Here is a 211962-nt window from a genome sequence, read left to right on the forward strand (position 1 = left end):
GCCATCGCCAGCGTCGGTGATGCTGGTTCGCACCGTCGTCGTCTGTGCCTCGGCCGCCGCGCCGCCATCACCCGCAGCACCAGCGCTCGCCCGGGTCGAGAAATAGTTGATCGTCGTGCGGCGCCCGTTCGGGTCCTGCCCGTAATGGCGCAGGCAGAACATCAGCAGCGCGTCGTTGCGCTTGCGCCGAAAACCCATCAGCTTGCCCGCGACGAACACCGGCACCAACTGCCCGTCGATCGCCCGCTCGAACGCGATGTCTTTCAGCCGCAGCACGCCATAGTCGAGCGCCGCATCCCACGCCGCGCGAAAGCTCTCCGCCCCCGGCGCGCGGCGCAGCGTATAGCAATTGGCCTGCGCCATATTCACCATGCCCGCGGCCCGCGTGACCGATCCGGTATCCGCCAGCGCCTCGATAAATGCCCGCTGCCGCTCCGGCGTCCACCCGTCATGCCGGTTGTGCCTGCGCGGTACCGGCGTGAATGCGGGCAGGGGAGGGCGCTCCTCCCGCTTCACAGGAACCCGGTTCTGCATCTTCCCCCTCCTTATGAGTCGCCCAACCGATCAGGGTGTAGGCAGAATGGGGGCGTGTAGGAAAGGGTTTTGTTTATGGTTTGTTCTTTGATGATTGACTGAAGATGGTTGATAGAGGATCGTCTGTTTCGAAGTGCATAGGTCAGACGCCTCACAAAATACGTTGATCGGAGTTCAGCCTTGGTCGATTTTAAATCCCTCAAGAAGAGTGGTGGCTCCAGCAAAGAGACTGATCCGCGCAAGATCTTCAATCACCTCATCAAGCCGGAGGGAGTGAACGAACTCTACGCCAGCCAGAGTGAGCTGCTTGAAGTCTGGAATAGAGACCGTGATCAGCGAGATTCGGTCCTCAAGCTCCCAACCGGTGGCGGTAAGTCCTTGGTGGGTTTGTTAATGGCTCAAGCTACGCTGAACGAGCTGGGCTTGCCTGTACTCTATGTTACTCCAACCAACCAGTTGAATGAGCAGGTTCGCGCCGAAGCGGATCGATTCGGTATCCCGATCGTGGCCTATCGCAATGCCAAGGAGGGCCTGCCAGCCGATTTCGTTGATGGCAGGGCTATCGGCGTCGCGAACTATGACGCGGTGTTCAATGGGATCAGTAAGTTCGGCACTCGGGATAGGCAGTCAGAGGTCAACCAGCTCGGCCTTATCATTCTGGACGACGCCCATGCCGCTTTTGAAACGGTGTGGAAGTCCTTCACCTTCGAGGTGAGTTCATCCGAGCATCTCGAGCTTTACCAAGATCTGACTGCCCGTTTTCGTGGTGCATTCCGGCAACTGAATCGGGGTCACACTTTTGACGATGTGGTCGCAGGCAAGGAATATTTTGTCCTCGACGTGCCCTACTGGGCTTGGGTGGAGAAGGTCGACGAGGTGGCCACGGCTCTCCAGCAATATGGACCCGAGAAGGTCGATCGGTGGGCATGGGCTCACGTGCGCGACGAACTACATGTCTGTCAGGTTCTGATCAGTAAAGACTCGATCTCCATTCTGCCGATCGTTCCATTGGTTGATCGGGCAGCGGCCTATCTCAACGCCAAGCGCCGAATCTACATGTCGGCGACGATCGCTGACGACAGTGAAGTAGTTCGTACTTTTGGAGTCCGCGCTGCTCGCGTAGCTTCGCCACTGACCGCAGCCTCCCTTGCCGGAGTGGGCGAGCGTATGATCTTGGCGCCCGCCCTGATAGAGTTACCAGCTTATCAGAATCCGGTGGGACTGGTGAGGCAGCTGGTATCCAGCGCGACGCAGCAGCAGAAAAATGTCGCCATTCTTACACCCTCTTTTGCTGGCGGTGACCATTGGAAGGATGTCGCGAAAGTCCCTACCAAGGGCACTGAAACGGTTCAGTTGATCGAGGATCTCCGTGCCAAGAAGGGAATCGCAGCGGTTCTGCCGCGTCGGTATGATGGCGTCGATCTACCGGGTGACGCGTGCCGAGTCTTGATCATGGATGGACTGCCTTACGGCAGCTCCAATTATGACGCTTGGCGTATCGCCGCCCTTTCTTATGGCTCTCCCAGTTCAACCCTCGCTCAGCGGATCGAGCAGGCGATCGGGCGGGGGTCTCGCGGGACCAGTGACTATTGTGTGGTCGTGCTTACCGGCGGTGATTTGGTGACTTGGATCGGCAAGCTGTCCAACCAGCGCTATCTTTCTGGAACAAGTCGGCGGCAGCTGGAGATCGGCTTGGAAGTCAGCCGTGCTGTGGAATCCGCGCAGGACTTCATAGATACAGCTTGGAAGTGCCTCAACCGTGACCCCGACTGGCGCGCTTATCATGCCGACGAACTAGGAGGTGCGGCACTTTTGGCGCCGACTGAGGCCGATCGTCTTCAAGTATGGGAAGCCGAGCGGGATGGAATTGAAGAGCTGCGTACCAGGCAGTTCACAAAGGCAATCGGTCACTTCAATCGTGCGATTGATCATGCCAAGGACGCAACGATTAAGGGCTGGTTCCACCAGCTCAAGGCTCGGGCCGCGTTTATGGCGGGAGAGGAACTGCAATCTGAGGAATGGCAGGCCAAAGCTTATGGCTTGAACTTTGCCCTGACGGCACCGATCGGACAGGTCGCGGTCCAACAGATGCCCCCTGCATCACAGCAGGCCCACGCTGTTTCTGCTCGCATCGGCGAGTTCCTTCATTCCGGAGTTGCTCTGGCCCGCTTCGAAAAAGATACCGAATTTCTTACCCCTCACAGCACCTCAAGTCAGTTTGAGGGAGCACTCGCTGACCTGTTTAGTTGGCTGGGTTTCGCTTCTAGCCGACCGGACCAAAGTTATAAGGAAGGTCCAGATGTGCTCGCTCGAGCGGATACCGGTCCCTATTTGGTGGTAGAGGCGAAGTCGCGCAAAAAAGGTAAGAATAAGTTCACCAAGACCTTGCACGGCCAGGTTCTCAGCCACGAGAACTGGCTCAGAACGCACTACGGTGATGTCGAAAGTAAGCGAGTCGTGGTTTATCCAAATAATGAGGCTGAGGAAAACGCGGGAACTCACGACACTGCAGTACTAACCTTTGCCACGCTGAACCAGCTGATCTCGTCAACTCGCACCCTATTGAAGGCAGTCGGTGCGACTGTCGAAGCTCAGCGCGCAAACGTGGCGGCTCAGCAGCTGGAGCAGCTTGGCTTAACCCCTGCGGCGATGATTGGCGTTATGGGTTCATTCACGGACGTAAAATCTCTTTGAACAACCAAATCCCTCAAAATGCACGGCCATCCCGTTGGAGCGCAGCTTCCGGAGTCGATCATTTCATGTGAGCCATCCGATTCCGTTGAAGCACGGAAAGTTTCACAATTTGTGGTGCTCCCTGCTGCAAGTGGGCGAAGCGCCTGCGCCATAAAAAGAAAAGCGCCGGAGTTTCCTCCGGCGCCTTCCAAATCTCAAACCTGATCCGGGGGCTTACGCCGCCTTCGCACGGCTCGCGCGCTTGCGCTCGTGCGGATCGAGGAAGCGCTTGCGCAGGCGGATGGTCTTCGGGGTCACCTCGACCATCTCGTCATCGTCGATGTACGCGATGGCCTGTTCCAGCGTCATCTTCTTCGGCGGGGTCAGGCGGATCGCGTCGTCCTTGCCCGACGAGCGGACGTTGGAGAGCTGCTTCGCCTTCATCGGGTTGACCTCAAGGTCGTCCGGCTTGGCGTTCTCGCCGATGACCATGCCCTCGTACAGCGCTTCGCCATGGCCGACGAACAGGATGCCGCGCTCTTCCAGCGTGTTGAGCGAATAGGCGTTGGCCTCGCCCGCGCCGTTGGAGATCAGCACGCCGTTCTTGCGGCCTTCGATGCTGCCCTTGTGCGGGCCGTACTTCTCGAACAGCCGGTTCATGATGCCGGTGCCGCGCGTGTCCGACAGGAACTCGCCATGATAGCCGATCATGCCGCGCGACGGGGCGCTGAACGTGATGCGGGTCTTGCCGCCGCCCGAGGGACGCATGTCGGTCATCTCGGCCTTGCGGATGTTCATCTTGTCGACGACCGTGCCCGAATGCTCCTCGTCGACGTCGATGATGACCGTCTCATACGGCTCCATCTTCTGGCCGTCTTCGTCACGGAACAGCACGCGCGGACGGCTGATGCCGAGCTCGAAACCCTCGCGGCGCATCGTCTCGATCAGCACGCCGAGCTGAAGCTCTCCACGGCCGGCGACTTCGAACGAGTCGCGGTCATCGGCTTCGGTCACCTTGATCGCGACGTTCGATTCGGCTTCGCGGAACAGGCGGTCGCGGATCATGCGCGACGTCACCTTGGTGCCTTCGCGGCCCGCCATCGGGCTGTCGTTGACGGCGAAGCGCATCGACAGCGTCGGCGGATCGATCGGCTGCGCCTGGATCGCGGCGCTGACGCTGGTGTCGGCGATGGTGTTGGAAACGGTCGCGACGGTCAGGCCGGCAAGGCTGATGATGTCACCCGCCTGCGCTTCGTCGACCGGAACGCGATCGAGGCCGCGGAACGACATGATCTTCGATGCGCGGCCGGTCTCGATGACGTTGCCGTCCATGTCGAGCGCGTGGATCGGCTGGTTGACCTTGAGCTTGCCGCTGGTGACGCGGCCGGTGAGGACGCGGCCGAGGAAGTTGTCGCGATCGAGTAGCGTAACGAGAAACGTGAAGGGCGCGTCGACGTCGAGCGCGGGCGGCGGCACGTGATCGACGATCTTCTGGAACAACGGCGTCAGCGTGCCCTCACGCAGCGTCGGATCCTCGTTCGCATAACCGTTGCGGCCCGACGCGTAGAGGACCGGGAAGTCGAGCTGCTCATCGGTCGCGTCAAGCGACACGAACAGGTCGAACACTTCGTCCAGCACTTCCTGGATGCGCTCGTCGGGACGGTCGACCTTGTTGACCACGACGATCGGACGCAGGCCCAGCGCGAGCGCCTTGCCGGTCACGAACTTGGTCTGCGGCATCGCGCCTTCCGACGAATCGACCAGCAGGACGACGCCGTCGACCATGGAGAGGATGCGCTCCACCTCGCCGCCGAAATCGGCGTGGCCGGGGGTGTCGACGATGTTGATCCGCGTGCCTTCCCACTCGACCGAGGTCGGCTTGGCGAGAATCGTGATCCCGCGCTCCTTCTCGAGGTCGTTGGAGTCCATCGCGCGCTCTTCGACGCGCTGGTTGTCGCGGAAGGTGCCGGACTGGCGGAAGAGCTGGTCGACGAGCGTGGTCTTGCCATGATCGACGTGGGCGATGATCGCCACGTTGCGAAGGTTCATGCGAATATCCTGGATGCCGCGGAATCGCGGGTTGCGCGCGCCCTTAGCCGAATTTGTGCGTCGCGGGAAGTGCTGGCGATTCGTCCGCTGGCTCAGCCTTCAGCCGATAGGCCTTGCCGAGATCGACGGCCGCAGGTGAGGCCTGGGCCGCGGTGGAGACCGGCACCCACACCGCGATCGAACCGGCAATCATCATCTTCAGCCTGCGTTCCATGCCATTCATCCTAGCGGTCATATGTTAACATGCCGCGTCATTGGAACTTCCCACAACATCGGTCGGTTGCACGATAGTTCAAGTGTATTATATTGGCGACACACTTGAAGCGCGCGCGGTTCCCGTTCATCTTGTCGGGAACCGCCAGAAATCTGGTGCTGGAGAGATGGGCAAATGGCGACCGAGACTGCGACTGCCGAGAAGACCGACGACCTGGTGCTGACCGCACCCGAGCCGCTCAAGGAGCGTGCGCCTGAGAAAATGGCGGGGCTCGTCCCCGTGGACGAAGGCAAGAAGGGCGAACTGGTTACCCGGGTTGAGGGCTTTATCGACGATCTTGTCGCACAGGACGTGAACTCGCCCGAGTTCGGCAAGCGTGTTGATGCGATCACGGCGATGGGATCAAAGGAAATCCGCGATGCCGCGGGCCAGTCGAACCGCTTCCTCGATCGCCCGGTGCGGGCGATGGACAAGGATGTCGGCGTCGGCAAGGATCTGGCCGAGCTGCGCCGGGTGGTTGAGGATCTCGATCCCGGCAAGAAGGGGGACCTGACGCAGCGCAAGAAGTTGTTCGGCATCATCCCGATGGGCAACAAGCTGCGCAACTATTTCGACAGCTACAAGTCGAGCCAGACGCACATCGCCGCGATCCTGAAGAGCCTGCAGTCGGGCAAGGACGAACTGCTGATGGACAATGCTGCGATCGACGTCGAGCGGCAGAATCTGTGGGCGGCGATGGGGCGGCTCGAGCAGATGATCTATATCTCCAAGGAGATGGATCAGCGGCTTGAGGACAAGTCGCTTGAGCTGGATCACACCGATCCGGCCAAGGCCAAGGCGATCCGCGAGACCGCGCTGTTCTACACCCGCCAGCGCACGCAGGACCTGCTGACGCAGATGGCCGTGACCGTGCAGGGCTATCTCGCGCTCGATCTGGTCAAGAAGAACAATGTCGAGTTGGTGAAGGGCGTTGACCGCGCTTCGACCACCACGGTTGGCGCGCTGCGCACCGCGGTGACGGTGGCGCAGGCGCTGACCGCACAGCGGCTGGTGCTCGACCAGATCACCGCGCTCAACACGACCACCGCGAACATCATCGATTCGACGGGCAATCTGCTCAAGTCGAATACCGCGATGGTTCATGAGCAGGCGGCGGCGAGCACGATCCCGATCGAGACGCTGCAGCGTGCATTCCAGAACATCTATGACACGATGGACGCGATCGACACGTTCAAGCTCAAGGCGCTCGACAACATGAAAACCACGGTCAACGTGCTGTCGAACGAGATGGAGAAGTCCAAGGGCTATATCGCACGGGCCGAGGGCGCGGCGCAGAACCAGCTTTCGGGCAACACCGAAACGTTCAAGCTGGAGGCACTGTAAGCAGCGTCATGCCCAGCGAGATCGACCGTGAAATTGCCCGCGCCGACGCGGTGCTCAATCGCTCGCGCGAGCGCTACACCACGCTCAATGCGCGTGCGAAGAAACGCCGCGATACCGAAATCCTGACCCGGGTTGGCCGGATCGCCGGTGCGGCCGGGGTCATCCTCATCGGTGCGATGATCCTGGGCTGGTTCCTTCCGCTCGGCATGGGCGGGGCGTTGGCCGTGATGGCGCTGCTGATCGTCACGACGCTGTTCTTCGGCCTGTCATCGACGAGCAAGGAAGTCGCGCCGGAGAAGTTCGGCGAGGCACCGCTGGCATCGCTGCCGCTGCGCACCGAGGAGTGGCTGGACCGCCAGCGGTCGACGCTGCCCGGGGCAGCGATGCCGTTGCTCGATTCGATCGGCATGAAGCTCGATGTGCTGGCTGGGCAGCTCAAGACGCTCAACGAAGGCGAACCTGCGGCGGCTGAAGTGCGCAAGCTGGTCGGCGAACAACTGCCCGAGCTGATCAAGGGCTATCAGCGTGTGCCGCAGAACTTGCGCGGGCAGGACCGGTTCGGTCAGTCGCCCGACAAGCAACTGGTCGATGGGCTGAGCCTGATCGACCAGGAAATTTCGGACATGTCCTCGCAGCTGGCGCAGGGCGATCTCGATGCGCTGGCGACGCGCGGCCGGTATCTGCAGGTCAAGTATCGCGGCGACGATGAGGTCAACGGCGCCTGATGCCGCTCCTGTTCACAGCGATCATGGCGCCGGCACTGCTCGCTATTGCCCCGCTTCTCGTTACCCAGAATACCATCTACACCCCGCGCGTCGGCAGCGTGGAACGCGCCGGGATTATCAGCACGCTGAAGAGTGGCAGTGATCCCCGGCTGCGATACACGTTCAGGAAATTGCGCGTCGTACACGATGGCCGTCGGGCCATTGCCTATGCCGAAGGTGAAGGCGGTGTCGGTGATTTTCAGATGATCCTGACACGGGAGGGTAACTCGCCCTGGCGTACCGTCTGGGGCGAGGGCGCCGGTGGCAGCGACAGCTGTGCCGCCGGTGCACGCCACTATGAATGGGCGTTGAGCCTGATCAGATCCTATAAGGTCGCGCCCGATGCGCTGTTTCCCGGCATCACCGCGCGGACGCGGGAGCTGAAGCGGATGGCGGTGACCGAACCCGAAACGCAATGTGTCGGCGACCTTGAGGGCGGCCCGCGATAAGCGCCAGCACCCGGCCAACCATCATGTCTTGGTGATCGAAGCGCCCCCGTCGACCGCAATCGCGCCGCCGGTGACGAAGCTTGCAGCGTCGGACGCCAGGAACAGCGCCATTTCGGCGATCTCCGCCGGTTCCGCGAGGCGCTTGAGCGCATGGAGCTGTTCCATCCACGCCTGTACACCCGGATCGGCATCCGGCTGGCGCGCCGCACTTGCAGGGCTGTCCGTGCCGCCGATGACGAGCGCGTTCGCACGGATGCGCTGCGGCCCAAGTTCCACGGCGAGGGTACGGACGAGACCAAGTAGCCCGGCCTTGGCCGCGGCATAAGCACCCATGCCGGGAATGCCATTAGCTGCGCCGACAAAGCTTGAGCTGAACAGGATCGACCCGCCACCGCGTGCTGTCATCGCCGGCGCTTGATGCTTGGCGCCATAAAAGGCGGCGGTCAGGTTGGTGGCGATCGTCCAGTCCCAGTTCTCTGCCGCCAGGTCGGTCAGCGGACCCGCTGTGCCCACCGCGCCCGCGTTATTGAACGCGATGTCGAGGCCGCCGAAGCGATCCACCGCGAGTGCGACCAGTGCTTTCGCATAGGCTTCGTCACGGACATCGCCGGTCAGAATGGCGACATCTCCGCCCAGTTCATTGGCCACGCGCTCGAGCTCGGCCGGACGCCGTGCGGCAAGCACCAGTTTCGCGCCTTCCGCCGCGAAGCGACGTGCGGTTGCGGCGCCGATCCCTGAGCTGGCGCCTGTGATAATCGCAACCTTGCCGTCGAGTCTTGCCATGTTTCCGTCTCCTTGCTTCGGAGAGGGACATGCGGGCTGTGGATGCGGGATGCTTCCCGGCGCTTGCCTTCAAAGGCGCGGGCGGCCCAGTGCCGCTACCGCGCGTTCCCGCAAATGTTCGGTCGTGGCCTGATGGATGCCGGGAGCTGTGGCGAGGACGCCGAATGCTTCGCCTGCAGGGGTATTGAAACGTAGCTTGCGCCCGAGTGCATCGGTGACCTTCGCGCCTGCCTCCCGCGCGATCAGCGTGGCTGCGGCGATGTCCCACTCATTGCCCCAGCGGAAGGTGGCGAGCAGGTCAGCGTCGCCCGATGCGACCATCGCGATGCGCAAAGCGATCGAATTCGGTTTGTGGACCATTGTCAGAAGCCGGTCGACCTTGGGCAGGTCGTCGGCGGGGACGCGGGCGCCCGCGAGTTCGGTGCGATCCGATGCGGTGAGGATCCTGCCGTTGAGCGTCGCCCCCTTGTCCTTCACGGCCTGCCAATGCTCGCCGCGAACGGGAGCGTCGAGGACGCCGATTACCGGCTGGCCATTTTCGACCAGCGCGACCGAGATCGCCCAGCCGGGCCGATGCCGCAGGAAATCGCGAGTGCCATCGATCGGGTCGACCACCCAGACGCGATTGCAGGACAGGCGAGCGAGATCGTCGGCGGTCTCTTCCGACAGCCAGCCGGCATCGGGGAGGAGGGCGGAGAGGCGGGCGCGGAGCAGCTCGTCCACCGCCAGATCGACTTCGCACACAAAATTGTCGGGCGACTTTTCCCATTTGCGCACGTCCTGCCCGTAACGGGCATGCGCCAGCCGCCCCGCCTCGGCGGCGATATCGCTGACGGCCGAGGCGAGCGTGTCAGCCACTCGCGATGGTCATCCCGTCGATGCGCAAGGTGGGGACGTTGATCCCGTAGCGGAATTCGAGATCGTTCGCTGGGATCAGTTCAGCGAACATCGACTGGAGCGTGCCGGCAATGGTGAATTCGGACACGGGCCGGGTAATCTCGCCATTCTCGATCAGGAATCCGGCTGCGCCACGGCTATAGTCGCCGGTGATGATATTGACGCCTTGGCCAATTAGTTCAGTGACATAGATACCATAGCTGATGTCAGCGATGAGCGTTTCGACGGGTAGCTTACCCGCTTCCATGAACAGATTGCTCGGTCCGACGCCGGGTGCGCCGCCGATGCCGCGGCTGGCGTGGCCGGTCGGCTCCAGCCCGAGCTGGCGCGCGGCGGCGCTGTCGAGCAACCAGGTTTCGAGGTTTCCGTTTTCGATCAATGCGACCGGTGAGACGGGCAGGCCTTCGCCATCGAACGGGCGTGAGCGCAGGGCGCGGGGACGGTGCGGATCGTCCTGAATGCGGATGCCCGGCGCGAAGATGCGCGTGCCCATCGCGTCCAGCAGGAAGCTGGTCTTGCGCGTGATCGCACTGCCCGAGATCGCGCCGCTAAGATGTCCGAGCAGGCTGGAGCCGGCACGCGGATCGAGCACCACAGGCATCGCGCCGCTCTTCACTCGTCCAGGATTGAGGCGCGCCACTGCGCGTTCGCCCGCGCGGCGGCCGATGGCGTCGGGGGATTCAACATGACGCGCATGGCGCGCGCTGTGATGGGCGTAATCGCGCTCCATCGCACCGGTTTCACCAGCCAGAACGCTGGCGGACAGGCCGTGGCTGGTCACGGCATAGGCGCCCGCAAAGCCGTGGCTGGTGGCGAGCGCCCAGATGCTGCGGCTGGCCGAGGCGCCGCCGCCTTCGCTGTTGGTGACTCCGGGAACGGCGCGTGCCGCATCTTCAGCAGCGAGCGCCAGCGCCTTGAGTGCCGCAGGTTCCCCGAGCTCGCGGTCGTCGAGGTCGAGGTCGGGGACATCGCCCTTAAGCAGCCGTTCCGCAGGCGCGAGACCTGCCCATTCGTCCTCGGGCGCCTCACGCGCCATCGCCACCGCGCGTTCGGCGAGGGTGTCGAGGGCGGCGGGGGTGAGGTCGGTCGAAGAGATACTGGCCGAACGGGTGCCGACGAACACACGCAGGCCCAGTTCTTCCGCCTCGGCGCGGCCGACATCCTCCAGCGCGCCGAGACGGACGGAGACCGACACCGACTCGCCGCCGGAGAACATGGCATCGGCGGCATCCGCGCCTGCCTTGCGCGCACGGGCAATGGCGTCCTGGACTCGATCTCGGGCTTGTTCGGGGGTCAACATCGCCGCGATCTAGGTATTGGCTGGCCGAACGTCAAAAGGCAGTCGTCCCGACGACGAAGCAGGCGGCAAAGACGAGCAGGCCGGCGAAACGGTTTGAACGGAATCGATGGAGGGCGTTGGGACCATCCGCGGGAACGAGCGTGCCGACCTGCCACAGCAGATGGATCGCGGCCGGGGCGAGCGCGAGCAGCACGAGCTTGTCGGGGCGGACCTGCCACAATGCCGCGCCCCAGAGGGTGAGCGCGATCGCGTAGAAGGCCGCGACGCCGAGCCGGACATTGTCGCCGAGGCGGCGGGCGGAGGAGCGGACGCCGACCAGCGCATCGTCCTCGACATCCTGCAGCGCATAGATGGTGTCGTAGCCGATCACCCAGAAGATGCAGCCGGCATAGAGGAGCAGGGCCGGGGCGGGCAGTTCGCGCGCGACCGCCGCCCAGCCGACCAGCGCCGCCCATGAGAAGACGAGACCAAGCCACGCCTGTGGCCACCAGGTGATCCGCTTCATGAAGGGATAGGCAGCGACCAGCGCGAGGCTGGCGAGCGCGATGACCGCGGCGAAGGGGTTGAGCTGGATCAGGACAAGCAGTCCGATCAGACAGAGCGCGATCAACCAGATCCACGCGGCCTTTAACGTCACCGCACCGCTGGCGAGCGGACGGCTGCGGGTGCGTGCGACCTGCCGGTCGAGATCGCGATCGACGATGTCGTTATAGACGCAGCCTGCGCCGCGCATCGCGATGCTGCCGAGCAGGAACCACAGGATCAGGTCCCAGCGCTCGACGGCGCCGCCGGAGAGCGCGATGGCCCAGGCGCCGGGCCAGAACAGCAGCCACCAGCCGATCGGCCGGTCGAAGCGCGCGAGCAACGCATAGGGGCGCGCGGCGGCGGGGAGCAGGCGCATCAGGCCGCGATGTTCGGTATCGGGGACGGTCTGGGTGGAGTCGATCACAAGCGGAACCGGATGGCAAAGTTGCGGGAGATACGGCCCATTTTTAAACTTTGCCCGCGCTCGCGAAGGATCGGCGGGAGCAGGCATGAAAGAGTGAGCCGTGGCATGGATTCCTGCTGCCACAGGCGAAGGCATGTAGGAAAATGATTTCTCCTTGATCGATGTCGATAGACTTCATCCGGCATTCCGGCCCTGTGACGGGATCGCCGTGCTGCGAACGAGGTATTCAGGCTTGAAGCCGGCGAACCCCGCGCTGTGGACCCCGGCACAAGGCCGGGGTGACGAAGGCGGGAAGTGCGGTTAGGTCGGGAACATGATCGCTACCCCAGCCTGGCCGCCGCAATCGACCCCGCGTTTGTTCGTGGAGCCGGCTTTGTCAGCGGGCGAGCTGCGGCGCATCGACGGGCCGCAGGGGCATTATCTGGCGAGCGTGATGCGGCTCAAGGCCGGAGACCCGGTCAAACTGTTCGATGACGCGACCGGCGAATGGCTCGCGGTCGCGACCGAGGTGCGCAAGCGCGACGTCACGCTCGAGCTGCGCGAGAAGTTGCGCGAGCGCGAGGCGGTGCCCGATTTGTGGCTGTGTGCCGCGCCGATCAAGAAGGGGCGGATCGACTGGGTCGCCGAAAAGGCGTGCGAGCTGGGCGTCGCACGGCTGGCGCCGGTGCTCACCCGGCGCGCGGTGGTCGACAAGCTCAACCTCGATCGGCTGCGCAGCCACATGATCGAGGCGGCTGAGCAATGCGGGCGTACCGCGCTGCCCGAACTAACCGAGTCGGTGAAGCTCGCCGCGATGCTGCGCGACTGGCCCAGGGGACGCGCGCTGTTCTTCGCCGACGAGACAGGCGGAGCGCCGGCACTGGAGGCGATGCGGGCGCATCGCGGCCCGGCGGCGATCCTGATCGGACCCGAGGGCGGATTCGACGCCGATGAGCGCGAGGCGATCCGCGCGGTGCCGGGCGCGGTCGGCATTTCGCTTGGCCCGCGGATCCTGCGCGCGGAGACCGCGGCGGCAGCGGCGGTGAGCCTGTGGATGGGTGCGGCAGGGGACTGGTGATTTCCTACTGAAAATAGGGTGTTTCGTCCCCTCTTTCGCGGATCGTTACGCACGCCTACATGCCGCGCATGAGCACCAAGACGGCTGTAAGCAGCAACGCGCCTGTCATCGAGAGCCGTCAGCAGCTCCTCGATTATTTTGCCGGTGGCGAGAAGGCCGCCGAGCGGTGGCGAATCGGCACCGAGCACGAGAAGTTCGTCTATTCGACCAAAGACTGTCACGCGCCGTCCTATGACGAGCCGGGCGGCATCCGCGACTTGCTCGCGGAGCTGACCCAGTTCGGCTGGTCGCCCGTGATGGAGGGCGACAACGTCATCGCGCTGTCGGGCCCTGACGGGACGGTCAGCCTTGAACCCGCGGGGCAGCTCGAACTGTCGGGCGCACCGCTGGAGAATCTGCACCAGACCTGCGCTGAGACCGGCCGCCATCTGCAGCAGGTCAAGGCGGTGGGCGAGAAGCTCGGTCTTGGCTTCCTCGGTCTTGGCATGTGGCCCGACAAGACCCGCGCCGAACTGCCGATAATGCCCAAGGGCCGCTACGGCATCATGCTCAACCATATGCCGAGGGTCGGCAGCCTCGGCCTCGACATGATGCTGCGCACCTGCACGATTCAGGTGAACCTCGACTATTCGAGCGAGGCGGACATGGCGCAGAAGTTCCGCGTCGGCCTTGCGCTTCAGCCGCTGGCGACGGCGCTGTTCGCCAACTCGCCCTTCACCGAGCGCAAGCCCAACGGTTTCCTGAGTTACCGCAGCCATATCTGGTCGGACACCGATCCGCACCGCACAGGCATGCTGCCCTTCGTATTCGAGGACGGGTTCGGGTATGAGCGCTACGCCGACTATGCGCTCGATGTGCCGATGTACTTCGTCTACCGCGACGGGAAATACATCGACGCCGCGGGCCTCAGTTTCCGCGATTTCCTGAAGGGTGAGCTTTCGGTCCTCCCGGGCGAGAAGCCGACGATCGACGACTGGGCCGATCATCTTTCCACCGCCTTCCCCGAAGTGCGGCTCAAGACCTTCCTCGAGATGCGCGGCGCCGATGGCGGGCCGTGGAACCGCATCTGCGCGCTGCCGGCATTCTGGGTCGGACTTCTCTATGATCAGGGCGCGCTCGATGCGGCGTGGGATCTGGTCAAAGACTGGGACATGGCCGGGCGGCAGGAATTGCGCGACAGCGTGCCGAAGCTCGGCCTCGACGCGCCGCTGCCGGGCGGCGGCAAGCTGCGCGACATTGCGGGGCAGGTGATCGATATCGCGGGCGCGGGCCTGACGGCGCGCGGGCGGCTCAATTCGGCGGGCGACAATGAGAGCGGTTTCCTCGATCCGCTGCGCGAGATTGTGCGGACGGGCAAGGTGCCCGCGGAAGTACTGCTCGAACATTATCGCGGTTCGTGGGACGGCGATCCCTGCCGCATCTACGGCGAGACCAAATTCTAGATGGGGCCGGCGCGGTGGCTGGCCGTCGCGATCCCGGTGCTCCTTGCGCTGGTCAACCTCGTCACCCTGCTGAGCTTCAGGCACGACAAGCTGCAGGCTATGCGGGGCGGGCGACGCGTTCGTGAAGCGGACCTGCTGCTTCTGGCGCTGATCGGGGGATCTCCGGGGGCTCTGCTCGCGCGGCGCCTGTTTCGGCACAAGACGCGCAAGCAGCCGTTCTCGACGCTGTTGTTGCTGATCGTCGGGGTGCAGGCCGGGGCGCTGATCGGCCTGCTGTCGATCCAGGCGCCCCGACTCTAGTTCAGACGAGCAGGCCCATCGCGTCCTGCACCTTGCGCAGCAGCGGGGCGGCGAGGGCGGCGGCGCGGTTGGAGCCGTCGCGCAGCACCGCATCGACTGCAGCACGATCGGCGGTCAGGCGGACCATCTCGTCACGGATCGGGCCGAGCCTGGCGACTGCGAGGTCGGCGAGTGCGGGTTTGAAGCTGCCGAAGCCCTGACCAGCATATTCAGCGACGACATCGTCGGGGGTACGGTCCGACAGTGCGGCGAAGATGGTGACGAGGTTCTTTGCCTCCGGCCGGTCCTTCAGTTCCTCGAACGTCTCGCCCAGCGGTTCGGGATCGGTCTTCGCCTTGCGGAATTTCTGCGCGATGGCGTCGTCGTCATCGATCAGGTTGATCCGCGCACCCTCGGACGGGTTGGACTTGGACATTTTCTGCGTTGCGTCGCGCAGCGACATGATACGCGGCGCTTCCTTGCTCACCAGCGGCTCGGGCTGGACGAGCAGCTCCACGCGATAGTCGAGGTTGAACTTGGCGGCGATATCGCGCGCCAGCTCCAGATGCTGCTTCTGGTCCTCGCCCACGGGGACGTGGGTGGTGGAGTAGAGCAGCACGTCCGCGGCCATCAGTACGGGATAGTCGTAGAGACCGACGCTCGCGCCCTCACGGTTCTTGCCCGCCTTGTCCTTGAACTGCGTCATGCGGTTGAGCCAGCCGACGCGCGCGACATTGTTGAGCAACCACGCCATCTCACTGTGCGCGGGGACGCGGGCCTGATTGAACAGGATCGAGCGCTTGGGGTCGATGCCCGACGCGATCATCGCCGCGGCGATCTCGAACGTGTTGGCGTGCAGCGCCGCCGGCTCGATCCACTCGGTCAGACCGTGCAGGTCGGCGATGAAATACATGCTCTCGCCGCCAGCGGCGTCGACCTCGGCCTGCATCCCCACCCACTGCTTGATGGCACCCAGATAGTTGCCGAGGTGGAGATTGCCCGTGGGCTTGATGCCGGAAACGACGCGCATTGTACTTCTCTGTGGTTGGATGGTTCCTAGGCGGCGCGGCGGCGGAACAGCGCCTTGAGGTCGCCGATCCGCACCGCTCCGGTGCCGAAGCACGCGACCGCGTACACCACGCAACCCGCGCCGACCAGCACCAGCATCGCCGCGGTGCGGATCGTCCATGTGCCGTGAATGTAGGGGGTGAACAGATCGTTGAGGAAGAACATGACCGCGCCCATCGCGATCGACGCGCCGACCAGCCGCCAGACGCGGCGCCTGAGCTGATCGTCGGCGACGAAATGGCCGCGCTTCGCCAGCGCACGATAGAGCAGGGCGACATTGACCCAGGCCGCGACCGCGGTGGCGAGCGGCGGGCCCATATGCTGGAGCGGCACGATCAGTGCGAGGTTAAGCGCGAGGTTCACCGCGATCGACACCATGGCGTAGCGCACCGGGGATTTGGTGTCCGACCGGGCATAGAATCCGGGGGTCAGCACCTTGACCAGAATATAGGCGGGCAGACCAACCGAGAAGGCGGCGAGCGCCTGCGCGGTCTTGACGGTGTTCTCGGCGGTGAAGGCACCATGCTGGAACAGTGCGGCGACGATCGGGCCGCCGCAGATCACCAGCGCGGCGGTGGCGGGCAGGGTGAGGAACAGCGCCAGCTCAGCGCCGCGATTCTGCGTGTGCATCGCCGCGCTCTCATTCCCCGCACCCAGCTGTCGGGCGATGGTGGGGAGCAGGACGGTGCCGAGGCCGATTCCGATCAGCCCGAGCGGGAGCTGGTTCAGCCGGTCGGCGTAATAAATGTACGAGACCGAACCCTCGGCCAGCAGGCTGGCGGCGAGCGCGGTCGAGATGATGAGGTTGATCTGAGTGGCGCCCGCGCCCGCGGCGGCGGGACCGATCAGCGCGAGCAGCTTCTTTACATCGGGGGTCAGGCGCGGCGCGCGGATGCGCAGCTTTACCCCGTTGGCGCGGCAGGCGAGGAACAGCCAGAGGAGCTGAAGCACACCCGAGACGGTAACCGCGATCGCCTGATTTCGGGCGGTGAGAAGCGTATCGCTATTGTGGAAGAACAGCAGCGCCGCGATCAGTGTGAGGTTAAGCAGGATCGGCGCTGCGGCGTTGACCCAGAATTTGTGGAGTGAGTTGAGAATGCCGCCGAGTAGCGAGACGAGGCTGATCAGCAGCAGATAAGGGAAGGTGATGCGCGACAGCTCGACCGCATAGGCGAATTGCCCGGGCGTCACGTCGTTGAATCCGCCCGACATCGCCCAGACGACCGGATAGGCCGCGATCTCCATCATCGCGGTCATCAGGATCAGGACGGGAAGGAGGACCGAGAGCGCCTCCTCTGCGAAGGACAGCGCCGGCTTGGTGTCGCCGCCCGCTTCGCCGACCTTCTTGCTGAACATAGGCACGAAGGCTGCGCTGAACGCCCCTTCCGCGAACAGCGCGCGGAACAGGTTGGGCAAGCGGAACGCGATCAGGAAGGCGTCTGAGGCAAAGCTCGCCCCGACATAGCGCGCGAACAGCGAGTCGCGAACCAGTCCGAGCACGCGGCTGGCGAGCGTTAGCCCACCGATCGACCCGAGTGCCCGGACAAGGTTCATCTGTTGCCCCCGAAGACCGGGATCAGGCCTGGCCGATTTCCCCGGCCTGCTCGCCCGCAGCTGCACGCTCTTCGAGCTGCTGGTAGTAGAGGCCGTTGAAGTCGATCGGCTCGAGCATCAGCGGCGGGAAGCCGCCGTCGCGGACGGCATCGGCCAGCACGCGGCGCGCGAAGGGGAAGAGCAGGCGCGGTGCTTCGCCCAGCAGGAACGGCTGGAGATGTTCGGCCGGGATATTGCGGGCCGCGAACAGACCAGCATAGGAAAGGTCGACGACGAACGCGACCTGGCCTTCGTTCTCGGCGCGCACGTCGATCTTGAGAACGACTTCGTAGACGTCCTGCCCGACTTCGCCCGAACCGATGTTGAACTGGACGTCGAACTGGGGCTGGCCCTGCATCTGATAGATGGCGGGCGCGTTCGGATTCTCGAACGAGAAGTCCTTCACATATTGCGAGATAACGCCCACCGAGGGAGCGGTATCGGCGCCGTTCGCGAGCGGCTCACCCTGCGGCGCTGCGTTTTCCGGCTCGTCCATCGTTCGAAAGTCCTTCTTGTCTGGGATATTTATCGCGGTGATCCGCGTTGGAATGACGGTCGCGCCTAGCAGGGGCGATGCGGTGTTTCAACGGGCGTGCGTTGTTCTCGGTTCACAGGTCTGTTCATGCTATATTTGAATCGGGCGCGTATCCTGCCTATGTGAGGGCTGAAACGAGGTGTCCCAAGTGTATCTAGTCGTCCTGTTTGCAGCGATCGCGGCCTTTCTGGCGCTCCGGCTCTATTCCGTACTCGGAAAGCGCACCGGCCATGAGCAGCAGCCGCTGCCGCGCGCCGCGGATGAGCGTGTCGGCGCGCCGCCAATGCCGCGTACGATCGACATGCCCGCCGAGGTTCGCGACGCCGGTCCGCGTGCGGTGGAACCGGGCGCCGAGGGTGGTCTGCGCGCGCTGGTCGCCGCCGACCCGTCGTTCGACGTCGCCCAGTTCGTTGAAGGCGGCAAGTCGGCCTATAAGATGATCCTCGAAGCGTTCTGGAAGGGCGACCGCGAGACGCTGACCTGGCTGGTCGAGGATGAGGTCCGCGACAGTTTCATCGCTGCGATCGATGCGCGTGAGGTTGCGGGCGAGACGCTCGACAACCGGCTGGTCTCGATCGAGCGTGCGGCGATCTCTGAAATCACGGTCGAAGGCCGGATGGCGCGCGTCACGATGCGCTTCGACGCGGATATTGCCGCGGTAACGCGTGACAAGGACGGCAGCGTCATCGCCGGTTCGCTCACCGATGCGGTCGATACGCATGACGTGTGGACGTTCAGCCGCGACCTGCGCAGCGACGATCCGAACTGGAAGCTGAGCGACACCGACGAAGCGTAAAGGATAGTGATGCGCGCCTGGGGGGTAGCGGCGCTGGCCGTCGCAGTTAGCGCCTGTTCGTCAGGCGTAGTGCCTTCGCGGCCGGGAACGGTGCGCCCTGCACCGTCCGGCCCTTCGGTTCCCGTCCGTCAGCCGACCGCAGCGACGCCGCTGGCGCCCAGACCTGCCCCCGCTGCAACGGCCTCCACGGCGACTGCGGCAAGTGCGGGGCTGGTCGCAGGTCCGGAAATCGCCGATCTTCCCATTACCGCGATTGGCGCGACGCGTGCGCTCGAAGCATTCCGGATCAGCTGCCCCAGTCTGGTCAAGCGTACGGACGCCAGCGGGCTCACGCGGGCCGAGGACTGGCGCGCGGCGTGCGATGCGGCACGGACCGCGCAGCCGCGCGACGCCACCGCCTTCTTCGCACGCTATTTCGAGGCGGTGCAGGTTGCCGACGGCAAGGCGTTTGCGACGGGCTATTACGAACCGGAGATTTCCGGATCGCGCACGCGGCGGAGCGGCTATGAGGTGCCGATCTATGGTCGCCCTGCGGATCTGATAGACGTCGATCTCGGCACATTTTCCGACAATCTCAAGGGCCGCTCGATCCGCGGGCGCGTCGATGGCACCAAGTTCGTGCCCTTCTATGACCGCACGGCGATCGAGGGCGGTAGCCTGGCGGGCCGCGGACTCGAGATCGCCTGGGCGGCCGATCCGGTCGAGTTGTTCTTCCTGCAGATTCAGGGTTCGGGGCGGCTGCGCCTGCCCGATGGCGGGATCATGCGGATCGGCTATGCCAGCCAGAATGGGCGCGATTATACCGGGATCGGCAAGCTGATGATCGACCGCGGAGTCCTGCCCAAAGGGCAGGGGTCGATGCAGGGGATCATGGCCTATCTGCGCAAAAACCCCGAAGAAGGTCGCGCGATCATGCGCGAGAACAAGAGCTACGTCTTTTTCCGCGAGTTGACCGGGGCAGGGCCGCTGGGCGCGATGGGCTACCCCGTGACGGGACGCGGCAGCGTTGCCGCCGACCCCAAGTTCGTGCCGATGGGCGCCCCCGTCTTCCTGTCGATGGACCGGCAGGACGCAACCGGCATCTGGGTCAATCAGGACACCGGCGGCGCGATCAAGGGCAGCAACCGCTTCGACACCTTCTGGGGCGCGGGTGACGATGCGCGTGCGATCGCGGGCGGCATGTCCGCGCGCGGCACCGCATGGCTGCTGCTGCCAAAGGGAACGCTGGCACGCCACGGCGTGGATTGAAGCCATGAGACCGCCGCGAACGATGACGCCCGACGAACGGGCGCTATGGGCGCGTGTGATCGCCACTGTAACCCCGATTGCGCGGGAGCCCGTCCCCGCGAAGGCGCCGCCACCGAAGCCACCGACGCCGGTCGTTCCCGAGCCTGGCCCGGTTGCGCGTGTGAAGGGGCGGATCCCGCCTGCGCCTCTGCCCAAACCCAAGCCCGTACCGCCCTCCGCCGATACGCTCGATGCCTCATGGGATCGCCGGCTTTCACGCGGTCTGGTGGCGCCAGAGAGCTCGATCGACCTGCACGGCCATACGCTGTCGAGTGCGCACGCCCGGCTCGATCGGGGTCTGGAGGCAGCGGTCGCGCGGGGCGACCGGGTGCTGCTGCTGATTACCGGCAAACCGCCGCGGCCGGAATCGGAGCGGCCGCATGCGCGTGGAGCGATCCGTGCGGCGGTGGGAGACTGGCTCGCGGCGTCGCGCCACGGTGACCGGATCGCGGCGGTACGAAACGCGCATCCACGGCACGGGGGCCTTGGCGCTCTCTACATCGTTCTGAAAAGACAACGATAGGCTCCGACGCAGAAATCTTAACCCTTTCGGAGTTAGTGTCCGCCCGTCGCCCGCAACCGATTGGGCATAGGGGGGACCGCGCAGTCGCGATGAACGGATTTTCGCTCAAGAGTCGTGCGATCGTGTTTGCGATCTGCGCCGGGGCGTTCGTGTTCATCCTCGCGCTTGCAGCTACCTCGCGCGGCCATTTCGACACCGAAAATGCCGGTCGCGCACTGATCGCAGCGATCATCTGTGCCGCGATGTGCTGGGCCTATGCCGAGCGGACCATCGCCTCCACCGCTGCGGCGATCGACGCCGCCATCAGCCGCCTGTCGAGCGCTGCCAATGGCGATCTTCAGAGCGAAATCCCCGCCGAGGTCGCCGAATGCGTGCCGCCGCTGGCCGAGGCGATGGACGGGCTGTTTCGCCAGCTCCATTCGAATCTCGAAAGTGTGCAGCGGCTTGCTTTGTTCGATCCCGTGACGGCGCTTCCCAACCGAATCCATTTCCGTCGCAGTTGCGAGCGGGCGCTGACCGAGCTTCCGGCGGAAGCGATGGCTGCACTGTTCTTCATCGATCTCGACCGATTCAAGGCGGTCAACGACACGCTCGGCCACGCGATGGGCGATCAGCTGCTGGGCATGGTTGCGAATCGCCTGCGCGCCGTTGCGGACCGCTTCATCGTCGAGGGCGACCTGCGCCAGCCGCTGATCGGGCGGCTGTCGGGCGACGAGTTCACCATATTCTTTCCCGTGATGGCCAATGCCCGCGATGCGGACCGGATCGGTCGCGGCATCTTGTTCGCGCTCTCCGAACCCTTCGATCTCGCGGATCAGGAAGTGAGCATCGGCGCCTCGGTGGGTATCGCGATGCGGCCCGGACACGGCACGACGTTGACCGACCTGATGCGGGCGGCCGACGCCGCCATGTATCATGCCAAGGGCAATGGCCGTGGCCGTGCTGAGCATTTCTCCGAACAGCTCGCGACCGAAATCGCCGAGCGCGCGCAGCTCGAGAGCGACTTACGAGGCGCGGTCGAGCTCGATCAGTTTGCGCTGGTCTATCAACCGCAGATCAGCGCCAATGACGGCCGGATCGTCGCTGCCGAGGCACTTTTGCGCTGGCAACATCCTGTGCGCGGGCTGTGCCTGCCCGGGACCTTCATTGCCCGCGCCGAGGAAACCGGCCTGATCGTCGAGATCGGCGAATGGGTGGTCGAGAATGTCGCCAACACCATCGCTCGTTGGGGCAAGCTGGGTGTCGAGCAGCGGATGGCGGTCAATATCAGCCCGCGCCAGCTCGACCATGCTGCCTTTTTCCGTCGGCTGCGCGACGCGATGCAGGCAGCAGGCGCTCCCGCGCGGCTGCTCGAACTCGAAATCACCGAAACACTGGCGATGCACTGCTCGCATGAAGTGATCGATGCCATCGCCGCGCTACGCACCGACGGGGCGAGCATCGCGATCGACGATTTCGGGACAGGCTATTCCAACCTGGCCCGGCTGCGCGACCTGCCGCTTGACCGGGTGAAACTCGACCGCAGTCTGGTCGAGCATGTCGCGACCGATGTCGAGGCGCGGACGATAGCCCAAGCGGTGATCGGGCTGATCCACGGCATCGGCTGCGAAGTCGTCGCCGAAGGGATCGAAACGCAGGGTCAACTCGATGTGCTGCGCGTGATCGGTTGCGATGTGCTGCAAGGCTTTGTCATCGCTCAGCCGATGAGCGAGAATGATTTCATCGCCTGGGCCGGGCAGATCCCGCAGGTCGAAGCGCGGATCGCCTAGGCGTACACGCGCCGCAGCAGGGTCTCGTAGATCGCCGTAAGCTTGTGCAGGTCGTCGATCGCGACAGCCTCATCCAGCTTATGCATGGTCGCGTTGAGCAAACCGAATTCCACCACCGGACAGATCCGCGACAGGAAGCGCGCATCGGAGGTGCCGCCGCTGGTGGACAGTTCAGGACGGATGCCAATCTCTTCCTCAATCGCGTCGCCGACGAGCGCCGAGAGCGTGCCGGGCTCGGTCAGGAACGCCTCGCCATAGACGCGGCCGCGGACGATCCCCGCGGGGGCGTGGGCATGGACGATCCGCTCGATCCGCTCGATCAATACCTGCCCGCGATGCAGATCGTTGAAACGGATCGAGATGCGCGCCACGGCCTTACCGGGAATGACGTTGGTGGCAGGATTACCCACTGTCAGGTCGATCACCTCGATGTTCGAGGGCTGGAACCAATCGGTTCCTTCGTCGAGGACGATCGCGTCGATCTCGGCCAGCGCGCGGATCAGGCGCGGTATTGGGTTATCGGCAAGGTGCGGGTAGGCGACATGGCCCTGCCGCCCCGGCACGTCGATGTCGATGACGGTGGAACCGCGGCGGCCGATCTTGATCGTGTCGCCGAGGCGATGGGCGCTGGTGGGCTCGCCGACGAGGCAGAAGTCCGGTGTCAGGCCTGCGGCTGACATGCGATCCATCAGTGCGAGTGTGCCGTAGGTCGCGGGGCCTTCCTCGTCGCCGGTGATGATCAGGCTGAGGGTGCCCGAAGCGGGGAGCGCGGCGACCGCGGTGGCAAAAGCAGCGATCGATCCCTTCATATCCACCGCGCCGCGCCCGTAGAGAAGGTCGCCGCGGATTTGCGGCTCGAACGCGCCCGAGGTCCAGCCCTCGCCGGGGGGGACGACGTCGAGATGTCCGGCAAAGGCGAAATGCGGGCCGGGGCCGGCCTTGCGGACCGCGAGCAAGTTCTCGACCGGTCCGTCGGGTGCCTCGCCTGCGACGAAGCGATCAACGCTGAACCCGAGCGGCAGGAGCGCGGCTTCGAGCACGTCGAAGACGTTCCCGCGCGCCGGGGTGATGCTGGGGGCGGCGATCAGCGCCTTGGTGAGTTCGATGACGTCCATATTGCCCCTGACCCGATTGGAGCTTTCTCTCTTGCCGCCGCCAGCCCTAAAAGAAAGGGGTTTTGCGGGAAGAGGGAACATGCTGCTGACGGGCTTCATGCTGGCGGCCATGCCGTTGCTAGTGGAACAGGCGCGTATCCCACCGGTGCGCTGCCGCATCGTCGAGATGCGGCTCGCCCAGCTCACGGGGTTGGGTCGCGGTGTGGTCAGGCGGCGGATCAAGCTGGGCAAGCCCGAGGACAAGCCAAACATCGCAAAGCTCACCCGGACGCTCGACGAGAATGAAGCGCTGATCGCCGCGGCGGAGAAGCGTTTCGGAAAGATCGCGCCAACCAAGGCCGATTTCGACGCGTATGAAGGGCTGGATATGCCAGCGCTGCGGGCCGAACTGCAGCGCTGCATCGATCAGAGCAAGGAGTGAACCGATGCCCAAGCTCGACCTCGATACGATCCCGCAGACCAACGCTACCGGCTATCCGCCCGAATATGCCGGGGTGGTGCAGCAGCGCCGGTATCGGCGGCTGGCGCCCGCCGCGGGCCTGACCGACTTCGGCGCGAGCCATGTCGTGCTCAAGCCCGGCGCCTGGTCGGCGCAACGCCACTGGCACGAGGGCGAGGACGAGATGGTGGTGATGATCGCAGGCGAGGCGGTGCTGGTCGACGATCGTGGCGAGACGGTGCTGTGCGCAGGCGATGTCGCGGCCTTCGCCAAGAACGACGGCAACGGCCATGTGCTGCAGAACCGCAGCGACGCCGATTGCGTCTATGTCGCGATCGGCAAGCCGTCGGTCACTGCCTGCCACTATCCCGATATCGACCTTCACCTGTTTCCCGGTGAGGGGTTCCGGCGGAAGGACGGCAGCGCGTTCTAGGCTGGCCTCAGGCGGGCGTCTGTTCGAACTGCTCGATCACCCATTCCTCTTCCTGCGCGCCGGCAATCCAGTCCTGCATGAAGGGGTGCAGAAGCACCGCCTGCATATAAGCGGGCGCGAAGCGCGCGACGGGGAGGGAGTAGGTGACGAGGCGGGTGACGACGGGCGCGAACATCAGATCCGCCGCCCCAAAATCGCCGAACAGGAATTCACCGTCGCCGCCGAAGCGCGCACGTGCCTGTGCCCACAGCTCCATAATGCGATGGATATCCTGCATCACGTCGTCGTCGGGCTTCCTGGGCTCATAGACCTGGCGAATGTTCATGCTGTGCTTGCGGCGCAGCGCGGCGAAGCCCGAATGCATCTCCGCCGCCATCGACCGCGCCATCGCGCGTGCGGTGGGGTCGGCGGGCCAGAATTTGTCGCCGCCCGACTTTTCATTGAGATACTCGACGATCGCCAGACTGTCCCACACCACCGCGTCGCCGTCCCACAGGATCGGTACCTTGCCCGACGAGGGGGCGAACTCATCGCCTTCGCGGCGCTGGTCCCAGTCCTGATCGTAAAGCGGGACCACGACTTCCTCGAACGGGAGACCCGAGAGCTTGCAGGCAAGCCAGCCGCGCATGGACCAGGAGGAATAGGCCTTGTTACCGATGAAGAGCTTGAGCATGGCCGGGGGATAGCGGCGGGGCGGGGCGGGGGCAACGCCGTTGGCGACGCCTCGCCTCGCTTTCGACCAACCGCAACTGGGTTCGATCGATCGCGTTGCGCGATCCGGTCGCATGCGAAACAATCTGATCATGGACAGGATCGATCATGTTTCGCGCCGCTCACTGCTCTCCCTGGCGGTTGTGGCACCGGCGGTGGCCAATGCCACCAGCTTCGCGTTCGCCGAGCCGCATCGTCTGAATGTCGGCGACCGGCTGGCGCGGTTCGACCTGCTCAAGCCCGGAAAGCGAACTTATCTGCGCTCGCAGAGCAAGGGCGGCAGGCATGTCGCCACCGACATCTGGCAGCGCGAGGTGCGGTTCGAACGCATCGATGGGGTGGAACGGTTGCGGGTCGTTCAGCGCTGGGACGGGACGGGCAAGGAGCCATCGCTGGTCGAGCGCGATTCGCTGTTCGAGATCGGAACCTTCCGTCCGATGACCCATGTCCGTACCACGCGCGTGGGCGGGAAGACGGTGGTGGAGGGGTTCGAGTTCGGGGCGAAGGCGCTGACCGGGATTCGCGATCTCGCGGACAATAGCCAGGCCGCGACCAACGTGCCCTTCCCGGAGCCGATGTACAATTTCGAGACCGATATGGAGATGCTGCAGACGCTTCCGCTCGTGAGGGGCTATGCCGTGTCGATCCCCTTCTTCCATCCGGTGGGTGGCACGCCTGCGCGTTATCTCTGGCGCGTCGCGGCGGAAGAAGCGTTGCCCGGTCCAGACGGGCGCGGGATCGACTGTTGGGTGGTCGAGACCGACTATAACCGTCCGCAATCGCCGTCTGCGCGCTTCTGGCTCGCCAAACGGACGCAGCAGCTGATCCGCCAGGAATCACGTGCGCCCGATGGGGTCATCCATTTGAAGACGTTGCTGCTCTGATCTTTCCGGACGCTTGCAGGCGTTCCCATTTAGCGGCACCTATGCCGCAGACTTTGGGGGCAAATGGGGGAGCGATGTCGCACGCGTTCTGGTTAGGGGTGTCCGCACTTGCGTTGATGGGTAGCGGCGGTTCGCATGCCGCGTCGCAGGCCACGATACCCGCTGCGCCCGCGGCCCGCGCGCCACTTCCGGTCGAAGCCTTTGCCGATATTCCCGAGGTCGAGGCCCCCGAAATATCGCCCAACGGCAAGCAGATCGTTGCGAAGGTCGCGATTCAGGGCAGGCAGCTCCTTGCGGTGCTGACCCCTGGTACACCGGGGCTGCCCAAGCTGCTCAACCCGGGCAAGGCAGACCTTAACTGGTGGCGCTGGGTCAATGACGAGTGGGTGATTGTCGGCATCGGTCAGGAGGCGCCGATCGGGGCCGATAACTGGTACATCACGCGCGCGCTCGCCTTTCATGTGCCCACCGGCAAGGTGACCCGGATCGCCTCGCAGGACGCGGCGCAGAATGGCGATAACGTGATCTGGGCTGCGCGCGATGGCGCGGCGCGCGTCATGCTGTCGTACCAGACCTCGATCTTTTGGGGGGCTCCCGGTTTCTGGCCACAGGTCGACGAGGTTGACCTCGATACCGGGAAGCGGCGCGTCGTCGTCCCGAGCAGGACAGGGGTGTGGAATTGGTACGCTGACGGCGCCGGGGTAGTCCGCATGGGCTTCGGCATGAGCGAGGATGGCCGGTCGCGCCGCATCCTCTATCGCGACAAGCCCAACATGCTGTTCCGGGTTATCGACAAATCAAGGACCCGCGAGGATCGCCTGACAGTGCCCGCTTTGTTCCTGAACGATAGCAGCAAGGCACTGGTGTTCGACGACGACGAGGGCGGTTATCGGGCGGTGTATGAGTTCGATCTGACCACGCTTGAGCGCGGGAAGAAGCTTTTCGGTAGCAAGGGCTATGATATTGGCGGGTTGATCCCCGATTCCACCGGTTTCGGCTATATGGGAGTCGGCCTCCAAGAGGCGCAGGGGCGGGTTAACTGGACCGATCCCGACATGGCGGCGATGCAAACGACGGTGTCCGGGCTGGTCAAAGGAGCACGGGTCGGCATCTCGTCGCTCAACCGCGATCGCTCGCGCGTGTTGCTGGCGTTTGGCGGAGCAGATACCCCGGGCGGCTATTTCATCTACAATCGCCCCGACAAGACGATGCAGTTGTTGGGCTATCACAACCGCGCGATCAAGATGCGCCGCATGCATCCGGTCAGCACGATCCGCTACAAGGCGCGCGACGGGCTCGAGATCGAGGCGGTGCTGACGGTGCCCGCGGGCCGCAAGGGCAAGCTGCCGCTGATCGTGATGCCGCATGGCGGTCCGTTCGCGCGCGACAGCGAAACCTGGGACTGGTGGACGCAGTTCATGGCCGACCGCGGCTATGTCGTGGTCCAGCCCAATTATCGCGGCTCATCGGGCTATGGCCGGCAGTTCGCGAAGAAGGGCGAGGGGGAGTGGGGCCTTGCCATGCAGGATGACCTGAACGACGCGGTGAAGGCGCTGGCCGATCAGGGCATCGCCGATCCGGCAAGGGTGTGCATGGTTGGCGCATCCTATGGCGGCTATGCGGCGATGCGCGCGGCGCAGCGTGATGGAAAGCAATATCGCTGCGCGGTATCCTATGCCGGGGTTTCCGACCTTAACCGGATGATCAGGCATCAGCGCAACTTCCTAGGCAGCGGCGCGCAGCAGGACTGGCTGCGCGATCAGGCGCCCGACCTCAAGAATGTGTCGCCGCTCAATTTCCCCGAGCAATTCTCGATCCCGATATTGCTCGTGCATGGCGATGAAGACCGCGTGGTGCCGCCGGTCCATTCGAAGGTGATGGCGCAGAAGCTGAAGGCGGCGGGGAAGGACGTGACCTACATCGTCCAGCCCGAGGCGGATCATCATTTCAGCCGGACTGAAGACCGGCTGGAGTTCCTGAAGGCGCTCGAAGCGTTTCTGGCCAAGCACAACCCGGCCTGAGCCGGGGCGGGCAGGTCAGACGCTGACGGCTTCCAGCACTGCGGCGCGCAGTTCAGCGATGCCGTCGGCCTTCTCGCTCGACGTGGAGAGGATGTCGGGATGTGCGGCGGGACGCTTGCGCGCTTCGGCGATCGTCCGTTCCATCACCTCTGCCAGTTCGGCCGGCTTGATCTTGTCCGCCTTGGTCAGGACGATGCGATAGCTGACTGCCGCAGCATCGAGCATGTCGAGGATGTCGCGATCGACCTCCTTGATGCCGTGGCGGCTGTCGATCAGCACCAGCACGCGCTTCAGCACATCGCGCCCGCGCAGGAAATCGTTCACTAGAAAGCGCCACTTCTTGACGACATCCTTGGGCGCCTTGGCAAAGCCATAGCCGGGCATGTCGACCAGCCGGAACTTCAGCGGGTCGCCGACATCGAAGAAGTTCAGCTCCTGCGTCCGCCCCGGCGTGTTCGAGGTGCGGGCAAGGCCGTTGCGGCCGGTCAGCGCGTTGAGCAGCGACGATTTGCCGACATTCGACCGGCCCGCGAACGCCACTTCCGGCACCGCGGGATCGGGCAGGAACTGCAGCGCAGGTGCCGACTTCAGGAAGGCGACGGGGCCGGCGAAGGTCTTTCGCGCGGCCTCGATCGCTTCGGGTTCGAAACTGCTCACTTCTTCCCCGTTTTCGCCGATGCCGCAGCTACCGGCTCCTTGAGCGCCGGGTGGCGCAGATAGAGCAGCTTCTGCTGCCCGATGGTGAGCAGGTTCGAGGTGATCCAGTAGATCTGGAGACCTGCCGCGAACGGCGCCATCACGAACATCAGCACCCATGGCATGATCGCGAACACCTGCTTCTGGACATCGTCCATCGGCGTCGGGTTGAGCTTGAACTGCGCCCACATCGACAGGCCGAGCAGGATCGGCAGCAGGCCGATTGCCAGGAATGCAGGCGGGTTGAAGTCGAGCAGACCGAACAGGTTGAGCACGTGCAGCGGATCGGGCGCCGACAGATCCTTGATCCACAGGATGAAGGGCTGGTGACGCATCTCGATCGAGAGCATCAGCACCTTGTACAGCGCGTAGAGGATCGGGATCTGAAGCAGGGTGGGTAGGCAGCCCGCAAGCGGGTTCACCTTCTCATCCTTGTACAGCTTCATGATCTCCTGCTGCTGGCGCGGCTTGTCGTCCTTGTAGCGCTCCTGCAGCGCCTTCATCTTCGGCTGGAGCGCGCGCATCGATGCCATCGACGCAAACTGCTTTTGCGCGATCGGGAACAGCAGCAGGCGAACGGTCAGCGTCAGCGCAATGATCGCGAAACCGAAGTTGCTGATCATCCGGAACAGCCAGTGGAGATAGTGGAAGATCGGCTTTTCGAAGACTTCGAACCAGCCCCAGTCGATCGCCTTGCCGAACTGGCGGATGCCGCCCTGCTCTTCATACTGGTCGAGCAGGTTGATGTCCTTGGCGCCCGCGAAGAAGCGCGACGTCTGCGTCACCATCTGGCCCGGGCCGACCTGGCGGGCGGTGGCAGGCTCGAACTGCGCCTGGGTCGCGGTACCGCCGGCGGGGCGGAACTTGAGCGCTACGTCCATCCCCTGATCGGGGACCAGGGCGGTCAGCCAGTAGATATCGGTATAGCCAACCCAGCCGCCCTTGGAATCGAAGCTCTTGGCGCCTTCATCCTTAACCGTGCTGTAGTTGACGCCATAGTCGACTGCGCCGTTGTAGGAGGCGACCGGACCGGCATGGATCGTCCAGGTGTCGTGATCCTTGCCCGGGCCATAGCGGTAGAGGAAACCATGGCCCGCGACGCTGATCGGCTTGTCGCCGAGGTTGGCGACGCGCTGACGGATGGTGAACATATACCCGTCGTCGACCGACAGTTCGATGATGAAGCGCTGCGTGCCGTTGCTCGTGGTGAGCTTGACGGGGGTCGTCGGAGTCAGCTTGTTGCCGCTGGCGGTCCAGACCGCATCGGCGGCAGGGGCGGTGAGGCCGGTGCCCGACCAGCCAAAGCCTGCGAAATAGGCGTCCTGCGTGCCCGAGGGCGAAAGAAGGCGGATCGGCGCGCTGTCCTTAGCGATCGTCTCCTTGTGCTTTACCAGCACCAGATCATCGATGCGCCCGCCCTTGAGGTTGATCGAGCCGCGCACGGTGGGAGTCTCGATTGCGATACGCGGGGTTTCGGCGAGGACGAGCTTGCGGTCGCGGGTCGCGGCGGGGGTGTCCGCAGCGGGACCGGCGCCGGGATTGGCAATGACCTCGGTCTTGCCGCCCTTGATCTCAGTCACCGGCGGATTGGCCGTCGGAAACAGCCAGCCGGTGACCATCGGCCACCCGAACAGCAGCAGCGCGGCGAGCACGGCGAAGAGCAGGAAATTCTTCTGGTCGTCTTTCACGTCAGTCCCCGGTTCAGGAAATCAGGGCACGGGATCATAGCCGTGCCCACCCCACGGATGGCAGCGAAGGATGCGCCGGAGCGCGAGCCATCCGCCCTTGAGCGCGCCATAGCGGGAGAGTGCCTCGATTGCATAGGCCGAACAGCTGGGCGCATAGCGGCAGCTGGGCGGAAGGATGCGCGAAGGGCCGATCTGCCAGCCGCGCGCGATCAGGATCAGGGCACGGGCGATCATTTGCGGATCTTGCCCAATGCCTTGATCAGGTCGGCCTGGAGCGCCGCGAAATCGCGTTCGATGCCCGAATTGCGGCCGATCAGTACGTGATCGGCGCCGGGGATACCTTCGGCGGGCAGAATCGCGCGCGCGAGCTCGCGAAATCGGCGCTTCATGCGATTGCGCACGACTGCGTTGCCGACCTTTTTGGAAACGGTGATGCCGATTCGCATCGTTGCGTCATCATCGCTGCGCGCGCGTACCAGCAGCACGAACCCGGGCATGGGCGCGCGCTTGCCGGCATTTGCGGCGAGATAGTCCTTGCGCAGCGTCAGCCGCGCAGGGGCGCCTGTGTTCAGGCGCTCAGCTTGTTGCGGCCGCGGGCGCGGCGGGCGCGAATCACATTGCGACCGCCGGGGGTCGCCATGCGCGCGCGGAAGCCGTGCCGGCGCGCTCGCACCAGGTTGCTCGGCTGAAAGGTCCGCTTCATCGCTCATTCCCTGAATTCTAGAAACTAAAAGGGCCGCCACAGGGGCGACCGCGTGAGCAGGGCCGTTAGCCAAAGGTGCAGGTAAAGTCAATTCGCTGCGATCGATTTGGCGCGTTCGCGGCGGCGCTTTGCGCTGCCCCGGATCAGGATGCGGTCGATAAAGGCGCCGACACGCGGCCATCGGGCCTTCAGCAGGACGAAGCGGCGGCGCGCCCAGCGCGAATTGCGCAGAATCAGGATGATCCCCAGTGCCGCGACGACGGTTCCTGCAGGACCGGGAAACGGCGACACGAGCGGCGCCACCACCAGGAACAGCAGAACGCCGGTCACGAGCAGGGTGATTCGCAGGATCGGATGCGGTTTGGGGCGCATGACTATGACGTGGGGAGTGTGTGTTGGCGGTGCAAGACGGCGGCGCGATCAACCGTTCCCTGCCGCGCAAAAGCCGTTACAACGGGTGAACAAATGGGGGGCATATGGTCGCGAGCGTCTCTACGGTTGCGTATCTCGGGCTGGAGGCGCGCGCCGTCGAGGTGCAGTGCAACCTCGTCCCCGGCCTCCCCAATTTCGTCGTGGTGGGCCTGCCTGATAAGGCGGTTGCAGAGAGTCGCGAGCGCGTGCGCGCGGCGATGGCCGCGATTGGCCTCGCGCTCCCGCCCAAGCGGGTGATCCTCAATTTGTCACCCGCCGACCTGCCCAAGGAGGGATCGCATTTCGATCTGCCGATTGCGCTCGCGCTGCTCGGTGCGATGGGCGTGGTCGATGCCGAGGCGCTGAGTGAGCATGTCTTTGTCGGCGAACTGGGGCTGGACGGCCGAATCGCACCGTCTCCCGGAGTACTGTTGGCGGCGTTGCATGCGGCGGAAATGGGGAAGGGATTAGTCTGCCCGGTTGCGCAGGGCCCCGAGGCGGCGTGGGCGGGGACGACGGGCGTGATTGCGGCGCCCGACCTGATCGGCCTGATCAACCACTTCAAGGGACAGCAACTGCTCGCCGCGCCGCAGGCCGGGGAAGCTGAAGAGAAGCTGCATGGGCCTGACCTCAAGCAGGTGAAGGGGCAGGAAACCGCCAAGCGCGCGCTCGAGATCGCGGCTGCAGGCGGGCATAATCTATTGATGGTCGGACCGCCGGGTGCGGGCAAGTCGCTGATGGCGAGCTGCCTGCCGGGCATCCTGCCGCCGCTCGATGCGACCGAGGCGCTGGAAGTGTCGATGGTCGCGAGCGTTGCGGGGATGCTGCAGGGCGGCAAGCTCACGCGGACGCGACCCTTTCGCAGTCCGCATCACTCTGCGTCGATGGCAGCGCTCACCGGCGGCGGGCTCAAGGTCAAGCCGGGTGAGGTGAGCATGGCGCACCTCGGCGTGCTGTTCCTCGATGAGTTGCCTGAATTCCAGCGTGCCGTCCTCGACTCGCTGCGTCAGCCGCTTGAGAGTGGGACGGTCAGCGTGGCGCGTGCCAATGCGCATGTCACCTTCCCGGCGCGTGTCCAGCTGGTTGCGGCGATGAACCCGTGTCGTTGCGGGCATCTTGGCGATCCGGCATTGGCTTGCGCGCGCGCGCCCAGATGCGCCGCCGACTATCAGGCCAAGGTCTCGGGGCCCTTGCTCGACAGAATCGATCTGCATGTGGAGGTCCAGCCGGTCACTGCCGCGGATCTGGTGCTGCCGCCGCCCGCCGAGGGGACGGCTGAGGTTGCGGCGCGGGTCGCGGCGGCGCGGCGGGTGCAGGCAGCGCGCTACAATGGATCGGGTACGCGCACCAATGCCGAGGCGGACGGGCCGGTACTTGATGCCGCTGCGACACCCGATGAGGCAGGCCGCAAGCTGCTGGCACAGGCGGCGGAAGCGATGCGTATGTCGGCGCGCGGCTACACCCGTGTGTTGCGTGTCGCGCGGACGATCGCAGATCTGGCACAGAGTGAGACGGTGACGCGAATTCACGTCGCCGAGGCGTTGAGCTACCGTCGTCAGCCGCCACGTTCATAGGCGAGTCGTTCGCGTTTAGAATCAGAGGTTAGAGGCAACAGTTAGGGGAACGAACATGGAATGGATGATCCTGCCGTTTAAGCGCTATTTCGATTTCAAGGGCCGTTCGCGGCGCAAGGAATACTGGATGTACACGCTGTTCATCATCCTCGCGTCGATCGTACTCAGCATCGTCGATTCGATCCTCGGGCTGGGCGGGAGCGCGACCGGCGATGCCGATCTTTCGGGAACCTCGGCAGGGGCTTCGGGCGCGCTGTCGGGTGGTCTGCTCGCCAATATCTTTTCGCTTGCCACCATCATTCCGAGCATCGCCGTGGGCGTGCGGCGGCTGCACGATGTCGACCGTAGCGGCTGGTGGATCCTGCTTCCGCTGGGTCCGATCTTTCTCGGCGCCATATTGATGGGTGCCAGCCTGGTTTCGGCCATGGGCGGCGGTGGCGCGGGCTTCTCGGGTGCGGCAATGTTCGGGGGAGTTCTGATGCTGGGCGGTTTGGCTTGCGCGATCCTGTTGCTCGTCTGGTACTGCACGCCGGGCACGGCAGGACCTAACCGTTTCGGCGAGGATCCAAAGGGCCAGGGCACCAACGCCGACGAAGTGTTCGGCTGATCAATAGCGGCCGGGCCGAGATGCGGTCCGGCCGTTCCACTAAGCGGCTGCGGGGCGCACCGTGCGTGCCGGCCTGGGCTTGGGTCGCTTGAACCAGAAGGTCCACACCGCCAGCGTTCCCAGCATCGCAAGGACAAGGCCGGTTGCTGCGATCACCAGTTTCCAAAGGAATCCGCCGACCTTGGCGGCGTGGAGCGGGTAAAGCGCGTTATAGGCACGCACGCCGTTAGGCATCGTCTGGATGTTGCGTGTGTCGACCAGCTGGCCAGTCTCCGGCCGGAACCAGAGCAATGTGCGGCCATTGGGCAACCATTCGGGCTGCTGGCGCAGGCGCATCAGGATGAGGCCGCCGGGCTTGCGGGGCAGCGAGACGAGGCGAACCTCCGCCTCGGGATAGTGCGCACGTGCCGTCGCGAACATCGCGGCCCAGTCGAGCTTAGAGGCGAGCGGGCCACCTTCGACTTTTGGGGCCTCGAATGGTGTGCTCAGACCCGTAGCGGGCGCGAACAGCGCCTCGCTGATCGGGCGGAACACCATCAGCGAGCCCGTCGTCAGCGCAAGGAACAGTAACGGCGCAAACACCACACCGATATCGCGATGATGGGTGACGATTGCGGGGCGGCTCATGCGCTTGGGGATCAGGCGAAACTTGAACGTCTTGCGCAGTCGCCACCACAGGATCGTGCCGGTGATGACAAACAGCAGGCCGATCAGTGCCGCGATTCCCGCCACCGTCTCGCCTGTATCGCCGAAGAAGAGATGGTGGTGGAAGTCGAACAGCCATAGCTCGACCCGGTCCCATTTGCTGCCCCATTCGGTGACGATGCGGCCCGATTGATCGGCATAGGCGCCGGCGCCCTCGCCACGCGACAGCCGTGTGAGACCGAAGTCCTGCGCGGCGAACAGGATCGATTGCGGCGGCCCGCCGGGCGCGGCCAGCGCCGCGTCGACCTGCGCCGCGAGTGCTGCGACATCCTGACGCTGCGCATCACCAGCGCCCGGCAGATAGGCCAGCCACCAGCTCTTGAAGACGAGGATCGCGCCGGTGAGACCGAGCAATCCCAGCACCAGCCCGATGATTCCGCCCGTCCAGCGGTGGAGAAGGTCGATCCACTTCATCACCGCGGCCCTTAGAAACGATAGTCCCAGCCGAGCGTGAACGTCCGCCCGCGTCCCGCGAAGAAGGCTAGGTTGTCGGTGGGCAGCCGGGTGTCGCTCGAATAGTCGATATATTGCGTGTTGAGTAGATTCTGAACGCTCAGGCTCAGTGCGCCGATGCCGGTCTCGTAGCGGACGTTCGCGTCCGTGACGTTGTAGCCGCCGAAATTATTGCGCTGGTCGGGCTGGGCCTTGCCTGCGTCGGCGTGGAAGCTGCGCGCCAGATAGAATTGCGACTGGACACGTGCCGAGAATGGTCCCTTCGCATAGCTGGCGGAGAGGTTGAGGCGATCGGGCGAGATGTTCACGCCATCAAGGTCGGTATCGACCACCCCGTCGGGGGTCGTGTCGGCGTCGTAGCGGCCGAGCAGATGGGCATAGCCGATGCCGAGCTTCAGCCCGTCGATCGGCATCTTGATGCCCAGATTGACCTCCAGCCCCTGAATCTCGACGCGTAGCCGCTGGACGTCGAAGATCCGGTCGGGGCGGGCGATCAGCAGCTGGCCTTTGTCGCTCGACGACCAGAAATAGGTGGCCGACGCGTCGAGCGGTCCGCGCTTCACCTCGACGCCGATTTCGCGGTTGTTGGTCACGATCGGCGAGATGTCGACATAGGTGTCGATATCGATCCCGGTGCGGTTCACCGAACGCGTGATGCGGCCGATATCGGGGACGGTGAAGCCTTCGGCATAGCTGGCATAAGCGCGGATGCCCGCGACCGGCTCGAAAATCACACCACCGTTGAACAGCACGTCCTGGAATTTGGGGCTGCCGCCGCTGACCGCGACGCCGCCATAGCTTGCCAGGCCACAGGGCGTGACGGGCGCCGCGGGCGGGGTGGTGCAGGCGACGAAGGTGGTCGACGCAAGCGTGCGATAGTCGTCGACCGTGATCTTGACGTTCTCCCAACGTGCGCCGCCCGCAAGGCGCAGCACACCATCGAACAGCTTGAGGTTGGCCTGACCGAACGGAGCGAGGCTTTGGAAGTCGCTGGGTGGCACCCAGACGCGCCCGGTGGCGATCAGCCGTTGCTCGGTACGGTCCCACAGCGCGTCGAAGCCCAGCGTTACGGTCAAGTCCTCGAATCCGGGCAGGCCGCGCTCGTAGCTGATCTTGCCGCCGATCTTGCGGCTTCGGTTCTCCGACTGGTCGAACAGGTCGCCGACGGGTGCGAGGGCCGGGTCCTGGAAGGTCGCAGTGTAGCGGCCCGATGCGTCCCGCACCTCGCCGCCGAACGTGTCGTGACTGCGGTTGAAGAAGATCTGGCTGACGAAATTGCCACCCCACAGGTCGCGGTCGGTGAGCGACAGAGCGACGCTTTCGACGCGATTGGCGGCAGGGACACCCGGGGGCGTCCCCCTGATCGAGGTCGTCGGAATGCCGAGCGTGCGGTTGCCCGGCGTCGCGACATAGTCGCCGTCGCCGTCCAGTTCGAAGCGGCTCGCGATCAGGTCGAGCCGTGCGCTCGACGACAGCTCATAGCCGAAGCGTGCGAACAGCGAGGTCGCGCGCGAATCCTGCGTTTCGCCCTGAGTCAGGTTGAGGCCGATGCGGCGGCCGTCGGCGTCATAGAAGGCGCCGCGCTTCTCATAGGCGGCGCCCACCGTCGCATCGAAGCGCCCGGCCTTGTACTGGATCAGGCCCGCGGCCTTGTAGCCGATGCCGTCGCTCTTGAAGTCGCCATCGGCAGTGCCCTGAAGCAGCACGCGGCCCGACAGGCCTTCGGTCTTCGGCGCGCCGACGGTGACCTGGTTGACGATGCCTCCGGTGCCGCCGATCCCCTGCAGCGCGTTGGAGCCGTAGATCAGCTCGACCCGGTCGACGAAGAAACCGTCAATGGTGAACCCGTCGCGACTGCTGTCGCGCATCGGGGTCGACTGTGGAATGCCGTTGATTGCGTAGAGCGGTGAGCGGCCGCGCAGCGTCTCGCCCGCGCCCGACAGTTTCTGGCGCGTAGGAGAGAAGGAAGGTGTGAGCGTCGCTACCGCATCGGTGACCGAGCCCGAAATCGCGAGCTGCTGGTCGAGCGCCGCCTTGTCGATCACGTCAATGGTGAGCGGCAGGGCGTTGGGCGGCAGCACGGTGCGTGCCGCGGTGATGACCACCTGGCCCTCGTCTTCAACCTTCCCGGCGTCGTTCGGCGTTTCAGATTCGACCGAGGTGACCGTTTCCCCGGCATGCGCAGCGACCGGCGCGAGCCAGATGAGCGCAATGAAGGGCAGCGGGGCACGCGGACGACGGAACATGGGAATCTCCTTTGCTGCGCCCGCTAACAGCGAAAGGGTGGTAATGCAAACTAGTCGCATTAACGGCTCAATCCGGAGCTGCTTGCTGATGCACAAGGCAGGCGTTGAGCAGGCACGAAAGAGCCGCCGCCCGGACTCCCGGACGGCGGCTCTTCCCCCGCGATAATCCGGATCAGCTGGCGGTCGGCGGCACCAGCGTCACGGTGATGTAGTTCCACGGATATTCGGGCCACGCCGCGGTGACGGAGAGCGTGGAGGTCTGGTTGAGATAGACCGGGCCGCTCGGCCAGTCCTGCTGCTGCGTCGATTCCGGCGCATAGGGGTCCTGAAAATGCATCCGAGCCGCGATGAACGGGGCGCCGTTGCCATCGCAATCGAAGGTGTAGAGCAGCGTGAGAATCTGGTTGCCGTCGGGCGTCCCTTCGGCACGATAGTGATTGAACTGCCCATAGTTCACCTCGCCGGTATAACCCGGCTGCCCGGGGGAGACCGGCTTATGCAGCACGGTGAAGGTGCGGCTTGCATTCTGAAATGCCCAATCGAGCGAGTAGCTGATCTGGATCTGCCCATAGCCGCGGCCGATATAGTCTGTTTGCGGCTGGAGGGTCGGGGAGATGATATAGTCAGCCGTTCCGGTCGCTCCGAACGCGCGGACGTCGGCGAGCGACAGGCGGGAAATTCTCTGGCGAGCGCCGTCGGCCTGCTGTCCGGCGCGCTGGAGCGTCGGATTATAGGCCGGGATGATCGACCCGGATCCCTGCAGCTGCGACGCCGTGCCGCTGATATAGGTGAGCTTGCTGTATTCACTCGACAGCCGCGCCAGCGCCTGCTGCTCGCCCATCAGCGAAAGATCTCCGGTCGAAGCCGTCATCGCCGCGGCGATCTGCGAGAACTGCTCCCAGCTCACGCAAAGCAGTGCCACCGGGACGCCCGTGATGCCCGGCAGCGGGCTGTTGGCGCTGGGCGTGAATGCCTCGGCAGCAGACTTCATCCCGTCGAGGTCGAGGCTGCTGAAGTGGATCGGCTCGGCACCGACCACCTTGGTGTCCTGTGACGAAGAGTAACCGACATGCGTGCTGGCAAGGTCGTTCTCGAAACTGGCCGAAACCGATCCGCTGATCCCGAACCCGGACACCGATCCGTGGATCGCGGTCTTCAGCGATTCCTTATCGGAGATCGACTGGGTCTGGATCTGCGCATAGCCGGAAAAGGAGCCGCCATAGGCGATGCCGATGATGCAGTGGGTGCCATATTTGGCGATGAAGGCATCGGCCCCCTGCGCGAGCGTATTGAGCGCGTCCTGCGAGACCGTCGCCTTGCTCCAGTCGATCATCCGGTCCTGCGTGCGCACGACGCGGGTCCAGGTGAAGGTGATCGCGGTATCGTCGCTTGCCTGCTCGCGCAGGAACGATACCGATGCCGACGCCGACCAGCTGACCCCAGAGGCGCTGACGGTGGCGACGGTGTTCATCAGGTCCGAATAGCTGTCGCTGTCCTGCACGATCAGCGTGTGCATCTGGTCGCCGCTGCCGGACGGAAGCCGGATGGCAGGATCGGGCTGGGTGGTCAGCGCCGAAGTCGCGATGCGCTCGCCGGTTAGCTGGTTGATGCCATAGCCGAACAATGCACCGTCCGGCGCATCGATCGGTGCAACCATGATCATTGTCATGACAGGTCCCCTCCACAAATTTCTCGAAAATGCAGGGAATGCTACCGCAAGGGGGAGGGGGCGTCTGTCGCTACAAATAGTGACAGAGCCGAAACATTCCCACGAGAGCTGAGTTCCTGTGCGTTCGGCAAGTCGCACGACGATGATTGTCGGAAGGGCTCCTGACCGTCCTGGCGTTGCAGCCGCACAAAACAAAACCGCCGCCCGGAAGGTCCGGACGGCGGCTTGTTGGTTTCAGCGACAGACGCTGACGGGACCGATCACTCGGTCTCGTTCAGGTAATCGCCCGCAGCTTCGTCGCTGCCGTCGCCCGAGACTTCGACCTTCTCCAGCGCGTCGCTGGTGGCCATCGCCTCGATCGGGTCCTGTGCCAGCTCGGCTGCACGCTCCTCAGCGGCCGAGTTCGGCGCGATGAGGACTTCCTGCAGGCGGCGCTGCTGGACGCGGAGTGCTGCGTCGCGGCTGGTGGCGGCGACCCGCATCCGGTTCATGCCCGCGCCGGTACCGGCGGGGATGAGACGGCCAACGATCACGTTCTCCTTGAGACCGATCAGCGTGTCCTGCTTGCCCTCGACTGCGGCCTGGGTGAGGACGCGCGTGGTCTCCTGGAACGATGCCGCCGAGATGAAGCTGCGGGTCTGCAGCGACGCCTTGGTGATGCCGAGCAGGATCGGCTTGCCCTGTGCAGGGGCCTGGCCGGGCTCGAGCTTCTCGTTGGTCTCGTCCATCTCGTCGCGATCCACCTGCTCGCCGGGGAGCAGGGTGGTGTCGCCGGCGTCGGTGATCTCGACCTTCTGCAGCATCTGGCGAACGATCACCTCGATGTGCTTGTCGTTGATCTTCACGCCCTGGAGTCGATAGACTTCCTGGATTTCCGCGACGAGATATTCCGCGAGCGGCTCGATGCCGAGCACCTCGAGAATGTCGTGCGGATCGGGGCTGCCGCCGATCAGGTTGTCGCCACGCTTGACGTAGTCGCCTTCCTGAACGTCGATCACCTTCGACTTGGGCACCAAATACTCGACGACCTCACCGCCATCCTCGGGCTGGATGCCGATCTTGCGCTTCGCCTTATAGTCCTTGCCGAACACGACGCGGCCCGAGACCTTCGCGATGATCGCGTTTTCCTTCGGCTTGCGCGCCTCGAACAGCTCAGCAACGCGCGGCAGACCGCCGGTGATGTCGCGGGTCTTGGCCGATTCGCGGCTGACACGCGCCAGCACGTCGCCGCCATGGACCACCGCACCATCTTCGACCGAGATCACGGCGCCCATCGCCAGCATGTAGCGCGCCGCTTCGCCTTCGCTGTCCCCGGTGAGGGTCAGGCGCGGACGAAGATCCTCCTTCTTGGCTGCAGCGCCGCGGTTCTCGATGACGACGCGCTGGGCGATGCCCGTCGCTTCGTCGACCTGCTCGGCGAGCGTCTTGCCCTCGATCAGGTCCTGATACTTCACGGTACCGCCGGTTTCCGTGATCACCGGCATGGTGAACGGATCCCACTCGGCCATGCGGTCGCCCTTGCTCACGACATGACCGTCGTCGAACAGGATATAGGCGCCGTACGGAATACGGTGCACGGCCAGTTCGCGGCCATCCATATCGAGGATCGCCAGCTCTGCCGAACGCGAGGTGACCACGCGGCGGCCACGCTGATCGACGATCATGCGGACGTCGCGGAACTCGACCTTGCCGTCCACAGGGGCTTCGAGGTTCGACTGCTCGTTGAGCTGAGCCGCACCGCCGATGTGGAAGGTACGCATCGTCAGCTGCGTGCCCGGCTCGCCGATCGACTGCGCCGCGATCACGCCGACCGCTTCGCCGATGTTCACCGGCGTACCGCGAGCGAGGTCACGCCCGTAGCACTTGGCGCACACGCCGATCTTGGCTTCGCAGACCAGCGGCGAGCGGATCTTCATGCCCTGGATACCCAATCCCTCGATCTGCACGATCATCGGCTCGTCGAGCAGCGTGCCGACCGGGATCGCCACTTCGCCCGACTTGGGGTCGACGATGTCTTCTGCGGTCGTACGACCGAGAATACGCTCGCCCAGCGAGGCGATAGTCGAACCGCCCTGTACGATCGCCTTCATCTCGAGTGCGCGCTCGGTACCGCAATCCACCTCCATGACGACGCAGTCCTGCGACACGTCGACAAGGCGGCGGGTGAGGTAACCCGAGTTCGCGGTCTTCAACGCGGTATCCGCAAGGCCCTTGCGGGCGCCGTGGGTCGAGTTGAAGTATTCAAGGACGGTCAGACCTTCCTTGAAGTTCGAGATGATCGGCGTCTCGATGATCTCGCCCGACGGCTTGGCCATCAGGCCGCGCATGCCGGCGAGCTGCTTGATCTGCGCCGCCGAGCCGCGAGCACCGGAATGAGCCATCATGTAGATCGCGTTGGCGGGCTTCTCACGGCCGGTCTCGGGGTCCTTCTTGACCGCCTTGATCTCGTCCATCATCGCGGCCGCCACCTGGTCGCCACAACGGCTCCAGGCGTCGATCACCTTGTTGTACTTTTCCTGCTGGGTGATCAGGCCGTCCTGATACTGCTGCTCATAGTCCTTCACGAGAGCGCGGGTCTCGTCGACCAGTGCATCCTTCGAGTCCGGGATGATCATGTCGTCCTTGCCGAACGAGATGCCCGCCTTGAACGCGTGACGGAAGCCGAGCGCCATGATCGCGTCGGCGAACAGCACGGTCTCCTTCTGGCCGGTGTGGCGATAGACCTCGTCGATCACGTCGCCCACGTCCTTCTTGGTGAGCAGGCGGTTGACGACGTCGAACGGCACCTTGTGCGAATGCGGAAGGCACTCGCCCAGCAGCATGCGGCCCGGGGTGGTCTCGAAGCGCTTCATATAGGAATTGCCGGCTTCGTCCGTCTGCGGGACGCGGCTGACGATCTTCGAATGCAGCGTCACGGCGCCAGCGAACAGCGCCTGATGCACTTCGGCCATGTCGCCCAGGATCATCCCCTGGCCCGGCTCGTTCTCCTTCTCCATCGAGATGTAATAGAGACCGAGGACCATGTCCTGCGACGGCACGATGATCGGCTTGCCGTTCGCGGGCGACAGGATGTTGTTGGTCGACATCATGAGGACGCGCGCTTCCAGCTGGGCCTCAAGGCTCAGCGGGACGTGCACGGCCATCTGGTCACCGTCGAAGTCGGCGTTGAACGCTGAGCAGACCAGCGGATGAAGCTGGATCGCCTTGCCCTCGATCAGGACCGGTTCGAACGCCTGGATGCCGAGGCGGTGAAGCGTAGGCGCGCGGTTCAGCAGGACCGGGTGCTCGCGAATGACTTCGTCGAGGATGTCCCAGACTTCCTTACGCTCCTTCTCGACCCACTTCTTCGCCTGCTTCAGGGTCATCGACAGACCCTTGGCGTCGAGGCGCGCGTAGATGAACGGCTTGAACAGCTCGAGCGCCATCTTCTTGGGCAGGCCGCACTGGTGCAGCTTGAGCTCCGGACCGGTCACGATGACCGAGCGGCCCGAATAGTCGACGCGCTTGCCGAGCAGGTTCTGACGGAAGCGGCCCTGCTTGCCCTTGAGCATGTCGGACAGCGACTTGAGTGGACGCTTGTTCGCACCGGTGATGGTACGGCCGCGGCGGCCATTGTCGAACAGCGCATCGACGGCTTCCTGCAGCATGCGCTTTTCGTTGCGGACGATGATGTCCGGCGCGCGCAGCTCCATCAGGCGCTTCAGGCGGTTGTTGCGGTTGATCACGCGGCGATACAGATCGTTGAGATCCGAGGTCGCGAAGCGGCCGCCGTCCAGCGGTACCAGCGGGCGCAGTTCGGGCGGGATGACCGGAACGACGTCGAGGATCATCCACTCCGGACGGTTGCCGGAATCGATGAATGACTCGACGACCTTCAGACGCTTGATGATCTTCTTGGGCTTCAGCTCCGACTTGGTCGTCGCCAGTTCTTCCAGCAGATCCTTGCGCTCACCCTCGAGATCGAGGTCCATGAGCATGATCTTGACCGCTTCGGCGCCGATGCCGGCCGAAAAGGCGTCTTCGCCATACTCGTCCTGCGCGTCGAGCAGTTCGTCCTCGGTGAGGAGCTGGAACTTCTCGAGCGGGGTCAGGCCCGGCTCGGTGACGATGTAGGACTCGAAGTACAGCACGCGCTCGAGCTGCTTGAGCTGCATGTCGAGCAGCAGGCCGATGCGCGACGGCAGCGACTTCAGGAACCAGATGTGCGCGACCGGCGCGGCCAGTTCGATATGGCCCATGCGCTCGCGGCGCACCTTCGAGACGGTAACCTCGACGCCGCACTTCTCGCAGACAATGCCCTTGTACTTCATGCGCTTGTACTTGCCGCACAGGCACTCATAGTCCTTGATCGGACCGAAGATGCGCGCGCAGAACAGGCCGTCACGCTCGGGCTTGAACGTACGGTAGTTGATCGTCTCGGGCTTCTTGATCTCGCCGAACGACCACGAGCGGATGCGGTCAGGCGACGCAATGCCGATCTGGATCTGGTCGAAGGTCTCCGGCTTGGCCACCGGGTTCGCGAAGTTGGTCAGTTCGTTCATTTCTTTTTCCCTCTGGAGGGTAAAATTCGTCGGGCGGCAGGGAGGGCGTCACCCGAAGGCGACGCCCGATTCCGTTATTCCGCCGCCTCGGCCAGGCTGTCGCCGTCCTCGTTTTCGTCGAGTGTCTTGAGCTCGACGTTGAGGCCCAGCGAGCGCATTTCCTTGACGAGAACGTTGAAGCTCTCGGGGATGCCGGCCTCGAACGTGTCGTCACCCTTGACGATCGCCTCATAGACCTTGGTGCGGCCGACCACGTCGTCCGACTTCACCGTCAGCATCTCCTGGAGCGTGTACGCCGCGCCATAAGCCTGCAGCGCCCACACTTCCATCTCACCGAAGCGCTGGCCGCCGAACTGCGCCTTACCGCCCAGCGGCTGCTGGGTAACGAGGCTGTACGGCCCGATCGAACGCGCGTGGATCTTGTCGTCGACCAGGTGGTGCAGCTTCAGCATGTAGATGATGCCCACGGTGACCTTGCGGTCGAACATGTCGCCGGTGCGTCCGTCGAACAGGTCCGACTGGCCCGACGTGTCGAGACCCGCCAGTTCCAGCATCGCCGACACGTCGCTTTCGCGTGCGCCGTCGAACACAGGCGTGCCCATCGGCACGCCGGTGCGGATGTTCTGGACCAGCTCGGCCACCTGCTCGGGGCTGCGCGCGTCGATCTCGCTGGCGTAATGGTCACCATAGATCGTCTTGAGGCGATCCTTGACCGCGCCGGGCATTTCGCCCGCCTTGGCGTCCGGATTGTTCTCACGCCACTCTTCGAGCTGCGCGGCGACCTGCATGCCGAGGTTGCGTGCGGCCCAGCCGAGGTGCGTCTCGAAAATCTGACCGACGTTCATGCGCGAAGGCACGCCCAGCGGGTTGAGCACGAGATCGACCGGGGTACCGTCCTCGAGGAACGGCATGTCTTCCTGCGGCAGGATGCGCGAGATGACGCCCTTGTTGCCGTGACGGCCGGCCATCTTGTCGCCCGGCTGCAGCTTACGCTTCACCGCGACGAAGACCTTGACCATCTTGAGCACGCCCGGCGGCAGTTCGTCGCCCCGCTCCAGCTTCTCGCGGCGATCCTCGAACTTGTCCTTGATGCGCTTCACGGCCTCGTCGTACTGGCCCTTCACCGCTTCGAGGTTCGACTGCATCGCGTCGTCCTGAACCGCGAACTTCCACCATTCGTGACGATCGACGCTGTCGAGCAGATCCTCGTCGATCACCGAGCCCTTCTTGAGGCCCTTCGGGGTGCCGGTCGCGGTCTGGCCGAGCAGCATCTCACGCAGACGCGACCAGGTCGCGCGATTGAGGATGTTGCGCTCGTCGTCCGAGTCCTTCTTCAGGCGCTCGATCTCTTCGCGCTCGATCGCCATCGCGCGCTCGTCCTTGTCGATGCCGTGACGATTGAAGACGCGAACGTCGACGATCGTGCCCGACACGCCCGGGGGCAGACGGAGCGAGGTGTCGCGAACGTCCGAAGCCTTCTCACCGAAGATGGCGCGGAGGAGTTTTTCTTCCGGCGTCATCGGGCTTTCGCCCTTCGGCGTGATCTTGCCGACCAGGATGTCGCCCGGCTCGACCTCGGCGCCGATGTACACGATGCCCGCCTCGTCGAGGTTGCGCAGCGCTTCTTCACCGACGTTCGGGATGTCGCGGGTGATGTCTTCCGGCCCGAGCTTGGTGTCGCGGGCCATCACTTCGAACTCGTCGATATGGATCGACGTGAACACGTCGTCCTTCACGATCCGCTCGCTGATGAGGATCGAGTCCTCATAGTTATACCCATTCCAGGGCATGAACGCGACGAGCGCGTTGCGGCCCAGTGCCAGCTCGCCGAACTCGGTCGACGGACCGTCGGCGATCACGTCGCCCACGTTGACGACGTCGCCTACCTTCACCAGCGGACGCTGGTTGATGCAGGTCGACTGGTTCGAACGCTCGAACTTCATCAGCGTGTAGATGTCGACGCCGCTCTCTTCCGCCGACACGTCGCCGGTGGCGCGGATGACGATACGCGAGGCATCGACCTGATCGACGATGCCGCCACGGCGCGCGCCGATTGCGGCGCCCGAGTCACGCGCAACGGTTTCTTCCATGCCGGTACCGACGAAGGGCGCTTCCGCCTTCACCAGCGGCACGGCCTGACGCTGCATGTTCGATCCCATGAGCGCGCGGTTGGCGTCATCGTTTTCCAGGAACGGAATGAGCGATGCGGCAACTGAGACGAGCTGCTTGGGGCTGACGTCCATCAGCGTGATCGTCTCAGGCAGCGCCATCAGGAACTCGCCTGCCTGACGTGCCGAGGTCAGATCCTCGGTGAAGCGATTGTCGCTGTCCAGCTCGGCCGAGGCCTGCGCGATGGTGTGCTTAGCCTCCTCCATCGCGGACAGATAGACGACTTCGTTGGTCACCTTGCCGTCGATCACCTTGCGGTACGGGGTCTCGATGAAGCCGTACTTGTTGACGCGCGAGAAGCTCGCCAGCGAGTTGATCAGACCGATGTTCGGGCCTTCCGGCGTCTCGATCGGGCAGATACGGCCATAGTGGGTCGGGTGAACGTCGCGGACTTCGAAGCCCGCGCGCTCACGCGTGAGACCGCCCGGCCCGAGCGCCGAAACGCGACGCTTGTGCGTCACTTCGGAAAGCGGGTTGGTCTGGTCCATGAACTGCGAGAGCTGCGACGAGCCGAAGAATTCGCGGACGGCCGCAACGGCCGGCTTGGCGTTGATCAGGTCGTTCGGCATCACGGTCGATACGTCGACCGAGCTCATGCGCTCCTTCACGGCGCGCTCCATGCGGAGCAGGCCGACGCGATACTGGTTCTCGAGCAGCTCGCCCACCGAACGCACGCGACGGTTGCCGAGGTTGTCGATGTCGTCGACTTCGCCCTTGCCGTCCTTGAGGTCGACCAGCGTCTTCACCACGGCGAGGATGTCCTCGGTGCGCAGCGTCGTCACCGTGTCCTCGGCGTCGAGGTCGAGGCGCATGTTGAGCTTGACGCGGCCCACGGCCGACAGGTCGTAGCGCTCCGGATCGAAGAACAGGCCGCCGAACAGCGACTCTGCGGTCTCGAGCGTCGGCGGCTCGCCGGGGCGCATGACGCGGTAGATGTCCGACAGCGCCTGCTCGCGCTCCTCGGCCTTGTCGGCCTTGAGCGTGTTACGGATCCACGGACCGGTCGAGACGTGGTCGATGTCGAGCAGCTCGATGCGCTCGATGCCGGCCTTGTCCAGCTTTTCGAGGTTCTCGGCCGACACTTCGTCGCCCGCCTCGATGTAGATCTCACCGGTCGACTCGTTGATCAGGTCGAACGCCGAGTAGCGGTTGAAGATCTCTTCGGTCGGGATCAGCAGCGTCTCGAGGCCATCCTTGCCAGCCTTGTTGGCGGCGCGGGGGCTGATCTTCTGGCCTGCCGGGAACACGATCTCGCCGGTCTTGGCGTCGATGATGTCGAACATCGGCTTCGCGCCGCGCCAGTTCTCGGGCTGGAAGGGGATCTGCCAGCCACCCGAACCGCGCACGAAGGTGACGGTGTTATAGAAGTGGTTGAGGATCTCTTCGCTGTTCAGGCCCAGGGCATAGAGCAGCGAAGTCACCGGCAGCTTGCGCTTGCGGTCGATGCGGACGTTGACGATGTCCTTGGCGTCGAACTCGAAGTCGAGCCACGAGCCGCGATACGGGATCACGCGCGCGGCGAACAGATACTTGCCCGAAGCGTGGGTCTTGCCGCGGTCATGGTCGAACAGCACGCCCGGCGAACGGTGCATCTGGCTGACGATGACACGCTCGGTGCCGTTGATGAAGAAGGTGCCGTTGCCCGTCATCAGGGGCATGTCGCCCATGTAGACGTCCTGCTCCTTGATATCGAGAACCGACCGGGCTTCCGTATCGGGGTCGACCTCGAACACGATCAGGCGAAGGGTAACGCGCATCGGAGCGGCGTAGGTGATGCCGCGCTGACGGCATTCCTCGACGTCGAACTTGGGCTGCTCAAGCTCATAGGTGACGAAGTCGAGCTCGGCGGTGCCGGCGAAGTCGCGGATCGGAAACACCGAGCGCAGGGTCTTTTCGAGACCCGACACATAGCCGATCGAAGGATCGCTGCGGAGGAACTGTTCGTAGGATTCGCGCTGAACCTCGATCAGGTTCGGCATCTGCACCACTTCGTGGATGTCGCCGAACACCTTGCGGATGCGGCGCTTTGCGGTGCCGCCTTCGATCGCTTTGGTTGCCATGGGTGTGTTTTGCCTCGTCAGCCTGAATGTCATCCCGGTATCCGCCGGGGCAGGCACGCAAACAGACGCCAAAAGGGCCGAGCAACTTCCTCTCCCGAAGAAAAGAAAAGCTCAGCCTCTCAAGCGTCTATGATCCCCGGCGGCCAATTCGTTCGATGCGCTGCGCGACGGCACATCATTTCCCGACCGGTCGGAGAGCTGGCGATATAGGAACGAGGGCAGGCGCTGTCAAACGCCCGCCTCTATTTCCGTGCGCGATCTTCAGCAGGGGCCCGGCCGGGACAGTACGGCATTGGCCGTCTCTGGCGGGCAGGTGCCGCCAAGGATGGCCGCGCGCAGACGCGCCACTTCGGCATCCCATGCCTGCCGAACGCGGATCTTCGCGAGCAGATCGTCGTCGGCGGCGGTCAGCGATGCGGTCAGGCCGATGACGACGAGCAGGGCCGCCGCGGCGGCGACGGTCAATCCGATCGCGATGCCGGTGAGCACGATTCCGGCCGGGATGCCGAAGATCGTGGCGGTGGCTGCCGCAGCCGCGGCGTAGGTGACGACGGCGGCGATAGTGAGTGCAATTTGCACCGCTGTGGCGGCGATCACCTGCGCGCGCAGGTCACTGGCGATGAGATGCGCTGCGTCCTGATCCCGCTTGGCATTACACGCCATCTGCCGGGCTTGGTCCCAGAGCCTGCTTGCGTCCTCGCAGCCGTCTGGCTTGGAGCCGTCGGGGCCATCTTGAGTAGGCGGAAGCCGTGTCCGTCCGAACTCTCGGCCAAGTATCGCTGCGCCAACGATTGCCACAAGGCCAGCTAGAATAAAGATCACGATCATAGGGTCTCCTGTTGTTCGCCCCGTCCGGCGCGGTCAGACGCGCTTGCATAGCCGGCGCTGCGCTGGCATTTCTTCCCCCGGTAGGGGGAAGGATTGACCGTAAGCGTCGCGGCGCCCTCACATTTCGATCGACTTCGGTGCCGAACTGGCGAGGAGGCTTCGGTGCGTAATCAGGCCGCGTTTGCCCATCTGTCGCAACTGGCCCGACTTGGCCTGCCCAGCCGCACCGTCATTCCTGAGATGCTGAAGACCCTGGCCGAACTGGTCCCGAGCCATTTTTGCATGTTCGTGTGGGTCGACAGGCAGGGCAGGCCGGTCGATTTCCACTTGCCGTGGATCATCCCCGCCGCACTCGAAGTGAACGCCGCGCTCCTCGCCTGTGAGGACATGGAGGTGCCAAGCTTCACTAGCCTCGTGCGCCGTGGTGGTCCTGCGGGCCTTGCGGCCGAGACCACGCGGATGCCCGCGTTTCGCAACTCGCTCTTCTACAATGAATGTTGCCGACCCTATGGGATCGGGCATGGGTTCGACGTCTTTGTGCGAGAAGGGGAGGAGGTGCGCGGGGTCGTGCTCGCGACGCGTGAGCCCGGCGGGTGCGACTATTCGCGCAGGGAGGTTGCAGCGCTGATCGCAGCGGTGCCGGCCTTTGCCCATGCGCTTGCCGCCGACAATCTCGAATCGCCCACCGACTATGCGGACAGCAGCGATCGCGCGGTCCTCACCCTGGATGGCGATGGCCGTCTGATCGAGGCGAGCAAGGGTTACGAGACGATGTTACGCGCGCTGCTGGGCGTGCGGTTCGACCAGAAATTCCGGCGGGCGATGCTAGAGGGATCGACGTCGGATTTCTTCGCGCCAATGCTCCGGCGTGTTGCACGCGAGCCCGCGGTTGCGCGAACAACGCCGTATGGCCGCTTGGTCGTGCGGCTCTATCCGGCCGAACTGCCTGTCGGACCGGTCAACGATGCGCGGCAGGTCGAGTCTCAGACTTACTATGCCCTGATCGAGCGACAGGTCCCACTCGCGTTGAAGGTGCTGATGCGGCTGGGTGCGCTCGACCTCTCTCCGCGTGAGCGCGAGGTCGCGCGGCATCTGGTGATGGCGCGCGGGCCGGGCGAGATTATGCGCGATCTGGGGATCGGCGCACACACGCTCCACGACTATCGCCGCCGCATCTATCGCCGGGTCGGCGTGGCTTCGCGCGAGGAGCTTGAACGGCGAGTCCTCGGCAGAGCCCAGGTTCGCCGTTCAGGCGACGAAGGCGAGTAGGTCGTCGAGCCAGTTGCGGCACGGGGGCCCGCGGGCAAGAACCACCTGCATTGCCCGGGTTCGATTCCAGGTGCGACGCGTCAGGCGTGTCGCGCCTCGCCCTCACTTCTTTCCGGCGATCCAGGCCTCCACATTCTTGCGCAGCAGTGCCAGCGGCACGATGCCATCGCTCAGCACCACGGCATTGAATTCTTTGATGTCGAAGCGCTTGCCCAGCGCTTTCTGTGCCTGGTCGCGCAGCGCCAATATTTCCAGACCGCCGGAATCATAGGCCGTCAACTGCCCCGGCAGGATTGCGATGCGATCGATCATGCCGCGCGCCACGTCCGGCGGAAACCGCCCGGTCTCGGTTAGATAGGCGACGAGCCGGTTGCGATCCCATTTGCCGATATGCAGGCCCGGATCGGCGACCATTCCGCGGGCTGGCCATGCCCGGCGGGAAATCTTCATCTGCGGGGTGTCGAGGAGGCCGATCTCCTCAGACATGCGCTCGGCATAGCGTGCCCAGCCTTCCGCATAGGCTGAATTCATGCCAATTTTCGAAAGCGCGCTGTTAGGCTGTGCTGCTGCATAGGCAAATTGCAAGTGGTGGCCTGGATAGCCTTCATGCACCGCGGTAATCGCCATATCGGCCCGGCGTGCATCCTCGATCTTACCGACCTGCAGCATATAGAGCGCAGGCTTGGCAGGATCCGCCGCGGGCATGTAGAAGGAGCTGGCGCCCGATGCCTCCATGGCGTCGGTCATTGGCCGTACTTCCAGCGGCTGTTGCGGTACCTTGTCGATCAGCGCCGACACCGCCGTGCGGGCCCGAGCCACGACGTCGCGATTATAGGCGACAACCTCTTCCTTTGACGCGAAACGTTCCGCAGGATCTGCTTTCACCCGCGCGACAATCGTCGAGAAATCGTCGGTGCCATAGAGTTTCTTGCCGATGGTGCGGACGTCGGCGACATTGGCGGCGACGGTTCGCTCGCCGAGCGCTGCGACATCCTCGCCGGACCGGTCGAGCGTCGTGTAGGAGCGCAGCATCGCATTGTAGCAGGCCCGGCCGTCCGGCAAATCGAGCACCGACAGGCCTTCGCGAGCGGCGGGGATATAGGTGTCGCGCAAGAAGTCACGATAGGAACGAACGGCCGGTGTGATTCGGTCGCGCACCAGCGCCGCGAATGCCGTTTTGAACGCCGCATCCTCGACGGTCCGGGCGGGTGCGTAGAACGGCGATGCCTCGGGGGTTCCGGCAATCAGTCCCTCGACCTGCGCGAGTACGCGCACCGCGACCGAGCGCGGCACGACATAGCCCTCCGCGATACCCCGTTTCAGATTGGCGATATCGGCGGCGATATAATCTGGCACGCTACCCCAGCGGGCAAGCGCATCGGCACGATCCTTGGCGGTTGCGACAGGCTGGCGTTCAATCAGTGTGGGGTAACTGCTCGGCCATCCCTCCATGTGCGAAACCGTCCAGAGCTCGCTCCGGCAGATACGCAAGCCTCGCTCGGCCTCCAGCATCTCGCGCGCGATCGCATGATCCCGGACCGCCCCCCGGTCGGTCAGCGTCTTCGGGTCGAGCGCGTCGAGCCGGGCGAGCAGGGCATCGACCTCTGCATTGTGGCGGGTAATCGCCGCCGGGCTGATGTCGTTCAGGATGTCGTTCCGCCCGCCATCGATATCGACATAGAGTGGAAGGAAGGGATTGGCGGCCAGCCGGTTCGCGACGATATCGCCTGCGATCCTGGCCATGCTATCGGCTGGTGCTTGCGCGATCACCGGAACCGATATCGCCACACTTGTCAGTACGCTTGCCCGCACGATCGTTGGCCAGCAACGCATACTGCACCCTCCCTCGATTATTATCCTCTAGCAATCGCCGGATAACAGAGGCGAAGGCAGCTGGCGAGACTGAACCAGCCCATTCGGATAATGCGGTCCTGATTAGGACATGCGGCATTTCATGAAAGAAATGCCAGTGCGGATCGATACCTGGCCGTGTGAAAGGATTCCCGCGCACCCGATTGAAAAGAACCGCGCTGTGGTGGCTGGCAATATCGTTTTCAGCGACCTATAGCGGCCCGCGCGATTGGCCGGAGGCGATCTGTCCAATATGCGGGTGTGGCGGAATGGTAGACGCAGCGGACTCAAAATCCGCCGATGGCAACATCATGTCGGTTCGAGTCCGACCACCCGTACCATTTGAGGCGCAGGCGCCTTCTTGCTCGCGGACTGACTGTCTCGCCGTGCTCTTTGGTTTACTCCATCCTGGGTTGCGCCGGGTGGGCGTCCAACGAGTCAGTTCGACGACCGGATGGACCCTGCGGCGTCCAAGCTGACATCTGATCTTTAGCGGGATACCCGAATTGCCGATGTTGGCACCGGATTCCGTGCATATCTAAATGGTCGAGGCCGGCTGCTATGATGGTATGCTTCCACGCGCCCACAAGAGATCATTAGCTTCTTCGCCGGGCGGCTTCGACATTCTGCCGTTCTCGCTGGTGGCCAAATCACGCGTCTCTCGGAGAACATCTGCAAGCACGGGATTCTTGATGAACCGAGTGCGTTACCCTGCGGGATATTCGACTGAGCAACTCGGGAGCACTCGAGCCACGGCAGGTTAGTCAAACTCAAAATCGACCGCCGAGGACGTGCTGGTTCGAGTCCGGCCGTGGCGGCACGCAAAGAAAAAGGGCCGGCGGTCACCCGCCGGCCTTTTTGCGTTTCAGCCCGCGACGGGGCCGTCATAGGGGCGTCGGGCATAGTAGCCGAACCCCGCGATGACCGCGTAACACAGCGCGGGCAGGATCAGCGCGAAGCCGAGGCTGCCGGTCGCATCGGCCAGAGCGCCGGTCGCCAGCGGCACTACAGCGCCGCCGAAGATCGCGATGTTGATGATCCCCGACCCGTCCGCCGCGCGACCGCCCAGCTTTTCGCTCGCGAGGCTGAAGATCGTCGGGAACATGATCGAGTTCATCAGGCCAATCGCCAGCAGGCTGTAGCCCGCAACATTGCCTGTGGTGTTGGTTGAAATCAGGATCAGCGCGACCGCACCGATCGCGACGAATGCGAGCAGCTTGCCCGGGCTGATCACGCGCATCAAGCCCGATCCGATGAAACGGCCGACCATCGCGCCGCCCCAGTAGAAGCCGATCAGCTTGCCTGCCGCCTGCTCCTGAAGCCCCATCACGCCGGGCTGCATCAGGTAGTTGACGATCAGTGATCCGATCGAGACCTCGGCGCCGACATAGAGGAAGATGCACAGCGCACCGAAACCGAAGCGCTTACGGCCGAGCAGGTCGAGCCCCGCGAGGCCCTCGCTCGCCTGATGGCGTTCGCCCTTCAAGCGATTGCGGAACAGCCAGACAACACCGGCAACCACCGCCAGCGCGGCGGCAATGCCGAGATAGCCGTGCATGATCGCTTCGCTTTCGGCCACTCGATAGGCTTCGAGTGCAGGTCCGGAAAGCTCGGCAGCAGTGACCGTGGCGAGACTTCCGAGGATCAGGATCGATCCCACAATCGGGAAGATTGTGGTGCCCAGCGAGTTGAACGCCTGAGCAAAGGTCAGGCGGCTATGCGCGGTTTCGGGCTTGCCGAGCAGCGAGATCAACGGGTTGGCGACGACCTGGACGATGACGACGCCGCTAGCCAGCACGAACAGTGCGAACAGGAACAGGCCATAGGTCGCGTTCTGCGACGCTGGGATGAACAGCAGGCAGCCGACCATCATCGTCAGAAGACCGGCGACCGCGCCGCGCATATAGCCGAGCTTCTTGACCAGCTTTGCGCCGGGGATGCCGATCACCAGATAGGCAGTGAAGAAACAGAACTGCACCAGCATCGCCTGGGTGTAGTTCAGCGTGAACAACTCTTTCAGCTTCGGGATGATCACGTCATTGAGCGAGGTGATGCCGCCGAAGATGAAGAACAAGGCGAAGACGAAGACCTGAAGGTCCGGGGCGTTGATGCCCTGTGCCGTCCCGTCGCCGGATGCCGGGTCGGTCGAATTTAGCTGTGTGACGGGTGCGGCCAACGCCCCTCTCCCTGATAACGTTGTCAGTTAATCGACACATACCGCGTGTGAGGGGAAAGGCGAGATCAAAATGCCGAAGGGGGGATGATAGCGGTAAAATGGAGCCGGATATTCCGGTGTGGACAGCCTATTCGAGAAGCGTGGCGGGAGCATCGGTGCCCGATTCCGGGATACGCTTGCGCTGCGCGGTGCATTCGTCCGCCAAGAAATCGAGTAGTGCACGGATCGAGGGAAGGAGGCCGCGTCGCGAGGGAAAGACCGCGTGGACGATCTCGTTTGCCGGGCGCCATTCGGGCAGGACCGTCACAAGTCGGCCTTGCTGAAGGTCGTCCCAGATCGCCAGTGTCGGAAGGCGTACGGCTCCGGCGCCAGCAATCGCGGCGGCTCGCAGCGCGGCCATGTCGTCGGTCACAAGTCGTGGCCGATGGCGCACTTCAGCGACGCTGCCGTCCGCATGGGTCAGGCGCCAGCGATGCTCGCCCCCGGGCGGGCCGAAGTCGAGGCTCGGCAACTCGGCGAGATCGGCCGGTCGGGCAATGCTGCGGGTTCGCAGCAGCTCCGGTGCGGCGACGATCCGGATCGTCCGCTCGTCGAAGCGGCGCATCACCAGCTCGCTTTCGGTGAGCGGCGGCGGACGGACACGGATGGCGAGGTCGAACCCTTCGCCGATCACGTCCACGCGGCGGTTGGTGCTTTCGACATGCAACTCGATTTCGGGGTGGAGCGCCATGAAGCGGCCGAACAGCTCGCCGAACTGGAAGGCGATCAGGCCCGTCGGGCAGCTCAGCCGAATGATGCCACGCGGTCCGGCGCGTGACTGGTCGATGACCATCTGCGCGGCCTCCGCCTCGACCAGCATGGCGACGCAGTGGCGGTAATATTCACGGCCGACCTCGGTGACGGAGAAGCGGCGGGTCGAGCGCTGGATCAGCCGTACCCCCAGCCGCTCTTCGAGCAGGCCGATGCGGCGGCTGAGCTTCGATTTCTGGATGCCCAGCGCACGTGCCGCGGCGGCGAAGCCGCCGTGATCGACCGCCTGGACGAAGAAATAGAGGTCGTTCAGGTCCTGCATTGTCCTATTTGTAGAACGCTGAGTCCATTTTCGCAATCTTCCGGCCGAATTGGTGCGTGATTATTGTGTTCTCCAACAGCTGCCTTCCCTGACGGAAGGCGTGGGAGAAGTATCATGAAGACGATCCTCGGCACCTACAGCAACCCGAACCAGCATTGGGTCGGCGACGGCTTTCCGGTCCGTTCGCTGTTTTCGTATAACAGCCTTGGCGGGCAGGTAAGCCCGTTCCTGCTGCTCGATTATGCCGGACCGTACAACTTCGCGCCGACCACCGACCGGCGCGGTGTCGGCCAGCATCCGCATCGCGGGTTCGAGACGGTCACGATCGTCTATGACGGCGAGGTCGAGCACAAGGATTCGGGCGGCAATGGCGGCATCATCGGTCCCGGCGACGTCCAGTGGATGACCGCCGCGGGCGGGATCCTGCATGAGGAATATCACTCCCCGGCGTTCGGCAAGACCGGTGGTCCGTTCCGCATGGTTCAGCTTTGGGTAAATCTGCCCGCGAAGGACAAGATGGTGCCCGGCGGCTACCAGGGTATCACCGCGGCGGACATCCCGACAGTTGAGCTTCCCGACGGCGCCGGCCTCGCCCGGGTGATCGCGGGCGAATTGCTCGGCGCGAAAGGCCCTGCACGGACCTTCACCCCGATCAACGTCTGGGACCTGCGGCTCAATCGCGATGCCGATCTGACGCTCGACCTGCCCGAAGGACACACGGCGATGCTGGTGGTGCTCGGCGGCCATGTCACCGTCAACGGCAGCGAGGGCGTGCGCGAGGCGGAGATGCTGTTGCTGAGCCGTGACGGCGATGCGGTTCGTATTCACGCCGATGGCGATGCGACGATCCTCGTCCTGACCGGCGAGCCGATCGACGAGCCGATCGCGGGCTACGGCCCGTTCGTGATGAACACCGAAACGGAGATCCGTCAGGCGATCGACGACTTCAACAGCGGCAGGTTTGCAAACGCCGCGGCCTGACCGCGGCCCGGCTCCCTTTCCCCCGGGGAGCCGGGCCTTCTTCCCAGACGGCATAGCGTCCGGCCGTCACTGGGCTCGAAATCGGGACGTAACTTGAAAGGAAATGCCATGGCCAGCGAAGCAATCCGCGATCCGCTGAAAGATCATCTGCTCACCCCGCAGAATTCGGCCTTCATCATCATCGACTATCAACCCGTTCAGGTGAATTCGATCGCCTCGATGGACCGGCAGCTGCTGGTGAACAACATCGTCGGCACCGCCAGGGCGGCGGTGGGGTTTGGGTTACCGATCGTGCACTCCACTGTGAACGTAGAGACCGGGCTCAACCATCCGCCAATCCCCCAGATTCGCAAGGTTCTGGCCGGTTATCCGACCTATGACCGCACCACGATCAACAGCTGGGAAGACGTCGAATTCCGCAAGGCGGTCGAGGCGACCGGCCGCAAGAAACTGATCATGACCGCGCTGTGGACCGAGGCGTGCCTGACCTTCCCCGCACTCGATGCGCTGGCGGCAGGGTATGAGGTCTATGTCCCGGTCGACGCCGTCGGCGGCACCTCGCTCGCCGCGCATGACGCCGCACTGCGCCGCATCGAACAGGCCGGCGGCAAGATGATCTCGGTCCCGCAGCTCTTCTGCGAGCTGCAGCGTGACTGGAACCGCAGCGAGACCGTTCCTGCCTTCATGAACCTGTTCATCGAGACGGGCGGCACCGCCGGCATCCAGTTCTCGTACGACAAGGCCGACTGACCTCCACCTCCAAAGCCCCCCAAAAGGAAGAACTCCCATGTCCACCCCCGCCAACTTCGACGGCGCCCGACCCGTGATCGACCCCGATGACGCCGTGCTGCTGCTGATCGATCACCAGAGCGGTCTGTTCCAGACCGTTGCCGACATGCCGATGCCCGTGCTGCGCAACCATGCGACTGCGCTCGCCCGCATGGCGACGCTCACCAACATCCCGGTCATCACCACCGCGTCGGTACCGCAGGGTCCCAACGGCCCGCTGATCCCCGAAATCCACGAGAATGCGCCGCACGCAAATTATGTCGCGCGAAAGGGCGAGATCAACGCCTGGGACAATCCCGACTTTGTCGCTGCCGTGAAGGCGACCGGGCGCAAGACGCTGATCATCGCGGGTACGATCACCAGCGTCTGCATGGCTTTCCCTGCAATCAGCGCGGTGCAGGACGGCTACAAGGTGTTCGCGGTTGTCGATGCGTCGGGCACCTATTCGAAGATGGCGCAGGAGATCACGCTGGCGCGCGTCGTTCAGGCGGGCGTGGTGCCGATCGACACCGCAGCGGTGGCTTCGGAGCTGCAGCGCACCTGGCATCGCGACGACGCCGCAGAATGGGCACAGGTCTATACGAAGATCTTCCCGCCCTATCAGCTGCTGATCGAGAGCTATGGCAAGGCGCAGCAAGTCGCGACCGAGCATGAAATGCTCGACTCCGAGCGCAGCTAAGCCAGCGGGAGAATCGTTGCGGAATGGCCCCTGTGCGAGGTGGCCATTCCGCATACGGATGCGTCTTGCTGCAACCCGGATTGCCATGCGCATCGAAACGCCGCAGCCTCGCGCGTGAGGCGAGACGGATGACTGACGCAAAACCAAAACCATTTCCCGACCGGGGCGAAGTCTCGCTCCAGACGCTCGATGCGCGCTTCCGCGCATCGCTCAGCCGTTACTTCTCGCGCCGCATCCGGGACCGCGGCGAGATCGAGGATCTGATCCAGGAAGTGTTCCTGCGGCTCGCCAAGCGCGGTACCCTCGATGATATCGACAAGGTCGGTGGTTACGTCTTCGAAACCGCCAGCAGCGTGCTGACCGACCGGCTCCGGCGGCGGCGCAGCCGGTTCGAGGCAGATCACGAAAGCTTCGACGGACAGCAGCACGGTGATGTGGATTTTTCGCCCGAGCGCGTCCTATTGGGCAAGGAGGCGCTTGTACGCGCCACCGCGGTGCTCCTCGAACTGCCCGAACGGACGCGAATGGTCTTCGTGATGCGACGCCTCGAAGGGATGCGGTATCTCGACATCGCCGCGCGGCTGGGCATTTCGGTCAGCGCGGTCGAAAAGCACATGACGCGCGCGATGGCGCACCTTGTCAGCCGGATGGGCGACCAATGATCTCGCTGGCGCGCACCAACCCGACGCTGGGGATGACCCCGGACGAAGCCGCGATCTATTGGGTGCTGCAGCGCGACAGCCGCGATCTGACCGCGGCCGAGCAGGCGAACTTCGATGCGTGGCTGGCGGCGAGCGAGGCGCATGCCCGCGCCTTCCAGAAGGCCAACGGCGTCTGGGACGTCTTCGACGATGCCGATGCCGACCCGCATCTGACCGCGCTGCGCCAGGCGGCGCTCGCCACCAAGCCGGCACGGCGCTGGATCCCCGCGGTCGGGGCCGGCCTTGCTGCCAGCCTTGCGGCGGCTGCGCTGCTGCTTCCGGGGCAGCTCGGACTGACCGGTGATCCGGCGCGCGCACCCGCCAGCGAAGTCGCGTCGACAGCGGGCGCTCAGCCCGCAGGGATGCGCTTCTCGACCGCGAAGGGCGAACGGCGCGTCGTTCGACTGCCCGACGGAACGCGCGTGACGCTCAACACCGATACTGCCGTCGCACTGGCCTATACCCCGGGCAGCCGGCTCGTGCGGCTGACGCGCGGTCAGGCACTGTTCGAGGTCGCCAAGGATGCCAGCAGGCCGTTCACGGTCGAGGCGGCGGGGCGGCGCGTGACCGCGCTGGGCACCGTGTTCGAGGTTCGCCTCGATCCCGGCCGCATGAAGGTCGTGCTGGTCGAAGGGCGCGTGGTGGTCGATCGTGCCTCGGCGGCTTCGGAGCCGCTCGATCCCGCGCCGACATTGCTCAAGCCGGGACAGGCGCTGGTGGCGGAACTCGGCGTGCCGCAACGCGTCGCGTCGGTGGATGTCGGCAGCGAACTGATGTGGCGCGAAGGCTATGTGTCGCTCGAAGATGCGCCGCTCGCCACCGCGGCGGCAGAGATGAGCCGCTATACCGCAACTTCGATTCGCGTGCTCGATGACGAAACCGGGCGTCTGCGGATCAGCGGCGTGTTCCGTACCGGCGATGCGGACCGCTTCACGGGGCTGGTGCGCGAGCTGCTGCCGGTGCGGGTCGAACGGCTTGCGGATGGCAGCATGGTGATCGCGCGGGCATCGCCGACAACGCCGGACAAAAAAACTTCCGAAACCGATGTGGAAAACTGAATAGCGCACGTCCTCCCCATTTGAAGACTGGTGGAAACCAGCTGGAAAATGGGAGGGGAACTACATGCGCCGTCGTCAATCCGCACTTCACCTGCTGGCCTTTGTCAGCCTTGCACCGCTCGCCGTGGCGATCGCGCCGGCAACAGCACAGGCCGCCGCGCGCGCGCCGGTCCAGCTTGAAGCGCAAAGCCTGTCGTCGGCGCTGACCCAGCTGGGTCGCCAGACCCGGACCGAGATCATCTTCAATCCCGCGCTGGTGCGCGGCAAGCACGCGGCTGCGCTCAGGGGCAATTATTCGGTGGCGGAGGCGATTGACCGCCTGATCGCAGGTCATGGTCTGCGCGCACGCGCTGCTTCGGGCGGCGCGTTCGTGGTGGAAGCGGCGGCGGCAGCGCGGCCGCAGCAAATCTCGGCCGTCGCGCCCGAGGTAGAACAGGAAGGGCCGGCCGAGGCGCTTGAGGGCAGCGAAGTCGTCGTCACCGGCACGCTGCTGCGCGGCGTTGCGCCGACCGGCACCAATGTGGTGAGCGTGAAGCGTGAAGAGATCGTCGCCAGCGGCGCGGCCTCGGCGAACGATCTGCTCGCTTCGATCCCACAGGTCGGCAACTTCAACTATGTGCCGAGCGGCAGCGGCGACATGTCGATCCCGATCGTGCGGCCCAATATCCGCAATCTCGGCGCTTCGGGCGGCACCACCACGCTGGTGCTGATGAACGGCAAGCGCATGGTCGGTGCGGGCGTGCTGCAGACGTCGGTCGATCCGTCGATCGTTCCGCCCGATCTGATCGATCGGGTCGAGGTCGTGCCAGACGGCGGTTCGGCGATCTATGGCTCGGACGCGATCGGCGGCGTGATCAACTTCATCACCCGCAAGCGTTTCGACGGGATCGGCGCCAATGTGCGCTATGGCTTCGCCGACGATTATCAGACGATCGACGGCAACCTGACCGTGGGCAAGGACTGGGGCAGTGGTTCGATCTTCGCCTCGTACAGCTATGCCTGGCACGACAATATCCTGGGCATCGACCGCGATTATGTGCGCGCCGATCACACCGCGCGCGGCGGGCAGGATTTTCGCGCGACGACCTGTTCGCCGGGAAACTTCACGGTGGGCGGTATCAGCTTTGCCGCGCCCGGCCTTGCACCCAATACGGTCAACAAGTGCGATACGACCGACTATGCCGATATCTATCCGCGTGAGCAGCGACACTCGGTCTTTGCCGGCCTGACCCAGGCGCTGAGCGACAGTGTCGATTTTCAGGCGACCGCCTATTGGTCGCGTCGCGATACCACGCGGCTCAACGCGACGCCGGGCTTCACCGGCACCATGGTCTTCACCAACCCCTATTTCCGCCCGATCGGTTTGTCGCCCGTGCAGAGCGTCGCGATCTCTTTCGCCGACGTGTTCGGCAAGAGCATGGAGAGCCGGGCGCGCTTCGACAGCTGGGGCGTTTCGCCCAGCCTTTCGATCGATCTGAGCGATCGGTGGCAACTGCGCGCCGAAGCGAATTATGGCAGCAGCTATTCGCTGATCCGCGAGCCGACGATCAACGCGGCCGCCGCGACGGCCGCGCTGGCCGGCACCACGCTCGCCACCGCGCTCAACCCCTATAATCCTGGCGCCAGCAGTCCTGCGGTGCTCGCCGCGATCCGCGATTTCGAGAATTACGGTCAGGCCGATCAGGAGATGTTCCAGACGCGCGCGATCCTTGACGGAAAGGTCGCGACGATCGGCGGCGGCGATATCCGGCTCGCGGTCGGCGCGGAATATTTCTTCGAGAAGCTCGATTCGATCGCTTCGTTCGATCGCCGCAACGTCTTCACCAACGCGATGGCGTCGGTGACCAGCCGCAATGTGAAGTCGGTGTTCGCCGAAGCGCTGATCCCGCTGGTGGGGCCGGGAAACGGCATGCCGGGCCTTCGCGCCCTTCAGATCTCGGGTTCGATCCGGCATGACGGGTATGATGATGTCGGCGGCACGACCAATCCGAAGGTCGGCGTCAACTACAAGCCGTTCGACGATCTGCTGATCCGCGGCAATTACGGCACTTCGTTCCACGCGCCGAGCCTGGCGGACACGACCAGCCTCGCCGATGCGCGCGCACAGATCCTGCTGTTCAGCCCGTTTCGTGCGCCGGGCAGTTCGCCGTTCGATATTCTGCGGCCGACGATCATCCTTGCGGGCGGGAATGCCAATCTGAAGCCTGAGAAGGCAACAACCTGGTCGGTTGGCTTCGACTGGACGCCCAAGGCGGTTCAGGGCCTCGTGGTGAGCGCGACCTATTACAACGTCCGCTTCACCGATGCGATCTCGGTGCCGCCGTTCCTGTCGCCGGTCTTGTTCACCGATCCGGGCTATAAGAGCTTCTACACCACCAATCCGACGCTGGCGCAGGTGAAGGCGCTGGTCGGCAGCAGGCCGCTCAACGGCGCGCCGACCCTCGACAGCCTCTATTTCGGCACGTCGCCCTATGTGATCATAGACGCGCGCCGCACCAATCTGGGCGCCATCCATACCGACGGGATCGACTTCAACCTAGCTTATCTGCGCCAGACCGGGTTCGGATCGGTCAACGCGAGCATCGCCGGCACCTATACGCTCAACCGCAAGACTCAGGCGGTTCAGGGCGCAGGATTCGACGACAACCTCAAGAACGGCACCGGGCGTCTCGCGTTCACGGCGGCGCTGGGTGCGAAGGTCGGCGACTTTGCAGCGCGTGCCTCGCTCAACCATCGCGGTGGCTATCCGATGCTGGGCGTCGCGCCGCAGACGCGGGTGAGCAGCTTCAACACCGTCGATCTGTTCTTCGCCTATGATCTGGGCGGTGCGCTCAAGAACTCGATGCTGACCATCAACGTCGACAATGTGTTCGATCAGGACCCGCCGTACCTCAACAGCTCGACCGGCTACACCAACGGTTTCTCGCTGGGCCGGCTGGTCTCGTTCGGCGTCCGAACGAAATTCTAGAGGCCACTCGGCGTGTTGCGTACACTCCCCCTTCCCGGAAGCGGCCTCCGCATCGGCCGCTTCCGGGTTTTTACCGGGGCGCTTCTGCTGGCCGCATTGGCGCCGGCACAAGCGGCGGGTCCGGTGGGCGAGCCGGATGCGCTACGCGTCGAATATGCGTCGGGGCCGATCGGTCTCGACGAACCGGCACCGCGGCTCGCCTGGCGTTCACCGGTTGAGCGCCAGACAGCATATCGCATCCAGGTCGCGCAGTCGCCTGAAGCGCTGGAAAGGGGCGAGCTGGTCTGGGACAGCGGCAAGGTTACGTCTGCGGACAGTGTCCAGATCGCCTATGCCGGGCCGCCGCTCGCGTCGCGCGGGCGCTATTGGTGGCGCGTGCAGGCATGGGATTCCGAGGGGCGCGCGAGCGGATGGAGCGCGCCGGGCTCGTGGGAGATGGGCCTGCTCGTGCCCGCCGACTGGCAGGCGAAATGGATCGCGGGGCGCACGCCCGATGCGCATGACTGGCGCGATCTGACGCTCGATGTCGATCTCACGCTAACCGGCAAAGCGGTTGATATCCTGTTCCGCGCATTGCCGAGCGGGAAGACCTATGGCGATGCCTATGTCTGGACGCTGAGCGACGGCACCGGGGGCGCCGCGCTGACCGCGAGCGTGCGCCGTTATCCCGGCGGATCGAGTTCGACGGTGAAAACCGACGTGCTCAAGCGCATCCCGCTCGCCGCGCCGCTCAGGGACAGGCGCAGCCGCCTGACGATCCGCGCCGAAGGGGCGCGCATCGTTACCCAGCTCGACGGCAAGACGGTCGACACGCTGGAGGATATGACCCACGCGCACGGCACGATCGGCTTTGCCGCGGCCGAGCCACAGGCTGCGATGATCCATTCAGTCGCGGTGACGGGCACGGGCAGCCCCGCGTTTCGCACCGATTTCGCGCGCAACGACAACCCGTTCACCGGCGGCTCGGTCGAGAAGGGCGGGTTGGCCATTCCTGCGGGTGTGCCCCGGGTCGCCTTCGTCCTGCCGATCGAAGCGCCCGCGCCGCTGGTGCGCCGCAGCTTCGCCGTTGCGCGCAAGCCGGTCGTGCGCGCGCGCCTCTATTTTGCCGGGGCCGGGATGCCGCGGGTGCTGCTCAATGGCGCGCAGGTCGGATCGCCGCTTGGCACGGGCTTCACTGCCTATGACAAGCGCCTGCTGAGCTACACCTATGACGTGACCGCGCAGCTTCGTGCGGGTGAGAATGTGCTGGGCGCCGAACTCGGCCGTGGCTGGTACGCGCTCACCGACCCCGACGAATGGTATTTCCACGCGGCGCCCTGGCGTGCCGCGCCCGCGATCAGGGCGCAGCTCGAGATCGACTATGCCGACGGCACCCGCCAGACGATCGCGACGGGGGAGGGCTGGCAGACCGCCGACGGTCCGACGCGCAGCGACTCCGTCCATCGTGGCGAACGCTATGACGCCCGGCTGCTGCCTTCGGGCTGGGACCGTCCCGGTTTCCGCGCGAAATGGCAGGCCGCGACGGTCGTCGCCGGACCCGCGGGCAAGCTCGCCGCCGCCAATGCCGAGCCGATCGAGGCGGTCGAGACGATCGACGCGGTATCGGTCAAGGAAGCCGCCCCCGGTGTCTGGGTGCATGACTTCGGACGGATCGTCGCGGGCCGCCCTGTGCTCGAGGTTAGCGGATCGCGCGGCGCGACCGTCTCGATGATGGCGGGCGAGAAGCTGGCAGCGGATGGCCGTGTCGCCCCGGTCTCGGGTCTGATCCACGCCCAGCTCCAGACCGATCGCTACACGTTGGCGGGGAAGGGCGTCGAACGCTGGGAGCCAAGCTTCGGCTATCGCGGCTTCCGTTATGTCGAGGTGCGCGGCGTGCCCGGCGCGACGCTCAAGGCGCGCATCGTCCATTCCGCCGTCGCCCGTACCGGCAGCTTCGCCAGCGCCAACCCGCTGCTCGGCAAGATCGACGCGGCGGCGACGGGCACGATCCTCAACAACCTCCACGGTTTCGTCACCGACACCCCGGCGTTCGAGAAGAATGGCTGGACCGGCGACGCGCAGGCCTCGGCGGGCGCGGCGGCGCGCAGCCTCGATGTCGCGCGGGTGTGGACCAAATGGCTCGCCGACTTCCGCGATGCGCAGGCACCGAACGGGGAAATTCCCGAGATCGTCCCGGCGACGCCTTACTATGGCTACGAGAATACGCCGGGCTGGAGCATCATCTGGGGCCCGACCACGCCCTGGGATGCCGCCGCGCTGATCCTGCCGTGGGAGCTTTACACCACCTATGGCGACACGCGCATCCTGGCGCAGAACCATGACATGCAGCGACGGCTGGTCGACTATACCGCCACCTTCATCAAGGCGCCTGACTATCGCCGCGCCGCGGGTCTCAGCGAATGGATGCCGCCGGGCCCGCTCGATTTCCTCAACGCGCGCGGCGGCGGGGTCGATGCGGTGACGACGGCCTATTTCTTCCACGAGGCCGACCTGCTCGCGCGATCGTCGGCGGTGATTGGCAAGGCCGAGGATGCGGCGCGCTACCGCCAGCTCGCCGAGGCGATCCGCACCGCGTACAACGCGCGCTACTGGGACGATACCAAGGGCTGGTATCGCACCGTCGATGCCAAGGGTGTCGCCGGGCCGGCGGCGCAGATCCAGAACGTGCTCCCGCTCGCTTTCGGGATGACTCCGACAGGCCGTGAGCAGGGCGTCGCCGACGCCATCGCGCGCGATGTCGACAAGCAGGGCTTGCGCACGGGCGTCTATGGTACCCGCCACCTGCTCGAGATGCTGAGCGATTACGGCCATGCCGATCTCGCCTATCGCGTCGCGACCCGCACCGACGAGCCGAGCTGGGGTTGGTGGATCGCCAACGGCCATTCGACGATGTTCGAGAGCTGGAGCCTCGAAAGCCGCTCGCGCGACCATCATTATTTCGCATCGATCGCCGACTGGATGCGCCAGCGGCTCGCAGGGCTTCGCCCCGGTGCGCCGGGCTACAAGACGGTGCTGGTCAAGCCCGCGATCCCATCGGGTCTCGCCTCCGCCGAGGCGGTGATGGAGACGGTCCATGGCCGCGCCGCATCGCGCTGGAAGGTGGAGGGCGGTCGCCTGACGCTCACCGCCGAAGTCCCCGCCAATAGCAGCGGCGAAGTCTGGGTGCCTGAGCGCTTCGGCGCCATCGCCGTGCCACAGGGCGCCGACCTGCTGCGCCGGGAGGGTGGCTTCACGGTCTACCGCACCGGCCCCGGCATTTTCGAATTCCGCACGGGAGGCGGCGCATGACCCGGTTATTCATCTTCGCTCTACTCGCCGCGACGCCCGCCGCCGCTCAACAGGTGACCATCGACAGCGGCGCGCTGACCGGCGCGACCGCGGACGGGGTCGCGTCGTTCAAGGGCATTCCCTATGCCGCGCCGCCGGTGGGCGAGGGGCGCTGGGCGGCCCCCACACCGGTAGCGCGCTGGGCTGCCCCGCGCGACGCCACCCGCTTCGGCGCCGACTGCGTGCAGAACGCGGTGCCGGGCGATGTCAGCCTCGGTGCGCCGATGGCCGAGGATTGCCTGTTCCTCAACGTCTGGACACCCAAGCCCGCCACGGGCGTCAAGCTTCCGGTGATGATGTGGATCCATGGCGGCGGCTTCGTCGCCGGATCGGGCGCGCTTGCGCCGACCGACGGCGCCCAGCTTGCCAAGCACGATGTGGTCGTCGTCACCTTCAACTACCGGCTCGGTCGTTTCGGCTTCTTCGCGCATCCGGCGCTGGGGCAGGGCGCGAACTGGGGCCTGATGGACCAGATCGCCGCGCTCGCCTGGGTCAAGCGCAACATCGCGGCATTCGGCGGCGATCCGAGCAACGTCACGCTCTTCGGTGAAAGTGCGGGCGGCGAGTCCGTCGCGCGGCTGATGGCCTCGCCCGCCGCGACCGGCGTGTTCGCCAAGGCCATCGCCGCGTCGGGCGGCGGGCGCGATCGCTGGCCGACGCTCGCCGAGGCGCAGATCAAGGGCGGTGCCTTCGCCGCCAAGAACACCGCCGCTGACCTTGCCGCGCTCCGCGCGCTCCCGGCCGACACGGTGCGCGGCGGCATCACCATCCTCAACAAGGAGGAGGGTTTCTATTCCGGGCCGGTCACCGACGGGACGATCGTCCCCGGCCATGCCGATGCGGTTTTCGCTGCCGGCAAGCAGGCGCGCATCCCGTTCATCGCGGGCAGCAATGACGACGAGCTCGGCTTCGTGCCCGCGCCGTTCCTGCCGATGGTCAACGGCCCGCTGCTCAAGCAGCTCGGTTCGGGGGCGGATGCGGTGAAGGCCGCGTACGGCTCGGAAGAAAAAGCGGCTCGCCATCTCGCCAGCGACGCGATCTTCGTCGAGCCGGCGCTCGCGCTCGCCAGCCGTCATGCGAAGGCCGGATCGCCGACCTGGCTCTACCGCTTCGGCTATGTCACGGAAGCCAAGCGCGAGGCCGGCAAGGGCGCCGCGCACGCCAGCGACGTGCCGTTCCAGTTCGGCAACCTTCCTGCAGATGCCACCGCAGCCGATCGCGCAGCGGCGGCGCAGCTCATGACCTATTGGACGAGTTTTGCTCGCACCGGCGATCCCAACGGCAAGGGTGCTCCGGCGTGGTCGCGGTTCGATCCCGTCAAACCCGCGCTACTTGCAATCGGCATTGACCAGACCGCGATGGCACCCGCCGCGACCCCGCCGATCGCCGCCATCGCCAAGGTAAGAGACTCGCAATGAAGAAGATCACGCTGCGCATTCTGGCTGGATTTGCCGCGCTCGCCGTGCTCGTCACCGTCGCGCTGATGCCGGTCGCGGCACCCGCTTCCGCGCAGGAAGTGGTGCGGCTGTGGCCGAACCAGACCGCCGCATCGCCCGGTGACCGGGAAAAGCGCGCGCCGTTCGGCATCGTCGTCACCAACGTCCAGGATGCGACGCTGACCGTCTATCGGCCGGACCCGAAGAAAGCGAACGGCACCGCGGTGATCGTCGCACCCGGCGGCGCCTTCCATTTGCTGTCGATCGAGAATGAGGGCGAGGCGGTCGCGCAATGGCTCAACGAGCGCGGCGTTACCGCCTTCGTGCTGCGCTATCGCCTGCTCAAGACGGGCGGCGACCTGCCGTTCGCGATGCTGCGCTACATGACCAACCTGCCCGAACTGTCCAAGGCGGTCGAACCGCTGCGCCCGCTGGCGACGGCGGACGGCGAGCAGGCGGTGCGTTACGTCCGCGCCAACGCCGCGCGCTATGGCGTCAAACCGAACCGGGTCGGTCTGATGGGCTTCTCGGCGGGCGGCGCGGTCACGGTGTGGACGATGCTGGCCAACAAGCCGGATGCGCGCCCGGACTTCGCCGCCGCCATCTATCCCGGCCTGCTGCCCGATCCGATCGTCGCACCCAAAAAGGCACCGCCGCTGTTTGTCGCGGTGGCCGATGATGACAAGATCTCGCGCGGCGACAGTGCGCGACTCGACGCGGCGTGGCGTGCCGCCGGTGCCCGGTCGCAGTTCGAAAGTTTCGCCAGCGGCGGCCACGGCTTCGGCATGAAGCGTCAGGACAAGCCGAGCGACGTGTGGACCGATCGCATGCAGGCATGGATGAATTCCCTGGGAGTGCTCAAGAAATGAAGGCGATCCGCTTCGCAACCTTGAGCGCGCTCGCGCTCGTCATGGGATCGGCAACCGCGCAGACGCCAACGCGCGCGCAGACGCCGACGCTGGTCCCGCCGCCGGGGCCTGCTGTTGCCAGCTGCGCCGCGCTGACCGGCCGCGTACTGGCCAATGGCAAGATCGAGGCCGCGACCCCGCTGACGATCGGGGGCCCGGTCGATACCGGCCCGGGCATGCCGGGCTTGCCCGCCGCCGCAGCCTTCTGCCGCGTGCAGGCGGTGATGACCCCGGTTCCAGGCTCCTCGATCAAGGTCGAGGTGTGGCTGCCCGAGCGAATGGCGTGGAACGGCAAGCTGATGGGCGCGGGCAATGGTGGCTTCGGCGCCAATCTCGGCATCCCGGCGCTGTTGATGCGCGGCGCGGTGGCGCGGGGCTATGCCTCGGTCGGCAGCGACATGGGGCATTTCGGCAAGAGCGACGTCGATGGCAGCTGGGCGCTGAACGCGCCCGAGAAGATCAAGGACTATGGCTGGCGTGCCAACCATGTCGCCGCGCAGACTGCGAAACAGGTGATCGCAGCCTATTATCTGGAGCCGCTGTCCGCGAGCTATTTCCATGGCTGTTCGGACGGCGGGCGTCAGGCACTGATGGAGGCGCAGCGCTTCCCCGACGATTATGACGCGATCATCGCGGGCGCGCCCGCTATCCCGTGGACGCGCATGGCCAGCGCCTTCGCCAGCAATGCGCAGGTGCTGCGCCAGCCCGGCGCCACGCTTGGTCTGGCCCAGCTCAAGCTGCTGCAGACCGCGTCGCTCGCCAAGTGCGACAAGCTCGACGGCGTCGCCGATGGCGTGATCGAAAATCCGCGCGTGTGCCGCTTCGACCCGGCAGAACTTCAGTGCAAGCCCGGCGCGACCGGCGAATGCCTGACCCCGGCGCAAGTCGCGGCCGCACGCCACCTCTATCAGGGGTCGAAAGGGCCTGACGGCAAACCCTTCTACCCGGGCTTCGCGCCGGGGGCAGAGGGCGAGCCGGGCACTTGGGGGATGTGGCTGACCGCTGCGGACTCGCAGCACGCCAAATTCTCGGGCGAGTTCTTCCGCTACTTCGTCCACAGCAACCCGGACTGGACGGCCTCGCGCTTCAACCTTGCCAGCGATTATGCGCTGGCCAGGGCGAAGCTCGGCAAGGAACTCGACATCGAGAGCGCCGATCTCAAGGCGTTCTTCCGTCGCGGCGGCAAGCTGCTGATGTATCATGGCTGGCAGGACGCGGCGATCCCGCCGGAGAACACGATCGGCTTTGTCGGTCGCGTACTCGCCGCCGATCCGCAGGCCCGTGACCGCATCCGTTTGTTCATGGCGCCGGGCATGTCGCACTGCCTCGCCGGTCCCGGTCCGAACGTGTTCGACGCGCTCGGCACGCTCGACAGCTGGCATAAGGGCGGCCCTGCGCCCGAGCGGATCGTCGCGACCAAGTTCGACAACGACATGTTCGGCTATCTCGGCTTCCCCGCCAAGGCGCAGCGCACGCGCCCGCTCTGCGCCTGGCCCAAGGTCGCACGCTGGGACGGCAAGGGTTCGACCGACGATGCCGCGAGCTTCACCTGCGAGGTCCCGGGCAAATGAGCTTCGTCACGCCCGGCCTCAGCCATGTGCGCGGCACCGATACGCCGCCGCTGATCGAGCATACGATCGGCGAGGCGCTGGTGCGCGCGACGGCGATATGGGGCGAGCGCGACGCGCTCGTCTCGGTCGCGCAGGGCATCCGCTGGAGCTTCGCCGAACTGCTCGCGCGGACCGATGCGCTCGCGTCCGGGTTGCTGGCGCTGGGTCTGAAGCCCGGCGAGCGGATCGGCATCTGGTCGCCCAATTGCGCCGAATGGACGTTGACCCAGTTTGCGGCAGCGCGCGCGGGGCTGATCCTGGTGACGATCAACCCGGCCTATCGCCTGTCCGAGGTCGAATATACGGTCAACAAGGTGGGGCTGAGCGCGCTGGTCGCGGCTGAGAGCTTCAAGACCAGTGCCTATGCCGAGATGATCGAGGCGCTGGGACCGGAACGGCTGCCGACGCTGCGTGACCGCATCCTGATCGGCGAGAGCGAACGGACGGGCTGGCTGTCCTTCGCCGATGTCGCGGCGCATCCGGCCAGCGCTCTGCCGGACGATCTCGATCCTCGCGATCCGATCAATATCCAGTTCACCAGCGGCACCACCGGTCTGCCCAAGGGCGCGACGCTCAGCCACCGCAACATCCTCAACAACGGCTATTTCGTTGGTCGCGGCATGGGACTCAGCGCGGAGGACCGCATCTGCATCCCGGTGCCGCTCTATCATTGCTTCGGCATGGTGATGGGCAATCTTGCCAGCCTGAGCCACGGCGCGGCGATGGTCTATCCGTCGCCCGGCTTCGATCCCGAGGCGGCGTTGCGCGCGGTCGCGGCGGAGCGCTGCACCGCGCTCTACGGCGTGCCGACGATGTTCATCGCGATGCTCGCGCATCCGGTGTTCGACAGCCTTGACCTGACTTCGCTGCGCACCGGCTGCATGGCCGGCGCGATCTGTCCCGAGCCGCTGATGCGTGAGGTGATCGACCGGCTGCATATGCGCGACGTCACCATCGGCTACGGCATGACCGAAACCAGTCCGGTGAGCTTCCAGACCGCGCTCGACGATCCGATCCATCGGCGCACCGGATCGATCGGCCGGGTGCAGCCGCATCTCGAAAGCAAGCTGGTCGATCCCGAGGGCAATATCGTCCCCGTGGGCCAGCCGGGCGAGCTGTGCACGCGCGGCTATTCGGTGATGCACGGCTATTGGGACGAGCAGGAGCGCACCGCGGAATCGATCGATGCTGACGGCTGGATGCACAGCGGTGACCTCGCGGTGGTCGATGATGAAGGCTATGCCAACATCGTCGGACGCCTGAAGGACATGGTCATCCGCGGCGGCGAGAACATCTATCCGCGCGAGATTGAGGGCTTCCTCTACAGCCATCCCGCGATCGAGGACGTCGCCGTGGTCGGCGTGCCCGACGAGCGCATGGGCGAGGAACTGTGCGCTTGGGTGCGGCTGCGCGCGGGGGCGGAGGCCGACGCCGAAAGCATCCGCGACTTCTGCCGCGGCCAGATCGCGCACTTCAAGGTGCCCCGCTACATCCGTGTGGTCGCTGAATTCCCGACCACCGTGACCGGCAAGGTCCAGAAATTCCTGATCCGGGAGGCGATGATCGCCGAGCTCGGCAGCCAATCCGGCGTGCAAATCGCCGAAACCAAGGAGAACCAGTGATGAAATTGCACCTCATGCTAGGGGCGGCTTTGCTCGTCCCCGCCGTCGCCGTGGCTCAAACCGCACCGGCTGCGCCCGCTGCTGATGCCGCCAAGCCGGCGGCCAAGTTCAACCTCGACACGCCGATCGGTGAGCTGCTCGCGAACGACGCGGCCAAGGCCGTGCTCGACAAGGAACTGCCGGGCCTGACCCAGCTGCCCCAGCTCGAGATGATCAAGGGCCTCGGCCTCAAGCAGCTCCAGCCCTATTCGGACGGCAAGCTCACCGACGAGCTGCTCGCCAAGACCGAAGCCAGCCTGGCTGCGATCAAATGAGATTGGGTGCGGCAATTGCACTGACCCTCGCCACGACGGCGCCGGCCGGATCGCAGGAGGCCGCACCGGTCTATCGCGATGCGAAGGCATCGCTGGAGGCGCGGGTCGCGGACCTGATGGCACGGCTGACGCTTGACGAGAAGATTCTGCTGCTCGCGGGTGAATCTTCGATGGCGCTCAACCCGATCCCGCGCCTTGGCATCCCGGCGGTGAAGATGACCGACGGGCCGACCGGCGTGCGCTCGCCCGACGGCAAGCCGGCGACGGTCTTTCCCGTCGGCGTCGCACTGGCGGCGAGCTGGAATCCCGATCTCGCCGCCGTGGTCGGCGCGGCGGTGGCGCGCGAGACCAAGGCGCATGGCGCCGACGTCCTGCTCGCGCCCACCGTCAACATCGTCCGCACCCCACGCTGGGGCCGCAATTTCGAGACCTATTCGGAGGACCCCTGGCTCAGCGGGCGCATGGGCCTTGGCTATGTGCGCGGCGTGCAGGGCGAAGGGGTTGGCGTCTCGCTCAAGCATTTCGCGGTGAACAATCAGGAGAGTTACCGCTTCGTCGTCGATTCGATCGTCGATCAGCGCACGCTGCGCGAAATCTATCTCCCCGCGTTCGAGATGGTGGTGCGTGAGGCCGATCCCTGGTCGGTGATGGCATCGTACAACAAGATCAACGGGACTTTCGCCGCCGAGAATCGCTGGCTGCTGACCGACCTGCTCAAGAAAGAATGGGGCTATCAGGGCTTCGTCGTGTCCGACTGGGGCGCGACGCACGCGACCGCCGACGCGGTCAATGCCGGCATGGACCTCGAGATGCCGGGGCCACCCAAGCATTTCGGCGACAAGCTCAAGGCCGCGGTTGCCGAGGGCAAGGTCAGCACCGCGCAGATCGACGACAATGCCCGGCGCATGGTCCGGCTGATCGTACGCAGCGGCGTGATCGAGCGCGGCGCATCGCGTGAGGCGTCGGCGACTCCGCTGCGTCAGGCCGCAATCGCGCGCAAGGCGGCCGAAGAGGCGATGGTCCTGCTCAAGAATAATGGCGTGCTGCCGTTCGACCGCTCGATCAAATCGCTCGCGGTGATCGGCCCCAATGCCGATGTCGTACGGATGCAGGGCGGCGGCAGCTCGAACGTCGTACCGTTCGAGACCCAGACCCCGCTCGATGCGCTGCGGGCGGCGCTGCCGGGGGTGCGGATTACCTATGAAAAGGGCGTCGATAATGAGGAGACGCCGCCCGCCGCCGACGCCAGGCTGTTCAGCCCGGACGGCAAGCGCGGCGAGACCGGGCTGACGGGCAGCTATTTCATGACCGGGGATGCGAGCGGCACGCCGGTCAAGACCGAGCGTGTCACGCGCTTCGTGCGCTGGATCAGCGGCAATGTCGCGGGCCCCAAGGCGACCGGCTATGCCGCGATTCGTTGGGACGGGATGTTCTGGCCGCGCGCGAGCGGGGTGCACGAGTTCAGCGTGCGCGGCACCGGTACGCCGCGGGTGACGCTCGACGGCAAGGTCATTCTGGAGAAGGCGAGCAAGGTCATTCCCGACAATCGCGACGTACTCGGCTTCCCGGTGCCGCGCCGGACGGTGCAGGTGACGCTGGAAGCGGGGCGCGGCTATCCGATCCGGATCGACTACGCGAATGGCGGGACGCCCTACGAGAATCTGAGCTTCGGGGTGCGCGAGCCGCAGCCCTCGTTCGATGCGGCGGTTGCCGCAGCGAAGGGCGCGGATGCGGCGATCGTGATGATCGGCTCGTCCTCGACGACCGAGGGCGAGGGCTATGACCGCGCCAATATCGACCTGCCCGGCGAGCAGAACCGGCTGGTCGAGGCGATCGCCGCGGCCAATCCGAAGACCGCGGTGGTGGTCAATTCGGGTGCGGCGATGACGATGCCCTGGCACGAAAAGGCGCCCGCGATCGTCAGCATGTGGCTTCCCGGAGAGGGCGGTGCGGCGGCGCTGGCCGATGTGCTGACCGGCAAGGTCAATCCGTCGGGCAAGCTGCCGGTAACCTTCCCGGCGCGGAGCGAGGACGACACCGCCGACCTCAAGACGTCGAAGAGCGCTTATTCGGAGGGGCTGCTGGTCGGCTATCGCGGCTATCGGGCGCGGGGTGTGACGCCGCTGTTCCCGTTCGGCCATGGGCTGTCCTACACCAGCTTCGCCTATTCGCCGCTCACGGTTCCGGCCAGCGTATCGGACGCGAAGCCGGTGAGGGTGAAGCTCACGCTGCGCAACACCGGCAAACGCGCGGGGCAGGAGGTCGTGCAGCTCTATATCGAACCCGTCGAACCGGTGGCGGGTGAGCCGACGCGCGCGTTGCGGGCGTTCCAGAAGGTCGCGATCCCAGCGGGCGGCAAGCGCGAGGTGACGCTGACGCTCGATCCGCGCGCTTTCTCTTTCTACGACGTCAAGGCGAGCGGCTGGCGCGTCCGGCCGGGCGCCTATCGTGTGCTGGCGGGGGCGTCGTCGGAGGATATCCGGCAAGTCGGCACGGTTCGCGTGGACGCGACAGGCTCCTAGAATCAGGCCGGCCAGTTCGGGGGGAACTGGCCGGCCTCAAACACCCTGCTCAGCAAATGGGCGGGATGCTTGTCAGGGGCGAGGTTCGCAGGAAGCGTTCATAGCCGAGCTGACCGGCGACTGGGTCCGGATAGGGCGCTTCGCCGGGCAGCGTTTCGACCACCAGACAGCTAAGCGGCGCGTCGGGGCCGAGCGTCAGCAAGGCGAGGCCTGCGGTGATCTCTGCGCTTGACCAGTCGGTCTTGCCGTCGGCGCCCGCTCTGGCCGCATCGATGCCACCCCTGCCGCGTGGCTGTTTTCGCCGCCGCGGCGGATCGAGCCGCCGTGTTCCCAGCAGGATGTTGCGCCGGTCGGCATCGTCGGCCTGATGGACCCGAGCGTAGAGCAGCGCCCACAGATCGGTGACCGGCGGCGTCGGGCGAACTGGGCGTCCGTCGCGCACCGGCTCGGCAAAGGCGGCGCTGACGGTAAGGCGGCTCTTGGTGCGTGTGACCGCGCAGGCGAGCGGGGGCGGCGCGTGCTGGAGCCCGGAGACGCGCTGCGCCCGGCCGGGGAATCCCTGTGCAGTGGTCCAGATGCCGAAATGGCCGACCCGGAATTCATAGGTGAAGAAGCCGAACAGCTCGGGGGCATCTGGCGTAAGGCCGGGCGGGAGCGGCAAGAGGAAATGGATCGGACTGGAGGTGGGCAGCAGCAACTGCATGCTGCCCTGTCCCGCGCGATCGTCGCCCTGACCGGGGACGACGCGGCGCATCGGTTCGGGATCGATCGGAAGCGGCAGATCCCAGACGTCGGCGACATCCTGAATCTGGTCGGTCAGCACGGGATCGGGCGCACTCGCCAGCACGCGCGCGTAGAAGCGATCCTCGGGATCGTCGGGCGGGCGGTCGAATTCGAGCCACACCGCCTTTTGCCGTTCTTCGGACGCGGCATAGGCAGGATCGCGGCGATAGGGGGACAGGGCCAGCCCGGCGGACACCAGTTTGGGCACCTGCGCCGGCGGGGTGGTCACCGGGAGCAGGATGTCTGCCTCGATCGGTGCATCCTCCTGACTGGGCGTGGTGCGGAAGACGGGGGTGACCCGGTATTCGGGATCGAGCGGGCGCGGAAACGCGCCGCCTGCAGGCTTGGGATCGATGGCATCGAGGAAGACGATCGTCGAGCTGTCGCGCTCGGCATCGCCTTCGGCTTCGTGCCCGGCGCTGGTGCTGCCACCCACGCGGCCGACCTCGCGTCCGTCGCGCTCGATGCGCAGATAGTCGAGCCCATCCCAGCTCCAGTCGCGATCGAGCTTGAGGACGATGGCAACTAGCCAGAGGCGCGTCATCTCGTTCGCGGTGGCGAAGCTGAGGCTCGCGCCGTCTGGGCCGACGACATGGCGCAGCATGGAGCTGGCGCCGATGATCAGCCGCTGGCCCGGCCGCGCGCGCAGCGTGGCGCCACTACGATCGAGATCGAGCGCGGTGGCGAGACGGCCGAGCGGATCGTCGCCGAGCAGCGCGCCATGGCCCGCACTCTTCTGTGCTGCCGCGAGCGCCGGAGAGGCGGGTTCGGCGGGTTGCAGGAAGAACCCTTCGATCAGCGAACTGCCGCCTTGCGAGAGCAGATCGCGTTCGTCCCGCGCCGGTGCGCGCATCACCGTCATGCGCGTCTGGCCACGACGGACATCCTCACCCGCATAATAATCGGTTTTCGCCGCAGCGAGCGGGGTCAGCTGGAGGCGGACGTTGCGCGAGGTCGGCAAGGCGATCGGACCGGCCGCGGCGACGGGCAGGTCGCGGGCATCGGCAATGTCGGTCCACTCGAAATCGAGCGTGAGCGGACCGCTGGCCGGATAGGCGCGGGTGACGGTGTAGAGCGGCAGGTAGCGGTTGGCCGCGCCCGGTTCGGGCGTCGCAACCTCGACGACAATTTCGAGCTGGTCGACATCCGGGTCGGGAAGACCGGGCGCGCGGTCGGCGAGTTTGGCAAGGGCAATGTCGGCGAGCAGATCGGCCTCCGCGCCTCCCGCCATCAGGCAGGCGGGGAAGCCGAGCAGCGGGCGTGAGACTTCGAGGCTTGCGGGGGGATCGGATTCGTCAGCCTCGAGCGGAAGCATTGGGTTGATCGAAGTGCCGGTTGGGCGGACATGGCGGCGGAAATCGATGGTCGCGACCGGCTGGGCGCCGCCATTGCGGCGATCATCCCCTGCCGAGGGGCCTCCGCCGGTGAGGTCGTTGAAGCGCACGCGAAACTCATAGCTGCGCCCGTAGCGAAGCGATGTCAGCGGCGGCAGGCCCTCTACCGCACCGACCGACGGGGTCACGCCGCGCAACTGCGCGGCGAGCGTGTCGATCCCGATCAGCGAGCGACCCGTCCATGCGGTGAAATAGCTGGGGAGCCAGCTGCGTCCGGCGAGGTCGCCCATCAACCGGTTGGGCGCGACTTCGATCCGCCAGTCGAGTTCGGCGTCGCCCAGATCGTTGCCGCCAAGCTGGACGGCGGTGTTGACGCGGACGAGTGAGTCCCAGTCGGTTCCGCCGGCCTCGCGGGCATCGATGCGATAGCCCATCACCCCCATCGGCGCGTCGGCGGCGCTTGCCGAACTGTCGACCTGACGATTGAACCAGGTGACGATCTGCTCGTCGTCCCAGCCGATCTGGATGCCGCGGTCCTCGGCGGGGCGGTCGCCCTCCTCGTCGGCGATCGGATCGGCCTGAGGCGGCTGCCGCACATAGACGGCCTTGGCGAAGCCGTCGTCATATTCGATCGATTCACGGAACAGATCGTCCCACGCCACACCGGCCGGGACGGTGGCGGCCACGGGGAAGAGGACAGGCGTGAACAGCGGACGGGGCGCGTCGAGCGGTGGAATGCGCGCGGCATAGCAGCGCATCGCGCCGGGCATGCCTGCAAGCCCGCTCCACGGGCTGCCCGGTTTCGGCACGACGTAGAGCCAGCCGCCATCGGTGACGATGTCGGCTGGCGGCGTGACGCTGAAGGGGCGGACGAGACCGATGGTTTCGGCCAGCAGCGGCTGGCGCAGCGCCTGCGCGAGCACCTTGCCCCACGACATGACCGGCGGCTCGACCTTGACCGAGGTACCCGGCGGGATCGGCGCGTTGATCGCGCACCGATAGCTGTCGTCGGTCAGCAGATAGGGGTTGTCGCCGCCATAGCCGGTCGCGAGGCGATAAGCGGGCGGGGCATATTTGAGGATGCGCGGCGCGCCGATGCGGCCATCCACCGGTCCGGCGCTGGCGTCGATCGAGAATTGCGCGTTGAGCGCCGCGCAGATCGCAGCGGCGTTGGCAGGCGCCGGCGAGGATTGGTCGACGCTTGTCGCCGCAGCACCAAAGGTCGGAAGCTGCGACAGATCGGCGATGAAGCGCAGCTCGAACTCGAAATCGGTCGCGACATAAGGCGTCATTCCCGGCGAGGGTGGCGCAGTCGGGTCGGTCTGCGGTGCGACCAGCAGGCGCAGCGACAGATCGGTACCATCATAGCCCTGCAGAAACGGCAGGAGGATCAGGCGGATCGGCAGCGGCATCGTCAGCTCCTGCTCCGGGGGCGGTCAGAGGACATCGGGGGCATCGCTTTCGAGCAGCGGTCCGCGGACCACCTCGACCTTCTTGGTCTCAACCTCGAGCGAGATGCTGAACACGAGGAAGATCGAGACTTCGATCGCGAAAACGAGCTTGGCGATCTGGAAGACCGTTTCGTCGGGCAAATCCTTTTGCGCGATCAGGCGCGCGAGCTTGCCCTCGAGCGAAATCTCGATCGCGACGATCGGCGGGAGTTCGGCCGAGATCTTGACGAGGAAGCCGACGCCGTAGCCGAGCACGGTATCGCCGAACACCGCGAAGAAGGTGATCGCGAACAGGCCCTTGAGCTCGAACGGTCCCGCTTCGAGGCTGTAGGCGATGCCGACGCCGATCAGGAAGCCATAGGTCGTCCCGGTCTCGGTCGAGAGCTGCAGCTTGAACTTGATGATCGCGACGACATAGAGGCCGGGGATCGACTTGATCGCGAACATGGGCGAACCGCCCAGTTCCATGACGGCCTCGTCGGCCTCGGGCGCGACCGCGAGTTCGATCTTGATGCCGGTATCGGCGAACTTGATCGTCGGGAACGGCTCGCCCGGGATAACCTTGAAATCCTCACCCGTGGCATCGACGAACGGGATGGTGAGCCCGACGCTCAGCCCCCATTTGTTGGTCATGCGCACGTCCGGCCGCGCCGGGATGCCGAGATCCTCGAGGATCGTCATCAGATCCTGAACGATGTCGAACGGCCCGCCGATCTTGAGCTTGGGATCGGCAAAGCTCGTCGCGCGGCCGGCCTGTGCATCGACATCGGCGGCGAGCGACATGAGGTCGCCCATCGCGGTATGCGCCATGATCTTGACCGCATTCTGCAGCCGAAAGCGCCAGGGCGCGGGGCTGGCAGTGTCGAGCGTGTAGGTGACCGTGGCGCCCGAATAATCGATGTCGCTGCGCACCGTCCCAGCGGTGCGGATCGTGCGGCGCGGTACCCCGGCGGGGAAGGTCGCGGGCGCATCGAGCCGCCAGGTGCCGTCCGGGCGTGCCTCGAGTGCGAAGGCTGCCGACGGGAAGGGGATGGCGTCGCTCTGCAGCGGGAAGGGGCCGGTGGCAGTCGCGAGGATCAGCGGATCGGCGAGGACCGGACGCTGGCTCGACACGATGCGGTGCGGCGACGCGGCTTCGATGCGCGGACGGCGGAAGAAGGCGCGCTGCGTCCCCATCGAGTGGAGGATGCCATAGTCGCGTTGCGGCGACGCCTCATCGAACAGATCTTCGGGGTCGGCGAAGCGATAGGCGGCGGCGGTCGGCATGCCCGCTGCGCCCTGCCGGATGATCGGGAGGCCGCGATCGGCGGCGACATTCGCCGGAGCCTCGGCCGCATCATCGGCTTCGAGGATCGACCAGTCGCCGCCGCCGGGAAAGGCAAGGCTGCCCCATGCCGCCATCGCGAATTCGGGACCCGCGACGCCGACCCCGACGCGGTGCAACCGCATCCGCTGTCGCCCGCCGCCGATCGCGATGCTGGCGTCGATCGCTCCGCCCATCGGCCCGACCGCTTCGATCAGCGCGGCGTAGAGCGCGGGGGTGAGGTCAGGGATGCCGGGGGTGAGCCGGATATAGCCGATCTGGCGGCGTGCAGGCACCGGCGCGGCGGCGCCGTCGAGGATCAGGTCGGCGTCGAAATAGGCCGCGACAAACTGGATCCCCGCGACGGGGAAGGCGGTTCCGGTTTCGCGGATGTTGGTGACGCGGGTCGCGCGCTGGACGACGCCCGGATGCGTGACGACCCCGCTGGCCGGAGAGGCGCGGTAGAGGCCGTCGCGGACCGCGATCCAGCCGCTGTCCTCGCGGGTGAAGACGGCGTTGCCGCGCCGTTCGAGCGTGATCGTTCGGACGACCGGGATGAAGTAAGGCAGAAGGAAGCTGCGGACCTGGACGACCTCATGCGCGGCGCGGCCGTTGAGCACCTGAAACTCGGCCTTGGAGACATCGACCCCGTGCTCGTCGGGATTAGCCCAGGCGCTGAACAGGCTTTCGCCATGGCCGGACAGGTCGATCCGCGTCACCGGGACCAGCGGATTGACGCCGCCGAACCCCAGATAACCGTTGAAGATGATCGTGGGCGAGTTGCCGAGGATGCTGACGGGCGGATCGCCATTAACTGGCAGCGCAACCGGCAATTGCGCGGTGAATCCCGGAAGCGCGGGGGTCTCGCCCGGCGGGAGTGTCGGATCGTCGGCTTCGAGGCGAAGCTGGTGAGCGCCCTCCAGATCGGCGCTTGCGGGACGCACCTCGCCGACCTGAGCGCCGCGCCCGGCGGGAGAAGCCGGGGCCAGCCGCGCCTGCGCCAGCATTCCGAAGGGGAGCGTGAAGCGCGCGCGCGAGGGCCGCGGATCATTCTGCGCGAAATTGTCGACGATGCTCCGGTAGGCGGCGAGCGGATTGATCGGGACCAGATCGACGCTCGGCACGTCGACCGTCGTCGGCACGCCGCTGTTGGCGAACCGCACTTCGTCGGGGAAGGGCTCCGGGCCGGGCAATGCCTTCACCGGCTCCCACTGCACCGCGGGTAGCGTCAGCAGCGTGAGGAAACGTCCGTCGATCGACAGGTCCAGCCCCTGCACTTGCGGCGGGCGCAGCGGGAATTGGGAGGTGCTCTTGCGATCGGCAGCGCGCGGGGGGCGGACCGCGATGCCGAAACGGCTGGCATTGGTCGAGACGTCAAGCAGCACGATCTTGGGCTGTTTTTCGAAGTCGAACATGTCGCCATAAGCAGGCGGCGCGGCGGCGCTGGCCGATTTGAGCTCGATCGACGCGGCGGCGTGTTGTCCGGTCGCGAAACCGGGACCGGCGACGGGCGGATCGACCGCAACCCCGGCCGGCAGCCGGAAGCCGAGCGTCTCGTCGGTCGCGTTGAAGTGGAAATGGCTGAGCAGATATCCCTGCCGGGCTGCGCCGAAGCGCTGCCCCAGCCCCGAATTGGCGGCATAGGGATCGGGCAGCGACGGCAGCAGCCCGCGCAGTTCATAGGCAGTGAGCGCGAGCGCCTCGACGATCCTATCGCTCTCGATCCGGCCGAGCAGAAAAAAGCCGCGCGGACGCGATGCGCGGATCACGGCGTTGGTGAGGGCGAAGGCGATCGCGCGTTCGTGCGGCTGCGGCGGCGCGAGACCGATCAGCATCAGCGTGCGCACCCCGACCGGGCTGTCCGCGATCACGACCAGTGCCGCGGGCAGGCGAACGCCGACGCGGTTCCCGGCGACGTCCACCGGCTTGGGCAGGCGCACATCGACTTCCGCCGCAAAGGCGACGGATTCGCTGCCATCGGCGCCGGTCAGATAATGGACTGCAGTTTCGTTGAGCTGGGTGTAAGCCAGTGTCGCCGGTGCGGACATTCGCGTCAGTTCGGGCCGCGCCGTACTTCCCGTCGCGCGCACGGAATGGCCAGAGAAGGCGAGACGCGATTCATCGAGCAGCAGCAATGACGGGCCGAGATGGACGGCGTGCGGCTGGCTTTGCCATTTGGCGGAAAGACCCCGCTTGAGTTCGAGCATCAGCGCGCCGACGCCGCTGGCATCGCCGAGGTCAGATGGCGCGATCACCGCAGCGGGCAGCGCGAGGCCCGTAGCCGCGATCCGGGCCTTCCCCGACGGGACGAACAGCGGCGACGCGACCGTATCGATCGCGAAATCGGCGCGATCGGGCTTCATCGGCAGCACCAACCGATGGAGGTCGGGGCGATATTGTGCGGCGCCGTTGATCGGGGCGAGCGCGACCTCCTCTCCCCATGCACCGAGCTTGGCTGGGCCGCGCACGGCGATCGAGCTGCCTGCAGGCCGGATTGCAATGTCCAGGCCCTGGGGTGGGTCGAAGTGCGTCGCGGCGAATTCACTGCCCGCCACCGGAGCCGGGGCTGCCGGCGCGGCGAGCTTGAGCGCCATTTCGATCGATACCGACGCCGGCACGACCACTTCGTCGTCATTGAGCGCAAGGTCGGCGGAGAAGCGCAGGGTGCCGCGCGCGATGCGGACGCCCGAATAGACATTCGCGGGCGCCGAGGAGAAGAGGCCGGTCGCGAACCAGACACTGCCCGCGGCGATGTTGAGCGACTGGCCCGCGCGCAGCGTCGAGGCGCGCGCCGCCCATTTCGCCTGCACGATGGGCAAAGTGAGAAAAGGAGGGCCGCCGGGGCTGCGAACGAAGCGCAGCTGGCGCACCCGGCGATAGATGTCGATCCAGATGCTGCGGCCGAGACGGTCGGTGATCGGCCCGATGCGCCGTTCGGCAGCCAGCCCGGTACTCCATGCGGGGGCAGCGCCTTCGAGACGGGTGGTCAGAAAGGGGAGTCGGCGCAGTCCCACCAGCGCATCACCCATCCGGATTGGCCGCGCGAGCGAGTCTGCCGGCGCGCCGCTCTCTCTCAGGGTGGTTGCAAGCTCTGCAAGCATTGCCCGCGACTCGGCATCGTCGACCGAATCGAGGTCGCCGACCAAATCGCCGGATATGAAATCAAACAGGGATTCAGCTGAACTTGTCTCGAAATTCTGCGGCGAATCTTCGGAATCAAGATGGCTGGATTCAGCCGATCTGAAGCCGAGATGGTCAATTTCGTCAGGCGCATCTTCTGAAGTCATTTCGGATGCCTTTCCGAACAACGATCAAATACGCGAACAAGACTCAGGAGTTCTATACTGTGATGCCAATCAATCTATCTGGCAACTGGAATGATGGCAATGCGTCTTTTAACGATAGCCGATAACCAGTCTATTCTGTCCGACATATAGCAATTCAGGTCGTACAATATGATAATTGTTCATTCGCAGAAGTGTCTGATTCCAGAGTTTAATCATCAAGATCATTGAGGTTATTGTGGAAACTGTCGAGCGATCATCGGGCGCGCAATCGGAATAGCATCGAGAACGGTTTAAACGGATCGGCTCCCTGATCGCGCAAACCCCGCCGCACCGTGATGCGGCGGGGCTGCATCTTCACGCCCCCCAGTCGGCGATCAGCCAGCAGAGCAGCAAGAAGGGCAGGGTGATCGCCAGCCCGATCAGGATCGAACGGCCGATGCCGAGCCGGAAGGACTGGTGGTTGGCGGCCTTCACGGCCTCGATCTTTGCGCGATAATTGGGGTCGCCGCGCAGCATGCCGATGTCGATCATCGACCCGGTCTTGAGGAAGGTCAGGATCTCGGCGGTCTCTTCCGGGCGGAGGTTAGGGTGATGATCCAGCAGCCCGGCGATGCGGGTGCGATGCGCGAGATCGGCGCCATTGTGTTCGTCCATTGGAATATCCTTCGTCGGGCGCGCGCACGCGCCTGCGGCCGCACGCGGCGGCCGGTTTCAATTGTCGGTGGATTGGTGCGGCTGGCCGCTCAGGCGAGCGGCGGCGCGCGGGCGCGATGGGCGCCGGAAGCTATCGCGCTCCGCGGCGCGGCGCCGAGGCGCGTGTAGAGCGGGTCAGCCGCAAGGATCGGCGCCTCAACGGCAGCGCCGAGTGCGAGGAGTGGCGGTGCAGCGCCGTCATGGCCGTCACCCGGCCTGGCGGCATTGAGACGTTGCCCCGCTGCTTTGAGCGCGTGGCCGGTGTCGCGGAACTGCGCGGCGAGCGGGGCGGGGAGGGTAAGCCTGGCTGCAACTGCGCCGGATTCGATCAGGGTCGCAGGGCGGATCGCGCCGGCCGATACCTGCACCGCCAGCAGCATCGCGAGCAGCGTCGTCCACCATGCCCATGGGGCGCGGCGGCTGGTCTGCTGAGAGGCGGCGGGGACGGTCATCGTAGGGGCATATAGGGACGCCGACCTGAAGGTCAGCTTAAGCGCCACCCATTCCGGAGTCGCGGATCGTCTCCATCGCGACGAAGGTGGAGGTGCTGGCGACGTGCGGCAGGCTCGAGATGCGTTCGCCCAGAACCTCGCGATAACGGCGGATATCGGCGGTGCGCACCTTGAGCAGATAGTCAAAGCTGCTCGCGATCATGTGGCATTCCTCGACCTCGGGAATCTTGAGCACGGCGCGGCGGAAGGCGGCGAGCGCTTCCTCGCGCGTGTCGGAGAGCTTCACTTCGGCGAAGGCGATATGATCGAGGCCGAGCCGGACCGGGTCGACGATCGCGCGGAAGCCGCGGATCGTGCCGTTGGCGATCAGCCGCTTCACGCGGACCTGGCATGGTGTCTTCGAGAGACCCACGCGCGCGGCGAGGTCGGTAATGGCGATGCGACCGTCGGCGCGCAGCACGTCGATGATCTTGCGGTCGAAGATGTCCAGATCGGCGGATTTATCGGTCATGTTTGCCTTCAGATGGCGTCGAATGAAGGCAAAAAGATACGCTGAATGACCTGCAAAAGTCCAATCGCGGTGCGCAAAGCTGATATGGTGATGCGACCATCCGTTCACGAGGCCCTTCGATGACCGCGCCCTTCGCCGATTTCGCCCCGCCGATCCGCCCACGGACCCCGCTGCGCGCTGCGATCACCAGTGCCTATCGCCGGCCCGAGCCCGAGTGCCTGCCGCCGCTGGTCGAGCAGGCGAGCCTGCCGGAGGGGACGCGCGAGGCGGCGCGGATCACCGCGACGATGCTGATCACGGCACTGCGCGCCAAGCACAAGGGCACCGGCGTCGAAGGGCTGGTTCAGGAATATGCGCTGTCGAGCCAGGAGGGCGTGGCGCTGATGTGTCTCGCCGAGGCGCTGCTGCGAATTCCCGACGATGCGACGCGCGACGCGCTGATCCGCGACAAGATTTCGGATGGTGACTGGAAATCGCATATCGGCGACGGGCGCTCGCTGTTCGTCAACGCGGCGACCTGGGGGCTGGTCGTCACGGGCAAGCTGACGGGTAGCGTCAACGACGCCGGGCTCGGGGCGGCGCTGACGCGGTTGATCGCGCGCGCGGGCGAGCCGGTGATCCGCCGTGGCGTCGACATGGCGATGCGGATGATGGGCGAGCAGTTCGTCACCGGCGAGACGATCGCCGAGGCGCTGAAGCGGGCGCGGGCGCTCGAGGCGCGTGGCTTCCAGTACAGCTACGACATGCTGGGCGAGGCCGCGACGACGATGGCGGACGCCGATCGCTATTATCGCGATTACGAGAATGCGGTGCGTGCGATCGGGACCGCTTCGGCGGGGCGCGGCGTGGTCGGCGGGCCGGGCATCTCGATCAAGCTGTCGGCGCTGCATCCGCGCTACGCGCGCGCGCAGGCCGCGCGGGTGATGAGCGAGCTGCTGCCGCGGGTGAAGGCGCTGGCGGTACTCGCCAAGGGGTATGACATCGGCTTCAACGTCGATGCCGAGGAGGCCGACCGGCTCGAACTGTCGCTCGACCTGCTTGAGAGCCTCGCGCTGGACCCTGACCTGAAAGGCTGGGACGGGCTTGGCTTCGTGGTCCAGGCCTATGGCAAGCGCTGCCCGTTCGTGATCGACTGGATCGTCGATCTGGCGAAGCGCGCCGACCGGCGGATCATGGTGCGGCTGGTCAAGGGCGCCTATTGGGACGCCGAGATCAAGCGCGCCCAGGTCGACGGCCTGCCCGACTTCCCGGTCTATACGCGGAAAATCTACACCGACGTCGCCTATATCGCCTGCGCGCGGAAGCTGCTGGCGAACCGCGACCGCATCTTCCCGCAATTCGCGACGCATAATGCGCAGACGCTGGCGACGATCTATCAGATGGCGGGGCCGGACTTCACCATCGGCGATTATGAGTTTCAGTGCCTGCACGGCATGGGCGAGCCGCTCTATGACGAGGTGGTCGGTGCGACCAAGCTGAACCGCCCGTGCCGCATCTATGCGCCGGTGGGGACGCACGAGACGCTGCTTGCCTATCTGGTGCGGCGCCTGCTCGAGAACGGGGCCAACTCGTCTTTCGTCAACCGCATCGCCGATCCTGAGGTGTCGATCGCCGAGCTGGTCGCCGATCCGGTCGATCAGGTGCGGTCGATGGATGTGGTCGGCGCCAAGCATCCGCTGATCGCGCTGCCGACGGACCTGTATGGTGCGCGGCGCAATTCGGACGGGCTGGACCTGTCGAGCGAGACGGTGCTGGCTGAGCTGGGGGAGGCGCTCAAGGCGAGTGCGGCGGCGGGCTGGGCGGCGGAACCGGCGGACCGGATCGGCACTTCGCGGCCGGTGTATAATCCGGCGGACGGCAAGGATGTCGTGGGCACGGTGGTCGAGGTTAGTCCGGAAGCCGCACAGGCTGCGGTTGTGGCGGCACAGGCGGCTGCGGCGGATTGGGCGGCGGTGGCGCCTGCCGAGCGCGCCGCGTGCCTCGATCGTGCAGCCGACATTATGCAGGATCGGATGCAGATCCTGATGGGCCTGATCATGCGCGAAGCCGGCAAGTCGGCGCCCAACGCGATCGCGGAGGTGCGCGAAGCGATCGACTTCCTGCGCTATTATGCCGCGCAGGCCCGCGCGACGCTGGGCGCGGCGCACAAGCCGCTGGGCGCGGTGACGTGCATCAGCCCGTGGAACTTCCCGCTGGCGATCTTCACCGGGCAGGTCGCGGCGGCGCTGGTGACGGGCAACACCGTGCTCGCCAAGCCGGCCGAGGAAACCCCGCTGATCGCCGCGCAGGGTGTGGCGATCCTGCACGAGGCGGGGATCCCGGCTGCGGCGCTGCAACTGGTGCCGGGTGACGGGCGGATCGGTGCGGCCTTGGTGTCGGCGCCGGGGACGCAGGCGGTGATGTTCACCGGATCGACCGAGGTGGCGCGGATCATCCAGAAGGAACTGGCGAAACGGTTGACCGTCGACGGCGCGCCGGTGCCCTTCGTCGCCGAGACCGGTGGGCAGAACGCGATGATCGTCGACAGCTCGGCGCTGGCCGAGCAGGTGGTCGGCGACGTCATCGCCTCGGCCTTCGACAGCGCGGGGCAGCGTTGTTCGGCGCTACGCGTGCTGTGCCTGCAGGAGGATGTGGCCGATCGCATCCTGGCGATGCTCAAAGGCGCGCTGCACGAGCTGTCGATCGGGCGCACCGACAGCCTGTCGACCGATATCGGCCCGGTGATCACCGCCGAAGCCAAGGCCAGTATCGAAGGCCATATCGCGCGGATGATTGGAATGGGCCGTGCGGTCGAGCAGATCGAGCTGGCGGGGGAGACTGGGCAGGGCACGTTCGTGCCGCCGACGATCATCGAGCTGCAGAGCATCGCCGATCTCGAGCGCGAGGTGTTCGGGCCGGTGCTGCACGTGGTTCGCTACAAGCGCCGCGACCTCGACCGGGTGATCGATGCGATCAACGCCACCGGCTATGGCCTGACTTTCGGCCTGCACACCCGGCTCGACGAGACGATCGCGCATGTCAGCCAGCGGGTCGAGGCAGGTAACCTCTACATCAACCGCAACATCATCGGCGCGGTGGTGGGGGTTCAGCCGTTCGGCGGGCGTGGGCTTTCGGGCACGGGGCCGAAGGCGGGCGGGCCGTTGTACCTTGGCCGGCTGGTACAGGCTGGTACCGTGCCGCCGGGTGTCGCATCGGCCAGCAGCGATCCCGCATTGCGCGACTTTGCGCTATGGCTGGGCGAAGGCGGTGAGGCCGCGCGCGCAGCCGGCGAGGCGTCGCTGGTGGGTGCCGAAGTCGAGCTTCCGGGGCCCGTGGGCGAGGTCAATCTCTATACGCTCCATCCGCGCGGCGCGATCCTGTTGCTGCCGCAGACCCGCGAAGGACTGATCGCGCAGGTTTCCGCGGTGCTGGCGACCGGCAACCATGCGGTGATCGGTAATGCCGCATTGCGCGGCGAACTGGCCGGGTTGCCCGAGCGTGTGGCGGCGCGGCTGAGCTGGTCGGACGACTGGCGCAAGGCGGGGCCATATAGCGGCGCGCTGATCGAGGGCGATGCGACGGCGCGGACGGCGGCGCTGGCTGAGATCGCAGCGTTGTCCGGACCGATCGTGCTGGCACAGGCGGGCACGCCGCGGCTCGACTGGCTGGTCGAGGAGGTGTCGACATCGGTCAACACCACCGCGGCCGGGGGTAATGCGAGCCTGATGGCGGTGGCCTGACCTTAGCCGTTGGGCAGGATCAGGTACTTCTCTCCGGTCGCGCGCCGGTTGTACGCGGCGATGATGTCGGGCTGCACCGCCTGATCGAGGGTGATGCGGCTGGTATAGGTGCTGGCGAAGGTCGTGCGGATCTCCGCCGCGACCTTTGCGCGCATCCGGCCGATTTCCTCAGCGCCGGCGGCCATCAGATAGGGCGTGAGCAGCCAGCCGCCGACACCCCATCGCATCCCGAAGCCGCGGCTGATCTCGGTCGGTGCCATGTTGAGGCCGCCATAGATATAGACCTGCTTCATCGTACTGGAGCCATAGGGGCCGTTCGCGGGGTTGGTGCGGACGGCGGCTGCCTCCATCGCGTTGAGGATCTGTCCGGCGAGCTTGCCGCCGCCGATCGCATCGAAGGCGAGGAAGGCCTGAGTTTCGGCGATCGCCTCGATCAGCTGCGGCATGAAGTCGGGGGCGCTGCTGTCGACAACATGCGTGGCGCCGAGATCGCGGAGCAGATCGGCCTGCGCCTGACTGCGGACGATGTTGACGAGGGGGACGCCCTCGCTCTTCGTGAGCTTGACCAGCATCTGGCCGAGATTGGAGGCGGCGGCGGTGTGGACGAGGCCGGTGAAGCCCTCCCGCCGCATCGTCCCGACCATGGCGAGCGCGGTCATCGGATTGACGAAGGACGATGCGCCTTCCTCGGCGCTGACGCCGTCGGGAAGGGGCGCACACTCGCGGGCGCGGAGCAGGCGGTATTGCGCGTAGAAGGCGCCGCCTGCCGCCGCGACGGTCTTGCCGATCAGGGCCTGTGCTGCGGGATCGTCACCCGCAGCAACAACGGTTCCGGCGCCTTCATTGCCGATCGGGAGTGGCTTGCCGATGCGCGGGGCGAGCGCCCGAAGAATCGTTTCGGGAAGGGGGGCAGTTGCGCCGTGCGGGGTAGCGGTGAAACTGTTGCCGTCGGCCGCGCTCAGCAGCACGGCAAGGTCGGAGGGGTTGATCGGCGTGGCATCGACCCGGACCAGGACTTCGTCGCCCGTCGGCGTTCGGACGGGAACATCGCGGAGCGAGAGTTCGAGCCGTCCGTCTTCGGTGACGGTCGAGAAGAGCTGGCGCGCCTGTTCGGGAAGGTCGGTCATGTTGGCAATCCTCCTGATCGCGAAGAGCATACCGTCAGTTCTAAAATTTCTTCAAGTGTGGTGTCGGAATCGAATCTTCTCGCGCGCTCCAGTAGTTTACGTTAAGGTGAAGTCATGACCCGCGCTGCGACCCCGTTCGATGTTCCGATCCCCGTCGATCCGGCGGATATCGACTTCATGGGGCATGTGAACAATGCCAGCTATTTGAAGTGGGTACAGGAAGCCGTACTGAGTCACTGGCAGAAACTGGCGCCTAGCGAAGAGGTGGCGAAGCACCTGTGGGTCGCGCTCAAGCATGAGATTACTTACCGCAAACCCGCCTTTCTGAACGATGAGGTGGTCGCGACGGTGCTGCTCGAGAAGGTGCAGGGCGTGCGCGCCTTTTACGAGACGGTGATCCGCCGTGGCGACGAGGTGTTGGCCGAGGTCAAGTCGAGCTGGTGCTGCATCGATGCCGAGACGCTGCGCCCGGCGCGGATCGCCGAACATATCGTCGAGCATTTCTTCGGACGGCGGGAAGGGTAGCGCCGGCTGCTGTCAGGTTGCCGGAAGTGAGCTTCCGATCCCGTTGATCCAGAAGGATTTTATTAACCGCGAAACGACTTGCATGCTGCCATCGCACCAGCATGATCGCTCCGATCACCGAAGGGGCGACGCGCATGACAATCACGGTTGCGGGCAGGCGAATTCACTCCGGTACTCTGTCGCAGTACGAACGACTGGTCATCGGGCTCATCGACGGGGGTACCGAGTGGTTCGACTGGGCCAGCGGCTGTACAACCCACCGCTTTGATTTTCGGGACACTGCCGAGATGGTGGCGGCAGTGCAAACGGGTCTGCACGGAACGCCAGTCTCCTTCCTGCGCGACGCGGGGCTAATGGTAAGTCCCCTGAAACTCATGGGCATGGGACCCGAAGAGCTTCGGGTGCTGGCGAGATGCGCGAGTGGCCCAACGCCCGAGTTGGTGAGGATCCTGGCGCGACATCAGCTGGTCTCGCAGACGGACTTTGAACTGGTCCCGGCGTTCCTGAATGCTCTGGGTGTTGAGGGTAAGCCAATCTTTCAGGCGCGAAGCCTGAGCGACCTTTTGCTGCTGCTGAACCTGCGGCGTGAAGTGGGTGTAGTGGGCCCGCTCACAGCCGAGGCAGTTGCCTTTGCGCTTCATAACGCGGACAACATCCCCGAGTTCGCCGACTATCTGCGCTTCTACCGCGACTACACGAAGACGCCCGATCTCAGTGCCGAGACGCCCGGCAGGCGTGCGGCTGCAGCAGAGGCTGCCATCCAGGCGCTGCTGCCGGCTGCGTTCTCTGCCCTGGATGGTCTGGAGGTAAAGGGCTTCCTGCCCTCTCCGCAGCAGGTCCTTACGGCGATACGTGAATGGTTTTCGTTGGGCAGGCAGCCTGGCTTTACCCGTGCTTCGCTCGCTATTCAGCAGTTCGTGGCGGATGGGGGCTATACCGGGCAGGGCGGGCGCGAAGCGGCGGCATTGTTTAACGGGTTTTTCGGGCGCGCGCAGCGCGTGGTCGGCGCGGCGAAGGCCGGAGAAGCCCGGATGGCTCAGGATGGACTGACGTACAGCTTCGTGCTGACCGCGGATGGTGACTCGGCTGAAGTCGAGGTGACCATGGCGGGGCGGATTACCATCGCGCACTTCGGTCGGACCGCCCGGAATCCGCCGAAGAGCGATTGAGCTGGCGCCGCTCCGACACAGCGCGCCCGGCACGGGGTTTCGGCGAAGGTTTCCGGGAGATAGCCTCTAGGCGGGCTGCTGCTGCGTGGCGCAGTGGATGCCGCCGCCCGACGCACCCAGCGGGTCGATATTGAGCTGGACGATCTTCCGGCCCGGGTAGAGCTCCGCCAGCGTCTCGCGCGCCTCTTCATCGGCAGGCCTGTCGCCGAATTGCGGGGCGATGACCGCGCCGTTGCAGACATAATAGTTGATGTAGCTCGATACGAAGTCGGGGTCGTCGGAGCGGATGTCGACAGGGTCTGGCAAGCGTACGATCTCCAGCTTGCTGCCGCGTGCGTCGGTAGCCCCTTCGAGCACGGTGAGCGTCTGGTGCGCGGCGACGGACCAGGGATCGTCGCGATCAATCTGCTCATCGACCTGGATCAGGACCCGGCCGGGGCCGACGAAGCGGGCGAGCGAGTCGATATGATAGTCGGTGATGTCGGCGCCCTTTACGCCGGGCGCCCAGATCATCTTCTTTGCGCCCAGCGCAGTGCCAAGCCGCGCCGCGATCTGATCCGCGGACAGGCCGGGATTGCGGTTGTCGTTCACCCAGCAGCTGGCATGGGCGAGCATCGTGCCCGCGCCGTCATGCTCGACGCCGCCCTGTTCGCCCACGACGCCGCTATCGATCAGCGGAAGGCCCAGACGCTTCGCGACGGCGGCTGCGATCCTACCGTCATTGGCGTGGCGCTGCTTGTTCCCCCAGCCGTTGAAGCGGATATGCGCAACAGCGTTCCTGCCGTCACCGGCGCGGACGAAGGTTGGACCGCTGTCGCGGCACCAGAGGTCGTCGGTGGGAATATCCCAGACTTCGACTCCGCTGCTAAGACGGGCGCGATCGAGTCCGCGAGCGCCCGGCGCGGCGAGCAGCGCGACCGGCTCAAACTCGGCGATGGCGTTGGCGATGCTGGCGATCACCGACTGCACCGCAGCGAGATCGCGCGCGCCATAGACCCCGACCGCGAAGGGCCATTGCATCAGCGTGCGTTTGTGCGGCGCGCTTTCGAGCGGCATTTCGTAGCGCGGCGCCGCCGACGGCGAGTCGGTGGATGGCGTTGCCGAGGTGCATGCGGCTGCACCACCGCCGCCGGCGAGCAGCGCTGCCGCCTGGATCATTTCACGTCGGGTCATTGGCGCAGTATCCGCCTCACGCGGAGGCGGGTCAAATCCGGTAGTGCGTCTACCGACCTGCGCTGCTCCCTAGAGCCAGCGCGGGACGCTGTTGGTGTAGTCGATATAGGCCGCGCCGAACTTGTCGGCCATGTAGCGTTCCTCACGAACGACCACGCCGTAATGGATGGTCATAGAGAGCGGGATGAATACCCAGAACACTACTGGCGCGTCGGCGGCGACGGCCGCGGCGCAGTAGATCAGCGTCATGCCGAGATACATCGGGTTACGCGTGAAGCGGTAGATGCCTTGCGCGACGAAGGCGGTGGCCGGCCGCGAGGGTGGGGCAGGGGTTCCGGCGCGACGGAAGCGCAGGACGGCGGCAGCGATGGCTGCGATCCCCAGGAGCGCAAGGACTGCGACGACGCTCCAGCGGAGCGATGCGGGCATGTCGAGGCCCTGCGTGCGCACGACGAAGAATTCGAGCGCCAGGCCGATCGCGAGAAATCCGAGATAGATCAGCGGCGGCGGCGCGATGACGCCGGCGGTATCGCGTTTCGGTTCGGGTGCGGTGGCGGGCGTGCTGTCGGTCATGCCGGTCCTTTAACCGGCGGAATCGAACTTGTCGCGCTTGCGCTGGCCGAACAGTAGTCGGCGCTCGAGATGAAGGCGCGCGGCGGCGTAATAGGCTTCGAGGAAGGCGTGGTCGTGGCTCCAGTTGCCGCCTTCGTCGCGACGTCCGATCTTGCGGCGGATGACAGCTGCGACGGTGGTAAGTGTGTCGGGATCGTTGCGGTGGAGCACGTCTTCGAGGCGCTGGATCTCGAACTGGCCGTAGATCTCCAGCTCTTCCGGCGTGAAGCCATAGGCGTCCGTCGCTTCGCGATCGTTGGCCGCGAGCAGATCGGGGGCGATCTTCGGACGCTCATTCTCGACCACCCAGGTCCCCGCGAGCAAGTCGCCTGCGCGCAGTCGGTCGCGGTTGAACAGCGGCATGAAGAGGAAGATGGCGGTCCAGCCAAAGCCAATCAGCCCGAGCCAGCGGTTGCTGAACCCCTGTGCCTGCGCGGTGAGCAGGAAGATGAGAGGAAGGAACACTTCCACCTCGCGCATCAGGTTGCGCGCGAGGATCGCGCCGCCGGTGAGCCGCCCGCCATCGCGCGCGACGACGCGCAGCTTGAGCGCGCGCTTGCCCGGGGTTGCTGCGCGCGTGCCGCTTTCGAACAGGGTAAAGTAGAAATTGCGCAGCAGGAAGAAACCGAGCAGCCAGATCATGATCGGTGCGCTGGCGTGGCCGGTGCCGCCGAGCAGCATGACCGCGCCGATGGTGAGCGCGATCAGCATCACCAGCATGATCACGGCGTCGATCGTGAAGGCACCCGCGCGCGATCCGGCGCTGGCGAGGCGAAGGTGCAGCGTCACCCCCTCCGGAGTCACCAGCGCGCGCGTGCGGCGCTGAACGTCGCTGCGCTTCGGGCCCTTGTCCTTACGAGGCTTAACCATGTTTGCGGCGCCCCCCCATCGCAAAATAGGAGACCCAGATTGCGAACATTGTCGCGGCGATGGCGTAGCGGGCGGTATCGTCGGTAATGAGCTGGCGCGCGAAGCCTTCGAGCAGGCCGGCGACGAGCAGCATGATGACGACCCCGATCATCACCAGCGCGCCGCGACGCCCCGCTTCGCCCGCGGCGGCCATGCGCGAACGCTGCCCGGGAAAGGCGACGGCGCGGCCAATATGGAGCCCGGCGGCGCCGGCAAGGATGATCGCGCTGAGCTCGGTCGAGCCGTGGATCAGCAGCCAGCCGGTGAAGCCATAGCCCAGCCCCTTGGACATGAAGACGGCGTACATGCTGCCGAGCATGACGCCGTTGCTGGCGATCAGGAAGAAGGTCGGGATGGCAAAGGCGAAGCCGAGCGCGAACGCCATGATCGAAATCTGGGAATTATGGGTGAAGAGGAAGGTAGCGAACACCTCCAGCCCGTCTTTCTCCGGGGCACCATAGATGGTGTTGCGCAGATACGCCGCGGTGGCGTTCATGTCCCGGCCGCCCGACATTTCGGGTGGGATCAGGGCATTGAACCAGGCGGGGTCACTGACGACGAGGAAATATCCCGCGAGCGCGCTGGCAAAGAACAGGGCCGTGATCAGCAGCGTTTCGCCAAAGATGCCGCGGACGGCGGCGGGCCAGCCATGTGCAAAGAAGCTGCCTATCTGGCGCCACAGCGGATCGCGGCAGCCGTAGAGGATGAAATAGGCGCGCGTGGACAGGCTCTCGAGATAGGCGATCATCGACGCATCGAGTGACGTCTCGCGCGCAATTGACAGCGCCGAGAGGGTGGCGCGGTAGAGACGTGGCAGATCGACCAGATCGTCGTTGGTGAGGCGTTTGGGCGACTTTTTCTCGACGAGATCGAGCAACGCTTCGAGTCGCTGCCAGTCGGCCTCGCGCTCGGCGCGGAAGTGGCGGACGCCAAAGGTGGCAGCGGTGCTCATGGGCGTTCGCGGTCCCGGACATAGCGCTCAGCGAGCGCAAGGGCGAGGTCGTCGGGCGCAGCCTCGAGCACGTCGATGCCGAGGCGGCGCAAGCGTTCGATGACGATGCGGCGCTCGCGGATCAGCGTCTGTGCGATGTTGGCGCGGATCACGTCGTCTGCCTCTTCGGGCCGGGCATCGAGGATCGAGTCGAGCTCGGTATCGTGGAACAGCACGAACAGAATCCGGTGGCGTTTGAGCATCCGCGCCGCAGCGGCGATCATCAGCTCGGCCGCGGTGGGGTCGGTGAATTCAGTAAAGAGGATGACCAGGCTGCGCCGCTGGAGCCGCTGATCCAGCGTGACGAGCGAGAGCGTGTAGTTGCTCTCCTGCGTGCCATAGTCGATGCCTGCGGCGGTGCGATGGAGTGTGGCGAAACCGCCGGTGCCGCTGACGCTGCCCGAATCCGCGCTGGGACGGCCGGCAAATCCGAACAGCCGGACCTGATCGCCAGACTTCAAGGCAACGAAGGAAGCGAGCAGCGCGGCGGAGACGGCGCGGTCGATGCGTGGCTGGCCGGCGACCGGCTCGCTCATCGCGCGCCCGCAATCGATCGCGAAGACGACGCTGTTGTCACGCTCGGTCCGGAATTCGCGCGCGAGCAGCGAGAAATGGCGGGCTGAAGCCTTCCAGTCGATCGCGCGACGCTCCATCCCAGCCTGAAAATCGGTGAGCGACTGGAATTCGGTGCCGTCGCCGCTGTCGGGGCGGATGCGCGTACCGAACTGGCGGCTCCGCAGGAACTGGCGCATCCCCTGTTCGCGCACCGGGCGCAGGCTGGGAAGGACGCGTACCTCGCCGTCGATCGGATGGCTGCGCTGGCGCCATGCGAGGCCGAGCGGCCCGGCGACGCGGCCCCAGATGCGCGCAACGCTGGCGGTCCCGCGGCGCGCGGCGGAAAAGGCGAGCGGGGAGTCGGTGGGATCGAGCGGTGCACCGACATCGGCGGCATAGCGCAGCGCGCCGCCACCAGCGGGTGAAAGCTCGACACGGTCACCCACCTCGACCGAGCCGGGGAAGGTCGTGGCGAGATCGGCATCGCGCAACTGCGGGGCGAGCGCGGCATCGAGGGCGGTGAGAACGAGGATCGCGAACACCCAGAGCAGCGCCAGCAGCCAGCCGTCCGGGCGCAAGACGCCGAGCACCAGCGCCAGCGGAGCCCCCGCCAGCACCAGCGCAACGGCGCGCTGGGTAGGAATGATCAACGCGGCGCCTCGACCCGGTCGATGAGCTGGGCGACGATATCGTCGGCGCGGCGGCCATCGATCTCTGCGGCCGGCGACAGGACGACGCGGTGGCGCAGCAGCGGCTGGGCGAGCAGCTTGACGTCGTCCGGGATGACATAGTCGCGCCCTTCGAGCGCAGCGGCTGCGCGGGCGGCGGCGGCGAGCGCTGCGGCCGCGCGCGGCGAAGCGCCGTTGGCGAGATCGGGATGACCACGCGTCGAACGGATCAGCGACACGACATAGGCGATCACCTCGTCTGCGAGCCGCACGCCGGCCGCCGCTTCGCTGGCAGCGGCGACCGCGGCGTGATCGGCGACCTGTGCGACGCCGCTATCCTCGGGCCGGGGCGAGCCGGTGCGGGTGCCGTATTGCGCGACGATCGCGCGCTCGGACTCCTCATCGGGATAGTCGATCGCGAGCTTGAACAGGAACCGGTCGAGCTGGGCTTCGGGCAGCGGATAGACACCCTGCTGCTCGATCGGGTTCTGCGTTGCGACCACGGTGAAGTGATCCGACAGTTTTTCCGTATCGCCATCGATGGTTACGGTGCGTTCCTGCATCGCCTGCAGAAGTGCGGCCTGAGTCTTGGGCGGGGTGCGGTTGATCTCGTCTGCGAGCAGAAGCTCGGTGAACACCGGGCCGCGTTTCAGCTCGAAGGTCGAGGTCTGGAAATTGAACAGGCTGGTGCCGAGAATGTCGCCGGGCATCAGATCGGGGGTGAACTGGATACGCCCGAATTCGAGCCCCAGCGTACGCGCGAAGCTTTGCGCGAGCAAAGTCTTGGCGGTCCCCGGCGCGCCTTCGAGCAGGACGTGGCCGCCCGAGAGCAATGCGATGGTGAGCAGGCGCGTCGTGGTGGACTGGCCGACCACTGCCTTTGCCACCTCTGCCTCGATCGCCGCGCCAAGTGCGCGGACGTCTTCCAGCTTCATGCCTTCACTTCCTTTCGCCAATCGTCGAGTTTCTGCGCCGCGTGGAGCAGTTCCGCCTCGGTCTTCGCGTTGCGTACGCGATCGATCGTGGCGGCATAGGGGGTGTCGGTCCGGAGCGTGTCGAGATGCGCGTCGAGCGCTTCGCCCTGCAGCGTGCGCGGCAAGGCGAGACGGCGCGCGGCCCAGTCGCGGACCGAATCGGCATAGGCATCGCCACCATCGCGCACGCGCTGCGCGCGGCGGGCGAGACCGACAATGTTCTCGATCAGTGCGCGCTTGCCGAACGCAAGCGTGCGTGGCTCGCGCCGGGGCGGGCCGAACCGCGCCCAGGTCGCGATCCCCGCGAGCAGTGCGGCGACGAACAGCGCGATCGTGACGCCGAGGAATGGCGGCTCGAACATCAGCTGGACGAGGTTGCGGTCGCCTGCGCCAAAGGGAAGCATCGTGTCGAACACGATTGTGCCGGGATTGTCGGGGTCGAGTGCAGCAATCAGCGCGATCGCGGCGAAGGCGTTCCGGCGATCGGCGAGGCCGAGATTGTTGAGCAGATCGGGGTCGGTGAGGATATAGATGTGCCTGCCGGGTATCTCGGCGAGCACGGCGCTGCCGTCCGCTGCGGTGATCAGCGGATAGATTTTGTCGCCGTTGATCGACTGGACCAGTTCGGGCGAGCCGAACGGACGCAGGTCGAGGCTGGTGGGGTAGTGTAATTTCGCGTTCTTGGTGCGGCGCACCTCGACCTTGGCGATCGGGGCCAGCATCTCGGCGATCGGATTCTCCGGAATGGGCGCGAAGCGTTCCTCGCGGGTCGGGCGCAGCTTTTGCGGGCGGGTTCCCCATTTGGGGAGGATGATCAGCGCAGGCGCACTCTCATCCGCGGCTTCGCTGAGCGCGGATTCGAGTTCGGTGCCCTTGGTGCGCAGGTTGGGCGTGAAGATCATCAGGCCGCGTCCGGGTTCGGCCATGGCGTAGTCGGTGAGCGTGACGGTGCCGCCCGACTTCTCGATCAGGTCGCTGAGACCGCGAAAACCCGTGGCGAAGCGCGAGGTGGGGCTGGGGGTGTTGCTGCGCTGGCGATCGATCCGGTCGCCATAGCCGCTGACCAGCAGGAAGCCGAGCATCAGGACGAGGCCTGCCGCGATGAGCAGCAGCACGGTGCGCGTGCGGAAGGGGCTGGCCGATTGCGGGGTCATCGTCTGCCGAGCGCGAAGCCCGCATAGTCGGCACGCGCGCGCGTCCAGTCGGGCTCGGCCAGCGCCTTGCCGCCGAACAGGCTGCGCTCGACATCGGCGACGATGCGGCGGAACACATTGCGTGCGGTGTCGGACAGGCTCTCGAACGCTGGCCCATCGAATCGGGCAATGTCGCGGCTGGTGAGCGAGGGGCGGAGCGAATCGCCGCGCCACTTCTCGATATCCTCGATGCTGCGGTGGAGGATCAGGCGCACCGCTTCGGCATAGCGGCCCGCTGCGGCGAGCCGGTCCGCCTCGTCGAGCAAGGCGCGGGCGGCGGCGGCTTCGGGTACCCAGCGCGCGGGCTCCGCTGCGGCCTCTCCCCGGCGGAGCAGGCGTGCGGCGAACCATTCGCGCACGGTAGGGAACAGTGCGAGGACGAGCGCGATCACCACGGCCGCGATTGCGGCCCACATCAGCACCTGCCACCCCCCGCCGACCCAGTCGATGAACCGGCCGAGCGACTGCATAAGCTCCATCAGCCAGCGCGGCGGCGGAGCGGGTACTTCCGCCTGATACCAGGGGAGATCGAACTGGATCGATGAATCGCCGCGGACAGCACGTTGCGCGGCATCGACGCTTGCGGGATCGCCAAATGTCGCCGTGGCAGGAGCTACGCCCTCATTCTGTACGGCCGTTGCGGCCGGTGCCGTCGTCACACGATTCCCCCTGTCGCAACGGTTGGAGCAAATAGCCAAATTGCGCGCAACGCTTTTCGCTCCTAACGGTAGGGAAACCGGTGGCTTTTGAGGCCGGAGATAACAAGCAGGGAGGCAGTACGAGTTGATCCGCACCATTATCGGCATCACCGCCGCCGCGAGTCTGGCCGCTTGTGCGGCCAGCGCGGAGGACAAACCCAAAAGCGCCGCGTCGGACGCGCCGGCAGCGAAGGGACCGGGCAAGGGCAAGGGGTTCGATCACAATCCCTATCCTTCGACCTATAGGGCCTATCCGGGGGTGCCGACGTTGCTGACCAACGTCACCATCCTCGATGGCGAAGGCGGACGGATCGACAACGGGGCAGTGCTGTTCCGCGACGGCAAGATCGTCGAAGTCGGCCAGACGATCGCGGCGCCCGAGGGTGCGAGCGTGATCGACGGCCGCGGGAAATATGTGACCCCGGGCGTGATCGATGTGCACAGCCATCTGGGCGATTATCCCAGCCCCGGCGTGCAGGCGCATTCGGACGGCAACGAGATGAGCGGGCCGGTGACCGCCGAGGTCTGGGCCGAGCATAGTGTGTGGCCGCAGGACCCCGGGTTCAGCCGCGCGCTGACCAATGGCGGCGTCACCACGCTTCAGATCCTGCCCGGATCGGCGAATTTGTTCGGCGGGCGCAGCGTGACGCTGAAGAATGTCTATGCGCGTACGATGCAGGGAATGAAGTTCCCCGGCGCGCCCTATGGCCTCAAGATGGCGTGCGGCGAGAACCCCAAGCGCGTCTATGGCGGGAAAGGGCGGATGCCTTCGACGCGGATGGGCAACATTGCGCTCGACCGCGCAACCTGGGCGAAGGCGCAGGAGTACAAGAAGCGCTGGGACAAGTATGAGGAAAAGGGCGGCGAAGCGCCGACCCGGGATCTGGCGATGGATACGCTGCGTGGCGTTCTGGACGGCGAGATCATCATCCACAACCACTGCTACCGCGCCGACGAAATGGCCATCGTCCTCGATATGGCCAAGGAGTTCGGGTACAAGGTGGGGACGTTCCATCACGCGGTGGAAGCCTACAAGATCGCCGATCTGCTCAAGGCCAACGGGACCTGTGCCGCGGTGTGGGCGGACTGGTGGGGCTTCAAGATGGAATCCTATGACGCGATCGGCGAGAATCTGGCGATCCTGGAGCGCGCAGGGGCGTGCGGGATGATCCATTCGGACGACGCCAACGGCATCCAGCGGCTCAACCAGGAGATTGCCAAGGTGCGCGCGTCGGCGAAGCGCGCTGGCTTCGAGGTGTCCGAGGAGGCCGCGTGGAAATGGGCGGCGATCACGCCAGCAAAGGCGCTGGGGATCGACAAGGTCACGGGCAGCCTGAAGGCAGGGAAGATGGCGGACGTGGTGCTGTGGAACGGCAATCCGTTCAGCGTCTACACAAGGCCGGAAAAGGTGTGGATCGACGGGGCTTTGCTCTACGATGCGCTCGATCCCAAACGGAGGCCGGTATCGGACTTCGAACTGGGCCAGCCGGGCGAAGGAGACGTGAAATGAAGGCGCTCCTTCTGACAGCAGCAGCGGCGATGAGTGTCGTGGTTCCGGCGGCGGCGCAGACCGTCGCGGTGACCAATGCCAGACTCGTCATCGGCGACGGCTCGGCACCGGTCGAGGGCGGCACGGTGGTGGTGCGCGACGGGCGCGTGGTTGCGGCCGGGCGCGGCGTTGCGGTGCCGGCGGGCGTGCCGGTGGTCGACGCGGGCGGACGCTGGGTGACCCCCGGCCTCTTCGCGGGCTTCACGCGCATGGGTATCGTCGAGGTCGACGGGGTCAGCGAGACCAACGACGCGGGGGCGGGCAACTCGCCTTTCAACGCCGCGATCGACGTGGTCCCCGCGGTGAATCCGAAGACGAGCGCGATCACGCTCAACCGCGCGGAAGGGATCACCCGCGCCGTGGTCGCTCCGCAGGCACGCGGATCGATCTTTGGCGGGCAGGGTGCGATCATCGACCTCGGCGCCGACATGGACGCGGTGACCAAGCCGCGCGCCTTCCAGTTCATGGAATATGGCGAGACCGGCGCAGCGCGTGGCGGGGGCAGCCGTCCCGCAGCCTATGCGATGCTCAAGAACATCCTGTTCGAGGTGCGCGACTATGCCCGCAACCCGGCCAGCTTCGCGGATCGGGGCAAGGAAGCGCTGCTGACGCGTGCCGACGCACAGGCACTGGTGCCGGTGGTCAACGGTGCGGTTCCGCTGCTGGTGCATGTCGAGCGGGCGTCGGACATCCTCGTCATCCTCGACCTCAAACGCGAGGTTCCCGGCCTTAAGCTGGTGCTGGTCGGCGCGACCGAGGGCTGGACCGTTGCGCGGCAGATCGCTGCGGCGAAGGTGCCGGTGCTCGCTTCGGCGCTGGCGGACCTGCCGGCCTCGTTCGAGCAGTTGGCCGCAACTCAGTCGAACATTGGACGGCTGCAGGCGGCGGGCGTGACCGTCGGCATCGGCATGATCAACGACGACGAGACCCGGCAGGCACGGCTGGTGAAGCAATATGCCGGGAACCTCGTTGCGCTGGGCAAGTTGCCGGGCGCGGCGGGCCTCGACTGGGGACAGGCGTTTGCGTCGATCAGTTCCAGGCCTGCCGAGGCCATGGGGATGGGCGGCGAGTTTGGATCGCTGCGTGCCGGCCGCCGCGGTGACGTGGTGGTGTGGGACGGCGATCCGCTGGAGATCGGCACCGCGGCGGTCCGCGTGTGGATCGACGGGGTCGAGCAGCCGCTCGATACGCGTCAGAAGAAGCTCAAGGAGCGCTATTTCAATCCGCAGGAAGGCGCCCTGCCCAAGGCGTACGAGCGCTGAGGGTGGCAGAGGATGCCGGCAGCCTCGCGGTGGAACCGCGGCGCGCCGGCCGCCCGCGTGACCCCGCCAAATATGGTGCGATCATCGAAGCCGCGCGCGCTGCGTTCTTTGCGCGCGGCTTCCACGCTGCAACGATCGAGGACATCGCTCAGGCGGCGGGCGTCTCCAAGGTCACGGTCTATAGTCGTTTCGGCGACAAGGAGACTTTGTTCGAAGAGGTGATCCGCAGCGAGAGCGGGCGGATGGCGGCGGTGTTCGACGACGGCGTGGCCGCTGGCCGTTGCCTCGAAGAGCGGCTTAACGCCTATGGCACCGTGCTGATGGAGTTCATCTACAGCGAGGAGCATATCGCGGTCGATCGCGTGCTGATGAACGAGATCGCTCAGTCGCGACGGTTGGCCGAGCGCTTCTATCAGGCGGGGCCCGCGCTTTGCCTGGGGCGGCTTGCCACTGCGCTGGGCGATGCTGCGGAGTCGGGGGAGATCGAGATCGATGATCCCTGGCTCGCGGCCGAGGATCTGTGCGGCCTATGGCAGGGCATTTCGGACATGGGGATCAAGCTCGGCCTGGAGCCGGCGCCGCCACCCGACGCGATCCGCGCGCGGGTGGAGCGCGCGACGCGGCTGTTTCTCAAGATGGTCGGATCGAAGCCGTGACGATCGGCGTTATCGCTGGAAAGGAGATGCGAGACATGCAGAAAATGGGTGTGGCGATGACCGTGGCGCTGCTGCTGAGCGCATGTGGCGGCGAGAAGGCTGCCAACGAGACTGCCGCCAATACGGCGATGGCGAATGTGGCGGACACGACCAATTATCAGGCCGAGGTGATCGCCTTACCCCCCACGGCACGGGATGGCGTGTTCCTACGTGCAGTGCGTGACGCGGGCATGAATTGTCAGGAGGTGACGCAGACCGAGCGTCGCGATCCGATCGATGGCAACCCGACCTGGCGTATCTATTGCGGCAAGACCCCGCACCTGATCACGCTGACCCGCGATGGCACTGCAAAGATCACCAGCCGGACCGACGCGAACTAATTCCGAAAAATCAGGGGAGGCGGGCCATAGCCTGCCTCCCCTGTAGTTCGGGGGCAATCTTTAGAGGCCGACGACGCCGCCGTCGTTCTTGGTGATGACGATCGTGGCCGAGCGCGGGCGGACGGTGGCTCCGGCAGTGCCGGTGGCCTGGCTGTCCGGCCAGTGGCTGCTGGGCGCGGCCGAAGTACCGCCTTCGCCCGGATGCTGGATGTTGACGAACAGCGCGCGGCCGTCGGGCGTCGAGTCCACGCCGGTGATCTCGCACTCGACCGGGCCGACGAGGAAGCGGCGGAGCGTGGTGCCCGGCGCCTTGCCGACGATCGTTGCCTGAGTCGCGGTGGCGCCGCCCGAGCCGGTGTTGGTGATCGTGCGCGCGCCGCCGTCGCCGACAATGCCCGGCATCGCCGCGAGCATCTGGTTGTTGGTGACATCGGTGTATGCGCCGTCGTCGGTCTGTAACCAGGCGATCGGCGTCACCAGACCCGAGGCGTTGGTCGAGCGGGCGAACCACAGACCATCCGGGCTGGAGAAGTCGTTGGTCGCATCGAGCCCTGACAGATTGATGTTGGCGGGGTTGAGATCCGAACCCGCGCCGAACAGCCAGATGTCCCAGGTGAAGGTCAGCGCTTCGGTGCTATCGCCGGCCTCACGGATGCGGACGATGTGACCGTTGGGGTTGCCGAACTGGTTCGTCGTGCCCTTGGGGTCGTTATAATGACGCGGGTTGGCGGCGTTGGTGCCATTGAGCGGACGCAGCGCCGCGCTGTTGTTGGTCAGCGTCAGGTAGATCTCGCCCGTGACGGGGTTGGACGCGGTCCACTCCGGACGATCCATCGGGGTTGCGCCGACCGCATCCGCGGCAAGGCGGGCGTTGACCAGCACATCGGCCTGATCCGCGAACGGGTAGGTCGCGTTCGACGCCGTCAGCGGCCCGGTGCCGAACACCAAAGGCAGCCACGCGCCGGTGCCGTTCGCGTCGAAGCGCGCGACATAGAGCGTGCCGGTGTCGAGATATTTGTCGCCGATCGCGAGCCGGTCGGTCACGCTCTCCGCGCCGTCCGCAACGTTCCATGCGGTCGCCGAGACGAACTTGTACATGTACTCGCCGCGTGAATCGTCGCCCATATACCAGGCGGGCTTGCGGCCGGCGGCGAACTTGCCGGGCCATGCACCCTCATGGCCAAGACGGCCGAGTGCGGTCCGCTTCCGCGGCGCCTTCGACTTGTCGTAAGGGTCGATTTCGACCACCCAGCCATATTGGTTCGGCTCGTTGCGATAGTCGCCGAGCGCGCTGGCCGCGGTGGCGCGTGCGTCCCATTTGCGGAACAGCGTGTTCGAGGCGTCCGCCGGGACCACCGTCGACCAGCCAAAATTGCCGCTGCTGCTGGTGACGCCATAACGGTTGAGCGCGGTCAGTTCCTTGGCGGTGCGGAGGGCATTGTCACCGCTGCGGCGGAAATAGCCTGCCCAGTTTTCCTCACAGGTGAGGTTGGTCGCCCAGGGCGTGGTGCCGTTGGCGCAGTTGTTGATCGTGCCGCGGCCCTGCGTGCCGTCGTTCGAGAAGGCGGTCTTGACCAGATCATTGCCGCGCACCGGGCCGTTGAGCTGGGTCGGCGTGTTGGGGGTGACGCGGCGGTTGAAGCTGCTGTTCTGGACATAGGTCCAGGCGCGGCTGGCGCCCTCGACCACTTCGACTACGGCGACGCCGTGCGATTCGATCTCGATCAGCGCTTCGCTCTCGGGGCGGGCGCCGCCAACCGTGGTCGAGCCGTTGGTGTGAAGATACTGGGGATCAATGTTCTCGTGATTCATCACAAGCACACCGCGTGCGCTGCTGGCGTCGCTGCGTGCGCCGGCGGCGCTGAGGCCGTACCAGTGGAGCGCGTCGTGATGGTCGCCGCCGCGCTGCGAATAGCCGGTGTCGGTGCCGTCGTTCTTGTACGCGGCCACACCCGAAGCGAGCGGATCGCCCTTCCGGTAGAGAATCGAGACGGTGTAGCCGGCTGGAACAGTGACGACATCGTTCTTGTTCTTCGCGACCGCGGTAAAGCCGAGCGAGGCGGGCAGCACGGCGACCGTGGTCGTGCCCTGAGCCGTCTGGCTGGCGCTGTCGGTCGCGCTGTACTGGAAGGTCAGCGTGGTGGCCGACGCGACGCTGGGTGCGATGAAGCTGGCATTCGGCGAGCTTGCGCCGATCAGCGTGACTGCGGGACCGCCGGTCTGGACCCATGCCGAGGTGAACGCGCCGTTATCGGTCGCGCTGGACGTCAGCGTGACGACCTGACCCGAATTGGCGGAGCCGGACGAACCGACCGACGCAAGATTGGGATAGGGGTCCGCACCGGCATTGGCGCTGTCGCATGCGGCGAGCAGACCGCCGCCAAACACGGCGACCGTGGCGGCCGATGCGCCAGAGCGCAGCGCCTGGCGGCGCGAGTAGCGCTGATCGATCAGGGTGTTGAGGGTGGGCGTGGTGCTGGCGTTGGTATCGACGTCGCCGTCGCTATAGCCAAACGCAAGATCGGTGCGATCGGTCATGTTCTGGACCCCCTTTGTGATCCGAATCCGGAAGGGATGCGGTTGCCGGGGGCTGTGGCGGGGCCGCTTTACGGCATGATGGACGAGCGTTGACGAAGCTGTGTCGGTTTGACGACTCTTTGATGACAGGCTGTTCGGCGGAGCGCAGCGGCGTTAGGGGACGGCGATGGACATGCCGGACAGGGATATTGGCGACAGCCTTGCCGACCGGATGGCGCGCCGTCTGACCGCACGCGAACCGCGGGCGCCAAGTCCCGAAGGCGCCAAAGTGGACTGGCGGCGGGCGGGCGGGCTTGCCGCGCTGATCGCTCTCGGGCCGCTGCTGACGATCGTCGGCGCCGGGGTGATCGAGCGGAACGCCGAAGCCGAAGTGGCGCGGCTGACAGCTGAGCTGGCACCCCGGATGAAGGCGGAGGCGCGCGAGCGCGCTGCGCGGGCGGTGCTGCGGAGCGCGGTGCGCGATGCCGGCGTTGCGGTATGGATGGACCGGCTGGCGGCGGCAATTCCGGCGGAGGCGCGCCTGGCGCGGATGGCGAGGACCGCAGACGGAGCATTCGAGATCGAGATTACCGCGCCCGACCCGGACTTGCTGCGCGCCGCGTTAAGGCGTGATCCTGCGCTGGCGGGCTTACGCGAGACCGGGCAGCGGCGCGCAGGGGCGATGATTGCGGTCACGCTGAGGCGTGCGGCATGAACCGGGCAACGCTGATCGCCGGGATCGGGGGCGGGCTGGCGGCGGTGGCGCTGCTGGCGCCCGCAACCGGCACCGCGTTGGGCAAGCTCTCTCGGGCAAGGGCAACAACAGTCGACGCGCGGGCGGCGGTGAGCGCTCCCGTGCGCGCGCGCGCGCCGCTGACGGCGGCGGCATTGCGCGCGCCCGGCGGAAGCGAGACCGCCGCGGCGGGTGCGATCGCGGCGCGCGTGCGGAAGCTGGCGGCCGAGGGGGGCGTACTGGTCGAGCAGGCGGCGCGCGTTCCGGCTGGCGAAGGGCTGGTGAAGTTGCAACTCAAGCTGTCGGGGCCGGACAAGGCCGTCATTGCGCTGACCGATCGGATCGAGCGCGAGGCGCCGTTGTTGCGCTTTGCCGCGTGGCGGGCGAGCGCGCTGGCGGGCGGCGGCCTGCGGATCGAGGGCGAGGCGGTGGCGGCATGGCGCTGACGCGGCAGGACTGGATCGCGCTGGGCGGGGCGGCGGGTTTCGCGATGGCGATGCCGGCGCTGCTGCTGTGGCCGGGGAGCGCGCGCCCGTCGTCCGGCACAGCGGCGGTCGAGCGGGCGGTCATTCCGCCGCCGGTGCCAGACATCGCCGCAGTCTATGAACGCGCGTTGTTCGCAGTGGCCGAGGGTAGCGAGGCGCTGCCCACCGACGCGCCCGCGCTGGTCGGGATCGCGGGGCGGCTCAACAAGGATGCAGTCGCGCTGGTGCGGCTGGCCGACGGCAGCTCGCGCAGCCTGAGCGCCGGCGAGAGCGTCGATGGCTGGCGGCTGGAGAGCCTGGCGATCGACGCGGCCTTCTTCACCCGCGGACGCGAGCGGGTGCGGGTGGCGATGGCGACGCCCGAAACGTCACCGGACGAGGCTTCAGAACCGCCCGCGGATCAGTAGATCCCGTCGATCTCCAGCGTCAGCCGCGGACGGAGCGGCTTGAGCAGCAGGTTGCTGGGTGCGTTGAGATCGAGTTCCTCGTTGCGCAACCGGGCGTATTTGGCCTTGGCCATCGCCGCCGCCTCCTCGCCGCTGCGCAGGATTGTGGGCTTGAGGAAGATGAACAGCGTGCGCTTGTTGCGGCTCTCGCGGCGGCTCTTGAACAGCTCGCCCAGGATCGGGATGTCGCCGAGGATCGGCACCTGGCTCTTGATCTGGCCGTAATCGTCGGAGGTGAGGCCGCCGAGTACGATGGTCTGGCCATTATCGGCGAGCACCGTCGTGTTGACCGCGCGGCGGTTGGTGATGAGATCGCTGGCCTGGCTCAATTGCGTGGCGGCGATCGACGAGGCTTCCTGTGCGACCTCAAGCCGGATCGTGTCGCCAGCGTTGATGCGTGGCAGCACCTTGAGCGTGATGCCGACATCCTTGCGCTCGATCGAGGTGTAGGGATTCACGTTGCCGCCGCTGCCGGGCAGGATCGAGCCGGTGACGAAGGGCACTTCCTGAGCGACGACGAACTCGCCGATCTTGTTGTCGAGCGTGGTGATCTGGGGCGTGGAGAGCAGGTTCGACTTGGTCGAGGTGCCGAGCGCCTGAACGAGGATCGAGAAGTCGTTGCCGATCCCGATATTTGCGGTGAGACCGGGACCCAGCGCCTTGGCCATCGGTACGCCAAGCGCGCCGAGGATCGTACCGAGCGAGAGCTGGCTCGGGCCGGTGCTGAACGAGGTGGCCGCGCCTTCGATCTGCTTGAGCGCTGCGCCGCCGGTACCGAGCTGAACCGCGAGGGCTTCGGCTTCCTCACCGCTGATTTCGGCGATCGCGGCCTCGATCAGCACCTGCGGACGGCGGACGTCAAGATCGGTGATCAGTTGCTCGATCGCCGCGATCGCGCTGGGGGTACCGCGCACCACCACGGCGTTGATGTCGGGCGAAGGCTGAACAGTGATGTCGGGGGTGGAGAAGCCCTGTGGCGTCTCGCTGTTCTGCTGGCCGAGCTGGGATTGCTGTGCGCGAAGGGCAGCGGTGGCGGCTGCGGTCGCGGTGTCCGTAGGATTGCTGCCGCCCGACTGAACCATGCCGCCAAGCACGCTGGTAGGACTGCGGCGATTGCCGCCGCGCTTGTCCGACAGGCTGCGCGCGACGGCGTTGTTGGTCGTGGCTTCCTGACCCAGCACCCCGCGTAGCACTTCGGTCACCGATTCTGCATCGGCATAGCTCAGGCGGAACACGCGGGTGATCGGGGTGGCGCCGCCTGGCGTGTCGAGCGAGGCCAGCATCCGTCGCGCATCGGCGACGGCGGTGGGCGTGCCACGGACGATGATGGTGTTGCTGCGCGCGTCGGCAGCGACACGTGCGCCGCCCGAGGTCGGATCACCGAGTACGGCCTGCAACGCTTGCGCGACGTCGGGCGCGCTGCCGTTGCGCAGTGCGATGGTGGCGAAGGTGAGGCCCGAGCCATTACCGTCGAGTGCGCGCAGGATTCCCTCAATTCGGCGGACATTGTCGGCATAGTCGGTGACGACCACGGCGTTGGGCTGGGCGAGCGGCTCGACGCTGCCGAAGCTCGCGACCAGCGGGCGGGCGACGCGCGCCGCCTCGGCCGAGGGGACGTTCGACAGGCGGATCATGCGGGTGACCAATTCCTGCCCCGAGGCGCCGCGCGAGGGGACGCCGCCGTCGCGCACGGCATTGCCCTGCGGTACGATGCGCCAGGCGCGGCCCGAGCGGACTGCGGCGAAGCCGTTGGCGCGCAGGACCGACTGGAACAGCTCCCACACCCCGCTGGGCGAGAGCGGCTGGGCTGAAGTGACGGTAACGGTGCCCTTGACCGCCGGGTCGAGGATCAGCGTGCGGCCGGTGAGGCGCGAAATCTGGTCGGCGACATCGGCGATCTCGACCCCGCGCATGTTGACGACGATGTCAGCGGCGTCGCTCTGCTGGGCGAGCACAGGCTGCGCGACCATGGAGGCGAGCGCGACGGTGAGGGCGATGTTGCGGATCGGCACGGGTAGAATACCTAGCGGGTCGGGACGGTCAGCGTCACAGGCTTTCCGTCGCGGGTGATCTGAATCTGGGCGGAGCCGCGCTGCTGCGCGGCGGAAAGAGCGGACGCGGCACTGGCCTGGCTTGAGATGGCCGTGCCGTTGATCGAGGTGATGACATCGCCGGGCTGGAGGCCCGGCGGGGCACTGTTGCCGACCTGAAGCCCGCCGCCGGGAGCCGGGGCCAGGTTGGCGAGCGCAGCTGCCGCAGCGGGTGGCGGTGCGGAAGCGGCTGTCTGCGCGCCTACGGGTTGCGCGGCAGCGGGTTTGACCGCAGCATCGGCCTGCTGATCGGCGGTAAGCGTGGGATCGGGGAAAGCGAGATACTCGATCCGGCCGTTGACGCGCAGCAGCACGCGGTCGCGCAGGATACTCTCGATTGTACCACCGCCCAGGGCTTCGCCGATGCGGAAGGCCTTGGCGGGCTCGCCGCCGACCTCGATATAGGCGACCGAGAGATCGGCGGGAGATGCGGCGAAGACGCCGCGCAGTTTCAGCGGAAGCGCGGTGGCCTGCGATGCATCGGTGATCGCGCCCTTGCCGAACGGGGCGAAGGCAAGCGCTGCGGTGACGTCGGTGGGCGCGGCCAGGGAACGGGCGCCGGACGGGACGGTGACTGCGCCGGTGCTGGCATGGCCCGCGATCCGCCAGGTGAGCCCGGCGAGCGCGATGGCGACCGACACGACTACGGTTGCGGTCGCGATGTCGAGCGCGGTGCGCGTCTGGCGCGGCGAAAGATCAGGCAAGCGGATCATGCGCGCCTGCCCTCAACGAACCCGTCGAGCGATGCAAGCGGAGACCGTTCGCCTTCCGCGAATACCTGAATACGGACCTTGTCGATTCCGGCATCTTCAGTGCGGGTCCGCGCGATTTCGACTTTCCATTGCTGGCCGAGCAGTTCGGCTTCGGGAGCATTTGCGGCAGGATCGGCAAGCTGGATTTCGGCGAGCTTGTTCTCGGCCACCCACATCGCAGCGGCGCGGCGCTCCATGCCGCGTGTCGAATCGATATGGCTTTCGACGGCGCGGATCAGGCCGACCGTCGCGATAGCGAGCACCGCAAGCGCCACCAGTGCCTCGATCAGGGAGAAGCCTTGCTCGTCCTTCACGATGCCGCTTCCACTTTGGTGGCGACGGCGGTCATTCCGTCGTAGCGGACCGTCCATTTCTGGCTGCCGTTCTCGATTGTCGCGGTGAGCGGCTTGCCGCCGCCATCGACGCCGAGCACGACAGGCGGGCGGGCGTCGAGTGTGACGACGATGCCGCCGGGAAGCTGATGGAAGGCGAGCGCTTCGCCAAGTGGGGCAAGCTTGCCGTCGCGGCCGATCGCCGCGAAGCCATAACCGTGGCGTTCCGCCGTGAAGGCGATGACGCGGTCGCCGAGCATCGCATCGTCGGCCGCCGCCTGAAGCCGCAGCGCGAGGCGGCGCGCCTCGGTCTCGACCGAGGGCGCGCGCGTCGCGGCGCCGACGCCGAGCGCGACGCCGCCCGCGGCAATGCCGATGATGACGAGCACGATCAGCATCTCAATGAGCGTCATGCCACGCTCAGCGTTGCTGATCTGGTCCCCCCGCACGAAGCTTATCCGCCTTTGGCGTCGAGATCGGCGTCGAGGCCTTCGCCGCCGGGCTTGCCGTCCTTGCCGAGCGACCTGAGCTGGAAGCTGCTGCCGGCCGAGGAATAGACATAGGGGTTGCCCCAGGCATCAACCGGCGTCTCCGAGACATAACCGCCATCGGGCCAGGTCGCAGGGACGGGCGGGGTAACCGGCTTTTCCGCCAGCGCCTTCAGCCCCTGTTCGGTCGTGGGATATTGTCCGTTGTCGAGGCGGTAGAGTTTGAGCGCGCTCGACAGGCTGGAAAGATTGGTCTGGGTCGTGGTGACGCGCGCCTGATCGGGGCGGCCGACGACGTTCATCGTGACCAGCCCGGCAACGATAGCGATGATGACGAGCACCACGATCATCTCGAGCAGAGTAAGGCCGGCTTCGGCGTGTGGAACAGCGGTGCGGTGCTTGCCCTTGCGGGTGCCAACTGCCACGGTGTCATGGAACTGTTTCAAAACTATGCGCATCGCGGCCCCATGCGTCCTTCTCGTGAAAGCAATGTTACAACCAATGTATCCGGCGGAGCATCCATGACCGGCGAATCCGAGTCCGTTGCGGACATCCGCACCGGCGGCGTTTGGGCGCTGACGGGCGGGCGGGCGATCATAGCCGAGCCGGATGGTCCTGCAACCTTGCTGGTGCCGAGCGAATCGGTGCTGCTGCTTGGCGTCGATCTGCCCTTGGGAAGTCATGCCAAACGGCTGGCGGCTTTGCCGTTCGCGATCGAGGACCGCATCGCCGACCCGATCGAATCGGTACATCTTGCGTTGGGCAGCGAGATCGCGCCGAAACGCTATCTGGTCGCGGTGGTGCGGCATGCGTTGATGCGCGACTGGGTCGAGACCGCTGCGGCCGAGGGGCTCGGCCATGCGGCGATGGTGCCCGATGCGCTGGCGCTGCCCGTACCCGCAGATGGCTGGTCAGCTGAAGCTGCGGACGGCCGTGTGCTGGTGCGGAGTGCCGACGCGACCGGGTTTGCTGTGTCGTCGACACTGGTTGGACAGGCCTGGGAAGCGGCCGGGCGACCGCGTATCTGGAATTGCGGTGCGGCGCCGATCGGCGAGCTGCCTCAGGAAGCGCGGCCAGCCGGCGGCGGTGGACTGGCCGATCGCGTGGCGATGCCCGCGGTCGATCTGCGGCAGGGTGATTATGCGCGGCGTGTGAGCGGTGGAAGCAGCTGGCTCAAGCGGCTGGGCTGGATCGCCGCCGCTGGAATCGCGGCACATGTGGCGATCGCAGCCGCCGACACGGCGATGCTCCACGTGATCGCGGAGCGGCGCGCGGATGATACGCGCGCGGCGGTGGCGCAGGCGGCGCCCGGTGCAAATCTGGGCGAGGATCTGCGCATCAGCGTCGCGGATATGCTGCCGCCGCCAGGCGCGGCCGGGAGCCAGTTCGTACCGCTGGTCACACGCACCTCGAATGCGTTGGCGCCGCTGTCGAGCGCGGTGACCGCGCGATCGATGCGGTTCGAAGGGAATTCGCTGGTGATGGAGATCGAGCCGGGCGAGGCAGGGCTGGCCGGCCGGGTGCGCGACGCGATGCGTGCGGCGGGGGTGAATGCCGAGGTTGCCGCCGGGCAGGATGGCGCGGTGCGCCTGACGGTGCGGGCATGAGCGGGCTCCGTATCACCCGCAGCCCGACGCTGGACGCATGGGGCGCGAAGATCGGTGGCTGGTGGGCAGGGCTGAGCGGGCGCGAGCGCTGGCTGGTCGGATCGCTGGGCGGGATCGTCGTTGCGCTGGCGCTGATCTTCCTCGTGGTGAAGCCGCTTCAGTCGGCACGCGCCGAGGCGCTGGCCGACATCCGCACCTATGAAACGCTGACCGCGCGGGTGCGCGCTGCGGGTGTGCTGAACCCGCAGGGCGCGAAGCCGCAGTTGCGCGAGGGCACGCCGGGCGATGCGGCGCAGGCGGCTGCGAGCGAGGCTGGAATCGTGACGAACATCGCCCAGAGCGAAGCCGGGCTGACCGCGCAGGTCGCCGAGGCCCCCTATGAGGGGGTGGTGGGATGGATCGCGAATGTCGAGCGGACGACGCCGCTGCGCGCGCGCCGCGTTGAGCTGCGCAAAGGCGGCGCCGTGGGCCGGGTAAGTGCGAGCGTGGAGTTTGCGCAATGAGCGCGGTTGCAGATCTGACGCTGCCGTACAGCTATGCGCGCCGGGCAGGCGTCGTGCTGCGCGCGAGCACCGATGGGCTGGAGTGTATCCACCGGCCGGACGCGGCGCTGGACGCGTTGCTCGAGGTCCAGCGGATCGCGCCCGCGGCGCGCTTCGTTGCGGTCGAGGATGCGGTGTTCGACCAGGCGCTGGCGGCGAGCTATTCGGGCAGTGCAGGCGCGGCGGCCGAGTTCGACCTGGGTGAAATGGATCTGGCGGCGCTGGCCGACAGCGCGGCGGCGGTCGACGACCTGCTCGACACGCGTGACGATTCGCCCGTCATCCGCCTGATCAACGCGCTGCTGCTCGAGGCAGTGAAGGAAGGCGCGTCGGACGTGCATGTCGAAACGCAGGAAAAGCGCGTCGTGGTGCGTTTCCGCGTCGACGGCGTGCTGCGCGACAAGCTGGAACCGCGGCGCGAGCTGGCGCCCTTACTGGTCAGCCGCATCAAGGTGATGGCAAAGCTCGACATCGCTGAGAAGCGGGTGCCCCAGGACGGCCGGGTGACGCTGCGCATCGGCGGACATGATGTCGACGCGCGCGTCTCGACGCTGCCGACCCAGCATGGCGAGCGGGTGGTGATGCGCCTGCTGGAAAAGGGTTCGCTTAAGCTCGACCTCGAGCATCTCGGCATGAGCGCCCGCGACCGGGAAGTGTTCGCGCGGTTGCTCGAGCGTCCGCACGGGATGCTGCTGGTCACCGGGCCGACCGGATCGGGCAAGACCACCAGCCTCTATGCGGCGCTCCAGCGGCTGAACGATCGCAAACGCAATATCATGACGGTGGAAGATCCCATCGAATATGAACTTTCCGGGATCGGCCAGACGCAGGTCAACGCCCGCACCGGCATGACCTTTGCCCGCGGGCTGCGCGCGATCCTGCGGCAGGATCCCGACGTCATCATGGTCGGTGAGATCCGCGATCAGGAAACCGCCGAGGTCGCGGTGCGATCGGCGATGACGGGGCATTTCGTGCTCTCGACGCTGCATACCAACAGCGCTGTGGGATCGGTCACCCGGCTGATCGACATGGGGGTCGAGCGCTACCTGCTCGCGCCGATGCTGGTCGGGCTGGCGGCGCAGCGGCTGGTACGGCGGCTGTGCCCGAGCTGCCGCCGCGAGGATGTCGCGAGCGACGGCGATGCGATGCTGCTCGGCGGTGCGCTCAAGGCGCGCGAGCCGGTGTGGCGCGCGGCCGGCTGCGACGACTGCCACGGCGAGGGGTATCGCGGGCGTGCGGGGTTGTACGAGGTGGTACCGGTGGATGAGCGTTTTCAGGCGATGATCCATGACGGCGCATCCGAGGCGGAGATCGAGGCGCACGCGCGCCAGACCAGCCCGGGGCTGCTCGACGACGGCGTCGCGAAGGTGAAGGCGGGAGTGACCACGGTCGAGGAAGTCGCGCGCGTGGTACGGGAAGAGGGATAAACAGGGTGCCGCTACATCCGATGATGCCGTCCGGCCTGACAGGCCAGGTTCCCGTGGCCAGCGTGGTGGCCTATGCCGGGGTGATCCCACCGGTACCCGAAGGCGCCGAGGTTGCGCTGGGCCCCATCGAGCAAACCGGATGGATGCCGTGCGACGGTCGCACGCTTCGTGTCGCGAGCTATCCCGAGCTCTTCATCTGTATCGGCTATACCTATGGCGGTGAGGGCGAGCTTTTCGCGATCCCCGACTATCGCGACGTCACGGCCGGCCTGCCGTCGATCAGCTATCTGATCAAATTCACGTATGGCGCGCCGCGGATGGGCTCGCCCTTCTAGCATGGCTGCATACGCCTACACGGCCGCGGACAAGTCCGGCGCAACGAAGAAGGGACGGATCGAGGCGACCAGCCCCGCGGCGGCGCGGGCGATGCTGCGTGAGCAGGGGCTGCTGCCGCTGGCGGTGGACGCTGCGGCGGAGCGGCGGTCGATCGGGAGCATCCAGCTTCCCAAGTTCGGCCGATCGGGGATGAGCTCGCGCGAGCTGGCGACGGCGACGCGACAGATCGCGACATTGGTGGGATCGGACATTCCGGTTGAGGAAGCGCTGCGGCTGGCGGCGAGCCAGTCCGAGGCGCAGCGTGTCTCCTCGATCCTGCTGGAGGTCCGCGCCGCGATTCTCGACGGGCGCAGCTTTGCCAACGCGTTGGGGACGCATCCCAAGGTTTTTCCGGAATTCTACCGTGCTTCGGTCGCCGCCGGGGAGTCGTCGGGCAAGCTTACGCAAGTGCTCGAGCATCTCGCTCGCTTCGTCGAGAACCGGCAGGCGAACGGCCAGAAGCTGCAGTTGGCGCTGCTCTATCCGGGGCTGCTGGCGACGGTGTCGCTGGGCGTGATCGTGCTGCTGCTGGTCTATGTCATCCCCGACATCGTCAAGGTGTTCGTCTCGCGCGGGACCGACCTGCCGCTGCTGACGCGGGTGCTGATCGCGATATCGAGCTTCCTGCAGGATTGGGGGCTGTACATCCTGATCGCGGGAGTGGTCGGGTTCGTGGTATTCGGGCGATGGGCGGCGGTGCCGGGGAACCGGCTGAAGGTCGACCGCGCCTTTACCGAACGTTGGCCATTCCGGCGCTTTAGCCGCCAGCATAATGCGGCGCGCTTCGCCGGGAGTCTCGCGACGCTGGTTTCGAGCGCGGTGCCGCTGGTCGAGGCACTCTATGCGGCGGCGGCGGTGACGCCCAACCGCTGGGTGCGCGAGCGGGCGCTACACGTGGCAGCGAGGGTTCGCGAGGGCATCAGCCTGCGCGCGGCGATGGCCGAGGCGGGGGTGTTCCCGCTGATGCTGACCGCGATCGTTGCGTCCGGCGAGGCGAGCGGGCAGCTCGGACCGGCGCTGTCGCGCGCGGCGGACGAGCTCGACCGCGAGCTCGACGCGGTGACCAGTACGATGGTCGCGCTGGTCGAGCCGCTGGTCCTGTTGCTGATGGGCGGGATGGTATTGATGATGGTGCTGGCGATCCTGTTGCCGATCATCAATCTGAACGATCTGGTGACGCTCTGAGAGAGCGGTGCGGTCTGACCTGAAACCGTCAAGCTTTCGTGGTCGAATGCCTGGAGGCCGGATCGTTACCACGACGGAATCGTTACGGCCTCAGGCTGCCAAAGCAGCCGGTATTTGAGGAGGCTCCCATGACGAATCCCGCTATCATTCTCGTGCATGGCTTTTGGGGCGGCGCCGCCCATTGGGCGAAAGTGATCCCCGAATTGTGGGGGCGTGGCTATACCGATCTCCATGCGGTCGAGATGCCGCTGACCTCGCTCGCCGACGATGCCGGGCGATTGCAGAAGATGATCGATCAGCAGGACGGGAACGTGCTGCTGGTCGGCCATTCCTATGGCGGCGCGGTGATCACCGAAGCGGGCAACGCACCCAACGTTGCAGGGCTGGTCTATATCGCCGCCTTCGCACCCGATGCAGGAGAAAGCCCCGGTGGTATCTCGCAGGCGGTTCCGCCGGCGGCGTTCCCGAACATCGCGCCCGACAGCGACGGCTATCTGTGGGTCAAGCCCGAGCTATATCATGAGAGCTTCTGCCAGGATCTCACGCCCGAGGAGGCGCTGGTGATGGCGGTCACCCAGAAGGCGCCGGTCGGCGCGACCTTTGGCGACGCGATCAGCGATCCGGCGTGGAAGCACAAGCCGAGCTGGTATCAGATTTCGAGCGAGGATCGCATGATCAACCCGGAGAACCAGAAGATGATGTCGGCGCGGATGAATGCGCGTAACGTCATCACGCTGGACGCGAGCCACGCGTCGCTGGCGTCACGCCCGAAGGAGGTCGCGGGGCTGATCGTGGAGGCGGCGCAGGCGGTTTCCTGACGCTGGCAGATCGGTGGCGTGCCCTAGAGCGCGCCCTCGATCGTCGCGCCGCCGGGCATCCCTGTGAACGGGAGGATGCGCGCGCCGTCGGGTGTCATGCGGACGCTGAGCTTGCCGTCCTCGGCGAGTGTCGCGTCCATCAGCACCTGGCGGCGCTGTGTGGCGGGGGTGATGCGGATACGGGTTGCGGTGCCGATCTTCTCCGTGGTCAGGAGGAGGGCAGGGACCGGCGTGGGCATTCCCCCGTTTTTCGCGGTGCACGTGCCCGGTTCGGTGGTGAGCTTGCCGTCGATCGTCTGATCCGACCCGCCGATCGCGATCTTCGCGAACCGGAGCTGCATCACCAGATCGCACGTGAAGGGCAAATTGGGCTGAAGCGCCTGAAGCACCGAGCTGTGCGCGCTGCCGCTGATATCGTCGAGCACCGTGCGACCGAATCGCATCAGGCCGCGACCGCCCATATCGGTGTCGGGGCCGGTCGCTTTCCAGTCGACGGCGAAGGCGAAGGAGGTGAGCGAGCGCAGCGGTGCCAGCTTCCATTCGAACTTGCTGCCCCCGGCGATGCCGACCTCGCCATTCCATACCGTTCCGGCGACGCCGGTGCGCCAGGGCCGGTTCTTGAGGAATACGCTGGCGGGCATCGTCGCGAGCATCGCGAGTGCATAAGCGGCTATGCCCAGCACGACGAAGACGGTAAGACGCCGCCGTGCCGACCAAGACGCCAATCCGGACACCGGCGTTTCACCGCCGCGATGTGTTGAAATCAGGCCTGTTGCTGCCGCCGGCATTGCTTGCGAGTCCCTCTGTTCTCGCCGCTTCCGTGCAGGACAAGAAGCCCAAGCGCGACAAGCGGCAGGTGGCGATGCTGCTGCCGCTGAGCGGGCCGCGCGCCGCGCTGGGCCTTAGCATGCGGCAGGCGGCGTTGCTCGCGGATTCTGGGCCGGAAATCACCGCCTACGACACCGGCGGGACTGCGGAGGGGGCCGCACTGGCGGCGCGTAATGCGCTGAAAGCCAAGGTCGCGATGATCCTGGGGCCGGTGACCGCAGAGGAGATGACTGCGGTAGCCCGCGCGGTCGCGGGAACGATTCCAGTCGTGGCGTTCAGCAACAATGCGGTGGCGCGCGGCCCGGGAAGCTGGGTGTTCGGCATCACACCGAGCCAGGTGACCAGCGCGATCCTGCGCTATGCCCGGTCGCGCGGCATCAGGAACGTCGTGGTGATCGACGACGCCTCGCCGTGGAGCGCCGCAGCGGCGCTGGCGGCCGGCAAGGTGCAGGGCGAGATCGGGATCGACGTGCGGGTGCTGACCGTGAGCGATGGCCAGCCTTTGCCGGCGGCGGGGGATGCGCCCGACGCGGTCCTGCTGCCCGGCAGCGGCGAGGCGGTGCTGGCAGCGGCGCGCAACCTCAAGCAAACGGGCATTCAGCTGCTGGGCACGGTGCAGGCGCTGGATCACCGGCCTGCTTCGCTCGAGGTGCTGGACGGCGCGTGGCTGGCGAGCCCCGATCCGGCGGCGTTCGGGCGGTTCGCCGGAGAGTTTCGTGCGCGGCATGGTGGAGATCCCGGGGCGCTGGCGGCGCTGGCCTATGATGCGGGCGGGATCGTCAAGGTGCTGCGCGCCAAGGGCGAGATCAGCGAGAAGGCGCTGCTCGCCGAAGCGAACTATCCCTGCGTCACCGGCAATGCCCGGTTCCGCAGCGACGGCAGCGTGGCGCGCGAGCTGGCGATCCTGCTGGCCGGGCCACAAGGTTATGAGCCGGTCGCGGTGAGCCTGGGCGCGTGAAACCGGCGACGGGAGAGGAGGGCTTCACCCTTCTTGAACTGATCATTTCAATGGGCCTGTTCGCGCTGATTGCGGTGGCGGGGCTTGGGTTGCTCGACAGCGTCCTCAATGTTCAGGGGCGGACCGACGCGCGGCTGAGCCGGCTGAGCGACCTTCAGCGCGCGATGTTCGTGGTTCAGAGCGACCTCGACCAGATCAGCCGCGGCGCGGTTTCGGGCGGCGGAAACGGCATTGCGTTCACCCGCATCGCGGGGGGCATGGGCGGACCGCCGGTGCCGGTTCGCTACGACGCGGCGCAGGGCGCGCTGGTGCGATCCGCGCCGCAGCCGCAGTTGCTGTTGCAGGGCGTGGCGGAAGCGAAATGGCGCTTTCGCGACGGCAATGTGTGGGTCGATCGCTGGCCGGTGAGCGAGGAGCGCAAGGACGAGTGGCCGCGCGCGGTTTCGGTCGAGATGCAGGTGGGCGGCGTGCCGGGGCCGGAGGGCGCGTTGCGGCGGGTGGTCGTGCTGCCCGATCAGCCGAAGGACAAATGATGAGGCGGCGGCGCGAAGAGCGGAGGGGGGATGAGCAGGGCATGATCCTGGTCAATGTCCTGATGTTCGTGGCGATCGCGAGCGGGCTGGTGCTGTTGATGATCAGCCGCGAGGAACTGGCGCTCGACCGCTCTTTGCGGGGGCGTGAGGCGGCACGGGCGGCGGCGATCGTGCGCGGCGGTGAGCTGTCGGCGATCAGCGCGCTCCGCAAGGATGGGCGCGAGGCGCCCGAGGTGGACCATTCGGGCGAGCGCTGGGCATCGATCGGTGCAAAGGGCGTTGCGATCGACGGGGGCAGCTTCGATCTGGCGGTGAGCGACGCGGAGGGACGGTTCAACGTCAACGCGCTGCGCAGCGGCGAGGTGGCGCCGGTGCTGATCTTCCAGAAGCTGGCGACGATCGCCGGGCTGGATGAGGCGCAGATGACGCAGGCCATCGCCTATGTGCGCTCGCAAGGCCCGGTGACCGATGTGCGGCCGATCCGGTTGCTGCCGGGGGTGGATCAGGGCGCAATCACCCGGTTGGAGCGGATGTTGACGGCATTGCCGGGCAATACGCAGATCAACCTCAACGCGGCGGATCAGGAACTGCTCGCGATCCTGTTCGACGACCCGGTTGTCGCCGAACGGCTGGTCGCGATCCGCAAGCGCAACGGACAGATCACATTGCGCGACCTGTCCGACCAGAAGGTGAGTCAGCCGGCAGGTACCGCGTTCCGATCCGACACCTTCTGGGTGCGCGTACGGGCGACGATGGGCGGAACAGCGCAGGACGGCGCGACGCTGATCCAGCGCAAGCGCGACGAGGATGGCACCGTTACGGTGTTGCCGGTGGCGCGCTGGCGCAACGCCGCGGTGCCGCCCGAGGCGCCGGTAGTGGGCGGCTGATCGCGCGGAAAGTCCCAAAGGTCACACTGCCACGCGTGCGCGAGCGGCCTCCCGGTTGACATAGCTGACACAAACACGCGGTTTCGTGGCGTGGTGTCAGGCACAGGTTCGACGAGTCAAAGAGCGGACGGCAGCTGCCGCCGTCGAGATTGGATCAGGCGAAATCCAACATTTCAAGCGATCCGTCGCATCGCCCCTTGAAATTGATGATATACCATATCATTTGAGCCGCGAGTAACCTGGAGTGGCGTAATGCGGGCGATGATCGGCAAGTGGTTCGATGGATTTGGGGTAGGGGCGTCGGTGCTGTGCCTGGTGCATTGCCTGGCGCTGCCGCTGCTGATCGCGGCACTGCCCGCCATCGCGGGGCGGCTTGATCTGGGCGAGGGCTTCCACCTCGGCGTGCTGCTGTTCGCGATCCCGACCAGCAGTTTAGCGCTGATCGAGGGCTGGCGGCGGCATCGCGGCGTCGCGCCGCTGTTCGTGGGCGGCGCAGGGCTGGCGCTGATGGCTGCGGGGCTGGCGTTCGAGAGCTGGGTTGCGATGGAGACGGGCGTGACGGTGGCCGGCAGCCTGTTGCTGGCCGGAGCGCACGTCTCGAACTGGCGGCGGCGGGTTAGCCTGGTTCGGGCGGGATGATGCCGGCCGCGCGTTGGGATAGCGGCCGTTTCTCAAGCGCGGCGAGCGTGTCGACGATGATCCGGTGCGTATCGCCCACTTCTGCGAACAGCGCGCGGTAGATTTCCGAAATCCGGTCGCTGTACGCATTGACGCTGGCTAGCTGTGTCCGGCCCTTGTCGGTCAGGCGAAACAGCTTGCGCCGCGCGTCGGCCGGGTCCGGGTGCTGCGTAATCAGGCCCAGCCGGAGCAGAGCGGGAATCTTCTGTGTGACAAGCTGGTGCGAATGACCGAGCGTACGCGCGAGTGCGGCGGCCGAGGCTCCGCCCGCTTGTTCGAGCGCGACAAGCAGCGAACAGGAGCGGACCGGGACGACAATCCCCGACGCGTCGAACAGCTCGCGCGTCTGTTCCTCGATCCGCATGCTCAGCATTTCGCTAAGCCGGCCGAGGAACGAGATATCGTTCAGATCACTCGAGTCGCGCATAGCTTTGGGTCGTTCCATCGCGGTTGATACGTTCGAGCGCCGCAATCTTCCGTCCCTTGCGCGCGACGCGCAGGCGGAAATCGCTGACACCCTCGATCGAGAAAAGATCGCGACCGAGCGGTTCGAGCGCAAGCCGGAACCGCTCCCGCCAGACATAGGAGGGTTTGCCGTCGACCAGTTCGATCCGGCGCCCTTCGTAGCGGCCGGCGAGCTGCTTCAGCTCTGCGGAAGGGAGCTGGACGGGTTTGGCGCGCGCGGCGAGGATCGGCGCGAACCAGTCGACCTCGGTCTGCCGTGCCGGGGCCGCACGTGCGAGATCCGCGAGCAAGAGGCGGTGTGCGGTCGTCAGTGCATCGGCAGAAGCGACGGCGTGATCGGGCGTGACTCCCTTTCCTTCGAAGTCGCCGTGATCGACCGGATCGCGAATCTGGCCGATCGGAACCTGCACGAAGAAATCGGCATTGACCGGACGACGATCGACAGGATGGGCGCCTCCTGCGGTGCGTTCGCCGACGAGCGTCGCGCGGCCGAGTTTCCTGAGGCTGTAGGCGAACCACTCCGCTGCGGAGAACGAGGTCGACCCCGTCAGGATATAGACCGGCTTTCCGGTGAGGCGGCCCGCAGGAAGCGCGGGCAGCACCCATTGACCCCGTTCGATCCGGCGGCCGTCCTCATTGTAATAATAGTCGAACAGCTCCTGATCCTTGTCGCCGCGGAACAACTGGCTGGCGAGAAGCTGGGCCATCTCGAGATGGCCGCCATTATTGTAGCGCAAATCGTAGATGACGGCGTCGCTGTTCTCGATAAAGCGCATGGCGGCGGCTGCAGCGTCATAGCCGAGCTCGGGGTCGGCGAAATGCGAGAGGCCGACATAGGCGATGTTGCCTTCGAGCCGGCGCAGATCCGTGAAGCCGAAATTGTCGCGCGCCTCGTCGCGGCGCTCCTGCTCGCGCAATGCCGCTGCCCGAACCGGATCCTTTTTCGCGGCGAATTCAGCGGCGAAACCGGGGTCGACGCCGACAAAGAAATGCAGGTCGCCGCTTGCCGCGACCAGATCCTCGCTGAGCGCGCGGGCCAGCGCCGCCTTGTCCGACGCGGCGTCATATTTGCCTGCGTTGAGCTGCGCGCGCAGTTTCGCGGCGATCCCCTTTGCCTTGTCGACGAACACGTAGTTCGTCTCGAGCGCGGTACCGAGCTGTTCGACCACCTTGCGTTTGTCGGCGGCGGTCAGCGGTGCTTCGTCTGCTGCGGCGACGCTTAGCGCCCATATGGTCGCCGCCAACAGAGCAGTTCGCATTCTCTTCGCCATCCACCAACCCTTTACGCAATATATTGTGCAATATGTTGTATAAATCGGGCAGGAGCAAGCGACCAGTTGGCGGGCAGCGTTTCGATAAGGACTGGCGGCTCACCCGGCGAGGCCATTGACTTAGAGGTTGGCATTTATATATCGCGTTATATATCCCGTTATTGGAGGCGTTGCGTGAAGGATGTGGTGGAGCAGATGGGCGCGGCCTTTCTGGGCAGCCGGCTCAAGCGGCTGGGCGAGCGGATGCAGGCGGGGGCGGCGCGGATCACCGCAGATGCCGGATTACCTGTGCAGCCTTCGCACATGCAGTTCCTTGCCGCGCTCGATGGTCAGGCGCTGACGATCGGTCAGCTGGTGCAGGCCGTCGGGATCAGCCAGCCGGGGGTGACGCGCGCGATCGGCCAGCTGGTGGAGCTGGGTATCGTCCAGTCCGAGCTGGGCGAGGACCAGCGGCAGCGCACGATTTCGCTCACCCCGGCCGGGACGAGCGTGCTGGCGCGCGCGCGGCTTTATGTGTGGCCACAGGTGGAGGAAGCCGTCCATGCGCTGTTCGGCGGGCGGGCGGATGCGTTCGTCGAGCGGATCACCGAGCTGGAAGCGGCGCTGGAGGCGACGCCGCTCGATCTTCTGGCGAGCCGGAGCAGCCCCGCGGTGCTGACGATCCGCGAATATAGCGACGATCTTGCCGGGCATTTCCACGACATCAATGCCGAGTGGATCAACGCGATGTTCCGGCTCGAGCAGATCGACCGCGAAGTGCTGGAGAACCCGCGCGCCAAGATCGTCGATGCGGGCGGTGTGATCCTGTTCGTCGAGGCGAAGGGGCTGGGGATTGTCGGTACCTGCGCGCTGCTGAAGACGGGCGCGAACAGCTACGAACTGACCAAGATGGGCGTGCGCGAGTCGGCGCGGGGACTGAAGGCGGGCGAGTTCCTGCTGGCCGCGACGATCGAGCGGGCGAAGGTGCTGGGTGCCGACCTGCTCTATCTGCTCACCAACACCAAGTGCGCGGCGGCCATCCACCTCTACGAGAAGCTCGGCTTCCGGCACGATGCCGGGATCATGGCGACGTACGGCGCGCTCTATGCGCGGTGCGACGTCGCCATGCGCTATGTCCCGGCCGCAGCCTAGAGGATACCCGGCAGGTCCAGCCCCATCTCGGTCGCGCAGTTGCGGGCGATCTCGTAGCCCGCATCGGCGTGGCGCATCACGCCGGTGGCGGGATCGTTCCAGAGGACGCGTTCGAGGCGCTTGGCTGCTTCGGGGGTGCCGTCGGCGACGATGACCATGCCCGAATGCTGCGAATAGCCCATGCCGACGCCGCCGCCATGGTGGAGCGAGACCCAGGTCGCGCCCGACGCGGTGTTGAGCAGGGCGTTGAGCAGGGGCCAGTCGGACACGGCGTCCGAGCCGTCCATCATCGCCTCGGTCTCGCGGTTCGGGCTGGCGACCGAGCCTGAGTCGAGGTGATCGCGGCCGATCACGATCGGGGCCTCGAGCTCGCCGTTCGCGACCATCTCGTTGAACGCCAGCGCGAGGCGGTGGCGGTCGCCGAGGCCGACCCAGCAGATGCGCGCGGGCAGGCCCTGGAACGCGATGCGCTCCTTCGCCATGTCGAGCCAGTTGTGGAGGTGATGGTTGCCCGGGAGCAGCTCCTTCACCTTCTGGTCGGTCTTGTAGATGTCCTCGGGGTTGCCCGAGAGAGCGGCCCAGCGGAACGGGCCGATGCCGCGGCAGAACAGCGGACGGATATAGGCGGGGACGAAGCCGGGGAAGGCGAAGGCGTTCTCGACGCCCTCGTCCCTGGCGACCTGACGGATGTTGTTGCCGTAGTCGAGCGTGGGGATGCCCATCTCATGGAAGTCGAGCATTGCGCGGACATGCGTCGCCATCGAGGCGCGCGCGGCCTTTTCAACCTCGTGCGGGGCGCTCTCGCGCTTGGTGAACCATTCGTCGAGCGTCCAGCCGGCGGGGAGGTAGCCGTTGATCGGGTCGTGCGCGCTGGTCTGGTCGGTGACGATGTCGGGGCGGATGCCGCGGCGGACCAGCTCGGGCAGCACTTCGGCGGCGTTGCCGAGCAGGCCGACCGAGACCGGCTTGTCCGAGGTGCGAATGATTTCAAGCGCTTCATCGATGCTGCTGGCAGCGCGATCGAGGTAGCGGGTCTTGAGCCGCATCTCGATCCGGCTCGGCTGGCACTCGATCGCGAGGCACGAGGCGCCCGCCATCGTCGCGGCGAGCGGCTGCGCGCCGCCCATGCCGCCGAGACCGGCGGTGAGGACCCATTTGCCCGAGAGATCACCGCCATAATGCTGGCGTCCGGCCTCGACGAAGGTTTCGTAGGTGCCCTGAACGATGCCCTGGGTGCCGATATAGATCCACGAGCCGGCGGTCATCTGGCCGTACATCGCCAGCCCCTTGCGATCGAGCTCGTTGAAATGCTCCCAAGTCGCCCAATGGGGAACGAGGTTGGAGTTGGCGATCAGCACGCGCGGGGCGTCGGCATGGGTGCGGAACACGCCGACGGGCTTGCCCGACTGGACGAGCAGGGTCTGGTCGGCATCGAGCTTGCGCAGCGCATCGACGATGCGGTCATAGCTCTGCCAGTCGCGCGCGGCGCGGCCGATGCCGCCATAGACGACGAGGCTCTCGGGCGCCTCGGCGACCTCGGCGTCGAGATTGTTCATCAGCATGCGCAGCGGGGCTTCGGTGAGCCAGCTCTTGGCGGACAGTTCGGTGCCGGTAGGGGCCTTGATGTGGCGGCTGTTGTCGATGCGGTTGGTCATGCTTGGGCTTTCGCGAAATCGATGGCTGCGGAGAGGATCGGGCGGAGGACGGACTGGCAGGCTTGCGCGGTTTCCGCGTGCCAGGGCGGGGGCCAGTGTTCGGGGGTTTCGATCAGATAGGTTCGCATCGCGAGCTCCATCTGGATGGTGTGGACGCCCTGATCGGGGCGGGCATAGTGGCGGGTGATCCAGCCGCCCTTGAACCGACCGTTGGTGACGCGGCGGTACGCGCTGGCGTCGCAGATCGCCTCGACCGCTGCGGTGAGGGCCGGATCGCAGGACTGGCCGTCGTTGGTGCCGATGTTGAAATTGGGCAATTCGCCGTCGAACAGCTTGGGCACGACGCTGCGGATCGAATGGGCGTCATAGACGACGATTGCGGGGTGGAGCGCGCGGAGGCGCTCGATCTGGATGGCGAGCGCGGTGTGGTAGGGATCGAACCACGCGGTACGGCGACGGGCGACCTCGCCCTCGTCGGGCAGCGCGCCGGGTTCGTAGAGCGGTTCGCCGTCAAAGGTCTGGATCGGGCAGAGGCCGGTGGTGAACTGGCCGGGATAGAGGGTGTGGCCCGACGGATCGCGGTTCACGTCGATCACCGTGCGCGAGACACTGGTGCGGACGATCGTCGCGTCGAGCTCGCGCGCGAAGGCGTAGAGATGATCGACGTACAGGTCGGCATCGTGCCGGGCGAGATCGGACGAGACGAGGCCGTGGATGCCCTCGGGAATCTCGGTGCCGGCATGGGGGATGCTGACGATCAGCGGGCCGCCGCCCTGTTCGACATGGATCATCGTTCGACCCCCGGAAGGTACAGGCCGAGCATTCCGCTCGAGACCAATGCGGTCGCTGCGGCCATGTCGGGGGCGAAGTGGCGGTCGTCCTCAAGCTGCGGGACTTGCGCGCGGAGCAGCGCACGGGCGGCTTCGAGCGGTTCGCTGGAGGTGAGCGGGGCGTGGAAGTCGCAGCCCTGCGCCGCCGCGAGATATTCGATGCCCAGCACATTGGCGAGGTTCGCGGCCATGTTGATCAGGCGGCGGGCGCCATGACCGGCCATCGAGACATGGTCTTCCTGATTGGCGCTGGTCGGGATCGAATCGACGCTGGCCGGATAAGCGCGCTGCTTGTTCTCGCTCACCAGCGCGGCGGCGGTGACCTGCGGGATCATGAAGCCCGAATTGAGGCCGGGGCGCGGGGTGAGGAAGGCGGGGAGACCCGACAGCGCGGGATCGACCAGCATCGCGATGCGGCGCTCGGACAGGCTGCCGATCTCGCAGATCGCGAGCGCGAGCATGTCGGCGGCGAAGGCGACCGGCTCGGCGTGGAAGTTGCCGCCGGACAGGGCTTCGCCGGTATCGGGGAAGATCAGCGGGTTGTCGGTGACGCCATTGGCCTCGATCGCGAGCGTCGCGGCGGCCTGACGGATCAGGTCGAGACAGGCGCCCATCACCTGCGGCTGGCAGCGCAGGCAATAGGGGTCCTGCACGCGCTCATCGCCCTCGCGGTGCGAAGCGCGGATCGCGGAGCTGGACATGAGGCCGGCGAGCGCGTCGGCGACCTCGATCTGGCCACGATGGCCGCGGACGCTGTGGATGCGCGGATCGAACGGGGTGTCGGAGCCCTTGGCCGCCTCGGTCGACAGCGCGCCGGTGACGAGCGCGGCGCGGAACAGGCGCTCGGCCTCGAACAGCGCGGCCAGCGCATAGGCGGTGCTGAACTGGGTGCCGTTGAGGAGGGCGAGGCCCTCCTTGGGGCCGAGGGTGAGGGGAGTGAGCACGTCGCGCGCGGGACGGACGACGCCGTCGACCAGCACATCGCCGGTGCCGATCATCGCGGCGGCAAGATGGGCGAGCGGGGCGAGGTCGCCGCTGGCGCCGACCGAGCCCTGCGACGGGATGAGCGGGGTGATGCCGCGATCGAGCATGTCCTGCAGCATCGCGATCGTCGCTGGGCGAACGCCGCTATGCCCCTGTGCAAGGCTGGCGAGCTTGAGCGCGATCATCAGCCGGACGACCGGGGCGGGCATCGGGGCGCCGACGCCGGCGGCGTGGCTGAGCACGATGTTGCGCTGGAGCGTCTCGAGGTCTTCGTCGCCGATCCGGACCGAGGCGAGTTTCCCGAAGCCGGTGTTGATGCCGTAGACCGGTTCATGCCGGGCGAGGATCGCCTCCACGGCGTCGGCGCTGGCCTGAACCTTGTCATGGCACGACGGATCGAGCTGGGCGGATTCGCCGCGATAGATGGCGTTCCAGGTGGCGAGCGGGGTGTTGCCGGGGATGATCATTTGCCTGCGTAAATCCGGGTATGAAGGGGGTTGGCGCCGATACGGTAAACCAGCTCGGCAAGGTCGGTAACGTTCCAGATGGCGAGGTCCGCGGACCTGCCGGGTTCGAGCGTGCCGGCCTGGAGACCGAGCGCGCGCGCGCCGTTGACGGTAATGCCGCGCAGGCATTCGGCGACGGTCAGGCGGAAGAAGGTCGCGCCCATGTTCGCCGCAAGCAGGATCGACGCCATCGGCGAGGTGCCGGGATTGCAGTCGGTGGCGAGCGCGATCGGGACGCCCGCGGCGCGCAGGGCGGCGATCGGCGGGCGGCGTTCCTCCCGCGTGAAGTAGAAGGCGCCGGGAAGGAGCGTGGCGACGGTGCCGCTGGCGGCCATCGCGGCGATGCCGGCTTCGTCGAGATGCTCGAGATGGTCGGCGGAGAGCGCACCATGGCGGGCGGCGAGCGCGGCGCCGTGGAGGTTGGAGAGCTGCTCGGCATGGAGCTTGACCGGCAGGCCATGCGCGACGGCGGCGGACAGGACGCGGCCGGTCTGCTCTGGCGAGAAGCCGATGCCCTCGCAGAATGCGTCGACGGCATCGGCATAGCCGACGGCGGCGGGGATGATCGTATTGCAGACCAGATCGACATAGCCGTCGGCGTCGCCCTTGTACTCGGGCGGGACGGCGTGGGCGGCGAGCAGGGTGGTGCGGACGCGAATGTCGCGTGCCTCGCCAAGGCGGCGGGCGGCACGGAGCATCTTGAGTTCGTCGTCGAGGGTGAGGCCGTAGCCCGACTTGATTTCGACCGTGGTGACGCCCTCCGCGATCAGCTGGTCGAGGCGGGGCAGGGCGGTGGCGATCAGATCGTCCTCGCTCGCGGCGCGAGTCGCGGTGACGGTGGAGAGGATGCCGCCGCCGGCGCGGGCGATCTCCTCATAGGTCGCGCCTTCGAGCCGTGCCTCGAACTCGCGCGCGCGGTTGCCGGCATGGACGAGGTGCGTGTGGCAGTCGATCAGTCCGGGGGTGATCCAGCGGCCTTCGCAATCGACGATCTGCGCGGCGTCGGGCGCGTCCGAGTCGGGGCCGGCATAGCTGATCATGCCGCCCGTCGCGGCGATCGCGCCATGCTCGACAACGCCCAGCCCGTCGGCCGTCATCGTCGCCAGACGGGCGTTACGCCAGAGTGTGTCAGCGGGAATCGTCATGCGCCTTATGGTTGGACAAGCGCGTGAATATGTCTAGACATAATCGGCATGAAACTGTGGTTTGAATCCGCGCTGCTCGAAAATGGCTGGTCCGAACGCGTGCGGCTGACGCTGGCGGACGGGCGCATCGAGACGGTCGAGATCGGGGTCGATCCGGAGGCCGGCGATGAGCGGCATTTCGTGGCGCTGCCCGGGCTGCCCAATGTCCATAGCCACGCTTTCCAGCGCGCGATGGCGGGGCTGGCCGAGGCGCGTGGGCGCACGGATGACGATTTCTGGTCGTGGCGCGAGCTGATGTACCGCTTCGTCGGGCGGATCGGGCCGGAGGAGTGCGAGGCGATCGCGGCGCTAGCCTATGCCGAGATGCTCGAGGGCGGGTTCACGCGAGTCGGCGAGTTCCACTACCTGCATCATGCGCCCGGTGGCGCGCGCTACGACGATGTTGCCGAGATGTCGGGGCGGATCGCGGCGGCGGCCGACGCGACCGGGATCGGCCTGACGCTGCTGCCGGTCTTCTATGCGCATGGCGGATTCGGCGGGCAGCCGGCCGGGACGGCGCAGGCGCGGTTCCTCAACGATGTCGATGGTTTTGCCGCGCTGATCGAGCGTGCCGGAGCGAAACTCGCGCCGGACGGGGTGATCGGGATCGCACCGCACAGCCTGCGCGCGGCGACGCCGGAGGAATTGCGCGACCTGCTGGCAGTGGCGGATCGCGGGCCGGTGCACATCCATATCGCTGAACAGGTGAAGGAAGTGGCGGATTGCGTGGCGTGGAGCGGGAAGCGGCCGGTGCGCTGGCTGCTCGACGAGATGCCGGTCGATGCGCGCTGGACGCTGGTGCATGCGACGCATGTCGAGCCGGACGAAGTCGCCGGGATCGCGGCGAGCGGCGCGGTGGCGGGGCTGTGCCCAATTACCGAAGCGAATCTGGGCGATGGGCTGTTTCCCGCGGTCGAGTTCATGGCATTGGGCGGCATGATCGGGATCGGAAGCGATTCGAACGTGCGGATCGACGCGGCGGAGGAGTTGCGGCTGCTGGAATATGGCCAGCGGCTGACCCGGCGCGCGCGCAACGTGCTGGCGGGCGAGGATCGCCCGGCGACGGGCGCGCGGATGTTCGCGGCGGCGGTTGCCGGCGGCGGCCGGTCGCTGGGCGTCGAGACGGGGCTCGCGGCGGGGAAGCCCGCCGATATCGTCTCGCTCAACCGTGGCGACGTGGGCTTTGCCGATCGCAGCGGCGACGCGCTGATCGACAGCTGGGTGTTCGCGAGTCGCGCTGGCGTGGATTGCGTGTGGCGCGGTGGGGTGAAGCAGGTCGACGGCGGACGCCACCGGGATCGCGACGCGATCGATGCGCGCTATCGCGTCGCGCTGAACAGGCTGATGGCGTGAGTATCGAGGCGCGCATCCGCAACGACATCGAGACGCGCATCCGCTCGGGCGAGTGGGCGCCGGGGATGCGGGTGCCGACCGAGCATGAGCTGGTCTCGACCTATCGTTGTGCGCGCGCAACCGCGAACAAGGCGCTGAGCCGGCTGGCGCGTGAGGGGCTGATCGAGCGCAGGCGGCGTGCGGGCAGCTTCGTCGCGCGGCCGCAGATCCGTACGGCCGTGGTCGGCGTGCCCGATATCGGTGCGCTGATCGAAGCAAGGGGCGAGCCCTATCGCTGGGAATTGCTCTCGGTCGAGCTGCAACGCCGTGCGCCAGAAGGATTTCCGGCGCGTGCCGGCGGTTGCTGGCTGGCGCTGAGCGGCGTTCACCACGCGGGCAAGACCCCATTCGGCTGGGAAGAGCGCTGGCTCGACCTCGCGGTGGCGCCGGGCGCCGAGGATGCGGATTTCGCCGCCAACGCGCCGGGCGCATGGCTGCTCGCCAATGTCCCCTGGACCGAAGCGCGGCACCGGATCGGCGCGGTGGGTGCAGAACCGGTCGCGGCGAAGGAGCTGGGGATCGCTGCGGGAGCGCCGTGTCTGCAGATCGAGCGGTGGACGTGGCGTGGTAAGGAGCCGGTCACTTCTGCGCGGCAGGTGTTTCCGGCGGATCATTATCAACTGGTCGAAGATTTCACCCCCAGAGGCTAGCGAACCCGGCTATAGTATCCGCCGAAACCAAGGAGCGTACATGTTCGACAAGGTCTTTCTGAAGCACCCGCGCGACGTGGGCGAGAGCTATGGCGAGCATTTCGCGACTGCGACCGGGTTCGGCGCGCGCATGGTAGTGGGCGGGCTTGCCTGCATTGTTCACGGGGTCATCCCGGCGCTGTTCGTGCGCACGGCGAGCGACACGGTGAAGGCGCTCTACGGCCGGATGAAGGCCCGCCAACCTGCCTTTGCGGAGAAGCCGCCGGCCTTCACCGAGCCGTCCTGGCAGATGGAATACGAGATCTAGTTCAGGGCGGGGGCAAAGATGCCAGTCGAACATGTCGCCATCGTCGGCGCGGGCTTTTCGGGCACGCTTCAGGCGATCAACCTGCTCCGCCATGAAGGTCCGCGCGCGACTCTGATCGAGCGTGGCAGCCGCGCGGGCGAGGGGCTGGCCTATGGCGCGGCGCACCCTAGTCATGTGCTCAATGTGCGCGCCGGGAATATGAGCGCGCTGCCCGACGATCCGGGGCATTTCGCACGCTGGCTCGAGTCGCGTGGCGTATCGGACGCGGCGGCCTCGTTCGCTTCGCGCGTCACCTACGGCGTCTATCTGCGCGAGATGCTCGATGCCGCACTGGCGACCAGCGGCGGACGGCTGACGGTGCGCTATGGCGAAGTCGTCGACGCCGTGGAGACGGGGCAGGGTGTCGGGCTGAAGCTCGCGGATGGCGGGACGATCGACGCCGATGCGGCGGTGCTGGCGGTCGGCAATCTGCCACCGCACGATCCACCCGGGCTGGCCGACGGGGCGTTGCCTGACGATCTCTACAAGGGCGATCCGTGGGGAGGCAGCGTCGCGGACGGGTTGACCGCGGACGACACGGTGCTGGTGATCGGCACCGGGCTGACCATGATCGACGTCGCGCTGATGCTCGAGGCGCGCGGGTTCGAGGGGCGGATCGTCGCATTGTCGCGGCGCGGACTGCTGCCGCGGCGGCACGAAGCCTCGAGCGACTGGGCGAAGATCGGCGACCGGCCTGCGACGGTAGCGTCGGGGCTGGTGGCGCAGGTGCGCAACCGTGCTGAGGCGGTGGGCTGGCGCAACGCCGTGGACGAACTGCGCCCCTTCACCCAGCCGATGTGGGCGAACGCCAGCGAGGCCGAGCGCGCGCGCTTCCTGCGGCATTTGCGGCCATGGTGGGACGTGCACCGGCATCGGCTGGCGCCCGAAGTGGCGGACCGGCTGGCGGCGATGCAGGATCGCGGACAACTGCATGTGCTGGCGGGCAAGACGATCGCCTTTTCCCCGGCGGACGGCGGCGTGACGATGACCTGGCGACCGCGCGGGGCCGACGCGAACGAGACGATGGCGGTGCGGCGGATCGTCAACTGCACCGGGCCGCTGGGTGACCTCAACCGAACCACCGATCCGTTGCTGGTCGCATTGCGCGAGCGTGGAGCGATCCGGCCCGATGCGGCGCATCTGGGGATCGACGTCAATGGCGTGGGGCAGGTGATCGGGGGCAATGGCCGGCCGAGCGAGCGGCTCTATGCGCTGGGACCGATGACGCGTGGCGCGTTCTGGGAGATTGTCGCGGTGCCCGATATCCGGCGCCAGACCTGGGACGTCGCGCGGCGGCTATCCAATGCGCATTGGGTTGGGGGCGAGGGGCTGTAGGCCAAACGGTAAAGGGTTCGTCATTCCCGCGAAGGCGGGAATCCATTTGCCGTGAGGTTGCGGTTCTTGCCTGAAGGCCAGCCAGAATGGATCCCCGCCTGCGCGGGGATGACGGTCTTAGTGGAGCTGTGGTTTTAACCTTCTCCGCGCAGCGCCAGCCCGCGCTCGATATCGCGGGCGACGACCGATGCGGTGAGGCGGCCGACGAGCCGCTGCGCGCTGCGCCACGCCGAGACCTCGGCGGCGCGGTAACGGTTGCCCGCGATCAGGCGGCTGCCCCAGCTTTGCGCGAACGGCGCGAAATCGGTCGGGTCGCTACCCGGAAGGCGGTCGGCGACCACCATCGAGGGAAAGGGCAAAGCGGTGCGTGGCGAGGCGAAGAGATCGGGCTTGCTCGCGGCCTCAGGGTCGAACAGCAGGGCGCCTGCGACCCGTTCGACATAGTGCGAGGGCGACAGGCGTGCCCACCACGATGCCGCGAAGCAGCCCAGCCCTTCGGCGACGAGCAGCACTGCGCGGTCGGCGCGCAGCACGGCATTGTCGATCTGCGCGGCGAGGATCGAACGGTTGGCATCAGGGCCTATGGCAAGATGCGTGTCGCCAAAGGCGGGCCAGCCGAAGCGGGTGCTCCAGGCGGGCGCTTCCGATTCGCTGAGCGTGATCACCGAGAAACGATGCGGGGCAGGTGCGAGCGCGAGCGTCATGGCAATCTCCCTTGCGCGTAAAGTGCCAAAGCAGGGGGCGTTCGCGCAAGATGCGAACGCACGAGCATCTCTTCAGACTACAAAAGCAATGCTTCAGTCGTGTGAAGCTCAGGTGCAGGCGGCGGCGCGATCGAGCAGGAAGCTGCGCTCGCGTTCGTTTCGGGTGAGCGCGGCGGCGCTCTCGAACGCGATCTTCGCTTCGAGCAGGCGTCCGGCGCGGAACAGGAAGTCGCCGCGGGCGGCGGGCAGCGGAGCGTAGTTACGGAGCGCAGCCGCTTCGGCGAGCTGGTCGACCAGTGCGAGACCCGCCTCCGGTCCAAAGGCCATGCTGTATGCCACCGCCCGGTTGAGATCGACCACGGGCGAGGGCATCACCTCCCGCAGCCGGTCGTAGAGTGCTGCGATCCGGGACCAGTCAGTGTCCTCCGACCGGCGCGCGCGGGCGTGACAGGCGGCGAGCGCGGCTTGAAGCGCATAAGGCCCGTCCGCGCCGCCCAGCGCTTCGGCCTGTGCAAGGGCGTTGAGGCCGCGGCGGATGAGCAACTGGTCCCAATGCGCGCGGTTCTGCTGCGTGATCGGGACGAAGGCGCCGTCGGGGCCGGTGCGCGCACGCAGGCGCGAGGCCTGAATCTCCATCAGTGCGAGCAGGCCGTGGACTTCAGGTTCGGCGGGCATCAGGCCAACGAGGACGCGGCCGAGCCGCTGCGCCTCGGCACACAAAGCGGGGCGGATCAGATCCTCGCCCGCGGTCGCGGCATAGCCTTCGTTGAAGATGAGATAGACCACCTCAAGCACCGAGGCGAGGCGGGCGCCACGCTCGGCGCCGCGCGGCACCTCGAATGCAAGCGCGGCGCTGCCGATGCTCTTCTTGGCCCGAACGATTCGCTGGGCGATCGTCGGTTCGGGCGAGAGGAAGGCGCGGGCGATCTCGTCGGTGGTGAGGCCGCCGATCAGGCGCAAGGTAAGCGCAGCGCGCGCTTCGGCCGAGATGACCGGGTGGCAGGCGGTGAAGATCAGCCCGAGCAGCTCGTCGCCGATATCGTCGTCCATGGCGGCCTCCAGCGCCTCGACATCGCTGCTGTCGGCTTCGTCGAGGTCGCGGGCGATTTCGGCGTGCTTGCGCTCCTGCATCTTCGCGCGACGCAGGCCATCGATCGCGCGACGCTTCGCCGCGGCGGTGAGCCATGCGCCGGGATTCTGGGGAACGCCGGTCTTCGGCCATTCGGCGAGCGCGACGAGCAGGGCGTCCTGTGCCAGCTCCTCGGCCCGGTCGACGTCGCGAGTCATGCGGGCGAGGCTCGCGATGAGCCGCGCCCGCTCGATCCGGAAGACCGCTTCGATCGCCCGCTGGGTTTCCCTGTCCGTCGCCATGCTCAAGGGTTAGGGGAGCATGGCGGGGAAGGGCAAGCGGATCAGTTGTTCGCGAGCTTCTCGCCGATGCCGTCATTGATCGCGGCGGCTTCGGGCGGGATGATATCGGCGAAGTCCGCCATTTCGAACAGCGGGCGGATCTCGATCTCGCTCGGGCCGAACATCGGATTCGGGCAGCGCTTCACCCAAGCGACCGCCTCGTCCATGTCCTTGACCTCCCACAGCCAGTAACCGGAGACCAGCTCGCGGGTTTCGGCGAACGGGCCGTCGATCACGGTGCGGCTGGCACCGTCGAACGCGACGCGCTTGCCCTTCGACGACGGCTTGAGGCCGTCGCCCGCGACCATGATGCCGGCGTTGACCAGTTCCTCGTTGAACTTGCCCATGTCGATGAACAGCTGGTTGAGCTCGGGCGAGGGCTTCATGCCGGCTTCGCTGTCCTCGGTCGCCTTGACGAACACCATCACACGCATCGGAATTCTCCTTCGTTGGTGAGGGCCTGGATCGGCCTTCTATCCTGACGACGAGCGAGCTTGCGCCGAATCGACACCCGCGACGAATTTTTTTCGACAAGAGGCGAGAAAATCCGTCCGGTCGCGAAAGGCGTCCGGATGTCAGTGGTTTAGCGGTGAAAATATATGGTCGGGGAGAGAGGATTCGAACCTCCGGCCCCTGCCTCCCGAAGGCAGTGCTCTACCAGGCTGAGCTACTCCCCGACGGAGTGCCGAGTCCTTGAAAATGCCCCGGGTTGGGCGGACCGGCTTTCGCTTGGAGGCGCGCCTATACCCAGCACCTTCGCGCCGCGCAAGCGGGGGGCGGAAGCTTTTTCAGGTGCCGCGTGCGCCAAGCATCCCTTCGATGCTGGTGAACTTCTCTCGCGGTGCACCGTCGCGGGCAGCGGCGGTCTCTGCGGCCTCAATCTTTTGCCAGTCGCGGTAGGTGACGACATCGGCGTTGCGGGCGGTGAGCAATGCGTCGAGGCCGGGGCGGCCCGCCTTGCGGCTGTTGGGTTGGGTGTCTGCGGCGATTTTCTCGACGATGGCGAAGCCGTCCGGCCGGTTGGTGCCGATCGTGCCGGTCGGGCCGCGCCGCGCCCAGCCGACTGCATAAAGGCCGGGGAGCACACGCCCGTCGTCATTGGCGAAACGCCCGGCGCGGTCGTCATAGGGTACGCCCTCGATTCGCGGGGTGCGATAGCCGATGCACGAGACGACGAGGCTGGCGGGAACCGCATAGGTTTCGCCCGTGCCGACCGCTGCGCCGCGCGCGTCGAGCGCGGTGCGCTCGACGATTACGCGCTCGACCTTGCCATCGCCCTCGATCCTGACGGGCTTGGCGAAGAAGTCGAAGATGATGTGGACGGGTTTCTCGACATGCGCTGCCGCGAAGTTACGCAGGTGCGTAACCGACTTGCGATGGCCGGGTTCGAGCATCGCGTCGTCGAGATCGGGCGGGAAATCGGCAAGGTCGATCACGGGGGCCGCGCGTTCGAGTTCGCCCAGCTCCCCGAGTTCCTTGGGCGTCATGTTGATCTGGTGCGGGCCGCGGCGGCCGAGCAGGGTGATGGTGCCGATCGACGAGGTCTCCAGCGCGGCAAGCGCGTGGCCGACAATGTCGGATCCCGTGAACTCGGCCTGAGTCTTGGCGAGAATGCGCGCGACGTCGAGCGCCACGTTGCCGTTGCCGATCACCACCGCTCCGGGCCCTGAAAGGTCCGGGTTCAGCCCGGCATAGTCGGGGTGGCCGTTGTACCAGCCGACGAACGCCGCCGAACCGGTGACGCCGGGCAGGTCGGCGCCGGGAATCTCAAGCGGCCGGTCGTGCGGCGCACCGGTGGCGAGGACGACTGCGTCATAGAGGTCGAGCAGTTCGGGGATCGTCACCTGTTCGCCGATGGTGATGTTGCCGACGAAGCGGACATTGTCGGTGAGCGCAGTTGCCTCGTACCGGCGCGAGACGCCCTTGATCGACTGGTGATCGGGCGCGACGCCGGTGCGGATCAGGCCGAAGGGGACCGGGAGACGGTCGATGATATCGACGCGGACCTGATCGCCGAACTGCTTCTGACATGCCTCCGCGGTGTAATAGCCCGCCGGCCCCGAACCGATCACCGCGATATGCCGCATAGCCGACCCTCTTGTTATATCGGGGCAGCGTAGCGTGCTGGCGGGTGAGGGCAAGCACTCGACGCGGGCGATTTCCTGCGGCAAGCCAAGGGCATGAACCCGCTAGAGGTCGCCGCATCGCTGTTGTTGCTCACGAATATCGCGCTGGTCGCGCGGCGGAGCATCTGGAACTATCCCTTCGCGCTCGCGGCGGTGGCGCTCTACGGCGTGCTGTTCTTCCAGCACAAACTCTACAGCGACATGCTGCTGCAGCTCTTTTACGTGGCGCTCAACCTCTATGGCTGGATGAACTGGTCGCGGTCGAAGGCCGATGCCGGAGAGGTCGTGGTGCTGACGCTGGGCTGGCCCGCGCGCGCCGCCTGGCTGGCAGGATGCGTCGCGCTGACGGCGGGATGGGGCTGGATGATGCACCGGCTGACCGATGCGGCGCTGCCCTGGTGGGACGCGGGTGTGGCGATGACGAGTGTTGCGGCGCAGATCCTGCTGACGCGCCGCTATCTGGAAAATTGGGTGCTGTGGATCCTCGTCGATATCGTTGCGATACCGCTGTTCGCGGTGCGTGGGCTGTGGCTGACATCGGGGGTCTATGGGATTCTGCTCGGCCTCTCGATCTGGGGACTCATCGACTGGCATCGCGCGCAGGCCCGGCGTAGGGCCGGGAACGAAGAAGGGGTTTCATGACGCTACGCACCATTTGCCTCCACGGTCCCGAAAGCACTGGAAAATCGACACTGGCACCGCGCCTCGCAGCGCATCTCGGCGGCGAGGTCGCAGAGGAATATGGCCGCGAATATGCCGAGACGCGCGGGATCGACTTCACGATGCGCGATCTGGTCGAGATTGCGCGGACGCATGACGCGGGCGTGCGGACGATGCTGGCGGCGGGGCTGACGCCGCTGATCCTCGACACCGATCCGCTGATGACCGCGGTATGGGCCGACATGCTGTTCGGGACGCGCGACCCGTGGTTCGACAAATGGGAGGGGACGGCGGACCTCTATCTGCTGTTCGATATCGATTTGCCGTGGGTTGCTGACGGGACGCGGATGTTCGGCGAGCCGGAACAGCGCCAGCGCTTCTTCGACCTGTCCAAAGCCGAGCTGGAGCGGCGCGGGGTGCGCTGGGCGCTGGTCAGCGGCGATGGCGAGGCGCGCTGGCAGAGCGTGCTGCGCGCGGTGGAGGCGGCGAGCTAGGGCACGCGCGTCACCGCGAGGCCGTCGCCATTCTTGCCGACGTCGATGCGGCGGAGAACTTTCCCCGTGACGGCGTCGATTTCGGCGATCTGGTTGCGCGCGGTTTCGGCGGCGTAGAGGCGCTTGCCGTCCGACGACCAGATCAGCGTGACCTGAGTGACCGCGGGATCGCCTGAGACGGGAAAGCTGCGCAGCACGCTGTGGGATGCCGCGTCGATGAGGGTCACGGTACCCTTGTCGACGTTGCTGGTGGCGACGGTCTTGCCGTCGGGGCTGGCGATGACGCGGATCGCGTTGCCGTCGATCGCGAGTTCGCCGAGCTTTTCATAGGTCGCGGCGTCGAACACGCTGATGCGCGGGGCGGTGAGGTCGCCGACGAACACCTTGCCGCTCGCGACCGCGATCCCCTCGGGCTTGCCGCCGATGGTGAGGTCGCGCAGCCTGGTATTGGCCTTGAGGTCGAGCACGCTCACCGTGCCTGATCCGATATTGGCGACGAAGGCGCGTTCCTCGCCCAGTAGCGCGACCATGTGCGATCCCTGCTGGCCGGTAGCGATCGACGTGACTCTGCCATCGGGTTCGACGATCGCGATCGAGTTGCTGCCTTCGGTGGTCGCGATGAGCCGTTCGCTCTTCGGCATCCACAGCAGGCCGTGCGGGCGCTTGTTGGGCGAAAGCTCGATGGTTGCGACCTTGCCCAGCGGGTCGAGGTCAATGATGTCGATGGTGCTGCCGCCATAATTGACCACGGCGGCCTGGGTGCCGTCGCCCATCACTGCAATCTCATGCGGCTGGTTGCCGGTGGGCAGCTTGGCGAGCTGTTTGCCGTCGGCGAGGTCGTAGATGCCGAAACTGTCCTCGCCCTTGTTGCCGACGAGAAGCAGGTCGCGCGCATTGGCGGGCAGGGCGACGGCTGTGGCGAACAAGGTGGCGGTGAGGATCAGGCGGCGCATCGGTCTCTCCGGATAGGCGGCGGGAGACTGTGCGATCCGGCTGGCCCGGACAAGCAAAAAGGCCCGCCCCACAATGTGGAACGGGCCCTTTGCGAGACTTGATCGAAGCCGCTTATTGCGACGGAGCGAGCCCGGTGTTGAGCGCCCAGCCGACATTGTCGTTTTCGTCGGCGATTTCCCACCACAGGCCGTTCTTGTTGCCGGTCGGATAGACGATCGCGCCGGGCGGAAGCGTGCGGATGATCTTTGCGCCGGCGGCTGCCGAAGCGCGCATCGCGACCGGGCGCTGCGCGGTGAAGGTCTTGGCCGGGGTCGCCTGCACGGTACCGGCGTCGCCAGCGCGGACCAGCCCGAGTTCGTTCACCAGTTTGGTATAGGCCTGAATGAACGACAGGGTGACGATGCGGCCGATATCGGTGTTGTCATAACCGCCGCCGACAGCGCCCACACCACCGCCGAGGAATCCGACACCGCCGCCGCCGCCGAATGCGAGGCTGTTCTTCGCGGCATAGCCTTCGCTGGTGGCGATCGTTTCAGTCGTGCGCACGTTGGTGACCGAGAGGACGGTGTTCGCTTCCATCTTCTTGCTGCCGATGCCAGCGGCAAGCCCGCCGAGACGGCCACCGATGAGGCCGCCGATGAGGCCGCCCGCGCCGCTGCCGCTGACATTGCTGTTGGCGCCCTGAATTTCCGCGACCATGACGTAGTCGGCTGCCTTGATCTGGCCCTGGCCGACATTGGCGCCGCGCTGGTGGCCGAGATTGCCGCCGATCGCGCGTTCACGCTCGGCTGCCTGCAGGCCCGAACCACGGTCGACGAGATTGAAGCAGCCCGAGCGCTGGATCAGAACCTTCATCAGCTTCTGCGGCGGGGCCAGCGAGTACTGCGTCCACGGACGGGGGTCGTCGCCATCGACCACCGAGATGGTACCGAGCTTGCGGAAGCAGCGCGGCACGTCCTGAATTGTCTGCTCCTGCAGCTTCTGGCCGCCGCTGGGCTTGGCGAGTCGCTGCGCCTGCACCGGCGTGGCAAGGCAAAGCGCGAGCGCGGTGGTAGCAACGAGACTCCGAACGATTGGCATGAACTGGTCCTCCCTGGCGGGGCATTTGCACCCGCGGCATTGCAGATTGCGCGGTCGGGGCGGACCCCGGCCGGGCAATGGAACATCTGTCTACACTGGAGGCTGACGCCTCCCCCTGAGCCGCTGCCATTATCAAAGCCGCGGGGGGCACGTCATGCGAAAAATTATTTCAGGGGTCGACCCGCTCGCGCACCGATGTGCCGCCGCGCACCGTCCAGACGTCGCCGAAGTCCTCATGCTTCAGATCCGCGGGGCGTTCGCCGCCAAGCTGCTGGACGATGTCCGGGACGGTGTTGCTGTGGCCGACGATCAGGACGGACGCCTTCGCAGCCTTTGCCCTCGCGACGATCGCGGGCGTGTCGCGGGGATCGTAGACCTCGGGCGTGATGCCGCGTTCGGTGGCGAGCGGCGCAGCGGTCTGGCGCGTGCGCTTGAAATCGCTGACATAGATCGCCTTGAGCTTCTTGCCCCTGAACCATTTGACCAGCGCTTCCGCGCGCGCCTTGCCCGGCGGAAGAAGGTCGGGATCCCGCTCGCCCACGGGCGTATCATAGTGGCGGACGACGTAGATCGGAGGGTCCTTTGCCAGCGCAGGCATGGCGACAAGACAGGCGAGAATAAGGAGCAGGTTGCGCATTGTTGCAGGCTGACGGCTACCAAGCCTCTTCGCAAGTCCCGTCACCCCTGCTAGGCGCGCGGAATCATGGCAACCGACCTTTCCCGTATCCGCAACTTTTCGATCATCGCGCACATCGACCATGGCAAGTCGACGCTGGCCGATCGCCTCATCCAACGCACCGGCGGTCTCGCCGAGCGCGAGATGTCCGCTCAGGTGCTCGACAATATGGATATCGAGAAGGAGCGCGGCATCACCATCAAGGCGCAGACCGTGCGCCTCGACTGGAAGGGGCCGGACGGACTCGACTATGTCCTCAACCTGATGGACACGCCGGGGCATGTCGACTTCGCCTATGAGGTGAGCCGCTCACTCGCCGCGTGCGAAGGCGCACTGCTGGTGGTCGATGCGGCGCAGGGCGTCGAGGCGCAGACGCTCGCCAACGTCTATCAGTCGATCGAGCATGACCATGAGATCGTGCCGGTGATCAACAAGATCGACCTGCCGTCGGCCGAACCCGAGAAGGTGCGGCACGAAATCGAGGAAGTGATCGGCATCGACGCCTCGCAGGCGGTGCTGGCATCGGCCAAGTCGGGCATCGGGATCGAAGAGATCCTGAACGCCGTGGTCGAGCGTATCCCGGCGCCCAAGGGCGATGCGAACGCGCCGCTCAAGGCGATGCTGGTCGATAGCTGGTACGATCCGTATCTGGGCGTCGTGATCCTGATCCGCGTGATCGACGGCACGATCCGCAAGGGTCAGCAGGTCAAGTTCATGGCGGCGGGGACGACGCATCTGGTCGACCGCGTCGGTGCGTTCCGGCCGAAGATCGAGAATCTGCCCGACCTCGGCCCGGGCGAGATCGGTTTCATCACCGCGCAGATCAAGGAAGTGGCGCAGGCGCGCGTCGGCGATACGCTGACCGACGCCAAGAAGCCCGCCGCCGAGCCGCTCGAGGGCTTCAAGGAAGTCCAGCCGGTGGTGTTCTGCGGCCTGTTCCCGGTCGACGCCAACGACTTCGAGAAGCTGCGCGAGAGCATTTCGAAGCTGCGGCTCAATGACGCCAGTTTCTCGTTCGAAATGGAAACCTCGGCGGCGCTGGGCTTCGGCTTCCGCTGCGGGTTCCTCGGCCTGCTGCATCTGGAGATCATCCAGGAGCGGCTGATGCGCGAATATGATCTCGACCTGATCACGACCGCGCCGTCGGTGGTCTATCAGATCGAGCTGACGCATGGCGGCGGCCATATCGAGCTGCACAACCCGGCCGACATGCCCGAGCCGAACAAGATCGAGAGCATCGCCGAGCCGTGGATCCAGGCGGTGATCTATGTGCCCGACGAGTATCTCGGCTCGATCCTGAAGCTGTGCCAGGACCGACGCGGTATCCAGAAGAACCTGACCTATGTCGGGGGACGCGCGCAGGCGACGTACGAGCTGCCGCTGAACGAGGTGGTGTTCGACTTCTACGACCGGCTGAAGTCACTGTCGAAGGGCTATGCCAGCTTCGACTATGAGCAGATTGGCTATCGCGAGGGCGACCTCGTCAAGATGGGTATCCTCGTCAACGAGGAGCCCGTCGATGCGCTGAGCATGATCGTCCACCGCGCCACCGCCGAGGTACGCGGCCGCGGCATGGTCGAGCGGCTCAAGGAGCTGATCCCGCGCCATTTGTTCAAGATCCCGATTCAGGCGGCGATCGGCGGCAAGGTGATCGCGCGCGAGACGATCAGCGCGATGCGCAAGGACGTGACCGCAAAATGCTATGGCGGCGACGCGACCCGCAAGCGCAAGCTGCTGGACAAGCAGAAGAAGGGCAAGGCGAAGATGCGCGAATACGGTTCGGTCAGCATCCCGCAGGAAGCCTTCATCGCCGCGCTGCGGATGGGCGAGGAATAGAGTCCGGCGAGCCACGCTCGCCGAACCTTTCGATCGTCAGCCGCGTGGGGCGGGGACCCGCACCCCGGGCGTCATCCGCGCCATCACTTCGTCGCGGATCAGATAGTGGTGGCGGAATGCCGCCCCGATATGGACGAGCAGCAGCGCGATCGCGGCATAGCCGAGGATCTCGTGCGCCTCGTGCCCGAAGTCGGACATCGCCTCCGATACCGGCAGATAGGGGATGTCGAACAGCCCGAACCAGGTCAGCGGCCTTGGCTTGGGTCCGGACGACATTGCCCATCCCGAGAGCGGGATCGCCAGCATGAAGGCGTAGAGCAGGAAGTGCGAAATGTGCGCGGCGGTCCGCTCCCAGCCCGCCATATGCGCGGGCAGGCGCGGGGCGGGGTGGGTGAATCGCCAGCCGATCCGGGCGAGAGTCAGTGCGAGGACGGTGATGCCGATCGCCTTGTGGATCGGCATGATCCGCCAGTCGCGCGGCAGGCTGTCGTGCAGCAAGCCATAAGCGAGATTGAAGATCAGCAGCGCGGCGATCAGCCAGTGAAGCAGGATCGCGCCGCGTGAATATCGTACCAGCGCCGAGTCCGAGTCTGCCATATGGGGAGTTCCTTCCGGTTGAGGCTCAGGGTCATGGTTGTGCCGAACCGGAATTGCCGCGTCGAGGGGATTGCGTGCCGGCGTCCCACAGGAATGTCTGTCGCCAGGCTGGGATGAGCGAGAGCTGAAATCTATTCTCCGTCACCCCGGCCCTGTGCCGGGGTCCACCGTGAGACACGCTCTGGACCAGAGGCGCGGCGACGGCCGGTGCGACATCGTGGACGCCGGCACGAGGCCGGGGTGATGGAAATTTGGATCGTCATGCGTTGTTCCAAAGTCGGAGCGGGCTAGAACGCGTACGGCACCGGCGCACGCACATCGGGGTCGATGCGGATTTCGGTCGCCGCAGGAGGGAAGGCGCGCTGGTCGCAGTCGCTGCGCGGGCAGATGCGACAGCTGGTGCCGATCGGCGTTGCGACCCCGCCCGTGCGCAGGCCATCGGCATAGACGAAGTCGGGCGCGTGGATTTCTTCACACCCCAAAGCGACGGCGTAGCGGCGCGGCGGGCGGGCATAGCTGGCGGATGGTTTGACCAGCCCTTTGGCCATCGAGACGTAGCGTGCGCCGTCGGGCATCTCGGCAAGCTGGACGAGGACGCGGTCGGGGATCGCCACCGCCTCATGTACGACCCAAAGGGGGCAGGCACCGCCGAAGCGCGCGAATTCGAGCCGGGTTGCGGAGTGGCGCTTGGTGATGTTGCCCGCCATGTCTACGCGGCAGAAGAAGAACGGGATGCCCTGCGCGCCCGGCCGCTGCAGCGTCGAGAGGCGGTGGCAGGTCTGTTCGAAGCTGGTACCGAACCGCTGGCGTAGCCGGTCGATGTCGTGGCGGACCGTCCGCGCGGCGTCGCGGAAGCGGTTGTACGGCATCAGCAGCGCGCCCGCGGCATAGTTGGCGAGGCCGAGCGAAAGCAGTTCACGCGCGGCGGGGGAGGCGAGGCCGCTGCCCTCGCTCACCGTCCGCATCTCGTTGCCGAACTCGAGTACCGCGAGCCGGTGGGCGAGCAGGAAGGCCCGGCTTTCGGGCGGGAGCACGCCGCTGATGACGAGGCGGCGGCTGTCGGCGGCGAAGCGTGAAAGGCGGGTGTCGTCATCGCGCGCTTCCTCGATCTTCACGCCGTGCCAGCCGCGCAGCCGCGCTTCGATTCCGCGCGGGTCGTCGAGTTCCTCGACCAGCGCTTCGGCGGCGCGGTCGAGTACGTCGATATAATTGCCCTCAGCCTGATACCAGTCGCGCACCTCCTCCCACGGGAGCGAGCTGGCGGCCCCCGCGCCGCTGTCGACCTTGTCGTCCAGGACGCGCAATTGCGCCTGACTGCGGCGCCACGCCTCGTGCAGCGCGACCATGCGGTGGGTGAGGGCGGGGTGTTTCTCGACCCCGCGCTGGACGGCGGCCTCGTCGATTGTCGCCGCGGGGATGCTGGAATCGGTGCCCGCCTCGATCGCGCGGACGAGATCGGCGACGCCATCGTCGGCGCCAATGTCCGCCCATGTCTGCGGAAATTCGCGGGTGAGCGCGATCAGCACCGGCGGGGTGAGCGGGCGCTCCTCATTCTCGATCTGCGACAGGTAGCTGACCGAGACGCCGAGCCGCGCGGCCATCGCCGCCTGGGGCAGCCCGAGTTGCTTACGCAGGTCGCGAACGCGGGTTCCGGCAAAGAGGCGGCGGCGGGGCTGTTCCATGACCCCACAATATCTGCAGATATGAACGATGCAACTTCGCAACATTGCAATTGCAAGGGGCGGCGTGTCCTGTGCAGGGACGCGAGCCAAGGAGTGATGCATGTCTTCGACGATCGGGGAACTTGAACGGCGGCGTGCCGCGGCGCGGCTGGGCGGCGGGCAGAAGCGCATCGACGCACAGCACGCCAAGGGCAAGCTGACCGCGCGCGAGCGGGTCGAGGTTCTGCTCGACGAGGGATCGTTCGAAGAGCTCGATATGTATGTTGAGCACAACTGCGTCGATTTCGGGATGCCGGACCAGATCGTGCCGGGCGACGGCGTGGTCACCGGCAGCGGCACGATCAACGGCCGCCTCGTCTTTGTGTTCAGTCAGGATTTCACCGTGTTCGGCGGGTCGCTGTCCGAGCGGCACGCGCAGAAGATCTGCAAGATCATGGACATGGCGATGAAGGTCGGCGCGCCCGTGATCGGCCTCAACGACAGCGGCGGCGCGCGCATTCAGGAGGGCGTCGCTTCGCTTGCCGGCTATGCCGAGGTGTTTCAGCGCAACGTGCTGGCGAGCGGCGTGGTGCCGCAGCTCAGCCTGATCATGGGACCCTGCGCGGGCGGCGCAGTCTATTCCCCAGCGATGACCGACTTCATCTTCATGGTGAAGGACTCATCCTACATGTTCGTCACCGGCCCCGATGTAGTGAAGACCGTTACCAACGAGATCGTCACGCAGGAGGATTTGGGAGGAGCGGTGACGCATACCACGAAGTCGGGGGTCGCCGATGTGGCCTTCGAGAACGATATCGAGGCGCTGCTCGCGGCCCGCGACTTCGTGGACTTCCTTCCCGCCAGCAACCGCGAGCCGGTGCCCGAGCGGCCGTGCGAGGACCCGTGGGACCGGCTCGAGGACAGCCTCGACACGCTGATCCCGCCCAGTGCGAACCAGCCCTATGATATGCACGAGCTGATCCGGAAGACGGTCGACGAAGGCGATTTCTTCGAGGTTCAGCCGACGCATGCGGCGAACATCATCATCGGCTTCGGCCGGATCGAGGGGCGCACCGTCGGCATCGTCGCCAACCAGCCGATGGTGCTGGCCGGGGTGCTCGACATCAACTCGTCGAAGAAGGCGGCGCGGTTCGTGCGCTTCTGCGACGCGTTCGAGATTCCGATCGTGACGTTCGTGGACGTGCCGGGCTTCCTGCCGGGCGTCGGGCAGGAGCATTCGGGCATCATCAAGCACGGCGCCAAGCTGCTGTTCGCCTATGCCGAGGCGACGGTGCCCAAGATTACGGTGATTACGCGCAAGGCCTATGGCGGCGCGTATGACGTGATGGCGTCGAAGCACCTGCGCGGTGACCTCAACTATGCCTGGCCGACCGCGGAGATCGCGGTGATGGGCGCCAAGGGTGCGGTCGAGATCATCTTCCGCGGCAAGACGCCGGAAGAGATCGCCGAGCGCACCGCGGAATATGAGGCGCGCTTCGCCAACCCGTTCGTCGCGGCGAGCAAGGGGTTCATCGACGAAGTGATCATGCCGCACTCGACCCGTCGCCGCATCGCGCTGGGCCTACGGAAGCTGAGGAACAAGAGCCTCGAGAATCCGTGGAAGAAGCATGACAATATTCCGCTGTGACCGCGGGACGGGAGTAACCCGTATGCAGATGCTCGCTGGCATGCTGCTGACTCTGGCCGCGGTGCTTCCAGCCGTGGCGCAGCAACCTCAGCCGCTGTTCCCGGTGACCGATGTCGATCGCGATACCGTGCCCGCCGGAACGCCTGAGGCATTCGCGGCGGTATTCGGCACATCGCCGAAGAACGAGGCCGAGCGTATGGTGAAGGGAGAGAAGATCACCTTTGTGCCCCTGACGCTGATCAAGCTCCCCGGGGACGTCACCGCGCTGGTCAGCACGGGGGCGAGCGCTTGCGAGGCGCATGCCTGTGCGGGTCTCAATTCGGTGCATTATCTGCGGCGCGACAAGGACAGCTACGGCTATGTGAAGGCCGGGGAGTGGCTCGATGTCGGGATGAGTGGCACCTGGGGCAATCCCGCCGCGCGTTGGGGCGTGAGCGACGCGATCACCGGCACGGCGGTGCTTTACACCGAAGGCGGCGGCACCTGGCAGGGCTATAGCTGCGACGTCGCCGTCCTGACGGAGCTTGGCGCCAAGGGGCCGGTCGAGATCGCGCGCGTTCCGATCTATTATTCTGACGCCAGCCGCGACAACGGGCCGACGCTGCGCGGGACGATCACCGCCGCGGAACGCGGCCGCAGCTTCACCGTGAGCTATGCCGGGGCAGAGAGCTTCTCCGAGCGCTATGTTCGCGGATCTGATGGGACGTACAAGCGGCACGGCGCAACCCAGATGAAGACGTGTTGATGGCACGCAATGGTCCCTCCGCTGCCAACCCGGAGCAGAAATGATGAAACTCGGTCGCCTCAACCATATCGGTGTCGCTACGCCCTCGATCGAGACGTCGGTTGCCTTTTGGCGCGACGTGATGGGCGCGGAGAAAATCCATACGCCCTTCGACCTGCCCGCGCAGGGGGTGAAGGTGTGCTTCGTCGATACGCCCAATACGCAGATCGAGTTGATCGAGCCGCTGGGCGAGACCTCGCCGATCCATGGCTTCCTCGCGAAGAACCCGGCGGGCGGGCAGCATCATGTCTGTTACGAAGTGCCCGATATCCATGCAGCCAAGGGGTGGTTCGAGGCCAAGGGTGCGAAGGTGCTGGGCGAACCGCGTATCGGCGCGCACGGGACGCTGATCTTCTTCGTGCATCCCAAGGACATGGGCGGCGTGCTGACCGAGATCATGGAATCGCCGCGTGATGATCTGCACTGACGTCCCCCGCCGTGATGAAGGGTTTTGAGAGTATGAGCGAAGACACCGTCCTCTACGCACTCGACAACGGCGTCGCGACGCTGCGGCTCAACCGGCCCGATCGGCTCAATGCGGTGACGGGCGAGATGCTCGACCTGATCCGCGCCTCGCTGCTGCGTGCGGTGAACGAGGGCGCGCGCGCGGTGCTGTTGACCGGGGAGGGGCGGGCGTTCTGCTCTGGCGCCGATCTGGTCGGGCGCATGGACGGGAAACCGATCGATCCCTCCGACAATCTGGAATTCCACTACAACCCGCTGGCCGAGACGCTTTCGAAGCTGCCGATCCCGGTGGTCACCGCGGTCAACGGTCCGGCGGCGGGAGCGGGCGTGGGCATCGCGCTTGCCGGGGACATCGTGGTGATGGCCAAGTCGGCCTATCTGCTGCTCGCCTTCAGCAATATCGGACTGGTGCCCGATTGCGGCGCGACCTGGCTGGTCGCCAAGTCGGCGGGCCGCGCCAAGGCGCTGGAGATGGCGCTGCTCGGCGATAAGATGAGCGCGGACGACGCGAAGGACGCCGGGCTGGTTGCGCGTGTGGTTGAGGACGACGCGCTGCTGGCGACCGCCGGCGAGCTCGCCGCGAAGCTCGCCGCCAAGCCGACGGTCGCGCTCGGCCTGATCCGCGCGCAGGTGAAGGCCGCCCTCAATTCGACGCTGTCGGAATCGCTGAGCGTCGAGGCGCAGAACCAGCGCGCCGCTGGCAAGACCGAGGATTTCCGCGAGGGCGTGATCGCGTTCCTCCAGAAGCGGCCGCCGGAGTTCAAGGGGCGGTGACCATCGCCTATTATCTGTCCCACCCGCAGGTGCGGATCGACCCGGCGGTGCCGGTGCCCGAATGGGGCCTGTCGGATGCCGGTCGCGTGCGGCTGGCGACGCTGGCCGGTGCGGGCTGGCTGGCGTCGGTACGACGGATCGTGTCGAGCGACGAGCGCAAGGCGATCGAGACGGCGGAGGCGCTCGCGCCGATGACCGACGGGGCGCGTGTCGAGATCCTGTCCGGCTTTCACGAGAACGACCGGTCGGCGACCGGCTTCCTGCCGCCCGCTGAGTTCGAGGCGACGGCCGACGCCTTTTTCGCTGCGCCCGATCAGTCGGTGCGCGGGTGGGAGCGGGCAATCGACGCGCAGGCGCGGATCGTCGGCGCGGTCGAGGCGGTGCTGGCGGACGGAGACGCGCCCGTGCTGTTCGTTGGCCATGGCGGCGTCGGCACCTTGCTCAAATGTCATGTGAAGGGCGAGCCGATCGGCCGCTCAGCTGATCAGGCCGCGGAGGGCGGCCATCCCGGTGGGGGCAATGTCCACGCCTTTTCCATTGCGGAGCGCCGCCATCTGTTTGGATGGACCGCGCTCGAACAGGTAGCATCATGACCGACAAGCCCGATCTCGACGCGTGGAAGGCGCTTTCCGACAAGGAAGTGAAGGGCCGCGACCTGACCTGGCGCACGCCCGAGGGGATCGACGTCAAGCCGCTCTATACGGCGGAGGACGTGACCGCCGATCCGGGGTTGCCCGGCTTCGCGCCGTTTACGCGCGGTGTGCGCGGGTCGATGTATGCGGGGTGGCCCTGGACGATCAGGCAATATGCCGGCTTCTCGACCGCAGAGGAATCGAACGCCTTCTACCGCCGCAATCTCGCGGCGGGGCAGAAGGGGCTGAGCGTCGCGTTCGATCTGGCGACGCACCGCGGCTATGACAGTGACCATCCCCGCGTGCCCGGCGATGTCGGCAAAGCGGGCGTGGCGATCGACAGCGTCGAGGATATGAAGATCCTGTTCGACGGCATCCCGCTCGGCGAGATGTCGGTCAGCATGACGATGAACGGGGCGGTGATCCCGATCCTCGCCTTCTTCATCGTCGCAGGCGAGGAACAGGGCGTGCCGCGCGCGCAGCTCGACGGGACCATCCAGAACGACATCCTCAAGGAGTTCATGGTCCGCAACACGTACATCTACCCGCCCGAGCCGAGCATGCGGATCATCTCCGACATCTTCGGCTACACCTCGCGCGAGATGCCCAAGTTTAACAGCATCTCGATCTCCGGCTATCATATGCAGGAGGCCGGGGCGACGCAGGTGCAGGAGCTGGCCTTCACCATCGCCGACGGCATGGAATATGTGAAATACGGGGTCGCGTCGGGCCTCGACATCGACAAGTTCGCCGGTCGGCTGTCGTTCTTCTTCGCGATTGGCATGAATTTCTTCATGGAGGTCGCCAAGCTGCGCGCGGCTCGCGTGTTGTGGCATCGCGTGATGACGAAGCTCGGCGCGAAGGATGAACGCAGCAAGATGCTGCGCACGCACTGCCAGACCTCGGGCGTGTCGCTGACCGAGCAGGATCCGTACAACAACGTCATCCGCACTACGATCGAGGCGATGGCGGCGATGCTGGGCGGAACGCAGAGCCTGCACACCAATGCGCTGGACGAGGCGATCGCGCTGCCCACCGACTTCTCCGCCCGGATCGCACGCAACACGCAGATCGTGATTCAGGAAGAGACCGGGATGACCAAGGTCGTCGATCCGCTCGGCGGCTCCTACTACATCGAGAGCCTGACGCAGGAGCTGGTCGATCGCGCGTGGGAGATCATCGAGCGCGTCGAGGGCGAGGGCGGGATGGCCAAGGCGGTCGCTGCCGGCTGGCCCAAGGCGATGATCGAGGAGGCTTCGGCGGCTACCGCTGCGCGGATCGACCGCGGCGAGCAGGTGATCGTCGGGGTCAACAAATACCGCAAGGCCGAGGAAGACCCGCTCGACATCCTCGACGTCGACAATCTCGCGGTGCGCGAGGCGCAGATCGCACGCATCCGGAAGATCAAGGCGGCGCGCGACGAAGCTGCGTGCCAGGCGGCGCTCGACGCGCTGCGCGAAGGTGCGCGCGGGACCGAAAACCTCCTCGCACTCGCGGTCGAGGCGGCACGGCACCGCGCGACGCTGGGCGAGATCAGTCTGGCGATGGAGGATGTGTTCGGGCGTCATGGGACGGTGCCGACGCCGGTTTCGGGGGTCTATGGCGGTGCCTACACCGATGACCTGCGCTGGGAGCGACTGAAGGACGGGGTTGCCGCGACCGAGCGGCGTCTCGGCCGCAAACCGCGCATGCTGGTCGCCAAGATGGGGCAGGACGGGCATGACCGCGGCGCCAATCTTGTTTCATCGGCATTCGGCGATCTCGGGTTCGAAGTGGTGCCCGGGCCGCTGTTCCAGACACCGCAGGAGGCCGCCGAGCTCGCGATCGCCGAGAATGTCGACGTGGTCGGCGCCTCCAGCCTTGCGGCGGGGCACAAGACGCTGATCCCGCAAATGATCGGGTATCTCAAGGATGCCGGACGCGGGGACATCAAGGTGATCGCAGGCGGGGTGATACCGGCGCAGGACTATCAGTTTCTGCGCGATGCGGGGGTTCAGGCGATCTTCGGCCCTGGAACGAACCTTGTAAATGCGGCCGCAGACGTGTTGACGCTGCTCGGGCATAATTTGCCGCCGGACGAGGATGCCGCGTGAGCGCAATTGCGATATTCTTGGGCAAGGCAGGCTTTCTGCTCTTCACCCTGAGCCTGCTGATCGGATTTGCGATCCCTGCGGTGCGCAACAGTCGCATGGCCCTGTCGGCGCATTTGACCGCAGCGCAGACAGGACCGGCGCTGATCGCGATCGCGCTATTCTGGCACTATCTTGGTGTTCCCGAGGGCTGGGCGCGGCCGACGGTCTATGCGCTGACGGCTTCTTCCTATCTATTGGTTCTGGGCATATCGCTCGCGGCGATTTTTGGCGCCAGCGAAGCGTTGCCGATCGCCGGGAAGGGATATGATGCGACTAAGGTGCAGGAACTGGTCGTCACCCTATTGGTAAAAGGCAGTTCGATTGTAATGGCAGTCGCCTGCCTCGCGATCAGCTATTTTGCGCTCACAAATTTTGGCGGGGTGGCGTTGCGATGAATGGATTAGCGTTGAAGGAAGCTGCATGACACGGGATATCGTCCGCAACGATTGGGCGCGCGAAGAAATTGCCGAGTTGTTCGATCTGCCGTTCCCCGAGCTTCTGTTTCGCGCGGCGCAGGTGCATCGCGCGCAATTCGCGGCGGACGAAGTGCAGCTGTCGACGCTATTATCGATCAAGACCGGTGGCTGCCCGGAGGATTGCGGATACTGCAACCAGTCGACCAGCGCTGAGACGGGCCTGAAGGCGACCAAGCTGATGGACGTGCGCGCGGTGCTGCAGGCAGCGGCGCAGGCCAAAGACAATGGCTCGTCGCGCTTCTGCATGGGTGCGGCGTGGCGCAACCCCAAGGACCGCGACATGCCCGCCATCGTCGAGATGGTGAAGGGCGTGCGTCAGATGGGGATGGAAACCTGCATGACGCTGGGGATGCTCAGCGAGAAGCAGGCAGGGATGCTCGCCGATGCGGGACTCGATTACTACAACCATAATATCGACACCTCGCCCGAACGCTATGCCGAGGTCATCACCACGCGCACCTTCGAGGACCGGCTCGACACGCTCGAGCATGTGCGTGAGGCGGGGATCAATGTGTGTTGCGGCGGGATCGTCGGCATGGGCGAGACGCGTGGCGACCGGGTCGGCTTCATCCATGCGCTGGCGACGCTGCCGAAGCACCCGGAGAGCGTGCCGGTGAATGCGCTGGTGCCGGTCAAGGGCACGGTGCTGGGCAACATGCTGGCTGATACCCCGCTCGCCAAGATCGACGAGATCGAGTTCGTGCGCACCGTCGCAGTCGCGCGGATCACGATGCCGGAGAGCATGGTGCGGCTGAGCGCAGGTCGCGAGAGCATGAGCGATTCGACGCAGGCTTTGTGCTTCATGGCAGGTGCCAACTCGATCTTCACCGGTGATAAGCTGCTCACTACCGGCAATGCCGGCGACGACAAGGATGCGGCGCTGTTCGCGCGGCTGGGGATGCGGCCGATGCAGGGCGAGGTGAAGGTCGAGCTGGAGGCGGCGGAGTGATCCGTATCCGGCGTCCCGCGATCCTGTTCGCCATTATTTCGGCGATCTATTGGCAGGGTGTCGCCGGGTTTATCGGCATCATCAATCCGCTGGCTGGCAAGGACGTCGCACCGTTCTGGATGGTGGCACTCGCAAACATCGTCCCAGCTGCGCTTTACGCTGTCATCACACTCGTCTTCTGCCACTGGCTCGCGCGCCGGGTGCTGCGGCAAGCTCAACAAAGGTCCGAGCCGTAATGTTCAAGAAAATCCTGGTCGCCAATCGCGGCGAGATTGCGTGCCGCGTGTTCCGCACCGCCAAGCGGATGGGGATCGCGACGGTCGCGGTCTATTCGGACGCCGACGCGCGCGCGCCGCATGTGCTGATGGCCGACGAGTCAGTACGGCTCGGGCCGGCACCGGCGGCGGAGAGCTATCTCAAGGCTGAGCTGATCCTGGCCGCCGCCAAGGCTACGGGCGCGGATGCGATCCATCCGGGCTATGGCTTCCTGTCCGAGCGTGAGAGCTTCGCCAAGGCGTGCGCGGAAGCGGGGATCGCGTTTGTCGGGCCTCCCCCCAACGCCATTGCCGCGATGGGCGACAAGATCGAGTCAAAGAAGCTCGCCAAGGCAGCCGGGGTCAACGTGGTGCCGGGCTTTGTTGGGGTGATCGACGATACCGAGCATGCGGTGAAGATCGCCGCCGAGATCGGCTATCCGGTGATGATGAAGGCATCGGCCGGCGGCGGCGGCAAGGGGATGCGGCTGGCGTACAGCGAGCAGGATGTTCGCGAAGGCTTTGAAGCGACCAAGCGTGAAGGGCTGGCGTCGTTCGGCGACGACCGTGTGTTCATCGAGAAGTTCATCGAGAGCCCGCGCCATATCGAGATTCAGGTGCTGGGCGACCAGCATGGCAATATCGTCTATCTCGGCGAGCGCGAATGCTCGATCCAGCGTCGTCACCAGAAGGTGGTCGAGGAAGCGCCGTCGCCCTTCGTCAGCCCCGAGATGCGGCGCAAGATGGGCGAGCAGGCGGTCGCGCTGTCGCGAGCGGTGGGCTATTACTCGGCGGGTACGGTCGAACTGATCGTCAGCGGCGCCGATGAGACGGGTGACGGCTTTTACTTCCTCGAAATGAACACCCGGCTTCAGGTCGAGCATCCGGTGACCGAGGCCGTCACGGGCCTTGATCTGGTCGAGCAGATGATCCGTGTCGCGGCGGGCGAGAAGCTCGCTTTCGGTCAGGATGACGTGAAACTGACCGGCTGGGCGATCGAGAACCGCATCTACGCCGAGGACCCGTATCGCAGCTTCCTGCCTTCGACCGGGCGGCTGGTGCGCTACCGCCCACCTGCCGCGCTGGACACGCCCTATGGGGACGTTGGCGGTGAGGGCTATGTCCGTGTCGATGACGGCGTCGCCGAGGGCGGCGAGGTCAGCATGTTCTATGACCCGATGATCGCCAAGCTGATCACCTGGGGCGAGACGCGCGATGCCGCAGCGGATCTGCAGGTCGCGGCGCTCGACCGGTTCGAGCTGGCGGGGCTGGGCAACAACATCGATTTCCTCTCCGCGCTGATGCAGCATCCGCGCTTCCGTTCTGGCGCAATCACCACAGGCTTCATCGCCGAGGAGTATCCTGAGGGGTTCGCGGGGGCACCCGCGGACGCCCTGCTGACGCGCCGCCTCGCAGCAATCGCCGCGGTGCTCACTTGGCGGCAGGCGGAGCGCGCATCGCTGATCTCGGGCCAGCTCGGCGCAATGCCGCTCGTGCGGTGCGACTGGGTCGTTCACATGGGCGCGATCGCGCATGAGGTGACGCTGGGCGATGGCGCGATCGTCGATGGCGAACTGATCGAAGGCACCGTCGAATGGAATCCGGGCGACCGGATCGCGGTGGCACATGGGGACGGTGGCGAGCTGGCTGTGAGGGTCGCTAAAACGCGGACCGGCTGGGTGCTGACGACGCGCGGCGCCGCGCATCGCGTGGAGGTCTATCGCCCGCGCGTTGCCGAGCTGGCGAAACATATGATCGAGAAGATTCCGCCGGATATGAGCCGCTTCCTGCTCGCGCCGATGCCGGGGCTGCTGACCCGCGTCGAGGTGGCGGTGGGCGACAAGGTTGAGGCCGGGCAGCCGCTCGCTGTGGTCGAAGCCATGAAGATGGAGAACATCCTGCGCGCCGAAAAGACCGGTGTGGTGAAGGCGGTGAACTTCGGTGCCGGTGAGAGCCTGGCCGTCGACGCCGCGATCCTAGAGTTCGAATAACGCCTTGCGCTGATCCGTCATCCCGGCCTTGTGCCGGGATCCACCGGGAGGCCGGCGCGGAAGAAGAGCTTCAAGGTTCGCCGGTGCGGCACCGTGGATCCCGGCACAAGGCCGGGATGACGGATGGGGGCGCTATTCCAGTCCCGCGTCGAGCGAGTCGAGAATCCTTGCGCCAGCCATGAACACCGCGATGGGGCAGGCGGCGAAGAGCATCCAGCCGCCCATGCCGGGATATTGCTCCAGATAGTGAATCCCGCGGTCGACCGCGCCGACGCCGAGCGCGTAGATCACCATAAAGGCTTCGAAGCGGGTCTTGATCGTGAACAGCCGTTTGACGCGTGCGAACATGCCCGCGTCAACGCAAGAACCGGACCAGTGGCGGGAATCCGCGAGTCCGCGTCAACGGATATGGTTAGCTGTCAATTAACTCGACAGTTCCCAGCAGGTCGAACAGCGCGGTTCGGGCGGCTTCGATGCGCGCGATCAGGGCCGGGCCGCCAATCTCGTCCTGTGCGATCGTTTCGGGCCAATGCGCCTCGATCAGCGCGGCGATCCGGTCGAGCTTGGCCTCGTCAACCAGGAAGCGCGGATCGATTGTAGCCGGATCGGCGACGACCCGCAGGCGGAGGCAGGCGGGACCGCCGCCATTGGCCATCGACTGACGGACATCGACCACTTCGAGATGCCGGATCGGGCCATTGCCCGCGACATGCGCCTGAAGCCAGTTCCACACGCTCGGCGTGTCGCGCGCCTCGGTCGGCAGGACCAGCGCAGTTTCGCCCGAGGGCAAGGTCACCAACTGGGCGTTGAACAGGTAGGAGGAGATCGCGTCGGCGAGGCTTACGGTGGAGGCGGGCACCTCGACGATCTCGATCTCAGACATCAGGCGCCGGAGATCGGCGTAGAAGCCCTGCTTGTCCGCGAACGCCTGTTCATGGGCGAAGAGCACCCGGCCGTTTGCGACTGCAACCACATCATTGTGGAAGGCACCGGCGGCGATGGCCGCTTCCGACTGCTGAACGAACAGGGTGCGCGCGGGATCGAGGCTGTGGCGGCGGGCGACGGCCTCGCTGGCCTCACGATGCTGGCGGGCGGGGAAGGGGCCGCCGGAGACGCCATAGACGAACACTTCGACGCCGGGCGCGTCGTGCTCCGGGCAGAGCCGCATATGGTTGGCGGCGCCCTCGTCGCCGAAAGGAGCGGGGACCGGGCCATGAACGCGAAAGGCGTCATCGGCGAAGGCGAGGCGAAGCTGCGCCAGCGTGCCCGGCCATTCATGGCTGCGGTGGGGCATGGTCACAAGGTTGGCGACGGTCAGGTGGCAGCGGCCGTCAGTCGTGTCGGGTGCCGGGGAAACGGTCGCGGCATTGGCGGCCCACATCGATGATGCCGACAGCGCCTGCGCCTGAAGGTGCGGCGCGGCCTCGGCATAGCGGGTTGCGAGCGAGTCCAGCCAGCGATGGTCGGGCCGGGCATGGGGCAACAGGATGCCCTGGGTCAGCCCGAGCGCCAGATTGGCGCGCATCTTGGCGATGCCCTGGAGCGCTGCGGCGCGGGGCTGCGAGACCGCGCCGCTGTTGCGGGTCGCGGCGAGGTTGCCGGGGCTGAGACCGGCATAATTATGGCTGGGGCCGATAATGCCGTCGAAGTTGATCTCAACGCGGGGCATGGCGGACCTCTTGTCCAGCTTCGACGCCAAGGACCGCGGCGGAGGTGGCGTCCACCGTGACGCCGCCGTCGCTGAGGCCGACGCGGCCATGGCATGCGCGGAAATCGGCGAGCGTGCCGCGGGCGATGATGCTGGCGCTGCCGCCATCGGCGACTTCGGCAACCTTGTCGGTGCGGGAATCGCGGACGGTCATCACCTGATCGGTGCGCGCGGTCATGGTCGGACCGCCGTCGAAGATGTCGATGTAATTCTCGAACGCGAAGCCTTCCTGCTCGAGCATCCGCATCGCGGCGCGCCCCGAGGGATGCGGCAGACCGATCACGCTGCGTGCGCCCTCGGTCAGCATCGCGGTGTAGATCGGATGCTTGGGCATCAGATCGGCGATGAACTGGTTGCCGTGGATGGCGTTGAATTCGTCGGCCTGCTGGAAGTTCATGCCGAAGAAGCGGCCTGCGACGCCGTCCCAGAAGGGCGACCCGCCAGCTTCATCGATCACACCGCGAAGTTCGGCCAAAACGCGGTCGCCGAAGCGGGCGCGATGCATCGCGATGAACAAATAGCGGCTGCGAGCGAGCAGCATGCCGAGACCGCCGGCGCGCTCACCGGGGTGGAGGAACAGCCCGCCGACTTCGCTGCAGCCTTCCAGATCGTTGGTGAGGCTGAGGATTTCGGCACGGAAGGTGCGAGCGAGCGCTTCGCTGTGCTTGGTCTCGATGCCGAGGCGGTAGCTGTAGAAGGGCCAGCGCTGGCCGACCTGAGTGAAGATCTGGCAGGTGCCGCGCACTTCGCGGGTCTCGGTGTTTTCCAGCACCAGCACGAACAGTTCGTCCTTGAGCGCATCGTCAGTGCGGGAGAAGGCCAATGCGCTGCGTTCGAGCTTGGTGCGCAGAGCCGGTTTCTCCGGCGGCAAATTGGTGAAGCCGCCGCCGGTAAGCTTCGCCATCTCGTACAGCGCCTGAAGGTCGTCCTCGCGAGCTGGGCGGATCAGGAAGGTCATACGCTGCCCTTCTCGATGATACGCAGGATGGTGAGGGTGGAGAGCGCGGCGCGCTCGGGCAGGCTTTCAGGGATGAGAAATTCCTCTGCACTATGGATCGCGCCGCCGCGAGCGCCCATGGTGTCGACCACGGGCACACCGCAGGCGGCGATGTTGTTGCCGTCGCACACCCCACCCGTGGCTTTCCACGCGATGGGGATATCGAGATCCGCGCCGGCCTGTTTGACCAGCCCGAACAGCCGCTCGGCGCCGGGATCGAGGGGCTTGGGGGGGCGGTTGAAGCCGCCGTGAACATGGATATGGACGTCGTGCGCGGCGGCGACCTCGGCGGTCGCAGTCTCGATCAGCGCGGCAGCGCGGGCGATCGCCTCACGCGATGCCGGGCGGAAGTTGACGCGCAGGATGGCGAGATCGGGGACGACATTATTGGGTCCGCCACCCTCGATCCGCGCCGGGTTGACCGCAAGGCCATCGCCCTTCGCGGCGGCGAGACGCAGCGCGAGGTCGGCGGCGGCGACGATGGCGTTGCGGCCTTCCTCCGGGTTGCGGCCGGCATGCGCGCTGCGGCCGTGGACGACGATCGAGAAATTGCCGGTGCCGCCGCGTGCCCCGGCCAGCGTGCCGTCGGGCAATGCCGGTTCGTAGGTGAGCGCGGCGACCTTGCCCTTTGCCGCCTGCGCGATCAGCGCGGCGGAAGCGAAGGAGCCGGTCTCCTCGTCCGAGTTGATGACGACCTCGTAGCCGAAGCGTTCGGCGGCAGGGGTTTCCTCGATCGCCCGGAGCGCAGCAAGCATCACGGCGATCCCACCCTTCATGTCCGCGGCGCCGGGGGCGTTGAGGCGACCGTCGGGCAGCCAAGTTCCGCTTTGGAAGGGGTGATCGGCGGGGAAGACCGTGTCCATATGGCCGGTGAACAGCATCTGGACCGGGGCCTCGGGCCGGACGCGAAGATGGAGATGGCGGCCATGGGCGAGGGGAAGGACGTCGCCTTTGGTGTCGACCGTCTCGACCGCCACGGGATCGACCAGCGTCAGCTCACCCGGAAGGACGGCAAAGGCGCTGGCGAGCATTTCCGCCATCGTCGCGAGGCCGGGGAGGTTGCGCGTGCCGCTATTGACCGCGACCCAGCGTTCGACCTGAGCGAGCATTGGTGCCGCGCGGGCATGCTCGATCGCGGCGGTTTCGATTGCGGAAAGACCCATTCGCGATTGTGTATCGGGTGATACGCGGCGGGTGAACCCCCGGCGAAGGAAAGTTTCCAGCGATACGGGTTTAGGCGCGGAGTGGGCTGGAAAGTCCCAAAAGTCACACTCCTACGCGCGCGCGAATCGCCTTCCCTCGGGCGAGCCGTGCATATTGGGCAAGACTATCGACGGATTCAAAGAGCGGCCGGGCCTGCCCGGCGAAGCGAGTGGAGCAGGCGAAATCCTACATTGCAAGGGAACGGGGTGGCTGCGAACAACCACTTATTCTACGTACTTCTTTACCCATTGCCAGAAGGCGTCTTCGGAGCCTTCATCATCCATAGAAGCTGGATGCCGAACTATTTCAGTTGCCAAGGCTGGTATCGAGACTTGGAAGTTTTCTTCTACCCAAGCCCGATAGGACATGTTCGGTTGAACGATGAACTCTCCGCCGGCGTTCGGCGGTTGAGGGTAGGCGTCACCCCAACAGATCTCGTCATATCCAATGGCCAGCAAGCGAAGGAAATCGACTGGATCTTCGGCAAGAATGCAAAGCGTTACCGACCCTGATCCAGAACCCAAATGGACGATTTTTTGGGTGCCATCGTCGGCGAGCCAGAAGGCTGCCATCGATCCATCGCCGCCCGTCTTTGCAAAGACGCAGAGCCTTTTCATGACTTCGGGATCGGTGGTTTTGAACCAGTATCTCAGGTTCGTGTTGCCTTCAGCGGCGAAGCCAATGTCGGTGCCGCCCGGTCGTCCATCGTCGGTCCAATCGCGCTTCATTTCATCTTCCGGAAACAGGAAGCCGATTCTGCCATCGGGTGTATCGACAAAACACTGTCTCGCCTCGATCCAGCGAAAGAGTTGTTCAAGTGGCAATGGCAACGACATTCCCGCACAGAGCGTCGCTTCAATTTGTCGTCCCAGAACCGATTGCCCATCTCGTGGTGGACGGGTTCCAAAGAGATTCACGAAACGGTTCAGCATTCCATCCCCCGCAGAGTAACTGGCCATTGGTGGCAACCTAAACTGTCACGCCGGCCTTATGCCGGGGGCCACTCTGCCGCGCGCGATGCGGTTTAGCTTCTTGGTCATCGTTTGCGGTGCGATGGATCCCGGCACAAGGCCGGGATGACAGAGAAGGGTTCGGATAGGCGTGAAGTTCGCGGCGCGTTGCCGTTCTCCACCTCCGTCGCCTTCGGCGCCGCCTTCCCCCTGGCGGGGGAGGATAAGCTGCCTCTAGAAATCGATCAGCAGGGACGCCCGGCTGGTGGTGTCCATCGTCTTGCGCCCGGCCGGAGGCGCGCTTTCATAGTTCACGGCGTAGGACATCTGGGTGGAGAGCGGGCCGAACAGGCGGACGCGCAGCGCGGTCTTGGTGGTGATGGTGCTGTTCGCCTGTTGCAGATAGGCCGAGGCGTCCTGGCTGAATGTGACGCCGGAGGAGAGCTTCCAGTCGATGTCGAGCTTGCCGCGCGCGGCGATCTGACGTTCGTTCGTCTCGTCGGTGAAGGCGGTGTAGCGATAGGCCGGGCCAAGCTCCAAATCGATGCGCAGCTTGCCATTGTTGACGGCGGTGTAGCCGGCGCCGGCGGAGATCGAATAGCGCTCTGTGAAGCCAAGGAAGCGGTCGCTCTCGAACAGCGCGGCGCCGTAGATGTAGGTGGTTTCGTTGATCTTGTAGTTCGGTTCGTAGCTGGCGAGGTAGCGTTCCCGAACGACGCGATTGAGGCTTTCCTGATAATCGGCCTGCGCGCGCCATTTGTGGCGCCATTGCAGCCCTTCACGCTTGACGTCGACCACGCCGGTCAGGCCCACCGTCTCCGAATTGCCGGTGGTGACATAGCCGCCCAGCTCGGCGCGGCCCTTGATCAGATCGAGGAAGCGCGCCTCGCGCACGCGGCGCTCGGCGGCCTCGCGGCGCTCGCGCTTCCAGCTGCCGGCGGCCTTTTCGGCCACCTCGACGCTCGCCTTGTCGGCGGCCTTGGCATATTTGACGATCGCATTGACCGCGGCTTCGTCGCCCGCCTTCATCGCAGCGTCGAGCATTGCCTTGACCGTGTCGGGCATCTCGGGCGGGGCTTCGTCCGCCTGCGCATTTGCGAGCAGCAGCGGGGCGAGGATCAGGGGGATCGTCCGGCGCATGGGCGTCCTGTTAATACTGCAATGCGGCAAAATCGAGATCAGGCAGGCAGATCAAGCGGATCGGCGAAGATTTCGAGCAGCCGGGCATAGAGTTCGCGCTTGAACGGCACGATCACCCGCGGAAGCTCGGCCGGGTCGATCCAGCGCCATGCACGGAATTCGGGGTGGGCGGTTTCGATGTCGATCGCTTCATCCCCCGCGGTGAGGCGGAAGAGGAACCAGCGCTGGCGCTGGCCGCGCCACTTGCCCTTCCACACCTTGCCGATCAGGTCGTCGGGCAGGTCGTAATAGAGTTCCTCCGGGGCCTCGGTGACGAATTCGACCGCGTCCCGGACGACGCCGGTTTCCTCCCAAAGCTCGCGATAGGCGGCTTCGAGCGCGTCTTCGCCGGGATCGATCCCGCCCTGAGGCATCTGCCAGGCTTCAAGCGTCGAATCGAGGCGCTGGCCGACGAACACCTGCCCGTCGCGGCTGAGCAGCATCACCCCGGCGCAGGGGCGGTAGGGAAGCGCGTCGCGATCGATCATGCCGCGGCCTGCACCATCACGCGGTTGGCTTCGGCTTCGACCAGCACGTCCTTGAACGCGGCGAGCATTCCCGCGACGTCGCCCTGCGACGAAGGGATCGCGCGGCGCAGCGTGATGAAGCCGTGGATGTTGCCCGCGGCTTCGCGGAATACCACCGGCACGCCCGCGCCGATCAGCGCCGCGGCATAGGCGCGGCCCTGATCGCGGATCGGATCGAGGCTGGCGGTGACGATCACGGCAGGCGGCAGCCCGGCAAGCGATTCATTGGCCATGGGCGAGGCGCGCGGATGCGCGACATCCGCCGCATAGCATTCGGAGAACCAGTCCAGACTGCGTTTGGTGAGCAAATACCCCTCGGCAAAGCTGTCGAGCGAGGGATAGTCGGTGCGCAGATCGGCGGCGGGATAGATCAGCAGCTGCGCGATCACCGGCACCGCAGCGGGCCGGTCGCGCAGTTGGATGGCAGCAACCGCCGACATCTGCCCGCCCGCGCTGTCACCCGCGAGCGCGATCGAGGTGACCGCGCGGCCAAGCTCGGCCGGGCCGGAGGCGACCCAGCGCGCCGCAGCCTCGGCATCGTCCGACGCAGCGGGCCAGACATGCTCGGGCGCAAGGCGATAGCCGACCGAAACGATGGGCAGGTCGAGCGTGCGCGCCATCTCCGCGACGACCGAGGCGTGGGTGTCGATGTCGCCGATGACGAAGCCGCCGCCATGGAAGAAGACCAGCACCGGGCCGGGCTCGCGGCGTTCGCGCGCGTCGAACAGGCGGGCGGGAATCGTGCCGGCCGGACCGGGGATGGCAAGGTCGCGGATCAGCGCGAGTTCACCCGCGGGGATGTCCACCAGATCCTTCATCCCCGCATATTGCGCGCGATAGACGGCGGGCTGGGGCGGCCATTCCTGTTGGGGCATCGCGGCGAGCATATCGAGCAGCACGCGGACGTCGGGACGCACGAAAGGTTCGGCCAAGGCATCGTCTCCCAGGGTTCGATCTGAAGCCCGGTCTTAGGCCACGCAGCCCGGTTTCGTCCACCGCGTGGCGCGCATGCAACGTCATCGATGCGTCATCCAGCGGACGCCGTAGCGTCACGGACGCTTCATGCTGCAGTCGCGAAGGAGGCTTAGCCGCGCCCCGACCGAAGGGGATATGATATGAAGAAACTGCTGCTCGCCACCGCCGCCTTGCCGGTGTTCGTCCTGACCGCGCATGCGCAGGAAGCAGAGGGCGAAGAGGTCGTCGTGACCGGGCAGCGCGCGCAGCAGGAACGCGCGATCGAGATCAAGCGCAACGCCATCGGGATCATGGATGTCGCGGCGGCGGACGAGATCGGGCGGTTGCCCGACCGCAACGTCGCCGAGGTGGTTGAGCGGCTGCCGGGCCTTGGCGTCACCTATGATCAGGGTGAGGGGCGCTATGTCGCGATCCGCGGCATTCCGTCGGACCTCAACAACTACACCTTCAACGGGGTCGAGATCGGCAACCCGGACGGGCAGAACCGTTCGCTCCCGCTCGATATCGTTTCGGGGCAGCTGCTCAACCGCGTCGAGGTGACCAAGGCCAAGACCGCGGATCAGGACGGGCAGGGGATCGGCGGATCGATCAATCTGGTGCCGCAGACCGCGTTCGACTTTCGCGAGCGCTTCGTGGTGCAGGCGAATGTTCAGGCGGGCTATCAGGAGCTGAACGACAAGGTTCCGGTGCGCGGCGACGTCAGCGTCGGTGGGCGGTTCGGCGCGAACGAGGAGTTCGGCGTGCTGCTGGGTGGGAGCTATTCCGAGCGGACCTTCACCAGCTATGGCGTCTATCCCGATGACTGGCGCCCGGTGGCGGGTGCGGCGCGCGGCGGGATGCCGACCAACATCAAGCACACCGACTATAGCCTGAAGCGCGAACGGATCGGCGCGGCAGGATCGCTCGACTGGCGGCCGAACGATGATCACGAGCTCTATCTGCGCGGCATCTACTCCAAGTTCAGCGAGGACGAATATCGCCAGCGTTACCGCCTCGACTTTGCGAGCGATGCGCTGCTGCCGACGCTGACCTTCAATCCGGGCGGGACGAGCGGCACGCAGACGGGGAATACCGAGCGGCGGCAGGACCTGCGCCTCGAATATAAGGAGAAGTCGATCCTCGCCGCGATGCTCGGCGGATCGAGCCGGTTCGGCGACCTGAAGCTCGATTATGTCGTCGCGCGCGTGCATAACGAGGTGCGCGAGCCGAACCAGCTTTGGCAGTTCCGCTGCAACCCCGGCATTGTCGATTTCAACTTCGGCGAGAAGATCTTCACCGCGACGCCGCGCACCGAATGCACCGCGAACCAGATGGGCTTCCGTCAATATACCGAGCAGATGGAGACCGGCGATGAGGATATCTGGCAGGGCAAGCTCGACCTCACCTGGAACATCGCGGCGCTGGACGAGGGCAGTAACGTCAAGCTGGGCGGCAAATATCGCACCACCGACAAGAGCTTCGATTCGCGCAACGAAACCTGGGCGCGCGGCGGCAACGCGGCGACGCGGTTCACGCTGGGTCAGTTCAACCTGCAGGGCGAGCCGGTGCGGACCTATCCCGACGGCGACGACCGCCCTTATCTGAACGGCCCGACGATCGGCGCCAACGCGATCCGCGACTGGACCAGGGGCAACCTCACCAGCGCCTATTTCGTGCGCGACGCCGCCGCGAGCCTCGCCAATGCGACGCTCAACGACATCTTCATTCAGGAAGATGTGTGGGCGGCCTATGCGCAGGCGACGATCAAATCCGGTTATGCCACGATCACGCCCGGCCTGCGCTATGAGCGCACCACCAGCAAGGTCACCGGATCGCGGCTGCAGAACGGCACGACCGTGGTGCCGGTGAATGCCGAGAACAATTATTCGGACTGGCTGCCGAGCCTGATCATCCGCATCGACGCGGGCGACAAATACAGCTTCCGTATCGCCTATACCCGCAACCTTGGCCGACCCAATTATGGCCAGCTCTCGCCCGGCGGAGCGCTGTCCTACGAGGATGGCAACGGCAACGGGACGTACGAGGGCAGCTTCTCGACCGGGAATCCCAACCTCAAGCCCTATCGCGCCGACAGCATCGACATTTCCGCCGAATATTATTTCGCCAAGGGCGGGCTGTTGTCGGTGGGCGCCTTCGCCAAGTTCATCGACAATCCGATCTTCACGCAGAGCAATCTGCTGACCAACACCAGCTTTGCGGGGCTCAACTTCGAGCGGCTGAGCACATCGCAGCCGATGAACGCGGACAGCGCCAAGCTGATTGGCGCCGAAGCGGCGTTCCAGATGCAGTTCACCTTCCTGCCGGGCTTCCTTTCGGGCTTCGGGATCGAGATGAACGGCACGCTGGTGAGTTCGACGCTGACCTTGCCCAATGGCCGCGTTTCGACCTTCCCGAGCCAGTCGGAATTCCTCTACGGCGCTCAGCTCTTTTATCAGGCGGGGCCGGTCGAGGCGTCGATCGCGTACCACAATACCGGCGCGTCGTTGATCGCGGTGGGCGGGCTGCCGTTCCAGGACCAGTATAATGACGATCTGCGCCGGCTGGATGCCAAGGTCCGGTTCAAGGTCACCGACAATATCTCCGTCTTTGCCGAGGCGCAGAACCTGACCGACGAGCCGACGCGCCAGTATCAGGGCGACCGCACCGACTGGTTCGTCCAGCAGGAACGCTATGGCCGCACCTTCTGGGGCGGCGTGTCGGCGAAGTTCTGATGAGCCTGATCCTCGCCCTTGCGCTGCAGGCGTCGCTGACTGCGACCGAGGTTGCGCGCGTGCCCGCGCCCGACGCCGATCAGGGCGTCGCAGCGGGGCCGCACGACCTCTATGCGATCGACAATAATGTGATCGCGCGGATCGACCGGCGGACCGGCCGGACCGTCGCGCGGTTCGAGGGCGAGAAGGCGCGCTATCCGCACATCAACAGCTGCATCCTCAAGGGCAAGCAGCTGGTGTGCGCGGCGTCCAACTATCCCGCTGTACCGCAGGCGAGTTCGATCGAGAGCTTCGATGCGAAGACGCTGAAGCCCGTGGCGAGCCGCAGCCTCGGGCCGGGCAAGGGATCGCTGACCTGGCTCGACTGGCATGACGGGAGCTGGTGGGCGTGCTTCGCGCATTACGGCAAGAAGGGCGGCGAGCCGGGCAAGGATCATCGCTGGACCACGTTGGTGCGCTACGATGCCCGTTTCGTCGAGCAGGCGGCGTGGCTGTTCCCCGAGAGCGTGCTGGCGCGGATGGCGCCATACAGTTCGTCGGGCGGGCGGTGGAACCGTGACGGCTATCTCTATGTGACGGGACACGACCTGCCCGAGTTGTATGTGCTCAGGCTGCCGCCGGCGGGGACGGTGCTTGACCATGTCGCGACGATCGCGGTGCCGACGGGCGGGCAGGCGATCGACTGGGACCCGGTCGAACCGCGGCTGCTGTGGTCGATCGAGCGCAGGAAGGGTGAACTGGTGTCGAGCCGGGTGCCTCCGGTGGAATGAACCCGCGCTTCGCCGCAATGAAAGAAGAAATTCGCTACCCCCCGCGCAATTTGGCTGCTAGGGGCGCGGTCATGTTTCGAAAACGGCCCATTATGACCACCCGGAACGCGACCCGCTGAACCAGCCGGTCGCGGCGTTCGGGTTATGCCGCGAAACATCTTCAACGAGCGGGTGACTGGCCCGCTGACTTCTCACCGAAAAATGACTATGTCGCTGCCCGAACTCCGGGCGGCTCGACCGCATGAAAGGGTCTTTGATGGGTTACCGTGTCGTAGTCGCAGGCGCCACCGGGAATGTCGGTCGCGAAATGCTCAACATTCTGGCGGATCGCGAATTTCCGCTCGACGAGCTGGCGGTCGTCGCTTCGTCGCGCTCGACCGGCGAGATGGTCGATTTCGGTGAGAGCGGGAAACAGTACAAGGTCCAGAATATCGAGCATTTCGATCCGACCGGCTGGGACATGGCGCTGTTCGCGATCGGTTCGGACGCGACCAAGATCCACGCCCCGCGCTTCGCCGCGGCGGGCTGCACGGTGATCGACAACAGCTCGCTCTATCGCATGGATCCCGATGTGCCGCTGATTGTGCCCGAGGTGAACCCCGATGCGATCGACGGCTACAAGGCCAAGAACATCATCGCCAACCCGAACTGCTCGACCGCGCAGATGGTGGTGGCGCTGAAGCCGCTGCACGATGCCGCGACGGTCAAGCGCGTCGTCGTCGCGACCTATCAGTCGGTGTCCGGCGCGGGCAAGGCGGGGATGGACGAGCTGTTCGAGCAGTCGCGCAACATCTTCGTCGGCGATTCCGCCGAGCCGAAGAAGTTCACCAAGCAGATTGCGTTCAACGTGATCCCGCACATCGACAGCTTCCTCGACGACGGGTCGACCAAGGAAGAGTGGAAGATGGTCGTCGAGACCAAGAAGATCCTCGATCCCAAGATCAAGGTGATCGCGACCTGTGTTCGTGTGCCGGTGTTCGTCGGCCACTCCGAAGCCGTCAATGTCGAGCTTGAGAATGAACTCTCGGCCGAGGACGCGCAGAAGATCCTGCGCGAGGCGCCCGGCATCATGCTGGTCGATAAGCGCGAGGACGGCGGATATGTGACGCCAGTCGAGTGCGTGGGCGACTATGCGACGTTCGTCAGCCGCGTGCGCGACGATGTGACCGTCGAGAACGGCCTCGCCTTCTGGTGCGTGAGCGACAACCTCCGCAAGGGCGCGGCACTCAACGCGGTGCAGATCGCCGAACTGCTCGGCCGGCGGCATTTGAAGAAGGCGTGATCGAAAGCCGGATGCGCCCTCCCGCCGCGCAACGATGGTGGCTGCTCGCATGCCTTGCGGGGGTGCCGCTGAGCGCGGTGGGGGCGGCGTATCCGCCCAATACCTGGTTGCAGGTCGGGCCGGTCGTCGTCGGCGTCGGCCTTGGCTGGTGGGCGCTGCGGCGCTGGCCGCTGAGCAATGCCAGTGTGGCCTGGGTCTGCGGCTTCGTGCTGCTCCACCTGCTTGCGGCGCGCTGGACCTATAGCAGCGTGCCCTATGACGGCTGGGGGCAGGCGGTATTCGGATTCAGCATCGACAAGGCGCTGGGGTTCGATCGCAACATGTTCGACCGGCTGGTGCATTTCGCATCGGGGCTGTGCTTTGCCCGGGCGCTGGTCGAGCTGTGCATCGTCTATGGGCGCTTGTCGCGACGCTGGGCGATCGCGGTGATGATCCTGTCGGTGCTGGCGATCGGCGCGGTCTATGAGATCTTCGAATGGATGCTGACGATCGGGATGAGCGCCGAGGCGGCGGACATGTACAATGGCCAGCAGGGCGACATGTTCGATGCGCCCAAGGATATGGCGCTGGCGTTGCTTGGCGCGTTCGTCGCACTGGCAGGGCGCGGGTGGGTGCTGGCCGGGCTTAGTGCCCCGCCGCAGCCGGATCATTCTCCACCGGCCCCTTCGGCTTCCTGAGGAAGAACACGAGCGGGATCGACAGCGCGGTGACGATCATCATTGCCTTGAAGTCGTTGAGATAGGCAATCATCGCCGCCTGCCGCGTCACCTCTGCATTCGCCATCGCCAGCAGCGCGTCGGTCGAGCCGCCGAGATTGGCGAGCAGGCCGGGATCGAGCGTCTGAAGCCGCTCGGGCGTGACGTGCTGGGCGAGGTCGGCATGGCTGGTCTGGCTGCTGCGCGCGAGCACCGTCGTCACCGCCGAGATGCCGATCGACGCGCCGATGTTGCGCGACAGGTTGAGCAGGCTTGCCGCTTCGGTGCGCTGGTGCGGCGCGAGAGTGGCGAAGGCCATGCCGTTCAGCGGCATGAAGATCAGGCCCATCCCCAGCCCCTGAATGAAGCCCGAGACGATGAAGGGCGTGCTGCCCATCTCAAGCGTCCACCGCGTCATGTCGTAGAGCGACCAGGCGGCGAGCGCGAAGCCGAGGCCGACCGCGATGCGCGGATCGAGTCCGCGCTGGATCAGCCGTGCCGACAGCGCCATCGTGACCAGCACGCCGACGCCACGCGGCATCAGCAACAGGCCGGTGTCGACCACCGGATAGCCATAGAGCGTCTGAAGCATCGGCGGGAGCAGCGCCATCGTCGCCATCATCACCACGCCAACGACCTGCATGAAGGCGAGGGCGGTGACGAGGTTACGGTTCTTCCACAGCCCGCGCTCGAACATCGGGTTCTTGCCGGTGGCCATGTGCACCCCAAACATCCACAGCGCGATGGCCGCGGCGAGCATCTCGATCCAGATTTCGGGCGAAGAGAACCAGTCCTCCCCCTGACCCCGGTCGAGCATCAGCTGAAGCGCGCCGATGCCGATGGCGAGCAATGAGAAGCCGAACAGGTCGAAGCCGCGCTTGCGGGTCGGGCGGCTGGGGAGCAGCCACCACAGGATGCCGAGGCAGATCACGCCCAACGGCAGGTTGACGTAAAACACCCAGCGCCAGTTGAAATTCTCGGTCAGATAGCCGCCGAGCACCGGGCCGAGGATCGGGCCGATCATGATGCCCATGCCCCACACCGCCATCGCGCGCTGCTGGTCCTTGGGCTCGTTGATGTCGAGCATCACCGTCTGGCTGAGCGGATTCATGAACGCCGCGGCGACGCCCTGAAGGATGCGGAACGCGACCATCTCCTCCAGATTCTGCGCGGCACCGCATAGCGCGGAAGCGATGATGAAGCCGACGATCGAGAGCAGGAACAGGTTGCGCGAGCCGATCCGGTCGGAGACCCAGCCGGTGATCGGGATGGCGATCGCCGAGGCGACGATATAGCTCGTCAGCACCCAGGTGATCGTGTCCGCGGTGGCGCCGAGCGAGGTCTGCATGTGCGGCAGCGCGACATTGGCGATGGTGGTGTCGAGGATCTGCATGATCGTCGCCAGCATGACGCCGAAGGTGAGCAGCCCCTTGTTGCGCACCGGCAGTGCCGCGCCCGAGGGGGGCGGGGCGGGCGGTGCGGCTTCAGGCGAGGCGGCGGCGCTGGCCATCGCGCGGGTTACTTGCTGACGTCCACCGTGACGTCGGCGGAGAGGCCGGCGATCAACTCGCGCGGGCTCTTCTCGTCGATCGCGATGCGCACGGGCACGCGCTGGGTGACCTTGACCCAATTGCCGTTGGCGTTCTGGGCCGGGAGCACCGAGAACTCGCTGCCGGTGCCCGCGCCGATCGAGGCGACATGGCCCTTGAGCTTGAGCTTGGGATAGGCGTCGAAGCTCACCTCGGCCGGCTGGCCGACGCGCATCTTGTCGAGGTCGGTTTCCTTGAAGTTCGCCTCGACCCACGAGCCGCCCGAGCGGACTACGGTGACGGCGGGAAGACCCGACATCATCATCTGCCCGACCTGAAGCCGGTCGGCCTGACTGACGATGCCGTCGACGGGGGCGTAGCGTGCGGTGCGCGACAGATCGAGCGCAGCCTTGTCGCGCTGCGCTCGCGCGGCGGCAATGGCAGGATTGACGCCGGGGACCGCAGGCCCGCTCGACAGCTTCGAGCGGGCTTCGGCCGCGTCGGCGACGGCGCGCTGATACGTAGCGCGCGCCTGCTCGACCGAGTGGAGCGCCTGATCGTAGCGCGCGCGCGTCGTGAAGCCGCGGTCCATCAGCGCCTTTTGCCGGCTATAATCTTCCTGTGCGGAGGCGATCGTATCGCGCGCGGCCTGAATATCGGCGCCGGTGCCAGCGTAGCTTGCCTGCAGCGTGCCGACCTGGACCTGCGCGTTGGCGATCGCGGCATCGGCCTGTTCGAGCGCGATGCGATAGGGTTCGGGGTCGATGCGGAAGAGGAGGTCTCCGGCCTTGACCGGCTGGTTTTCCTTCACCGCGACCTCGATGATGCGGCCAGCGACGTCGCTCGCGACCGAGACCTTGTCCTGCTGGACATAGGCGTTGTCGGTCGAGACGGTACCGCCCGACAGCGTCCACCAGCTGCCCACCGCCGCGATCAGCAGCAGCGGCACTCCGAACATCAAGATCGGGCGCAGCCAGTTGCGCTTGCGCGGGGCAGGGGGCGTGATCTCGATCGCTTCAGCGGGATCGAGCTTGGGATCTGCGTCAGCCATTGACGGCTTCCTTATTGTCGTTCGCTTTGTCGTGTTCGTCGGCAAGCAGGTTGGTGCGCAGCGACTTGAGCGAGGCGTGCATGCGGATGCGGTCGTCCGGAGCGACGCCCTCCATCACCTCGTCGATCATCGTGTCGGCGATGTCGCGCAGCTCGATCAGCACTGGCTGCGCCTTTTCGGTAAGGTGGATGCGCCAGACGCGGCGGTCGGCGGGATCACGGCGGCGCTCGACCAGACCAGCCTCCTCGAGCCGGTCGATCATGCGGCCAACGGTGATCGGCTCGACCTCGAGCAAGTCGGCGAGCATGCCCTGGTTGCAACCCTCGTTGCGCTTAAGGATGCTGAGCGTGTGCCATTGCGCGCGGGTGACGCCGATACGGCGGGCACGCACGTCGAATCGCTTCCGCATCAGGCGGGCGATGTCGTTGAGGAGGAATCCTAGGGAGTCAGGCATGACCGGCATATAATAAGCATGCTTATATATTTCGACAGGAGATTAGTTGCATTATAAAACGTAACGATTGCAATTTGTGCAATCGGTCGGGGTTTCGCGGCGGCGCAAAGTGCGGCATCCCGCGGCGATGCAGACTCAGTTTTTCGAGAGCTTCGACGGCACGCGGATCGCTTGGCGTGAAACGGGTGAGGGCAGGCCGGTGGTGCTGATCCACGGCTATTTTTCGGACGCCAGCACCAACTGGATCAAATACGGGACCGCGGCGAAGCTGGTCGAGGCGGGGTTCCGGGTGATCATGCCCGACCTGCGCGCACATGGCGAAAGCGGCAAGCCGCACGGGGGCGAGGCCTATCCGCCCGACGCGCTGGCAATGGATGCCGAAGCGTTCATCGCGCATCTCGGCCTCACCGATTACGACCTTGGAGGCTATTCGCTGGGCGCGCGGACGACGGTGCGCGTGCTCGCGCGCGGGATCGCGCCGAAGCCGCGGCGCGTGGTGCTGTCGGGGCTGGGGGATGAGGGGGTTGTCGATACCGGGCGGCGCGCAGGCTTTTTCCGCCGTGTGCTGACCAATTTCGGCAGCTTCAAACATGGCGACAAGGAGTTCATGTCGCAGGCGTTCCTCAAGACCACCGGCGGCGATCCGCAGGCGCTGCTCGGCGTGCTCGACACGTTCGTGGATACACCGGAGGCCGAGCTCGCGAAATTCGACCTGCCGGTGCTGGTCGTTGGCGGAGCGGCGGACGACGAGGTCGGATCGTTCGAGGGACTGGTGGCGATGCTGCCGGATGGGCGCTTCGTCGAGATACCCGGAAACCATATGAGCGCGGTGACGCGGCCCGAACTGGGCGACGCGATCGTATCATTCTTGACCGCTTGACCCGTTCCAAGGGCGGGAGCAGTGTCCGCCGCAATCACAAGACAAGCCATAAGAGGGGCCCATGATCCGCACCGGAATTTCGACGATCGCGCTCGCGATGCTGCTGGCCGCACCCGCGGTCGCTCAGGAGAAAAAGACCGCGCCGGGCGCGGCGACGCCGGCTGCCGCCGACGCGTTCCTGAAGCGGGCGACCAAGGAGTTCGAGGAATTCTCGATCGACGACGCACGGATCCAGTGGCTCTACGCGACCTATATCAACGACGACACGTCTGCGCTGGTCGCCAAGAGCGGCGCCGAGGGCACCGAGATGGCGGTCCGCTTCGCGCTGGAGGCCGCGAAGTTCGACAAGGTAAGCGGCCTGTCGCCTGACACCAAACGCCAGCTCGATATCCTGCGCAGCGGCATCACCTCGCCCGCGCCGACGCGCCAGGGCGCAGCGGCGGCGCTGTCCAAGCTGCAGACCGACATGCAGACCGTCTATGGCACCGGCAAGGGCACGCTGAAGGGCCAGCCGGTCAACGGCAGCGACATCGAGGCGGCGATGGGCACCAATCGCAACCCTACCGAGCTCAAGGAAATGTGGACGAGCTGGCACGACAATGTCGGCGCGCCGCAGCGCGGCGACTATCAGCGCGCCGCTGGCTTGCTCAACGAAGGTGCGCGCGAGCTGGCGTTCAAGGATGTCGGCGCGATGTGGCGCTCCAACTACGACATGCCGCCGGAGGAATTCGCCAAGCTCACCGACAAATTGTGGAACGAGGTGAAGCCGCTCTACGAGTCGCTCCACACCTATGTCCGCTCGAAGCTCAACGAGAAATATGGCGATGCGGTCCAGTCGAAGACCGGCCCGATCCGCGCCGACCTGCTCGGCAATATGTGGGCGCAGGAATGGGGCAACATCTATGACGTCGTCGCGCCGCCGGGATCGGGCGATCTGGGCTATGATGTCACCGACCTGCTGACCGCGAAGAAGTACGACGCGATCAAGATGGTGAAGACGGGCGAGGGCTTCTACTCGTCGCTTGGCTTCGCGCCGATGCCCGATACGTTCTGGAAGCGCTCGCTGTTCGTGAAGCCGGCCGACCGCGAGGTGCAGTGCCATGCCTCGGCGTGGAACCTCGACAATGTCGACGACCTGCGCATCAAGATGTGCATCAAGGTCAACGGCGACGACTTCACCGTGATCCATCACGAGCTGGGCCATAACTACTACCAGCGCGCCTATAACAAGCAGCCCTTGCTCTACCGCAATGGCGCCAATGACGGGTTCCACGAGGCGATTGGCGACTTCGTCGCGCTGTCGATCACGCCCGACTATCTCGTCTCGATCGACTTGCTCGACCCGGCCAGGGTGCCGAGCGCGGACAAGGACACCGGGCTGCTGCTGCGTCAGGCGATGGACAAGGTCGCGTTCCTGCCGTTCGGCCTGCTGATCGACAAATGGCGCTGGGGCGTGTTCTCAGGCGGGATCAAACCGACCGGCTATCAGGGCGCATGGGATGCGTTGCGGTTGCAATATCAGGGCGTCAAGCCGCCGGTGGTGCGCGACGAGACCAAGTTCGATCCGGGTGCGAAATACCACATCCCGGCGAACGTGCCCTACACCCGTTACTTCCTCGCGCGGTTGCTGCAGTTCCAGTTCTACAAGGCGGCGTGCGACCAGTCCGGGTGGAAGGGGCCGCTCCACCGTTGCTCCTTCTATGGCAACAAGGACGTGGGCAAGAAGCTCGACGCGATGCTCGAGATGGGTGCGTCCAAGCCCTGGCCCGACGCGCTCGAAGCCTTCACCGGCAGCCGCGAGATGAGCGGCGCCGCGATGGTCGAGTATTTCGCGCCGCTGAAGGCGTGGCTCGACGAGCAGAACAAGGGCAAGCCGACCGGCTGGTAAATCCGGTTTCTGCATGAACGAGAAACGGCCGCAGCGGGCATCCCCGCGGCGGCCGTTCCTATTCCGGGTGGAGGCGGATCAGGCCTTGCCCTTGCCCTTCGGCTTGGTGTCGGCGGGACCGCCGGCGCCCTTCTTGACCGCGTAGAAGATCCCCGCGGTGGCCGCGCCGATCGCGGCGACGCCGCCGATCACCGAGGCGAAGAAGTTGCGGTCGCCCATTTGCTCGCGCTTTTCGGCAACGAACTGCACGGGAGCGGATTCGCTGACGGTCTGCGCAGCCGATTGTGCGGCGGCGCCGACCTTCGCGGCCGCGGCCTGCGCTGCGGCGCGGGGCCCGCTGGACGCGGCTTTGGGTTTGGCGGCAGCCTTGGGTTTCGCCGCGGTTGCCGCAGCCGGCTTGCGTGACGCGGCTTTGCGGCGGGGCGGGGCTGCCTTGGCGGGTGCCTTCGCCGGAGCCGAGGCCTTGGGCGCCGCTGCTGCGGCCGCCTTCGGTTTCGCCGCAGGCTTCTTTGCCGGCGCCTTCCTTACGGCGGGCTTCTTTGCGGCCGGGGTCTCGGCCCCGTCGGTCGTCGTCTTGGTCGGGGCCTTGGCCATCACGATCCTCCAGTGGTTTCGTGTCTGTAACCAACGTGAAGCAAATCGGTTTCCACCGTCAATGCGCGAAGGTTACCGGAATGGTGTGCGGCGGGTGCCGCCGCCGCTCAGCGGAAGGGCGGTTCGTTGAACGCGCGCAGCTTGCGCGAGTGGAGCTTGGCGCCCTCACGGCGGAGCTGTTCGCAGGCCTCGATCCCGATCTTGAGGTGTTCGGCGATCGCGCGCTCGTAGAAGCGATTGGCCTGGCCGGGCAGCTTGAGTTCGCCGTGGAGCGGCTTGTCCGAGACGCAGAGCAGGGTGCCGTAGGGCACGCGGAAGCGATAACCCTGAGCGGCGAGCGTCGCGCTTTCCATATCCACGCCGACCGCGCGGCTGAGCGAGAAGCGCAGCGCCGAGCGCGAGAAGCGCAGTTCCCAGTTGCGGTCGTCGGTAGTGACGATCGTGCCGGTGCGCAGGCGGCGCTTGAGTTCATCGCCCGACTGGCCCGAGACGATTTCCGCAGCCCGCGCGAGCGCCTGCTGGACCTCGGCGATGGCGGGGACGGGGATTTCGGGCGGGAGCACGTCGTCGAGCACGTGGTCGTCGCGCAGATAGGCGTGGGCGAGGACATAGTCGCCAATTCGCTGACTGGGGCGCAGGCCGCCGCAATGGCCGATCATCATCCACGCTTCGGGCCGCAGCACAGCGAGGTGATCGGTGATCGTCTTCGCGTTGGACGGGCCGACGCCGATATTGACCAGGGTGATGCCGGTGCCGTCCTCGGCCATCAGATGCCAGGCCGGCATCTGGTGGCGGCGCCAGGCGCTGTCGGTGAGCAGCATCTCGGGATCGTCACCGGCCTTGAAGATGATGCCGCCTGGTCCCGAAACGCCAGTGAACCGGTTGTCGCCGCCGACCTGTTCCGAGGCCCAGCGCACGAACTCATCGACATAGCGGTGATAGTTGGTGAACAGGATATATTGCTGGACATGCTCGGTCGGCGTGCCGGTGTAATGGCGCAGCCGGGCGAGGCTGAAATCGGTGCGGAGGCCATCGAACAGCGCGAGCGGGCGGGTCTGGTCGAGGCTGATCCACGTGCCGTCGGCGATCTCGTCCCCGATATGCGCCAGCTCGGTCGCGGGGAAATGGCGCGCGAGCTCGAGCACCGACACCTCATCGAGCCGCAGCGCATGGCCGGGGTCGAGGACATAGGGAAACGGGATTTCCTGCCGGCCGGGAACCGCGGAGACCTCGACATCATAGTCCTCGATCAGCAGCGTGAGCTGCTCGATCAGATAATCTGCGAAGATCGCGGGCTTGGTCACGCTGATGGCATAGTCGCCCGGCGTGACGAGACGGCCAAAGCTGCGCGCCGGGGTGGGGCGATCGACTTCGTTGCGATAGGCGACGCGAATCTCGGGATAGGCGAAGCTGCCGTCCTTGCGGCGCGCCGGATCGGGCGCAGTGCCCTTAGTGAGATAGAGGTCGAGGGCGTCCTGAAGGCGGGTGACGGACGCTGTGTAGAGCCGATCCAGTTCGGCGACGATGTTTTCTGCGGTTGTCATCTACCACGGCTAATGCGCCAAGATGACATTAGCAAGACCGGCAGGCGCCCGAAATGTGACGCGCGGGGCGAGCCCGCGCGCACAGATGACTTAGTTCGGCCGCTTACTTGGTCTCTTCTTTCTCGCGTAGCTTGCTGATGCCGTAGGCGGCACCCGCGACTGCAGCAGCGGCGCCCGCGGCTACTGCGGCGGTGGCTGCCGGATGCTTCTTCGCGGTATCGATTGCGCTGGTCACTGCCTCGCTGACGGCGTCGCGGGCATCGGCAAGCGCGTCCCTGGTGCGGTCGCGCAGCGAATCCTGAGTGTCGATTTCAGGCGTCGTCGGAATAGTCTCGTCGATCATCACGCGTCTCCTTTCCAACGACAGAACCGATTGCGGGCGCGGCGGTTCCCCTCGACCGAGGGGACCGTCGCGCCCGCGAAACGTTCAGGCGAAACTGCTGGAGCTCAGAGATTCTCGAGCAGGTACTCGGCCGAGCTCACCTTGAATTCGCCCGGCGCTTCGACATGGAGCTGCTCGACGACGCCGTCATTGACGAGCATCGAGAAGCGCTGACCGCGCGTGCCGAGGCCGAACTTGCTGCCGTCCATCTCGAGGCCGACTGCCTTGGCGAATTCGCCATTGCCGTCGGCGAGCATCGCGATGTCACCGGCATTGGCGCTCTTGCCCCAAGCGCCCATGACGAACGCGTCGTTGACCGCGGTGCATGCGATCTCATCCACGCCGCTGGCCTTGAGGTCGGCGGCCTTCTCGACATAGCCCGGCAGGTGGCGCGCCGAGCAGGTCGGGGTGAAGGCGCCGGGTACCGAGAAGAGCGCGACCTTGCGGCCTGCGAAGAAATTGTCCGAGCTGATCTGCTCGGGGCCGTTCTCGGTCGCCTTGACGAAGGTGGTGCTTGGCACGCGATCGCCGATTTGGATGGTCATGTGGACTCTCCTTACTGAGTGGAACGGTTCCGACTGAGCCTGTGTAGGGCCTGTCATTCTTATCCGCGCAGGTAGGAGAAGAACGGCCCTTCGACAAGCTCGGGTCGAACGGCTTTCGCTATTCGTTTTTCAGGCGTGGCGGAGCCGAACGGCTGCCGATATGTTGAGCGGACATGGAGTCTTCAGCGTTTCTCACCGGCCAGATCCTGCTCGCGCTGCCCGGGATCGGCGACCCCCGCTTCGAACGCGCGGTGATCGCGATGTGTGCGCATGATGAGCATGGTGCGCTCGGCATCGGCATCGGCCAGACCGTGTCCGGACTGGGGCTGCACGAGTTGCTCCAGCAGTTCGAGATCGATCCGGGCGAGGCGCCTGATGCGCCGGTGCATTTTGGCGGGCCGGTCGAGCCGCGGCGCGGCTTCGTCCTCCATTCGACCGATTGGGGCGGGCAGGACACGATCGACGTCGCCGGGCGCTGGGCGCTGTCGGGGACGATCGACGTGCTGCGCGCGATCGCTGAGGGTAAGGGTCCGACGCACTGGCTGGTCGCGCTGGGCTATGCCGGCTGGGGCGAGGGGCAACTCGACGAGGAGATGACGCGCCACGGCTGGTTCAACGTGCCGGGTGCGATCGAGCTGCTTTATGACGTCGATGTCTATCAGCGTTGGGAACAGGGATTCTCGCGCGAGGGGATCGATCCGCGGCTGCTCGCGCCGAGTACGGGGACGGCCTAGTCCGCGTAGCGCGCGGTGAGCGTCGCGGCGGCATCGCGCATCGCTTGGCGCAACTCGGGCGGCCTGAGCACTTCGACCTCGACCCCGAGCTTCAACAGCTCGCGTGTGGCGTGGTCGATCGTCTCGATCGGGATATCAGCCTGAACCCATCCGTCCGCTTCGGGTGGCGAGGCGGTGCGGCGGGCCATCGCGGAAGCTGCCGCGGCGAGCAGGGAGAGCCGCTCCAATCCGAGCGGCGAAAGCCGGATCGATGCAATGCCCTGATACAGGCTTGCCTCGAACGCGCGGACGCTGGCCGTCCAGTGCGCAGCGAGGTCGAAGTCTGCGGGGCGTTCGAAGCTCTCGCCGGTGGCATCGAGCGCACGGATCGCATCGACGCGGTAAGTGCGCGGCACCGACCGGCCAGTTGCGACGAGATACCAGATGCCACCCTTGAGCACGAGGCCGAGCGGGGAGAGGGTGCGTTCGGTTGCCGCGCTCCAGCTTTCGTAGCGCACCCGGATCCGTTCGGCGCCCCACACCGCGGCGGCAAGCTGGGGCAGGAACGCAAGGTCGCTCGCGGCGCGGTACCAGTCGATCGGATCGAGATGGAAGCGGGCGGCAACGCGCGAGGCGTCGGCGCGGCGCGCGGAGGGGAGGGCGGCGAGCAGCTTGAGGCGCGCAGCGGCGGTGGATTCGCCAAGGCCCATTTCGGCGGCCGGACCTTCGAGGCCGGAGAGGAACAGCGATTCCGCTTCCGCCGGGGTCATCCCCGTCAGGCGGGTGGTATAGCCGTCCAGCAACTGGAAGCCGCCGTCGCGCCCGCGATCGGCATAGACGGGCACGCCCGAGGCGCTGAGATCGTCGATGTCGCGATAGATGGTGCGCACCGACACCTCGAATTCGTCCGCCAGCGCATGGGCGGTCATGCGGCCGCGCGCCTGCAGCAGCAAAAGGATCGAAACGAGGCGGCTCGCGCGCATTTTCTGTCTGTAGCAGATAATAGCTGACAAAGGATGTCAGCTTTAGGGGCGCACTCTCCGGTCAATCGCAATCGATCGGAGATTTGTCCCATGCACACATCGCATCTCGAAACCCGTCGCAGCGCGCTGACCCGTGCGCTCGGGGTCGCCGCCGTCGGCGGATTGCTTGCTCAGGGTTTCCGCGCGGAAGCGGCGGCGGGGCCGGCGTCCGACTGGGCCTGGCTCGTGGGAAGCTGGAAGGTGCGCCACCGCAGGCTCAAGTCGCGGCTGACCGGCAGCACCGAATGGCAGGCGTTCGACGGCACCTGCATCAACTGGCCGCTGATGGGCGGCGCGGCGAATGTGGACGATAATGTGCTTGAGCTGCCCGCGGGCGACTATCACGGGGTCAGCGTACGCTGCTTCAATCCCGAAACGCGGAAGTGGGGGATCTGGTGGATCGATTCCCGCTATGCCCGGATGGAGCCGCCGGTATGGGGCGAGTTCCGCGACGGCGTCGGCACTTTCATCGGCGCGGACGCGCACGAAGGTGTTCCGGTGACGGCGCGGTTCCGCTGGTCGGAGATCACCGCGACTTCGGCGCATTGGGAACAGGCCTTCTCCACCGACGGCGGCAAGAGCTGGGAAACCAACTGGCACATGGATTTCACGCGCATTTCGGCGTGAAAAGCGAACGCCGCAACAGTCGGCGCAAGTGGCATATAAAGATATCTTTATGTTTCATTTGCGCTGGCGCGGCGAATTCGCTAGGGGCGCGGCGATGCCGCCGGGATTCCCGGCGCGAGGCTTCACAACCGGAGAATATGTCGTGGCCACCGTGCTCGAAAAGACCGATTACGTCGTCAAGGATCTCTCGCTCGCCGATTTCGGCCGCGCCGAGATGAACATTGCCGAGACCGAAATGCCCGGCCTGATGGCGCTGCGCGCCGAGTTCGGCGCTGCGCAGCCGCTGAAGGGCGCGCGCATCACCGGTTCGCTGCACATGACCATCCAGACCGCAGTGCTGATCGAGACGCTGACCGCGCTCGGCGCGCAGGTCCGTTGGGCGACCTGCAACATCTTCTCGACTCAGGACCACGCCGCCGCCGCCATCGCCGCGTCGGGCGTGCCGGTGTTCGCGGTGAAGGGCGAGAGCCTGGCCGAGTATTGGGATTATGTCGGCGACATCTTCAGCTGGGACGGCGACGTCGAAGGCCAGACCTGCAACATGATCCTCGACGATGGCGGCGACGCCACGATGTTCGCGCTGTGGGGCGCGAAGCTCGAGGCCGGCCACACCATGCCCGAGCCCGAGAATGAGGAAGAAGTCGAGATGCAGCGCGCGCTGAAGGCGTTCATCGCGAAGCGTCCGGGCTACCTCACCGAGACCGTCAAGAACATCAAGGGCGTGTCGGAAGAGACCACCACGGGCGTCCATCGCCTGTACGCGATCGCGAAGAAGGGCGAACTGCCGTTCCCCGCGATCAACGTCAACGACAGCGTCACCAAGTCGAAGTTCGACAACCTCTATGGCTGCAAGGAATCGCTGGTCGACGCGATCCGTCGCGGTACCGACGTGATGCTGGCGGGCAAGGTCGCCTGCGTCGCCGGCTTCGGCGATGTCGGCAAGGGCTCGGCCCAGTCGCTGCGTAACGGCGGCGCGCGTGTCCTTGTCACCGAAATCGATCCGATCTGCGCACTGCAGGCGGCGATGGAGGGCTTTGAGGTCGTGACGATGGAAGAGGCCGTCGAGCGCGCCGACATCTTCTGCACCGCGACCGGCAATGCCGATGTGATCACCGCCGAGCACATGAAGGGCATGAAGAACATGGCCATCGTGTGCAACATCGGCCACTTCGACAGCGAGATCCAGATCGCCGCCCTGTCGAACTATAAGTGGACCGAAGTGAAGCCGCAGGTCGACCTGGTCGAGTTCCCCGACGGCAAGCAGATCATCATCCTGTCGAAGGGCCGTCTGGTGAACCTGGGCAACGCGACCGGCCACCCGTCGTTCGTGATGTCCTCGTCCTTCACCAATCAGGTGCTGGCGCAGCTCGAGCTGTGGACCAAGGGTGGCGAGTACGCGAACGACGTGTTCGTCCTGCCCAAGCATCTCGACGAGAAGGTTGCCGAGCTGCATCTCGAGAAGCTCGGCGTGAAGCTGACCAAGCTGAGCCAGAAGCAGGCCGATTATATCGGCGTGCCGGTTGAAGGTCCGTTCAAGCCGGATCACTACCGCTACTAAGGTTCGCAACAGTCGACAAAGTGCGACTGTCGAAAGGAACAGGGCGCGTCCGTCACCGGATGCGCCCTTTTTCATGCCCTTTGTTTACGATTTGGGAAGGGAGACGCTGCACGTGTGGTGCCAACGCAACACTCTGTTCGAAAACGGTAACACAGGGTTGCGCGATGCAACCGGTTGGGCGCATCCAAGACCATTGAGGGCAAATCAAAAAAAAGGGATCAGGTATGAGTTCGCTCCACTCCCGTAAGGCTGGCTATCGCCTCGCCGCTTCGTTCACGGCGATCGTACTCGCAGGCGCCGCGCCGGCATTCGCGCAGGACGCTTCGCAGAGCGCGCCGCCCGAGGCGGACCCCAACGAAACCGTCGTCATCACCGGTTCGCGCATCGCGCGCCCCGAACTGGCGTTTCCGAACCCGGTTCAGGTCGTGACCGGCGAGACGATCGAGCAGTCGGGCAAGACGAACCTGACCGATTTCCTGTCCGAGACCCCAGCGCTGCTCGGTTCGCAGACCGGAATCAAGGCGGCCGGTTCGGCGCTGCTTGGCGGCTCACAGAATGTGGGCGTCAACAACCTGAACCTGCGCAATCTGGGCATCGATCGCACGCTGGTGCTGGTCGACGGGCGTCGTCACGTCGCCGGTTATCCGGGTACCGCGGCGGTGGATATCAACACCATTCCCACCGATCTGGTCGAGAAGATCGATATCCTGACCGGCGGCGCTTCGGCGATCTATGGCGCCGATGGCGTTTCGGGCGTGGTCAACTTCGTCCTCAAGAAGGATTTCGATGGTCTGCGTCTGCGCGCGCAGAACGATATTTCGCAGCGCGGTGACGCGGGGGAGCGCTTCATCGCGGTCACTGCGGGTAAGAATTTCGCTGATGGGCGCGGCAATATCACCGCTTCTTACGAATTCCAGGAAACCGACCAGTTCAGTCAGCGTCGGCGCCTGAACTATGGTCTGACCGGCCCGTCCTATGCGTTCGTGCGCAACCCGAACGATGGCTCGCCCGGCAGCCCGACCGACAATCCCAGTGTCCCGGATCGCCTGTTGTTCACCGATCTGCGCTGGGCCGACAGCTCGATGGGCGGCGCGATCGACTTCGATGGCGACGGCGTTCCGGATCGGACGGGAGAAGGCGGCATCTACGACCGCGGTGCCCTGCTTCCAGGCTCCTCGTTCACGCGGGGCGGGTCGAGCACTCCGCGTGAGAGCTATTATGGCGACTATACGCCCTATATCCGGCGCCACATCGCCAACGTCATGGCTCGCTACGAGTTCAGCCCGGCGTTCCAGTTGTATGCCGAAGGCAAGTATGTCCGTTCGAAGGCGTTCACGGATTCACAGCCGACCTATGACTTCCTGACCGAGCTGTTTTCCGACAACGCCTATCTGATCCAGCGTTTCGGTGCGGCCACCGCCGCGAACGGCGCGGTCATGACCCGCGACAATTTCGACATGGGAATTCGCGGTTCGGCGATGGAGCGCGACCTGTTCCGCACCGTGCTGGGCGCGAAGGGCGATCTGGGATCGAACCTGCGCTATGATATCTCCTATGTCTTTGGCCAGTCGACCCAGAGGGCGACCAACCTGAACGACCGTATCACCGAGCGCTATTACGCGGCGCTGGATGCGGTTCGGGATGTCAACGGCAACATCACGTGCCGGATCAATCTGCCCGGCGAAACCACGATCCGTGGCGCGAACTACGGCGGCCAGCCCGTCTACAACGGCGCGCCGAAGACCTTCGCGAAGGGACAGTGCGTTCCGCTCAACATGCTCGGCAATGGTTCGCCGTCGCAGGCTGCCCTGGACTTCGTCACGGTCGATCATAGCGACTGGGCCCGTCTTCAGCAGCATGTCGTGTCGGCGGCGATTTCAGGCGACACCGGTTCGTTCTTCAAACTGCCTGGCGGACCGGTCGGTTTCGCGATCGGCGCAGAGTATCGCAAGGAGAAGAGCCATTACATCCCGTCGGACCTGACGCTGAACGGGCAGCTGATGGACAGCTCGCAGTCGCCCGTCAGCAAGGGCAGCTTCGACGTCAAGGAAATATTCGGCGAGATCAACCTGCCGATCCTGGCCAATATGCCGTTCGCCGAGAATCTGTCGGTCGGCGCTGCGGTCCGTCTGTCGGACTATTCGACGATCGGCACGACGACGACGTGGAACGTCAACGGCAGCTATTCGCCGGTGCGCGATATCACGTTCCGCGGAACCTATTCGGAGGCGGTGCGCGCGCCGAACATCAACGAATTGTTCGCACCGCAGGGCGGCACCTATGAGTTCATCACCGACCCATGCGGCCCGGACCGGCTGGCGGAGGGCACACAGTATCGCGCAGCCAATTGTAGGACGGCGCTGACCGCCGCCGGTTTGTCGCCTGCGCAGCAGGCGGCGTTCAACCCCGCGAACGACTTCACGTCGCCGCAGAATAGCAGCCTGCTCGGCCTTCAGGGCGGTAACCCGAACCTCAAGGAAGAAACGGCAAGGACCTGGACGGCCGGCGTTGTGTTGCGCCCGTCCTTCATTCCGGGTCTGTCGATCACCGCCGACTGGTATGACATCCGCTTGAGCCAGGCGATCCGCTATTCGACCGCTCAGGACATTGTCGATCTGTGCGTCGATCAGCCGACGCTGACCAACGTCTATTGCGGACTGATTTCGCGTGGTTCGAACGGCTATATCAACAACTACTCGATCGTCCCGGCGAACGTTGCCGCGTACGAGACCGCCGGTCTCGACGTTTCGCTCGCCTATCGCTTCACGCCGTTCGAGAATGCCGGAACCTTCAATATCAGGCTGAACGGCAACTATCTGAACAAGCTCACGTTCGTGCCTACCTTCGGTGCGGATCCCGAGAACGAAATGGACTCGTCGCTACGCCCCGCGCCGAAGTACACTGCCAATTTCGATCTTACCTGGACCAAGGGGCCGCTGACGCTGAACTATGGCATCAACTGGTTCTCCAAGACCCGCCGCGTCACCCGCGAGCAGGAAGCGGCGAACCCCGATTACGTGCCGGCCGGCTTCATCTGGTACAAGGAGAAGTGGGACCACGAGATGTTCATCGGCTATGACGTGGATGAGCGCTTCAACATCTATGCCGGTGTCAACAACCTGTTCGACACAAAGCCGGACGTGGGCGCCAGCGGCTATCCGATCAGCGCTGTAGGCCGCTCGTTCTTCCTGGGCGTCAAGGCCAAGGTGTTCTGAGCGCAACCGACAATCTGACATGTGGGGCCGGACTTGTTCCGGCCCCTTTTTTGTGTCGAACCGGCGCGTGCACGCTTCCGTCTTGCAGTTCGGGTTTTCGGGCACGAAAGCATGCCCTAAGAGCCGTAGGATGAAGAACGGCGCGACGCGGTGATCGAGGTTTCCAATGCTGTGGCGGTCGCCGCCGGCGCCGTCGTCGCGCTGCTTGTGGCGCTGGGCTGCGGGATGCTGTTCGTCGGGCTGCGCGCCCGCGCGCGCGCCGCGACATTGCTCGACGCGCACCGGCGCGCCGATGCGCTCGCCGCCAGCGCGCCCGCACAGGCGATGGTGGTGCGTGCGGACGGTCGCGTCGAACTGAGCGACAAGCTTGCCGATCTGCTGGGCCTCGAGACCCTGCCCACGCATTTGTCCGAAATTACCGGGAACGAGGCGGTGTTCGCACCGGCCGAGGCCGCGGCACTTGAACAGGATATCGCGGCGGCGCAGCGGGCGGCGCGTCCGTTCCGCGCAACGGTGCGCGCGCGTGGTTCCTCCCGCACGCTATTGATGATCGGCCAGCGCGCAGCTGACGCGGTGCGTGCGCCGGGCGGGGTTGTGCTGTGGGTCTTCGACGCCACCGAGGCACAGGAGGAGGTGGCACGGCTCTCGGGCGAGGCCGGGCGTTATCGCGAGGCGTTCGAATCGCTCACCGGCCTTATCCAGTCGGCGCCGATGCCGATGTGGTATCGGGATCGCGACTTGCGGTTGGCGATGGTCAACAATGCCTATGTCACCGCGGTCAACGGCAAGGATGCTGAAGCGGTGGTCAAGGCCGGGATCGAACTGGTCGATGTCTCCGCGCCGGGAGGGCCGCTGGCCAGCCCTGCCAAGGCGCGCGAGGCGGGACGCTCGCGGATGGTCAAGCTGCCCGCGACGATCGCGGGTGCGCGGCGGATGTTGCACATCCACGACGTTCCGCTGCCCACCGGTGGCGTGGCGGGCTTCGCGGTCGATGTCGAGGAACTGGAGCGCGCACGCGCCGGGATCAAGCGCGCCGACGATGCCCAGCGCGAGACGTTTGACCGGCTCTCCGCCGGGGTTGCGCAGTTCGCAGCCGACCGCAGTCTGGTGTTCTGCAACCAGCCGTTCCGCCGTATGTTCGCGATGCGCACCGAGTGGCTGGCGGACAAGCCCGAGTTCGAGCGCGTCCTCGAACGGATGCGTGAGGCGAACCGGCTGCCGGTGGTTCGCGACTTCCCGGGCTGGAAGGCTGAGCGGCGCGACTGGTTCCGCGCGGATGCCGCGCGCGAGGAGAATTGGGCACTGGCGGGCGGCAACCACCTCCGCGTCGTCGCTCAGCCGCTTCCCGAGGGCGGGCTGCTGGTGATCTTCGAGGATCTGACCGAGCAGGTTCAACTCGCCAGCGCGCGCGATACGCTGCTGCGCGTGCGGACCGCGACCTTCGACAATCTGTTCGAGGCGCTGGGCGTGTTCACCGCCGACGGGCGGCTGCAACTCTGGAACAATCGCTTCCGCCAGCTCTGGGGCTTTGACGAGGCGTATGTCGCCAGCCACCCGCGCGTCGATGCGCTGGCGAAGCAGGCGGGCAATCTGCTCGCCAATCCGGGACGCGCTGTGCTGATGGGCGAGCTGATCCGTGCCGCAACCATCGAGCGGCAGCAGCGCGGTGCGACGATCGAGTTCAAGGACGGGCGCTATTTCGAGGTCGCGGCGGTGCCGCTGCCCGACGGCAACGCGCTGTTCACAATGCTGGACGTCTCCGACCGGCGCCGGGTCGAGAATGCGTTGCGTGAACGCAATGATGCACTTCAGACCGCCGACCGGGTCAAGACCGCCTTCGTTGCCAATATGAGCTATGAATTGCGTACGCCGCTCACCTCGATTCAGGGGTTCGCGGAGATGCTGCATGGCGGTTATGCCGGCGACCTGTCGCAAAGCGGCAGCGAATATACCGAGGCGATCCTGTCGTCGGTCGAGCGGTTGGGCGCGCTGGTTGACGATGTGCTCGACCTGACCCGCGAGGACGACGGGGTCGCGCGGGGAACGGTCGATCTGGAGCTGACCGCAGGCGCGGCGGCGGAGGCGGTTGCGCCTGCGGCGCAGGCCAAGCGGATCGAACTCGCGGTCGAGGTGCAGGGCAGCGCCGGGACGACGCTGGGCGATGCGCGGCGCATTCGCCAGACGATCGAGCACCTGTTGCGCAACGCCATTGCGAACACGCCTGACAAGGGCCGCGTGCTGCTGCACATCGACGGCACGCCAAAGGGCGCGCGGATCGTCGTCTCCGACAATGGACCGGGCATGGCCAAGAAGCTGGCGGACAAGGCGTTCGAGCGCTTCGCCCAGCCGGGGATCAGCCGTAACGGCGACCGCGCACTCGGCCTTGGCCTGCCGCTCGCCAAACAGTTCGTTGAGGCGCATGGCGGGACGATCGAACTGGTCTCCGAACCGGGACAGGGGACGATGGTGATCGTGGAGCTGCCGCGCGGATGATCAGGCTGGCGGACGCGGCAGCAAGCGAGGCGCTGGGCGCACGGCTGGCGGCGCTGGCGGAGCCGGGGGACGTAATCGCACTGTCGGGCCAGCTTGGTGCCGGCAAGACGAGCATCGCGCGCGGGCTGCTCGCAGCGCTGGGGCTGGAGGGAGAGGCACCGTCGCCGAGCTTCGCGATCGTCCAGCCCTATGCCCCGCCCGAAGTGCGGTTTCCGGTGTTGCACGTCGATCTCTACCGTATCGACCACCCCGGCGAAGCCGAGGAACTGGGGCTCGATGATGCGCGCTACGATTCGCTGCTGATCGTCGAATGGCCCGAGCGATTGCCGGCTTCTGCATGGCACGATGCACTGTGGCTCACCCTGACGATCGAGCCGGATGGCGCGCGCGGCTTGACAGCGCAGGTGCCCGCGTCATGGAAGGACCGATGGTTCCTGACATGAATCCGCCCGCACGGGCGCCGTATTTCCTGGACGAGCTGGGCTGGGGGGATGGGGAGATCCTGCCGCTGGCCGGTGACGCCTCGTTCCGCCGCTATTTCCGCGTGCAGGCGCCGGGACGCACTGCGATTCTGATGGATGCGCCGCCACCGCATGAGGACCCTCGGCCGTTCATCGATGTCGCGCGCTGGCTGGTCGGACGCGGGTTCGCCGCGCCGCAAATCTATGGCGAGGACCTCGATACCGGCCTGGTGCTGATCGAGGACTTTGGCGACGCGCGGTTGCGCGAAACAGTCGATGCGGCGCCCGAGAGCGAGCTGCGCCTGTACGAGGCTGCGATCGACGTGCTGGTCCGCCTGCGCGAGCATGAGGCGGCGGAGGTCGAGCCCTATGATCGCGACGTCTATCAGCGTGAGGCGGCGCTGCTGACCGAATGGTACTGCCCCGCGGTCGGGCTGGACGTCGATCTCGAGGGCTATGTCGCGGCGTGGGACGCGGTGCTCGCCCCGGCGCTCGACGGCGCGCCGGTCACGGTGTTGCGCGACTATCATGCCGAGAATCTGATGCTGATCGAGGGCAGCGAGACCTTTGGCCTGCTCGACTTTCAGGACGCGCTGGCGGGGCATCCGGCGTATGATCTCGTCTCGCTGCTGCAGGACGCGCGCCGTGACGTACACCCCGATCTGGAAGCTGCTTTGCTGGACCGGTATCGGCGGATCACCGGGGCGGACGACCGCTTCTTCGACGTCTATCATGTGCTGGGCGCGCAGCGGAATGCGAAGATCATCGGCATCTTCACGCGCCTGTGGAGGCGCGACGGCAAGCCGCGTTACCCCGGCTTGTGTCCGCGTGTCTGGGGCTATCTCGAGCGCGATCTCAAACATCCTGCGTTGGCGCCGGTCGCAGCCTGGTTCGATGCCAATATTCCCGCGCATCTGCGTGGCGACCCGATGGTGGTGGTGACTGCGTGAGCACGAAGAAGACGCTCTCGATCCGGCCCGTGCCGTGTGCACCCGTGCCCGAGACCGCGATGGTAATGGCCGCGGGTTTGGGGAAGCGCATGCGTCCGCTCACTGCGACGCGCCCGAAGCCGCTGATCGAGGTGGCAGGCAAACCGCTGATCGATCACGCCTTCGACCGCCTTCGCAGCGCCGGGGTGAAGCGCGCAGTGGTCAATGTCCATTATCTCGCTGACGCGCTGGAGGCGCACGTCACCCACCGCGTGAAGGATATCGAGGTCGTCGTCTCCGACGAACGTAAGCAGTTGATGGAAACTGGCGGCGGGCTGGTGCAGGCGCGCGACCTGCTGGGCGACGCGCCGTTCGTGTGTGTCAACAGCGACAATCTGTGGATCGACGGGCCGATCGACGCGATCCGTCAGCTCGCCGCGGCATGGGACGACGAGCGGATGGACGCGCTGCTGCTGCTCGTCCCGCTCGCCCGCGCGCATTGCCATCCCGGCAATGGCGACTTCCATATTGATCCCTTCGGCAAGATCGTTGGCCGCCGCAAACCGGGCCGGCTCGCGCCCTTCGTCTATACCGGCGTCCAGATCCTCTCACCGCGGGTGATCCGCGACTGGCCGGAGGGCGCGTTCTCGACCAATTTGTTCTGGGAACGCGCGATCGAGGTAGGCCGCGCCTATGGCGTGGTGCATCAGGGCCTGTGGTTCGACGTCGGCTCGCCTCCGGCGATTGCCGCCACAGAGGCGGTGCTGGCGAATGGGTGAGGGCCGCGGCCTCCACCTCTATTCCATCCCGCCGCACCGGGCCTTTGCCGATGCACTCGCGCAGGGTCTGATCCGACGCTTCGGTAGCGATCCGCTGCGGCTGGCGCGGGGGATCGTGCTGGTGCCGACCAACCGCGCGAAGAAGGCGATCACCGACGCATTCGTCCGCGCGAGCGGGGGCGGACTGTTGCTGCCGCGGCTGGTCGCGGTCGGCGATCCCGAGCTCGACGAGGCGGCGGGGCCGTTTCTCGATCCGGCGGATGACGACGACCCGATCCCGCCCGCGGTCGATCCGCTGCAGCGACGGCTGATCTTCGCCCGGCTGGTGCAGGCCGGGCAGCCGGGGATCGATGCGGCCGAGGCAGTGCGACTGGCGGGTGACCTCGGCCGCACGCTCGATCAGCTCCTCGTCGAGGAGATCGACCCGCGGCGGATGCGCGACGTGGCTGTGGGGGAACTGTCGGAGCATTGGCAGCGCTCGCTCGATCTGTTCGAGATCGCCCTGAGTAAATGGCCGCAAGAGCTTGTGAGGCTTGGCCGGATCGATCTGGCCGAGCGCCGCAACCAGTTGCTCGGGCGGGTCGCTGGACGCTGGCGGAACGATCCGCCTGATCGCTTTATCTGCGCGGCGGGCATCACCACCTCCGCTCCGGCCATCGCTCGGTTGCTGCGCGTTGTGGCGGGTCTGCCCGATGGCATGGTCATATTCCCCGGCGTCGATCTGGCGATGGGCGAGGCGGAGTGGACGATGCTGGGGCCGTTCGACGCCGACCCGGTGACGGGCCGGCGCAAGCGTTCGCTCGAGACGCATCCGCAATTCCATCTGAAGCTGCTGATCGACCGGATGGGCGTTCAGCGCGGTGAGATCGAGCCGTGGCGCGTGGCTACCGAACTGGATGCTCCGCCCGCGCGCAGCAAGGCGATCGCGAGCGCGATGATGCCCGCCGAGCTGACCCGGGGCTGGAGCGATCTGCCCGCGGCGGAGCGTCGGCTGGCCGAGGTCCGCGGCCTTGAAGTTGCGACTCCGGCGGATGAGGCGCAGGCGATCGCGCTGGCGCTGCGTGAAGCGCTGGAGACCGAAGGGCGGACCGCGGCGCTGGTGACGCCCGACCGCGCATTGGCGAAGCGCGTCGCTGCGCATTGCGCGCGATGGGGGCTGACGATCGACGATTCGGCAGGCGTTGCGCTCGCCAGCCTGCCGCCGGGCACATTGCTGCTCGCGCTGGCCGAGGCGGGCGCGCAAGGCTTTGCGCCGCTAGCGTTGCTGGCGTTGCTCAAGCACCCGCTGGTCGCAGCCGGCGAGGATCGGCTGGCGTGGCTGGACGGCGCGCGCTCGCTCGACCTGGCGCTGCGCGGGCCGAGGCCTGCGGCGGGGCTCGTGGGGATCGAAGCGCATCTCGCGAACGACGAAGGCTATGACGCGCATGTCCGCCGCTCGGCGCTGGGCTGGTGGCGGGAAGTTGTGCCATCGCTGGCGCCGCTTGAAGCGCTCTATGCAGGCGGTGCAGCGCCGCTGACCGTGCTGCTTGCACAGTTGCGTGAGACCGCGACGATGCTGTGCGGCGATGCGTTGTGGTCGCGTGCCGAGGGGCGGGCGGCGGCGGCGTTGCTCGACGATCTGGAACGTGCGGCGGCGCATGGCCCGGCGCTGGTCGGGCCGGAGAGCCTCGCCGCGATGTTGCGCACGCTGATGGACGAGGTCGCGGTGCGGCCACCCCAAGGCGGGCATCCCCGGCTCGCCATCTACGGTTTGATTGAGGCGCGGCTGCAGACCGCCGACCTGCTGGTGCTTGGCGGGCTGAACGAGGGTGTCTGGCCGGGCCTGCCCGCACCCGATCCGTGGCTCGCTCCGCGCATCCGCTCGGAGCTGGGGCTTCCGGGGCTGGAGCGCCGCATCGGCTTGTCTGCGCATGATCTGGCGATGGGGCTGGGCGCTCGCGAAGTGGTGCTGACTCGCGCCAGACGCGATGCGGGGGCGCCGACTATCGCCTCCCGCTTTTGGCTGCGGCTTGAGGCGCTGTCGGGCGGGCTGGAGCGCGCTGAGGTGCTCGAGGCATGGGCGCGCGCAATCGACGATCCGGGGACGTACGAGCCCGCGTCGCGGCCTGAGCCGTGCCCGCCCGCCGCGATTCGCCCGCGCGTGATCCCGGTCACCGATGTCGACCGATTGAAGGCCGATCCGTACGCCTTCTACGCCAAACGCATGCTGCGGTTGCGCCAGCTCGATCCGGTCGATGCCGATCCCAGCGCGGCGTGGCGCGGGACCGCGGTGCATGACGTGCTCGAGAAATGGGCGAAGCTTGACGCGTGCGACCCGGAAGCGCTGGAGCCGCGGGTGCTGGCGATGCTGGCGCAGGCGCACCCGATGATGCGCGCGCTGTGGCAGCCGCGGCTGATCGAGGCGGTGCGCTGGATCGTGCGCGAGATCGAGGCGCGTCCGCAACGCCGCGTGCTGGCGGTCGAGCAGGACGGCGCGATCGATTTCGCCGGCGTGACGCTCAAGGGCAAATTCGACCGGATCGACGCGATGGGCGATGGGACGCTGGGTGTGGTCGATTACAAGACCGGCCAGCCGCCCAGCACCCGGGCGGTTCGCGCCGGGTACAGCCTTCAGCTCGGATTGCTGGGACTGATCGCTGAGCGCGGTGGGTTTCGGGGCATTTCCGGCCGGGCGAGCGCCTTCGAATATTGGTCGCTGGCGCGCAAGGGCGGCGAGTTCGGCTATGTCCAGTCACCGGTCGATACGGCGGGCAAATACGGCAAGATGCTGCCCGATGAGTTCGTGCCGACCGCGGCCGAGAATTTCACCGAGACGGCGCGGGCCTATCTGACCGGCGACGCACCGTTCACCGCCAAACTCCACCCCGAATATGCGCCCTATGCCGACTACGACCAGTTGATGCGCCGCGACGAATGGTACGGCCGTGAGCGGCGCTAGCACGGGCGCGTTGCCCCCGCTGGCGGGAAATCAGGCTGCGGCATCCAGCCCGGGCGCGAGCGTGTGGCTGTCCGCTTCGGCGGGCACGGGCAAGACGCAGGTGCTGGCGGCGCGCGTGTTCCGGTTGCTGCTGCGCGGGGTCGATCCCGGCGCGATCCTGTGCCTTACCTTCACCAAAGCGGGTGCCGCGGAAATGGCTGCGCGGGTGAGCGGGCGGCTGGCGTATTGGGTGCGCGCGCCCCGTGCAGAGGTGTTCAACGATCTCGAGGCGCTGGGCGAGGAGCCGGACGATGCGCGGATCGCACTCGCCCGCACGCTGTTCGCCAAGGTGCTCGACGCGCCGGGCGGCGGACTGCGCATCCAGACGATTCACAGTTTTTGCCAGACCCTGCTGTCCGCCTTTCCGGTCGAGGCGGGGCTGACGCCGGGTTTTCGCCCGCTGGAGGCGCGTGAGGAGACTGCGCTGGCGCGCGACACGTTGGCGACGATGTTGGCGGATGCGGGACGCGAAGGACGCGACACGCTGATCGACGCTGTGGGAGCGCTCAGTCTGAGACTGGGCGAGGGCAAGGCGGAGGCGTTCCTCCACGCCTGTGCCAAGGCTCCCGATGCGATGGCGGCACTGCCCTCGGGCGTGCAGCCCTGGCTGCGGAGGGCGATGGGGCTTCCGCAAGGCGATGTGATCGAGGAAGCCGCCCGCTGGTGCACGGACGACGCGTTCGATGTCGAGGGGCTGCGCAGGATCGCCGACGCCAATTACGGTTGGGGTACCGCGACTGGACAGGAGAACGCCGCGGTCGCCGGCGCGTGGCTGGCGGCGGAGCCGGCGGCGCGCGTGGTGATGCTGGGCGACCTCAGAAAGCTGGTGCTGACCGCCAAGGACGAACCCAAGAAGGTATCGCCCAAGCTGGCGGCGATCGACCCGGATTACGAGACGCTGGCGGCCGAGTTGGGCGAGGCGTGCATTGCGGTTGCAGGAATGCTCGCGCGCGCGGGCTATGCTGATCTGCTGGCGCAAGGACTCACCGCCGGGCGCGAATATGCCGCGGCCTATCAGACCGCCAAGCGTCGCGTCGGCGCGGTCGATTTCGATGATCTGATCGGACGGACGGTGGCGCTACTCGATCAGCCGGGCATGGGCGACTGGATCCGCTTCAAGCTCGATCAGGCGACCAGCCATATCCTGATCGACGAGGCACAGGACACCAACATCGCGCAGTGGCGGATTGTGCGCGCGCTAGCCGACGAGTTCTTCGCGGGTGAGGGCGCGCATGGCGATGAGGTGCGCACGCTGTTCACCGTCGGCGATCACAAACAGGCGATCTTCGGTTTTCAGGGCACCGATCCGATCAACTTCGTTGCGGCAGAGAGGCATTTCGCCGCGCGCTCGGACGGAGCGCTGGAACGCCTGTCGCTCACCCACTCGTTCCGCTCGACCGCACCGATCCTCGAGTTCGTCGATGCGGCTGTGGCGGCCTTGCCCGAGCCGGGGATGGGCACTGAATCCGAAATCCATGCCAGCCGCGTCGCCGGGCCGGGAACGGTAACGCTGTGGCCGCCCGTGGTTGCTGGTGGCGATCCGGAGGACGAGGAAGGGTGGATCGACGACGCGACGCGCGAAGTCGCCAACCGCATCGCGCGCCAGATCAAGAGCTGGATCGGAACGCTCGAACTGGAGAGCAAAGGCCGGACGCTACGGCCCGAGGATGTGATGATCCTGGTTAAGCGGCGTGGCGAGCTCGCCTCACTACTGGTCGCTCGGCTGCATGCCGAGGGGGTCCCTGTCGCGGGTGTCGATCGATTGCGGCTCAATGCGCCGCTGGCGGTGCAGGACCTGCTCGCGGCGGTACGATTTGCGCTTCAGCCGGATGACGACCTGTCGCTCGCCGCGTTGCTGGTCTCACCGCTGATAGGGTGGACGCAGGACGAGCTGATGCACGCTGCCTTGCGCGAGCGCGGGAGCCTGTGGCGGCATCTGCGCGCGACCCTGCCTGATGACCGGCTCGCGCCACTCTACGGCCTGCTTGCCCGCGCCGACCTGATGACGCCGCACCGCTTCCTCGAGACGATATTGTCGGGCGAGATGGACGGGCGGCGCAAGCTGGTGCGGCGGCTTGGCAAGGAAGCGCTCGATCCGGTCGAGGAGTTGCTCACCGCCGCCTTAGGGTTCGAGGGGCTGGCGACGCCGACGCTGCAGCGCTTCCTCGACTGGTTCGATCGCGGCGATGTCGAGATCGTGCGCGACGCGGCGCAACCACAGGATGCGGTGCGGGTGATGACCGCACATGGCGCCAAGGGTTTGCAGGCGCCGTTGGTGATCCTCGCCGACGCCACCGCCGATCCACAGGGTGGCAATCGCGGCGATTTCGTGAAGTGGGCGCCCGAGGATTATGACGGCGCTGCGTTTCCAGTGTTTCGGCCGGGCAAGACCGAGCGTGGCGGTCCGGTGGACGCCGCCGTGTCGCAGGTCGACGCGCGCGAGCTTGAGGAGCATTGGCGGCTCTTCTATGTCGCCGCGACGCGGGCGGAGGAACGGCTTGTGATCGCCGGGAAGCTCGGGCCGAAGGACAAGAATGCTCCTCCGCTTGCCAGCTGGTATGCGGCATCGCGTGCGGCATTCGATGCTCTGGGTGTAGCGGAAGGCGAGGGCGATCGCACCTTCACCGGCACGCGCCCGCAGCTGCCAGTCGCGCGCAAATCGCGCGGCGCGGCGGCGGCGGATGTCGCCGTCGAACTGCCCATCTGGGCAAAGCTGCCTGCACCGGTCGAAGCTCGGCCGCCGCGTCCGTTGGCGCCGTCGTCGCTGGGCGACGATCTGGTCGCCGATCCTCCACCCGGACCCGCGCTACGCGCCGCTGCCGAGCGGGGCAGGCTGATCCATGCATTGCTTGAGCGTCTGCCTGGCGTACTGCCGGAGCGACGCGCGGACGCTGCCGAGCGCTGGCTGGAGGGGGCGGGGGGTGTCACCGATCCTGCGATGCGTGACGAACTCGCTGCGGCTGCACTCGGCGTTCTTGCGGACCCGCGTTTCGCCGATCTGTTCGGCCCGGATGCGCTGGCCGAGGCGCCGATCGCTGCGGTGATCGAGGGTGGACATGTCGTATCGGGCACCGCCGACCGGTTGCTGGTGAGCGACGACAAGGTACTGGTGGTGGACTTCAAGACCGGCCGCCGTGCGCCTGAAACCCTCGATGCCGTGCCGCCCTATCATGTGCGCCAGATGGCGGCCTATGTCGCGGCGCTTGAGGTCGTTCTTCCGGGCCGCCGTGTCGAGGCGGGTCTGCTCTATACCGCCGGGCCGGTGCTGTTCGCGCTGCCCGGCGATCTCGTTGCAGCGCACAAGCCGGGCTTCGTGCCGGCGGAGCAAAGCTTGATCTGAAACGCTTGAGGGGCGCGCGCCGCCTCCCTAGGTTGCACCCAACACAAAGGAGATTTTGAAATGGCCAAGGCCGTTACCGATGCAAGCTTCGAAGCCGATGTTCTTCAGTCGGACAAGCCCGTCCTCGTCGACTTCTGGGCGGAGTGGTGCGGGCCGTGCAAGATCATCGGGCCGAGCCTGGAAGAGCTGGCCGAGGAACTGGCCGACAAGGTGACCATCACCAAGCTCAACATCGAGGAAAATCCGGATACGCCGGGCAGCCTCGGTATTCGGGGTATCCCGACGCTGTTCGTCTACAAGGACGGGCAGAAGGTCGCGCAGCAGGTCGGTATCCAGGACATCTCCACCAAGTCCAAGCTCAAGGCGTGGATCGAAAGCGTCGTCTGATGTTCGCGGGGGCCGGCGATCCGGCCCCCGTTTCTTTAGTCACTCACGCCAATAATCATGCCGCTCGGCCCCGTCGAAACCGGCCCGAATGCATGCAGCAGCGCTTGAAACCTCTTCCCCGACCCGCATGGGCAGGGATCGTTTCGCCCGAGTTTTTCGATCAGCTCGACATCGCCATGCACGAAGCGCAGCCCGCGCTTCACATGGGTTTCGGACGGATAACCCCGCCGCCGCTTCGAACTACGCTCGAAAGCAGGGGAGGTCTGCCAAGGTGTCGGTGTGTGCCATGATGACCTCCTGTCGCAGACGCGCGATCAGTCGCGCAGCGCGGCGACTAGCAAGGAAGGTCAGGCGGCGATAGCCGGCGTCACCGGCAGGAGACCGGGCGGAGCCATTGCGGCCCCGCCCGTCTTCACTTCAGCCCTTAGTAGCGGCGATCGTACCGGTCATAGCGGTCGTGCCGGTCATGACGGTCCCTCCAGCGCCGGTCGCGGCGATCATCCCAGCGATTCCACCGGTCATGGTCGCGATAACCGCCACGGGCCCGCGAAATCTCGCGGCGACACTCGCGCAGTTCGCGGCGATATTCGTAGCGGTTGCGGGCATGGCGCAGCTCGCGCTGGCATTCGCGCTGTTCCTGTCGGACCTCGCGGTGCCTTGAGCCATAATACTGCGCTTCGGCCGGGGCGGCCGTCGCCAGTAGGCTGGCACCCAGCGTCGCTGCAAGAATCAAGATTCGCATGTCTGCTCTCCATGATCATGCCCGTTCGGGGACGGGCGACGACTCTGGATACGCGACCGTGCCTGAACCCTCAGCGACAACAGGCTTATCCTGCGTTCAGCTCCGATAGTCCGCGTTGATCGAGATGTAGCCGTGGGTCAGGTCGCAGGTCCAGACGGTGGCACGGCCTTCGCCAAGGCCAAGGGCGACGCCGATCTCGATTTCCTGGCCCTTGAGATGCGCGGCGACCGGGGCTTCGTCATAGCCATCCACCGCGAGGCCGCCCGATGCCACCTGCACCCCGCCGAAGGTGATGCCCAGCCGGTCGCGGTCGGCGGGTTCGCCGGCCTTGCCTACCGCCATGACGATCCGGCCCCAATTGGCGTCCTCGCCCGCGATCGCAGTCTTGACCAGCGGTGAGTTGGCGACGCTGAGCGCGATGCGGTGTGCGCTGACGTCGCTTTCGGCGCCGTCGACGTCGATGCGGATGAACTTCGACGCGCCCTCACCATCGCGGACGACGAGATGGGCGAGCCGGAGGCACAGGTCCGAGAGCGCGGCGCGGAAGGCGTCGGCGCCGTCGTCATCTTCATCCGAAAGGGGGGCGTTGCCCGCCTTGCCGGTGGCGAAGGCAAGCACGGTGTCGCTGGTCGAGGTATCGCTGTCGACGGTGATGCACGAGAAGCTCCGTGCATTCGCGTCGGACAGCGCGCGCTGGAGGAAGGCGGGATCGACCGCGGCGTCGGTGAAGACATAGCCGAGCATCGTCGCCATGTCGGGCGCGATCATCCCGCTGCCCTTGATGACGCCGACCAGCGACACGGTCTTGCCATCGACCACCGCCGTGGTGACCGCGCCCTTTTCGAACGTGTCGGTGGTGCCGATGGTCTTGGCTACATCCTCCCAGCCGCACGGCTGCGCGGCGAAGGCGGCGTCGAGGCCCGCCTCGGCCTTGTCGATGGGGAGCGGAACGCCGATCACCCCGGTCGAGGAGACGAACACGTCGGAAGGCTGGCAGCTCAGATGGCCTGCCACCCGCGCCGCGATCGCCTCGACCGCCGCGCGACCACGATTGCCGGTGAAGGCGTTGCTGTTGCCGGCGTTGACGACCAGTGCGCGCGCTTTGCCTAGCACTAGCGCCTCGCGGCACCACTCGACTTCGGGCGAGGGGCATTTGCTGGTGGTGGTGACGCCGGCGACGCTGGTGCCCTTGTCGAGCGTGACGAAGGTCAGGTCGCAGCGATCCCAGGTCTTATAGTGCGCGCGAGCGACGCGCAGCGTGACGCCTTCGATGGGCGGGAGGTAAGGGAAGCCGATCGGGGCGAGGGGAGAGCGCTGCATCTTCAGTCCTATATTTCCACCGTCAGCCCGGCCTTGCGCCGGGGTCCTGGCACAAGGCCGGGCTGACGAGCTGAGTTATTCAACCGCACCCGCGGCGCTGAGCACCGCGCGGACGCTGGCGGTGGCGACATCCTCGTCGATGCCGACGCCCCAGACGGTTCGCCCGTCGGCGGTGCGGCATTCGACATAAGCGGCGGCTTGCACCCCGGTGCCATGACCGATCGCGTGCTCGGCATAGTCGGCGATGTCGAGATCGACGCCGAAGCCCTCACGCATCGCCGCGACGACGCTGGATATCAGGCCATTGCCGCGCCCGCTGACCGATTGCTGCACGCCGTCGACCTCGATCACACCGGCAAAGATGCGCTCGCCATTGGTCGCGCGCGTCTCGTCATAGGCGCCCAGCGTGAAGCGCTGCGGATGTTCGAGCCGATAGGTCTCGACGAAGGTCGCCCAGATATCCTGCGCGTTGAGTTCGCGACTGCTCTCGTCGGCGACCCGCTGGACGTGGCGGCTGAAATCGGCCTGGAGGCGCTTGGGCAGCTTCAGGCCCTTGTCCTGCTCCAGCACCCACGCGACGCCGCCCTTGCCCGACTGCGAGTTGACGCGGATCACCGCCTCATAGCTGCGGCCGAGATCGGCGGGGTCGATCGGGAGGTAGGGAACTTCCCAATATTCGTCGTTGCGCGCTTCCTGCGCGGCAAAGCCCTTCTTGATCGCGTCCTGATGGCTGCCCGAAAAGGCGGTGAACACCAGATCGCCGGCATAGGGCGTGCGCGGATGCACCGGGATGTTGGTGCAGTATTCGACCGTCTTCACGATCTCGTCGATGTCCGAGAAGTCGAGGCCGGGATCGACGCCCTGCGTGTACATGTTCATCGCGACGGTCACCAGATCGCAATTGCCGGTACGCTCGCCATTGCCCAGCAGACAGCCTTCGACACGGTCGGCACCGGCCATCATGCCCAGTTCGGCCGCCGCTACGCCGGTACCGCGGTCGTTATGCGTGTGCAGCGACACCACCACCGCGTCGCGATTGGGGATGTTGCGGCAGAAATATTCGATCTGGTCGGCATAGATATTGGGCGTCGCGCACTCGACCGTCGCGGGCAGGTTGAAGATGATCGGGCGCTCGGCTGTCGGCTGGAGCACGTCCATCACCGCCGCGCAGACCTCGACCGAGAAATCGATCTCGGCGGTAGAGAAGGTCTCGGGCGAATATTGGAAATGCCAGTCGGTATCGGGCTGGGCGGCGGCGTTGTCGCGCAGCAGCTTCGCCGCGTCCACCGCGATCTGCTTCACCTCGGCGCGGTCCATGCCGAACACGATTTTCCGCCAGGCCGGCGAGACGGCGTTATAGACATGGACGATGCCGGTCTTCGCGCCGCGCAGGCTTTCGAACGTTGTGTCAATCAGGTCACGCCGGGCCTGGGTCAGCACTTGCACCGTCACATCATCCGGAATGCGGTTGTCGCGGACGAGGCCGGAGATGAAGTCGAACTCGGTCGCCCCCGCGCTGGGGAAACCGACCTCGATCTCCTTGATGCCGACGCGGCACAGCAGCTCGAAGAAGCGTGTCTTCTTCTCGGCATCCATCGGATCGATCAGCGCCTGATTACCGTCGCGCATGTCGGTGGAGAGCCAGCGCGGCGCGCGGGTGATCGTACGGCTCGGCCATTGGCGGTCGGGCAGGGCGATCGTCGGGAAAGGGCGGTACTTGACGCTGGGGTCGCGCAACATGGTCATGGCTTCAACTCTTGCAGAACTATACCCCGGGGGGCGGCTTTCGGGTTGCAGTTTCGCCCTTAGGCCGTGCGCGCGGCTCAGCCGCGCTGGTTCACGCCCTAAGGGCGCGTAAGTCGTGCAAGTAGAAGCAGGCCATGAACGCCGGTCATGCCGACGCCCATAGCCCGCATGGGGTATTATGGGAATGAATTATTTCTTCGCCGCCTGATTTGTGACGGCCTATTTGACGAAAGCGGCTGCGATCTTGAGGTCGACCGCGTCGCTGACCAGCGGGATCGCGTAGGTGATGCCGAAGTCGCTGCGGCGGATCGTTGCCTCCGCCTCGAACCCGACATTCTCCTTGCCACCCATCTGCGGTGGAGTCTTGCCCGCGCCATAGAAGTCGACGTCGAGCGTCACGGCCTTGGTCACGCCGTTGAGGGTCAGGTTGCCCGTCACCTTGGCCTCATCACCATCCTCGTCGATGACGACGCGGGTCGAGACGAATTTGGCGTCGGCAGCCGCGGCGCCGAAGAAGTCGGGCTTGCCGCCGTCCTTGCCCGGACGCAGCAGATGTGCGGTCAGGCCTTCGTTTGCGGTCACCACTTTCGATATCGGGATGGTGATGTCCACCTTCGACGCGGCAGGATTGGCGCGGTCGAAGCTCGCAGTTCCCGTGATACCGCCGAACAGGCCCCAATAGGGAGTGAAGCCGAAGTGATCGACTTCCCAGCGGACCAGGGTGTGGCCCGGGTCGACGGTATAGCTGCCGCCGCTGATGGCGGCTTTGTTCTTCGAGCCCGGAAGCTGCACCTGCTGGGCGACGATCGGCGTGGCGATGGCGACGGTGGCCGCGAGGGCGGCGATGACGAGACGCATTGATGAACTCCCCTGAGCGAAAACCGCGCGGATTGTCGGCGCACCGGGCGCGGCGGTCAAACAACGATTCGGGAACGCAGGGTTTCCGTGACGCGGCAGGATCAGCCCGCGAGTGCGCCCTCCAGCGTCTTCGTGCGGTCGGCCTGGGTAAGCGCCTGACGTGCAATCGCGTCGATCGCTGCATTTAACGCAGGGTAGGCGGGGGTGCCCGCCTGCGCGCGGGCGCTCGCCTCATGCTCCAAGTCGGTGACGAGTTGGACTGTTTCGCCCCGAATCGCGTCGAGATCGGCAAGGGCGGTCTGCGCACTTACCCACGCTTCGCTGCCCGCTGGGACGCCGCGGGCGATCGCAACTCGCGATTCGGCGGTGATCGCCGCTGCCTGGAAGCGTTTCGCAGCGTCTGCCGCCGCTTTCCGCTTCTGAGCGATACGGGTGTCCAGCGCGGAATCGGGTGCTGCGATGGGGTCGGGCCGTGCGGGCTCTGCGTCGTCGCGGCCCTCGATCGGGCGCGGAAGCAGCGAGGGATAGCCCCCGTCGGTGGTGGTACAGGCAGCCAGCATGCCCATCGGCAGGACCAGCGCGGTGAGGGAAAAGGAGCGTCGCATCACGGGTTGGTCTATGTCGCAAAGAAACTGTGCGCAACGGGGTTGCCTTTCCCCAAAAGCGCTTCTATCTGCGCCCCTCCACAGTGCGCCCGTAGCTCAGCTGGATAGAGCATCAGACTACGAATCTGAGGGTCGGACGTTCGAATCGTTCCGGGCGCGCCATTCAAAGCCCCGTCAGGTCTCAGGACCCGGCGGGGCTTTGTTGTTTCTAGCAGCAGGCACTGATGCGCGCGTCGCGCGCGGCCAGCCTGACCCTCATTTGTCGCGGAATTTGGCCGTAGCGCGGGCAGGGAGGCGTTTCGGCGCTAGTCTGCGCTCCCCTCTGCGTCGAACGCTCTGCAGACGCTCCCACGCCGCTGTGGCGCGTCGCTGGCGGGGGATCTCACGCGCGCAAAGAAAAAGGCGTGCGGACGGGGGGACCCGGCCGCACGCCCTGAAAGGAGTGGGTGATTAGAAGTTGAAGCCGGTCGACAGCTTCACGGTCCGCGGCGGACCGTCGATGTTGAAGTTGTTCGGATCGCGCAGACCGGTCGTGGCGTTGAAGCCGTTATAGTTATAGTCGTTGAACAGGTTGATGATGTCGACGCGCACCCAGACTCGCGTGGCGTCGCTCAGGAAACCGAGCTTCAGCTCCTTGGTCGCCGACAGATCCATCTGGCGATAGCCCCAGCGGTCGCCATTGCCGTTAGCCTGGATCGCGACGACGTCCTTCGTGCCCGGCTGGCCGACGCCCGGCGTCGTCGCGAAGCGCTTGAGCCAGACCGGCGAGGCGATCTGGAACTTGGTCGCGAGCGTGATGCCGCCCGGCACATCGACCGTGCCCGCCATCACGAAGCGATGGCTGCGCACGCCCGCCGACGGACGGAAGGGATAGTCGCTGATATCCTCGTAATCGAGTGCGAAGCCCTCGCCGAACTGCCGGTTCTCGTTCGCCTTGGTGTAGGTGTAAGTGGCGTCGATGCTCCACGGCGATGCCTTGGTGTAGCGCTTGATGAGCTTCAGGAAGGCGGTGTCGGCGTTGGTCTCCAGCCCGTTGTCGCCGATGATGATCGATCCGAACGGTGCAGGCGTGAAGGTGAACGGCGAGTCGGGTGCACCGGTGGCCGGGAAGAACAGCCCGCCCGGACGGCGATTGCCCAGCATGTAGACGAAGCCGTCGCGGCTCTTCACATGCGAATAGCCGATTTCGACATCGAGCAGGTCGAAATTGCCGCGCACGCCCAGGCTGTACTGGTCGGAGTACGGCATCTTGATGTCGTTCTTGATGAAGCGCAGCTCGCGTCCTGCACCCGCCGGCAGGCCCGCGATCAGCGCGGCGCGGCCTGCTGCGGTCTGGAAGTTGGCGTTGTAGGCGATGCAGGTCACGCTCGGCGTGCAGACGTTCACCGTGTCGCCGGGGACGTTGAAATTGAACGTACGGTTCGCCGCCTGACCTTGCGCCAGCTCCTGCTGGATGAAGTCGAACTGGGTACGGTCGTACGAACGGCCGAACCCGCCGAAGATCGCGAAGCGGCCCGCTTCGTCGAGCTTGTAGTTGAAGCCGATACGCGGCTGCCAAGCGCCGGTGAACGCCTTACGTTCCTTACCCGTCGAGATATAGTCGTTGATGTTGTAGTTGGCGCCGTTGAGGTTCGGGTAGTTGGCCGGGCTCACCGCCGCGACCTGCGCCGCCGAATGGACGTAGTTCAGGAACGCCGGGGTGCGCTCATAATCCCAGCGCAGACCGAGGTTGACGGTCAGGCGATCGGTGACGTCCCAGTCGTCCTGAACATAGATGCCGAGCTGGAAGTTGTCCGAACTGATCTGCGCGTCAGTGAAGCTGCCTGCCAGCGCCTGGAAGGTCATCTGGTATGGTGCGGTCGTGTTGAGCGTCGTCGCGCCCAGTGGCGTGAAATAGCGGAACGTCGGGTTGAAGCCGTTGCGCGTCAGCGAGTTGAGCGTGATCCACTTCGTTTTAACGCCGACCTTGATGGTATGGCCTTCAAACCCCGTGTAGGTGAAGTCGTTTGAGATCTGCCAGCCCTTCTGGCCCTTGTTCTGGAAGTTGGTGCCGCCGCCGGTTTCCAGGACGTTGCCGTCGAGGAACTGGGCCGGGTTGGCCGGGTTCGGGATGCGTACGCGATAGACGTTGCGGTTCGCCTCCATAAACGGACGCGGGTTCCACTCCACGTCCTCATAGGCGACCTTGAAGTCGTTGACCCAGCTGTCGCCGGTATGCTCCCAGCGTGCAAGGCCGCGAATTTCCTTCACGCGGGCGATCGTGCGGGTCTCATAGGCGGCGATACCGCTGTTGAACGTCTCACCCGACTCGTCGCGATACTTGCCCGAAATCTCGAACAGGTCGCGGTCGCTCGGGGTGAAGTTAATCTTGCCGAAGTAGAGGTTCTCGTTGAATTCTTCGTTATACGCGCCGTAGTTTGCGGCGAGGTTGGCCGGGATCAGCGGGCGCGCTGAGCCCAGCGTCGCGGGGATCGCGACGTCGCGCGGCGTAACGCGGCGCTTGCCTTCATAGGCCACGAAGAAGTGCAGCAGATCCTTGACGATCGGGCCGCCCAGCGTGCCGCCAAATTGCAAATCCTTGGTGCGCACCTTGCCGGTTGCATTTGCAGGCATGAACTCGATCGGGCGCGCGTCGCGCAGGCTCTGGTTCGTGAAATCCACGAAACCCGAACCCTTGAACTCGTTGGTGCCCGACTTGGTCACCGCCGTGATCGCGACCGAACTGACCTGGTCGAACTCGGCCTTGTAGTTCGAGCTGATGACCCGGTATTCGCCGATCGCCGACTGCGGAAAAGGATTGCCCTGAGTCGAATCCTGGCCGGTGACGCCGTTCTTCAGGACATAGTCCTTCTGTCCGATGCCATCGATGAAGATGTTGACCGAGTTGGAGTTCTGGGCACCGCCCTGCAGGCGCGACTGGTCGCTGCCGTTGGTGATGAACTGAACGCCCGGAGCAAGATCGGCAAAGGCCAGGAAGTTGCGGTTGTTCTGCGGCAGCTGTTCGATCAGGCGCTCGGAGATCGTGGTGCCGACCTCGCCGCCCTGCATCGAGCGGATGCGGCTGCCCGTGACGATGACCTCTGCGCCGCCATCGGCGGGGGCCACATCCGGCGTCGAGAGGTCGAAGTCGAACACGGCGTTCTGAGCGACCGCGAGGCGGAATTCGTCAGTGCGGCGCATGCCGTTGGGGGTCGTCACCTCAAGCCGGTAGTTGCCGGGGGGAAGTGAGGCGAACTGGTAGCCGCCATCGGCGGCCGGCGTGCTGGTGCGGGTGAAGCCGGTGTCGACGTTGACGATCGTGACCTGGCTGACGCCACCTTCAGCCGTTACCTTGCCGCGCAGCGACGAGGAGACCTGCGCATGGGCGGGGGCGGCGACTCCGACCGCGAGCGCTGCGGCGCCGCTGGTCCAGGCAAGCGCGGCCGCTGCAGCGCGAACGCGCGAGCGACGGATCAGGCTGGCCTTGGCGATATGTGCTGAATTCACTGCATCCCCCCTATTTTGTTACACGAGCGTGACAACGTTTACCTTCGACGGCGTCTCGCGACTCGAAACGACTCGACGGCGCGCTCTTATGATTGTTACCCGGAGAATGTAACCGGTTTCATTCGCGCTGAGTAGTCAGGGTGCGGTTGAGAACGTTCCCATAGGCAGATCGCCACTGAACTGTTGCAGGAAGGTGACGCCAGAACGGGTAAGGAAGGGTATCGCGCAAACTCGCTGTCTTCGTGCGTTAACCCTTTTACCGTGCCTTAACCCTGTGTGCTTACCCCGTGGCAAGGTGATGAAGGGGAGCAGGCCTTGCGCATTCTGATCGTGGACGACGAGCCGGGGATGCATGAATCCTATCGCCAGTGCTTCAAGCGTGCTGGCGGGGGGCAGGATAGTGCGCTCGACACGATGGCAGCAGAGCTGTTCGGGACTGACGACGCGCCTGTACTCGCGGACGCGCCCGCCAGCTTCGACACGACGCATTGTATGCAAGGCGCCGAGGGCGTCGAGGCGGTTGCGGCTGGCCTCGCCCGCGGCGAGCGGTTTGCGGTTGCGTTCATCGATGTGCGAATGCCGCCGGGGATCGACGGTAAGGAGACCGCCAAGCGAATTCGCGCGCTCGATCCCGACATCAACATCGTCATCGTCACCGGATTCTCCGATTTCTCCCCGCTTGAGATCAGCCGCGCCGCTGGCCCCGCGGACAAGATCTTCTACATCGCCAAGCCCTTCCAGGCCGAAGAAGTGGTGCAGACCGCAACCGCGCTCAGTCAGCGCTGGGAAGCCGATCGCGCGCTCGCCGCAGCGATGACGCAGCTCAAGGAGCAAAAGGCTGAATTGGCCGCCAACGAGAGCAAAGCGACTCATCTTGCTAACCATGACAGCCTGACCGACGCGCCCAACCGGTTGGCCTTCATGCGCGCGCTGACCGATCATGTCCGCGGGCCTGATGTGTTCGCGATGGCGATGATGGATCTCGACCGGTTCAAGCTGGTCAACGATACCTTCGGCCATCTTGCCGGTGATGAACTGATCCGCATGGTGTGCGGCGTCGTGCGCGATACGGTGCCCGAGGGCGGCTTCGTCGCCCGTCTGGGCGGTGATGAGTTCGCGGTTCTGATGAAGGTGACCGGCGAGGACGAGGCGGTGATGGCGGTCGAACGCCTGCTGCTGGCCTGTGCCACGACCTTCACCGTGTTCGGCCATTCCGTGCAGGGTTCGGCCTCGGCAGGCCTTGTTATCGTCCAACCGGGGATGCAGCACGATCCGATCGACGTAATGCGCCGCGCAGACCTGGCGCTCAACGAATCCAAGAAGTCGGGCAGAGGTGTGGTGCGGCTGTTCGACGAGAGCATGGACGAATCGATCCGCTTTCGTCGCCAGATTGAGGGCGGCCTCTCGCAGGCGATCGCCAATGGCGAGCTTCGCCTCGTCTATCAGCCGATCGTCGCGCGCGATGAGATGGAAGTCGTCGCGTTCGAGGCGCTGCTACGCTGGAACAGCCCCGAATATGGCCATATCTCGCCCGGCCTGTTCATCCCGATCGCCGAGGAATCGAATCTGATCCACGAGCTGGGCGACTGGGTTCTCGATGAAGCGCTCAGGATGCTTCAGCAATGGCCGGGACAATATGTCTCGGTGAACTTCTCGCCGCGGCAGTTCCGCCGCCAGAATTTCGTCGGCCATGTCGTCGAACGGGTTCAGCGCGCCGGCATCGAGCCGAGCCGCGTTCAGATCGAGATTACCGAAACCGCGATCTTCGACAACGCCGAACGCGCCGCCGATACGCTGTACCGCCTGCGCCAGATGGGCTTCCGTATCGCGCTCGACGACTTCGGCACGGGTTATTCCTCGCTCTATAACATCCGCAAGTTCGCGCTCGATTGCCTCAAGATCGACCGCAGCTTCATCGACGGCATGGGCAAGGAGCGCGAGAGTGCGGCGATCGTCCATTCGATCATTCATCTCGGGCGCGCGCTGGGGCTCGAAGTCGTGGCCGAGGGCGTCGAGACCGCCGCGCATCTCGGCGCGCTCCAGCTTGCCGGGTGCAGCCACTATCAGGGCTATTATCTCGCCCGGCCGCTGGAGGCCGATATCGCTGCCGAACTCGCGCATGAGCGGTTCATGGTGTCCGAGGAGGTCGAGACCGTGAACGCCAGGACTGCAGTGCCGGGTAACGGCACCAACGGCTGATGCCGCGCTGGCGCCTCGCCTATGCGCGGTTGCGGCGGCGCATCCCCGTTTCGCTCGGTGCCAAGCTGGTCGCGATCCTGACCGGCGTGGCGCTGCTCGGGGCAGGTGCGGTGACGCTGCTGCTCGCGCTCGTCATCACCCCCGGCTTCGACCAGCTCGAACAGGCGGCAGTGGACGGGCACGTCGAACGCACCCGCGCCGCGCTTACCGAATACGCCTCCAAGGTCGAGGCGTCGGTGCGCGACTATGGCGACTGGAGCGAGAGCTACGACTATATGGGAACGCCGAATAAGGCGTTCGAGGAAGACAGCTTCGCGACCTCCGCGATGATCAATCTCGGCGTCAATGGCATGGCCTATGTGACGCCGCAGGGTAAGGTGGTGATCGCCCGCTGGCTCGACATCGAGAATGGTCGTGACGTCCCCGCGATGCGCGCCCGGATGCTTGAGGCGATCGGCCGGATCGACTTCGCCAAGGCGCTGGCCAGCGACAATTCCGCAAGCTTCTATGTTCGGCTTGGAGACCAGATCGCGGCGATCGGCATCGCGCATGTTCGCCGCACCGACGGCAGTGGACAGCCACGCGGCAACGTCGTGATGGCGCGCCTGATTACCTCCAAACAATTGTCGACGCTGTTGCAGGTCAAAGCGCAACTCGAAGTGCCGCATCCGGTGCCCGACGCGACGGTGACCCGGCTCGAAGAGAGTCTCTCCGTCGCGGTACCGATCCGCGGGCCCGACGGCGTGCCGGTGGCGAGCGCAACCTATCACGTGCCGCGTGACCTGTCGGCGTTGGGGCGCGACATGCTGTTGTTTGCGGTCGGCGGCACGGTGCTGCTGCTGCTCGTGGTAATGGCGGTGCTCAGCCTGATGATCGCCCGGCTGGTGTTGCAACCGCTGCATCGGGTCGAGCGACATATGGGGGTCGTGCGCCGTTCGGGCGATCTGGTTCCGTTGACCGAAAAGTCGCGCGGCGATGAGATCGGAAGCCTCGTCACCAACTTCAACGCGATGCTCAGCCAGCTCAAAGATCTGCGTGAGCAGGTCGAGGCGCAGTCCTTCAAGCTGGGTCAGTCCGAGAGCGCCGTCGCGGTGATGCACAATGTGCGTAATGCGCTCAACCCGGTCAGCACCGTGCTCAGTCAGGGGCTGGCGCAGGTGCCGGTCGCGGATCGCGCGCTGATCGATCGCGCGCTTAGTGAATTGACGGACGAGGCGATTCCTTTGGTACGGCGGCAGAAGCTGGTCGCGTTCCTCGCCGCAGCGTTCGAGAATGAGGCGCGCGCACGCGGCGAGCGTAGCGAACAGATGGCAATTGGCCGCGACGCGCTGCAAAATGTGCTCGAGATCATCGGCAGGCAGCAGGAGCAGGCGCATGAGCGGCCGCCGCTCGACACGTGCGACGTTACCGACATTGTCGCCCGCAACGCGACGATTGCGCGCTATTCGGGCGGGAGCTCGATCGCCTTCCACTTCCCGTCACGGCCGCAATGGGCGATGGCGAACCGCGTGCTGTTGAGTCAGGTCATCGGCAATCTGTTCGCCAATGCGGCGGAAGCGATCGCCGCGACCGGTCGCGATAGCGGAAGCATCTCGGTCACGATTCGCGAGCATGACGGCAAGGTTGAGATCGCCATCCGCGATGATGGTGAGGGCTTCGATCCCGAAACCGCAGCGAGGCTCTTTCAGCGCGGCTTTTCGACTCGCAACAGTAAGATGGGCGGGCTCGGCCTGCACTGGTGCGCCAATTCGATGATCGCGATGGGCGGTAGCCTCGCGCTGCGCAGTGACGGCAAGGGGACCGGCGCCCGCGCAATGCTTACGCTGCAGGCATCGGACTCGGTACGTGCGGGGATTGCGGCCTAACGCACCCAGCCGGCGCGTTGCGGCGGCGCCAGATCGTCCTTCCGCCGCAAATACGGCGCGACGAGGTTGCGGGCGCGGAAGAACTCTTGCGCGGCGGGGTCGAGCGTGTCGAAATTGCCGATCACGCGACGGCACCCCCTCGACCGGCACTGGCAGATCATGTGCCAGTTCGATTGGGCCAGCGTTGTGGAATAATCCCAGCTGACCTCCTCGCCAAAGGCGATGTCCCGGATCGCGACAAGGATCACGCCGTCCTCGGTGAAGCGCAGTCCTGCATTGGGGGCGCAGCTGTGGTTGACCAGATCGTCAAGCTGTCCCGACGGCCCCATATAATGATCGGGCGTCACCTGAACGAAACGGTCCTCACTTCCACGCATCAGGCTCGGCACCTGAGTCACGTGGAAGCGGCGTCCGGTGAAGCGCATCAGTTCCGCGCCCTCGGCGAAGCGGCATTGCGCGAATACTGCCTTGCCCAGATGATTGTCGCCGACCGCGAACAAATTGCGGTTGGGACGGTAGCGATCGAGGATCAGGAAACCGCCGCGCCTCCAGCCGAGCGAGCGCAGCGGGTTGATGGTCGCAAGGCCGATCATGAACCAAATGCTCGCATGGCAGGCGAACTCGACGAAAATGTACGCAAACTCGCTGACGCCGCTACCGCCTGCGCGTGCCGCGACCAGCAACGTGGCGAGGTCGCCCAGTGTCCACAGACCCCATGCCGGCGAGCGTTCGCGGCCGCGGTCCTTCCATACGCTCGCCCAGGTCGGCCAGAAGCTGATCGGTACTGCCGCAACGACCAGCATATGCGCCCAGAAGGTCTCGCGGAACGCGACCCACAGGATCAGCGCGACGAGGCACGCGGCCATGCACAGCGATTCGAGGGTGTCGGGTTGTGCCCAGTTCGACCGGCGCCACAGCGCGAGCGTGACGACGACGCAGCAGGCCGCGGAGAGCAGGAACACCCAGCTTTGCGGCGATCCGGGATTCACCGCGTGATAGGTCGCGGCCTCGACTCCCGCCGACGCGCTCCAGATCAGCCATGAGGCGCGGTTGGGCTGGACGATCTCGCGCCGCAGCCCGAGCAGATAGACCGCATAGGCAGCAAAGCTGAATCCCATCGCGGTTACGAACCAGAAATCGGTCGTCATCAAGCCCCCTTGCCAAGGGGCTGTTTACCTTATCTGGTAACTTTCGTCAAAGCGCGACTCGTGCTGACTCCGCGAGTCGCAACGAATCAGAGTTCGTGTCGGGCAACCTGTTCGAGGACGGATTCGGCCAGTTCGCGACGACAGATCAAGACATCCGGAATGCTTGACTCAGACTTGTTGTAGACGATCGGCGAGCCATCGATGCGCGAGGCGTGCAGCCCCGCGGCGAGTGCGACCGCGACCGGCGCACAATTATCCCATTGATGCTGGCCGCCCGAATGGAGGTAAATCTCCGCTTCGCCCAGCACCACCGCCATTGCCTTGGCGCCTGCTGATCCCATCCCGATCGTTTCGGCATTCAGCGTTTGCGAAACCGCAGCGCACAGCGCGCTGGGTCGCGTGCGGCTGACCAGCATCCGTGGAGGCGTTGCGGAAGGCGCAAGGGGCGGGGGCGCATCGCTCGATAGCGTGATGCCGCGTCGGGGCAATGCGACCGCGCCGACTGCCGCGGTGCCATCGATTGCTAGCGCCACATGCACCGCCCAGTCCTCGCGCCCCTCGGCAAACTCGCGCGTCCCGTCGAGCGGGTCGACGATCCACACCCGGCGCGAGGCAAGGCGTGCGGGGTCGTCCGCCGACTCTTCCGACAGGATCGGATCGTCGGGCCGCATGCTGCGCAGCATGTCGAGGATCAGCCGGTTGGCCTCGCGATCGCCGCGGGCACCGTCCGCGTCATTTGACTGGATCTGCAGCAAGAGCCTGCCAGCCGCTTCGGCCAGGGCATGTGCCAATTCCGCATCGTTCATGCGCACGCCTCGTGCGCTGTCCAGGAATGAAGCTTAGCGGCGGCGTCGAAGCTCGCGGCGCTTGGCTTCAGAACTGCCAGCCATGCGCAACTTTCGCCAATGCGATCGTTGGCGATGGACCAGCACCGCCGCAGCAGCACCAGCAAAGAGCGTAGCGAGTATGCCAAAGGCGATCCACTCGCGAACCTCGAAATCCCCCAAGACTTCACTCCAAAAGCAAACGCGGCAAACGCGCGCATCATAGTACTGGTGACCAGATACCGAGAATGCGTTCGATGATCAATTCCGCAGCTTCCTCAGGATTGGTTCGTGTAGTGTCGATGCGGATTTCTGGATTTAGAGGCGCCTCATAAGGGCTTGAGATGCCTGTGAAATCTAAGATTTCGCCCGCGCGTGCCTTTTTATAGAGGCCCTTCACGTCGCGACGCTCGGCCTCTTCGATCGGCGTGTCGATGTGGATTTCGAAGAACTCGCCCTCGGGGATCATGCTGCGCACCATTTCGCGCTCGGCGCGGAAGGGCGAGATGAACGCAGTCAGCACGATCAGTCCGGCATCGGTCATCAGCTTGGCGACCTGGCCCACGCGGCGGATGTTCTCGACCCGGTCGGCATCGCTGAAACCCAGATCCCGGTTGAGGCCGTGGCGGATATTGTCGCCGTCGAGCAGAAAGCTGTGCTTGCCCATCGCGTGCAGCTTCTTCTCGACCAGATTGGCGATCGTCGACTTGCCTGATCCGGAAAGGCCGGTGAACCACAACAGGCGTGAGCTTTGCCCCTTTTGCGCAGCATGCGCCTCGCGCGTGATCTCGATCGCCTGCCAATGGACGTTCTGCGCGCGGCGCAGCGCGCGGTCGATCATCCCTGCGGCAACCGTGGCGTTGGTGATCTTGTCGATCAGAATGAACCCGCCCAGATCCCGGTTCGGACTCTCGCGATTGTCGGCATAGGGCTCGAACACGACGCCGCGGTCGGTCGCGATCTCGGCGACGCCGATATCGTTGAGCGCCAGCGTCTTGGTCGACAACTTCGCCAACGTGTTGACGTCGATCGCATGCTCGGGTTCGCGGATCGTCGCGCTGACGGTCTGCGTGCCGAGTTTGAGCCAGTAGCTGCGGCCGGGAAGCAGCGGCTGCTGATCCATCCACACGATCGTAGCGCTGAATTGGTCGGCGACCTCGGGCGGGGCGTTCGCCGCCACGATCACATCCCCGCGCGAGCAATCGATCTCGTCGGCCAGCGTCAGCGTGACTGATTGATCGCGTCCGGCTTCGGCCAGATCGCCGTCAAAGGTGACGATCCGCGCGATGCTGCTGGTGCGTCCAGAGGGAAGTACACGAACCTTGTCACCCGGCTTGACCGTCCCATTTGCAATCGTCCCGGCAAAGCCGCGGAAGTCAAGATTGGGGCGATTGACCCACTGCACCGGCATGCGGAACGGACGGACGTCGTCCTCGCCGCCGACCGGCACGTCCTCGAGATGCGCGATTAACGCCGGGCCGGTGTACCAGGGCGTATTGGCGCTGGCCGCGGTGATGTTGTCGCCCCTGAAGCCCGAAATCGGGATCGCGGTGAAATCGTCGATGCCGATGCTGGTCGCGAATTCGCGATAGTCGGCGACGATGTCGTCGAACACTTGCCTGTCGTATCCGACCAGATCCATCTTGTTCACCGCCAGCACGATGTGGCGGATGCCGATCAGGTGGGCGAGGAAGCTGTGCCGTCGCGTCTGCGTCAGCACGCCCTTGCGCGCATCGATCAGGATCACGGCAAGGTCGGCGGTCGACGCGCCGGTCACCATGTTGCGCGTATATTGCTCGTGCCCGGGCGTGTCGGCGACGATGAACTTGCGCTTCTCAGTAGCGAAGAAGCGATAGGCAACATCGATAGTGATACCCTGTTCGCGCTCGGCGGCGAGACCATCGACCAGCAGCGCGAAATCGATCTCCTGCCCCTGCGTGCCCAGCCGCTTGCTATCCGCCTCAAGCGCCGCGAGCTGATCCTCGAAGATCATCTTGCTGTCGTAAAGCAAGCGGCCGATCAGCGTGGACTTGCCGTCATCGACCGATCCGCAGGTGATGAAGCGGAGCAGCGACTTGGACTGATGCTGCGCCAGATAGGCGCCGATGTCGGATGCGATCAGTGCGTCGGGGCGATAGCTGGAGGTCATCAGAAATACCCCTCCTGCTTCTTCTTCTCCATTGATGCTGCCTGATCATGATCGATCGCGCGGCCCTGGCGTTCGCTGGTGGTGGTCAGCAGCATTTCCTGAATCACATCGTCCAGCGTGGCGGCCTCGCTCTCCACCGCACCGGTCAGCGGGTAGCAGCCCAGGGTGCGAAAGCGAATCGATCGTTCGACCGGCACTTCGCCGTCCAGCGGAAAGCGGTCGTCATCGACCATCAGCGTCAGCCCGCCGCGAACCACGGTCGGGCGCGGTGCAGCGAAATAGAGCGGGACAATCTCGATATTCTCCGCGCGGATGTATTGCCAGATGTCCAGCTCGGTCCAGTTGGAGATCGGGAACACCCGCATGCTCTCCCCCTTGGCCTTTTTGGCATTATAGAGCCGCCACAACTCGGGCCGCTGCGCTTTCGGGTCCCAGCGGTGGCTGGCCGAGCGGAAGCTGAACACGCGCTCTTTGGCGCGGCTCTTCTCCTCGTCACGCCGCGCGCCGCCGAACGCCGCGTCGAAGCCATATTTGTCGAGCGCCTGCTTAAGCCCCTCGGTCTTCCACATGTCGGTGTGCAGCCCGCCATGGTCGAACGGGTTAATCCCGCGTGCCTCGGCTTCTGGATTGCGGTGGACGAGCAACTCCATCCCTGCATCGCGTGCGGCCCTGTCGCGCAGCGCATACATGTCGCGGAACTTCCAGGTCGTATCGACATGAAGCAGCGGGAAGGGGGGCGGGGCGGGGTAAAAGGCCTTCTTGGCAAGGTGGAGCATCACTGCGCTGTCCTTGCCGATCGAATAGAGCATCACGGGACGCTCCGTCTCGGCCACGACCTCGCGCAGGATGTGGATGCTCTCGGCCTCTAGCCGGGCAAGATGGGTAAGCGACTGCATGGCCGCCGATCTAGTCACACGAACCGGGGGCTGCGATCTAGATAAAGTTTATGCCGCTCCAGTCAGGAGCGAGGCGTACCGTCAGGCGGTCTCCTCCCGTTCGAGCCGCCATCCGCGCGCATCCTTTCTCATTGATGAGCCACAGCCCTTGCAGCGGCCGTGATGCGAGCGTGCGCCGATAATCACAGTGGAACGATCACGTTTGTGCTGGCCTAGCGCGCAACGCGCAAGCTGGAGGATACTCATGGTACGCCGAATCCTTCACCTCAGGATGAGGCGACCCCCAAACGCTCAATCTTCCGACATGGGTGCAGGCAGAATCGGTCAGCCGTTGGTATCGCGCTGTGGTTTGCCGATGCCGACGAGGGTGAGGCCAGCGCGTTGGGTTTCTGCGACGGGATAGATGTTGCGCAGGTCGATGAGCAGCGGTGTGTTGAGGAGCGACTTGATCCGATTGAGGTCGAGCGCGCGG

At 65.8% G+C, this 211962-nt stretch carries 177 protein-coding genes, 3 tRNA genes and 1 pseudogene (1 of these 181 cut by a window edge); 90 read left to right on the top strand and 91 right to left on the bottom strand.

Going from position 1 to position 211962, the window contains the following annotated elements:
• A protein-coding gene (locus AC07NK_RS12030; RefSeq protein WP_495170834.1) for a hypothetical protein crosses the window boundary here: on the bottom strand, window positions 1-534 show its 5' portion. It extends 375 nt beyond the left edge of the window; only the first 534 of its 909 coding nucleotides appear in the window; its start codon is at window positions 532-534; its stop codon lies beyond the left edge, outside the window.
• A 180-nt stretch (window positions 535-714) separates the two neighbouring features.
• On the opposite strand from AC07NK_RS12030, the gene AC07NK_RS12035 reads away from it, so the two are divergent.
• Window positions 715-3228 carry a DEAD/DEAH box helicase gene (locus AC07NK_RS12035; RefSeq protein WP_495170835.1) on the top strand — a complete coding sequence of 838 codons (2514 nt, stop codon included), beginning with the start codon at window positions 715-717 and terminating at the stop codon, window positions 3226-3228.
• Between the two features lie 213 nt (window positions 3229-3441).
• Here AC07NK_RS12035 and typA read toward each other — a convergent pair whose 3' ends face one another.
• Window positions 3442-5256: a translational GTPase TypA gene (gene typA / locus AC07NK_RS12040; protein WP_495170836.1), complete on the bottom strand. Its 1815-nt coding sequence runs from the start codon at window positions 5254-5256 to the stop codon at window positions 3442-3444.
• A 43-nt stretch (window positions 5257-5299) separates the two neighbouring features.
• Window positions 5300-5470, bottom strand: a complete 171-nt coding sequence (locus tag AC07NK_RS12045) for a hypothetical protein (protein WP_495170837.1) — start codon at window positions 5468-5470, stop codon at window positions 5300-5302.
• A 174-nt stretch (window positions 5471-5644) separates the two neighbouring features.
• Between AC07NK_RS12045 and AC07NK_RS12050 the strand changes: the two genes are divergently transcribed.
• Genes AC07NK_RS12050 through AC07NK_RS12060 form a run of 3 tightly spaced genes read left to right on the top strand, consistent with a single transcriptional unit; the run spans window position 5645 to window position 8066 of the window.
• Window positions 5645-6853, top strand: coding sequence for a toxic anion resistance protein (locus tag AC07NK_RS12050; RefSeq protein ID WP_495170838.1), 1209 nt, complete (start codon window positions 5645-5647; stop codon window positions 6851-6853).
• An 8-nt stretch (window positions 6854-6861) separates the two neighbouring features.
• Window positions 6862-7578 (top strand): hypothetical protein, encoded by a 717-nt coding sequence (locus tag AC07NK_RS12055; RefSeq protein ID WP_495170839.1) that lies wholly within the window; start codon window positions 6862-6864, stop codon window positions 7576-7578.
• Window positions 7578-8066 carry a hypothetical protein gene (locus AC07NK_RS12060; RefSeq protein WP_495170840.1) on the top strand — a complete coding sequence of 163 codons (489 nt, stop codon included), beginning with the start codon at window positions 7578-7580 and terminating at the stop codon, window positions 8064-8066. Before AC07NK_RS12055 ends, AC07NK_RS12060 begins: the two co-directional genes overlap by 1 nt.
• A 21-nt stretch (window positions 8067-8087) precedes the next feature.
• On the opposite strand, the gene AC07NK_RS12065 is transcribed toward AC07NK_RS12060, so the two are convergent.
• From AC07NK_RS12065 to ubiA, 4 genes are all read right to left on the bottom strand, one after another.
• On the bottom strand, window positions 8088-8849 hold the full coding sequence (locus AC07NK_RS12065) for an SDR family oxidoreductase (protein ID WP_495170841.1): 762 nt from the start codon (window positions 8847-8849) through the stop codon (window positions 8088-8090).
• 69 nt (window positions 8850-8918) lie between these two features.
• Complete coding sequence (locus AC07NK_RS12070; RefSeq protein ID WP_495170842.1) at window positions 8919-9707, bottom strand: inositol monophosphatase family protein; 789 nt, start codon at window positions 9705-9707, stop codon at window positions 8919-8921.
• Window positions 9700-11046: a TldD/PmbA family protein gene (locus AC07NK_RS12075; protein ID WP_495170843.1), complete on the bottom strand. Its 1347-nt coding sequence runs from the start codon at window positions 11044-11046 to the stop codon at window positions 9700-9702. The genes AC07NK_RS12070 and AC07NK_RS12075 overlap by 8 nt, the downstream gene beginning before the upstream one ends.
• Window positions 11047-11077: 31 nt before the next feature.
• Window positions 11078-11947, bottom strand: a complete 870-nt coding sequence (gene ubiA / locus AC07NK_RS12080; RefSeq protein ID WP_495171008.1) for a 4-hydroxybenzoate octaprenyltransferase — start codon at window positions 11945-11947, stop codon at window positions 11078-11080.
• A gap of 361 nt (window positions 11948-12308) precedes the next feature.
• On the opposite strand from ubiA, the gene AC07NK_RS12085 reads away from it, so the two are divergent.
• The 3 genes from AC07NK_RS12085 (at window position 12309) to AC07NK_RS12095 (ending at window position 14794) form a co-directional block, all read left to right on the top strand.
• Window positions 12309-13052, top strand: coding sequence for a 16S rRNA (uracil(1498)-N(3))-methyltransferase (locus AC07NK_RS12085; RefSeq protein WP_495170844.1), 744 nt, complete (start codon window positions 12309-12311; stop codon window positions 13050-13052).
• Between the two features lie 68 nt (window positions 13053-13120).
• On the top strand, window positions 13121-14494 hold the full coding sequence (locus AC07NK_RS12090) for a glutamate--cysteine ligase (RefSeq protein ID WP_495170845.1): 1374 nt from the start codon (window positions 13121-13123) through the stop codon (window positions 14492-14494).
• The gene (locus tag AC07NK_RS12095) at window positions 14495-14794 is read left to right on the top strand and encodes a DUF1294 domain-containing protein (protein ID WP_495170846.1); all 300 of its coding nucleotides are present in this window, start codon (window positions 14495-14497) and stop codon (window positions 14792-14794) included.
• A gap of 1 nt (window position 14795) precedes the next feature.
• Here AC07NK_RS12095 and trpS read toward each other — a convergent pair whose 3' ends face one another.
• From trpS to secB, 3 genes are read right to left on the bottom strand one after another with little or no spacing between them, the layout of a single operon-like run.
• A complete protein-coding gene (gene trpS / locus AC07NK_RS12100; protein WP_495170847.1) occupies window positions 14796-15803 on the bottom strand; it encodes a tryptophan--tRNA ligase in 1008 nt (335 codons plus the stop codon).
• A gap of 26 nt (window positions 15804-15829) precedes the next feature.
• On the bottom strand, window positions 15830-17395 hold the full coding sequence (murJ, locus tag AC07NK_RS12105; RefSeq protein ID WP_495170848.1) for a murein biosynthesis integral membrane protein MurJ: 1566 nt from the start codon (window positions 17393-17395) through the stop codon (window positions 15830-15832).
• A gap of 22 nt (window positions 17396-17417) precedes the next feature.
• Window positions 17418-17930: a protein-export chaperone SecB gene (gene secB / locus AC07NK_RS12110; protein ID WP_495170849.1), complete on the bottom strand. Its 513-nt coding sequence runs from the start codon at window positions 17928-17930 to the stop codon at window positions 17418-17420.
• A gap of 187 nt (window positions 17931-18117) precedes the next feature.
• Here secB and AC07NK_RS12115 point away from each other — a divergent pair, with 187 nt between their 5' ends.
• The 4 genes from AC07NK_RS12115 to AC07NK_RS12130 all read left to right on the top strand — a co-directional run bounded on the left by AC07NK_RS12115 (window position 18118) and on the right by AC07NK_RS12130 (window position 22344).
• Window positions 18118-18765, top strand: a complete 648-nt coding sequence (locus AC07NK_RS12115; protein WP_495170850.1) for a Tim44/TimA family putative adaptor protein — start codon at window positions 18118-18120, stop codon at window positions 18763-18765.
• A gap of 9 nt (window positions 18766-18774) precedes the next feature.
• On the top strand, window positions 18775-20013 hold the full coding sequence (gene mltA, locus AC07NK_RS12120; protein ID WP_495170851.1) for a murein transglycosylase A: 1239 nt from the start codon (window positions 18775-18777) through the stop codon (window positions 20011-20013).
• Between the two features lie 4 nt (window positions 20014-20017).
• Window positions 20018-20575, top strand: a complete 558-nt coding sequence (locus AC07NK_RS12125; protein ID WP_495170852.1) for a Smr/MutS family protein — start codon at window positions 20018-20020, stop codon at window positions 20573-20575.
• Window positions 20576-20664: 89 nt separating this feature from the next.
• Window positions 20665-22344, top strand: a complete 1680-nt coding sequence (locus AC07NK_RS12130) for a putative bifunctional diguanylate cyclase/phosphodiesterase (protein ID WP_495170853.1) — start codon at window positions 20665-20667, stop codon at window positions 22342-22344.
• On the opposite strand, the gene dapE is transcribed toward AC07NK_RS12130, so the two are convergent.
• The gene (gene dapE, locus AC07NK_RS12135) at window positions 22341-23459 is read right to left on the bottom strand and encodes a succinyl-diaminopimelate desuccinylase (protein ID WP_495170854.1); all 1119 of its coding nucleotides are present in this window, start codon (window positions 23457-23459) and stop codon (window positions 22341-22343) included. The two genes, AC07NK_RS12130 and dapE, sit on opposite strands and share 4 nt — an antisense overlap.
• Window positions 23460-23538: 79 nt before the next feature.
• Here dapE and AC07NK_RS12140 point away from each other — a divergent pair, with 79 nt between their 5' ends.
• Together AC07NK_RS12140 and AC07NK_RS12145 are read left to right on the top strand one after the other, a co-directional pair.
• Window positions 23539-23880, top strand: coding sequence for a hypothetical protein (locus tag AC07NK_RS12140; protein WP_495170855.1), 342 nt, complete (start codon window positions 23539-23541; stop codon window positions 23878-23880).
• 4 nt (window positions 23881-23884) lie between these two features.
• A complete protein-coding gene (locus AC07NK_RS12145) occupies window positions 23885-24331 on the top strand; it encodes a cupin domain-containing protein (RefSeq protein ID WP_495170856.1) in 447 nt (148 codons plus the stop codon).
• A 7-nt stretch (window positions 24332-24338) separates the two neighbouring features.
• Here the strand turns inward: AC07NK_RS12145 and AC07NK_RS12150 are convergent, their stop codons facing one another.
• Window positions 24339-25004 carry a glutathione S-transferase family protein gene (locus AC07NK_RS12150; RefSeq protein WP_495170857.1) on the bottom strand — a complete coding sequence of 222 codons (666 nt, stop codon included), beginning with the start codon at window positions 25002-25004 and terminating at the stop codon, window positions 24339-24341.
• 130 nt (window positions 25005-25134) lie between these two features.
• Between AC07NK_RS12150 and AC07NK_RS12155 the strand changes: the two genes are divergently transcribed.
• Together AC07NK_RS12155 and AC07NK_RS12160 are read left to right on the top strand one after the other, a co-directional pair.
• Window positions 25135-25926: a DUF3108 domain-containing protein gene (locus AC07NK_RS12155; RefSeq protein ID WP_495170858.1), complete on the top strand. Its 792-nt coding sequence runs from the start codon at window positions 25135-25137 to the stop codon at window positions 25924-25926.
• 74 nt (window positions 25927-26000) lie between these two features.
• Complete coding sequence (locus tag AC07NK_RS12160) at window positions 26001-27947, top strand: alpha/beta hydrolase family protein (protein ID WP_495170859.1); 1947 nt, start codon at window positions 26001-26003, stop codon at window positions 27945-27947.
• A 15-nt stretch (window positions 27948-27962) separates the two neighbouring features.
• Here AC07NK_RS12160 and yihA read toward each other — a convergent pair whose 3' ends face one another.
• The 6 genes from yihA to AC07NK_RS12190 all read right to left on the bottom strand — a co-directional run bounded on the left by yihA (window position 27963) and on the right by AC07NK_RS12190 (window position 31406).
• On the bottom strand, window positions 27963-28604 hold the full coding sequence (gene yihA, locus AC07NK_RS12165) for a ribosome biogenesis GTP-binding protein YihA/YsxC (protein ID WP_495170860.1): 642 nt from the start codon (window positions 28602-28604) through the stop codon (window positions 27963-27965).
• Complete coding sequence (gene yidC, locus AC07NK_RS12170) at window positions 28601-30331, bottom strand: membrane protein insertase YidC (protein ID WP_495170861.1); 1731 nt, start codon at window positions 30329-30331, stop codon at window positions 28601-28603. Before yidC ends, yihA begins: the two co-directional genes overlap by 4 nt.
• Window positions 30332-30352: 21 nt before the next feature.
• Window positions 30353-30565: a membrane protein insertion efficiency factor YidD gene (yidD, locus tag AC07NK_RS12175; RefSeq protein WP_066576234.1), complete on the bottom strand. Its 213-nt coding sequence runs from the start codon at window positions 30563-30565 to the stop codon at window positions 30353-30355.
• On the bottom strand, window positions 30562-30903 hold the full coding sequence (gene rnpA / locus AC07NK_RS12180) for a ribonuclease P protein component (RefSeq protein ID WP_495171009.1): 342 nt from the start codon (window positions 30901-30903) through the stop codon (window positions 30562-30564). Before rnpA ends, yidD begins: the two co-directional genes overlap by 4 nt.
• Entirely contained in the window at window positions 30900-31034 is a 135-nt protein-coding gene (gene rpmH / locus AC07NK_RS12185) for a 50S ribosomal protein L34 (protein ID WP_044332822.1), read from the bottom strand. Before rpmH ends, rnpA begins: the two co-directional genes overlap by 4 nt.
• 87 nt (window positions 31035-31121) lie before the next feature.
• Window positions 31122-31406, bottom strand: coding sequence for a hypothetical protein (locus AC07NK_RS12190; protein ID WP_495170862.1), 285 nt, complete (start codon window positions 31404-31406; stop codon window positions 31122-31124).
• A gap of 104 nt (window positions 31407-31510) precedes the next feature.
• Here AC07NK_RS12190 and AC07NK_RS12195 point away from each other — a divergent pair, with 104 nt between their 5' ends.
• Both AC07NK_RS12195 and AC07NK_RS12200 read left to right on the top strand, forming a co-directional pair.
• Entirely contained in the window at window positions 31511-33019 is a 1509-nt protein-coding gene (locus AC07NK_RS12195; protein WP_495170863.1) for a YifB family Mg chelatase-like AAA ATPase, read from the top strand.
• Between the two features lie 55 nt (window positions 33020-33074).
• A complete protein-coding gene (locus AC07NK_RS12200; RefSeq protein ID WP_495170864.1) occupies window positions 33075-33626 on the top strand; it encodes a DUF805 domain-containing protein in 552 nt (183 codons plus the stop codon).
• A 39-nt stretch (window positions 33627-33665) separates the two neighbouring features.
• Here the strand turns inward: AC07NK_RS12200 and AC07NK_RS12205 are convergent, their stop codons facing one another.
• From AC07NK_RS12205 to AC07NK_RS12230, 6 genes are all read right to left on the bottom strand, one after another.
• The gene (locus AC07NK_RS12205; RefSeq protein ID WP_495170865.1) at window positions 33666-34745 is read right to left on the bottom strand and encodes a PepSY-associated TM helix domain-containing protein; all 1080 of its coding nucleotides are present in this window, start codon (window positions 34743-34745) and stop codon (window positions 33666-33668) included.
• An 11-nt stretch (window positions 34746-34756) separates the two neighbouring features.
• Window positions 34757-37030 carry a TonB-dependent receptor gene (locus AC07NK_RS12210; protein ID WP_495170866.1) on the bottom strand — a complete coding sequence of 758 codons (2274 nt, stop codon included), beginning with the start codon at window positions 37028-37030 and terminating at the stop codon, window positions 34757-34759.
• Between the two features lie 172 nt (window positions 37031-37202).
• The gene (locus AC07NK_RS12215) at window positions 37203-38699 is read right to left on the bottom strand and encodes an MAC/perforin domain-containing protein (RefSeq protein WP_495170867.1); all 1497 of its coding nucleotides are present in this window, start codon (window positions 38697-38699) and stop codon (window positions 37203-37205) included.
• Window positions 38700-38959: 260 nt separating this feature from the next.
• The gene (rpoC, locus tag AC07NK_RS12220; protein WP_495170868.1) at window positions 38960-43240 is read right to left on the bottom strand and encodes a DNA-directed RNA polymerase subunit beta'; all 4281 of its coding nucleotides are present in this window, start codon (window positions 43238-43240) and stop codon (window positions 38960-38962) included.
• A 74-nt stretch (window positions 43241-43314) separates the two neighbouring features.
• Window positions 43315-47469: a DNA-directed RNA polymerase subunit beta gene (gene rpoB / locus AC07NK_RS12225; protein WP_495170869.1), complete on the bottom strand. Its 4155-nt coding sequence runs from the start codon at window positions 47467-47469 to the stop codon at window positions 43315-43317.
• 261 nt (window positions 47470-47730) lie between these two features.
• A complete protein-coding gene (locus tag AC07NK_RS12230; protein ID WP_495170870.1) occupies window positions 47731-48297 on the bottom strand; it encodes a hypothetical protein in 567 nt (188 codons plus the stop codon).
• Window positions 48298-48459: 162 nt separating this feature from the next.
• On the opposite strand from AC07NK_RS12230, the gene AC07NK_RS12235 reads away from it, so the two are divergent.
• The gene (locus AC07NK_RS12235) at window positions 48460-49566 is read left to right on the top strand and encodes a helix-turn-helix transcriptional regulator (RefSeq protein ID WP_495170871.1); all 1107 of its coding nucleotides are present in this window, start codon (window positions 48460-48462) and stop codon (window positions 49564-49566) included.
• A gap of 102 nt (window positions 49567-49668) precedes the next feature.
• Here the strand turns inward: AC07NK_RS12235 and AC07NK_RS12240 are convergent, their stop codons facing one another.
• Window positions 49669-51309, bottom strand: a complete 1641-nt coding sequence (locus AC07NK_RS12240) for a DUF885 domain-containing protein (RefSeq protein WP_495170872.1) — start codon at window positions 51307-51309, stop codon at window positions 49669-49671.
• A 363-nt stretch (window positions 51310-51672) separates the two neighbouring features.
• On the opposite strand from AC07NK_RS12240, the gene AC07NK_RS12245 reads away from it, so the two are divergent.
• Window positions 51673-51758, top strand: a tRNA-Leu gene (locus tag AC07NK_RS12245).
• Window positions 51759-52282: 524 nt separating this feature from the next.
• Here AC07NK_RS12245 and AC07NK_RS12250 read toward each other — a convergent pair.
• Window positions 52283-53527, bottom strand: a complete 1245-nt coding sequence (locus AC07NK_RS12250; RefSeq protein ID WP_495171010.1) for a sugar MFS transporter — start codon at window positions 53525-53527, stop codon at window positions 52283-52285.
• Between the two features lie 193 nt (window positions 53528-53720).
• Window positions 53721-54665 (bottom strand): LysR substrate-binding domain-containing protein, encoded by a 945-nt coding sequence (locus tag AC07NK_RS12255; RefSeq protein ID WP_495170873.1) that lies wholly within the window; start codon window positions 54663-54665, stop codon window positions 53721-53723.
• A gap of 114 nt (window positions 54666-54779) precedes the next feature.
• Between AC07NK_RS12255 and AC07NK_RS12260 the strand changes: the two genes are divergently transcribed.
• The 13 genes from AC07NK_RS12260 (at window position 54780) to AC07NK_RS12320 (ending at window position 73580) form a co-directional block, all read left to right on the top strand.
• On the top strand, window positions 54780-55646 hold the full coding sequence (locus AC07NK_RS12260; protein ID WP_495170874.1) for a pirin family protein: 867 nt from the start codon (window positions 54780-54782) through the stop codon (window positions 55644-55646).
• Window positions 55647-55754: 108 nt separating this feature from the next.
• Complete coding sequence (locus AC07NK_RS12265; RefSeq protein WP_495170875.1) at window positions 55755-56396, top strand: hydrolase; 642 nt, start codon at window positions 55755-55757, stop codon at window positions 56394-56396.
• Window positions 56397-56433: 37 nt separating this feature from the next.
• Window positions 56434-57114: a hydrolase gene (locus tag AC07NK_RS12270; RefSeq protein ID WP_495170876.1), complete on the top strand. Its 681-nt coding sequence runs from the start codon at window positions 56434-56436 to the stop codon at window positions 57112-57114.
• 128 nt (window positions 57115-57242) lie between these two features.
• Complete coding sequence (locus AC07NK_RS12275; protein ID WP_495170877.1) at window positions 57243-57776, top strand: RNA polymerase sigma factor; 534 nt, start codon at window positions 57243-57245, stop codon at window positions 57774-57776.
• The gene (locus AC07NK_RS12280) at window positions 57773-58873 is read left to right on the top strand and encodes a FecR family protein (RefSeq protein ID WP_495170878.1); all 1101 of its coding nucleotides are present in this window, start codon (window positions 57773-57775) and stop codon (window positions 58871-58873) included. Before AC07NK_RS12275 ends, AC07NK_RS12280 begins: the two co-directional genes overlap by 4 nt.
• 64 nt (window positions 58874-58937) lie before the next feature.
• Entirely contained in the window at window positions 58938-61841 is a 2904-nt protein-coding gene (locus tag AC07NK_RS12285; protein ID WP_495170879.1) for a TonB-dependent receptor, read from the top strand.
• Between the two features lie 96 nt (window positions 61842-61937).
• The gene (locus AC07NK_RS12290; protein ID WP_495170880.1) at window positions 61938-65129 is read left to right on the top strand and encodes a family 78 glycoside hydrolase catalytic domain; all 3192 of its coding nucleotides are present in this window, start codon (window positions 61938-61940) and stop codon (window positions 65127-65129) included.
• Window positions 65126-66586: a carboxylesterase/lipase family protein gene (locus AC07NK_RS12295; RefSeq protein WP_495170881.1), complete on the top strand. Its 1461-nt coding sequence runs from the start codon at window positions 65126-65128 to the stop codon at window positions 66584-66586. The genes AC07NK_RS12290 and AC07NK_RS12295 overlap by 4 nt, the downstream gene beginning before the upstream one ends.
• The gene (locus AC07NK_RS12300) at window positions 66583-67473 is read left to right on the top strand and encodes an alpha/beta hydrolase (RefSeq protein ID WP_495170882.1); all 891 of its coding nucleotides are present in this window, start codon (window positions 66583-66585) and stop codon (window positions 67471-67473) included. Before AC07NK_RS12295 ends, AC07NK_RS12300 begins: the two co-directional genes overlap by 4 nt.
• Window positions 67470-69083: a tannase/feruloyl esterase family alpha/beta hydrolase gene (locus AC07NK_RS12305; RefSeq protein WP_495170883.1), complete on the top strand. Its 1614-nt coding sequence runs from the start codon at window positions 67470-67472 to the stop codon at window positions 69081-69083. The genes AC07NK_RS12300 and AC07NK_RS12305 overlap by 4 nt, the downstream gene beginning before the upstream one ends.
• Window positions 69080-70744, top strand: a complete 1665-nt coding sequence (locus AC07NK_RS12310; RefSeq protein ID WP_495170884.1) for an AMP-binding protein — start codon at window positions 69080-69082, stop codon at window positions 70742-70744. Before AC07NK_RS12305 ends, AC07NK_RS12310 begins: the two co-directional genes overlap by 4 nt.
• Window positions 70744-71058, top strand: coding sequence for a hypothetical protein (locus tag AC07NK_RS12315; protein WP_495170885.1), 315 nt, complete (start codon window positions 70744-70746; stop codon window positions 71056-71058). Before AC07NK_RS12310 ends, AC07NK_RS12315 begins: the two co-directional genes overlap by 1 nt.
• Entirely contained in the window at window positions 71055-73580 is a 2526-nt protein-coding gene (locus AC07NK_RS12320) for a glycoside hydrolase family 3 C-terminal domain-containing protein (RefSeq protein WP_495170886.1), read from the top strand. Before AC07NK_RS12315 ends, AC07NK_RS12320 begins: the two co-directional genes overlap by 4 nt.
• A gap of 49 nt (window positions 73581-73629) precedes the next feature.
• Here AC07NK_RS12320 and AC07NK_RS12325 read toward each other — a convergent pair whose 3' ends face one another.
• From AC07NK_RS12325 to AC07NK_RS12345, 5 genes are all read right to left on the bottom strand, one after another.
• Complete coding sequence (locus AC07NK_RS12325) at window positions 73630-77109, bottom strand: hypothetical protein (RefSeq protein ID WP_495170887.1); 3480 nt, start codon at window positions 77107-77109, stop codon at window positions 73630-73632.
• A 24-nt stretch (window positions 77110-77133) separates the two neighbouring features.
• On the bottom strand, window positions 77134-81597 hold the full coding sequence (locus AC07NK_RS12330) for a hypothetical protein (RefSeq protein WP_495170888.1): 4464 nt from the start codon (window positions 81595-81597) through the stop codon (window positions 77134-77136).
• Between the two features lie 495 nt (window positions 81598-82092).
• Entirely contained in the window at window positions 82093-82392 is a 300-nt protein-coding gene (locus tag AC07NK_RS12335; RefSeq protein ID WP_495170889.1) for a hypothetical protein, read from the bottom strand.
• Window positions 82393-82481: 89 nt separating this feature from the next.
• Window positions 82482-82883, bottom strand: a complete 402-nt coding sequence (locus AC07NK_RS12340; RefSeq protein WP_495170890.1) for a hypothetical protein — start codon at window positions 82881-82883, stop codon at window positions 82482-82484.
• Window positions 82884-82920: 37 nt separating this feature from the next.
• A complete protein-coding gene (locus AC07NK_RS12345) occupies window positions 82921-83394 on the bottom strand; it encodes an Lrp/AsnC family transcriptional regulator (protein WP_495170891.1) in 474 nt (157 codons plus the stop codon).
• A 119-nt stretch (window positions 83395-83513) separates the two neighbouring features.
• Here AC07NK_RS12345 and putA point away from each other — a divergent pair, with 119 nt between their 5' ends.
• Window positions 83514-87113: a trifunctional transcriptional regulator/proline dehydrogenase/L-glutamate gamma-semialdehyde dehydrogenase gene (putA, locus tag AC07NK_RS12350; protein ID WP_495170892.1), complete on the top strand. Its 3600-nt coding sequence runs from the start codon at window positions 83514-83516 to the stop codon at window positions 87111-87113.
• Between the two features lie 2 nt (window positions 87114-87115).
• Here the strand turns inward: putA and AC07NK_RS12355 are convergent, their stop codons facing one another.
• Window positions 87116-88240 (bottom strand): zinc-binding dehydrogenase, encoded by a 1125-nt coding sequence (locus AC07NK_RS12355; RefSeq protein WP_495170893.1) that lies wholly within the window; start codon window positions 88238-88240, stop codon window positions 87116-87118.
• Between the two features lie 114 nt (window positions 88241-88354).
• On the opposite strand from AC07NK_RS12355, the gene AC07NK_RS12360 reads away from it, so the two are divergent.
• Together AC07NK_RS12360 and AC07NK_RS12365 are read left to right on the top strand one after the other, a co-directional pair.
• Entirely contained in the window at window positions 88355-88765 is a 411-nt protein-coding gene (locus AC07NK_RS12360; protein ID WP_495170894.1) for an acyl-CoA thioesterase, read from the top strand.
• A gap of 101 nt (window positions 88766-88866) precedes the next feature.
• Window positions 88867-89934 (top strand): hypothetical protein, encoded by a 1068-nt coding sequence (locus tag AC07NK_RS12365; protein ID WP_495170895.1) that lies wholly within the window; start codon window positions 88867-88869, stop codon window positions 89932-89934.
• A gap of 66 nt (window positions 89935-90000) precedes the next feature.
• Here AC07NK_RS12365 and AC07NK_RS12370 read toward each other — a convergent pair whose 3' ends face one another.
• The 8 genes from AC07NK_RS12370 to AC07NK_RS12405 all read right to left on the bottom strand — a co-directional run bounded on the left by AC07NK_RS12370 (window position 90001) and on the right by AC07NK_RS12405 (window position 97668).
• Window positions 90001-91107 (bottom strand): agmatine deiminase family protein, encoded by a 1107-nt coding sequence (locus AC07NK_RS12370; RefSeq protein ID WP_495170896.1) that lies wholly within the window; start codon window positions 91105-91107, stop codon window positions 90001-90003.
• A 69-nt stretch (window positions 91108-91176) separates the two neighbouring features.
• The gene (locus AC07NK_RS12375) at window positions 91177-91680 is read right to left on the bottom strand and encodes a methyltransferase family protein (RefSeq protein ID WP_495170897.1); all 504 of its coding nucleotides are present in this window, start codon (window positions 91678-91680) and stop codon (window positions 91177-91179) included.
• 9 nt (window positions 91681-91689) lie between these two features.
• Window positions 91690-92589, bottom strand: a complete 900-nt coding sequence (locus AC07NK_RS12380) for an RDD family protein (RefSeq protein ID WP_495170898.1) — start codon at window positions 92587-92589, stop codon at window positions 91690-91692.
• Entirely contained in the window at window positions 92582-93580 is a 999-nt protein-coding gene (locus AC07NK_RS12385; RefSeq protein WP_495170899.1) for a stage II sporulation protein M, read from the bottom strand. The genes AC07NK_RS12380 and AC07NK_RS12385 overlap by 8 nt, the downstream gene beginning before the upstream one ends.
• On the bottom strand, window positions 93577-94824 hold the full coding sequence (locus AC07NK_RS12390) for a DUF58 domain-containing protein (RefSeq protein ID WP_495170900.1): 1248 nt from the start codon (window positions 94822-94824) through the stop codon (window positions 93577-93579). The genes AC07NK_RS12385 and AC07NK_RS12390 overlap by 4 nt, the downstream gene beginning before the upstream one ends.
• Window positions 94821-95777, bottom strand: coding sequence for an AAA family ATPase (locus AC07NK_RS12395; protein ID WP_495170901.1), 957 nt, complete (start codon window positions 95775-95777; stop codon window positions 94821-94823). The genes AC07NK_RS12390 and AC07NK_RS12395 overlap by 4 nt, the downstream gene beginning before the upstream one ends.
• Window positions 95774-96970 (bottom strand): hypothetical protein, encoded by a 1197-nt coding sequence (locus tag AC07NK_RS12400; protein WP_495170902.1) that lies wholly within the window; start codon window positions 96968-96970, stop codon window positions 95774-95776. Before AC07NK_RS12400 ends, AC07NK_RS12395 begins: the two co-directional genes overlap by 4 nt.
• Entirely contained in the window at window positions 96967-97668 is a 702-nt protein-coding gene (locus AC07NK_RS12405; protein ID WP_495170903.1) for a DUF4129 domain-containing protein, read from the bottom strand. Before AC07NK_RS12405 ends, AC07NK_RS12400 begins: the two co-directional genes overlap by 4 nt.
• 124 nt (window positions 97669-97792) lie before the next feature.
• On the opposite strand from AC07NK_RS12405, the gene AC07NK_RS12410 reads away from it, so the two are divergent.
• Genes AC07NK_RS12410 through AC07NK_RS12425 form a run of 4 tightly spaced genes read left to right on the top strand, consistent with a single transcriptional unit; the run spans window position 97793 to window position 101554 of the window.
• Window positions 97793-99217, top strand: coding sequence for an amidohydrolase (locus AC07NK_RS12410; RefSeq protein WP_495170904.1), 1425 nt, complete (start codon window positions 97793-97795; stop codon window positions 99215-99217).
• On the top strand, window positions 99214-100518 hold the full coding sequence (locus AC07NK_RS12415; RefSeq protein ID WP_495170905.1) for an amidohydrolase family protein: 1305 nt from the start codon (window positions 99214-99216) through the stop codon (window positions 100516-100518). Before AC07NK_RS12410 ends, AC07NK_RS12415 begins: the two co-directional genes overlap by 4 nt.
• Window positions 100519-100520: 2 nt before the next feature.
• Window positions 100521-101174 (top strand): TetR/AcrR family transcriptional regulator, encoded by a 654-nt coding sequence (locus tag AC07NK_RS12420; RefSeq protein ID WP_495170906.1) that lies wholly within the window; start codon window positions 100521-100523, stop codon window positions 101172-101174.
• A gap of 35 nt (window positions 101175-101209) precedes the next feature.
• Entirely contained in the window at window positions 101210-101554 is a 345-nt protein-coding gene (locus AC07NK_RS12425; protein ID WP_495170907.1) for a hypothetical protein, read from the top strand.
• A gap of 60 nt (window positions 101555-101614) precedes the next feature.
• Here the strand turns inward: AC07NK_RS12425 and AC07NK_RS12430 are convergent, their stop codons facing one another.
• Window positions 101615-104092 (bottom strand): PhoX family protein, encoded by a 2478-nt coding sequence (locus tag AC07NK_RS12430; RefSeq protein WP_495170908.1) that lies wholly within the window; start codon window positions 104090-104092, stop codon window positions 101615-101617.
• A 166-nt stretch (window positions 104093-104258) separates the two neighbouring features.
• Here AC07NK_RS12430 and AC07NK_RS12435 point away from each other — a divergent pair, with 166 nt between their 5' ends.
• Genes AC07NK_RS12435 through AC07NK_RS12445 form a run of 3 tightly spaced genes read left to right on the top strand, consistent with a single transcriptional unit; the run spans window position 104259 to window position 105696 of the window.
• Window positions 104259-104786, top strand: coding sequence for a hypothetical protein (locus AC07NK_RS12435; RefSeq protein ID WP_495170909.1), 528 nt, complete (start codon window positions 104259-104261; stop codon window positions 104784-104786).
• The gene (locus tag AC07NK_RS12440) at window positions 104783-105250 is read left to right on the top strand and encodes a hypothetical protein (protein WP_495170910.1); all 468 of its coding nucleotides are present in this window, start codon (window positions 104783-104785) and stop codon (window positions 105248-105250) included. The genes AC07NK_RS12435 and AC07NK_RS12440 overlap by 4 nt, the downstream gene beginning before the upstream one ends.
• Window positions 105241-105696 carry a hypothetical protein gene (locus AC07NK_RS12445; protein WP_495170911.1) on the top strand — a complete coding sequence of 152 codons (456 nt, stop codon included), beginning with the start codon at window positions 105241-105243 and terminating at the stop codon, window positions 105694-105696. The genes AC07NK_RS12440 and AC07NK_RS12445 overlap by 10 nt, the downstream gene beginning before the upstream one ends.
• Here AC07NK_RS12445 and gspD read toward each other — a convergent pair.
• From gspD to gspG, 5 genes are read right to left on the bottom strand one after another with little or no spacing between them, the layout of a single operon-like run.
• The gene (gspD, locus tag AC07NK_RS12450) at window positions 105690-107747 is read right to left on the bottom strand and encodes a type II secretion system secretin GspD (RefSeq protein WP_495170912.1); all 2058 of its coding nucleotides are present in this window, start codon (window positions 107745-107747) and stop codon (window positions 105690-105692) included. The two genes, AC07NK_RS12445 and gspD, sit on opposite strands and share 7 nt — an antisense overlap.
• 11 nt (window positions 107748-107758) lie before the next feature.
• On the bottom strand, window positions 107759-108538 hold the full coding sequence (locus tag AC07NK_RS12455) for a type II secretion system protein N (RefSeq protein WP_495170913.1): 780 nt from the start codon (window positions 108536-108538) through the stop codon (window positions 107759-107761).
• Window positions 108535-108891 carry a type II secretion system minor pseudopilin GspI gene (gene gspI, locus AC07NK_RS12460; RefSeq protein ID WP_495170914.1) on the bottom strand — a complete coding sequence of 119 codons (357 nt, stop codon included), beginning with the start codon at window positions 108889-108891 and terminating at the stop codon, window positions 108535-108537. The genes AC07NK_RS12455 and gspI overlap by 4 nt, the downstream gene beginning before the upstream one ends.
• Window positions 108888-109358 carry a GspH/FimT family pseudopilin gene (locus tag AC07NK_RS12465; protein WP_495170915.1) on the bottom strand — a complete coding sequence of 157 codons (471 nt, stop codon included), beginning with the start codon at window positions 109356-109358 and terminating at the stop codon, window positions 108888-108890. Before AC07NK_RS12465 ends, gspI begins: the two co-directional genes overlap by 4 nt.
• Window positions 109359-109363: 5 nt before the next feature.
• Window positions 109364-109822 carry a type II secretion system major pseudopilin GspG gene (gspG, locus tag AC07NK_RS12470; protein WP_495170916.1) on the bottom strand — a complete coding sequence of 153 codons (459 nt, stop codon included), beginning with the start codon at window positions 109820-109822 and terminating at the stop codon, window positions 109364-109366.
• Between the two features lie 96 nt (window positions 109823-109918).
• Here gspG and gspL point away from each other — a divergent pair, with 96 nt between their 5' ends.
• The 6 genes from gspL to AC07NK_RS12500 all read left to right on the top strand — a co-directional run bounded on the left by gspL (window position 109919) and on the right by AC07NK_RS12500 (window position 115351).
• Complete coding sequence (gene gspL, locus AC07NK_RS12475; RefSeq protein WP_495170917.1) at window positions 109919-111004, top strand: type II secretion system protein GspL; 1086 nt, start codon at window positions 109919-109921, stop codon at window positions 111002-111004.
• Window positions 111001-111507: a type II secretion system protein M gene (locus tag AC07NK_RS12480; RefSeq protein ID WP_495170918.1), complete on the top strand. Its 507-nt coding sequence runs from the start codon at window positions 111001-111003 to the stop codon at window positions 111505-111507. Before gspL ends, AC07NK_RS12480 begins: the two co-directional genes overlap by 4 nt.
• Window positions 111504-112973 carry a type II secretion system ATPase GspE gene (gene gspE / locus AC07NK_RS12485; protein ID WP_495170919.1) on the top strand — a complete coding sequence of 490 codons (1470 nt, stop codon included), beginning with the start codon at window positions 111504-111506 and terminating at the stop codon, window positions 112971-112973. The genes AC07NK_RS12480 and gspE overlap by 4 nt, the downstream gene beginning before the upstream one ends.
• Window positions 112974-113026: 53 nt before the next feature.
• A complete protein-coding gene (locus tag AC07NK_RS12490) occupies window positions 113027-113308 on the top strand; it encodes a phage tail protein (protein WP_495170920.1) in 282 nt (93 codons plus the stop codon).
• A 1-nt stretch (window position 113309) separates the two neighbouring features.
• Window positions 113310-114533 carry a type II secretion system F family protein gene (locus AC07NK_RS12495; protein ID WP_495170921.1) on the top strand — a complete coding sequence of 408 codons (1224 nt, stop codon included), beginning with the start codon at window positions 113310-113312 and terminating at the stop codon, window positions 114531-114533.
• Between the two features lie 128 nt (window positions 114534-114661).
• Window positions 114662-115351 carry an alpha/beta hydrolase gene (locus AC07NK_RS12500; protein ID WP_495170922.1) on the top strand — a complete coding sequence of 230 codons (690 nt, stop codon included), beginning with the start codon at window positions 114662-114664 and terminating at the stop codon, window positions 115349-115351.
• A 23-nt stretch (window positions 115352-115374) separates the two neighbouring features.
• Here the strand turns inward: AC07NK_RS12500 and AC07NK_RS12505 are convergent, their stop codons facing one another.
• The gene (locus AC07NK_RS12505; protein WP_495170923.1) at window positions 115375-116076 is read right to left on the bottom strand and encodes a hypothetical protein; all 702 of its coding nucleotides are present in this window, start codon (window positions 116074-116076) and stop codon (window positions 115375-115377) included.
• Window positions 116077-116171: 95 nt separating this feature from the next.
• Between AC07NK_RS12505 and AC07NK_RS12510 the strand changes: the two genes are divergently transcribed.
• The 4 genes from AC07NK_RS12510 to AC07NK_RS12525 all read left to right on the top strand — a co-directional run bounded on the left by AC07NK_RS12510 (window position 116172) and on the right by AC07NK_RS12525 (window position 119196).
• Complete coding sequence (locus AC07NK_RS12510; protein ID WP_495170924.1) at window positions 116172-117137, top strand: penicillin-binding protein activator; 966 nt, start codon at window positions 116172-116174, stop codon at window positions 117135-117137.
• Window positions 117134-117670, top strand: a complete 537-nt coding sequence (locus AC07NK_RS12515; RefSeq protein ID WP_495170925.1) for a type II secretion system protein GspJ — start codon at window positions 117134-117136, stop codon at window positions 117668-117670. The genes AC07NK_RS12510 and AC07NK_RS12515 overlap by 4 nt, the downstream gene beginning before the upstream one ends.
• Before the next feature lie 41 nt (window positions 117671-117711).
• The gene (locus AC07NK_RS12520; protein WP_495170926.1) at window positions 117712-118557 is read left to right on the top strand and encodes a type II secretion system minor pseudopilin; all 846 of its coding nucleotides are present in this window, start codon (window positions 117712-117714) and stop codon (window positions 118555-118557) included.
• 252 nt (window positions 118558-118809) lie between these two features.
• A complete protein-coding gene (locus AC07NK_RS12525) occupies window positions 118810-119196 on the top strand; it encodes a MerC domain-containing protein (protein ID WP_495170927.1) in 387 nt (128 codons plus the stop codon).
• Here AC07NK_RS12525 and AC07NK_RS12530 read toward each other — a convergent pair.
• Window positions 119174-119662, bottom strand: a complete 489-nt coding sequence (locus AC07NK_RS12530; protein WP_495170928.1) for a MarR family winged helix-turn-helix transcriptional regulator — start codon at window positions 119660-119662, stop codon at window positions 119174-119176. The genes AC07NK_RS12525 and AC07NK_RS12530 overlap by 23 nt on opposite strands.
• Window positions 119646-120959: a S41 family peptidase gene (locus AC07NK_RS12535; RefSeq protein WP_495170929.1), complete on the bottom strand. Its 1314-nt coding sequence runs from the start codon at window positions 120957-120959 to the stop codon at window positions 119646-119648. The genes AC07NK_RS12530 and AC07NK_RS12535 overlap by 17 nt, the downstream gene beginning before the upstream one ends.
• 186 nt (window positions 120960-121145) lie before the next feature.
• Here AC07NK_RS12535 and AC07NK_RS12540 point away from each other — a divergent pair, with 186 nt between their 5' ends.
• A complete protein-coding gene (locus tag AC07NK_RS12540) occupies window positions 121146-122102 on the top strand; it encodes a bifunctional helix-turn-helix transcriptional regulator/GNAT family N-acetyltransferase (protein WP_495170930.1) in 957 nt (318 codons plus the stop codon).
• Here the strand turns inward: AC07NK_RS12540 and hutU are convergent.
• Genes hutU through hutI form a run of 4 tightly spaced genes read right to left on the bottom strand, consistent with a single transcriptional unit; the run spans window position 122099 to window position 127216 of the window.
• Entirely contained in the window at window positions 122099-123757 is a 1659-nt protein-coding gene (hutU, locus tag AC07NK_RS12545) for a urocanate hydratase (protein ID WP_495170931.1), read from the bottom strand. The genes AC07NK_RS12540 and hutU overlap by 4 nt on opposite strands.
• Window positions 123754-124548: an N-formylglutamate deformylase gene (gene hutG, locus AC07NK_RS12550; protein WP_495170932.1), complete on the bottom strand. Its 795-nt coding sequence runs from the start codon at window positions 124546-124548 to the stop codon at window positions 123754-123756. Before hutG ends, hutU begins: the two co-directional genes overlap by 4 nt.
• Window positions 124545-126038, bottom strand: a complete 1494-nt coding sequence (hutH, locus tag AC07NK_RS12555) for a histidine ammonia-lyase (RefSeq protein WP_495170933.1) — start codon at window positions 126036-126038, stop codon at window positions 124545-124547. Before hutH ends, hutG begins: the two co-directional genes overlap by 4 nt.
• Window positions 126035-127216, bottom strand: coding sequence for an imidazolonepropionase (hutI, locus tag AC07NK_RS12560; RefSeq protein WP_495171011.1), 1182 nt, complete (start codon window positions 127214-127216; stop codon window positions 126035-126037). The genes hutH and hutI overlap by 4 nt, the downstream gene beginning before the upstream one ends.
• A 54-nt stretch (window positions 127217-127270) precedes the next feature.
• Here hutI and AC07NK_RS12565 point away from each other — a divergent pair, with 54 nt between their 5' ends.
• From AC07NK_RS12565 to AC07NK_RS12580, 4 genes are read left to right on the top strand one after another with little or no spacing between them, the layout of a single operon-like run.
• Complete coding sequence (locus tag AC07NK_RS12565; RefSeq protein ID WP_495170934.1) at window positions 127271-128614, top strand: formimidoylglutamate deiminase; 1344 nt, start codon at window positions 127271-127273, stop codon at window positions 128612-128614.
• Complete coding sequence (gene hutC / locus AC07NK_RS12570; RefSeq protein ID WP_075152350.1) at window positions 128611-129303, top strand: histidine utilization transcriptional repressor HutC; 693 nt, start codon at window positions 128611-128613, stop codon at window positions 129301-129303. The genes AC07NK_RS12565 and hutC overlap by 4 nt, the downstream gene beginning before the upstream one ends.
• A 40-nt stretch (window positions 129304-129343) precedes the next feature.
• Window positions 129344-129610, top strand: coding sequence for a DUF6356 family protein (locus tag AC07NK_RS12575; protein WP_495170935.1), 267 nt, complete (start codon window positions 129344-129346; stop codon window positions 129608-129610).
• 18 nt (window positions 129611-129628) lie between these two features.
• A complete protein-coding gene (locus AC07NK_RS12580) occupies window positions 129629-130984 on the top strand; it encodes an FAD/NAD(P)-binding protein (RefSeq protein ID WP_495170936.1) in 1356 nt (451 codons plus the stop codon).
• A gap of 134 nt (window positions 130985-131118) precedes the next feature.
• Here AC07NK_RS12580 and AC07NK_RS12585 read toward each other — a convergent pair whose 3' ends face one another.
• The 5 genes and pseudogenes from AC07NK_RS12585 to AC07NK_RS12605 form a co-directional block, all read right to left on the bottom strand.
• Window positions 131119-131688, bottom strand: a complete 570-nt coding sequence (locus tag AC07NK_RS12585; protein WP_495170937.1) for an alpha/beta hydrolase — start codon at window positions 131686-131688, stop codon at window positions 131119-131121.
• 108 nt (window positions 131689-131796) lie between these two features.
• Window positions 131797-133059 (bottom strand): RNA polymerase sigma factor, encoded by a 1263-nt coding sequence (locus AC07NK_RS12590; RefSeq protein ID WP_495170938.1) that lies wholly within the window; start codon window positions 133057-133059, stop codon window positions 131797-131799.
• Between the two features lie 116 nt (window positions 133060-133175).
• Window positions 133176-133532, bottom strand: a pseudogene (locus AC07NK_RS12595) (YciI family protein); the annotation flags it as partial.
• Between the two features lie 166 nt (window positions 133533-133698).
• Window positions 133699-133775: transfer RNA gene (locus AC07NK_RS12600), tRNA-Pro, on the bottom strand.
• 111 nt (window positions 133776-133886) lie between these two features.
• Entirely contained in the window at window positions 133887-135185 is a 1299-nt protein-coding gene (locus AC07NK_RS12605; protein WP_495170939.1) for an FAD-dependent oxidoreductase, read from the bottom strand.
• A 93-nt stretch (window positions 135186-135278) separates the two neighbouring features.
• Here AC07NK_RS12605 and pnuC point away from each other — a divergent pair, with 93 nt between their 5' ends.
• A complete protein-coding gene (pnuC, locus tag AC07NK_RS12610) occupies window positions 135279-135866 on the top strand; it encodes a nicotinamide riboside transporter PnuC (RefSeq protein ID WP_495170940.1) in 588 nt (195 codons plus the stop codon).
• On the top strand, window positions 135863-136378 hold the full coding sequence (locus AC07NK_RS12615; RefSeq protein ID WP_495170941.1) for an AAA family ATPase: 516 nt from the start codon (window positions 135863-135865) through the stop codon (window positions 136376-136378). Before pnuC ends, AC07NK_RS12615 begins: the two co-directional genes overlap by 4 nt.
• Here AC07NK_RS12615 and AC07NK_RS12620 read toward each other — a convergent pair.
• The 3 genes from AC07NK_RS12620 to AC07NK_RS12630 all read right to left on the bottom strand — a co-directional run bounded on the left by AC07NK_RS12620 (window position 136375) and on the right by AC07NK_RS12630 (window position 139049).
• A complete protein-coding gene (locus tag AC07NK_RS12620) occupies window positions 136375-137331 on the bottom strand; it encodes a YncE family protein (protein WP_495170942.1) in 957 nt (318 codons plus the stop codon). The two genes, AC07NK_RS12615 and AC07NK_RS12620, sit on opposite strands and share 4 nt — an antisense overlap.
• A 112-nt stretch (window positions 137332-137443) precedes the next feature.
• On the bottom strand, window positions 137444-138412 hold the full coding sequence (locus AC07NK_RS12625; RefSeq protein ID WP_495170943.1) for a CsgG/HfaB family protein: 969 nt from the start codon (window positions 138410-138412) through the stop codon (window positions 137444-137446).
• Between the two features lie 169 nt (window positions 138413-138581).
• The gene (locus AC07NK_RS12630) at window positions 138582-139049 is read right to left on the bottom strand and encodes a SixA phosphatase family protein (RefSeq protein WP_495170944.1); all 468 of its coding nucleotides are present in this window, start codon (window positions 139047-139049) and stop codon (window positions 138582-138584) included.
• Between the two features lie 66 nt (window positions 139050-139115).
• On the opposite strand from AC07NK_RS12630, the gene lepA reads away from it, so the two are divergent.
• Window positions 139116-140924 carry a translation elongation factor 4 gene (gene lepA / locus AC07NK_RS12635; RefSeq protein WP_495170945.1) on the top strand — a complete coding sequence of 603 codons (1809 nt, stop codon included), beginning with the start codon at window positions 139116-139118 and terminating at the stop codon, window positions 140922-140924.
• Between the two features lie 36 nt (window positions 140925-140960).
• On the opposite strand, the gene AC07NK_RS12640 is transcribed toward lepA, so the two are convergent.
• Window positions 140961-141521 (bottom strand): cytochrome b, encoded by a 561-nt coding sequence (locus AC07NK_RS12640; protein WP_495170946.1) that lies wholly within the window; start codon window positions 141519-141521, stop codon window positions 140961-140963.
• Window positions 141522-141808: 287 nt separating this feature from the next.
• The gene (locus AC07NK_RS12645) at window positions 141809-143203 is read right to left on the bottom strand and encodes a helix-turn-helix domain-containing protein (protein WP_495170947.1); all 1395 of its coding nucleotides are present in this window, start codon (window positions 143201-143203) and stop codon (window positions 141809-141811) included.
• A 100-nt stretch (window positions 143204-143303) separates the two neighbouring features.
• On the opposite strand from AC07NK_RS12645, the gene AC07NK_RS12650 reads away from it, so the two are divergent.
• The 10 genes from AC07NK_RS12650 to AC07NK_RS12695 are packed head-to-tail and all read left to right on the top strand — an operon-like array spanning window position 143304 to window position 153287.
• Window positions 143304-144830: an acyl-CoA carboxylase subunit beta gene (locus tag AC07NK_RS12650; RefSeq protein ID WP_495170948.1), complete on the top strand. Its 1527-nt coding sequence runs from the start codon at window positions 143304-143306 to the stop codon at window positions 144828-144830.
• Window positions 144831-144852: 22 nt separating this feature from the next.
• Complete coding sequence (locus tag AC07NK_RS12655; protein ID WP_495170949.1) at window positions 144853-145575, top strand: hypothetical protein; 723 nt, start codon at window positions 144853-144855, stop codon at window positions 145573-145575.
• Between the two features lie 43 nt (window positions 145576-145618).
• Window positions 145619-146041, top strand: a complete 423-nt coding sequence (mce, locus tag AC07NK_RS12660; RefSeq protein ID WP_495170950.1) for a methylmalonyl-CoA epimerase — start codon at window positions 145619-145621, stop codon at window positions 146039-146041.
• A 32-nt stretch (window positions 146042-146073) separates the two neighbouring features.
• The gene (locus AC07NK_RS12665; RefSeq protein ID WP_495170951.1) at window positions 146074-146853 is read left to right on the top strand and encodes an enoyl-CoA hydratase-related protein; all 780 of its coding nucleotides are present in this window, start codon (window positions 146074-146076) and stop codon (window positions 146851-146853) included.
• Window positions 146850-147446, top strand: a complete 597-nt coding sequence (locus AC07NK_RS12670; RefSeq protein WP_495170952.1) for a histidine phosphatase family protein — start codon at window positions 146850-146852, stop codon at window positions 147444-147446. The genes AC07NK_RS12665 and AC07NK_RS12670 overlap by 4 nt, the downstream gene beginning before the upstream one ends.
• Entirely contained in the window at window positions 147443-149578 is a 2136-nt protein-coding gene (scpA, locus tag AC07NK_RS12675) for a methylmalonyl-CoA mutase (protein WP_495170953.1), read from the top strand. Before AC07NK_RS12670 ends, scpA begins: the two co-directional genes overlap by 4 nt.
• Entirely contained in the window at window positions 149575-150012 is a 438-nt protein-coding gene (locus AC07NK_RS12680; protein ID WP_495170954.1) for a styrene oxide isomerase, read from the top strand. Before scpA ends, AC07NK_RS12680 begins: the two co-directional genes overlap by 4 nt.
• A gap of 25 nt (window positions 150013-150037) precedes the next feature.
• Window positions 150038-151042, top strand: a complete 1005-nt coding sequence (gene bioB, locus AC07NK_RS12685; protein WP_495170955.1) for a biotin synthase BioB — start codon at window positions 150038-150040, stop codon at window positions 151040-151042.
• A complete protein-coding gene (locus AC07NK_RS12690) occupies window positions 151039-151278 on the top strand; it encodes a hypothetical protein (RefSeq protein WP_495170956.1) in 240 nt (79 codons plus the stop codon). Before bioB ends, AC07NK_RS12690 begins: the two co-directional genes overlap by 4 nt.
• On the top strand, window positions 151278-153287 hold the full coding sequence (locus AC07NK_RS12695; protein ID WP_495170957.1) for an ATP-binding protein: 2010 nt from the start codon (window positions 151278-151280) through the stop codon (window positions 153285-153287). Before AC07NK_RS12690 ends, AC07NK_RS12695 begins: the two co-directional genes overlap by 1 nt.
• Before the next feature lie 132 nt (window positions 153288-153419).
• Here AC07NK_RS12695 and AC07NK_RS12700 read toward each other — a convergent pair whose 3' ends face one another.
• The 8 genes from AC07NK_RS12700 to AC07NK_RS12735 all read right to left on the bottom strand — a co-directional run bounded on the left by AC07NK_RS12700 (window position 153420) and on the right by AC07NK_RS12735 (window position 160783).
• Window positions 153420-153635 (bottom strand): hypothetical protein, encoded by a 216-nt coding sequence (locus AC07NK_RS12700; protein ID WP_331028222.1) that lies wholly within the window; start codon window positions 153633-153635, stop codon window positions 153420-153422.
• A 64-nt stretch (window positions 153636-153699) separates the two neighbouring features.
• Window positions 153700-154956, bottom strand: coding sequence for an N-succinylarginine dihydrolase (locus AC07NK_RS12705; RefSeq protein WP_495170958.1), 1257 nt, complete (start codon window positions 154954-154956; stop codon window positions 153700-153702).
• Entirely contained in the window at window positions 154943-155953 is a 1011-nt protein-coding gene (locus AC07NK_RS12710; protein ID WP_495170959.1) for an arginine N-succinyltransferase, read from the bottom strand. Before AC07NK_RS12710 ends, AC07NK_RS12705 begins: the two co-directional genes overlap by 14 nt.
• Window positions 155950-157155 (bottom strand): hydrolase, encoded by a 1206-nt coding sequence (locus AC07NK_RS12715; RefSeq protein ID WP_495170960.1) that lies wholly within the window; start codon window positions 157153-157155, stop codon window positions 155950-155952. The genes AC07NK_RS12710 and AC07NK_RS12715 overlap by 4 nt, the downstream gene beginning before the upstream one ends.
• Window positions 157156-157419: 264 nt before the next feature.
• Window positions 157420-158127, bottom strand: coding sequence for a hypothetical protein (locus tag AC07NK_RS12720; RefSeq protein ID WP_495170961.1), 708 nt, complete (start codon window positions 158125-158127; stop codon window positions 157420-157422).
• 252 nt (window positions 158128-158379) lie between these two features.
• The gene (locus AC07NK_RS12725) at window positions 158380-159285 is read right to left on the bottom strand and encodes a DUF481 domain-containing protein (RefSeq protein WP_495170962.1); all 906 of its coding nucleotides are present in this window, start codon (window positions 159283-159285) and stop codon (window positions 158380-158382) included.
• 38 nt (window positions 159286-159323) lie between these two features.
• Window positions 159324-159812 carry an RNA pyrophosphohydrolase gene (locus AC07NK_RS12730; protein ID WP_495170963.1) on the bottom strand — a complete coding sequence of 163 codons (489 nt, stop codon included), beginning with the start codon at window positions 159810-159812 and terminating at the stop codon, window positions 159324-159326.
• Window positions 159809-160783 carry an alpha/beta hydrolase gene (locus tag AC07NK_RS12735; protein WP_495170964.1) on the bottom strand — a complete coding sequence of 325 codons (975 nt, stop codon included), beginning with the start codon at window positions 160781-160783 and terminating at the stop codon, window positions 159809-159811. The genes AC07NK_RS12730 and AC07NK_RS12735 overlap by 4 nt, the downstream gene beginning before the upstream one ends.
• 183 nt (window positions 160784-160966) lie before the next feature.
• Here AC07NK_RS12735 and AC07NK_RS12740 point away from each other — a divergent pair, with 183 nt between their 5' ends.
• From AC07NK_RS12740 to AC07NK_RS12755, 4 genes are all read left to right on the top strand, one after another.
• Window positions 160967-163537 carry a TonB-dependent receptor gene (locus AC07NK_RS12740; RefSeq protein WP_495170965.1) on the top strand — a complete coding sequence of 857 codons (2571 nt, stop codon included), beginning with the start codon at window positions 160967-160969 and terminating at the stop codon, window positions 163535-163537.
• On the top strand, window positions 163537-164307 hold the full coding sequence (locus tag AC07NK_RS12745; RefSeq protein ID WP_495170966.1) for a hypothetical protein: 771 nt from the start codon (window positions 163537-163539) through the stop codon (window positions 164305-164307). The genes AC07NK_RS12740 and AC07NK_RS12745 overlap by 1 nt, the downstream gene beginning before the upstream one ends.
• A gap of 256 nt (window positions 164308-164563) precedes the next feature.
• Window positions 164564-165589 carry an aspartate-semialdehyde dehydrogenase gene (locus AC07NK_RS12750; RefSeq protein WP_495170967.1) on the top strand — a complete coding sequence of 342 codons (1026 nt, stop codon included), beginning with the start codon at window positions 164564-164566 and terminating at the stop codon, window positions 165587-165589.
• Complete coding sequence (locus AC07NK_RS12755; protein ID WP_495170968.1) at window positions 165586-166266, top strand: DUF2238 domain-containing protein; 681 nt, start codon at window positions 165586-165588, stop codon at window positions 166264-166266. The genes AC07NK_RS12750 and AC07NK_RS12755 overlap by 4 nt, the downstream gene beginning before the upstream one ends.
• Here AC07NK_RS12755 and AC07NK_RS12760 read toward each other — a convergent pair.
• The 3 genes from AC07NK_RS12760 to AC07NK_RS12770 are packed head-to-tail and all read right to left on the bottom strand — an operon-like array spanning window position 166214 to window position 169318.
• Window positions 166214-167794 carry a DHA2 family efflux MFS transporter permease subunit gene (locus AC07NK_RS12760; RefSeq protein WP_495170969.1) on the bottom strand — a complete coding sequence of 527 codons (1581 nt, stop codon included), beginning with the start codon at window positions 167792-167794 and terminating at the stop codon, window positions 166214-166216. The two genes, AC07NK_RS12755 and AC07NK_RS12760, sit on opposite strands and share 53 nt — an antisense overlap.
• 8 nt (window positions 167795-167802) lie before the next feature.
• A complete protein-coding gene (locus AC07NK_RS12765; protein WP_495170970.1) occupies window positions 167803-168864 on the bottom strand; it encodes an HlyD family secretion protein in 1062 nt (353 codons plus the stop codon).
• Window positions 168857-169318: a MarR family winged helix-turn-helix transcriptional regulator gene (locus tag AC07NK_RS12770; RefSeq protein WP_495170971.1), complete on the bottom strand. Its 462-nt coding sequence runs from the start codon at window positions 169316-169318 to the stop codon at window positions 168857-168859. Before AC07NK_RS12770 ends, AC07NK_RS12765 begins: the two co-directional genes overlap by 8 nt.
• 127 nt (window positions 169319-169445) lie before the next feature.
• Here AC07NK_RS12770 and AC07NK_RS12775 point away from each other — a divergent pair, with 127 nt between their 5' ends.
• Both AC07NK_RS12775 and AC07NK_RS12780 read left to right on the top strand, forming a co-directional pair.
• Window positions 169446-170198 carry an alpha/beta fold hydrolase gene (locus tag AC07NK_RS12775; RefSeq protein WP_495170972.1) on the top strand — a complete coding sequence of 251 codons (753 nt, stop codon included), beginning with the start codon at window positions 169446-169448 and terminating at the stop codon, window positions 170196-170198.
• Window positions 170199-170259: 61 nt separating this feature from the next.
• Window positions 170260-172086, top strand: coding sequence for a M2 family metallopeptidase (locus AC07NK_RS12780; RefSeq protein ID WP_495170973.1), 1827 nt, complete (start codon window positions 170260-170262; stop codon window positions 172084-172086).
• A 78-nt stretch (window positions 172087-172164) separates the two neighbouring features.
• Here AC07NK_RS12780 and AC07NK_RS12785 read toward each other — a convergent pair whose 3' ends face one another.
• The 4 genes from AC07NK_RS12785 to AC07NK_RS12800 form a co-directional block, all read right to left on the bottom strand.
• Window positions 172165-172680, bottom strand: a complete 516-nt coding sequence (locus tag AC07NK_RS12785) for a hypothetical protein (RefSeq protein WP_495170974.1) — start codon at window positions 172678-172680, stop codon at window positions 172165-172167.
• 107 nt (window positions 172681-172787) lie between these two features.
• Window positions 172788-174224 carry an AMP nucleosidase gene (locus AC07NK_RS12790; protein ID WP_495170975.1) on the bottom strand — a complete coding sequence of 479 codons (1437 nt, stop codon included), beginning with the start codon at window positions 174222-174224 and terminating at the stop codon, window positions 172788-172790.
• 103 nt (window positions 174225-174327) lie between these two features.
• Window positions 174328-174567: a hypothetical protein gene (locus tag AC07NK_RS12795; protein WP_495170976.1), complete on the bottom strand. Its 240-nt coding sequence runs from the start codon at window positions 174565-174567 to the stop codon at window positions 174328-174330.
• 104 nt (window positions 174568-174671) lie between these two features.
• Entirely contained in the window at window positions 174672-175151 is a 480-nt protein-coding gene (locus AC07NK_RS12800) for a peroxiredoxin (protein WP_495170977.1), read from the bottom strand.
• A gap of 173 nt (window positions 175152-175324) precedes the next feature.
• Between AC07NK_RS12800 and AC07NK_RS12805 the strand changes: the two genes are divergently transcribed.
• The gene (locus tag AC07NK_RS12805; RefSeq protein WP_495170978.1) at window positions 175325-175885 is read left to right on the top strand and encodes a YqgE/AlgH family protein; all 561 of its coding nucleotides are present in this window, start codon (window positions 175325-175327) and stop codon (window positions 175883-175885) included.
• Here the strand turns inward: AC07NK_RS12805 and AC07NK_RS12810 are convergent.
• Window positions 175882-176847, bottom strand: a complete 966-nt coding sequence (locus tag AC07NK_RS12810; protein WP_495170979.1) for a helix-turn-helix transcriptional regulator — start codon at window positions 176845-176847, stop codon at window positions 175882-175884. The two genes, AC07NK_RS12805 and AC07NK_RS12810, sit on opposite strands and share 4 nt — an antisense overlap.
• A 90-nt stretch (window positions 176848-176937) precedes the next feature.
• Here AC07NK_RS12810 and AC07NK_RS12815 point away from each other — a divergent pair, with 90 nt between their 5' ends.
• From AC07NK_RS12815 to trxA, 10 genes are all read left to right on the top strand, one after another.
• On the top strand, window positions 176938-177513 hold the full coding sequence (locus tag AC07NK_RS12815) for a DUF1579 domain-containing protein (protein ID WP_495170980.1): 576 nt from the start codon (window positions 176938-176940) through the stop codon (window positions 177511-177513).
• Between the two features lie 142 nt (window positions 177514-177655).
• A complete protein-coding gene (gene ahcY / locus AC07NK_RS12820; RefSeq protein ID WP_495170981.1) occupies window positions 177656-179071 on the top strand; it encodes an adenosylhomocysteinase in 1416 nt (471 codons plus the stop codon).
• Window positions 179072-179295: 224 nt separating this feature from the next.
• Window positions 179296-182286: a TonB-dependent receptor plug domain-containing protein gene (locus tag AC07NK_RS12825; protein ID WP_495170982.1), complete on the top strand. Its 2991-nt coding sequence runs from the start codon at window positions 179296-179298 to the stop codon at window positions 182284-182286.
• 150 nt (window positions 182287-182436) lie between these two features.
• Entirely contained in the window at window positions 182437-184779 is a 2343-nt protein-coding gene (locus AC07NK_RS12830) for a sensor histidine kinase (RefSeq protein WP_495170983.1), read from the top strand.
• Window positions 184776-185222, top strand: a complete 447-nt coding sequence (gene tsaE / locus AC07NK_RS12835; RefSeq protein ID WP_495170984.1) for a tRNA (adenosine(37)-N6)-threonylcarbamoyltransferase complex ATPase subunit type 1 TsaE — start codon at window positions 184776-184778, stop codon at window positions 185220-185222. Before AC07NK_RS12830 ends, tsaE begins: the two co-directional genes overlap by 4 nt.
• Window positions 185207-186190, top strand: coding sequence for an aminoglycoside phosphotransferase family protein (locus tag AC07NK_RS12840; protein ID WP_495170985.1), 984 nt, complete (start codon window positions 185207-185209; stop codon window positions 186188-186190). Before tsaE ends, AC07NK_RS12840 begins: the two co-directional genes overlap by 16 nt.
• Before the next feature lie 59 nt (window positions 186191-186249).
• Complete coding sequence (locus tag AC07NK_RS12845; protein WP_495171012.1) at window positions 186250-186948, top strand: nucleotidyltransferase family protein; 699 nt, start codon at window positions 186250-186252, stop codon at window positions 186946-186948.
• Window positions 186941-189886, top strand: coding sequence for a double-strand break repair protein AddB (addB, locus tag AC07NK_RS12850; protein ID WP_495170986.1), 2946 nt, complete (start codon window positions 186941-186943; stop codon window positions 189884-189886). The genes AC07NK_RS12845 and addB overlap by 8 nt, the downstream gene beginning before the upstream one ends.
• A complete protein-coding gene (gene addA / locus AC07NK_RS12855) occupies window positions 189873-193265 on the top strand; it encodes a double-strand break repair helicase AddA (RefSeq protein ID WP_495170987.1) in 3393 nt (1130 codons plus the stop codon). Before addB ends, addA begins: the two co-directional genes overlap by 14 nt.
• A 60-nt stretch (window positions 193266-193325) precedes the next feature.
• Window positions 193326-193652 carry a thioredoxin gene (gene trxA / locus AC07NK_RS12860; protein ID WP_447724257.1) on the top strand — a complete coding sequence of 109 codons (327 nt, stop codon included), beginning with the start codon at window positions 193326-193328 and terminating at the stop codon, window positions 193650-193652.
• Between the two features lie 35 nt (window positions 193653-193687).
• Here trxA and AC07NK_RS12865 read toward each other — a convergent pair whose 3' ends face one another.
• The 6 genes from AC07NK_RS12865 to AC07NK_RS12890 form a co-directional block, all read right to left on the bottom strand.
• Complete coding sequence (locus AC07NK_RS12865) at window positions 193688-193855, bottom strand: SEC-C metal-binding domain-containing protein (protein WP_495170988.1); 168 nt, start codon at window positions 193853-193855, stop codon at window positions 193688-193690.
• A 221-nt stretch (window positions 193856-194076) separates the two neighbouring features.
• The gene (locus AC07NK_RS12870; protein ID WP_495170989.1) at window positions 194077-194394 is read right to left on the bottom strand and encodes a hypothetical protein; all 318 of its coding nucleotides are present in this window, start codon (window positions 194392-194394) and stop codon (window positions 194077-194079) included.
• Window positions 194395-194490: 96 nt separating this feature from the next.
• A complete protein-coding gene (gene argJ, locus AC07NK_RS12875; protein ID WP_495170990.1) occupies window positions 194491-195714 on the bottom strand; it encodes a bifunctional glutamate N-acetyltransferase/amino-acid acetyltransferase ArgJ in 1224 nt (407 codons plus the stop codon).
• A 75-nt stretch (window positions 195715-195789) separates the two neighbouring features.
• Entirely contained in the window at window positions 195790-197454 is a 1665-nt protein-coding gene (gene leuA / locus AC07NK_RS12880; protein WP_495171013.1) for a 2-isopropylmalate synthase, read from the bottom strand.
• A 225-nt stretch (window positions 197455-197679) separates the two neighbouring features.
• Window positions 197680-198318 (bottom strand): YceI family protein, encoded by a 639-nt coding sequence (locus AC07NK_RS12885; RefSeq protein WP_495170991.1) that lies wholly within the window; start codon window positions 198316-198318, stop codon window positions 197680-197682.
• Between the two features lie 101 nt (window positions 198319-198419).
• A complete protein-coding gene (locus tag AC07NK_RS12890) occupies window positions 198420-198923 on the bottom strand; it encodes a hypothetical protein (protein ID WP_495170992.1) in 504 nt (167 codons plus the stop codon).
• 85 nt (window positions 198924-199008) lie between these two features.
• On the opposite strand from AC07NK_RS12890, the gene AC07NK_RS12895 reads away from it, so the two are divergent.
• Window positions 199009-199085 (top strand) — tRNA-Arg (locus tag AC07NK_RS12895).
• Window positions 199086-199373: 288 nt separating this feature from the next.
• Here the strand turns inward: AC07NK_RS12895 and AC07NK_RS12900 are convergent.
• Window positions 199374-202409, bottom strand: coding sequence for a TonB-dependent receptor domain-containing protein (locus AC07NK_RS12900; protein WP_495170993.1), 3036 nt, complete (start codon window positions 202407-202409; stop codon window positions 199374-199376).
• Between the two features lie 315 nt (window positions 202410-202724).
• Between AC07NK_RS12900 and AC07NK_RS12905 the strand changes: the two genes are divergently transcribed.
• Together AC07NK_RS12905 and AC07NK_RS12910 are read left to right on the top strand one after the other, a co-directional pair.
• Window positions 202725-204608, top strand: a complete 1884-nt coding sequence (locus AC07NK_RS12905; protein ID WP_495170994.1) for a GGDEF/EAL domain-containing response regulator — start codon at window positions 202725-202727, stop codon at window positions 204606-204608.
• Window positions 204608-206473, top strand: a complete 1866-nt coding sequence (locus tag AC07NK_RS12910) for a sensor histidine kinase (protein ID WP_495170995.1) — start codon at window positions 204608-204610, stop codon at window positions 206471-206473. The genes AC07NK_RS12905 and AC07NK_RS12910 overlap by 1 nt, the downstream gene beginning before the upstream one ends.
• Here the strand turns inward: AC07NK_RS12910 and AC07NK_RS12915 are convergent.
• From AC07NK_RS12915 to cysD, 4 genes are all read right to left on the bottom strand, one after another.
• Window positions 206470-207621, bottom strand: a complete 1152-nt coding sequence (locus tag AC07NK_RS12915; protein WP_495170996.1) for an SET domain-containing protein-lysine N-methyltransferase — start codon at window positions 207619-207621, stop codon at window positions 206470-206472. The genes AC07NK_RS12910 and AC07NK_RS12915 overlap by 4 nt on opposite strands.
• A gap of 86 nt (window positions 207622-207707) precedes the next feature.
• Window positions 207708-208427: a 3'(2'),5'-bisphosphate nucleotidase CysQ gene (locus tag AC07NK_RS12920; protein ID WP_495170997.1), complete on the bottom strand. Its 720-nt coding sequence runs from the start codon at window positions 208425-208427 to the stop codon at window positions 207708-207710.
• Between the two features lie 238 nt (window positions 208428-208665).
• A complete protein-coding gene (gene cysN / locus AC07NK_RS12925; protein ID WP_495170998.1) occupies window positions 208666-210594 on the bottom strand; it encodes a sulfate adenylyltransferase subunit CysN in 1929 nt (642 codons plus the stop codon).
• Window positions 210594-211490, bottom strand: a complete 897-nt coding sequence (cysD, locus tag AC07NK_RS12930; RefSeq protein ID WP_495170999.1) for a sulfate adenylyltransferase subunit CysD — start codon at window positions 211488-211490, stop codon at window positions 210594-210596. The genes cysN and cysD overlap by 1 nt, the downstream gene beginning before the upstream one ends.
• Between the last annotated feature and the right edge of the window lie 472 nt (window positions 211491-211962).

The sequence above is a fragment of the Sphingomonas sp. GW821-FHT09B04 genome, assembly GCF_059418285.1.

Coding starts and splice junctions, on each gene's coding strand:
- rpmH (WP_044332822.1), bottom strand. CDS start 31,034: ATGAAGCGGACCTTTCAGCCGAGCAACCTGGTGCGAGCGCGCCGGCAC.
- AC07NK_RS12190 (WP_495170862.1), bottom strand. CDS start 31,406: ATGCGCCCCAAACCGCATCCGATCCTGCGAATCACCCTGCTCGTGACC.
- AC07NK_RS12500 (WP_495170922.1), top strand. CDS start 114,662: ATGACGAATCCCGCTATCATTCTCGTGCATGGCTTTTGGGGCGGCGCC.
- AC07NK_RS12200 (WP_495170864.1), top strand. CDS start 33,075: ATGGAATGGATGATCCTGCCGTTTAAGCGCTATTTCGATTTCAAGGGC.
- AC07NK_RS12260 (WP_495170874.1), top strand. CDS start 54,780: ATGAAGACGATCCTCGGCACCTACAGCAACCCGAACCAGCATTGGGTC.
- AC07NK_RS12130 (WP_495170853.1), top strand. CDS start 20,665: ATGAACGGATTTTCGCTCAAGAGTCGTGCGATCGTGTTTGCGATCTGC.
- AC07NK_RS12640 (WP_495170946.1), bottom strand. CDS start 141,521: ATGGCAGACTCGGACTCGGCGCTGGTACGATATTCACGCGGCGCGATC.
- AC07NK_RS12650 (WP_495170948.1), top strand. CDS start 143,304: ATGTCTTCGACGATCGGGGAACTTGAACGGCGGCGTGCCGCGGCGCGG.
- AC07NK_RS12565 (WP_495170934.1), top strand. CDS start 127,271: ATGAAACTGTGGTTTGAATCCGCGCTGCTCGAAAATGGCTGGTCCGAA.
- AC07NK_RS12845 (WP_495171012.1), top strand. CDS start 186,250: ATGGTAATGGCCGCGGGTTTGGGGAAGCGCATGCGTCCGCTCACTGCG.
- AC07NK_RS12625 (WP_495170943.1), bottom strand. CDS start 138,412: ATGCCAATCGTTCGGAGTCTCGTTGCTACCACCGCGCTCGCGCTTTGC.
- AC07NK_RS12090 (WP_495170845.1), top strand. CDS start 13,121: ATGAGCACCAAGACGGCTGTAAGCAGCAACGCGCCTGTCATCGAGAGC.
- AC07NK_RS12445 (WP_495170911.1), top strand. CDS start 105,241: ATGGCGCTGACGCGGCAGGACTGGATCGCGCTGGGCGGGGCGGCGGGT.
- mce (WP_495170950.1), top strand. CDS start 145,619: ATGAAACTCGGTCGCCTCAACCATATCGGTGTCGCTACGCCCTCGATC.
- AC07NK_RS12365 (WP_495170895.1), top strand. CDS start 88,867: ATGATCGCTCCGATCACCGAAGGGGCGACGCGCATGACAATCACGGTT.
- AC07NK_RS12265 (WP_495170875.1), top strand. CDS start 55,755: ATGGCCAGCGAAGCAATCCGCGATCCGCTGAAAGATCATCTGCTCACC.
- AC07NK_RS12620 (WP_495170942.1), bottom strand. CDS start 137,331: ATGCGCCGCCTGATCCTCACCGCCACCTTGTTCGCCACAGCCGTCGCC.
- AC07NK_RS12815 (WP_495170980.1), top strand. CDS start 176,938: ATGCACACATCGCATCTCGAAACCCGTCGCAGCGCGCTGACCCGTGCG.
- AC07NK_RS12530 (WP_495170928.1), bottom strand. CDS start 119,662: ATGCGCGACTCGAGTGATCTGAACGATATCTCGTTCCTCGGCCGGCTT.
- AC07NK_RS12740 (WP_495170965.1), top strand. CDS start 160,967: ATGAAGAAACTGCTGCTCGCCACCGCCGCCTTGCCGGTGTTCGTCCTG.
- AC07NK_RS12915 (WP_495170996.1), bottom strand. CDS start 207,621: ATGACGACCGATTTCTGGTTCGTAACCGCGATGGGATTCAGCTTTGCT.
- AC07NK_RS12840 (WP_495170985.1), top strand. CDS start 185,207: ATGGTTCCTGACATGAATCCGCCCGCACGGGCGCCGTATTTCCTGGAC.
- AC07NK_RS12720 (WP_495170961.1), bottom strand. CDS start 158,127: ATGCTGAACCGTTTCGTGAATCTCTTTGGAACCCGTCCACCACGAGAT.
- AC07NK_RS12095 (WP_495170846.1), top strand. CDS start 14,495: ATGGGGCCGGCGCGGTGGCTGGCCGTCGCGATCCCGGTGCTCCTTGCG.
- lepA (WP_495170945.1), top strand. CDS start 139,116: ATGGCAACCGACCTTTCCCGTATCCGCAACTTTTCGATCATCGCGCAC.
- AC07NK_RS12315 (WP_495170885.1), top strand. CDS start 70,744: ATGAAATTGCACCTCATGCTAGGGGCGGCTTTGCTCGTCCCCGCCGTC.
- AC07NK_RS12400 (WP_495170902.1), bottom strand. CDS start 96,970: ATGACCCCGCAATCGGCCAGCCCCTTCCGCACGCGCACCGTGCTGCTG.
- AC07NK_RS12725 (WP_495170962.1), bottom strand. CDS start 159,285: ATGCGCCGGACGATCCCCCTGATCCTCGCCCCGCTGCTGCTCGCAAAT.
- AC07NK_RS12085 (WP_495170844.1), top strand. CDS start 12,309: ATGATCGCTACCCCAGCCTGGCCGCCGCAATCGACCCCGCGTTTGTTC.
- trpS (WP_495170847.1), bottom strand. CDS start 15,803: ATGCGCGTCGTTTCCGGCATCAAGCCCACGGGCAATCTCCACCTCGGC.
- AC07NK_RS12360 (WP_495170894.1), top strand. CDS start 88,355: ATGACCCGCGCTGCGACCCCGTTCGATGTTCCGATCCCCGTCGATCCG.
- AC07NK_RS12395 (WP_495170901.1), bottom strand. CDS start 95,777: ATGAAGCTGGAAGACGTCCGCGCACTTGGCGCGGCGATCGAGGCAGAG.
- AC07NK_RS12385 (WP_495170899.1), bottom strand. CDS start 93,580: ATGAGCACCGCTGCCACCTTTGGCGTCCGCCACTTCCGCGCCGAGCGC.
- AC07NK_RS12910 (WP_495170995.1), top strand. CDS start 204,608: ATGCCGCGCTGGCGCCTCGCCTATGCGCGGTTGCGGCGGCGCATCCCC.
- AC07NK_RS12310 (WP_495170884.1), top strand. CDS start 69,080: ATGAGCTTCGTCACGCCCGGCCTCAGCCATGTGCGCGGCACCGATACG.
- putA (WP_495170892.1), top strand. CDS start 83,514: ATGACCGCGCCCTTCGCCGATTTCGCCCCGCCGATCCGCCCACGGACC.
- pnuC (WP_495170940.1), top strand. CDS start 135,279: ATGAACCCGCTAGAGGTCGCCGCATCGCTGTTGTTGCTCACGAATATC.
- rpoC (WP_495170868.1), bottom strand. CDS start 43,240: ATGAACGAACTGACCAACTTCGCGAACCCGGTGGCCAAGCCGGAGACC.
- gspE (WP_495170919.1), top strand. CDS start 111,504: ATGAGCGCGGTTGCAGATCTGACGCTGCCGTACAGCTATGCGCGCCGG.
- AC07NK_RS12775 (WP_495170972.1), top strand. CDS start 169,446: ATGCAGACTCAGTTTTTCGAGAGCTTCGACGGCACGCGGATCGCTTGG.
- AC07NK_RS12805 (WP_495170978.1), top strand. CDS start 175,325: ATGGAGTCTTCAGCGTTTCTCACCGGCCAGATCCTGCTCGCGCTGCCC.
- AC07NK_RS12155 (WP_495170858.1), top strand. CDS start 25,135: ATGGACAGGATCGATCATGTTTCGCGCCGCTCACTGCTCTCCCTGGCG.
- AC07NK_RS12825 (WP_495170982.1), top strand. CDS start 179,296: ATGAGTTCGCTCCACTCCCGTAAGGCTGGCTATCGCCTCGCCGCTTCG.
- scpA (WP_495170953.1), top strand. CDS start 147,443: ATGACCGACAAGCCCGATCTCGACGCGTGGAAGGCGCTTTCCGACAAG.
- yidD (WP_066576234.1), bottom strand. CDS start 30,565: ATGATCGCCCGTGCCCTGATCCTGATCGCGCGCGGCTGGCAGATCGGC.
- AC07NK_RS12885 (WP_495170991.1), bottom strand. CDS start 198,318: ATGCGTCTCGTCATCGCCGCCCTCGCGGCCACCGTCGCCATCGCCACG.
- AC07NK_RS12060 (WP_495170840.1), top strand. CDS start 7,578: ATGCCGCTCCTGTTCACAGCGATCATGGCGCCGGCACTGCTCGCTATT.
- AC07NK_RS12205 (WP_495170865.1), bottom strand. CDS start 34,745: ATGAAGTGGATCGACCTTCTCCACCGCTGGACGGGCGGAATCATCGGG.
- AC07NK_RS12580 (WP_495170936.1), top strand. CDS start 129,629: ATGCCAGTCGAACATGTCGCCATCGTCGGCGCGGGCTTTTCGGGCACG.
- AC07NK_RS12765 (WP_495170970.1), bottom strand. CDS start 168,864: ATGGCTGACGCAGATCCCAAGCTCGATCCCGCTGAAGCGATCGAGATC.
- AC07NK_RS12335 (WP_495170889.1), bottom strand. CDS start 82,392: ATGGACGAACACAATGGCGCCGATCTCGCGCATCGCACCCGCATCGCC.
- AC07NK_RS12645 (WP_495170947.1), bottom strand. CDS start 143,203: ATGGAACAGCCCCGCCGCCGCCTCTTTGCCGGAACCCGCGTTCGCGAC.
- AC07NK_RS12665 (WP_495170951.1), top strand. CDS start 146,074: ATGAGCGAAGACACCGTCCTCTACGCACTCGACAACGGCGTCGCGACG.
- leuA (WP_495171013.1), bottom strand. CDS start 197,454: ATGTTGCGCGACCCCAGCGTCAAGTACCGCCCTTTCCCGACGATCGCC.
- AC07NK_RS12300 (WP_495170882.1), top strand. CDS start 66,583: ATGAAGAAGATCACGCTGCGCATTCTGGCTGGATTTGCCGCGCTCGCC.
- hutH (WP_495170933.1), bottom strand. CDS start 126,038: ATGATCATCCCCGGCAACACCCCGCTCGCCACCTGGAACGCCATCTAT.
- AC07NK_RS12430 (WP_495170908.1), bottom strand. CDS start 104,092: ATGACCGATCGCACCGATCTTGCGTTTGGCTATAGCGACGGCGACGTC.
- AC07NK_RS12520 (WP_495170926.1), top strand. CDS start 117,712: ATGATCCTGGTCAATGTCCTGATGTTCGTGGCGATCGCGAGCGGGCTG.
- addB (WP_495170986.1), top strand. CDS start 186,941: ATGGGTGAGGGCCGCGGCCTCCACCTCTATTCCATCCCGCCGCACCGG.
- AC07NK_RS12535 (WP_495170929.1), bottom strand. CDS start 120,959: ATGCGAACTGCTCTGTTGGCGGCGACCATATGGGCGCTAAGCGTCGCC.
- AC07NK_RS12760 (WP_495170969.1), bottom strand. CDS start 167,794: ATGGCCAGCGCCGCCGCCTCGCCTGAAGCCGCACCGCCCGCCCCGCCC.
- cysD (WP_495170999.1), bottom strand. CDS start 211,490: ATGCAGTCGCTTACCCATCTTGCCCGGCTAGAGGCCGAGAGCATCCAC.
- AC07NK_RS12240 (WP_495170872.1), bottom strand. CDS start 51,309: ATGGCCAGGATCGCAGGCGATATCGTCGCGAACCGGCTGGCCGCCAAT.
- AC07NK_RS12800 (WP_495170977.1), bottom strand. CDS start 175,151: ATGACCATCCAAATCGGCGATCGCGTGCCAAGCACCACCTTCGTCAAG.
- typA (WP_495170836.1), bottom strand. CDS start 5,256: ATGAACCTTCGCAACGTGGCGATCATCGCCCACGTCGATCATGGCAAG.
- AC07NK_RS12050 (WP_495170838.1), top strand. CDS start 5,645: ATGGCGACCGAGACTGCGACTGCCGAGAAGACCGACGACCTGGTGCTG.
- AC07NK_RS12525 (WP_495170927.1), top strand. CDS start 118,810: ATGCGGGCGATGATCGGCAAGTGGTTCGATGGATTTGGGGTAGGGGCG.
- secB (WP_495170849.1), bottom strand. CDS start 17,930: ATGGACGAGCCGGAAAACGCAGCGCCGCAGGGTGAGCCGCTCGCGAAC.
- AC07NK_RS12280 (WP_495170878.1), top strand. CDS start 57,773: ATGATCTCGCTGGCGCGCACCAACCCGACGCTGGGGATGACCCCGGAC.
- AC07NK_RS12730 (WP_495170963.1), bottom strand. CDS start 159,812: ATGATCGATCGCGACGCGCTTCCCTACCGCCCCTGCGCCGGGGTGATG.
- AC07NK_RS12495 (WP_495170921.1), top strand. CDS start 113,310: ATGGCTGCATACGCCTACACGGCCGCGGACAAGTCCGGCGCAACGAAG.
- AC07NK_RS12345 (WP_495170891.1), bottom strand. CDS start 83,394: ATGACCGATAAATCCGCCGATCTGGACATCTTCGACCGCAAGATCATC.
- AC07NK_RS12605 (WP_495170939.1), bottom strand. CDS start 135,185: ATGCGGCATATCGCGGTGATCGGTTCGGGGCCGGCGGGCTATTACACC.
- AC07NK_RS12715 (WP_495170960.1), bottom strand. CDS start 157,155: ATGGGTCTTTCCGCAATCGAAACCGCCGCGATCGAGCATGCCCGCGCG.
- AC07NK_RS12415 (WP_495170905.1), top strand. CDS start 99,214: ATGAAGGCGCTCCTTCTGACAGCAGCAGCGGCGATGAGTGTCGTGGTT.
- AC07NK_RS12810 (WP_495170979.1), bottom strand. CDS start 176,847: ATGCGCGCGAGCCGCCTCGTTTCGATCCTTTTGCTGCTGCAGGCGCGC.
- AC07NK_RS12615 (WP_495170941.1), top strand. CDS start 135,863: ATGACGCTACGCACCATTTGCCTCCACGGTCCCGAAAGCACTGGAAAA.
- tsaE (WP_495170984.1), top strand. CDS start 184,776: ATGATCAGGCTGGCGGACGCGGCAGCAAGCGAGGCGCTGGGCGCACGG.
- mltA (WP_495170851.1), top strand. CDS start 18,775: ATGCGCGCCTGGGGGGTAGCGGCGCTGGCCGTCGCAGTTAGCGCCTGT.
- hutG (WP_495170932.1), bottom strand. CDS start 124,548: ATGATCCATGTCGAACAGGGCGGCGGCCCGCTGATCGTCAGCATCCCC.
- bioB (WP_495170955.1), top strand. CDS start 150,038: ATGACACGGGATATCGTCCGCAACGATTGGGCGCGCGAAGAAATTGCC.
- AC07NK_RS12230 (WP_495170870.1), bottom strand. CDS start 48,297: ATGATCGTGATCTTTATTCTAGCTGGCCTTGTGGCAATCGTTGGCGCA.
- AC07NK_RS12295 (WP_495170881.1), top strand. CDS start 65,126: ATGACCCGGTTATTCATCTTCGCTCTACTCGCCGCGACGCCCGCCGCC.
- AC07NK_RS12795 (WP_495170976.1), bottom strand. CDS start 174,567: ATGATCGACGAGACTATTCCGACGACGCCTGAAATCGACACTCAGGAT.
- AC07NK_RS12375 (WP_495170897.1), bottom strand. CDS start 91,680: ATGACCGACAGCACGCCCGCCACCGCACCCGAACCGAAACGCGATACC.
- AC07NK_RS12325 (WP_495170887.1), bottom strand. CDS start 77,109: ATGCCGCTGCCGATCCGCCTGATCCTCCTGCCGTTTCTGCAGGGCTAT.
- AC07NK_RS12275 (WP_495170877.1), top strand. CDS start 57,243: ATGACTGACGCAAAACCAAAACCATTTCCCGACCGGGGCGAAGTCTCG.
- AC07NK_RS12785 (WP_495170974.1), bottom strand. CDS start 172,680: ATGGCCAAGGCCCCGACCAAGACGACGACCGACGGGGCCGAGACCCCG.
- AC07NK_RS12125 (WP_495170852.1), top strand. CDS start 20,018: ATGAGACCGCCGCGAACGATGACGCCCGACGAACGGGCGCTATGGGCG.
- dapE (WP_495170854.1), bottom strand. CDS start 23,459: ATGGACGTCATCGAACTCACCAAGGCGCTGATCGCCGCCCCCAGCATC.
- AC07NK_RS12075 (WP_495170843.1), bottom strand. CDS start 11,046: ATGTTGACCCCCGAACAAGCCCGAGATCGAGTCCAGGACGCCATTGCC.
- AC07NK_RS12320 (WP_495170886.1), top strand. CDS start 71,055: ATGAGATTGGGTGCGGCAATTGCACTGACCCTCGCCACGACGGCGCCG.
- AC07NK_RS12145 (WP_495170856.1), top strand. CDS start 23,885: ATGCCCAAGCTCGACCTCGATACGATCCCGCAGACCAACGCTACCGGC.
- AC07NK_RS12585 (WP_495170937.1), bottom strand. CDS start 131,688: ATGACGCTCGCGCTCGCACCTGCCCCGCATCGTTTCTCGGTGATCACG.
- AC07NK_RS12270 (WP_495170876.1), top strand. CDS start 56,434: ATGTCCACCCCCGCCAACTTCGACGGCGCCCGACCCGTGATCGACCCC.
- AC07NK_RS12455 (WP_495170913.1), bottom strand. CDS start 108,538: ATGATCCGCTTGCCTGATCTTTCGCCGCGCCAGACGCGCACCGCGCTC.
- AC07NK_RS12870 (WP_495170989.1), bottom strand. CDS start 194,394: ATGCGAATCTTGATTCTTGCAGCGACGCTGGGTGCCAGCCTACTGGCG.
- AC07NK_RS12150 (WP_495170857.1), bottom strand. CDS start 25,004: ATGCTCAAGCTCTTCATCGGTAACAAGGCCTATTCCTCCTGGTCCATG.
- AC07NK_RS12695 (WP_495170957.1), top strand. CDS start 151,278: ATGTTCAAGAAAATCCTGGTCGCCAATCGCGGCGAGATTGCGTGCCGC.
- AC07NK_RS12065 (WP_495170841.1), bottom strand. CDS start 8,849: ATGGCAAGACTCGACGGCAAGGTTGCGATTATCACAGGCGCCAGCTCA.
- AC07NK_RS12745 (WP_495170966.1), top strand. CDS start 163,537: ATGAGCCTGATCCTCGCCCTTGCGCTGCAGGCGTCGCTGACTGCGACC.
- AC07NK_RS12370 (WP_495170896.1), bottom strand. CDS start 91,107: ATGACCCGACGTGAAATGATCCAGGCGGCAGCGCTGCTCGCCGGCGGC.
- AC07NK_RS12285 (WP_495170879.1), top strand. CDS start 58,938: ATGCGCCGTCGTCAATCCGCACTTCACCTGCTGGCCTTTGTCAGCCTT.
- AC07NK_RS12435 (WP_495170909.1), top strand. CDS start 104,259: ATGGACATGCCGGACAGGGATATTGGCGACAGCCTTGCCGACCGGATG.
- AC07NK_RS12750 (WP_495170967.1), top strand. CDS start 164,564: ATGGGTTACCGTGTCGTAGTCGCAGGCGCCACCGGGAATGTCGGTCGC.
- AC07NK_RS12195 (WP_495170863.1), top strand. CDS start 31,511: ATGGTCGCGAGCGTCTCTACGGTTGCGTATCTCGGGCTGGAGGCGCGC.
- AC07NK_RS12575 (WP_495170935.1), top strand. CDS start 129,344: ATGTTCGACAAGGTCTTTCTGAAGCACCCGCGCGACGTGGGCGAGAGC.
- AC07NK_RS12160 (WP_495170859.1), top strand. CDS start 26,001: ATGTCGCACGCGTTCTGGTTAGGGGTGTCCGCACTTGCGTTGATGGGT.
- murJ (WP_495170848.1), bottom strand. CDS start 17,395: ATGAACCTTGTCCGGGCACTCGGGTCGATCGGTGGGCTAACGCTCGCC.
- AC07NK_RS12710 (WP_495170959.1), bottom strand. CDS start 155,953: ATGACCTTCCTGATCCGCCCAGCTCGCGAGGACGACCTTCAGGCGCTG.
- AC07NK_RS12770 (WP_495170971.1), bottom strand. CDS start 169,318: ATGCCTGACTCCCTAGGATTCCTCCTCAACGACATCGCCCGCCTGATG.
- hutU (WP_495170931.1), bottom strand. CDS start 123,757: ATGACCAACCGCATCGACAACAGCCGCCACATCAAGGCCCCTACCGGC.
- AC07NK_RS12480 (WP_495170918.1), top strand. CDS start 111,001: ATGAGCGGGCTCCGTATCACCCGCAGCCCGACGCTGGACGCATGGGGC.
- AC07NK_RS12700 (WP_331028222.1), bottom strand. CDS start 153,635: ATGTTCGCACGCGTCAAACGGCTGTTCACGATCAAGACCCGCTTCGAA.
- AC07NK_RS12140 (WP_495170855.1), top strand. CDS start 23,539: ATGCTGCTGACGGGCTTCATGCTGGCGGCCATGCCGTTGCTAGTGGAA.
- cysN (WP_495170998.1), bottom strand. CDS start 210,594: ATGACCTCCAGCTATCGCCCCGACGCACTGATCGCATCCGACATCGGC.
- AC07NK_RS12210 (WP_495170866.1), bottom strand. CDS start 37,030: ATGTTCCGTCGTCCGCGTGCCCCGCTGCCCTTCATTGCGCTCATCTGG.
- AC07NK_RS12590 (WP_495170938.1), bottom strand. CDS start 133,059: ATGGCGACGGACAGGGAAACCCAGCGGGCGATCGAAGCGGTCTTCCGG.
- AC07NK_RS12425 (WP_495170907.1), top strand. CDS start 101,210: ATGCAGAAAATGGGTGTGGCGATGACCGTGGCGCTGCTGCTGAGCGCA.
- AC07NK_RS12255 (WP_495170873.1), bottom strand. CDS start 54,665: ATGCAGGACCTGAACGACCTCTATTTCTTCGTCCAGGCGGTCGATCAC.
- AC07NK_RS12705 (WP_495170958.1), bottom strand. CDS start 154,956: ATGCCCCGCGTTGAGATCAACTTCGACGGCATTATCGGCCCCAGCCAT.
- AC07NK_RS12305 (WP_495170883.1), top strand. CDS start 67,470: ATGAAGGCGATCCGCTTCGCAACCTTGAGCGCGCTCGCGCTCGTCATG.
- trxA (WP_447724257.1), top strand. CDS start 193,326: ATGGCCAAGGCCGTTACCGATGCAAGCTTCGAAGCCGATGTTCTTCAG.
- AC07NK_RS12655 (WP_495170949.1), top strand. CDS start 144,853: ATGCAGATGCTCGCTGGCATGCTGCTGACTCTGGCCGCGGTGCTTCCA.
- AC07NK_RS12440 (WP_495170910.1), top strand. CDS start 104,783: ATGAACCGGGCAACGCTGATCGCCGGGATCGGGGGCGGGCTGGCGGCG.
- AC07NK_RS12215 (WP_495170867.1), bottom strand. CDS start 38,699: ATGACAATGATCATGGTTGCACCGATCGATGCGCCGGACGGTGCATTG.
- AC07NK_RS12045 (WP_495170837.1), bottom strand. CDS start 5,470: ATGGAACGCAGGCTGAAGATGATGATTGCCGGTTCGATCGCGGTGTGG.
- ubiA (WP_495171008.1), bottom strand. CDS start 11,947: ATGCGCCTGCTCCCCGCCGCCGCGCGCCCCTATGCGTTGCTCGCGCGC.
- AC07NK_RS12055 (WP_495170839.1), top strand. CDS start 6,862: ATGCCCAGCGAGATCGACCGTGAAATTGCCCGCGCCGACGCGGTGCTC.
- AC07NK_RS12920 (WP_495170997.1), bottom strand. CDS start 208,427: ATGAACGATGCGGAATTGGCACATGCCCTGGCCGAAGCGGCTGGCAGG.
- AC07NK_RS12340 (WP_495170890.1), bottom strand. CDS start 82,883: ATGACCGTCCCCGCCGCCTCTCAGCAGACCAGCCGCCGCGCCCCATGG.
- AC07NK_RS12790 (WP_495170975.1), bottom strand. CDS start 174,224: ATGACAACCGCAGAAAACATCGTCGCCGAACTGGATCGGCTCTACACA.
- AC07NK_RS12890 (WP_495170992.1), bottom strand. CDS start 198,923: ATGCGACGCTCCTTTTCCCTCACCGCGCTGGTCCTGCCGATGGGCATG.
- AC07NK_RS12355 (WP_495170893.1), bottom strand. CDS start 88,240: ATGACCGACCTTCCCGAACAGGCGCGCCAGCTCTTCTCGACCGTCACC.
- AC07NK_RS12380 (WP_495170898.1), bottom strand. CDS start 92,589: ATGGTTAAGCCTCGTAAGGACAAGGGCCCGAAGCGCAGCGACGTTCAG.
- AC07NK_RS12780 (WP_495170973.1), top strand. CDS start 170,260: ATGATCCGCACCGGAATTTCGACGATCGCGCTCGCGATGCTGCTGGCC.
- argJ (WP_495170990.1), bottom strand. CDS start 195,714: ATGCAGCGCTCTCCCCTCGCCCCGATCGGCTTCCCTTACCTCCCGCCC.
- gspL (WP_495170917.1), top strand. CDS start 109,919: ATGACCGGCGAATCCGAGTCCGTTGCGGACATCCGCACCGGCGGCGTT.
- rpoB (WP_495170869.1), bottom strand. CDS start 47,469: ATGGCAACCAAAGCGATCGAAGGCGGCACCGCAAAGCGCCGCATCCGC.
- AC07NK_RS12630 (WP_495170944.1), bottom strand. CDS start 139,049: ATGCGCAACCTGCTCCTTATTCTCGCCTGTCTTGTCGCCATGCCTGCG.